The following is a 185,980-nucleotide window of genomic DNA, read 5'->3' on the forward strand; positions in this document are numbered from 1 at the left end:
GCCCAGCCACGTCTCCGAGGACGCCTCCGAGGGCGCCGTGGTCCGCGCCGTCGAGACCGGCGACGAACCCGGCGACACCGCCGGCCCCGCCGACCTGCGCGCCCTGCTCGCCCCGCGCGCCGGCGCCCGCGTCACCCTCTCCGACCCGGGAGCGCCGGTCCTGCTGCCCGCGGCCGCCGCCCGCGAACTGGCCGCCGCCGTCGGCGCCGCACTGGACAACGTCCGGGTCCACGCGGGCGAGGACGCCCGCGCCTGGATCCTGGTCGAGGACTGGCCGGACGAGGTGATCGTCACCGTACGGGACGACGGTCCCGGCATACCCGAGGGCCGCCTCGCGCAGGCCGAGGGGGAGGGCCGGATGGGCGTCGCCCTCTCCATCCGGGGGAGACTGCGGGATCTGGGCGGCACGGCCGAACTGATCTCGGTCCCCGGCCAGGGCACGGAAGTCGAGTTGAAGGTCCCGCGGCCCCCGCGGGACGCACGGGGGAAGGCAGGAGAGAAGTGAGCGAGACCCCGGCCGGACGGCCGATCAAGGTGATGGTGGTCGACGACCACCCGATGTGGCGCGACGCGGTCGCCCGCGACCTGGCGGAGGCGGACTTCGACGTGGCCGCCACGGCCGGCGACGGCGAACAGGCCGTCCGCCGCGCCCTGGCCGTCGCGCCCGACGTCCTCGTCCTCGACCTGAACCTGCCCGTCAAACCGGGCGTCCAGGTCTGCAAGGAACTCGTCGGCGCCCTGCCCGGCCTGCGGGTCCTGGTCCTGTCGGCGAGCGGCGAGCACGCCGACGTCCTGGAGGCGGTCAAGTCCGGCGCCACCGGCTACCTCCTCAAGTCGGCGAGCACCGAGGAGCTCATCGACGCCGTCCGCCGCACCGCCGCCGGCGACCCCGTCTTCACCCCGGGCCTGGCCGGGCTCGTCCTCGGCGAGTACCGGCGCCTGGCCGCCGAGCCGGCCCCGGCCCCCGGCACCGCCGAACCCGACGCCCCCCGCCTCACCGAGCGCGAGACCGAGGTCCTCCGCCTCGTCGCCAAGGGTCTCAGCTACAAGCAGATCGCCGAGCGCCTGGTCATCTCGCACCGCACCGTGCAGAACCACGTCCAGAACACGCTCGGCAAGCTCCAGCTGCACAACCGGGTCGAGCTGGTCCGGTACGCGATCGAGCGCGGCCTCGACGACGCCTGAGCCCGCCCCGCGCGCCGGGCGCGCCCCGGTGTCGGGCCGTATATTCACGGACGTACGGCCCGACACCGAACGGAACGGCACGAAGGGGACGCTCGTGGAGATCCTGGCCTTCGGCGTACAGGCGGACGAGAGGCCCCTCATCGAGGAGGCCTTCGCAGGACACCACGACGTCCGCTGCCTCGACGTCTTCCTCAACGAGGACACCGCCCCCATCGCCGCCGGCTACGAGATCGTCTCCACCAGCGTCAACGCGGTCCTGGACCACCGGGTCCTGCAGACCCTCGCCGCCGGCGGCACCCAGCTCATCGCCCAGCGCTCCACCGGCTTCAACAACATCGACCTGGACGTGGCCGAGCGCCTCGGCCTCACCGTCGCCCGGGTCTCGCACTACTCGCCGTACTCCGTGGCCGAGTTCGCCTGGACCCTCGCCATGGCCGTCAACCGGCGGATCGTCCGCGCCTCCAACCGCACCCGCGACTTCGACTTCCGGCTCGACGGGCTCATGGGCCGCGACCTGCGCGGCCGTACGGCCGGCGTCCTCGGCACCGGCAGGATCGGTGAGGCGTTCACCCGGATCGCCCACGGATTCGGCATGGAACTCCTCGGCTGGGACGTCACCGAGAACCCGGCCTGCCTCGACCTCGGCATGCGGTACGTCGACAAGGACCGGCTCCTCGCCGAGGCCGACCTCGTCAGCCTCCACGTCCCGCTGATGCCCGCCACCCACCACCTGCTCGACGCCACCGCCCTCAAAACCATGAAGGACGACGCCGTCCTGGTGAACTCCAGCCGCGGCGGACTCGTCGACACCGAGGCCCTCGTCACCGAACTCCGCGCGGGCCGCTTCACCGGGGTCGGCCTGGACGTGTACGAGGCGGAGGCCGGTCTCTTCTTCCTCGACAAGTCCCTGGAGGTCGTCGAGGACGACACCCTGGCCCGCCTCGTCACCTTCCCCAACGTGGTGGTCACCTCCCACCAGGCCTACTACACCCGCGACGCCGTCGGCCAGATCATCCAGGCCACCCTCCACAACGTCCTCGACCACCTCGCGGGGCGGCGCGGCGAGAACGTCCTCGTCCCCAGGGCGGCGGGCTGAGAACCGGCGGCGGGAGACCTCCGCCGAGGAGCCGACCCGCCGGAGCGGGCCGGCTCACGGTGCGGGGAACCGGCCGTCAGACCAGAACCCCCGCCAACAAGGCGGCCGTCAGGGCCGCGCCCTCCGTCGTGAGCACCGACTCCGGGTGGAACTGGACGCCCGCGAAGCCCGGCCCGCGCAGCGCGTGCACCTCCCCGGTCGCCGCGTCCCGGCTCACCTCGATCCGGTGCAGCGCCAGCTCCGTCGCCGCCCGGTCGTCGCAGCGGGCCGTGAAGCTGTTGTAGAAACCGACCGTCCGCTCCTGTCCGAACAGGTCGATCCGCAGCTGCGCGCCCTGGAACGGCACCCGCTTGCGGACGATCTTCAGACCCAGCTCCGCCGCGATCAGCTCATGGCCCAGGCACACCCCGAGCAGCCCGTGCCGGTGACCGCGCAGCAGCTCCGCCGTCAGCCCGCGCAGGAACCGCATCTTCGGGTCGGCCGCGTCCGAGGGGTTCCCCGGACCCGGGCCCAGCACCACGGGCCCCTCGTGGCCCAGCGCCAGCTCGCGCAGCCCCGGCTCGTCGTAGCGGAGCACCGACACGTCCAGGCCCGACGAGCGCAGCACGTGCGCCAGCATCGCCGTGAACGTGTCCTCCGCGTCGATCACCAGCGCGTGCCCGGACAGTTCCGCCGACCGGGTCTGCATCTTCAGCCAGAACGGAGCCAGGTCCGCCCGCCGCGCGTCCAGGGCCGCGCGGACCCGCGGATCGTCGGCCAGGCGGGGAGCCGTGAGCGCTGCCCCGTCCCGTGGCCGCCCCTCCCGCACCCCGAGCGCCGTCAGCACCCCCGCCGCCTTCGCGTGGGTCTCGGCCACCTCGCCCGCCGGGTCGGAGTTCCGGACCAGGGTGGCGCCCACCGGGACCCGCAGCCGCCCGTCCGCCGCGATGTCGGCGGTCCGGATGAGGATGGGGGAGTCGAGCGTCTGCGCCCCGCTCGCGTCCGTACCGAGCAGGGCGAGCGCCCCCGCGTAGTAGCCGCGGGCCACCCCGTCCGGCCCCACCGGCTCGTGCCGCTCGATCACCCGGCAGGCGTTCTGCACGGGGGAGCCGGTGACCGTGGCGGCGAACATGGTCTCCCGCAGCACCTCCCGCACGTCCAGCGAGGACCGGCCCCGCAGCTCGTACTCGGTGTGCGCGAGATGGGCCATCTCCTTCAGCCGGGGCCCGATCACCACCCCGCCCCGGTCCCCGACCGTGCACATCATCTTCAGTTCCTCGTCCACCACCATGGAGAGCTCCTCGGTCTCCTTGCGGTCGGCGAGGAACTCCAGCAGGTCCTCGGCGGTCGGCGCGGCCCCCGCCGGGTACCGGTACGTGCCGCTGATCGGGTTCATGACGACCGTGCCGCCCGCCATGCGCACATGCACCTCGGGGCTCGCCCCGACCAGCGTCCGCTCCCCGGTGTGCACGACGAAGGTCCAGTACGCGCCCCGCTCGCCCACCAGCAGCCGCCGGAACAGGGCCAGCGCGTCGGCCCGCCCGAAGCCGGGGATCTCCCCGGTGAAGGTCCGCCGGATCACGAAGTTCGCGCCCTCGCCGGCGCCGATCTCCTCGTCGATCACCCGCCGCACCGTCTGCGCGTACTCCTCGTCGGAGACGTCGAACCCGCCGTCCACGACGTCCACCGGGTGCGCGGGCAGCCGGTCGAGCACCTCCGCGAGCGGCAGCTCGTACGCCTCGTCGGCGACCAGCACCGAGAGCGGGGTGCCGTCGTCCCGTACGTCGAAGCCGCGCTCGCGGATCTGCCGGAACGGCACGAGCGCCAGCGCCGGCCGCGGTCCCACGGGCAGCTCGGCGAGCTTCCCCGCCTCGTGCACCGGGCCGATCAGCACCTCGACGGTGTCGTGGTCCCGGCCGGGCGTGCGCCGGCGCAGCAGGGCGAAGGGCGGGCAGGAGTCGTCCAGGAGACGGGAGAGGTCCATGTGTGTCGTCGTTCCTTCCGTGGGGTTCCGCCAGGAGTGCGGATGCGGAGAGGAACGGCCCCCGGGTACGAGAAAGGCCGCCCCTCGGGCGGCCTTCGCGAGTCTCGGTGTACGCGCAGTCAGTGGGCCGCCGGATGAGCGGTCCACCACCAGTCACGGGTCGAGTGCGCGAACATGCGAGCACTGTAGCCCACGGGGGCACGGCGACGGGGTCCGGTCCGCACCGTGGACGGTGCGGACCGGACCCCGTGATCCTGCCGGAGGCGTCGGTCAGAAGATCATGTTGTAGATCTGCCAGCCGTTGCCGACCTGGACGCGCGGCGGGAACGGCGCCGTCGGGTTGCCGTTGCTGGTGTACAGCCACAGCGCGCCGGAGGCGTCCCGGGCGACGACGTCCGGACGGCCGTCCTTGTTCAGGTCGCTCGGACCCAGGACGGAGTTGTATATCTGCCAGCCCGAGCCGATCTTGACGCGCGGCCCGAAGGGCTTGGTGCCGACGCCGGTGCCGTTGTACAGCCACAGCGCGCCGGAGGCCTCGCGGGCCATCACGTCCGGCTTGCCGTCACCCGTGAGGTCACCGGTGCTGACGATCGTGTTGTAGATCTGCCAGCCCGTACCGATCTTGACGCGCGGCCCGAGCGGGGCGCTCGGGTTGCCCGTTCCCGGGTACAGCCACAGGACGCCGGAGCTCTCGCGCCCGATCACGTCCGGCTTGCCGTCCCCGGTCTGGTCCCGCACGCCCACGATCTGGTTGAACACACCCCAGCCCGTGCCGGCCTTCACCCGCGCCTTGAACGGCGCGGACGGGTTGCCGCTGCCCGAGTAGTACCAGAGCGCCCCGTTGGGCTCCCGGGCGATCACGTCCCCGGTCCCGTCGGCCCGCAGCGCGGTCAGCGGCGTCACCAGGTTGTAGATCCCCCACCCGGTGCCCACCTTGTAGCGCGCCAGGAAGGGAGCCGTGGCGCTCCCGGTGCCCTGGTACTGCCAGAGGGCGCCGGAGGAGTCACGGGCGACGAGGTTGTAGCGGTTGGTGGTGGGGACGGGGGCGGCGGCGGGGACCACCTGGACGTCCGCCGACTGCACCCACGCCATGCGGTGGTTGTAGTGGATGGGGATGAACTTCGTCGTCCCCTGGACGCGGGTGCCGTCCTTGTCGTACGCGCTGGAGTAGTAGTCGCCGTACACCTCGGCGCCCGCCGCGACGTAGGCCTGGCCCGCCGGGATGGTGTACTTCGTCAGCGGGTCGGAGTTCTTGCCGTACGTACCGTCCTGCACGTTCACACCGGTACCGGTGTAGGCCGCCGGCTCGGGGTAGGCGCGTCCGTACACCTTGACCGGCGTCGTGCCGGCCGGCTTCACCACGGTCTTCGCGGTGTCGGCCAGGGAGGTGTACCGGCCGCCGGGGTTGTGGAACCACGCCTTTTGGGAGCCGTACCAGATGGCCGTCCAGTCGCCGGAGGTGCCGGCGACGACGTACTGGCTGCCGGCGACGACCTTGTTGCCCCAGTTGTCACCGCTGTTCCACACGGCCCCGGAGATGTACGGGTCCTTGATCGTGGGCGAGCTGGTGCTCGGCTCCGTGTAGAGGTACCCGAAGTTCGCCGGCTGCGCCGGGGCGGTCTTCCGCGTCACGACGCCGTCGACCTTCTCGGTGTACGTCAGCGACGGCTGGTTCTCCGAGGTGAACGGCGGAACCACGCGAACCGTCTGGCCGGCCGTCAGCGGACCGCCCGCGCCACCGGCGCCGGTCGGAGCGCCGATCTTGGCCATGAACCGGTTCCAGTCCCAGAACGGGCCCGGGTCCCAGTGGACGCCGGGAGCGTAGTAGTCGAGCACACCCGGGATCTCGTCGTGGCCGATGACGTGCTCACGCGTCAGCGGAACGTTGTACTTGGCCGCCAGGTACTTCACCATCTCCGCGGTGGTGTCGTACTGCGTCTCCTTGTACCAGTTGCTGCCGCCCTTGATGGCGTAGCCCTCGTGCTCGATGCCGATCGAGTGCATGTTGAGGGTCTTGTTGCCGGCGTGGAACGCCTCGTTCTTGGTCTCCACCATCTGGGTGACCCGGCCGTCGGCTCGGACGATGTAGTGGGCGCTGGCCCACTTGTTCGGGTCCTTGAAGACGCTCACGGCGCCGTCGTGCGTGCCCTCGACGTCGTGGATGACGATCTGGCGGATGTCGAAACCGCCGGTGCCGTACGGAACCCGGCTCGCGATGTTGTAGTTGCCCTTGTCCTGCACGTAGGCGGCCGGGTCGTAGACACAGGCCAGTCCGGTCGGGCACTCCGGCGTCACGGACGCCGTCGCCGCCGTCGTGACGGCCAGCGGGACGTTGGCCGGCTTGACCGGTTCCACCGTCGGGTCGGCCGGCAGGACGACTCGCTCGCCGTCCGTCGTGACCTCGGCCTCACCCGTCCTGATCGACTCGAAGACGCGCTTCGCGAACTGGTCGGCGCCCTTGCGGTCCTCGGACTGGCTGTAGCGGGCCACGGCCGGGTACCAGTCGCCCGGCTCCTCCGACAGCTCGGCGCCGGCCTGCTTCTGGTACTCCGCGAGCAGCGCCGCGCCGGCCCGGATCGAGGCCTCGGTGTCGTTCTGTACGGACTCGGTGGAGCTGTCGATCAGCTCGGCGGCCTTGTCCAGGGTGTGCAGCCGGGGGTCGTCGGTGTCGACCTCCTGGTGGGGTACGGGGGCGAGCAGCTTCTTCTTGTCGATCTTCTTGTCGACCGACGGGTCGCCGGTGCCGTTCACGAGGTGCTCGATGTGATCGTCGTGATCCTCGAGGTCCTCCGGGTCGACCTTCGTCAGGCCCATGACGTTGTAGTCGCCCGTGACGCTGGGCTGCCCGTCGTGCGACTCCCACCGCGTCTGGCGGTACGACACCGCCATCAGCACGCTCTGCGGTACGTCGAACTCCTCCGCCGCCGCCGCGAACTGCGCCTGCAGCGAGGCGTCGCCGCCCGCCGCCGGGCTGCCGGCCGCGCCGATCAGGCCCGGGGAGGCGACCGCGATGGTGCCGATGGTGGCCGTGGCGACGACGGCCGCCGCCGCTCCGTACAAGAGTCGTTTCTTCTTACGATCCCTGCGGTGCCTCTGGGTCACACCCACCCCTGTGGTCTCGGCTATGTTGTTGGGGAATGTTTGCGGTAAACGGGCCGAGGGTAACACCACCCGATGGCGTGAAGATCGCCGCGCGACATATCGGGCCCGCGTCTCAGTCACTGGGCACCGGACAGGACCGGACGAAGAACCCCGTACTGTGGTGCATGTGACCGTGAACGCCGATTCCCACGCCGTCGCCAAGGCGACCTGGCGAGACCTGCCCGCGGCGCAGCAGCCCGAGTACCCCGATGCCGAGGCTCTGCGCGATGTGATCGCGGACCTCGAGTCGTATCCTCCGCTCGTCTTCGCCGGCGAGTGCGACCAGCTGCGCGCCCGGATGGGAGCCGTCGCCCGTGGCGAGGCGTTCCTGCTCCAGGGCGGCGACTGCGCCGAGGCCTTCGACGCCGTGTCCGCCGACCACATCCGGGCCAAGCTCAAGACGCTGCTCCAGATGAGCGCCGTCCTCACCTACGCGGCCTCCGTGCCCGTGGTGAAGGTCGGTCGCATCGCGGGGCAGTACTCCAAGCCCCGTTCGAAGCCGACCGAGACCCGCGACGGAGTCACCCTCCCGACCTACCGGGGCGACTCCGTCAACGGCTTCGACTTCACCGAGGCCGCCCGCATCCCGGACCCCGAGCGCCTGAAGCGGATGTACCACGCCTCCGCCTCCACGCTCAACCTGGTGCGCGCCTTCACCACCGGTGGTTACGCCGACCTGCGCCAGGTGCACGCCTGGAACCAGGACTTCGTGAAGTCCTCGCCCTCCGGGCAGCGCTACGAGCAGCTGGCCCGCGAGATCGACAACGCGCTGAACTTCATGAAGGCCTGCGGCACCGACCCGGCCGAGTTCCGCGCGGTGGAGTTCTACGCCTCCCACGAGGCCCTGCTCCTCGACTACGAGGGCGCCCTGACCCGTACCGACTCGCGCACGGGCAAGCTGTACGACACGTCCGGCCACATGGTCTGGATCGGTGAGCGCACCCGCCAGCTGGACCACGCCCACATCGAGTTCGCCTCGCGGATCGCGAACCCGATCGGCATCAAGCTGGGCCCCTCCACCTCGGTGGACGAGGCGCTCACCTACATCGACCGCCTCGACCCCGAGCGCGAGCCGGGCCGGCTGACCTTCATCGTCCGCATGGGCGCCGACAAGGTCCGCGACAAGCTGCCCGAGCTGGTCGAGAAGGTCACGGCCTCCGGCGCGACCGTCGCCTGGGTGACCGACCCGATGCACGGCAACACCTTCGAGGCCGCGTCCGGGCACAAGACGCGCCGCTTCGACGACGTGCTGGACGAGGTCAAGGGCTTCTTCGAGGTCCACAAGGCCCTCGGCACCCACCCCGGCGGCATCCACGTCGAGCTGACCGGTGACGACGTCACCGAGTGCGTGGGCGGCGGCGACGAGATCTTCGTCGACGACCTGCACCAGCGCTACGAGACGGCCTGCGACCCGCGGCTCAACCGCAGCCAGTCGCTGGACCTGGCCTTCCTGGTGGCGGAGATGTACCGCGATCAGTAGGGAGCTTCCTACGACGATGGGGCGCGGATCCTTGTGATCCGCGCCCCATCGTCGTCGGTGGGGCTTTTGGCCCCCGCTGCCGCCGGGTAAGGTTAGGTAAACCTAATCGATCTCGGCGGGAGGTGAATCGCGTGTACGTCTGCTCGTGCTTCGGTGTCACGGAGAAGCAGGTCAAGGAGCACGCGGACGCGGGCGCCTGTACACCCCGCCAGATCGCCTCGGCCTGCAAGGCCGGCACGGACTGCGGTTCGTGCGTGCGCCGCATCCAGGCCATCCTCGGCCGCGGCAGCTGCCCGCGGCGCGACCTCCTCGACCAGGGCATGCCCGCCCTCGCGGCCGACGTCACCCCGGAGGTCACCGAGCTCGGGGAAGCCGCTTAGAGCCCCGGTCCGCCGCCGTGCGCGAGAGCCGGCCGCGGACCGCTCAGCTCGGCTGCTCGATCAGCGTCGACAGGTAGAGCGCCTCGCCCAGGGACTCGATCAGCTCCAGCTGCGTGTCCAGGTAGTCGATGTGGTGCTCCTCGTCGGCGAGGATCTCCTCGAAGAGGTTGGCGGACGTGATGTCCCCCTTCGCGCGCATCACCTCGATGCCCCGCTTCAGGCGGTCGATCGCCTCCACCTCGACCTGCCGGTCGGCCTGGAACATCTCCGTGACCGTCTGGCCCACCCGGACGTGGAAGAGACGCTGGTAGTTGGGCAGGCCGTCGAGCATCAGGATGCGCTCGGTCAGCTTGTCCGCGTGCTTCATCTCGTCGATGGACTCTTCGCGGGTGTACTTGGCGAGCTTCGTCCACCCCTTGTTGTCCTGGATGCGGTAATGCAGCCAGTACTGGTTGATGGCCGTCAGCTCGCCGGTCAGCTGCTCGTTGAGGAACTCGAGGACCTCGGGGTCGCCCTGCATCGCAGAGGCTCCTTCCACTTCCACGTCGCGTGTTCGTGCCGTCACTGGGCAGGTTGGCCGCATCCTCGCACTCCGAATGGGTGGCGTCCAGTAAGTGCACGCTTAGTAGGAGTTGCCCGAATCGGTACGGGGGAAGTGGTGGCTGGTCATGACCACCCCTCGCCGTCTGTCACCATGGATGACATGGGTCAGCCGGAGAGCGGAGCACACCGGGAAGCGGAGCGGTCGGATCGTTCTCCGGAGAATTCGCCGGACCCCGCCACGGGATTTCCGCCGGACCTGCCGCCCGGGCAGCGCCTCCAGCGCGGCTGGCCGGTCACCCACTACGGGCCCGTCCCCAAGTTCAAGCCGGACCGCTGGGAGTTCCGGGTCTTCGGTGCGACGGCCGACGGCGACAAGCGGTGCTGGAACCACGAGGAGTTCTCGGCGCTGCCGTTCTCCACGGTCGTGGCCGATCTGCACTGCGTCACGAAATTCAGCATGGTGGGGGCCGAATGGGGCGGCGTGCCCGCCCGGACCATCCTGGAGCTCGCGCCGCCGGCGCCCCATGTCACCCATGTGATGGTCTGGGCCGAGTACGGCTACAGCGCCAACATGCGGCTCGCCGACTTCGCCTCGGAACGTACGATCTTCGCCACCCACAAGGACGGCGAACTGCTCACCGCCGAGCACGGCTTCCCGCTGCGGCTGATCGTCCCGCACCTGTACGCCTGGAAGGGCCCCAAGTGGGTCCGCGGCGTCGAGTACATGGCCGCCGACCGCCGGGGCTTCTGGGAGGAGCGCGGCTACCACAACCTCGGGGACCCCTGGCGGGAGCAGCGCTACTCGTACCAGGAGGAACCGGGCGACGGCCCGGAACTCTAGGAGTCCGGGCCCCGGTCCGCCGGCGGGTCGTACGGCCGGTCAGTGGTGGTACCGGTGCACCACCGCGTGACCCTTGCCGCGGCCGATCATCCACTTGTTCACCGGCGTGGTGAGCAGGAAGGCCACGAGGAAGGCGACCGCGAGCGCGCCCCAGAAGAGGCCGTCCGTCAGGTGCGCGTCCATGGCGCCGGGAATCAGCAGCAGCATTCCGTTGTCGACGATCTCCATGACCGTGATCGAGATCGTGTCGGCGGCGAGCGCGACACCGATCGCGGCCTTGAGGGTGAGGCCCGCGCGCCGCACGGCGAACAGGGTCAGCGAGTAGCCGAAGAGGAACGCCAGGGCGATGGCGAGGGCCATGGTGGGGGCGTTGCCCCAGCCCAGGGCCGTACCGATGATCATGCCGAGGACCTCGCCGATGGCGCAGCCGGTGAGGCAGTGCAGCGTGGCCTTGGCCGCCATGGCCCAGGAGACCTTGCCGGGGGTGTGCTGGTGACCGCCGTGCCCTCCGTGGCCGTGGTGACGGGCCTGGGCCTCGTGGCCGGCGTGAGCCTCGTGGTCGGCGTGACCGTCGTGGTGGCCGTCGTGGGCCTCGTGGCGGGTGTGGTCGTGACGGGCGTGCGCTTCGTGCTGCATGGGGTGCCCCCAACCTCGGGTAGCGGTTCCTGCCGACACAGGAACCGTATACCCCCTAGGGGTATTCCTCAAGGGGAGAGGATCACCGAGGACCCGCTCCGCAGCTTCTTCAGGAGTTCCACGTCCGCGAGGTGGCCCTCCTTCCCGCCCGGCGTCTCGATGACCAGCGGGACCCCCTCCGTCGCCGGATGGGCCAGCAGCTCCCGGAACGCCTCCTCGCCTATGTGCCCCGCGCCGATGTTGGCGTGCCGGTCCTTGTGGGCGCCCACCACGTCCTTCGAGTCGTTGGCGTGGATCAGCTTCAGCCGGCCCTCACCGACCGTGCCCACCAGCAGGTCCAGCGTCTGCGCGGCTCCGTGCGGGCCGGTCAGGTCGTGCCCGGCCGCGAAGATGTGGCAGGTGTCGAGACAGACGCCCAGCTTCGGGTGGCGGTCGAGCGCGTCGAAGTACGGACCGAAGTCCCAGGTGCGGGAGCAGAGCGAGGAGCCCTGGCCGGCCGTGGACTCCAGGAGCAGGTCCGGGTCGTCCGGACGGGTCAGTTCGTCGAGGAGCGGCAGCATCCGCTCCCGTACCTGGGCGAGCGCCACCTCGCGCGGGCGGCCGCCGGTGGCGGAGCCGGTGTGCACGACCACGCCCCGGGCGCCGATCTCCCGCGCCCGGCGCAGCGAGTGCCGCAGCGACTCCACCGACCTCTCCACGGTGGCTTCGGTGTGGGAGCCGAAGTTGATGAGGTACGGGGCGTGGACCCAGGCCGATGTCGCCGTGGCCTCGCACTCCGCGCGGAACCGTTCGTCCTGGGCCGGGTTGCCCGGCGGGGTGGCCCAGCCGCGCGGGTTGGCGACGAAGACCTGGACGGCCTCGGCGCCGAGTTCGCGGGCGTAGCCCAGTCCGACCGTGGCGAGACCGCCGGCCACGGGCACATGGCCGCCGACGGGGTTGCGCATGAGTTCTCAGAGTCCCTTGATCGTGATCGTGACGGTGGAGCCCTCGGCGGCCTCCGAGCCGCCCTCCACCGACTGGCGGGCGACCGTGTCGCCCAGGAAGGGGAAGGACTTCTCGACCTTCACCTCGAAGCCCGCGTCCTCCAGGGCCGTCCGGGCGTCGGCGGTCGACTCCCCGGTGACGTCCGGGACCTCCACCATCCGGGGGCCCTGGGAGACGGTGAGCGTGATCGTGTCCCCCTCGGCGGCCCGGCTGCCCTCGGCGAGCGACTGGGCGGCGACCGCCCCCGCGTCCTCGGCCGAGTGCACCCGCTCCGGGTCGACCCGCACCGTCAGACCCGCCTCCTGGAGGGCGGCGGTGGCGTCCGGGACGCTCTCGCCGACGACGTCCGGCACCTCGACCGGGGTGCCCTTGCTGACCACCAGGGCCACGGCCGAGTCCGGGGCGCGCTCGGTGCCCGGCTCCGGGTCCGTACGGAGCACGGCCCCCTTCGCGACGGACTCGCTGAACGCGGTGGTGATGACCCCCGGCGCCAGGCCCTCCTTCGCCAGCAGCCGCTTCGCCTCCGCGAGCGGCTTGTTCCTGAGGTTGGGGACCTTCACGACCCGCGGGCCGCGCGAGAGCGTGAGGGTGACCGTGCCGTTGCCGCGGACGCGCTCGCCGGGCGCCGGGTCGGCGGCCATGACGGTGCCGCGCTCGTACACGTCGCTGAACGCGCGCTGCGTCGTGCCGACCTCCAGACCGGCCTCGGCGAGACGTTTCGCCGCCGCCTCCTCGGTCTGGCCGAGGACGGCCGGGACCCGCGTGAACTGGCCCGAGTTGATGTACCAGACCCCGGCGCCGAGACCGAGGACGAGCAGCAGCGCCGCCACGATCATCAGCGGGCCCCGGGGCGGCCGTCGGCGCGCGGCGGGCGCCGCCACCGGCTCCGGCGCGGGCTCCGGCACGGCCAGCCGGCTGGTGTGCCGCACCGGCTGCGGGTCCGGCGCGGCCGGTACGGCCCGGGGGATCACGCTGGTGCGGTCCTCGGCGGTGTCCCGGTCCTCCGCGCGGGCCCGTGGCGGCGCGGTGTCCAGCTGCTCCTCCGTGAGCGCCGCCCGGGCCTGGAGGACGAGGGCCAGCAGCGCGACGGCGTCGTGCGGCCGGACCTCGGGGTTGCGGGCGGTCGCCGCGGCGACCAGCTCGTCCAGCTCCAGGGCGAGACCGGGCACGTCGGCCGAGGGCGCGGGCACGTCGGTGTGCAGATGCCGGTAGAGCACCTGGGCGGGCGTGTCACCGGAGTGCGGCCTGCCGCCCGTGAGCATCTCGTACAGGACGACGCCGCAGGCGTACACGTCGGCGCGGGTGTCGGCCGTGCCGTGCTCGATCTGTTCCGGTGCCAGGTACGAGACGGTGCCGAGGACCGAACCGGTGGTGGCCGTCGCCGTCCCCACGGCCCTGACCAGACCGAAGTCGGCCACCTTCACCCGGCCGTCGTCCCCTATCAGGACGTTCTCCGGCTTCATGTCCCGGTGCACGAACCCGGCCCGGTGCGCGGCGCCGAGCGCGGCGAGCACCGGCTCCAGGATGTCGAGCGCCGCGCGGGGCCGCAGCGCGCCGCGCTCCCGGAGCACGTCCCGGAGCGTGCAGCCCTCGACGTACTCCATGGCCAGGTAGACGTAGGCGTCCTCGGCGCCCTGGTCGAAGACCCCGACGACGTTGGGGTGCGCGAGCCGGGCGACGGACTTCGCCTCGCGGATGAAACGCTCGACGAAGGCGGCGTCCGCCGCGAGCGAGGGGTGCATCACCTTGAGCGCGAGGACGCGGTCGAGGCGGGTGTCGACGGCCCGGTAGACCGTGGCCATCCCGCCGACGGCGATGCGCGCGTCGACGCGGTAGCGGCCGTCGAGCAGCCGCCCGACGAGGGGGTCCTGGAGGGTCGTGTCCACGGCGTCGAGTCTACGAGCCGCCCGGCGGCCCCCCGCCCGGGTCCCGCCCCACTGCGACGCACCTGTGACGCACCCCGCACCCCGCACCCGGCCCCGGGCTCAGAACGCCGGGCGCTCCGGGTCCAGGTGGGCGCGGCCCTCGTGGGGGGAGGAGGCCTCCGCGAAGTGGCGGCGGGGGATGCGGCCGGCGCGGCGGGCGAGGCGGCCCGCCTCGACCGCGTGCCGCATCGCCGCCGCCATCAGCACCGGCTCCTGCGCCCGCGTCACCGCCGACGCCAGCATCACCGCCTCGCAGCCCAGCTCCATCGCGAGCGCCGCGTCCGACGCCGTACCGGCCCCCGCGTCGAGGATCACCGGCACCCCCGCCCGCTCCACGATGAGCTCGAAGTTGTGCGGGTTGCGGATGCCGAGCCCCGAACCGATCGGGGAACCGAGCGGCATGATCGCCGCGCACCCCACGTCCTCCAGCTTCCGCGCGAGAACGGGGTCGTCGTTGGTGTACGGCAGCACGGTGAAGCCCTCGTCCACGAGGGTCTCCGCCGCGTCGAGGAGCTCCACCGTGTCCGGCAGCAGCGTCCGCTCGTCCGCCACCACCTCCAGCTTGATCCAGTCGGTGCCGAGCGCCTCCCGGGCGAGCCGGGCGGTCAGGACGGCCTCGCCCGCCGTGAAGCAGCCCGCCGTGTTGGGCAGGACCCGGACGCCGAGCCGCTCCAGGACGGAGAGGACCGAGCCGCGCACCGTCGGGTCCAGGCGCCGCATGGCGACGGTGGTCAGCTCCGTACCGCTCGCGACGAGGGAGCGCTCCAGGACGTCCAGGCTGGGCGCGCCGCCCGTCCCCATGATGAGACGGGAGGAGAACTCCGTACCGCCGAGGACGAACACGTCGTCGGACATCGCGCTCAGCCCCCCTGCACCGCGGTGAGGACCTCGACCCGGTCGCCGTCACCGAGCAGCGTCGCCGCCCACTCGCCGCGCGGCACGACCGTCTCGTTGACGGCCGCGGCCACCCCGGTGGGCGCCGTGGTCAGGGTGGCGACGAGGGCGTCGAGGGAGACGGGGCCGTCCAGGACCCGGGCCTCTCCGTTCACGGACACGTTCATACGGGCTGCTCCTGTCGTACGGGAGGGGCGGAGGAGAAACGGAGGGGGGAGAAGGGGCGCGCCTCGTCGGGGAGGACGCCCGTGGCGAGGACCTCCGCCATGACGTCGCCGGTGACGGGGGTGAGCAGCACCCCGTTGCGGTAGTGGCCGGTGGCCAGGTGGAGGCCGGGCAGGGCGCTCGGGCCAAGCATCGGCGCGTTGTCGGGCGAGCCGGGGCGCAGCCCGGCGAGGGTCTCGGTGAGCGGCAGCTCGGTCAGTCCGGGGACGAGTTCATGCGCGTCCCGCAGCAGCTCGTACACCCCGCCCGCCGTGACGGTGGTGTCCCAGCCGAGCTCCTCGCTGGTGGCGCCCACGACCAGCTCGCCGTCGGCGCGGGGGACGAGGTAGACGTGGCTGCCCCGGACCACGGCCCGCACGGTCCGGGAGAGGAAGGGGGCGTACGCGGGCGGCACCCGCAGCCGCAGCACCTGCCCCTTCACGGGGCGCACCGGCGGCAGCACCTCCTCCGGCACGCCGGCGAGCCGCCCGCTCAGACTGCCCGCGGCCAGCACGACCTGACCGGCGCTCAGCTCCCCGCCGCCCTCCAGGAGGACCCCGGTCGCCCGGTCCCGTACCACCACCAGCCGCTCCGCGCGGGCGCGGTGGAGGACCACCCCGGCCCGCTCGCAGGCGACGACGAGCGCGGCGGCGAGCCGGCGCGGGTCGACCTGGTGGTCGCCGTCGACCCGCAGGCCGCCGCGCACGCCCGGCGCCAGCATCGGTTCGAGGCGCCGGCACTCCCGTCCGCTCAGCCACGCGGACGCCAGTCCGCAGCGGGTCTGGAGGGCGTGCAGTTCCCGCAGGTGGGCGCGGTCGTCGGCGTCGAGCGCGACGGCGAGCGTGCCGCAGGCGCGGTAGCCGACACCGTGGCCGGCGGCCTCCTCCAGCTCGGCGACGAACGCGGGATAGCGCGCCGCGGAGGCGAGGTTCAGCCCCAGCAGGGTCTCCTCGCCGTAGTGCAGTTCGGTGACGGCGGCGAGCATCCCGGCCGCGACCCGGGCGGCCCCGCCGCCGGGCTCCGGGTCGACGACCGCGGCGCGCAGCCCGCGCCGCGCCGCCCGCCAGGCCGTGACCAGGCCGATGATGCCGCCCCCGACCACGAGGACATCGGAAGAACGCATGGGCGTCCAGCCCCTCCCTTCGCCGGCATGACCCGGATCAGGTTCGTACGGTCGGAGGCCGGCCAGCCTCCCTCTCAGCCCGGTGCGTCCGGGCTCCCGCGAGTGCTTCACGTCGGTGGCCAGACTAACCCCCGCCCCCCGGGGCCGGTACAGCCCGTCCCCGGGACCGGTACGCCCCTGAAGGCTGACGTGTCGTCAGCTGCGTATGGTGGTCCGGTGAGCGAGCACCAGCAGACCCCGAGGCACGTCGTGATCGCCGGAGCCGGGATGGCGGGCGTGCAGACCGCCGTCGCCCTGCGCGAGCAGGGCTTCACCGGCGCGGTGACCCTGATCGGAGCCGAACCCCACCAGCCCTACGACCGTCCCCCGCTCTCCAAGGCGGTCCTCCTGGGCAAGGCCGAGGGCTCCGCCTTCGACATCGACTTCGCCGACCTGGACATCGACCTCCGGCTCGGCCTGGAGGCCGTCGCCCTGCGCCCCGGCGACCGCGAGATCGACACCGGCGCCGGGCCCGTCCCGTACGACGCCCTGGTGCTCGCCACCGGCGCCCACCCGGTCCCCCTGCCGGGCGCCGAGGGCGTCCCCGGCGTCCATCTGCTCCGCACCCTGGACGACGCCCTGCGCCTCGCCCCCGTCCTCGAACGGCGGAAGACCGTCGTGGTCGTCGGCGCCGGCTGGATCGGCGCCGAGTTCGCCACCGCCGCCCGGGAGGCGGGCTGCGCCGTCACCGTCGTCGAGGCCGCCGAACGGCCGCTCGGCGACGCCCTGCCCGCCGAGGTCACCGCCTTCATGGCCGGCTGGTACGCCGAGCGCGGCGCCGACCTCCTCACCCACGCGCGCGTGGCGACCGTCCGTCCCGGCGCCGTCGTCCTGGACGACGGCCGGGAACTCGCCGCCGACGCGGTCGTCGTCGGCATCGGAGCCCGCCCCGCCACCGGCTGGCTCGCCGGCTCCGGCATCGCCCTCGACCCGGACGGCGCCGTGACCGCCGACGACCGGCTGCGCACCTCCCTGCCCGACGTGTACGCCGTCGGTGACTGCGCCTCCTTCCCCTCCGCCCGCTACGGCGCCCGGCTCCTCGTCCACCACTGGGACAACGCCCTCCAGGGCCCGCGCACGGTCGCCGCCGACATCCTGGGCGCGCTGCCGGAGCCGTACGACCCGGTGCCGTACTTCTGGTCCGAGCAGTTCGGCCGGTTCGTCCAGTACGCGGGACGCCACGCGGACGCCGACGGAACGGTGTGGCGCGGGGACCCCTCCTCGGAGGCCTGGAGCGTGCTGTGGCTGCGCGGAGGGGTGCCCGTCGCCCTGCTGGCCGTGGGCCGGCCCCGCGACCTGGCCCAGGGCCGCAAGCTCATCGAGACCGCCACGCCCGTCGACCCGGAGCGCGCCGCCGACCCGGCCGTCCCCCTGAAGGCGGCCGTCCGGTAGGGCCCGACTACCGGCTGTCGGTCCGGGATGGCACGCTTGTCCCGTGACCGAGATTGACGAAAAGATCGATGCTCTCGTCCCCGCGTGGCTCTACCTCCCCGACATCGCGGAGATGCTGGACGTCGAGGTGACGCGTGTCCGGCAGCTGGTCAAGGACGGCCAGCTCATCGCCGTACGCCGCGGGGAGAACAACGCCCTGCAGGTGCCGGCCGCCTTCATCCAGGGCGACAAGGTCGTCAAGGGCCTCGCCGGCACCCTGACGCTGCTGCGGGACGACGGCTTCAACGACGAGGAAATGCTGGAGTGGCTGTTCACTCCGGACCCGAGCCTGCCGGGCACGCCCGCGCAGGCGCTCGCCGAGAACCGCGGCACGGAGGTGAAGCGCCGCGCCCAGGCGCTCGCTGTCTGACCCGCCGGAACGGCGCGCCCCGCGCGGGGCGGCGCTGACGCGACCGATGACACCCCGCCCCGCCGAGGGGCGGGGTGTCGTGCCTTGCGCGCCGTGCCCCCGGTCCCGCGCCCGTCGCCGGGGCCCCGCCGGGTCCCGCCCCCGGGCATCCGGCCTCCGCCTGCCCGTGCCCCCTCCCGCACCGGCCCCCCACCGGCCTCCGGTCGTGCCCCCACCCGCTACCGTGGCGGCCGCGCGGCTCGACAACAGCGACAGATCCAGCAGCGGGCGCGGCGGTGGGCCATCGGTCGGCGTCGTGCCGGCACCACCCGATGGGGGGACCCAGCCATGCCCACACCCCGTGAGCGACTCGCCGACGCCCGGCTCTACCTGTGTACCGACGCGCGCAAGCGGCAGGGCGACCTGCCCGAGTTCCTCGACGCCGTGCTCTCCTCCGGCGTCGACGTCGTGCAGCTGCGCGACAAGGGCATGGAGGCCGCCGAGGAGCTGGAGCACCTCGCCGTCCTCGCCGACGCCTGCCGGCGCCACGGCACGCTCCTGGCCGTGAACGACCGGGCCGACGTGGCCCACGCGATCGGCTCCGACGTCCTCCACCTCGGCCAGGGCGACCTCCCCGTGCCCGCCGCCCGCGCGATCCTCGGCGACGAGGTGCTCATCGGCCGTTCCTGCCACGCCGAGACCGAGGTGGCCGCGGCCGCCGCCGAGCCCGGCGTGGACTACTTCTGCACCGGCCCCTGCTGGCCCACGCCCACCAAGCCCGGCCGGTACGCGCCGGGCCTCGGGCTCGTCCGGTACGCGGCGGGCCTCGCCCAGGACCGCCCCTGGTTCGCCATCGGCGGCATCGACGCCGCCAACCTGGACGAGGTCCTGGACGCCGGCGCGCGCCGGATCGTCGTCGTCCGGGCGATCACGGAGGCCGACGACCCGGCCGCCGCGACCGCCGCCCTCGCCCGGCGCGTCCGCGAGCGGACCGCCGCGGCGGCGTAGCGCCCGGGAGCGGGGGCCGGGCGAGGGACGGAACCCGGGCCCCGCCCGGCCCCCGCTTTTCGCTGTCCGAAAAGCTGTCCATCTTTCGGACGACCGGTACGCCGCTTCCCGGACCGCGTCTAACCTGCCCGTATGGCCCTTGGAACCGCTTCCGTCCGCTCGGACCGCGCCCGCACGGTCCGCGAGATCCTCGCCTCCGGCAGCACGTCGTACTCGTTCGAGTTCTACGCGCCCCGGACCGAGAAGGGCGAACAGGTCCTCTGGAACGCCATGCGCCGCGTCGAGGCGGTCGGCCCGAGCTTCGTCTCCGTCACCTACGGCGCAGGCGGCACCACCCGGGGCGGCACCGTCAAGGCCACCCAGAAGATCGCCTCCGACACCACGCTCACCCCCGTCGCCCACCTCACCGCCGTCGACCACTCCGTCGCGGAACTGCGCAACATCCTCGGCCAGTACGCCGACGCCGGCATCCGCAACATGCTGGCGCTGCGCGGCGACCCCGCCGGCGACCCGCTGGGGGAGTGGGTCGAGCACCCCGAGGGCGTCCGCTACGCCGCCGACCTGGTCCGGCTCATCAAGGAGTCCGGCGACTTCTGCGTGGGCGTCGCCGCCTTCCCGGAGATGCACCCGCGCTCCACCGACTGGGACACGGACATCCGGCACTTCGTGGACAAGTGCCGCGCCGGCGCGGACTACGCCATCACCCAGATGTTCTTCGACCCGGAGAGGTATCTGCGGCTCCGCGACCGCGTCGCCAAGGCCGGCTGCGACACCCCGATCATCCCCGAGGTCATGCCCGTCGTGAACGTGAAGACCCTGGGCCGGCTGCCCGAGTTGAGCAACGCCGCCTTCCCCGCGGACGTGAAAGAGCGGATCCTCGCGGTCAAGGACGATCCCGCCGCTGTACGCTCCATCGGTATCGAGTTCGCGACGGAGTTCTGCGCGCGGCTGCTCTCCGAGGGTGTCCCCGGACTGCACTTCATCACGCTGAACAGCTCCACCGCGACGCTCGAGATCTACGAGAATCTCGGACTGCACCAGCAGTCGTGACCGGTCGTACCCGCCCCGACCCGCGGCGGTGACCGTGGAGAGGGGCGGCGGGGCATGGGGTGGACGGTCCTCTACATCGCGTTCGGTGTGGTGGCGCTCTGGCTGCTGGGCGAGGTGCTCCTCCAGTACAAGGCGCGACTGCGCTGGCGTCTCCTCGCCTTCGCCGGCTTCCTCGGCGTGGTCGTGGGCGTGCTGCTGCCCTCGGTCCCCGTCATCGTCCTCGGCGCCCTCGCGTTCGCCGTCGGACAGACCTACGTCACGCTCTCCTTCCGGCGCGGCTTCTCCACCGGCTGGGCGATCGGCGGCAACCCCGGCGCGAGCCGCCGCCGCAGGTCCGGCGGGTCCGGGCGACGCGGGGCGACCCTGGAGGTGACCGAACTCTCGTACGACGGCGAGGGTGAGGGCGCGGACGGGACCGGCACCCCGGAGGCGGCGGGGACCGCGCGGGGCGGCGAGCCGGAGGTCACCGCGGTGTACGAGCCCCTGCCGATCCCCGACGAGACGGGGCAGTACGCCGTCTACGCGCCCGCCGGCGGCGGCGCCCACGGCGACACGGGGGCGTACGACCCGACGGCGGCCTACGGAGCGCCGGGCCAGGACGGGCTGCCGGGCCACGGCGGCTACGACGGTTTCCCCGCCGAGTACCCCGCGCAGCCCGCCTACGACTACGGCACCGGTGACGGTCAGCAGCAGTACGCCGCCTACTCCGACCCGTACATCGGCCCGGGCACGGACGCCCAGCAGTACGCCCCGTACTACGGCGACCCCTACGCGCCGTCCTCCGCCTACGACACGCCGCCCGGCGGCGTGTGGGTCCCCCAGCAGCGCGACACCGAGCCCGAGCCGCCGCAGCCGCACACCCCGGAGGCGTACGGCTACGAGCAGCAGCTCCCCGACGACCGGTCCCCGTACCGCTACTGAGCCGGCACCCGGGCGGCCGCGGCGGGCCGCCCGGTCACCGCGAGCCGCGGAAGTCCACGCCCTCCACGACGAGGCCCGCGACCAGCGCGCCGGACATGCCCGCGTGGGCGAGCCCGCCCCCCGGGTGCGACCAGCCGCCCGCCAGGTACAGGCCCGGCAGCGGGGACGGGTTCGCGGCCGGCAGCAGCCGCCCCCCGGCGCCCGCCAGCGCCGGGCCCGGCACCTCGGCGCAGCCGGTGTCCCGCCGTACGTCCTCCGGGGTGCGGACGTGCCGCCACAGGAGGCGCCCGGCGAGGCCGGGAACCGCCTGTCCGGCCGCCGCCACCATCGCGTCGGCGAAGGCCTCCCAGTCCCGCTCGCCGCCGGTCCGCACGGTCGCGGTGACCGTCACCGACTCGTGCCCGGCGTCGGGCCGCAGCGCCGGATCGTCCGGCCGCAGCACGGTCACTGCCGGCCGCCCGCCCGCGGCGTGCACCACCGTCCGGTGCGCGGCCTCCGGCTCCCGCGCCCCGCGCAGCGCCAGACAGACCGTCACCCGGCTCGTCCCCGTCTCCTGGTACCGCGGCACGTCCTCGTCCTGCCGCTCCCACGCGACCACGTGGTCGCGGTACAGCGCGGGGACGGGGGCGCCGGAGACCACGTGGTCCGCCTCCACCGCCTCACCCGTCGCGAGCCGCACACCGGCCGCCCGCCCGTCCTTCTCCAGGACGTCCGCCACCGCCGTACCGAAGACGAACTCCACCCGCCGCTTCCGGCACCGCTCGTACACGGCCTCCGCGAGCGCCCGCAGGCCACCGCCCACGTACCAGCTGCCGAAGGTCAGCTCCATGTACGGCAGGACCGCCGCGGAGGCGGGAGCGGTGGCCGGATCGAAGCCGTACGACCAGGCGTAGGCGTCGAGCAGGGCCGCGAGGCGCGGGTCGCGCAGCTCACGCGAGCCGATGCCGGCGAGCGTCGTGGCCGGCCGGCGCAGGAGGCCCGTCCGGAGGGCCGGGTACGGTTCGCGGGCCAGGGGAGCGGGGTCGGCGGGCTGCGGCTCCTCCAGGAGCGGGCGCCGGGTCCGGTCCCAGGCCTCGCGGGCCCGTACCAGGAAGTCGCCCCAGCGTTCGCCCGCGCCCGTCCCTATCGCCGCGTCGAGGGCGGCGACCGTCCCGGCCCGGGAGGCGTTCGGCAGATCGACCCGGGTGCCGTCCGCGAAGACGTGCCGGGCCGCCGGGTCGACCTGCGTCAGCGTGACGCACTCCTCCAGCGGCTCCTTGCCGGTCTTCACGAACAGGTCCCGGTAGACGGCGGGCAGGTGCAGCAGTCCCGGCCCGGTGTCGAAGGCGAATCCGTCCCGCTCGAACCGTCCGACCGCCCCGCCGTACGTGTCCGCCCGCTCGTACACCGTCACCCGGTGGCCCGCCACGGCCAGCCGGGCCGCCGCCGCCATGGCGCCGAGCCCGGCGCCGATCACCACAATCCGTGCCATGTCAGCGACCCTATCCGGCGCCGCGGCCGGGCCCGGAGGCCGGGACGGGCACCGGGGACGGCCCGGCGTTCAGCGGCCGGCGCCGTTCCCTCCGGGTGGTCGCCGGCGCGGCCCGGTGGTCGCGAGCCGGCGCTCCTCGCGGCGCTGCGCCCGCCGGCGCAGGAAGCGGCGGATCCGGCGCGCGAGGAGGACCAGCGCCGCCAGGCCGAGGACGAGCAGCACGGCCGCGACGACGGCCGCCGCCACGGGGTGGAAGACGGCGAAGGTGATGATCCCGGCCACGCCGAGGTCCTCGGCCAGGCTGAGGGTGATGTTGGAGACGGGCTCGGGCGAGGTGTTGACCGCCATCCGCGTCCCGGCCTTGACGAGGTGGCTCAGCAGCGCGGTCGACCCGCCCACCGCGCCCGCCGCGAGCTCGGGCAGCGACCCGTTCTGGCCGGCCAGCAGGGCCCCCACGACGGCGCCCGCGACCGGCCGGATCACGGTGTGCACGGAGTCCCAGGCCGAGTCGACGTACGGGATCTTGTCCGCGACCGCCTCGCACAGGAAGAGGACGCCCGCGACGACGAGGACGTCGGTGCGCTGGAGCGACTCGGGCACCTCGTCGGTCAGCCCGGTCGCGCCGAGGACGCCGAACAGCAGGACCACCGCGTAGGCGTTGATCCCGCTCGCCCAGCCGCTGGTGAACACCAGGGGGAGTACGGACACGCCCGCGATCGTAACCAGCACTGAGTATCCGTACCTAGGGGGCGAGATGAGTAGGTACACGGATGGGCGTCGTCGGCGGCGGACGGGAGAGTGGAGCCCACGGAAGGAGCGCGGCTCCGACACCGCCGGCACGGGGCGGCGGAGCGGGGCCGCGCGCCTGCCGGTACCGGGACCCCGGGGGACGTGCGCGGGGGATGCGCACGGGGGACCGGAACGGGGACGGGGGGAACGGGGGAAACGGGGAAAAGCGGAAGGCCGGTACGACGGGGCTCGGGGGGATCGAGCCTCGCCGGACCGGCCTCTTCGCGTCCTGGCGCCGGGTTCACGGCGGTCGGCGGCCACCGCGCGGGGCCGGGGCGCCGTCCGGATCTTCCCTGCGGGTCGGCCGGCGGCCGGCAGGGTTCCCCGTACGGGGCCGCCGGGTCCCGGCGGTCAGCGGCCGCCGACCCGGCCGTGCAGCAGCCGGGAGAGCGCCGCGTGCACGTCGTCCAGGGAACGCTCCCGCTGGAAGGCCTGCCAGTCGAGCGCCGCGACCAGCACCATCCCGACCAGGGCCGCCGCCGTCAGCGGCACGTCGATCTCCTCGCTCAGCTCCCCGGCCTCGACGCCCTCGCGCAGCACGCCCTCCACCACGGCGACGGCCTGCTGCCGTACCACCAGGAGGGTGGAGTTCCAGGCCCGGTTGGTGCGCCAGAGTTCGGCCACGTACAGCTGGGTGAAGGCCGGGTAGCGGTCGATGAAGACGAGCCCCGCCCGGATCATCGCGTCCAGCGCGTCGACCCGGGTGCCGCCGCGCGCGGAGGTCTCCTCGGCGGCCGTCCGCAGGGATGCCGCGAGGAGCGAGACCCCGTGCCGCAGCAGCTCCTCGAACAACTCGGTCTTGCTCTTGAAGTTGTAGTAGACCGTGCCCTTGGCGACCCCGGCGCGTTCGGCGATCTCGTCCACCGTCGTCGCGGAGAACCCCTGCTCCGCGATGAGGGTGACGGCCGCCTCGTAGAGCTTGGCGCGGGTGGCCTGGCGCCGGGTGCTGCTGCTGTCCATGGGGTCGATTCTCACAGGTCCGGCGGGGGCCGTGGCCCCCGCGCGGGCGATCGTGGCGCTCACAGCGTGAGCTCCGGGTGGAGCCGGTCCAGCGTCCAGACCTGCCGCCTGCGGGCGGAGACCGCCGTCAGGGCCAGGGCCCCGAGGGTGAACGCGGCCAGGACCGCGCAGGCCTCCCAGACGGGGGCGATGCCGCCGCCCGTGATCAGCCGGCGCAGCGCCTCCACGACGTGGGTCATCGGCAGGAACGGGTGGACGGCGTTGAAGAACCCCGGACTGGTCTGGACGGGATACGTGCCGCCCGCCGAGGTCAGCTGGAGCATGAGCAGGGCCAGGACCAGGATGCGGCCGGCCGCGCCGAAGCGGGCGTTGAGCCACTGGATGATGGCCGCGAAGCAGCAGGTCACGAGGGCGAGGAAGCCGACCGTGCCGGCCGCCCTGGCCATCTGGAGGCCGAGCCCCCAGTGCAGGACCGACATCAGGGCCGCGACCTGCAGGACGCCGATCGCCGCCACGGGGAACCAGCCGGCGAGCGCGATCCGCCAGGCGGAGCCGCCCGCGGCCAGGGCCCGCCGGTTCAGCGGCTGGATGATCATGTAGGCGACCATCGCGCCGACCCAGAGGGAGAGCGGGATGAAGTACGGGGCGAAGCCCGTGCCGTAGTTCGGCGCCTTGTGCAGGGACTGCGCGGCGAGCTTGACGGGGTCGGCCATGACCTCCGTACGCCGGTCGCGGTCGGACTTGTCGTAGTCGGGGATCTTCTCCACGCCGTCGTGGAGTCCGACGGCGAGGTCGCCAGAGCCGTCGGCCAGCTTGAACAGACCGCCGTCCAGGTCGCCCGCGCCCTTCGTGAGCTTGCCGATGCCGGAGTCCAGACGGTTCGAGCCGGCCTTGGCGTCGGTGATGCCGGTGTGCAGCTTGTCCGCGCCGTCGGCGACCTTCTGCGCGCCCGCGTTCAGCTCGTTGATCTTCCGGATGGCGTCGGCGACGTCCTGGTCCAGCCGGGGGGAGCGGGCGGCGAGCTCGTCCGCCTGCCGCACCAGCGTGGCGAGCCGCGCGTCCAGCGTCTTCAGGTCGCCGTTGCTGTCCTTCGTCAGCTCGTGCACGTCGTCCGCGATGGTCGCGACGTCATGGGCGGAGACAACGGCCTCCTTCAGCCGCTCGCACAGCGCCGTGTCCGGGGTGGGCTTCACCTCGCACTCCTGGCGGTGGAAGGCCGTCAGGGCGGTGTCGGCCTTGTGCGCGCCGCTGCGGACGAGGGGGCCGCGCCGGACCAGGTCCTCCAGGTCGTGGCGGGCGGCCGTGGCGGAGTCGGAGACGAGCCGCGCGGTGTCGCGGATCGACCTGCCGTTGTTCGCGAGGTACGGGCGCACCTTGTCGGCGGTGCCGTTCACCTTGTCGGCCAGGGCCTGCGTGCCGTCCGCGACCTTGCGGGAGCCGTGCTCCAGGTCCTTGGCGCCCTTGTCGAGCTTCTTCAGACCGCCGGCCAGGTCGCCGCTGCCCTTCTTCGCCGTCCTGAGGCCCTCGGCGAGGTCCTCCGATCCCTTCTTCGCCTTGTCGACGCCCTTCTTGAGGTCGGCGGCGCCCTTCGCCGCCTTGGCGGTGGCGTCGTGGATGTCGGAGAAGGAGATGAAGATCTTGTCGAGGAAGGTCCGCGAGGACTTCGTGGAGGCGGCCGTGCGCACCTCGGAGAAGACCGTCCGCGAGATCTGGCCGACGATGTAGTTGTTCGCGTCGTTCGTCCGGACCTGGAGCGCGCCGGTCTCGGGCGCGTCACCGGAGCTGGAGGCGATGCGCGCGCTGAAGTCGGCGGGCATGGTGAGCGAGAGGTAGTAGCGGCCCTCCTCGACGCCCTCGCGGGCCTCGGCGTCGCTCACCCGGTGCCACTCGAAGGTCTGGCTCTCCAGGAGGCCCTCGGTGATGTCGTCACCGGCGTTGACCTGCTTGCCGTCGGTGGTGGCGCCCCGGTCCTCGTTGACGAGGGCGACGGGGATCTTGTCGAGCCTGCTGTACGGGTCCCAGAAGGAGTACAGGTACAGGGCGCCGTAGAGCAGCGGCAGCAGCAGGATCGCGACGAGCGCGGCCCGCGGCAGCTTGCCCCTGCCGAAGCGCTTCAGCTCAAGCGCGGCCAGTTTCGGCGAGCGCATCGGCCGCCCCCTCCTCGTTCTCGTCGGCGTCCGGGCCGGTGGGTTCGTTCGGTTCCGCGGGGTCCTCCGTGGCCTTGGTCCTCGCCTCGGTGCCGGTCGCGCCGGCCGTCCCCGCCTTCTCGGCCTTCGGTGACGTCCCGGCCTTCTCCGCCTTCTCGGCCTTCGCGTTCTTCTCGGCCTCGTCCGGTTTGTCGGCCGGAGCCGTGCCGGCCTTCGCGGTGCTCGTGACTCCGCCGGGCCCGTCCGGCGCATCGGCCGATGCCACGGTGGTGATCCGCAGGGCGCCCGCGGGCGCCTCGCTGCACACGGCGAGAACGGTCGTCCCGGCCTCGGCCACGGATCGCAGGAGGGCCCAGGCCTCCGTGCGGTCCGCGTCCGACAGCTTCAGGTCCGCGTCGTCGACGCCGAGCAGCCGGGGCCGGCCGATGAGGGCCAGGGCCACGGACAGGCGCAGCGCCTCCAGCCGTTCCAGATCGCGTACGGACGTCCGCTCGCCCTTCGGCAGGGAATCGAGGTCCAAGCCGGCGGCGGTCAGGGCCGCGTCGATGCGGGCCCGCGCCTCGGCCGCCCGCTCCGAGGGGCGCCGCAGAAGGGCTCGTACGGAACCGTCGAAGCGGCGCTGGAGCAGCACCCGTTCGCGCAGGTGCTCGGCGACCGTGAAGGCCGGGTCGAGTTCGCTGACGCCGGGGACGTGGGCGAGCGCGGCGATCCGGCGCACCGCCGCCATCTTGCGCGGCAGGGGGAACCCGCCGACCTCGGCGCCGCCCTCCTTGGCCTTCATCCGGCCGGTCAGGGCCAGCAGAAGGGAGGTCCGGCCGCTGCCGGACGGTCCCTCGAGCGCGATCAGGGTCCCGGCGTCCGCGCGGAAGGAGACCCCGCGGAACACCCAGCCACGCGGGCCCTTCAGTCCGAATCCGTCCGCGACGACGGCGGCGCCGTGCGGCCGCCCGTCGGCTTCCGCTCCCACGGACCCACCCCCCGTTCCTTTTGAACTGACTGGTCAGTGCAAAAGCTAGCACGCGGCACGTGGTTGCTCCGCGCCACCCGATCCAGGAACAGTTTTGTATCGTGCAGTCCAATACGTGCTAACGTGCCGTCATGGCACGACCGAGGACGTTCGACGAGGACCGCGCCCTGGACGGGGCCCTGCGCCTGTTCTGGGAGAACGGGTACGAGGCCACCTCCACCCAGGAGTTGTGCGAGGCCACCGGCCTCGGCCGCAGCAGCATCTACAACACCTTCTCCAGCAAGCACGCCCTCTTCGTGCGGGCGCTGGCGCGCTATCTCGACGTGATGGCCGACCGTCAGGCCCGGATCCTGGACGATCCGGCCCGGCCGGTGGACGCCCGCCTGCGGGACCTTCTCGCCTCCGTCGTCGACATGGAGGAGGCCAACCGCCGGGGTGGCCGGGGGATCGGCTGTTTCGGCGTCAACAGCAGCGCGGAGCTGGCGGGTCGGGACCCCGAGGTCGCCGCGCTCCTCCGGCGTGACCTGGAGCGGCGGCACGCCGACCTGAGTGGCGCCCTCGCGGCGGGGCAGCGCGCCGGGGAGGTGTCCCGGGCGCGCGAGGCGGCCGCGTACGCGTCCTACCTCAACGCGGTCATCGCCGGCCTGCGCATCTCCGCCCAGAGCGGGGCCGACCGCGCCACGCTCGAGGCGGTCGCCGAGGCGGCCCTGGACACCCTCGCGCCCTGACGGCCGCTGTCCCCGGGCCCGCGGGCCCCGACTCCTGTCCAAATTTTGTACTGATCTATCCAAAACGAAGGGTGACACCATGCCACGCGCCGTGTACGTGCTGGCCCTCGGCATCTTCGCCATGGTGACCAGCGAGTTCGCCGTCGCCGGTCTCATGGCTCCCATGGCGGAGGGCCTGCAGGTGACGATCCCGCAGATCGGCTACCTCATCACCGCCTTCGCCGTCGCGATGGCCGTCGGCGGCCCCTTCCTGACCGTCGCCGTCATGAAACTGCGCCCCAAGCCCGCGCTGCTCGTCCTGTTCGCGGTCTTCCTCGCCGGCAACGCGCTGGCGGCGACCGCGACCGGCTACGGCGCCATGCTGACCGCCCGCGTCATCGCCGGCGTCGCCTCCCAGGCGTTCTTCGGCGTCGCCATCTCCGTCTGCTCCGCCCTCACCCGCCAGGAGATCCGCGGCCGGGCCATCGCCGTGGTCATGAACGGCCTCATGCTCGGCACCCTGCTCGGCCTGCCCATGGCCACCTTCGTCGGGGGCCGTCTGGGGTGGCGCGCCGCCTTCTGGGCCATCACGGCGCTCGCCCTGGTCGCCGCCCTCGTCACCGCCGCCGGCGTGCCGCGGCTCGACCGGCCCGCCGGCGTCACCGGAACCGTCCGCGAGGAGATCCGGGTCTTCAGGAAGCCGCGCCTGTGGACGGCGCTCTCCACGAGCACCTTCGTCATCGGGGCCACCTTCGCCGCCTTCAGCTACTTCACCCCGATCCTCACCGAGGTCAGCGGCTTCGACGCGAGCACCGTCCCGCTCCTGCTGATCGCCTACGGAGCCGCCACCGTCGTCGGCAACACCGTCGTCGGCCGGCTCGCCGACCGACACCCCGTCGCGGTCCAGGCCGCCGGCCTCGGGCTCAACGTCCTGTTCCTGGCCGCCTTCGCCCTCCTCGCCGACGTGGGTGCCGCGGCCGTGGCCCTCATGGTGGGCATCGGCCTGGTCGGAGTGACCATGAACCCGGCGATGGCGCTCCGTGTCCAGCGCGCCGGCAACTCCGGCCCCCTGGTCAACACCGTCCACTCCTCCTTCATCACCCTCGGCGTGATCCTCGGGTCCTTCCTCGGCGGGGTCCTTCTCGCGCACTTCGGCCTGCGCGCACCGCTCTGGCTCGGCGCCGCCCTGGCGGCGCTGGGCCTGCTCACCCTTCTTCCCGAAGGCGGTCGCCGAGGGCGCGGGGAGGCCGTGCGGCGCACCGCTCCCGATGCCGCTGCGGACGCCCCGGTCCCGGTGGGCGTCACGGGGCCCGGCGAGGCCTGATACGCCGCCCCGGGCGGGCGGGCGGCGGAGGCGGCGCGGGCGCCTCCGCCTGCCTCTGGCTGTCGTTCGCCCGAAAAGCGCAGGTCAGGGTGGTTGTCAGTGGTGGGCTGCACGATGGACACATACGGCCACAGCGCCGTCACACGACGACAGGAGGCTCGTCATGGCCAGCCCTTCCGCTGCCGCGTCCCGGCGCCGCCCGAGCGGCCACCCTGCCCCCGTACAGCTCGGACCCGCGTCCGACGTCCACCCCGTGTCCCGCCGCGACTCCGCCCCGCCCGCCGCCCTCGACCTGCTCGCCAAGGCCCGCGCGGGGCTCGCCGAGGCCGCCGCCCTCGACCGGCCCCACGAGCGGTACGCCACCGCGCACCTCGCCGCCCTGCGGGCAGCCGCCGCGGTGCTCGCCGCCCGGGCCAGGCCCCAGCCCCCGGCCGCCCGCAAGCGGCAGCGCATACGGAGCGCCTGGGAACTGCTCCCCGAACTCGCGCCCGAGCTCACCGAGTGGAGCGCCCTCTTCGCCTCCGGCGCCGAGCGGCGCGCCCGCGCGGAGGCCGGCATCGCCACCGCCGTCGGCCGGCGCGACGCCGACGACCTGCTCAGGGACGCCGCCCACTTCCTCCGCCTGGTCGAGCGGCTCCTCGCGCTCCGGCCGGTGCTGCCCCGCCAGGGCGGCCCCGGCGAGGCGGCCGGATGATCCACCGAGGACGGCCGAGGCCATAGGGTGGGGGACGTCCGTACCCGTCACCGAGGAGTCAAAAGCCGTGCCGGACCCTTCCCCTGTCTTCGGCCGAGAGGCGTCGTCGCGCCCCTCGCGCGCCTCTCTGCGGACCGCCGTCGTCTGGGACGTCCTCCAGGACGCCCTGGACCGTCGTGCCAAGGCCACCGGGAAGGACAGCCTCGATGTCCTCGACACCGGCGGCGGCTCCGGCAACTTCGCGGTGCCGGTGGCCCGCCTCGGCCACCGGGTCACCGTCGTGGACCCCAGCCCCAACGCGCTCTTCGCGCTGGAGCGCCGGGCCGCCGAGGCCGGGGTCGCCGACCGGGTCACCGGCGTCCAGGGCGACATCCGCGGCCTCTTCGACGTGGTCGGGCGCGAGGGCTACGACGCGGTGCTCTGCCACGGCGTCCTCGAGTACGTGGACGACCCCGCCGAGGGCGTACGGAACGCGGCCGCCGCGCTCCGGCCCGGCGGCAGCCTCAGCCTGCTCGCCGCCGGACTCGGCGGTGCCGTCCTCGCCCGCGCCCTCGCCGGCCACTTCACCGAGGCCCGGACCGCGCTCGCCGACCCGGCCGGCCGCTGGGGCGCCGGCGACCCCGTGCCCCGGCGCTTCACCGCCGAACAGCTCACCGAGCTGGCCGCCGGGGCCGGGCTGAGCGTCGGCGCCGTCCACGGTGTCCGGGTCTTCGCCGACCTGGTCCCCGGCGTCCTCGTCGACACCGAGCCCGGCGCGACGGAGGCCCTGCTCAAGCTGGAGGCCGCCGCGGCCGAGCTGCCCTCCTTCCACGCCATCGCCACCCAGCTCCACCTCCTCGGCGAGAAGCGGGCCTGACCCGGGACCCCCGTCCCCGCCGCCGGACGGGCACCCGTTCGGCGGTGTGGGCGCCGCCCCCGCGAGGAGTACGCCACAGGCCGCCCGATCAGGGGTCCGGCCCCGTATGATCGAGGCACACCATCCGGCATGACGGACAAGGGGCTGGGGAATCAACGCTTCAGCAACCGATCCGCATGGCGGCCCGGATTGGCTTTTCGGCATTGTGGGCGGGTTTCACGGGGGCGATTCCCTGCCTATCCTGAAAGGGCCGCAACCGGTCGCCCCCGCGACCGACGACTAGGAGGACTCCGTGCCGCTCTCGGAGCACGAGCAGCGAATGCTCGAGCAGATGGAGCGAGCGCTGTACGCCGAAGATCCCAAGTTCGCGACAGCGCTCGAGGGAAGCGGACTGCGTACGTACACCCGGCGACGGGTCTACCAGGCAGTCGCCGGCTTCCTGGTGGGTATCGCGCTCCTCATGGCCGGAATGGTCGCACAGCAGATCTGGATCAGCGTGGTGGGATTCCTCGTCATGCTGGGCTGCGCGGTCCTGGCGGTCACCGGATGGCGCAAGGCGCCCAAGCCGGGTGAGCAGCAGGCCGGTGGAGGAGTGGCGGCCGGAGGCCGTCAGACCCGGCAGCGACGCTCCATGATGAACCGTATCGAGGAGCGGTGGCAGCGCCGCCGTGACGAACAGCAGGGCGGCGGCCACTGACGCCCCCCTGAGCGGCAGCCCCGCACCCCAGCACCTCGAGCCCCGTGGCTCCCGCGCCGTCCGGCGCGAGGCCCACGGGGCTCGACGTGTTTTCCGGCCGAGCGCGCCCCGCGCGCCCGTGGGCCTCGCCGCGCGGGATGCCGGGCACGGGCCGTGCCGCGCGTCGTGACCTGCGGGGCACGGGCGGCGTCCCCGCCCGTGCCCCGCAGGTCACGCCCGCTCCGCTCTCAGCCCGCTCCGCGGGACCCGCGGCGCAGCAGCGCGAGGGGGGCCGCCACGGCCGTGTCCCAACGGGTCGACCAGGCCGTCGAGACCGCCGCCCAACGTTCGGCCAGGGCCCACCGCAGACGGGCCGCCGAGCGTGGGGCCAGGAGCGCGCGGGCACGGGCTCGCCGGCCGGCCGCGGCGTGGAAGGCGGCGCGGACGCGGGCCGCGTCGTCCGAGAGACCCGGCGCCGGGCGGGGCGACGGGGCGTAGAGGGTCTCCTCCACGGCCCCCGCCACGCGGTGCACCGCCTCGGCGGCCTCGCCCGCCAGCTCGCCCCGGGAGACGATCCGCGCCGCCGTGCTCCGCGGGGTGCGCGACTCGTCCGGCTCGATCCCGTAGTCCCAGGCGGTGTCGTTGACCTCCGCCCAGACCGCCAGCGTCCGCGCGGCCACCGCCGAGGGATCCCGCGCCCCCGACCCCCCGAGCCGGCGCGCCCGCAGGCGCGCGCGCCACAGCGCCGGCAGCAGGGGCAGCGCCAGAACCAGCAGGACCGCGGCGCCGATCAGGACCCCGCCCCACCAGTCCGTACCGCCACCGCCCGGGGAAGCGGCCCCGGCCGCCACGTCCGGGCCGCACTCGCCCAGGCGGCGCAGCTGCGCCGGGCAGCTCTCCGAGGCGCTCGGCGCGACCGACGGCCGCGCCGAGGCGCTCTGCCGCGGCTGCGGCACGTCGGTCGCCGTGCCCGACGGCCTCTCGGCCCGGGTGTAGTCGGGGGCCGAGCCCCGCGAGGGCGTCGGCTCGAACCGGGTCCAGCCCACGCCTTCGAAGTACAGCTCGGGCCAGGCGTGCGCGTCCCGGATGCCGACCGAGACGGAGCCGTCGCTCTGCGGGGTGCCGGGCATGAAGCCGACGGCCACCCGCGCGGGGATGCCCAGGGTGCGGGCCATCGCCGCCATGGAGAAGGAGAAGTGGACGCAGAAGCCCTGCTTGTCCCGGAGGAAGCGGGAGATCGCCTGCACCCCGGTCCCGGAGTCGACGTTCACCTCGTACCGGAAGCCGCCGTCCCGCGCGAACCACTCCTGGAGCCTCACCGCCTGCTCGTAGTCGCTCCGCGCGCCCCGGGTGATCCGCAGCGCCGTCGCCCGCACGTCGGCCGGCAGCGACTCCGGCACCTTGGTGTACTCCCGGCGCAGCTTCTCCGGCGCGGTACCGGCCCCGGCCAGCAGGTCCGCCGTCGGCCGCACGTCGAGGCTGGTCACCTGGTAGCGGACGCCGCCGGTGGTCTGCTTGTTGTCGCCGACGATCGTCCGGCCGGCCGGCTCGTACCGCCACCGCCCGTCGATGTCGACCTTCGCCACCGGGTACGGCATCGGCAGCCACTTGTCCCGGTACGCCTCCGAGGCGACGAAGTTGGTCGTCACCTCGGTCGACGGCACACCCTGGGCGAGCCCCTCGGGGAAGGGCAGCAGCCGCGGCACGTCCTCGATCGGGCGGACCGACGACTTCCACGAGGCCCCGTCGAACTGGTCGAGCGAGACCAGCCGCAGATACAGGTCGCCGATGTCACGGCTGTTGGTCCGGTAGCGCAGGACCTCCCGGTCCTGCGGCTGGCGCAGATTGTCCTGGAGGGCGACCAGCGGGTTGACCGCCGAGATGGTGCCGCCCTGCCCGGCACCGGAACCGGCCCCCTCCCCGGCGCCGCCGAGGAGGCCGCCGCCGAGGCCGGGCAGCACCAGCGGCACCGCGAGGGCGAACCCCATCGCCACGGCCCCGATCCGCCGCCCGGTCCGCACCGGCGCGAACGCCGGGCCGCCGCCGGAGGCCGGCACCGTCCGCCGGCCGGGCCGCTGCGGACCGCCGAAGACCCGCCCCCACTGGGAGAGCCGGTCGCGGCTCTCCGCGAGGAGCAGCAGCAGATAACCCGAGGCGGCCAGCAGGAACCACAGGTGCCCGGCCCCGCCGCCGGAGAGCCCCGCGGCCACCGAGTACAGCGCCAGCAGCGGCAGACCCGCCGGGGCGGCCCGCCGGAAGGTGACGGCGAGGGCGTCCACCAGGAGCCCGATCGCCACCACACCGCCCACCAGCATCAGCCGGATGCCCTCGGTGTCCGGTGCCGGGGCGGCGTACCGCCCGACGTCCTCGGCGCCCGACCGGAACAGCTCCACGGCGTGCGCGAAGACCTCCGGCCCGGGGATCACCCCCAGCAGGGCCTGCTCGCGGGCGAAGGCCACCGTCAGCGCCAGCAGCGCGACGACCGCCTGCGCGGTGACCGTCAGCGGCCGGGCCAGCGGCACCCGGCGCGCCAGCACGCCCGCCCCGCTGACCAGGCCGAGCACCAGGGCGGCCGTGAGGATCCAGGTCACCGGCCGCACCAGCGGAAGGAGCGCCCCGGCCGCCGTGAGGGTGGCTCCCCAGGCGGCCGGCGTGAGGCGCGTACGCCCGCTCATGACCAACCTCCGTAGCTCTGCGCCGTCTCGGGACGGCCCCCGGCCGCTTTCTGCCACACGTCGGCGATCCGCGCCCCCGGCGGCACGGCGACCGCCGTCCAGCCCGCTTCGCGCAGCTGCCGCAGCCGCTCCCCGGCCGCCTCGCCGGTCCCGGGCGGCGTACCGCCCCCGCCGGAGCCGTACGCCTGCCAGCTGCCGGAGTCCAGGACGAACGCGACGGCCGCGCCCGCGCGCGCCCGCATCCGTCCCACCAGGGCCGCCTGCCGCTCGTCGAGGTCGCCGAGGAAGGCGACCAGGAGCCCCTCGCCGGAGCACAGCGCCTCCGAGGCGCGGGACAGCCCGGCGCCCTCGGAGTGGCCCACGACCGCGAGGGTGTCCATCATGAGGCCGGCCGCGTCCGCCGCGTCCTGACCGGAACCGCCGAAGCCGTCCCCGCCGTCACCGGGCACGGAGCTGCCGGTGTCCGTGACCAGCCGGACCGCGTACCCGCGCTCCAGCATGTGCGTCAGGACGGAGGCCGCCCCGGACACCGCCCACTCGAAGGCCGCGTCGGGCCCCGCGTCCCGGTAGGCGACCTGGCGGGTGTCCAGGAGCACCGTGCACCGGGCGCGCTGCGGCTGCTCCTCGCCGCGCACCATCAACTCTCCGTAGCGGGCGGTGGAGCGCCAGTGCACCCGGCGCAGGTCGTCACCGTGCCGGTACGCGCGCGGGATGACGTCGTCGTCCCCGGCGAGCGCCAGCGACCGCTGCCGCCCCTCGCCCTGCCCCACCGCCTCCCCGGACAGCGCCACCGGAGGCAGTGGTTCCGTCCGGGGCACGACGGTGAGGGTGTCGTACGCGCTGAAGGAGCGGGTCAGCTCGCACATCCCGAACGGGTCGCCGAGCCGCAGCTGGAGCGGGCCGAGCGGGAACCGGCCGCGCAGGTCGGAGCGGACCCGGTACGACACCTCGCGCCGCCCGCCCGCCTCGACCCGGTCCAGGACGAAGCGGGGGCGGGACCCCAGCGTGTACGGCACGTGGTCCTGGAGCATGAGCAGGCCGGTGGGCAGCTTCGAGGCGTTCTCCATCCGCAGCTGCACCCGGGCCTCGGTACCGGCCGCGACCCGCTGGGGCGTCAGGCGCCGCGAGGTCGCGACCCGGTAGCGGGTGCGGTGCAGCACCAGGACGCAGAGGACCGGCAGCACGGCGAGGAGCAGCCCCACCCGCAGCAGGTCGGCCTGGCCGAGGACGTACGCGCAGGCGGCGGCGGCCACCCCGGCGGCGAGGAAGGACCGGCCCCGGGTGGTCAGACCGCCGAAGGAGGCCCGCAGTCCGCCCCGGTCGTCCTCGTCCCGCTGCCCGTCGCGCACGGCAGCGGTCGTCATCACAGCCGCCGGCCGCCGGGCTGCGGCTGCCCGAAGCCGGGCGCGGCCGGCGGGGCCGTGGCCGGGACGGGGGTGCGCTGGAGGATGTCGAGGACGACCTGCTCGGAGGTACGGCGGTTCAGCTGCGCCTGTGCCGTCGGCAGGAGCCGGTGCGCCAGGACCGGCACGGCGAGCGCCTGCAGGTCGTCGGGCAGCACGTACTCGCGTCCGGACAGGGCCGCCGAGGCCTTGGCGGCCCGCAGCAGGTGGAGCGTGGCCCGCGGGGAGGCGCCCAGCCGCAGGTCGGGGTGGGTGCGGGTGGCGGAGACGATGTCGACGGCGTACCGCCGCACGGCGTCGGCCACGTGCACCGCGCGCACCGCCTCGATCAGCTTCAGCACGTCGTGCGCGTGCGCGACCGGCTGGAGGGCGTCCAGCGGGGAGACCGAGCCGTGCACGTCGAGCATCTGCAGCTCGGCCTCCGGGCTCGGGTAGCCGATGGACACCCGGGCCATGAACCGGTCCCGCTGCGCCTCGGGCAGCGGATAGGTGCCCTCCATCTCCACCGGGTTCTGGGTGGCGACGACCATGAACGGGCTCGGCAGCTCGTACGTCTGCCCGTCCACGGTCACCTGCCGCTCCTCCATGGACTCCAGGAGCGCGGACTGCGTCTTCGGCGAGGCGCGGTTGATCTCGTCGCCGATGACGACCTGGGCGAAGATCGCGCCCGGCTTGAACTCGAAGTCCCGCCGCTGCTGGTCGAAGATCGACACGCCCGTCACGTCCGAGGGCAGCAGGTCCGGCGTGAACTGGATGCGGCGCACCGAACAGTCGATGGACCGGGCCAGCGTCTTGGCGAGCATGGTCTTGCCGACGCCGGGGACGTCCTCGATGAGGAGGTGCCCCTCGGCGAGCAGTACGGTCAGCGAGAGCCGTACGACCTCGGGCTTGCCCTCGATCACACTCTCCACCGATCTGCGGACACGCTCCGCGGTGGTGGTCAGATCAGTGAGGCTCGCTCGATCGTCATAGGTCGTCACCCGGCCCTCCTCGGCCTTGCAGGAACACCGACACCTGCCCCCGCCGGAGCCCGTCCGGGCGGTCTGCGGGGGGTGTCACCCGAGCATTCTTGTTGGCGTGGCCGGGTTGTGTCACTCGCCTGTGGACAAGCGCGGAGGAGATGCCGGGGTTTGCGCCGGTTTCGCGGGCGTCACGCCTGGTCGCCGGGCCCCGCCGGCCCGGCTTTCAGGCCGGGTCGACCTCGCGCAGCAGACCGGTCGTCACGTCGAAGACGAAGCCGCGGACGTCGTCGGTGTACGGCAGGAAGGGGGAGGTCCGCACCCGCCGCATCGACTGCCGGACGTCCTGCTCGACGTCGCGGAAGGCCTCGACCGCCCAGGCCGGCCGCTGCCCGACCTCCATCTCCAGCTCGTGCCGGAACTCCTCCGTGAGGGTCTCCAGACCGCAGCCGGTGTGGTGGATCAGCACCACGCTGCGGGTGCCCAGGGCGCGCTGGCTGATGGTGAGGGAGCGGATCACGTCGTCCGTGACCACCCCGCCGGCGTTGCGGATGGTGTGGCAGTCGCCGAGTTCCAGGCCGAGCGCCGCGTGCAGGTCGAGCCGGGCGTCCATGCAGGCGACCACGGCGACGCCGAGGACGGGCCGGGCGTCCATGCCGGGGTCGGCGAACGCCGCGGCGTACCGCTCGTTGGCCGCGACGAGGCGGTCCGTGACGGTGGAGCCGCCGGCCAGGACGGCGGAGGAGGAGTGCGCGGAGGGGGTCATGCTCCCGACGGTAGGGGGCACGGCCCCGGGCGGGCGCCTGTGAGGGCGGACAAAGAACCCCGACCGCCCTTGGTGTGAGCCACCCCACAGACCGGGGGAGGCCGCCTCCGGAAGGGTGGCATCCGCCCGCCCCCGCGGCTCTCCGCGACGCGCCAGCCGGTTGATTGACCGGCGGGGCCCGTGGACTAAAGTGACGCGGAGTTCACGGAGACATCGAGCGATTTCCGCGGTTTCTCCCCCGTGTGTGCGGCGGTACCTACGGCTCGGCATCCTCCCGCTCGGCGGTACGTGCCTCCGCGCCGGATCTGAGAGGGCGCATTGAGCAACGACCGACACGTCCCGGTGATGCTCCAGCGGTGCCTGGACATGTTGGCCCCCGCCCTCCAGCGCCCCGGCGCGGTCGTCGTCGACTGCACCCTGGGTCTCGGCGGACACAGCGAGGCCCTGCTCCGTTCCTTCCCCGAGGCGCGGCTGGTCGCCCTCGACCGGGACAAGGAGGCGCTGCGGCTCTCCGGCGAGCGGCTCGCCCCGTACGGGGAGCGTGCCACCCTCGTCCACGCCGTGTACGACGAGCTGCCCGAGGTCCTCGACCGGCTCGGCATCCCGAAGGTGGACGGCGTCCTCTTCGACCTGGGCGTCTCCTCCATGCAGCTGGACGAGGCCGACCGCGGGTTCGCCTACGCCCAGGACGCCCCGCTCGACATGCGCATGGACCAGACGACCGGCATCAGCGCCGCCGAGGTCCTCAACACCTACCCGGCCGGGGAACTCGTCCGCATCCTGCGCGCGTACGGCGAGGAGAAGCAGGCCAAGCGGATCGTCTCGGCCATCGTCCGCGAACGCGAGAAGGAGCCGTTCACCAACAGCGCCCGGCTCGTCGAGCTGATCCGCGACTCCCTTCCGCAGGCCGCCAAGCGCACCGGCGGCAATCCGGCCAAGCGGACCTTCCAGGCCCTGCGCATCGAGGTCAACGGCGAGCTGTCGGTCCTGGAGCGGGCCGTTCCGGCCGCCGTGAAGGCCCTCGCCGTGGGCGGCCGGATCGCCGTCCTCTCGTACCACTCCCTGGAGGACCGGCTGGTCAAGCAGGTCTTCGCGGCCGGAGCGGCGACCACCGCGCCGCCCGGCCTGCCGGTCGTCCCGGAGAAGTACCAGCCCCGGCTCAAGCTCCTCACCCGGGGCGCCGAACTCCCCACCGAGGAAGAGGTGGCCGAGAACCGCCGCGCCGCGCCCGCCCGCCTCCGGGGGGCCGAGCGCATCCGGGAGGACGTGCTGTGAGCCCGGCGAAGGGGCCGCTCAAAGGGCGGGCCGCGCGGCTCGGGCGGCTCATGCCGTCGGGGCCCAGCTCGGCCGCCCGCACCCCCTTCGTCCTGCTGGTCGTGGTGCTGCTCGGCGGCGGGCTCATCAGCCTGCTCCTGCTGAACTCGGCCCTCAACCAGGGCTCCTTCAAACTGCGCGAGCTCAAGGACCGCACCACCGAGCTCACCGACGAGGAGCAGGCGCTCCAGCGGGACGTGGACGCCCACGCCGCCCCCGACGCCCTGGAGAGGGCCGCCCGCCGGCTCGGCATGGTGCCGGGCGGCAGCCCCGCCTTCCTCGGGCCCGACGGGAAGGTGCTGGGCGTGCCCTCCGCGGCCCCCTCCCCGGAGCCGAGCCCCACGCCCGTCCCGGACCCGCCCACGGAACCTCCGCCGGCGCCGCCCGCCACGGCCGGCGCCGCGCAGGCCCCGCCCGCGACCGACCAGCTCCAGCAGCAGTCCGCCCTGGACCCGGCCGTCACCGGTACCGACCCCGCGCCGACCGACCAGCTCCAGCAGCAGTCCGCCCTGGACCCGGCCGTCGCCGGTACCGACCCCGCGCGGACGGGCGCCGCCTCCGGGGCGGACCCCGCCCGGGCCGGAGCCGCCGGCATCGCGACCGCGCCCCCGACCACCCTCCCCACGACCTCCGGCAGGTGACCGAGCAGTGCCGTCCCAGGAGCCCCCGCGCCGCCGCGTTCCCGGCCCCGCCCGGCCCGCCCGTCCCCGGCCCGCCTCCGCCGGCGCCCGCAGCGCCCGCCCCGCGCCGCGCCCGGGCACCCGGCGCCCCGCGCCCCGGCCGCCCGCCCGCAGACCCCGCACCATCAAGCTCGGCAGCCCCCGGCCCCGGCTGCGCCTGATCTCCGTCGGCCTGACCCTCGTCATGCTCGTCTTCGTGGTGCGCCTGCTCCAGGTCCAGGCCGTGCACGCCGACGCGTACGCCGCCAAGGCCGCCGCGTACCGCTACCAGGAGTACACGCTCTCCGCCGAACGCGGTGAGATCACCGACCGCAACGGCATCGCGCTGGCCTCCAGCGTCGACGCGTACGACATCACCGCCGACCCGAAACTCTTCACGCCCGAGGAGAGCAAGGTCCCCGACGCCCCCGAGCAGGCCGCCGCCCTCCTCGCCCCGCTCCTCGGCAAGGAACCCGCCGAGATCGCCAAGAAGCTGCGCACCCCCAAGTCCCGTTACACCCTGCTGGCCCGCAAGCAGACCCCGCAGGTCTGGAACCAGATCAGGGACCTCAAGAGGGTGTACGGCCAGAAGGCCCAGGAACCCGGCGGCACCAAGGTGAACCTGCTCGGCGGCATCCTCAGCGAGCCCAGCAGCAAGCGCGTCTACCCCAACGGTGAACTCGCCGCCGGGATACTGGGGTACGTCAACGCCGAGGGCCGCGGCGCCGGCGGCGTGGAGTCCATGCTCGACGGCGAACTCGCCGGCAAGGACGGCAAGATCCGCTTCACCCAGTCCAACGGCCGCCAGGTACCCACCGCCGGCTCCCAGGGCACGCCCGCCGTCCCCGGCTCCGACGTCGAACTCACCATCGACCGCGACATCCAGTGGGCCGCCCAGCGGGCCATCACCGAGCAGGTCCGCAAGTCCAAGGCCGACCGCGGCTACGTCATCGTGCAGGACACCCGGACCGGCGAGGTCCTCGCCATGGCCAACGCCCCCGGCTTCGACCCCAACGACCTCTCCGCCGCCAACTCCGCCGCCATGGGCAACGCGGCCCTCCAGGACGCCTACGAACCGGGCTCCACCAGCAAGGTGATGTCCATGGCCGCGGTCCTGGAGGAGGGCAAGGCGGCCCCCGACACGCACGTCGTCGTCCCCAACCGGCTCCACCGCGGCGACCGGCTGTTCAAGGACGACGTCGACCACATCACCTGGTACCTGACCCTCAACGGCGTCCTCGCCAAGTCCAGCAACATCGGCACCATCCTCGCCACCGGCCAGCTCGGCGCCACCCAGGCCGAGTCCAACCGGATCCTCGACTCCTACCTGCGCAAGTTCGGCATCGGCAGCCCCACCGGCCTGGACTACCCGGGGGAGACCCCCGGCATCCTCGCCAAGCCCGAGAAGTGGTCCACCTCGCAGCAGTACACGATCCCCTTCGGCCAGGGCCTCTCCGTCAACGCCATGCAGGCAGCCTCCGTCTACTCGACCATCGCCAACGGAGGCGTACGCGTCGAACCGAGCCTCGTCCGCGGCACGAAGGGCCCCGACGGCCGCTTCACCCCGGCCCCCGAGGCCGGGAAGACCCGCGTCGTCAGCGAGAAGACCGCCCGGACCCTCGCCGAGATGCTGGAGTCCGTCGTCGACGACCGCGAGGGCACCGGCACCCGCGCCGCCATCCCCGGCTACCGCGTCGCCGGCAAGACCGGCACCGCCAACCGGGTCGACCCCGAACTCGGCCGGTACAAGGGCTACACCGCCTCCTTCGCCGGCTTCGCCCCCGCCGACGCCCCCCGCGTCACCGTCTACTGCGCCATCCAGAACCCCACCAAGGGCAGCTACTTCGGCGGCCAGATCTGCGGACCGATCTACAAGAAGGTCATGGAGTTCGCCCTCAAGACCCTCCACGTGGCCCCCACCGGCCGCGAGGCCCCCCGACTGCCCGTCACCTTCGACCCCACCCCGTGACACTCCGGGAGCACCAGTGACAACGATCACCCCCCGTTCCGGGAACCGGAAATCGAACTCCGGCGACGCCCCGGGCTCATTTAGCCCCGCAGAGGGTGCGCCCGGTACGCTCACCGCCGTGCCACACGCTGATCAGTACCGAACCACCCCACCCCGGCCGCGGCAGGCCCGCCCGACACCCCTGGGCGACCTGGCCGCACGGCTGGGCGTCGAGACGCCCGGCGCGGTCGCGGTGTCGGGGATCACCCACGACTCGCGGGCGGTGCGCCCCGGCGACGTGTACGCGGCGCTGCCCGGCGCCCGCGCCCACGGCGCCGACTTCGTCGCCCAGGCCGCGGACCTCGGCGCCGCCGCGATCCTCACCGACCCGGCCGGCGCCGAACGCGCCGCCGCGACCGGCCTGCCGGTCCTGGTCGTGGAGAACCCGCGCGGCCACATGGGCGAACTCGCCGCCGAGATCTACGGACGCCCCGGCGAGGACCTCCTCCAGATCGGCATCACGGGCACCTCCGGCAAGACGACCACCGCCTACCTCGTCGAAGGCGGCCTGCGCGGCTCCGGCCGGCGCACCGGCCTGGTCGGCACCGTCGAGATGCGGATCGGCGACGAGCGCATCAAGTCGGAGCGGACCACCCCCGAGGCCACCGACCTCCAGGCCCTCTTCGCCGTCATGCGCGAACGGGGCGTCGAGGCCGTCGCCATGGAGGTCTCCAGCCACGCCCTCGTGCTCGGCCGGGTCGACGGCTGCGTCTTCGACGTCGCCGTCTTCAACAACCTCAGCCCGGAACACATGGAGTTCCACTCCGACATGGAGGACTACTACCGGGCCAAGGCGAGCCTCTTCACCCCCGAGCGCAGCCGGATCGGCGTCGTGAACGCCGACGACGAGTACGGCCGCCGTCTCGCGAAGGAGGCGACCGTCCCGGTCGTCACCTTCTCCGCGGAGGGCCGCGCCGACGCCGACTGGCGCGCCGAGGACCTCGTCCTCGGCTCCCACACCTCGACGTTCACCGCCGTCGGCCCCGGAGGCGAGCGGATCGCCGCCACCGCCCCGCTGCCCGGCCCGTTCAACGTCGCCAACACCCTCGCGGCCGTCGCGACCCTCGCCACCGCCGGCCTTGACCCGAAGGCCGCGGCCGACGGCGTCGCGGCCGTCCCCGGCGTCCCCGGCCGGCTGGAGCGCGTCGAGGCCGGCCAGCCGTACCTCGCCGTCGTCGACTACGCCCACAAGACCGACGCCGTCGAATCGGTCCTCCGCTCCCTGCGCGAGGTCACCGAGGGCCGGCTGCACGTGGTCATCGGCTGCGGCGGCGACCGGGACACCACCAAACGCGGCCCGATGGGCGCCGCCGCGGCCCGGCTCGCCGACACGGCCGTGCTGACCTCCGACAACCCCCGCTCCGAGGACCCCCTCGCGATCCTCACCACGATGCTCGCGGGCGCCGCCGAGGTGCCCGCCGGGGAGCGCGGCGAGGTCCTCGTCCTCGCGGACCGCGCCGCCGCCATCGCGGCCGCCGTGGCCCGCGCGAAGCCCGGCGACACCGTCCTCGTCGCCGGCAAGGGCCACGAACAGGGCCAGGAGACGGCCGGCGTCGTCCGGCCCTTCGACGACCGCGAGGTCCTGCGCGCCGCGATCCTCGACCAGAACGCCCAAGCCGCTCCGCCGGCCGGCGGAGCCACCGCCAGCCACCAGAACAGTCAGGGATGAAGCAGTGATCGCCCTCTCCCTCGCCGAGATCGCCGAAATCGTCGGCGGGCAGGCGCACGACATACCGGATCCGGCCGCCCGGATCACCGGGCCCGTCGTCATCGACTCCCGTGAGGTGCGGGACGGCAGTCTCTTCGCCGCCTTCGCCGGGGAGCGTGTCGACGGCCACGACTACGCACAGCGCGCCGTCGAGGCGGGCGCGGCGGCGGTGCTCGCCGCCCGCCCCGTCGGCGTGCCCGCGATCGTCGTGGACGACGTCCAGGCCGCGCTCGGAGCCCTCGCCCGCGCGGTCGTGAAGCGCCTCGGCACCGATGTCGTCGCCCTCACCGGCTCGGCCGGCAAGACCTCCACCAAGGACCTGATCGCCCAGGTCCTCGAGCGGCACGCGCCGACCGTGTGGACGCCCGGCTCCCTGAACAACGAGATCGGCCTGCCGCTCACCGCGCTCACGGCCACCGACGAGACCCGGCACCTCGTCCTGGAGATGGGCGCCCGCGGCATCGGCCACATCCGCTACCTCACGGAGCTCACCCCGCCCCGTATCGGCCTCGTCCTCAACGTGGGCAGCGCCCACATCGGGGAGTTCGGCGGCCGGGAGCAGATCGCCCAGGCCAAGGGTGAACTCGTCGAGTCCCTCCCGTCCGCCGAGGACGGCGGCGTGGCGGTCCTCAACGCCGACGACCCGCTCGTCCGCGCCATGGCGAGCCGCACCAAGGCGCGCGTGACCCTCTTCGGCGAAGCGGACGAAGCGGCCGTACGGGCCGAGAACGTCCGCCTCACCGCGACCGGACAGCCCGCTTTCCGCCTTCACACACCCACCGGGTGCAGCGACGTGACCTTGCGCCTGTACGGTGAGCACCACGTGTCGAACGCGCTCGCAGCGGCCGCCGTCGCGCACGAGCTGGGCATGCCTGCCGAGGAGATCGCCACCGCGCTCTCCGAGGCCGGTTCCCTGTCGCGCTGGCGCATGGAGGTCACCGAGCGTCCGGACGGCGTGACGATCGTCAACGACGCCTACAACGCGAACCCCGAGTCCATGCGAGCCGCCCTGCGCGCGCTCGCGGCCATGGGCCGGGCCGCACAGGCCCAGGGGGGTCGTACGTGGGCGGTGCTCGGCAAGATGGCCGAGCTCGGCGACGCCTCGCTGGCCGAGCACGACGCGGTCGGACGGCTCGCCGTCCGGCTCAACGTCAGCAAGCTCGTCGCGGTCGGGGACAGGGAAGCGTCCTGGCTGCAACTGGGCGCATATAACGAGGGTTCGTGGGGTGAGGAGTCGGTGCACGTGTCCGACGCGCAGGCGGCTGTCGACCTGTTGCGCAGTGAGCTGCGCCCGGGGGACGTCGTCCTTGTGAAGGCATCCAGGTCGGTCGGTCTCGAGCAGGTCGCGCTGGCGCTGCTCGACACCGAGGGTGAGGTCGCCGGCCGATGAGGCAGATCCTCTTCGCGGGGGCCATCGGTCTCTTCCTGACCCTGATCGGCACCCCGCTGCTCATCAAGCTGCTCGCCCGCAAGGGATACGGCCAGTTCATCCGGGACGACGGCCCGCGCGGCCACCTGGGGAAGAAGGGCACGCCCACCATGGGCGGCATCTCCTTCATCCTCGCCACGCTCATCGCGTACGCCCTGGCGAAGGTCATCACCGGCGAGGACCCGACGTACTCGGGCGTCCTCGTGCTGTTCCTGATGGCCGGCATGGGTCTCGTCGGCTTCCTCGACGACTACATCAAGATCGTCAAGCAGCGGTCGCTCGGCCTGCGGGCCAAGGCGAAGATGGCCGGCCAGCTGATCGTGGGCATCGCCTTCGCGGTGCTCTCGCTCCAGTTCGCCGACCTGCGCGGGCTCACCCCGGCCTCCACGAAGCTCTCGTTCATCACGGACTTCGGCTGGTCGATCGGCCCGGTGCTGTTCGTGGTCTGGGCCCTCTTCATGATCCTGGCCATGTCCAACGGCGTGAACCTGACGGACGGTCTGGACGGCCTGGCGACCGGCGCCTCGGTGATGGTCTTCGGCGCCTACACGTTCATCGGGCTCTGGCAGTTCCAGGAGTCCTGCGCCAACGCCATGGACCTCACCAACCCCAACGCCTGTTTCGAGGTCCGCGACCCGCTCGACCTCGCGGTCGTGGCCTCCGCCCTCATGGGCGCCTGCTTCGGCTTCCTGTGGTGGAACACCTCGCCCGCCAAGATCTTCATGGGTGACACCGGCTCCCTGGCCCTCGGCGGCGCGCTCGCCGGCCTCGCCATCTGCTCCCGCACGGAGCTCCTGCTCGCCCTGCTCGGCGGCCTCTTCGTCCTGATCACCATGTCCGTGGTCATCCAGGTCGGATCGTTCCGCATGACCGGCAAGCGGGTCTTCCGGATGGCCCCCCTCCAGCACCACTTCGAACTCAAGGGGTGGTCCGAGGTCCTGGTCGTCGTCCGGTTCTGGATCATCCAGGGCATGTGCGTCATCGTCGGCCTCGGTCTCTTCTACGCGGGATGGGCATCCGAAAAGTGAGCGAACAGCTGGACTGGCAGGGCAAGCACGTCACCGTCGCGGGACTCGGCGTCTCCGGCATCCCGGCCGCCCGTGTCCTGCACGGCCGCGGCGCCGTCGTGACGGTGGTCAACGACGGCGACGACGAGCGCTCCCGGGCGCAGGCCGCCGAACTGGAGGCGGAGGGCATCACCGTCCGCCTCGGGGACGGGGCGACCCTGCCGTCCGGCACCGAGCTCCTCGTCACCACCCCCGGCTGGCGGCCCGACAAGCCGATCTTCGCGGCCGCCGCCGAGGCCGGTGTGGAGGTCTGGGGCGACGTCGAGCTGGCCTGGCGCCTGCGCGGGCCGGGGGCGGCCCCCTGGCTCGCGGTCACCGGCACCAACGGCAAGACCACGACCACCCGGATGCTCGCCTCCATCCTGGAGGCGGCGGGCCTGCGCACCGCCGCCGTCGGCAACATCGGCGTCTCCCTCCTCGACGCGGTGCTCGGCGAGGAGGAGTACGACGTGCTCGCCGTCGAGCTCTCCAGCTACCAGCTCCACTGGGCGCCGTCCGTGCGCGCCCACTCGGCCGTCGTGCTCAACCTGGCGCCCGACCACCTCGACTGGCACGGCTCCATGGAGGCGTACGCCGCCGACAAGGGCCGGATCTACGAGGGCAACCAGGTCGCCTGCGTCTACAACACGGCCGACAAGGCCACCGAGGACCTGGTCCGCGAGGCCGACGTCGAGGAGGGCTGCCGCGCGATCGGCTTCACCCTCGGCACCCCGGGCCTCTCCGAACTGGGCGTGGTCGAGGGCATCCTCGTCGACCGGGCCTTCGTGGAGAACCGGCAGAAGCAGGCCCAGGAGCTGGCCGAGGTCTCCGACGTCCGCCCCCCGGCCCCGCACAACATCGCCAACGCGCTGGCCGCGGCGGCCCTCGCCCGCGCCTTCGGCGTGGAGGCCCGGGCCGTACGGGAGGGCCTGCGGGCCTTCCGGCCCGACCCGCACCGCATCGAGCTGGTCGAGGAGGTCGGGGGCGTCACGTACGTGGACGACTCCAAGGCCACCAACACCCACGCCGCGGAAGCCTCGTTGGCGGCCTACGACCCGATCGTCTGGATCGCCGGCGGCCTGGCCAAGGGCGCCACCTTCGACGAGCTCGTCCAGAAGTCGGCGAAGCGCTTGCGCGGGGCCGTGCTGATGGGCGCCGACCGGGCCCTCATCCGCGAAGCCCTGGCGCGACACGCCCCGGAGGTCCCGGTGGTGGACCTCGACCGGACCGACACTGGTGCGATGTCCGAGGCGGTCCGGGAGGCGGCCCGGCTGGCCCGCCCCGGGGACACGGTCCTCCTCGCCCCGGCCTGTGCCTCGATGGACATGTTCACCAACTACAACAAGCGGGGCGAGGCCTTCGCGGACGCGGTCCGGGCCCTCGCCGCCACCGGGCCCGCCTGACCCGACCAGCGGGGTCCGGCCGGGCCGGGCACGACCGGAGGGGACAGCGAGCATGCCGAGCAAGATCGCCGGGACGCGCCGGCCTTCCGCCGTACGCGGCGGAGGCCGGGCCCCCGCACCCCCGCGGCGGGTCCGCGGCGGGGGTGCGCGGCGGCTGTACGAGCGGGCGCGACGGGCCTGGGACCGGCCCCTCACCGCGTACTACGTGATCATCGGCGCCGGGCTCCTCATCACCGCGCTCGGCCTCGTCATGGTCTACTCCGCCTCGATGATCAAGGCGCTCACCTTCGACCTGGCGCCCTCCTACTTCTTCCGGAAGCAGCTGTTCGCCGCGCTGCTCGGCACCGGGCTGCTCCTGCTCGCCTCCCGGATGCCGGTGAAGCTGCACCGGGCGCTGGCCTACCCGATCCTGGCCGGCGCCGTCTTCCTGATGGTGCTGGTGCAGATCCCGGGGATAGGGCACTCCGTCGGCGGCAACCAGAACTGGATCTCCCTGGGCGGGCCGTTCATGCTCCAGCCCAGCGAGTTCGGCAAGCTGGGACTGATCCTGTGGGGGGCGGACCTGCTCGCCCGGAAACAGGACACGAAGCTGCTCACCCAGTGGAAACACATGCTGGTGCCGCTCGTCCCGGGCGCCTTCCTGCTGCTCGGGCTCATCATGCTCGGCGGCGACATGGGCACCGCGATCATCCTCACCGCGATCCTCTTCGGCCTGCTGTGGACGGCCGGCGCGCCCACCCGCCTCTTCGTCGGGGTGCTCACGGTGGCCGGCGCGATCGGCGTGCTCCTCATCAAGACGAGCGCGAACCGGATGAAGCGCTTCGACTGCATCGGCGCCACCGACCCCGGCGGGGAGGGAGCCCCCTGCCTCCAGGCCGCGCACGGCATCTATGCTCTGGCCTCGGGTGGATGGTTCGGTTCCGGCCTCGGTGCGAGTGTGGAAAAATGGGGTCAACTGCCCGAAGCGCACACGGACTTCATCTTCGCCGTCACCGGTGAGGAACTGGGTCTGGCGGGGACGCTGTCGGTGCTGGCCCTCTTCGCGGCCCTAGGCTATGCGGGTATCCGCGTGGCCGGACGCACGGAGGACCCCTTCGTGAGGTTTGCCGCGGGAGGCGTGACCACCTGGATCACGGCCCAGGCCGTGATCAACGTCGGTGCGGTGCTCGGTCTGCTGCCGATCGCCGGAGTCCCGCTCCCGCTGTTCTCGTACGGGGGGTCGGCCCTGCTGCCGACCATGTTCGCCGTCGGGCTCCTGATCGCCTTCGCGCGACAGGAACCCGCCGCGAAAGCGGCCCTGGCCATGCGCCGCCCCGGCTGGGGCAGACGGGCCGGGGTGAGATGGAAGTCGATGCGACGGCGCGTCAAGAAGCGCCCGTCCGGAGAGCGGTGAATTTCGGTGCATGTCGTACTCGCCGGTGGGGGGACCGCCGGCCACATCGAGCCCGCGCTCGCCCTCGCGGACGCCCTGCGCAGGCAGGACCCCACCGTGGGCATCACGGCGCTGGGCACGGAGAAGGGTCTGGAGACCCGGCTCGTCCCCGAGCGGGGCTACGAGTTGGCGCTCATCCCCGCCGTACCGCTGCCCCGCAAACCCACCCCCGAGCTGATCACCGTCCCGGGACGGCTCCGCGGCACCATCAAGGCCGCCGAGCAGATCCTGGAGCGCACCAAGGCGGACTGCGTGGTCGGCTTCGGCGGCTATGTGGCGCTGCCCGGTTATCTCGCCGCCAAGCGGCTCGGTGTGCCGATCGTGGTCCACGAGGCCAACGCCCGGCCCGGCCTCGCCAACAAGATCGGCTCGCGGTACGCGGCCGGGGTCGCCGTCGCCACGCCCGACAGCAAGCTGCGCAACGCCCGCTACATCGGCATCCCGCTGCGCCACACCATCGCGACCCTCGACCGGGCCCGGGTGCGGCCCGAGGCGCGCGCCGCCTTCGGCCTCGACCCCAACCTGCCCACCCTGCTGGTCTCCGGCGGCTCGCAGGGCGCCCGGCGGCTCAACGAGGTCATCCAGCAGATCGCCCCGGTGCTCCAGCGCTCCGGCATCCAGATCCTGCACGCGGTCGGCCCGAAGAACGAACTGCCGCGTGTCGACAACATGCCCGGAATGCCGCCGTACGTGCCGGTACCGTACGTGGACCGGATGGACCTCGCGTACGCCGCGGCCGACATGATGCTCTGCCGCGCGGGCGCGATGACCGTCGCCGAGCTCTCCGCCGTCGGGCTGCCCGCCGCCTACGTCCCGCTGCCCATCGGCAACGGCGAACAGCGGCTCAACGCCCAGCCGGTGGTCAAGGCGGGCGGCGGACTCCTCGTGGACGACGCGGAGCTGACGCCGCAGTGGGTGCAGGGCAACGTCCTGCCCGTGCTGGCCGACCCGCACCGGCTGTACGAGATGTCCCGCGCCGCGGCCGAGTTCGGCCGCCGGGACGCCGACGACCTGCTCGTCGGCATGGTGTACGAGGCGATCGCCGCCCGCCGGCAGGCGTAGCGGCGCACTGAGGGCAGGAGAGCGCCAGGTGGCAGCCGGACCGACGACCGCCGAGAAGAACGGCACGGGCAAGCCCAGGAGGGCGTCGGAGCGGCCGCCGGGGCCGGGGGAGCGGAGCCGCGGTGCCCGCCTCCCCGGCCTCCGGGTGCTGCTGATCGCGATCGGCGGCCTGGCGCTCACCGCCGGGGTGCTCTGGGCGCTGTACGGCTCCAGCTGGTTCCGTGTGGAAGCTGTGAAGACTTCCGGCACCCGGGTCCTGACCCCGCGCCAGGTGGAGGCCGTCGCCGCCGTCCCGGTCGGCGCCCCGCTCCTGTCCGTCGACACCGATGCCATCGAGGCGCGGCTCAGGAAGGAATTGCCGCGCATCGACGCGGTCGAGGTCGTGCGCTCCTGGCCGCACGGAATCGGTCTGAACGTGACGGAACGGCAGCCGGTTCTCCTGATGGAAAAGGGCGGAAAGTTCACCGAAGTCGACAAGAACGGCGTTCGGTACGCCACCGTACCCGCCGCGCCCCGCGGCGTGCCCCGGCTCGACCTGGCCCCGGCCTCCTCGCCCGCCCTGCGCCGTTTCGGACCCGACCGGCTCCTCCGGGAGGCCGTCCGGGTGCGGGGCGAACTCCCCGAGCACATCGCCCGCGACACCCGTGTCGTCCGCGTGACCTCGTACGACTCCGTCACTCTGGAGCTGTCCGGCGACCGCACCGTGCTCTGGGGAAGCTCCGAACACGGCGTCGCCAAGGCCCGGGTGCTGACCGCTCTGATGAAGGCGGCGCCCAAAGCGGGGCACTTCGATGTAAGTGCCCCCACGGCCCCTGCGGCGTCGGGAAGTTGACGGCCATCACCGCTGGCCAGCACCCTGGTTGGCCACCGCTACGGGTGATCACATAGGGTGAAAAGAAAAACGGGAGGTTCGGCGTGTTCGTTGAACGCGCGCCACTTGTCGACTTAGTGTCCTGTCCGGAAGAGTCCAGGGAACAGAGACACTGGTAACCCTAAACTTGAACGTTAGGGTTTGGGTCGGCGTTTCGGACCGTCCCAATCGGCATCCGTCGTCGCGGCGCCCACCAACGCGAAGCGGCGACACGTAACTCGAGGCGAGAGGCCTTCGACGTGGCAGCACCGCAGAACTACCTCGCAGTCATCAAGGTCATCGGTGTCGGCGGCGGTGGTGTCAATGCCATCAACCGAATGATCGAGGTCGGTCTCAAGGGCGTCGAGTTCATCGCCATCAACACGGACGCGCAAGCACTGTTGATGAGCGACGCCGACGTCAAGCTCGACGTCGGCCGCGAACTCACCCGCGGCCTCGGGGCCGGGGCCAACCCGGCCGTCGGTCGCAAGGCGGCAGAGGACCACCGCGAGGAGATCGAGGAGGTCCTCAAGGGGGCCGACATGGTCTTCGTCACCGCCGGCGAAGGCGGCGGCACCGGCACCGGCGGCGCACCCGTCGTCGCCAACATCGCACGCTCGCTCGGCGCCCTGACGATCGGCGTGGTCACCCGCCCGTTCACCTTCGAGGGCCGCCGCCGCGCCAACCAGGCGGAGGACGGCATCGCCGAGCTCCGCGAAGAGGTCGACACCCTCATCGTCATCCCGAACGACCGGCTGCTCTCGATCTCGGACCGCCAGGTCTCCGTGCTCGACGCCTTCAAGTCGGCCGACCAGGTGCTGCTGAGCGGTGTCCAGGGCATCACCGACCTCATCACGACCCCCGGTCTCATCAACCTCGACTTCGCCGACGTCAAGTCGGTCATGTCCGAGGCCGGTTCCGCGCTCATGGGCATCGGCTCGGCCCGCGGCGACGACCGCGCGGTGGCCGCCGCCGAGATGGCGATCTCCTCGCCGCTCCTCGAGGCCTCCATCGACGGCGCCCGCGGCGTGCTGCTCTCCATCTCCGGCGGCAGCGACCTCGGTCTCTTCGAGATCAACGAGGCCGCCCAGCTGGTCAGCGAGGCGGCCCACCCCGAGGCCAACATCATCTTCGGCGCCGTCATCGACGACGCCCTCGGCGACGAGGTGCGGGTCACCGTCATCGCGGCCGGCTTCGACGGCGGCCAGCCGCCCGCCCGCCGGGACAACATCATCGGCTCGGTCTCGGCCAAGCGTGAGGAGCCGGCCCCGGCGCCCCGCGCCACCGAGACCCCCCGCCCGCTCGGCGGCCTCGGCACCGTCGCCCCGCGCGAGGAGCCGGCCACCCCGCCGGCCGAGCCCGCCCCCGTGGTCAACGAGGCCCCGCTGCCGCCGGTCCCGCCGGTGGTCCCGCCGGCCCGCCCCTACGCGGACAGCCAGGCCGAGGAACTGGATGTCCCGGACTTCCTGAAGTGATAGGACACCGCTTCGCGACGAACGGCGCGCACTTCGCCTTCACCGACCGGTGGGGCGGGGTGAGCGCCGTTCCGTACGAGGAGCTCAACCTCGGCGGCGCCGTGGGGGACGACCCCGCGGCCGTACGGGCCAACCGGGCCCGGGCTGCCGGCGAGCTCGGCCTCCGGCCGGTGGACGTGGTCTACATGAACCAGGTCCACGGCGCGGAGGTCGCCGTGGCCGACGGGCCGTGGCCGGGGGACGGCGTTCCGTCCGTCGACGCGACGGTGACCACCCGGCCGGGGCTCGCCCTCGCCGTGCTCACCGCCGACTGCGTCCCCGTCCTCCTCGCCGACCCCGTCGCCGGGGTCGTCTCCGCCGCCCACGCCGGGCGGCCCGGCATGATCGCCGGGGTCGTCCCGGCCGCCGTGCGGGCGATGACGGAGCTCGGCGCGGCCCCGGGACGGATCGTCGCCCGCACCGGGCCCTCCGTCTGCGGGCGCTGCTACGAGGTGCCCGAGGCGATGCGCGCCGAGGTCGCGGACGCCGAACCCGCGGCGTACGCCGAGACCTCGTGGGGCACTCCGGCCGTCGACGTGGCCGCCGGGGTACGGGCCCAGCTCACCCGGCTCGGGGTCCGTGACGTCGAGGACGCCGGGGTCTGCACCCTGGAGTCCCGCGACCACTACTCGTACCGCCGCGACCGCACCACGGGGCGACTCGCGGGATTTGTCTGGTTGAACCGAGAAGAGACATGACGGACCGCACGTCGGAACTGGCCGAGAACCTGGCGCGGGTGGAGGAGAGGATCGCCGCCGCCTGCGCCGCCGCGGGGCGCGCCCGGGAGGAGGTGACCCTCATCGTGGTCACCAAGACCTACCCGGCGAGCGACGTGAGAATCCTCCACGGACTCGGGGTGCGGCACGTCGCCGAGAACCGGGACCAGGACGCCGCCCCCAAGGCGGCCGCCTGTGCCGATCTCGACCTGACCTGGCACTTCGTGGGTCAATTGCAGACCAACAAGGTCCGTTCCGTGGTGGGTTATGCCGATGTGGTGCAATCCGTCGACCGCGTGAAGCTCGTCTCCTCCCTCTCCGCCGCCGCGGAGAAGGCCGGCCGCGAGCTCGGCTGCCTCGTCCAGGTCGCCCTCGACGCCGGGTCCGGCGAGCGCGGTGACCGCGGGGGCGTCGCCCCGGACGGGATCGAGGAGTTGGCGGCGGCCGTGGACGCGGCTCCCGGCCTGCGGCTCGACGGCCTGATGACCGTCGCCCCCCTGGCCGGGGAGTACGCCGGACGGCAACGCGCCGCCTTCGACCGGCTGATGGATTTGTCGACTGCCCTGCGCGCGACCCGCCCGGCTGCGAACATGGTGTCAGCAGGGATGAGTGCGGACCTCGAGGAGGCCGTCGCCGCCGGTGCGACACACGTCCGCGTCGGTACGGCGGTACTCGGCGTCCGCCCGAAGCTCGGGTAACGTCGCGAAGCGAGTCGGACCACAGCAGAAAATATGGTCATTCCGCAGAACGGCGGGATGGCCACGTGGATCGCGGGCACTTGGTGACGAGGACCGATCCACCACAGAGCGGAGGAATCGGAGAATGGCCGGCGCGATGCGCAAGATGGCGGTCTACCTCGGCCTCGTGGAGGACGATGGGTACGACGGCCGGGGCTTCGACCCCGATGACGACTTCGAGCCCGAGCTGGAGCCGGAGCCCGAGCGGGAGCGGCGTCACACCCCCCCGCGCCAGGTCGAGCGGGAGGAGCCGGTGCGCGTGCCGACGCCGCCCGCCCCGCGTGAACCGGTCGCCCATTCCGTCCCGGTACTCGCCGAAAGCGGACGTCCGGCCCGAATTGCCCCCGTGGCATCCATCACACCCGAACGCCCGAGCCTGGAGAAGAACGCACCGGTGATCATGCCCAAGGTCGTGTCCGAGCGGGAGCCCTACCGCATCACCACGCTGCACCCGCGGACCTACAACGAGGCCCGTACCATCGGGGAACACTTCCGCGAGGGCACCCCTGTGATCATGAACCTCACCGAGATGGACGACACCGACGCGAAGCGACTTGTCGACTTTGCCGCCGGTCTCGTCTTCGGGCTCCATGGCAGCATTGAGCGCGTGACGCAGAAGGTGTTCCTGTTGTCGCCTGCTAACGTCGATGTCACGGCGGAGGACAAGGCCCGGATCGCAGAGGGCGGATTCTTCAACCAGAGCTGAGGAACGAAACCGGACGGACCGGCCGCGAGCGGCCGGAACAAGTGAGAGCACGAGAGCCAGGGGAGAGGGAAACGCGGGATGGGCGTCGCACTACAAGTGGTCTACATCGTGCTGATGTGCTTCCTCGTCTTCCTGATCGTCCGGCTCGTCATGGATTACGTCTTCCAGTTCGCCCGTTCATGGCAACCCGGAAAGGCGATGGTGGTCGTTCTGGAGGCCACCTACACTGTCACCGATCCACCGCTCAAGCTTCTGCGGCGGTTCATCCCGCCGCTGCGTCTCGGGGGCGTGGCACTCGACCTGTCCTTCTTCGTTCTGATGATCATCGTCTACATCCTGATCTCCATCGTGAGCAGCTTCGCGAGGTGAGTGTGGACGATACGGTCCTGCCGACTGCCGACGACTACGTAGAGGTGAAGAAGAGATGCCGCTGACTCCCGAGGACGTGCGGAACAAGCAGTTCACGACCGTCCGCCTTCGAGAAGGCTATGACGAGGACGAGGTCGACGCGTTCCTCGACGAGGTCGAAGCCGAGCTGACCCGCCTGCTCCGCGAGAACGAGGACCTGCGCGCCAAGCTGGCCGCCGCGACGCGCGCCGCCGCGCAGAACCAGCAGCAGCAGAACATGCGCAAGCCTCCGGAGCAGCAGGACCGCCCCGTCGGTCCCGGGGCCCCGGTACCCGCCGCCATATCGGGACCGCCGGTCCAGCAGCAGCCGCCACAGATGGGCCCGCCGCAGCTGCCTTCCGGTGCTCCCCAGCTTCCCGCGGGTCCCATGCAGGGCGGGCCCATGGGCCCCGGCCCGATGCAGGGCGGCCCGATGGGTCCCGGCCCGATGCAGGGCGGCCCCATGGGCCACCCGCAGCAGCAGCAGATGCCGCAGCCGGCCCAGGGCCCGGGTGGCGACAGCGCCGCGCGTGTCCTCTCGCTGGCCCAGCAGACCGCCGACCAGGCGATCGCCGAGGCCCGCTCCGAGGCCAACAAGATCGTCGGCGAGGCGCGCTCGCGCGCCGAGGGCCTGGAGCGGGACGCCCGCGCCAAGGCGGACGCTCTTGAGCGGGACGCGCAGGAGAAGCACCGCGTCGCGATGGGCTCCCTGGAGTCCGCCCGCGCCACGCTGGAGCGCAAGGTCGAGGACCTGCGCGGCTTCGAGCGCGAGTACCGTACGCGCCTGAAGTCGTACCTCGAGTCCCAGCTGCGTCAGCTGGAGACCCAGGCCGACGACTCGCTGGCTCCGCCGCGGACCCCGGCGACGGCTTCCCTGCCGCCGTCCCCGTCCATGGCCTCCGCCGGCGCGAGCGCGCCGTCCTACGGTGGCAACGGCGGGATGGGCGGTGCGCCCTCCATGGGCGGCGCCCCGTCCTACGGCGGTCAGCAGCAGATGTCGCCCGCGATGACCCAGCCGATGGCTCCGGTCCGGCCGCAGGCTCCGCAGCCGATGCAGCAGGCGCCGGCGCCGATGCGCGGGTTCCTCATCGACGAGGACGACAACTGACGCGGCGGCCCCGCGCGCGCTGAGGCGCGCACCGGTCGGCAGCCCCAAGGGCCGGCTCCCCACCCGGGAGCCGGCCCTTCGGCGTACGCGGGGCTCCTCGCCGGGCCGCGGCCCCGCGAGGGGAGTACGGGGAAGGGCCCGGCTTCGGGGAAGCCGGGCCCTTCGGGAGGGTCGTGGGTCAGGACTTGCGGAGGTGGAAGGTGAGGGCGAGGGGCTCGTCCGTGAAGGCCGGGCCGAAGGAGTCGTCGGGCTCACCCTGCCCGTACTCCGTCGCCAGCACCTCCTCCGCGATCAGCCCGGCGTGCGCGGACAGCGCCTCCACCGTCTCCTCCGAAGCCGACGTCCACCGCAGCGCGATCCGGTCCGCCACGTCCAGGCCGCTGTTCTTGCGCGCCTCCTGGATCAGCCGGATCGCGTCCCGCGCTAGGCCGGCCTTCCGCAGCTCCGGGGTGATCTCCAGGTCCAGGGCGACCGTCGCGCCCGCGTCGGACGCGACCGACCAGCCCTCGCGCGGTGTCTCGGTGATGATGACCTCCTCGGGGGAGAGGGTCACCTGCTCGCCGTTCACCTCCAGCGAGGCCTCACCGGAGCGCAGCGCCAGCGACAGTGCCGCCGCGTCGGCCGCGGCCACCGCCTTCGCCACGTCCTGGACGCCCTTGCCGAAGCGCTTGCCGAGGGCCCGGAAGTTCGCCTTGGCGGTGGTGTCGACGAGGCTGCCGCCGACCTCGGAGAGGGACGCCAGGGAGGAGACGTTCAGCTCCTCCGTGATCTGGGCCCGCAGCTCGGGCGAGAGCGCGGCGAAGCCCGAGGCGGCGACCAGCGCCCGCGACAGCGGCTGACGGGTCTTCACGCCGGACTCGGCGCGCGTGGCGCGGCCCAGCTCGACCAGCCGGCGGACCAGGGCCATCTGCTCGGACAGGGCCGGGTCGGTCAGCGCCGCGTCGGCCTCCGGCCAGCTCGCCAGGTGGACCGACTCGGGGGCGTCCGGGGTGACGGGCACGACGAGGTCCTGCCAGACCCGCTCGGTGATGAACGGGGTCAGCGGGGCCATCAGGCGGGTGACGGTCTCCAGGACCTCGTGCAGGGTGCGCAGCGCCGACGCGTCGCCCTGCCAGAACCGGCGCCGCGAGCGGCGCACGTACCAGTTGGACAGGTCGTCGACGAAGGCCGACAGGAGCTTGCCGGTCCGCTGCGTGTCGTACGACTCCATGGCCTCGGTGGCCTCGGCGACGAGCGTGTTCAGCTCGCCGAGCAGCCAGCGGTCGAGGACCGGGCGCTCGGCCGGGGCCGGGTCGGCGGCCGACGGGGCCCAGCCGGACGTACGGGCGTAGAGGGCCTGGAAGGCGACCGTGTTCCAGTACGTCAGGAGGGTCTTGCGGACGACCTCCTGGATCGTGCCGTGGCCGACCCGGCGGGCCGCCCACGGGGAACCGCCGGCCGCCATGAACCAGCGGACCGCGTCGGCGCCGTGCTGGTCCATGAGCGGGATCGGCTGGAGGATGTTGCCCAGGTGCTTGGACATCTTCCGGCCGTCCTCGGCGAGGATGTGGCCGAGGCAGACGACGTTCTCGTACGAGGACTTGTCGAAGACCAGGGTGCCGACGGCCATCAGGGTGTAGAACCAGCCGCGGGTCTGGTCGATGGCCTCGGAGATGAACTGCGCCGGGTACCGGCTCTCGAACAGTTCCTTGTTGCGGTACGGGTAGCCGTACTGGGCGAACGGCATCGAGCCCGAGTCGTACCAGGCGTCGATGACCTCCGGCACCCGGACGGCCTCCAGCGCGCAGCCGTCGGCAGGGCAGCCGAAGGTCACGTCGTCGATGAACGGCCGGTGCGGGTCGAGCCCGGACTGGTCGGCGCCGGTCAGCTCGGTCAGCTCGGCGCGCGAACCCACGCAGGTGAGGTGGCCCTCCTCGCAGCGCCAGATCGGCAGCGGGGTGCCCCAGTAGCGGTTCCGGGAGAGCGCCCAGTCGATGTTGTTGTTCAGCCAGTCGCCGAAGCGGCCGTGCTTGACCGACTCGGGGAACCAGTTGGTCCGCTCGTTCTCCTGGAGCAGGCGGTCCTTCACCGCGGTCGTCCGGATGTACCAGGACGGCTGCGCGTAGTAGAGCAGGGCCGTGTGGCAGCGCCAGCAGTGCGGGTAGCTGTGCTCGTACGGCACGTGGCGGAAGAGGAGGCCGCGGGCGTCCAGGTCGGCGGTGAGCGCCTCGTCGGCCTTCTTGAAGAAGACACCGCCGACCAGCGGCAGGTCCTCCTCGAAGGTGCCGTCCTGGCGGACCGGGTTCACCATCGGCAGACCGTACGCCTTGCAGACCTTGAGGTCGTCCTCACCGAAGGCGGGGGACTGGTGGACGAGACCGGTGCCGTCCTCGGTGGTCACGTAGTCGGCGTTGACGACGAAGTGGGCCTCGGCCGGGAACTCCACCAGCTCGAAGGGCCGCTGGTAGGTCCAGCGCTCCATGTCCTTACCGGTGAAGGACTCGCCGGTGGTCACCCAGCCCTCGCCGAGCGCCTTCTCCAGGAGCGGCTCGGCGACGACGAGCCGCTCGTCGCCGTCGGTGGCGACCACGTAGGTGACCTCGGGGTGGGCGGCGACCGCCGTGTTGGACACCAGGGTCCACGGGGTCGTCGTCCAGACGAGGAGGGCCGCCTTGCCGGCCAGCGGGCCGGAGGTCAGCGGGAAACGCACGAAGACGGAGGGGTCGACGACCGTCTCGTAGCCCTGGGCCAGCTCGTGGTCCGACAGGCCGGTGCCGCAGCGGGGGCACCAGGGGGCGACGCGGTGGTCCTGCACCAGCAGGCCCTTGTCGAAGATCTGCTTCAGCGACCACCAGACCGACTCGATGTACGAGGGGTCCATCGTCCGGTAGGCGTCGTCCAGGTCGACCCAGTAGCCCATGCGGGTCGTCAGCTCGGCGAAGGCGTCGGTGTGGCGGGTCACGGACTCGCGGCACTTGGCGTTGAACTCGGCGATGCCGTAAGCCTCGATGTCCTTCTTGCCGGAGAAGCCGAGCTCCTTCTCGACGGCGAGCTCGACCGGCAGGCCGTGGCAGTCCCAGCCGGCCTTGCGGGCCACGTGGTAGCCGCGCATGGTCCGGAAGCGGGGGAAGACGTCCTTGAAGACGCGGGCCTCGATGTGGTGGGCGCCGGGCATGCCGTTGGCGGTGGGCGGGCCCTCGTAGAACACCCACTCGGGGCGGCCTGCGGACTGCTCCAGGGTCTTCTCGAAGACCTTGTTCTCCTGCCAGAAGTCGAGCACGGCGTGCTCGAGCGCGGGCAGGTCGACCTGGGCGGGCACCTGACGGTACTGCGGCGGTGTCATGCGGCGGACTCTCCTCCGGACGGACGGTTCTCTTCCGTCGGAGGGACGAGAGCACTGCTCCCGCGGTACCACCCTCCTTGGCCCCGGGCGCGGACACCCTGAGCCCCCTCATTGGGGTCGCGACGCCGGGTCTAGTCACCGCGGTGACCCGCGGCTTTCTTCCGGCAGCTCCGGGGTGATGCTTCACATCGGGCTCGCCCCCGGGCTCTCACCGTCCCCGGGTCGCTCATGGCTGCGTACGACGCTACTCGTCCCCATCCAAGCCTCTCGCTACGCCCCAGTGTACGGGGCGCGACGGGGGCCACCGCACGTCCTTTTCGCCGCTCCCCGGTGACCCGAATGGCCACACGGGGCGCCCCGGACTTCGGATACGGCCATGTGGGGGAGGGGGGCGGGCGGATTACCGGGCGGTGAGCGGGGCACAACGGAGGCAGGCCCGTCCCGTGGGGTACGGGGGCGGGCGGGAACGGCGGCGTGCCCCGTTGCCGCGGACCGTGGGCCGATTTATCGTCCCAGCACGATTCGCGAGCAAGATCACAAAATGTGAAGGGGCCGCGACATGGTGGCGAAGAAGACCGCCGCGAAGAAGTCCCCGACGGCCTCACAGGCCCCGGCGGAAGCCCGGGGCGCCGCCGGTTCCGCCGGCGCGGGCGTGGACGGCAAGGACGTGGCCGGGAAGAAGTCGGCGGTCGGGAAGAGGACGGCCACGGCGGCCCCCGCGCGCAGGAGGACGGCCGGGACGTCCGCGGTGGACGGGACCACGGCCGAGCCGGCGAGGAAACGGACGGTGACCGGGAGGACCGCGGCGGAGAAGGCCACGGAGGGGACGGCGGTGCGCAAGGCCGCCGCGAAGCGGACGGATCCGAAGAAGGCCGCCGAGACGGCGCCGCCTGCCGCCGGGAGGACTCCGGCGAAGAAGGCCCCGGCGAAGAAGGCGCCTTCCGGGGACTCGGGAGGTACGACCGCCCCGAGGGCCCCCGCGCGGAAGAAGGCCGCGAAGAGGGCCCCGGCGGCCCGCGAGCCGGCCGCTCCCGCCGTACCCCCCGACGCTCCGGAAGGACCGGGCGGCCCGGACACCCCGGACCCGGCCGGCGCCGGGACCGCCGCACCCCCGGAGACGCCGGAGGCCCCCGGGGCCCCGGCCGCCCCGGTGAAGAGGACCACGGCCAGGAAGGCCGAGGCGAGGAAGGCGCCCGCCAGGACGGCGGGCGCCGCGAAGCAGCAGACAGGAGCCAGGACGGTGGCAGCGAAGAAGACCGCGGGTGGCGTCACGACCGTCGAGGACGAGGCGGCGGTGCCCCCGGCCCGCGCCGGGGAGCTCGCGGTACGCCCCGGCGAGGATCCCTGGACGCCGGAGGAGGTCGCGGAGGCCCGCGGTGTGCTCCAGGCGGAGGTGACGCGCCTGCGCACCGAGCTCGCGCACTCGCAGCAGGAGCTCACCGGCCTCATGCGGGACTCCGGCGACGGCGCCGGCGACGACCAGGCCGACACCGGCACCAAGAACATCACCCGGGAGCACGAGCTGGCCCTCGCGGCCAACGCCCGCGAGATGCTGGAGCAGACCGAGCACGCCCTGGAGCGATTGGACGCCGGCACCTACGGCCTCTGCGAGATCTGCGGGAAGCCCATCGGCAAGGCGCGCATGCAGGCCTTCCCCCGGGCCACCCTGTGCGTCGAGGACAAGCAGCGCCAGGAGCGCCGGGGCTAGGGGTGTCCGGGAAGTAGGGGCGTTCGGTGGTCGGGAGCTCCCCGGGCCCGCAGGGGCCGGGGGAGGACCGCCCCGGTACCGGGCGTACGCGGGTGAGCCCGACAGTGCCGGGGGCGCCTGCCGAGCCCCAGGGGCCACAGGAGCGCGCGCCTGCGGGCACCTCCCGGGCGGACCCTGCGGGAGTCGCGGGCCCGCCGGGGCGTTCCGGACAGCTCCGGCGCCGGCGGGCCCGGCCCCCGCGTGCGGCGCGGTCCGGGCTGCCGGTGGCGCGGGCCCGTGCCGTACCCTCGGTGCACGGTCAGGCATCGAGGTTCGAGGGACTCACTCAGTGGCAGAGGCGGAGAGCGTCATCGGTACGCCGGATTCAGCAGGGGCCGACGAGTCGGCCGTTCCCGAGGAGCGGCCGAAGGGCAAGCGCCGGATCCTCGCCTTGTTCCTGGTGGCCGTCGTGGCCTACCTCCTCGACCTCGGCAGCAAGATCGTCGTCGTGGAGAAGCTGGAGGGCCGCGAGCCGATCAAGGTGATCGGTGACCTGCTGCGCTTCGAGGCGATCCGGAACCCGGGCGCCGCCTTCGGCATGGGCGAGGCCTTCACGATCATCTTCACCTGCATCGCCGCCGTGGTGATCGTGGTGATCATCCGGCTGGCCCGCAAGCTCTACAGCCTGCCCTGGGCCATCGCCCTCGGCCTGCTCCTCGGCGGTGCGCTCGGCAACCTCACCGACCGGATCTTCCGCTCCCCGGGCGTCTTCGAGGGCGCGGTCGTGGACTTCATCGCCCCGGCGCACTTCGCCGTCTTCAACCTCGCGGACTCCGCGATCGTGTGCGGCGGCATCCTGATCGTCCTGCTGTCCTTCCGCGGCCTGGACCCCGACGGCACCGTCCACAAGGACTGAGCACTCCCGGCACAAGGCATACTCGACGGGTGAGTACGAGTCCCGAGATCCGCACCCTGCCCGTTCCCGATGGCCTGGAGGGCGAGCGCGTCGACGCCGCCATCGCCCGCATGTTCGGGTTCTCCCGTACGAAGGCGGCCGAGCTGGCCGCCGCAGGCAAGGTCCAGGTCGACGGCGCCGTCGTCGGCAAGTCCGAGCGGGTCAGCGGCGGCGCGTGGCTCGAGGTCGAGATGCCGGGCGCGCCCGCGCCCGTGCAGATCGTCGCGGAGCCCGTCGAGGGCATGGAGATCGTCCACGACGACGACGACATCGTGGTGATCACCAAGCCGATCGGCGTGGCCGCGCACCCCAGCCCCGGCTGGACCGGCACCACCGTCATCGGCGGTCTCGCCGCCGCCGGCTACCGCATCTCCACCTCCGGCGCCGCCGAGCGCCAGGGCATCGTGCACCGCCTCGACGTCGGTACGTCGGGCCTCATGGTGGTCGCCAAGTCGGAGTACGCGTACACCTCGCTCAAGCGCCAGTTCAAGGAGCGCACGGTCGACAAGCGTTACCACGCGCTGGTCCAGGGGCACCCGGACCCGATGAGCGGCACCATCGACGCCCCGATCGGACGCCACCCGAACCACGACTACAAGTGGGCGGTCACCGCCGACGGCAAGCCCTCCGTCACCCACTACGACCTCATCGAGGCGTACCGGGCGGCCTCGCTGCTCGACATCAAGCTGGAGACGGGCCGCACCCACCAGATCCGGGTGCACATGTCGGCCCACCGCCACCCGTGCGTCGGCGACCTCACCTACGGCGCCGATCCGACGATGGCCAAGCGGCTCGGCCTCACCCGGCAGTGGCTGCACGCCGTCCGCCTCGGCTTCGAGCACCCGGGCGACGGGAAGTGGGTCGAGTTCGAGAGCACCTACCCGGCCGACCTCAGGACCGCCCTGGACCGCATCGAGGCGGAGAGCCGGTGACCGGCGGCCTCACCGTCCGGCAGGCCGTCGGGGAGGAGGACCGCGCGGCCTGCTTCGCGGTCCGCCGCGAGGTCTTCGTCGAGGAGCAGGGCGTCCCGCCGGAGCTGGAGTACGACACGTACGACGAGACCGCGGTGCACGTCCTCGCGGTCCGCGCGGACGGCGTACCGCTGGGCACCGGGCGTCTGCTGCACGGCGCGGACGCGCTGGCGAAGACCGGCGCGGACGCCTCGGTCGGCTCCCTGGGCCGGCTCGCGGTCACCCGGGCCGCCCGTGGCCTCGGCGTCGGCGCGGCACTGGTCGCGGCCATCGAGGAGGCGGCGCGCGAGCGCGGTCTCGCCGCCGTGGACCTGCACGCGCAGACCCGGGCGCTCGGTTTCTACGAGCGGCTCGGGTACGCGGCGTACGGCCCCGAGTTCCCGGACGCCGGGATGCCGCACCGCGCCATGCGCAAGGCCCTGCGGGCCTGATCCGCGCGAGCGTCGGCCCCCGCCGCTCCCGCGCCCGGGGGCTTGGCGGAGAAAACGGACGTTCGTGACAAGGTGGGTCCGTGGATCAACTGGCCCTTCTCTTCCTGCTGCTGCTCGGAGCCGTCCTCACCGTGCCCCTCGGTGAGCGGCTCGGACTGCCCGCACCGGTCCTGATGACCCTCGTCGGGATCGTGCTGGCCCTGCTGCCCTTCGTCCCGAACGTCGAGATCCCGCCGCAGTACATCCTCCCGCTGGTCCTGCCACCGCTGCTCTACGCCTCCGTCCAGCGCACCTCCTGGCGTCAGTTCGCCGCCAACAGGCGGCCGATCTTCCTCCTCGCGGTGGCCCTCGTCTTCGTCACCACGGCCGTCGTGGGCGCCGTCGCCGACGCGCTGGTCCCCGGTCTCCCGCTCGCCGCCGCCCTCGCGCTCGGGGCGCTCGTCGCCCCGCCCGACCCGGTCGCGGCCACCGCCGTCGCCGGGTCGCTCGGCCTGCCGCGCCGGCTGGTGTCGATCCTGGAGGGCGAGGGCCTCTTCAACGACGTCACCGCGATCGTGCTCTACCACGTGGCGATCACCGCCGTGGTCACCGGCCACTTCTCCTGGCCGGAGGCGGTCGGTGAGCTGGTGCTCTCCGGTGTGGTCGCGGTCGCCGTGGGCCTCGGCCTCGGCTGGCTCTCCAACAAGCTGATCGGCGTCCTCGGCGACCCCACGCTCCAGACCGGTCTGACGCTCCTCGTCCCCTTCGTGGGCTACGTCCTCGCCGAGGAGCTGCACGGCTCCGGGGTCCTCGCGGTCCTCGTCACCGCCCTCTTCCTCGCGGAGCACGCGGTCGACGCGGACGACGTCATGGGGCGGCTCGCGGGCCAGACCTTCTGGCAGGTCGTCGACACCCTCGTCACCGGCATCGCCTTCGGGCTCATCGGCCTCGAACTCATCCACGTCTTCGGGGTGGCCGAGGGGCGCGGACCCCGGATGCTCGGCTGGGGCGCCGCCGTCGTGGCCGTGGTGGTCGGGGTGCGGCTGCTCTGGCTGCTGCCCGCCACCTGGCTGGCGAAGCGGCTGCACACCCGCCGGGACGTGGACGAGGAGATCCCGGTGAGCTGGCGGGAGACCGTCGTCATGTGGTGGGCCGGGATGCGCGGGGTGGCCTCCGTCGCCCTCGCCCTCGCCATTCCCCTCCGCACGGAGGACGGGGCGCCCTTCCCCGGCCGGGACGAGATCGTCTTCATCGCCTTCTGCGTGATCATCGCCACCCTGGTCTTCCAGGGGCTCACCCTGCCCTGGCTGGTCCGCCGGCTCGGGGTGCGGGCCGACGCGGACGCCGACCGGGCGATGGAACGCGCCCTGGCCGTCCGCGCGGCCGGGGCCGCCAAGCGGCGGCTCAAGGAGATCGAGGAGGTCGAGAACCTGCCGGACGAGGTGCGGGAGCGGCTCCACCGCGGGGCCTTCGACATCGGGGCGCGCATCAGCCCCGACATGGTGGACGAGGAGCGGCGGGCCGCGTACGCCGAGCGCGCGGCGCGGCTGAAGGCGGTCCACCGGATCCAGCGGGAGCTGATGTCGGCGGCCCGGCACGAGGTGCTCGCCGCCCGCAGCGAACCGGGGGTCGACCCCGAGGTGGTGGACCGGGTGCTGCGGCAGCTGGACGTGCGCAGCATGCACTGAGGCGGCGGGCAGGCCGCCCGGGCGGGCACTCTCCGGCGTACGGATCCGGCCACCGCTCCAACCGGGTCCGCGCCGTCCTGCCGTCGTACGGATCCGGCCACCGTGCTCCCCCGTGGCGCAGTCCCCGCTCCCGGGCCGTCCGGCGGGGGATCCGGGACGCGGGTGGCAGGATGGCGCGTATGGACATCATGCTTTTCCACTCGGTCCACGGGCTGCGCCCGGCCGTCGAGGCCGCGGCCGACCGGCTGCGGGCCGCCGGGCACCGGGTGTGGGTGCCGGACCTCTTCGACGGCTGGACGAGCGAGTCGGTGGAGGAGGGCATGGCGAAGCGGGACGAGATCGGCAAGGACGAGCTCCTGAAGCGCGCGATCCTGGCCGCCGCCCCCTACTCCGAGCGCGGCCTCGTCTACGCGGGCTTCTCCTTCGGCGCCTCGGTGGCGCAGACCCTGGCCCTCGGTGACGAGAAGGCGCGCGGGCTGCTGCTCCTCCACGGCACCTCGGACCTCGCGCCGAACGTGGCCGTGGACGAGCTGCCCGTCCAGCTGCACGTGGCCGAGCCGGACCCGTTCGAGACGGACGACTGGCTCTCCGCCTGGTACCTCCAGATGCGCCGGGCCGGGGCGGACGTCGAGATCTACCGCTACCGGGGCGCCGGCCACCTCTACACCGACCCGGAGCTGCCCGACTGGGACGCCGACGCGGCCGGGCGGACCTGGGCGGTCGCGCTCTCCTTCCTCGAAGGGCTGGACGGCTGACACGGGCGAAGGCCCCCGGGATTCCCGGGGGCCTTCGCCGTGGCGACGGGGTGTCAGGCGCGGTACGCGACCCAGTGGTCGTTCATGCGGGTCACCTGGCCCGCGGTGAACTGGTACATGCAGGCGTCGTACGTGTAGTCCATGAAGTTGTGGATCGGGTCCACACCGGCCTTGGAGGCGCAGGTGTCACGGCCGGTCGGGCACTCGTAGGCAGCGCTCTTCTCGGCCGGGGTGTCGGCGACGTAGTCGCCGTTGCCCGTGCAGCCGCCCTGGAAGGTGTGGTAGAGGCCCATCCAGTGGCCGACCTCGTGGGTGGCGGTGTCGCCCTGGTTGTAGTTGGCGGCCGAGCCGCCGGGCAGGGACTTGTCCAGGAGGACGACGCCGTCCATCGAGGGGTTGGACTGGTAGGAGGACGGGAAGGTCGCCCAGCCGAGCAGGCCGCCGCTGAGGTTGGCGGTGTAGATGTTCAGCGCGTTGGCACCGCCCTGGCGGAGGGTCTGCTTCATCTGCTTCTCGGCGGTGGAGCCGGAGGAGAGGTTGTACCAGGTGGCGTTGTCCGTGTAGGTGGTGCCGGCCAGCGAGAACTGGAAGTTGGTGTTCACGTTCCCGGTGCCCTGGCCGCCGAAGGCGGAGTTGAGCACGTTCATCTGGTTGCTGATGTCGGTGGCGCTCAGTTTGCCCGTGGTGCCGCTGTGGACGACGTGGAAGTAGACGGGGATGGTGACCGCGGTGGCACCGGCCGTCGCGGTGGCCCGGCCGTTGGCACGGGCGGCTTCCAGCCGCTTGGCCAGATCCGCGTCCATGGCCTTGGCCTTGGCGGCGCTGACCTCGTTGGGCTCGATGGCCTGGGTGGAGGCCCCGCGCGACTTGCGGGCGCCGGAGAAGGCCTCGTGGCCGTGGTCCTCGTGGGTGTCCACACACTCCTCGGCCGAGGTGCCGGCGGCCAGATCCGTCGACTTGGCGGTGGCCGTCGACGGGGCCGAGAAGGGGGCCAGGGCCAGGGTTCCGGCCAGGACGGCGGTGCCGAGCATACGACGTGACATACGCGGCTTTATACGGACAAGAGCACGCACGGTGACTCCTCGCGGGGGGTGGTGGAGAGGTACTTCCTCGCCACGGCGGGGAGATTACGGGTTCATGTCAGGCCGCCAGCAGGATCGTTCAAGCCCAATCATTCATCGCGCAATTAGGGGCATCGGGAAGAAAAAATTGCGCCCGTTCCGGAGTTTGAGACGTGGACGTAACACCCGGAGGCATGAAGGCGGGTGGTGTGTCCGGATTCGATCTGCCGAAACACGCCACCCGCCGTGACGATGTGATCTTCTGTTAACACGATCGATCATGGCCGAAAATCGACCCTGAAGGACCGTCAGTCGGTCAGGTCTTCACCTCAACGCACCGGCTGGTACACCCGCTCGACCCGCTGCGTTCCGCTGAGCGTCCGATAGGAGCGCTCCCACGAGGTGGTCGCGGCCGGATCCCGCTTGTCGGAGACCGTGTAGTAGTCCATCTGCGCGCGCTCGGCGGTCACGTCCAGCACTCCGTAGCCGTGATGGTCCATGTCCACCCACTTCACGTGCCGGTTGGCGGCCCGGACGGCACCCGCGGCCACCACCGAAGCCGTCCCGGGCGCCACGTGCAGCAGGTCGTCCAGGTTGTCCGAGGTGACCGAGGTGACCACGAACTCGGTGGCCGCCGACGCCGAGAAGGGGTAGGTCGCCGCCTTCACCGGCACGTCGTTCGCCCAGGCCATGTGAATGTCACCGGTCAGGAAGACGGTGTTCCGGATCGCCCGCGAGGTGAGGTGGGACAGCAGCTCCCTGCGGTCGTCGGTGTAGCCGTCCCACTGGTCGACGTTGACCGCGAGCCCCTCCTTCGGCAGGCCCATCAGCTCGGCGATCGGCTCCAGGAGGTGCGCCGGGAGCGCGCCGAAGGCGACCGGCGAGATCATCACCGAGGTGCCGACCAGCTGCCAGGCCGCGTCCGAGCCGGCGAGTCCGGCCTTCAGCCAGTCCAGCTGGGCCCGCCCGGTGAGCGTCCGCTCCGGGTCGTCGACCGAGCCGGAGCCCGTACTCGCCTGCGCGGACCGGAAGGACCGCAGGTCGAGCAGGTGCAGATCGGCCAGCCTGCCGAAGCGCAGCCGCCGGAAGACCGTGCCCTCCGTGGAGGTGCGGACCGGCATCCACTCGAAGTACGCCTGCTTGGCGGCGGCCACCCGGGACGCCCAGTCGCCCTCCGCGCCCGGCGTGTGGTTCTCGGCCCCGCCGGTCCAGGCGTCGTTGGCGAATTCGTGGTCGTCCCAGATGGCCACGAAGGGATGCGCCGCGTGCAGCGCCTGGAGGTCCGGGTCCGTCTTGTACGTGGCGTGGCGGAGGCGGTAGTCGGCCAGCGAGACGATCTCGTGTCGCGGCTCGTGCGCCCGGACCCCGTACGCCGCCTTCGGGTAGACGCCGCTGCCGTACTCGTACAGGTAGTCGCCCAGGTGGAGGATCGCGTCCAGGTCGGGGCGGGCGGCGAGGTGGCGGTACGCGGCGAAGTGGCCGGCCTCCCAGTTGGCACAGGAGACCACGCCGAAGCGCACGCCCGGCGCCGCGGCGTCGAGGGCGGGGGCGGTGCGGGTGCGGCCGGCCGGGGAGAGGGTGTCGCCCACCCGGAAACGGAACCAGTAGGCGGTGGCCGGGCGCAGGCCCCGTACGTCCGTCTTGACCGTGTGGTCGGAGGCGGCGGTCGCGGTGGTGGCGCCGGCGGCGACGACCCGGGTGAAGGAGCGGTCCTCGGCCAGCTCCCATTCGACCCGGACGTCGGGCCCGAGACCGGAGCCGGGCACGGCCTCCGGGGCGGGGGTGACGCGCGTCCAGAGCAGGACGCCGTCGGGCAGCGGGTCACCGGAGGCGACCCCGTGGAGGAAGGCGGTCGCCCCGGTGGCCGCGAGGGCCGGAGTGGCCGCGCCCGCGAGGACGGGGGCGGCGACGGCGCCGACCGCGGCGGCCTTGACGACCGTGCGGCGGCTGGGGGCGGGAGATATGAAACGACTGGTCACGGGCGCTCAGATTACTGACCGGTTTGACGGGTGGTCAGGCGAATTCCGGAAAGTTCGCCGAGCCTTCGCCGCGCGGACGCGGGGGCCCCGGCGAGGTCCTCGCCCGACCCGCTAACCTGAGTCCGAATCAGAACGACTTTCTAGAACCTGACTCGGAAGTGTCCGGCGACAGGAGGGGGAGAACCATGTCGCAACCCTGGTACGAGGACCGGCCACCGCCCCGGCCGGCGCCCGACAACCCGTACGCACCCCCTGGGTTCGGTCCGCCGTCCCCGGAGCCGTACCGGAGACGCCGGCGCGGCCCGCTCCTCGCCGGCCTCCTCGCCCTCGCCCTGCTCACCGGCGTCGGCGGATACGTCCTCGGCGCGGGCGGCGGGCAGGACCCGTCGGCCACCGCGCCCACGGCCACCCCGTCGGGCCGGCCCCCCGCCGCGGCGGCGACCGGGCCGGCGACGGCGCGGCCCACTCCCCGGCGGACCCCCGTCCCTGGCAACGACGAGATCGCGCGGCGGCGTCTGGCCGGAGAGGCGAGCGCCTGGATCGTCGACGACCGGACCGACCTGCCCCGCCGGCAGATCCGGACCGAGGACCTGTGGATCGTCGGGAACACCGCCGTCCAGGCCGTCTACAAGAAGGTCGTCGCCCACCGCCTGAGCGACGGGGCGGAACTGTGGAGCGTCGCCCTGCCGACCCCCGTCTGCGAGACCCCCGTCAACCCCACCCCCGACGGCAAGGTCGTCATCGTCCTGCAGAACGTCGAGGCCTGGACCGGCACCCGGTGCAACCGGCTCCAGATGATCGACCTGAACAAGGGGACGGCGGGCTGGCGGAAGAGGCTCGTCGAGACCGGGGGGACGGACGACACGATCATGGTGGACACCGCCGTCACCGGCGGCACCCTGGCCGTCGTCCAGGGCATGACGGCGGCCGCGTACCGGGTGGACGACGGGCGCAAGCTCTACGACATCCCCATGGAACAGCCGGGGAAGTGCCGTCCGGGCCGGGTCGCGGGCGGCATCCGGCTGCTGGTGCTCGACGACTGCGCGATCACCGCCGGAACGAAGGCGTATGGCGGTCTGCGCGAGCTCGACCCGGAGACCGGCAAGGTCCGGTGGCGGTACCGGACCGCGCCCGAGCGGGTGATCGGCCAGGTCCTCTCCGAGGATCCGGTGGTGATCACCACACCGGCCAAGGAGGACGGCGCGCGCGACTGGCGGATCGTCCCCCTCGGCCCCGGTGGCAAGGCCCTGCGGACCATCGACCCCCGTCCCCAGGGCTTCACCCACTGCGGGGACTCCGTCGACACCAGCGGTGACGCCCAGGCCTGCGCGCAGGCCGTCGTCGGCCCGGGCCTCGTGGTCCTCGGCGGGACCGACCGCGTGGGCGCCTACGACCTCGCGACCGGGAAGCTGGTATGGGGGGTGAAGTCGGACACGACCTCGTACGGCTACTTCCCGCTCCGGGCCGTGCCGGGCAGGATCGGGTTCGTCCACGAGCTCGGCACCAGCGGCAGGCCGGGGCGGATCTTCCGGATCGGGCCGGGCGGCGTGGACACGATCAAGGACGTCCTGAAGCTGCCGGCGGCCACCGCGCCGTACGAGTTCGGCATGGGCGTCGTGGGGGAGCGGGCCTACGCGGGCGACCGGCTCGTCCTCACCCCCGCGAACCTGGACGGCGACGACGCCCGGCGCGAGCCCCGGATGCTCTCCTTCGCCCCGGCGCCCTGACCGGCTCCGGCCCGCCGGGCGCCCGTGCCCGTGACCCCGGCGGCCGGCCCGCCGGGCGCCGTGCCCCGGCCCGCCGCCCGGCGGGCCGGAGCACGCGCAGGGCGCGCGGAGGTCCGGAAGGGACGCGTCAGCCCTTCAGGGCCGCGTCGACAGCCGTCCTGAACTGCTCCGGCGTCATCGGCGGGTTGTCCGAACCGGCCACCGTGACCGGCTTGCCGTCCATCTTCAGGGTGGGGGTGCCCTTCACCCCGCTGGCGTCGAAGGCCTTCGACATCTTCATCGCCCAGGCGTCGAAGGTGCCGTCCTCCACGTCCTTCTCGAACGCCGCGTTGTTCTTGAGCGCCGGGACGGAGTCCGCGACCTCCAGGAGGTAGGAGTCCTTGGCGAACTTGTCCTGGTTCTCCTCCGGGTGGAACTGGGCCGAGTAGAGCGCGGCCTTGTACGACAGGAAGGCCTCGGGGCTCACGTTCAGCGCCGCGCCGAGGGCGGACAGGGCGTTCTTCGAGCCCTCGCCCCGGGTCACGTCGTCGATGAAGGTGGCGCCCACGTACTTGATCTTGTACTTGCCGGCCTCGACGTCCTTCTCGACCGTCGGGCCCACCGCCTGCTCGAAGGTCGCGCAGACGGGGCAGCGCGAGTCCTCGTACAGCTCCAGGGTCTTCTTCGCCGAGGCCTTGCCGATGACGACGGTCGTGCCGTCGGTGCCCGTGGTGTTCTTCGGGGCGGTCACGGTCGTGGCCTTCGCCGCCGCCTCCCACCGGGAGGGCTTGTTCGCCTGCACCACGGCGTAGCCGATGCCGCCGGCGACGGCCAGGACGGCCACGGCCGAGACGCCGACGATCACCTGCCGGCGGGTCCGCTCCTTCTTGGCCTGGCGCTCGCGCTCGACGCGCAGCCGCTCGCGGGCGGCCGCCTTGTTGGCGTGGCTGTTGCGTGCACTCATGATCGTGATCTCCGTGGGACGGTGAGGAAAAGGGGACGGGGAAGCCGCGGGGCTCGCTCAGACGAGGGCGAGGCCCGGCAGCGGCGGCCCCCGCCGCCCCACCGAGTGCACGAGAAGCCGGGTGCGGGAGAACCGGGCCGGACCCGCGGGCCGCCCGGCGCTCAGCGGAGCCCGCCCGCCCGTACGGAAGAAGGCCGCCACCAGCAGCAGCGGCCGGAACGCGCGGGCCGCCACCGCGCCGAGCAGCCGGACCAGCGCCCGCTCCCCACCGCGCAGCCACCAGGCGGCGGTGAGGCCCACGCCCACGTGCGCGGCGAGCAGCAGCCAGGGCAGCGCGGGGCTCGGCGAGGTCAGCAGACCCGCGGCCGCCGCGCTCCCGGGCGCCGCCACGCCGGGCAGCGGCGCCCCGACGGCCCCGCCGCAGAAGACCTCCACGCCCACCGAGCGCAGCGAACCGGCGACCGGGCCGCCGGCGGGCCCGTAACAGACGGTCTGCCCGCTGGTGAAGAGGGTGTCCGCGGCCAGCTCCAGCGGGACCAGCAGCCCGGCGATCGGGCCGAAGCCGCGCTCCCGGCCGGCCAGCGCGTACGCCACGGCGAAGACGCCGCCCGCGACCGGGACCACCGTCCCCAGCGGCAGCGGCACGCCCGAGAGCAGCACGTGCGACGCCACGGACAGCGTCACGGCCAGTGCCGTGAAGAACGCCGCCCGCAGCGCCCTCAGCTGCGTCCCTGCCATGTCCATCGTCGTGGAGTGTGCCATGCCGCTCCGTAAGGCGTCCCTCAACGGAAGCTGTGAACGGCCGTCCGCCGTCCTACAGCCCCGGTATCCGGCCGTTGCGGAAGAGGTCGACGAAGATCTGGTGGTCGGCCCTCGCCCTCGCCCCGTAGCCGTGGGCGAAGTCCACCAGGAGTTCCGGGAAGCCCTCCTCATCGGCGGCGATGGCCGCGTCGATCGCGCGCTCGGTGGAGAACGGCACGAGCGAGTGCCCGCTGGAGTCGTCCGCCGCCGCGTGCATCGCCGCCGTCGCCCGGCCGAGGTCCGCCACCGTGGCCGCGATGTCCTGCGGGTCGTCGATGTCGGACCAGTCCAGGTCCACCGCGTAGGGGGAGACCTCCGCGACCAGCTGCCCGGTGCGCCGGCGCCCGTCCTCGATCTCGGTCCAGCCCAGCCAGGGGTCGGCGTGCGCCTGCAGCGCCCGCTGCGAGATCACGGTCCGGTGCCCCTCGTGCAGGAAGTAGTCCCGTACCGCCGCGTCCTTCACGTGCCGCGAGACCGCCGGGGTCTGGGCCTGCTTCAGATAGATCACGACGTCGTTCTCCAGGGCGTCGCTGTGCCCCTCCAGAAGGATGTTGTACGAGGGCAGGCCGGCCGAACCGATGCCGATCCCGCGCCGCCCGACGACGTCCTTCACCCGGTAGGAGTCGGGCCGGACCAGCGAGGCCTCGGGCAGGGTCTCCAGATAGCCGTCGAAGGCCGCCAGGACCTTGTAGCGGGTCGCCGCGTCCAGCTCGATCGAGCCGCCGCCGGGCGCGAACCTGCGCTCGTACTCGCGGATCTCCGTCATGGACTCCAGCAGCCCGAACCGGGTCATGGCCCGGGCCTCGCGCAGCGCGCCGAGCAGCGCGCCCTCGGCCGTGTCCAGGGTGAACGGCGGCAGCTCGTCGTGCCGGGCCCCGGTGGCGAGGGCGTGGATCCGCTCCCGGTAGGCGGCGGCGAAGATCCGCACCAGGTGGGTGATCTGCCCGTCGGAGAGGGCCTTGGCGTAGCCGAGGAGCGCCAGGGAGGCGGCCAGCCGCTTCAGGTCCCAGGTGAAGGGACCCACGTAGGCCTCGTCGAAGTCGTTGACGTTGAAGACCAGCCGGCCGTTGGCGTCCATGTAGGTGCCGAAGTTCTCGGCGTGGAGATCACCGTGGATCCAGACCCGGCCGGTCCGCTCGTCCAGGTACGGGCCACCGCGCGCCTCGTCCTCCAGGTCGGCGTAGAAGAGGCAGGCCGTGCCCCGGTAGAAGGCGAAGGCGGAGCCGGCCATCTTCCGGAACTTGACGCGGAAGGCCGCCGGGTCGGCGGCGAGCAGGTCGCCGAAGGCGGTGTCGAAGACGGCGAGGATGTGCTCACCGCGCTCCTGCGCGGTGGGCTGCGGGACCGACATCGAGGGTGCCTCCTGGAAAAAGCCGTTCATGACATAAGGGACACGCGCCCCAGGCGTTCCAACGCGCGACCGTACCGCCGAGTGCCCGTCCCGCGGAGGTCGGAGCGACGTAGACTTCCACGGTCCCCCCAGCCACCCCCGTGACCGCTACGGAGACCTCCCGCCGTGACCAAGCCGCCCTTCACGCACCTGCACGTCCACACCCAGTACTCGCTGCTGGACGGTGCCGCGCGGCTGAAGGACATGTTCAACGCGTGCAACGAGATGGGCATGACGCACATCGCCATGTCCGACCACGGCAACTTGCACGGGGCCTACGACTTCTTCCACAGCGCGAAGAAGGCCGGGGTGACGCCGATCATCGGCATCGAGGCCTATGTCGCGCCGGAGTCCCGCCGTACCAAGCGGAAGATCCAGTGGGGCCAGCCGCACCAGAAGAAGGACGACGTCTCCGGTTCGGGCGGTTACACCCACAAGACGATCTGGGCGGCGAACGCCACCGGCCTGCACAACCTCTTCCGGCTCTCCTCCGACGCGTACAAGGAGGGCTGGCTGCAGAAGTGGCCGCGTATGGACAAGGAGACCATCGCGCAGTGGTCGGAGGGCCTGATCGCCTCCACCGGCTGCCCCTCCGGCGAGCTGCAGACCCGGCTGCGCCTCGGCCAGTTCGACGAGGCCCTGAAGTCCGCCTCCGAGTACCAGGACATCTTCGGCAAGGACCGCTACTTCCTGGAGCTGATGGACCACGGCATCGAGATCGAGCGCCGGGTCCGCGACGGACTCCTGGAGATCGGCAAGAAGCTCGGCATCCCGCCGCTGGTCACCAACGACTCTCACTACACCTACGCGCACGAGGCCACCGCCCACGACGCCCTGCTGTGCATCCAGACCGGCAAGAACCTCTCCGACCCGGACCGCTTCAAGTTCGACGGCACCGGCTACTACCTGAAGTCCGCGGAGGAGATGTACGCCATCGACTCCTCCGACGCCTGGCAGGAGGGCTGCCGCAACACCCGCCTGGTCGCGGAGCAGGTCACCACCGAGGGCATGTTCGAGGCCAAGAACCTCATGCCCAAGTTCGACATCCCGGAGGGCTACACCGAGGTCAGCTGGTTCCGCGAGGAGACCATGCGGGGCATGCACCGCCGCTTCCCCGACGGCATCCCCGAGGACCGCATGCGGCAGGTCGAGTACGAGATGGACACGATCATCTCGATGGGCTTCCCCGGCTACTTCCTCGTCGTCGCCGACTTCATCATGTGGGCGAAGAAGCAGGGCATCGCGGTGGGCCCCGGCCGTGGCTCGGCGGCCGGTTCCATCGTCGCGTACGCCCTCGGCATCACCGACCTCGACCCGATCCCGCACGGTCTGATCTTCGAGCGCTTCCTCAACCCCGAGCGCATCTCGATGCCCGATGTCGACATCGACTTCGACGAGCGCCGGCGCGTCGAGGTGATCCGGTACGTGACCGAGAAGTACGGCGCCGACAAGGTCGCCATGATCGGCACCTACGGCAAGATCAAGGCCAAGAACGCGATCAAGGACTCCGCCCGCGTCCTCGGCTACCCGTACGCCATGGGCGACCGCATCACCAAGGCCATGCCCGCCGACGTCCTGGGCAAGGGCATCGACCTCGACGGCATCACCAACCCCTCGCACCCCCGCTACAGCGAGGCGGGCGAGGTCCGGGCGATGTACGAGAACGAGCCGGACGTGAAGAAGGTCATCGACACCGCCAAGGGCGTCGAGGGCCTGGTCCGGCAGATGGGCGTGCACGCCGCCGGCGTCATCATGTCCAGCGAGACCATCACCGAGCACGTCCCCGTCTGGGTGCGGCACACCGACGGCGTCACCATCACCCAGTGGGACTACCCGAGCTGCGAGTCGCTCGGCCTGCTGAAGATGGACTTCCTCGGCCTGCGCAACCTCACGATCATGGACGACGCCGTCAAGATGGTGAAGTCCAACAAGGGGATCGACATCGATCTCCTCGCCCTGCCGCTCGACGACCCCACGACCTTCGAGCTGCTCCAGCGCGGCGACACCCTCGGCGTCTTCCAGTTCGACGGCGGGCCCATGCGGTCCCTGCTGCGGCTGATGAAGCCCGACAACTTCGAAGACATCTCCGCCGTGTCCGCGCTGTACCGCCCGGGTCCGATGGGCATGAACTCGCACACGAACTACGCGCTGCGCAAGAACGGCCAGCAGGAGATCACCCCGATCCACCCGGAGCTGGAGGAGCCGCTCAAGGAGGTCCTGGACGTCACCTACGGCCTGATCGTCTACCAGGAGCAGGTGCAGAAGGCCGCCCAGATCATCGCCGGCTACTCGCTCGGCGAGGCCGACATCCTCCGCCGCGTCATGGGCAAGAAGAAGCCCGAGGAGCTGGCGAAGAACTTCGTCATCTTCGAGGCCGGTGCCAAGAAGAAGGGCTTCAGCGACGAGGCCATCAAGGCCCTCTGGGACGTCCTGGTCCCCTTCGCCGGCTACGCCTTCAACAAGGCCCACTCCGCCGCGTACGGCCTCGTCTCCTATTGGACCGCCTACCTCAAGGCCAACCACCCGGCCGAGTACATGGCGGCCCTGCTCACCTCGGTCAAGGACGACAAGGACAAGTCCGCCGTCTACCTGAACGAGTGCCGGCGCATGGGCATCAAGGTGCTCCCGCCGAACGTCAACGAGTCCGAGGCGAACTTCGCCGCCCAGGGCGACGACGTGATCCTCTTCGGCCTCACCGCCGTCCGCAACGTCGGTGCCAACGTCGTCGAGTCGATCATCAAGACCCGCAAGGCGAAGGGGAAGTACAGCTCCTTCCCCGACTTCCTCGACAAGGTCGAGGCCGTCGTCTGCAACAAGCGCACCGTCGAGTCGCTGATCAAGGCCGGCGCCTTCGACACCATGGGCCACACCCGCAAGGGCCTGGTCGCCCAGCACGAACCGATGATCGACACCGTGGTCGCGGTCAAGCGCAAGGAGGCCGAGGGCCAGTTCGACCTCTTCGGCGGCATGGGCGAGGAGAACAGCGACGAGCCCGGCTTCGGACTCGACGTCGAGTTCTCCGAGGTGGAGTGGGAGAAGTCCTACCTGCTCGCCCAGGAGCGCGAGATGCTCGGCCTGTACGTCTCCGACCACCCCCTCTTCGGTCTGGAGCACGTCCTCTCCGACAAGACCGACGCGGGCATCTCCCAGCTCACCGGCGGCGAGCACGCCGACGGCGCGGTCGTCACCATCGGCGGCATCATCTCCGGCCTCCAGCGGAAGATGACCAAGCAGGGCAACGCCTGGGCCATCGCCACCGTGGAGGACCTCGCCGGCTCCATCGAGTGCATGTTCTTCCCCGCCACCTACCAGCTGGTCTCCACCCAGCTCGTCGAGGACGCCGTCGTCTTCGTCAAGGGCCGCCTCGACAAGCGGGAGGACGTGCCCCGGCTGGTCGCCATGGAGCTGATGGTCCCCGACCTGTCGAACGCCGGGACCAACGCGCCCGTCGTCCTCACCATCCCGGCGCTGAAGGTCACCCCGCCGATGGTCAGCCGGCTCGGCGAGATCCTCCGGCACCACAAGGGCAACACCGAGGTACGGATCAAGCTCCAGGGCCCCCGCACCACCACGGTCCTGCGGCTCGACCGCCACCGGGTCCAGCCCGACCCCGCCCTCTTCGGCGACCTGAAGGTGCTGCTCGGCCCGTCCTGCCTGGCGGGCTGACCCCCGCACGCGCAAGGGGCGCGCCCGTCGTCACGGGCGCGCCCCTTTGCCTTGCCGCGGCAGGCGTCAGTTGTGGCCGAAGCGCTTCTGACGGCCCTTCCGCGCCATGTCACCGGGGGTGACCTGCGCGGCACGGTGCTCGGCCTGGGACTCCATCGACGACCGCTGCGCCTGCTCGGCACTGCGCTCGGCCGGCGACTGCTGCTTCTGACTGCGGTTCTGGTTGCGGTTCTTGGCCATGGGGATGATGCCTCCTCGAAGGGATCTAGGGGCCAGGGCCGCTGTCAGACTCACACACCGGGCGAAACGCCGCATTTTGGATCATTGCGGAGCGTCACGGGCCGCCGGAGGCCACTCCGCCACGCCGATGATCCAGTTCCGGCCGTCAAGCCACCGCCGGTCGGGCAGACTCGAAGGAACCCGAAGCACCTCCGATCCCGAGTCCGACCCCGAGGTTTCCCGAAAGAGGGTGGAACACGTGGACCGCTGCGTCGTCCTGGTGGACGCCGGCTACCTGCTGGGCGCCGCCGCCAGCCTCCTCGCCGGGGAACCGGCGCGCTCCCGGATCAGCGTCGACCACGCCGCGCTCATCCAGCAGCTGCGCCGCCGCGCCGAGGACGAGACCGCGCTGCCCCTGCTGCGGATCTACTGGTTCGACGGCGCGCCCGACCGGGTGCCGCAGCCCGAGCACCGCAGGCTGCGCGTGATGCCGCGGGTCACCGTGCGGCTCGGCGCCCTGACCCGCAGCGAGGGGCGCTGGGCGCAGAAGGGCGTCGACGCGGCCATGCACACCGAGCTCACCGAGCTCGCCCGCAACCGCGCCTGCTCCGACATCGTGCTCGTCACCGGCGACGGCGACCTGCTGCCCGGCCTCATGTCCGCCAAGGAGCACGGCGTCGCCGTCCACCTGTGGGCCGTCCAGGCCGCCGACGGCGACTACAACCAGTCGGAGGACCTCGTCGCCGAGGCCGACGAGCGGCGGGTCCTCGACCGCGCCTTCATCACCCGCGCCGTCCGTGCCCGCGACCTGACCGGCCTCTGCGCCCCCGCCCCCGCCCCGCGCCCCGAGATCGCCGCCATCCTCTCCGCGCCGCTGCCCGAGTCCGCCCTCGCCGCCTCCGCCGAACGGGCGGCCGAGGCGGCCGAAGCCGCCGCCTCCGCCGTACGGAACGGGGAGCGGTCCGCCGCCGAGGTGCCCGGGACCTCCCGCGACGGCCGCGGAGCCGACGCGCACGGCGAGCTCAACGGCCACGTCGGCCACAACGGCCACGCCCCCACCGCGGGGCAGGGCAAGGGCATCCCGACCCCCAAGGACCTCGCCGGACTGCGCGCCCCGGCGGCCCCGGCCCCCCCCTCCGCCGCCCAGACGGCGAGCGCCCTGCGCTGGTCCTCCGACCGGGGGCTCATCGAACGCCCCGGCTCCTCCTGGGTCGGGGAGCCGCCGGAGACGGCCTCCCTGCCCACTCTCGCCCAGCTCACCAGCGCCGAGCAGCGCTGGGCCGACCGCGAGGAGGACATCACCACCGTCGGCGGCGACCCCTTCGAGGTCGGACAGGTGTTCGCCCGCCGGTGGATGGAACGGCTCACCGACCCGGGCCACGTGCAGAAGCTCTCCGCCCTCTACCCCCGCATCCCGCACCGCATCGACGGCGAACTCCTCCGCTACGCCGCCCGCTTCGGCCTGCTCGCCCACAAGGACGACCAGATCGACGAGCACGACCGCTACGCCATCCGGGCCGGATTCTGGCGTGAGATCGACGTCCGGGCCGCCGCCGAACACGCCCCCGCGCCCGGAGCCGGCCCGGCGACCCCGTAGGCTCTCCCTCCGTGAGTACGGTGTGCGTGGTGCGGGATCTGGTCAAGACGTACCCCGCCACGCGCGGCAGGCGCGGTACGCCCGCGACCCCGGAGGTGCGGGCCACCGACGGGATCAGCCTGGACGTGCGCGGCGGTGAGATCTTCGGGCTGCTCGGCCCCAACGGCGCCGGCAAGTCCACCCTTGTCCGCCAGCTCACCGGCCTCATGCGCCCCGACTCCGGCACCGTCGAGCTCCTCGGCCACGACCTCGTCCGCCACCCCGGACGCGCCGCCCGCCTCCTCGCCTACCTCGGCCAGGAGTCCACCGCCCTCGACGAGCTGACCGTCTCCCTCGCCGCCGAGACCACCGGACGGCTCCGCGGCCTGTCCGCCCACGACGCCCGCGCCGAACGCGACGCCGTCCTGGACGAGCTCGGCCTCGCCGAGATCGCCGGCCGGCCCCTGAAGAAGCTCTCCGGCGGCCAGCGCCGGCTCGCCTGCTTCGCCGCGGTCCTCGTCGGCCGCCGCCCCGTCCTCGTCCTGGACGAGCCCACCACCGGCATGGACCCGGTCGCCCGCCGGGCCGTCTGGGCCGCCGTCGACCGGCGGCGCGCCGAACACGGCACCACCGTGCTCCTCGTCACCCACAACGTCATCGAGGCCGAGACCGTCCTCGACCGGGTCGCCGTCCTCGAACGCGGCCGGGTCATCGCCTGCGACACCCCGGCCGGCCTCAAGGAGCGCGTCGCCGGCGAGGTCCGCGTCGACCTGCTGTGGCGCGAAGCCGCCCCCCTCCACCTCCCCGAGGTCGCCGCCCTGCGCGGCCTCGCCCAGGAGTCCGGGCGCCGCTGGGTCCTCCGGCTCGCCCCCGACGCCGCCCGGGCGGCCGTCGCCGCCGTCACCGGCGGGGCCGCCTTCGCCGCGCTCGACGACTTCACCCTCGCCACCCCCAGCCTGGAGGACGTGTACCTCGCCCTCGGCGGCCGGACCGAGGGACTGGTGAAGGCGTGAACCCCCGCGTTTCGACCGTGACCGTCAGGAGCCGTACGCAGTGAGCACCGTGCCCGCCGAGGTCCTGCCGACCGCCGCGCGCCCCGCCGGAACCGGGGAGGCCGAGGACGCCGCCGCGCCCCTCGCCCCGGCCGCCCGGCTGCTGCCCTCCCTGGCCGCCGTCTACCGCGCCCAGCTCTCGCGGGCCCGGGTCGCCCGCATCCCCCTCCTCTTCGTGGCGACCTTCCAGTCCGTCGGGATCATGGTCCTGATGCGCGGGGTCGTCGACGGCGGCAGCGAGGCCCGGGCCGTCGTCGCCGGCTCCTCCGTCCTCGTCGTCGCCTTCGTCGCCCTCAACCTGCTCGCCCAGTACTTCGGCCAGCTGCGGGCCACGGGCGGCCTCGACCACTACGCCACCCTGCCCGTGCCGCCCGCCGCCGTCGTCCTCGGCGCCGCCGGGGCGTACGCCTCCTTCACCATGCCCGGCACGGTCGTCACCGCCGTCACCGGCTCCGTCCTCTTCGGACTGCCCCTCGGCCACCTGTGGATCCTCGGCGCCGTCGTCCCCCTCGCCGGGGCGGCGCTCGCCGGGCTCGGGGCGGCGCTCGGCCTCCTCGCCCCCCGCCAGGAGCTGGCCACCCTCCTCGGCCAGCTCGGCATGTCCGCCGCGCTGCTCCTCGGCGTCCTGCCGGCGGAGCGGCTGCCCGGGCCGATCGGCTGGGCGCGGGACCTGCTGCCGTCCACGTACGGCGTCGAGGCCCTGGCCCGTACCTTCGCGCCGCACCCCGACTGGGTGGCCGTCGCCCGCGACCTCGCCGTGTGCGGAGTCGTCGGCGTGCTGTCCCTCGCGGTCGCCACGTGGGCCTACCGCCGGGCCGCGGTCCGCTGAGGCGGGGCACAGCCGCACCTGGCACGATGGCGGGGTGACCGCACCTCTGACTCCGTCTCAGCCTCCGCCGCACGATCCCGACTGGCCCCCGCCGCCCCCGCCGCTGCTCGGTCCGGCCGGCGACCCGATCACGGCGGCCGAAGTGGTGCAGGGCGTGGTGGTGACGATCGCCTCGGCGGTCGCCGGAGCGCTCCTGGGCCTGCTGTGGCTCTGGCAGGCGCCGCACGTGAAGCTGATCTCCGACGGCAAGGGCGTCTACCTGCGCGACTCCGAGGGCGAGGCGGCGATCGGCGCGGACGGCACCTTCGTCCTGCTCGCCCTCGCCTTCGGCGCGGCCGCCGCGGTCCTGGTCTTCCTGCTGCGCCGCAAGGGCGGGGTGCCGCTCGTCCTCGGCCTGGCCGCCGGCGGTGTCCTGGGCTCGCTGCTCGCCTGGTGGCTGGGCTCCTCCCTCGGACCCACGGCGAACGTGGTCGCGCACGCCAAGCAGGTCGGCCCGAACGTCACCTTCGACGCGCCGCTCGAACTCCACATGGCCGCCGCCGCGATGCTGGCCTGGCCGCTCGCGGCGACCGTCGTCCACCTCGCGCTCACGGCCCTCTTCGGCCCCCGTGACCCGGAGCCGGAGGGGCCCTGGGGACCCTGAGCGGTCCCGTACGACAGCGAGAGACCCGGCGGCACCGGCCGCCGGGCCCTCGACCGCGCCCGTTCCGTTCCCGGCGGATCAGTCCCGGCCGATCGGCGCCAGGACCGCCGAGGTGAGCGCCGCCAGGTCGGTGGGAGAGAGCTCCACCTCCAGGCCGCGCCGGCCCGCCGAGACGCAGATCGTCGCGTGCGCGGAGGCCGAGGAGTCGAGAACCGTACGGAGCCGCTTGCGCTGCCCCAGCGGCGAGATCCCGCCCCGCACGTAGCCGGTGGTGCGCTCGGCCGCCGCCGGGTCGGCCATCGCCGCCCGCTTGCCGCCGACCGCCGAGGCCAGCGCCTTCAGATCCAGCTGTCCCGCGACCGGGACCACCGCCACGGTCAGCTCGCCGTCCACGTCCGCCACCAGCGTCTTGAAGACCCGGTCGGGGGAGACGCCCAGGGCCTGCGCCGCCTCCTCGCCGTACGAGGGGGACGCCGGGTCGTGCTCGTACGCGTGCAGGGTGAACGGGGTGCCGGCCGAGGCCAGGGCCACCGTCGCGGGCGTGCCCCCGGCGTTCTTCTTCTGCTTCTTCGCCACGCGCTCCCCTTAAGGACTCAGTTCGGGTACGTCGGCGCGATCGTCAGATCCACCGCCGGCAGGGAGGGCAGGTGCCGCAGCACCGCCGTCTCCGAGCGCAGCAGCGCCAGCTCCTCGCGCAGCCGGGTCGCCGTGTCCGGGAGCTGCAGGAGCCGCTGCTTCGACGGGGTGTCGAGCACCGCGGCCGCCGCCACCAGATACGACACCACCGAGGGCTCGTCGGGCAGCTCGCTGGTCGTCAGCGAGCGCTCCCGCGCCCCGGCCAGCCGCTTCTGGTAGTCGCGGAAGGCCCGCAGCACCCCCTCGGCGAGGCTGTCGGCACCCTCGCCGGGCACCTCGGGGATCTCCTCCACCTCGGCCACCAGGAACGGACCGCTCGCGTCGACGGAGAGCAGCCGCACCCGGGTCGTGCCGGTGGCCATCACCTCGAAGCTGCCGTCGGCACGCTCACGGATCGAGGCCGCGTCGGCGACACAGCCCACCTCGTGGAAGGAAAGGATCGGATCGGGGCCGAAGCCCGCGGCGGGGCCCTTCTCCGGCAGCGCCGTCGGGTCCGGCATGCCGGGCGCGGTGGGCGCGACCTCGTGCCCGTCCCGGATGGCGACGACGGCGAAGCGGCGCGGCTCGGACTCGTCGCCCGTGAGCAGCTCCCGCATCATGGCGCGATAACGCTCCTCGAAAACGTTCAGCGGCAGCACGAGGCCGGGGAACAGCACCGCGTTGAGCGGGAAGAGTGGCAGGCGAGCGGTGGTCACAGCGGTCAAGCCTAACGGCCGCCGGCGTCGCCCCGTCCGGGTATTTCCCGGCCGCCCTCCCACAGCGGGGTCCGGCGCGCCAGCTCGCCGCGCACCCGGTCCCGCGCGGACAGGAATCCGCGGAGCGGATCCTGCCGTCCGGCACCCCACGGGAACGAGGTGGCGTACGGGCCGATCCGGCCGAATTCGGCCAGCGCCTCCGCCCACCGCCCCCGCGCCATGAGCACGTACGCGAGGAGGTTGCGTACCTCGGCGGGCCACGGGTCGGCCTCGGGGAAGACCGCCGACAGGCCGAGCCCGCGGTCGACGGCCCGGTCCACGCGCTCGCCGTCCACCGGCCGGCCCGATCCGGGCACCATCCGCAGCCGGTCGTAGGCCGCGCGGACCGGGAGCGCGCGCACCAGGGAGCCCGGAGCGGCGTCGTCGGCGGCCTGCTCGGCGAAGTCGAAGGAGGCCCGGTGCGAGCCGTACCACTGGGAGGACAGGTACTTCAGCGCGGCGACATGGCAGCCGTAGTGATGCGGGGAACGGTGCAGGGCCCGCTCCCACAGCGACTCGAAGACCGCGTGCCCGGCGTGCGCGCCCCGCGCGTGGTCCAGGGCGAGGCGCCACGGCACCGGGTCGTGCGGCGCCTCGTCCGTGATGCGCCGGATCAGCGGGTCCAGTTCGCGCAGCCGCTCCGCGCGGGCGGGGGACTCCCAGGCCCGGCGCACCGCGAGCTGCGCCGTGACGAGCAGCGCGTCCGGGTCCCCGGGTGCCGCGGCCAGCCAGTCGGTGAGCCAGCCGTCCCTGCTGTACGCGAAGGTGGCGAGCCGCGTCACGTACCGGTCGCGGTCCTCCCACTCGCCGCTGTCCCGCGTGGTGGCCAGCAGCTTCGCGGCGGGCCCGGGGTCGGCGAGCGCGGCGGCGACGAGCGCCGGGGCGAGGCGCCCGTCCGGGGCGTCGAGGAGCACGTCGTCGTCCGGCACGAGGCCGGCGGTGAGCCGGGGGGCGTGCCGGGCCGCGCGGACGCTCCCGATCAGGGCGCGGAACAAGGACATGGTGCGACGTATTTTCCCATCCGCCGCCGCCCTTCCGCGCCCTCCTGCCCAGGGCCTTCACCCGCGCCTCACCGGCTCCCCGCACCCCGGCGCGAGCCGCCCGGCGCGGCCGGTCGGCCGCGCTCCGGAGCCGGCCGGTGCGGGCGGCCGGTCAGCCGCGCCGCAGCAGCCGGGTCGCGCCCGCCGCCACCGTCGTCGCCAGGACCCATCCGACGAGGATCAGCACCGTGGCCACCCACTGCCAGATCCCCTCCAGCCGCCAGTAGCCCTCCTGGCCGAGATTGATCACCGGCAGCAGCAGGTCGAGGGCGTACAGCGTGGCGTTCCACTCCGGCGACTCCTCCTTCTTGAGCGGGTCGGGGCGGTAGCGCGCGAAGGCCACCGTGCCCGCCGCCCACAGGATCGCCATCCACAGCGCCGCCCGCCCCGGCCGGTACCCGTAGGCCACCGTCAGGTCCTGGAGGTAGCCCCACAGCTTCCCCGCCAGCGGCAGCGTCTCGCGTCTGCGCCGCTGCTTGGCGAGCAGCACCTCGCGGGCGTCCGCGTCCTCTCCGCTGGCGCGCAGGACCGTCGCGAGCCGCTCGTACGGCTCGGGGGCGTACTCCGGCGTGGCCGCCGCCACCCATTCCAGGCGCCGGGCCAGCGGGAAGTGCCCGTACGGCACCAGGTTCTCGTAGACGAAGCCGCCCATGGCCAGGCCGCCCGGCCCCGGCCAGCTGGTCGACAGGTCGATCAGCGTGACCACCTTGGCCCCGTTGAGCACGACCCGGCCCTCCTCCGGCCGCTCCCCGTTGAACCGCAGCTCGGGGGTGACGATGCGGCGCAGCGACACCTCCTCGCGGCGCGCCCCGTTCAGGACGAACCGGGCGTGGTGCAGGTCCACCGCGTCCCCGAACCGGCCGTCGTCGAGCCGCACCCCGCCGTGGCACTCCACCGGTTTGCGCCGCGCGTCCTGGGAGGGCGCCGTCCCGTACGGCGGGGTCCCCGTCACGTTCCCCGAGCCCTCGTACACCCACGCCGCGTTCAGATACAGCGAGCGCTCCACCGTCAGCTGCGGCGCGTTCAGCGCCCGGCGCTGCTGCGCGCCGCGCAGCACACTGCCCCGCAGACTCAGCGAGACCCCGATCTGCGCCCCGCGCAGGCTCAGCTCCCCGTACGTCTCGATCAGCTCGGCCTGGAGGTCCTGTGCCACCACCATCCCGTCCGCCGCGATGGCCCGGCCCTGCCGGTCCGGCCACACCTGGATCTGGTTGATCAGCAGGTCCGTGCCGATCTGCGCGTCCGTCAGCCGGATGCCCCGCCGCACCCGGCAGCGCGGCAGATGCAGGTCCCCCTCGGTGTGCAGCCGGGCCGCCTCCAGGCGCGGAATGGCGCACTCGACCAGCCGCAGCGTCCCGAACCGGGACTCCGGCACCACGACCTCGCCGTCGAACCGGCAGCCGTTCAGCTCCACGTACGGCCCTATGGTGCCGCCGGCCAGATTCAGCACCCCCGTGATCCGCGCCCCGCGCAGCTTCAGCGCGGCCACCCGCCCCGGCCGCGCCTGCGGCCCGTCCAGCAGCAGCCGCTGCACCACCTCGGCGCTGACACACCGCTGCTCGCCCCACAGATGCGGCCCGAACGGGTCGTCCCGCTCCGCGATCCCCTCCGTCAGGTCGCACGTCCTGCCGATCCGGAACGCCCGCCACATGGCCTGCTCCGGACCCGTGAGACCTTCCGGCACCCCGTCCTCGTGCGGCTCGGTCAATGCCGCCCCCTCGCTTTCCACGATCCGCGTCCACGATTCCGCTGCCGGATTCGTGGATTCGTACAGCCGTTCTTCCCGGTGAGTGACGGGCTGAACGCTAACGGTCAGGAGTGGCGACCAGACGCCAGTGGGACGCGTATCAGCCAGTGATACGGGGCGCCGCGACGTGTATCAGCCAGTGATACGGCCGACCGGGTCCTTCGGCCCGTCTGCGAGAATTGACCCGTGATCTCTCGAATCGATCTGCGCGGCGAGGCCCTCCCCGAGGGAGCCGCCCTGCGTGACCTGCTGCCCCGTGCCGAGTTCGACGTGGAAGCCGCCCTGGAGAAGGTGCGGCCGATCTGCGAGGACGTGCATCATCGGGGCGACGCGGCGCTGATCGACTACGCGGAGAAATTCGACGGCGTCCGGCTCGACCAGGTCCGGGTGCCCGCCGCCGCCCTGCGGCGCGCCCTCGACGAACTCGACCCCGCCGTCCGCGCCGGCCTGGAGGAGTCCATCCGGCGCGCCCGGCTGGTCCACGCCGCCCAGCGCCGCACCACCCACACCACCCAGGTCGTGCCCGGCGGCACCGTCACCGAGAAGTGGATCCCGGTCGAGCGCGTCGGCCTCTACGCCCCCGGCGGCCGTTCCGTCTACCCCTCCTCCGTGATCATGAACGCGGTCCCGGCCCAGGAGGCGGGCGTCGCCTCCGTCGCGCTGGCGTCTCCGCCGCAGAAGGAGTTCGGCGGCCTGCCGCACCCCACCATCCTCGCCGCCTGCGCCCTCCTCGGCGTGGACGAGGTGTACGCCGTGGGCGGCGCCCAGGCCGTCGCCATGTTCGCGTACGGCACCGAGTCCTGCGCGCCCGCGAACATGGTGACCGGCCCCGGCAACATCTGGGTCGCCGCCGCCAAGCGCTACTTCACCGGCCGCATCGGCATCGACACCGAGGCCGGCCCCACCGAGATCGCGGTCCTCGCGGACTCCACCGCCGACCCGGTCCACGTCGCCTCCGACCTGATCAGCCAGGCCGAGCACGACCCGCTCGCCGCCGCCGTCCTCGTCACCGACTCCCCGGAGCTCGCCGAGGCCGTCGAGAAGGAGCTGGAGACCCAGGTCGCCGCCGCCAAGCACGTCGACGACCGGATCGCCCCCGCCCTCTCCGGCGAGCAGTCCGCGATCGTCCTGGTCGACGGCGTGGCGGAGGGCCTGCGCGTCGTCGACGCCTACGGCGCCGAACACCTGGAGATCCAGACCGCCGACGCCGCCGCCGTCGCCGACCGGGTCCGCAACGCCGGCGCGATCTTCGTCGGCCCCTGGGCCCCGGTCTCCCTCGGCGACTACTGCGCCGGTTCCAACCACGTCCTGCCCACCGGCGGCTGCGCCTGCCACTCCTCGGGCCTCTCCGTGCAGTCCTTCCTGCGCGGCGTGCACATCGTGGACTACACGCGCGACGCGCTCGCCGAGGTCGCCCACCACGTGGTGACCCTCGCCGAGGCGGAGGACCTCCCGGCCCACGGCGCCGCGATCAAGGCGAGGTTCGGCTGGAAGGTGCCCGAGAGCAAGTGAACGCCTACGACACCACCGGGATCGACGACCTGCCGATCCGCGACGAGCTGAAGGGCAAGTCCCCCTACGGCGCGCCGCAGCTCGACGTGCCCGTCCAGCTCAACACCAACGAGAACCCCTACCCGCTGCCCGAGCCGCTCGTGGCCCGGATCGCGGAGCGGGTCGCCGAGGCCGCCCGCGGTCTCAACCGCTACCCCGACCGGGACGCGGTCGAGCTGCGCACCGAGCTCGCCCGCTACCTGAGCCGCACCGGCAAGCACCCGGTCACCCTCAGGAACGTCTGGGCCGCCAACGGCTCCAACGAGGTCCTGCAGCAGCTGCTGCAGACCTTCGGAGGCCCGGGCCGTACCGCGATCGGCTTCGAGCCCTCGTACTCGATGCACGCCCTGATCGCCCGGGGCACCGGCACCGGCTGGATCTCCGGGCCGCGCGACGAGGACTTCACCGTGGACGTGGCGGCCGCCGAGAAGGCGATCGCCGAGCACCGGCCCGACGTCGTCTTCATCACCTCCCCCAACAATCCCACCGGCACCGCCGTCGAGGCCGACACGGTCCTCGCCCTCTACGAGGCCGCCCAGGCCGCGAAGCCCTCCCTGGTCGTCGTGGACGAGGCGTACGTGGAGTTCAGCCACCGCGACTCGCTGCTGCCCCTCATCGAGGGCCGGCCGCACCTGGTGGTCTCCCGCACCATGTCCAAGGCCTTCGGTGCCGCCGGACTCCGCCTCGGCTACCTCGCCGCCCACCCGGCCGTGGTCGACGCGGTGCAGCTGGTCCGCCTTCCGTACCACCTCTCCGCCGTCACCCAGGCCACCGCGCTCGCCGCCCTGGAGCACACCGACACCCTCCTCGGGTACGTCGAGCAGCTCAAGGCCGAGCGGGACCGGCTCGTCACCGAGCTGCGGGCGATCGGCTACGAGGTCACCGACTCCGACGCCAACTTCGTCCAGTTCGGGCGCTTCGACGGGGCCGAGGGCTCCCACGTGGCCTGGCGGAGCATCCTCGACCGGGGCGTCCTGGTCCGGGACAACGGCGTACCCGGCTGGCTGCGGGTCACCGCCGGCACCCCCGAAGAGAACGACGCGTTCCTCGACGCGGTCCGTGAACTGATGAAGGAGCAGAAGCGATGAGCCGCGTAGGCCGCGTTGAGCGCACCACCAAGGAGACCTCCGTCGTCGTCGAGATCGACCTCGACGGCACCGGAAAGGTCGACGTGTCGACCGGGGTCGGCTTCTACGACCACATGCTCGACCAGCTCGGCCGGCACGGTCTGTTCGACCTGACCGTGAAGACCGACGGCGACCTGCACATCGACTCGCACCACACCATCGAGGACACCGCCCTCGCCCTCGGCGCCGCCTTCAAGCAGGCCCTCGGCGACAAGGTCGGCATCTACCGCTTCGGCAACTGCACCGTGCCGCTGGACGAGTCCCTCGCCCAGGTCACGGTCGACCTCTCCGGCCGCCCCTACCTCGTGCACACCGAGCCCGAGAACATGGCGCCGATGATCGGCTCGTACGACACGACGATGACGCGCCACATCCTGGAGTCCTTCGTGGCCCAGGCCCAGATCGCGCTGCACGTCCACGTCCCGTACGGGCGCAACGCCCACCACATCGTGGAGTGCCAGTTCAAGGCGCTCGCCCGCGCCCTGCGGTACGCCTCCGAGCGCGACCCGCGCGCCGCCGGCATCCTCCCCTCCACGAAGGGCGCCCTGTAGTCGTGAACGGCCTCTCCACCATCCTGATCGTCGTCGGGCTCTTCCTCCTCGGCGGCATCTACTCCTTCGTCAAGCAGCAGATGCCCAAGGGCCTGATCGTGCTGCTCTCCCTCGGCGCGGCGATGTGTCTCGCCGCCGGTGTCATGCGTCTGGACGTGTGGGCATGAGTACGGCATCCCCGAAGAAGGTCGTCGTCTTCGACTACGGCTTCGGCAACGTCCGCTCCGCCGAGCGCGCGCTCGCCCGGGTCGGCGCCGACGTCGAGATCACCCGCGACTACGAGAAGGCGATGAACGCCGACGGGCTCCTCGTCCCCGGCGTCGGTGCCTTCTCCGCCTGCATGCAAGGGCTCAAGGAGGCCCGCGGCGACTGGATCATCGGCCGCCGGCTCTCCGGCGGCCGCCCGGTCATGGGCATCTGCGTCGGCATGCAGATCCTCTTCGCCCGCGGCATCGAGCACGGCGTCGAGACCGAGGGCCTCGACGAGTGGCCCGGCAGCGTCGAGCCCCTGAACGCCCCGGTCGTGCCCCACATGGGCTGGAACACGGTCGACGCCGCCGACGGCAGCGAGCTGTTCGCCGGCCTGGACGCCGACGCCCGGTTCTACTTCGTGCACTCCTACGGGGTGCGCGACTGGACCCTGGAGATCGGCAACCCCACCCTCGCCGCCCCGAAGGTCACCTGGGCCACCCACGGCGAGCCGTTCGTCGCCGCGGTCGAGAACGGCGCCCTGAGGGCGACCCAGTTCCACCCGGAGAAGTCCGGTGACGCCGGCGCCCAGCTCCTCACCAACTGGATCGGAACCCTGTGACTGTGTTGTCTGGAAGCGTGCTCGAACTCCTCCCCGCCGTCGACGTCCGCGACGGACAGGCCGTCCGTCTCGTGCACGGCGAGTCCGGCACCGAGACCTCCTACGGCTCCCCGCTGGAGGCCGCCCTCGCCTGGCAGAACTCCGGCGCCGAGTGGCTGCACCTGGTCGACCTCGACGCCGCCTTCGGCACCGGCGACAACCGTGAGCTGATCGCCCAGGTCGCCGGCGCGATGGACATCAAGGTCGAGCTGTCCGGCGGCATCCGTGACGACGCCTCCCTCGCCGCCGCCCTCGCCACCGGCTGCACCCGCGTCAACCTGGGCACCGCCGCCCTGGAGACCCCCGAGTGGGTCGCCAAGGTCATCGCCGAGCACGGCGACAAGATCGCCGTCGGCCTCGACGTGCGCGGCACCACCCTGCGCGGCCGCGGCTGGACCCGCGACGGCGGCGACCTGTACGAGACGCTGGCCCGCCTCGACTCCGAGGGCTGCGCCCGGTACGTCGTCACCGACATCGCCAAGGACGGCACCCTGCAGGGCCCCAACCTGGAGCTCCTGAAGAACGTCTGCGCGGCCACCGACAAGCCGGTCGTCGCCTCGGGCGGCGTCTCCTCCCTGGACGACCTGCGGGCCCTGGCCGCTCTCGTCCCGCTGGGCGTCGAGGGCGCGATCGTCGGCAAGGCCCTCTACGCCAAGGCCTTCACCCTCGAAGAGGCCCTGGAGGCGGTGGCCTCGGCATGACCGACGCGCTCCGCAAGGTCGTCACCGGCGCCCCGTGGGAGGAGCAGTTCGGCTACTCCCGCGCGGTCGAGCTCCCGAACGGCCTGGTCCTGGTCTCCGGCTGCACCTCCGTGGTCGACGGGCAGATCGCCGAGGGAGGCGGCCCGTACGACCAGGCCGTCAACTCCTTCCAGGTGGCCCTCGGTGCCCTGAAGCAGCTCGGCCTCGGCGTCGACGACGTGGTGCGGACCCGGATGTACCTCACCCACGCGCGTGACGTGGAGGAGGTCGGCCGGGCCCACAAGGACCTGTTCGACGCCGTCCGCCCCGCCGCGACGATGCTCATCGTCTCCGGCTTCGTCGACTCCCGCCTCGTCGTGGAGGTCGAGGTCGAGGCGTACAGGAGGAACGCGGCATGAGCCTCGCCGTACGAGTGATCCCCTGCCTGGACGTGGACAACGGCCGCGTCGTCAAGGGCGTCAACTTCCAGAACCTGCGGGACGCGGGCGACCCCGTCGAGATGGCCAAGCTGTACGACGCCGAGGGCGCCGACGAGCTCACCTTCCTCGACATCACCGCCTCCTCCGGCAACCGGGAGACCACCTACGACGTGGTGCGCCGCACCGCCGAGCAGGTCTTCATCCCGCTCACCGTCGGCGGTGGGGTCCGCTCCGCCGGGGACGTCGACAAGCTGCTGCGGGCCGGGGCCGACAAGGTGGGCGTCAACACCGCCGCCATCGCCCGCCCCGAGCTGATCCAGGAGATCGCGGAGCGCTTCGGCCGGCAGGTCCTCGTCCTGTCGGTGGACGCGCGCCGCACGGAGTCGGGCTCCTTCGAGGTCACCACGCACGGCGGGCGCCGGGGCACCGGCATCGACGCCGTCGAGTGGGCCCACCGGGCCGCCGAGCTGGGCGCGGGCGAGATCCTGCTCAACTCGATGGACGCCGACGGGACGAAGGACGGCTACGACACGGAGATGATCGCGGCGGTCCGCAAGCACGTCACCGTCCCGGTCATCGCCAGCGGGGGAGCGGGCAAGCTGTCCGACTTCCCGCCGGCCGTCGCGGCGGGCGCGGACGCGGTCCTCGCGGCCTCCGTGTTCCACTTCGGCGACCTGCGGATCGGTCAGGTCAAGGAGACGCTGCGGGAAGCCGGGCACGAGGTGCGCTGATCCCTCGTTCCGTTTCCGGCAAGGGCCCCTTCGGGGGCCCTTTTCTTCCCCCGGACGCGAAAGAGAAATTGCGCAATTTCTGTTGCGCAGTTTTCCTTTCGCGTCCAGGATCACGGCATGTCCCGCTCGGAGAACCGCCGCATCACCGACCTCGGCACGCTCAAGGCCGTCGCCCACCCCCTGCGGATGCGTCTGTACCGGGCGTTGTTCGTCGCCCGTACCGCCACCGCCTCCCAGCTCGCGGAGCAGGTGGACGAAGCCGTCTCACTCGTCAGCTACCACCTGCGCAAACTCGCCGAGCACGGCCTCATCGAGGAGGCCCCCCGCCAGTCCACCGACGGTCGTGAACGCTGGTGGCGCACCAGCTCCCAGGGCATCACCGTCCGCGACGAGGACTTCCGCGACGCCCCCGAGAAGGCCGCCGTGGGCATCGCCTTCAGCCGCCTCGTCGCCGACCAGCGCGCCGATCTGCACCTCCGCTTCATCGAGGAGCGGCTCGCCTGGCCGGAGGAATGGCGCTCCGCCGCCATCAGCGCCGAATGGATGCCCCGCCTCACCGCCGCCGAACTCGCCGCCCTCGACGGGGAACTCGAAGCCGTGCTGCGGAAGTACGACGACAAGGCGCGCGCCGCCGAGGCCGCGGGCGACACCGAGGGACGCGAACAGGTCGCCGTGCACCTCCACGCCTTCCCCTTCCGCCCGTGACCGCCCTCACCGAGGCATCCGCCCGACCCGCCCACCGCGACCCCCAGGTCCTGCGCTGGCTCGGCGCCTTCACCGCCTCCACCCTCGGCGACAGCGTCTACTACCTCGCCCTCTCCTGGGCCGCCGTCAGCAGCGGCACCCCCGCCCAGGCGGGGCTCGTCATGGCCGTCTCCGCCGTGCCCCGCGCCCTGCTCATGCTCGTCGGGGGAGTGGTCGCCGACCGCCTCGGCCCGCGCCGGGTCGTCCTCGCCTCCGACGCCGTCCGCTGCCTCGTCACCTTCGGCCTCGCCGCGACCCTGTTCCTCGCCGCGCCCGGCCTCTGGCTCCTCGCCGCCGTCGCCCTCGTCTTCGGCGCCGTCGACGCCCTCTTCCTGCCGGCCGTCGGAGCCCTGCCGCCCCGGATCGCCGAGCGTGACCAACTCGCCCGCGTCCAAGGACTGCGCGGCCTCGCGTACCGCCTCGGCGCCGTGCTCGGTGCCCCGCTCGGCGGGCTCGCCGTCGCCCTCGGCGGCTCCGCCACCGCCTTCGGCGTCGCCGGCCTCCTCTTCGCCCTCTCCCTGCCCCTCCTCAGCGCGCTCAGGCTACGGCCGCTGCCGCGGGAGGACGCGGTCCGCGACGGTACCGCCCTGCGCGACCTCGCCGAAGGACTGCGCTACCTGCGCGGACACCGCGTCCTCGGCCCGCTGATGATCGTCGTGCTCCTCAGCGACCTCGGCTTCGTCGGCCCCCTCAACGTCGGCCTCGCCGTCCTGTCCGCACAGCGCGGCTGGGGTGCCTCCGGCATCGGCTGGATCCTCGCCGGATTCGGTACGGGCGCGGGCGCCGCCTCCCTGCTCCTGGCCGTACGAGGACGCGTCCCGCGCGCCGGGGCCGTCAGCGGCTGGACCATGACGGTCGGTGCCGTCTCCATCGGTGCCCTCGCCTTCACGGCGTACCTGCCCGTCGCGGCCGCCGTAGCCCTGTCCGTCGGCCTGTTCGCCGGCCTCTCGGGGGCACTGGTCAACGCCCTCGTCCAGACCGAGTGCGACCCCGCCCACCTCGGCCGGGTGACCGCCGTGACCAGCCTCGCCAGTCTGGGCATAGCCCCGCTGACCTTCCCCGTCACGGGCGCGGCGATCGGCCTGTGGGGCGCCGCCCCGGTCTTCGTGGTGAGCGCCTCGATCTGCGCCCTGGCCGGCGTGTACACCCTCGCCGTCCCGGCCCTGCGCCGCGCCGAACTGCCCGGGGGCTGACCGCGGACCGGCCCGTACGCCGAACCGCCCGGCCCCCGGCTCAGATCCCCAGCTGCTTCGTCTCCCGCAGCCGCTCGATCGCCTCCGGCTCCCCGTCCAGGTCCACCTTCGCGGCGCCCTGCCGCCCGAACAGGTACATCATCAGCTCGCCCGGCTCCCCGGAGACGGTCACCACCGGGGTGCCGCGATGGGCGACGACCGTCTGGCCGTTCGGGCGGCGCAGCACCAGGCCCACCGGCGCCTTGCGGCCCAGCAGCCGGGCGGTGCGCTCCAGACGCGACCAGAGCGCGTCCGCGAAGACCGGGTCCGGCTCCCGCGCGGGCCAGTCGTCCTGCGCCCGCCGGACGTCCTCCGCGTGGACGTAGAACTCGACCACGTTCGCCCCCTCGTCCACCTGCTTGATGGTGAACGGGGAGAAGCGGGGCGGCCCCGACCTGAGGAGCCGGACCAGTTCCTCGTACGGCTTCGCGGCGAACTCCTCCCGCACCCGCTCCGCCCGGTCCCGCAGCACCGGCACCAGCGAGCCCGCCGCCGCGTCCGGCCGGCGCTCCCGCATCACGACATGGGCCGCCAGGTCCCGGGTCCGCCAGCCCTCGCAGAGCGTCGGGGCGTCCGGGCCCGCCGCCTCCAACAGGTCGGCGAGCAGAAGTCGTTCCCGTGTGGCATGCGTCGACATGCCCGCCAGCGTACGGCCCGGCCGCCGCGTCCGCCCAGTGGACACCGGCCCGGACCCCGCTTCCGGCCACGGCACAATGGCGCCATGAGCAGCAATCTCGACCCGGCCGTGGCCGCCCGGCTCAAGCGCAGCCCCGACGGACTCCTCCCCGCCATCGCCCAGCAGTACGACACCGGCGAGGTGCTGATGCTCGGCTGGATGGACGACGAGGCCCTCCACCGCACCCTCACCACAGGCCGCTGCACCTACTGGTCGCGCAGCCGCCAGGAGTACTGGGTCAAGGGCGACACCTCCGGCCACGTCCAGCGCGTCAAGGCCGTCGCGCTGGACTGCGACGCCGACACGATCCTCGTCAAGGTCGACCAGGTCGGCGCCGCCTGCCACACCGGCACGCGCACCTGCTTCGACACCGACGTGCTCCTCGCGGCCGAGTAGGGTCTGGCGCCATGGATCTCGACACCTTCCGCAAGCTGGCGGCCGACCGCCGCGTCATCCCCGTCAGCCGCAGGCTCCTCGCGGACGGCGACACCCCCGTCGGGCTCTACCGCAAGCTCGCCGCCGAACGCCCCGGCACCTTCCTCCTCGAATCCGCGGAGAACGGCCGCAGCTGGTCCCGCTACTCCTTCATCGGGGTCCGCAGCGACGCCACCCTCACGGTGAAGGACGGCGAGGCCCACTGGCTCGGCATCCCGCCCGTCGGCGTCCCCGTCGACGGCGACCCCCTCCAGGCCCTGCGCGCCACCGTCGAGACCCTCCACACCCCGCGCGACCTCGCGAGCGGCATGCCCCCGTTCACCGGCGGCATGGTCGGCTACCTCGGCTACGACATCGTGCGCCGCCTGGAGCGCATCGGCGAGCACGCCCGCGACGACCTGGAGCTCCCCGAGCTCACCATGCTCCTCACCAGCGACCTCGCCGTCCTCGACCACTGGGACGGCACGGTCCTGCTGATCGCCAACGCGATCAACCACAACGACCTGGAGACCGGCGTCGACGAGGCCTACGCCCACGCCGTCGCCCGCCTGGACGCGATGGAGGCCGACCTGGCCCGCCCCGTCGCGAGCACCCCCGCCACCCTGCCCGCCTCCGAGCTGCCGGAGGTCTCGGCCCTCTGGGGCGGGCCGGCCTACCAGGAGGCCGTCGAGGACATCAAGGAGCGCATCCGGGCCGGCGAGGCCTTCCAGGTGGTCCCCTCCCAGCGCTTCGAGACCCCCTGCACCGCCTCCGCCCTGGACGTCTACCGGGTCCTGCGGGCCACCAACCCGTCCCCGTACATGTACCTCTTCCGCTTCGAGAACGGCTTCGACGTCGTGGGCTCCAGCCCCGAGGCCCTGGTGAAGGTCGAGGACGGGCAGGCGATGCTCCACCCCATCGCCGGCACCCGCCACCGCGGCGCCACCCCGCAGGAGGACCACGACCTCGCCGAGGAGCTGCTCGCCGACCCCAAGGAGCGCGCCGAGCACCTCATGCTGGTCGACCTCGGCCGCAACGACCTCGGCCGGGTCTGCGAGCCCGGCTCCGTCGAGGTCGTCGACTTCATGTCGATCGAGCGCTACTCCCACGTCATGCACATCGTGTCGACGGTGACCGGCCGCGTCGCCGAGGGCAGGACCGCCTTCGACGTGCTCACCGCCTGCTTCCCGGCCGGCACGCTCTCCGGGGCGCCCAAGCCGCGCGCGATGCAGATCATCGAGGAACTGGAACCGTCCCGGCGCGGTCTGTACGGCGGGTGCGTCGGCTACCTGGACTTCGCCGGCGACTCCGACACCGCCATCGCCATCCGTACCGCCCTGCTGCGCGGCGGCACGGCATACGTGCAGGCGGGAGCCGGTGTGGTCGCCGACTCCGACCCGCTCGCCGAGGACAACGAGTGCCGCAACAAGGCCGCCGCCGTCCTCCGTGCCGTCCACACCGCCAACCGGATGACCACCACCGGCTGAACCGGCCGGGAGGGACGTAAGGGATAGTGGGGTACGTGAGTGCTGTACCCGTACCCCAGCCCCGAGCCGCCCGCGCGGCCGTCACCCCCGGCGGCAGCAGGCGCAGCCTGGCCGCCGCCCTCCTCCTCGGCGCCCTCGGAGCCACCGTCGTACTGCTCTCCTCGGGCCAGATCTGGGCGGAGGGCACGGCGTCCGTCGGCGGCGGCACCGTCCCCGTGGAAGCCCAGGGCGGCACCGTCACCGGCGTCCCCACCGCCCTCGCCATCGTCGGCCTCGCCGCGCTGGTCGCCGTCTTCGCCGTCCGCCGCGCCGGCCGCACCCTGGTCGCCGCGCTCCTCGCGCTGAGCGGCGCCGGCGCCGCCCTCGCGGCGTTCCTCGGCGCCTCCGACCGCGCCGCCCTCGACGCCGAGGCCGCCCGCATCAGCGGCGACACCGCCGCCGCCGTGGCCGGCCTCACCCACACCGCCTGGCCGTACGTCACCGCCGGCGGAGCCGTCCTCATCCTGCTCGCCGGGATCGTCGCGCTGCGCTTCGGCACCAGCTGGCCGGCGATGGGCGGCCGGTACGAGCGGGCCGCCGGACCCCGCGCCGCCCGCACGGCGCGCCCGGCCGACCCGGAACGGCCCGAGGAGCTGTGGAAGGCCCTGGACCGCGGCGAGGACCCCACCCACGGGGCGTGAGCCGGGCGCCCGGAGCCCCGGCCGCCGCACGCGGGGGAGGCGCCGGGCGCGACGCGTGATCGTCCGGCACCCCCGATTCACCTTCGCGCGCCCGCGTGCGGGACAATGAGAGCCGAGTGTCCGCGCACGCGAGACCCTCACCACCGAGCAACAGCAACGAGGAGCAACTCATGGCGGGCAGCGCCCACGGACACACCCCGGCCGCCTGGACCGGTGTCATCATCTCCTTCATCGGCTTCTGCATCGCCGGGGTCTTCATGGTGGCGGCCAACGTGCCCGGTTTCTGGGCCGGCGTGGGCGTCATCGTGCTCGGCGGCATCGTCGGCGGTGCCATGAAGGCGGCCGGTCTGGGCATGCCGAAGGAGTCGGAGGACGTCGCCGCGGCCCGCGCCGCCGCGACGGAGTCCGCCCGGGCCCGCGTCTGACCCGACACGACGCGTTCGACGGATCGAGGGCGCAGTCCGGCCGTGCCGGGCTGCGCCCTCGCGCGTCAGGGGCGAGAATCACCGCGTGGACCCGCAGCCGACGGCCGGAGCCGTGACCGACGAGACCCCCGCCCCACCGGACCGCCCGGCGGCCCGCGGGCCCGGGGAGGAGCACGGCGCCGAAGGCCCCCGGCCCGTACCGGAGGCCCCGGAGCCCGAGCCCTTCCCCGGCCGGGCCGCCGGCCCCGTACCCGAGGGTCCCGCCCCCGGGAACCCCGCCCCGGCCCCCGGGGGCGGCCCCGTGCCGCCGCCCGGCCACCCCCACCCGTACGCGTACGCCCCCGCGCCCCCGCGCGGGAACCGGCCGCTCGCCCTGCGTCTGCTCGCCCCCGCCGGGACGCTCGCCGGTGTCGCCGCCGCCTTCGCCTACGTCGGGGCCGTCGACCCCAACGAACCCGGGCACTACCCCGTCTGCCCGCTCCTGCGCTTCACCGGCCTGTACTGCCCCGGCTGCGGCGGTCTCCGCAGCGCCCACGCCTTCGTCCACGGCGACCTGCCCACCGCGCTCGGCGCCAACGCGCTCGCCGTCGCCGGCTACGGCCTCTTCGCCGTCCTGATCGCGGTCTGGCTGGTCCGCGCCGTCCGCGGGACCCCGGTGCGCGTCGATCTCTCCCCGGCCTGGTGGTGGGGGATCGGCGCGGTCCTCGCCCTCTTCACCCTGGTCCGGAACCTGCCCTTCGGCTCCGCGCTGGTCCCGTGACGGCCGCCGGGCCGCCCCGCGGGTCCCAGCAGGTGGGACGCGGCTCCCGTCGATGCGAGCACCGAGCCCTCCTGCGGATAGGATCGAAGTGGCTGAACCTGGTTCATCATCACCAACAACGTCCCGGAAGGGGGCCTCTCGCGTGAGTGTGCTCGACGAGATCATCGAGGGCGTCCGCGCCGACCTCGCGGAGCGGCAGGCGCGGGTCTCCCTCGACGAGCTCAAGGAGCGCGCCGCCAAGGCGCCGCAGGCCAAGGACGGCGTCGCCGCGCTGCGCGGCGACGGTGTCACGGTGATCTGCGAGGTCAAGCGCTCCAGCCCGTCCAAGGGCGCCCTCGCCGCGATCGCCGACCCGGCCGGTCTCGCCGCCGACTACGAGGCGGGCGGCGCCGCCGTCATCTCCGTGCTCACCGAGCAGCGCCGCTTCGGCGGCTCGCTCGCCGACCTGGAGGCCGTCCGCGCCCGCGTCGACATCCCGGTGCTGCGCAAGGACTTCATCGTCACGGCCTACCAGCTGTGGGAGGCCCGGGCGTACGGAGCCGACCTCGCGCTCCTCATCGTCGCGGCCCTGGAGCAGGAGGCCCTCGTCTCCCTCATCGAGCGCGCCGAGTCCATCGGGCTCACCCCGCTCGTCGAGGTCCACGACGAGGAGGAGGTCGAGCGTGCCGTCGAGGCGGGCGCCCGGATCATCGGCGTCAACGCGCGCAACCTCAAGACCCTGAAGGTCGACCGCTCCACCTTCGAGCGCGTCGCCCCGGAGATCCCGGCCGGCATCGTCAAGGTCGCCGAGTCCGGCGTCCGCGGCCCGCACGACCTGATCGCCTACGCCAACGCCGGCGCCGACGCGGTCCTCGTCGGCGAGTCCCTCGTCACCGGTCGCGACCCCAAGGCCGCCGTCGCCGACCTGGTCGCCGCCGGCGCCCACCCGGCCCTGCGCCACGGCCGGAGCTGACCCCGCCATGACCGTCCGCCGCGCCACGCCGACCACCCAGGGCCCCGCCGCCCCGGGTGGCTTCGGCGCGGGCGCGGCCGCCGGTGTCACCCGGGCCATGCGCACCCGGCTCCGGACCGCCGCCGCGCCCGCGCACGCCCCTCTGGCCAGGGGCTGCCGCCCCCGCGGCTGCCGCGCGCCCGCCCGCCGTGTCCACGGCCGCCGGGTGCGGTACGTCATCGGGTCCGAGCCCGGCCAGGTCAACGGCATGCGATGGCGCCCGCGCCCCGCGCGCTCCTCCACGTAACCCGAGCCCCGCGCCCCCGCGGGTCGCTCCCCTCCCCGTGCCCCGGCCGCACCACCCGGGCGCCGCGCACGGGGCGCCGTCCGCCGTACCCACCCGTTCCGCCCCCAGTGCCGGGGAGGAACAGGTGCCCGCGACGGCCCCTGACGTGAGTGCGACGCGCGCATGCCGTGAACTCAACCGCACACGTACCCGGGGCATCCGCCCCGCGAGGAGCAACCGCATGTCCAGCGAGTTCTTCATTCCCGACCCCGACGGTCAGGTCCCGTCCCCCGAGGGCTACTTCGGCGCCTACGGGGGCAAGTTCATCCCCGAGGCCCTCGTCGCCGCCGTCGACGAGGTGGCCGTCGAGTACGAGAAGGCCAAGGCCGACCCCGAGTTCGCCCGCGAGCTCGGCGACCTCATGGTCCACTACACCGGCCGCCCCAGCGCCCTCACCGAGGTCCCCCGCTTCGCCGAACACGCCGGCGGCGCCCGGATCTTCCTCAAGCGCGAGGACCTCAACCACACCGGCTCGCACAAGATCAACAACGTGCTCGGCCAGGCCCTGCTCACCCGCCGCATGGGCAAGACCCGGGTCATCGCCGAGACCGGCGCCGGACAGCACGGCGTCGCCACCGCCACCGCCTGCGCCCTCTTCGGCCTCGAGTGCACCATCTACATGGGCGAGATCGACACCCAGCGGCAGGCGCTCAACGTCGCCCGGATGCGCATGCTCGGCGCCGAGGTCGTGGCCGTGAAGTCCGGCAGCCGCACCCTCAAGGACGCCATCAACGAGGCGTTCCGGGACTGGGTCGCCAACGTCGACCGCACCCACTACCTCTTCGGCACCGTCGCCGGACCGCACCCCTTCCCGGCCATGGTCCGCGACTTCCACCGGGTCATCGGCGTCGAGGCCCGCCGCCAGATCCTGGAGCGCGCCGGACGCCTGCCCGACGCGGCCGTCGCCTGCGTCGGCGGCGGCTCCAACGCCATCGGCCTCTTCCACGCCTTCGTCCCGGACGCCGCCGTCCGGCTGATCGGCTGCGAACCGGCCGGCCACGGCGTCGAGACCGGCGAGCACGCCGCCACCCTCACCGCGGGCGAGCCCGGCATCCTGCACGGCTCCCGGTCGTACGTCCTCCAGGACGACGAGGGCCAGATCACCGAGCCGTACTCGATCTCCGCCGGCCTCGACTACCCCGGCATCGGTCCCGAGCACGCGTACCTGAAGGACAGCGGCCGCGGTGAGTACCGGGCCGTCACCGACGCCGCCGCCATGGAGGCGTTGCGCCTGCTCTCCCGCACGGAGGGCATCATCCCGGCCATCGAGTCGGCGCACGCCCTCGCCGGGGCCCTGGAGGTCGGCCGCGAGCTCGGCCCGGACGGCCTGCTCGTCGTCAACCTCTCCGGACGCGGCGACAAGGACATGGACACCGCGGCCCGCTACTTCGGGCTGTACGACACCGACGCCGAGGTGGCGGCCGACGCCGCCGGCACCGCCGAGATCGAGGGGGACGCGAAGTGACCGGCAACATCCAGCTGCTCGGCGACACCCTCGCCGCGGCGAAGGCCGAGAACCGGGCCGCGCTCATCGCCTACCTCCCGGCGGGCTTCCCCACGGTCGACGGCGGCATCGCCGCGATCAAGGCCGTCTTCGACGGCGGCGCCGACGTGGTCGAGGTCGGCCTGCCGCACAGCGACCCGGTTCTCGACGGCCCGGTCATCCAGACCGCCGACGACATCGCCCTGCGCGGCGGCGTCAGGATCGCCGACGTCATGCGGACGGTGAAGGAGGCCCACGAGGCCACCGGCAAGCCGGTCCTCGTCATGACCTACTGGAACCCGATCGACCGCTACGGCGTCGAGCGCTTCACCGAGGAGCTCGCCGAGGCCGGCGGCGCCGGCTGCATCCTGCCCGACCTGCCGGTCCAGGAGTCCGCGCTCTGGCGCGAACACGCCGACAAGCACGGTCTCGCCACCGTCTTCGTCGTCGCCCCCAGCAGCCGGGACGAGCGGCTCGGCACCATCACCGAGGCCGGCTCCGGCTTCGTCTACGCGGCCTCCCTCATGGGCGTCACCGGCACGCGCGCCTCGGTCGGCGAGCAGGCCGCCGACCTGGTCCGCCGCACCCGCGCCGCCGACCGCTCCGGCCGGCTGCCCGTCTGCGTCGGCCTCGGCGTCTCCAACGCCGAACAGGCCAAGGAGGTCGCCGGCTTCGCCGACGGCGTCATCGTCGGGTCCGCCTTCGTCCAGCGGATCCTCGACGCCGCCGGCGACGAGGCCGCCGGTCTCACCGCCGTAAGGGAACTGGCGGGCGAACTCGCGCGGGGCGTCCGCCGGGATTCGTAACCCGTTCGGGTGGAACTCGGACCGGGGAGGCGCGGTTGTGCCTCCCCGGTTCGTTGCGTGGGGCGTGAGCGAGAAGAACCCTGACGGTAGGAACGGGAGCGCGCGCGAGCGCCTCAAGGAGCAGCGCGAGCGAGAGAAGGCGCGTGAGAAGCAGCGGCGCGTCCTGATCGTGTCCGCGGCGGTGGTCGGCGTCCTGGGCCTCGCCGCGGTCGTCGGAGTGATCGCCGCCGGCGGGGACAAGGACGGCGGCTCCGACAAGGCGGGCCCCGTCGTCGCCCCCAGCGGCGCCCTCGACGGCGAGAAACCGGCCATCGTCACGGGCCGGCCGGACGCCCCCTCCACCCTCGCGATCTGGGAGGACTTCCGCTGCCCGGCCTGCGCCGCCTTCGAGAACGCCTTCCGGGACACCATCCACGAGCTGGAGGCCTCCGGAGCGCTCAAGACCGAGTACCACCTCGCCACCCTCATCGACGGCAACATGGGCGGCAGCGGCTCCCTGCGCGCGGCGAACGCGGCGGCCTGCGCCCAGGACGCCGGGAAGTTCACCCCGTACCACGACACGCTCTACATCAACCAGCCGCCGGAGCCCGACGACGCCTTCGCCAAGAACGCCAAGCTGATCGAGCTGGCGGCCAAGGTGCCCGGGCTCGACACCCCCGACTTCCGCTCCTGCGTCGAGAACGGCACGCACGACGGCTGGGTGGCCGCGTCCCACGAGGCCTTCAAGAAGGGCAGCTTCCGGGGCACCCCGTCCGTCCTCCTCAACGGAGAGGCGATCTTCCCGACCAAGGGGAGCGAGCAGATCTCCAAGGAGAACCTGAAGAAGTGGGTCGCCGAGGCCAACAAGGGCAAGAAGCCGGGCACGGCCTCCCCGTCGGCGGGCTGACCTTCCCGGCCGGTTAGTTACGCAGACGTTGCCGGGTGGGCTGCCGTCCCGCCCGCCCGGCAGGGTAGCGTCGGAGCTGCCATGGACCTTGCCTACATTCCCAGCCCGTCGACCGGCGTGATCAACCTCGGACCGATCCCGCTGCGCGGCTACGCCTTCTGCATCATCATCGGTGTCTTCGTCGCCGTCTGGTACGGCAACAAGCGCTGGATCGCCCGGGGCGGCACCGCCGGCACCGTGGCCGACATCGCCGTCTGGGCGGTGCCCTTCGGCCTCGTCGGCGGACGCCTCTACCACGTGATCACCGACTACCAGCTGTACTTCAGCGAGGGTGAGAACTGGGTCGACGCCCTCAAGATCTGGGAAGGCGGCCTCGGTATCTGGGGCGCCATCGCGCTCGGCGCGGTGGGCGCCTGGATCGGCTGCCGCCGGCGGGGCATCCCGCTCCCCGCGTACGCCGACGCCATCGCGCCCGGCATCGCCCTCGCCCAGGCCATCGGCCGCTGGGGCAACTGGTTCAACCAGGAGCTGTACGGCCGGCGGACCGACCTGCCGTGGGCGTTGAAGATCACCGAGAGCGCCAACCGCGAGGCCGGCTACTACCATCCCACCTTCCTGTACGAGTCGCTGTGGTGCGTCGGCGTGGCGCTGCTGGTCGTCTGGGCCGACCGCCGCTTCCGGCTCGGCCACGGACGGGCCTTCGCCCTGTACGTCGCCGCCTACTGCGCCGGCCGGGGCTGGATCGAGTACATGCGGGTGGACGAGGCGCACCACGTGCTCGGCCTGCGCCTGAACGTGTGGACCGCGATCGTCGTGTTCCTGCTGGCCGTGGTGTACATGGTCGTCTCGGCCCGGGTCCGCCCCGGACGCGAGGAGGTCGTGGAGCCCCGGGCCGCCGCCGCCAAGGCCGCCGAGGAGACGGCCGGCGCGGAGGACGGGGAGCGGGAGCAGGACCAGGAGGACGACGCGCCGGACGCGCCTGCCGGGGACACCGGGAAGGACGCTCCCGAGGGCGCGGGCAAGGGTGCCGAGGGCGCCGGATCGGCGGCCAAGAGCTGATCCGCCGTCGCCGAGGGCCGCCGGGACCGACAGGTCCCGGCGGCCTTTTGCCGTCCCGGCCCCAGGGCTCAGGCCGTGCGGGCGGCCAGTGCGAGGACCCGGCGGGCGACCGCCACCACGGCCGCGTCCACGAAACGGCCGTCCGCCAAGGCCTGGGCCCCGTGCTCGGCGGCCGCGGCCTCGACGACCTCCCGCGCCGCGTCGACCTCGTCCGGGGTGGGCAGGTAGACCCGCTCGATCACCGGCAGCTGACGCGGGTGGATCGCCGCCCGGCCGAGGAAGCCCAGGGCGCGGCCCCGGGCGCAGCCGGCGGCGAGGCCCGCCAGGTCACCGACGTCCGGGTGGACCGACTGCGCCGGCGGCGGCAGGCCCGCCGCGCGGGCGGCGACCACGAGACGGCCGCGCGACCAGTCGAGTCCGCGGTCCTCCCGCACGCCCAGGTCCGCGCGGAGGTCCGCCTCACCGAGGGCCACGCCGTGGACGGCGGGATGCGCCGAGGCGATGGCGTGGGCGTGCTCCACGGCCAGGGCGCTCTCCAGGAGCGCGTGGAGCGGGACTCCGGGGGCGAGCTCCGCGACCCGGTGGATGTCAGTGGCGTGTGTCACCTTGGGAAGACGCAGACCGCCGAGGCCGGGAAGGGAGGCCAGCGTGGAGATGTCGTGCGGGGAGTGGACGCGGACGTGGACCGGTACGGGAGGGACGTCGGCGAGCAGATCCGCCGTGGCGTCCAGGGCGTACGCCTTGCGGTGCGGGGCCACCGCGTCCTCCAGGTCCACGATCACCACGTCCGCGCCGGAGACCAGGGCCTTGGCCACCACGGCGGGCCGGTCACCGGGGGCGTACAGCCAGGTCAGCGGTGTGCGGGCGCAATCCGTCACCGTCCCGCCCGGGTCCGCGGCGCGGCCCGTGCCGGGGGTGCGGACCGTGCCGCTCATACCGCTCCCTGGTCGCGCAGGGCGCCGATCTCGGCAGGGGGGAGGCCGAGTTCGGCGAGGACGTCGGCGGTGTCCGCGCCGTGGGGGCGGCCCGGCCAGCGGATCGCGCCGGGGGTCTCGGACAGCCGGAAGAGGACGTTCTGCATGCGGATCGTGCCCAGTTCGGGATCCTCGACCTCGGTGAAGGTGCCGAGCGCCCGGTACTGCGGGTCCTCCACGACGTCCCGCACGTCGTGGACGGGCGCGATGGCGGCCTCAGCCTTCTCGAAGGCCGCCAGGGCCTCGTCCCGGGTGCGGCGGGCGATCCAGGCGCCGACCGCCTCGTCCAGCTCGTCCGCGTGCGCGGCCCGGCCGGTGCCGTCGGCGAACCAGGGCTCGTCGACCAGTTCGGGCCGGCCGACCAGACGCAGCACCCGCTCGGCGATGGACCGGGCGGAGGTCGAGACGGCGACCCAGGAGCCGTCGGCGGTCCGGTAGGTGTTGCGCGGGGCGTTGTTGCGGGAGCGGTTGCCGGTCCGGGGCTGGACGTACCCGAGCTGGTCGTACCAGAGGGAGTGGGGCCCGATGACGGAGAGCATCGGTTCGATGATCGCCATGTCGACGACCTGGCCGCGCCCGGTGGCCGTCCTGGCCGTGAGCGCGGTCATCACCGCGTACGCGGTGGCGAGGGCGGCGATCGAGTCGGCCAGGCCGAAGGGGGGCAGGGTGGGCGGGCCGTCGGGCTCGCCGGTGAGGGCGGCGAAGCCGCTCATCGCCTCGGCGAGGGTGCCGAAGCCGGGGCGGTGGGCGTACGGGCCGAACTGGCCGAAGCCGGTGACCCGGGCGAGGACCAGCCGGGGATTGGCGGCGGAGAGCTCCTCCCAGCCCAGGCCCCAGCGTTCCAGCGTGCCGGGCCGGAAGTTCTCCACGATCACGTCGGCGTCGGCGGCGAGCCGCAGCAGCGTGTCCCGGCCGCCGGGGCTCGACAGATCGAGGGTGATCGTCCGCTTGTTGCGGCCGAGGACCTTCCACCACAGGCCCACCCCGTCCTTGGCGGGACCGTGGCCCCGGGAGGGATCGGGCGTGCGCGGGTGCTCGACCTTGACGACGTCGGCGCCGAAGTCGCCCAGCATCGTGGCCGCGAGCGGCCCGGCGAAGAGGGTCGCGAGGTCGAGGACGCGCAGCCCGTGCAGGGGAGCGCGCGGGGTGGGCGGAGGAGCGGGGGCGGGGGTGGGCGTGGCGGCGGTCATACGGGGTCGGCCTCCAGGGAGTCGGGGGAGAGGAACGCCGCCTCGATCTCCGCCCGGTACGGCATCGACGTCGACGCTCCCTCGCGCCGGACGGAGAGCGCGGCGGCGGCCTGGCTCCACGCCAGCGCCTCGGGGACGGGACGGCCCTCGCCGAGGGCGACCGCGAGGGCGCCGACGAAGGTGTCACCGGCGGCGGTGGTGTCCACGGCCCGGACCCGTGGGGCGGGCACGGTGACGGGCTCGGCGCCGCGCGCCGCGTAGAGACAGCCCGAGGCGCCGAGGGTGACGACCACCTCGGGCACGTCCCGCAGCAGGGCCCGGGCGGCGGCGACGGGGTCGGAGAGACCGGTGAGCGCGGTGGCCTCGTGCTCGTTGGGCACCAACAGGTCGGTCGTCGCGAGGAGTTCGGGGGGCAGGGCCTGGGCGGGGGAGGGGGTGAGGACGGTGCGGACGCCGAGCCGGCGGGCGGTGCTCGCGCCCTCCGCGACGACGGAGAGGGGGAGTTCGAGCTGGAGCAGCAGGGCGTCGGCGGTGCCGATCAGCGCCTCGTCGCCGTGGGTGAGGGAGGTGACGGTGGCGTTGGCCCCGGGGACGACGACGATCGCGTTGCCGCCCTCGTCGTCCACGACGATGTGGGCGGTTCCCGAGGGACCGTCGGTGGTGCGCACCAGGTCGGTGTCGACCGCGCAGTGCTCCAGATTGGCCCGGAGACGGGCCCCGAAGTCGTCCGCGCCGACCGCCCCGATCATCGCGACCTCGGCGCCCGCCCGGGCGGCGGCGACGGCCTGGTTGGCGCCCTTGCCGCCGGGGATCGTACGGAACGCGCGGCCGGTGACGGTCTCGCCGCGGGCCGGGGCCCTCGGGACGTACGCGACGAGGTCCATGTTGGTGCTGCCGAGTACGACGATGCTGGTCATGGGCGTGTTGCCTCCAGGTGGGTCAGTTCGGCCAGGGCGTCGAAGCCGATGCCGTCGAAGCCCGCGACCGAGGTCGAGAGCCGGTTCTTGAGGGGGGAGGTCCAGCGGGCGGGAAGCCGGTCGGGGTGTCCGGCCAGCAGACCGGCGACGGAGCCGGCGGTCGCGCCGTTGGAGTCGGTGTCCCAGCCGCCGGAGACCGCCGCGCAGATCGAGCGCGAGAAGTCGCCGTCGGCGTGGGTGAGCGCGGCGGCGAGCAGGGCGGCGTTCGGGACGGCATGCACCCAGTGGTACCCGCCGAGAGCGGCGTGCAACTGGTCGACGACCGTGTCGAAGCAGGCGGTGGCACGGGCCGTCGCGATGCCGAGGCGGACCGCGCGGGCCAGGCGGGAGCGCGGCGGAACCACGCCGAGACCGGCGGCGAGGGCCTGGTGCACGTCGCCCGTGCCGGAGGCGGCGGCGGCCACCGTGCCGGCGACGAACATCGCGCCGTACACACCGTTGGCGGTGTGGGTGAGCACCGCGTCCCGGTACGCCTGCGCGGCGGCGGCCTCCGGGTCGCCGGGGTGGGTCCAGCCGTGCACATCGGCCCGGATCTGGGCCCCGATCCACTCGCGGAAGGGGTTGCGGTGGACGGCGGTCAGCGGGGGTTCGACGCCGTCGAGGAGATTGCGGTAGGCGATCCGCTCGGCCGTGAAGGCGCGGCCGGCGGGCAATTCGTCCAGCCAGAGACGGGCGACATCGGCGGTGGTGAACCCCCGGCCGTACCGCTGGAGGAGCAGCAGGTTGAGCAGGGGGTAGTTGAGGTCGTCGTCCTCGGGCATCCCGTCGATGTTCTCGGCGAGGGAGGTGCCGGCCGAGCGGCGGTTCCAGGGGTGCGCGGCGAGGAGTGCGGCGGGGACGCCGCGGGCCGTGAACCAGCCGTCGAGCGGCCAGTTGCCGCCGGCGCGGGCCAGGGCGCGGAGGGCGGGCAGCGGCAGCTTCTCGACGGGCTTGCCGAGCAGGCACCCGGCGGCCCGGCCGAGCCAGGCCGCGTGCAGCCGGGCCCGGAGGCCGGGGGCGGTCGCGGTGGCCGCCCGGCCGGCGGGGCGGTCCGGCAGGATCGCGTCGAGGCGGTCGGGTTCGTCGGCGGCGAGCGGTGAGGGCAGCGCGGCCAGGGCGTCGAGCAGTTCCCCGGCCGGCGCGCGCAGGTGCGGCCGGGGGACGGGCGAGGCGCCGGCGGTGGCGGGCGCGGGCTCACCACCGGCCGCGGCCCAGCGCGCGGCGAACACCCGGACGTCCCGCCCCTCCTCGGCCGCCTGCCGCAGCTCGTGCCCCACGAGGTCCTCCGGCTGCACCCACGTCAGGCGCAGGAGAGCCGGCGGCTCGGCCGCCGCCGTCGCCGGGCCCGCGCCCGGGAACGTATCGGCGGAGGCGGTGACCTCGGGTGCGCGGCGAGGGACACCGGCACCGGAGCCGGCGGCCGGAGCTCCGGGGGCCGCGCCGGGGGTGGCCGGTCCGGGTGGGGCGGCGGGTGCTCCGGGGGGCGGGGTGGTCACCGCGGGGCGCCCGTCAGCTCCGCGTACGCCGCCTCGTGCGCGCGGCGGCGGGCCAGGTCGCGGGCGAAGACCTCATGGGCCACGGCCGCCAGGGCCGCCGCCGGGGCGTGCAGGTCGAGGCGGCTCGCCTCCGCCACCTCCTTCGCCCAGTCGGCGGGCACGGCCGGCTCACCGTGCAGGGCGCCCACGATCGCCCCCGCCATCGTGGCGATCGAGTCGCAGTCACGGCCGTAGTTGACCGCGCCGAGCACCGTACGGCGGTAGTCGCCCTCCCCGACCAGGAGCATGCCGAGGGCGATCGGCAGCTCCTCGATCGCGTGCAGCCGGGAGGGGCGGCGGGCACCGAGCGAGGGAGAGCGGTAGTCGGGGCCCACCGAGTCGAAGGGAGCGACCGCCGCCCGCAGCGCGGCGAGTGCCGACTCGAAGTCCCGGTGGCGGTCCGCGGCCTCGGCGACCGCCTCGATCGCCGCCCGGGTGCCGTCCTTCGCGAGCGACAGCGCCGTCTCCACGACGGTGCGGGGCGTGGCCCCCGGCGCGCAGGCCGCCGCGACCGCCGCCGCGAAGACGCCCGCCGCCTCCCGGCCGTACGAGGACTGGTGCGCACCGGCCACGTCCAGGGCCTCGGCGTACGCGGCGGCCGGGTGGGCGGCGTTGACCAGGCCGACCGGCGCCATGTACATCGCGGCACCGCAGTTGACGATGTTTCCGGTGCCCGCCTCGCGCGGGTCGGCATGGCCGTAGTGGAGGCGGGTGACGATCCACTTCTCGGCGAGGAAGATCCGCTGGAGCGGGAGCGCCTCGGCCTCCAGCTCCGGGATCCAGACGGGCGTACCCATGAGTTCCGGGACGAGATGGTCCGCGACCGCGTACGCGTCGAGATGGTCGCGGACCTTGGCGTAGACGCGGATCAGGGCGTGGGTCATCAAGGTGTCGTCGGTGACGTGCCCGTCGCCCTTGTGGTACGGGGCGACGGGCCGGGCGGTGCGCCACTCGTCGCCGTGCCACGGACCGACGATGCCCGTGACGCGCCCGCCGTGGCGTTCCAGGATCTGGGCGGGGGTGTACCCCTCGACGGGACCACCGAGCGCGTCGCCGACGGCGGCGCCGAGGAGACTGCCGGTGATCCGGTCATCCAGTGTGGGTGTCATGCCGGGATTGTCCCCCTGGGAGGGCCGGTTCCGTGGCTCCCAGCAGTCCGGCGAGTTCCACCAGGTCCGCCCCCGCCAGGCGGGGCAGCGCACAGCCCGCCAGCGTCCGGCAGGCCTCCCGCCACGTCCCCGGCACCGAACGGCCGCCGCCCAGCGCGCCGGTGAGCGCGCCCACGAGCGCCGGGGCCGAGTCCGCGACCCGGGACAGGCAGGCGGCGGCCGGGACGGCGGCCGCCAGCTCGCCCCGTGCGGCGGTCACCAGGGCCAGCGCGACGGGGACGGTCTCGGCGGCGGCGATGCCGTAGCTGTAGACGTGGTCCACGATCTGGTGCTCCAGGAGCGGGACCAGCGCGAAGGCCGAGTCGACGGTCGCCGCGAGGGCCAGGGCGTGCCGGGCGTTGCGGCCGATCTCCGTGGCGTGGGGCAGCTCCGCGAGGGCCGCCGCGACGGCCTCGTCCGCCGCCGCCCCGCCGAGCGCCGCCGCCACGGCCGCCGCCGTCGCCCGGGCGCCGTGCACGCCGTCGCCGTCCTGGGTGTACCGGGCGTCGAACTCGGCCAGCGCGGCGGCGGCGCGCGGATCGCCCGGGTGGACGGCGGCGAGGACGGCGGCGCGGACACAGGCGGCGTCGTCGAAGTGGTGCGGGTTGTCGTGGCCGGTCGCGGGCGGGCGCAGACCGGTGGCGAGGTTGCCGAGACCCGCCCGGACCGAGATCCGGGCGCGCAGCGGGAGGACGGCGGACTCGACCTCCGGCGCGCGGGCCGCGGCGGCGGAGACCTGGGCCGCGAGGGCGTTCCACGCCCGGTCGACGGCGGCGCGGAGCCGGCGCTCCGGGGGGAGCGCGGCGAACGCCGGGCCGGCGGCGGCGAGGACCGACTCGGCGGTGAAGACCGCCCATTCGGCGTCGTCGGAGGGGCCGAGACGGAGGGGTTCGGGCGGCTGGTTGAGGGCGAGGGGGACGGGCAGGGTGGTCGTCGCGTTCTGCTCCGCGAAGGTGTCGAGCTCGCGGGTCAGGCGGCGGGTCCACTCCGGCATCCGGGCGGCGCGGTGGCGGGCGGCGGGCCAGCCGGCGGCGTCGCCCGCCGCGATGCCGAGGAGCAGGCCCTCGATCCTCCCGTGCCGGGAGAGCGGCGGGGCCGGCCGGTGGCCGGGGGTGGCGGAGTGCCGGGTGATCTGCGCGGTACGTACGGGGGTGGCCGGATTCCGGGTGGCCTGGCGGGCGGTGCCGTCCGGGGTCCCGTTCCGCGCGGTCCGTTCCGGGGGCGCCGCCGGGTGCTCGTGGGCGCCGGGGAGGGAGCCGGTGCCCGGCACCGGGGGCTGTGCCCACCCGTCCCGCCCCGCGGGACGCGTGCCCACAGCGGCGGGGGTGCCGGGGGCCGGGCGACGCGTGTCCGCAGCGGTGGTCGCCGGTGCGGGGCCCGCCGGGCCTGGGCGTGCGCCCAGAGCGGTGGGGGTCGGGGTGCCGGGGTGCGCGACGGGCGCGTCCGGGGCGGTGGCCGGTGCCGGGGTGTCCGCGGCGCGCGTGTCCGGGGCGGTGGCGGCCCGGGGCGGGGCCGGGTACGGGGCTTCGTCCCCGGTGGTCGGGGTGGCGGGGTGCGCGTCGCGGGTGTCCGGGGCGGTGGCGGCCGGGGTCGGGGTGTTCGGGCGTGGGGCTTCGTCCGGGGTGGGCGCCGGGGGTGCGGGGGGCGTCGGGTGCGTGGTCATCTGGGGGGCTCCTCCGGGGTCAGCAGGTCCGCGGTGTCCAGGACGTGACGGCCGCGCATCGAGGGGAGGCAGCTGCCCGTCACCGGGCCGATGGCCGAGGCCCACTCCTCGGGAATGGCGCGCAGCCCGCCCGACGCGCCGGCCAGGGCGCCCGCCAGGGCCGCCGTCGTGTCGGCGTCGCGGCCCATGTTGACGGCCGTCAGGACCGCCGTACGGAAGTCGCCGCGAGCCGCCGCGAAGGCACCGAAGGCGAGACCCACCGCCTCCGGGGCGAGGTCCGTCCACGGGTAGCCGCCGATGACCACCGCCGAGCGGACCTGGCGCTCGCGGACGGCCGGGTCCGGCTGGACGCGCTGCGCGGCGACGACCGCGCGCCGCAGTGAGCGGGCGGTCCAGGAGTCCATGGGGATCACCGAGAGGGCCGCCGCGATCACCGGGGTCACGCCCGCGCCCGTCATCGCCGCCGCGACACCCGCCGCGACGGCCTGGCCCCCGTAGATGCCCTCGCCCTCGTGGCTCACGCTCCCGTCGATGGCGACGAGCCGGGCCGCCTCCTCGGGGCGGCCCGCCGCGAAGACGCCGAAGGGCGCGGCCCGCATGGCGAGCCCGTCGCTCCAGGCGTGCCGGTGCTGGGCCGAGATCGGCGCGGCGAGTCCCCGGCGGAGATTCTCCAGGGTGCCGCGCTCGGAGAACCCGGCCCCGCGGAAGGGGCCCTCGTCGAGGTCGGCGATCCAGTGGTGCCAGGCCTCCTCCACGTGCCGCACCGTGAGGGCGGAGCCGTGCCGGGCGAGGAGCAGCGCCGAGAAGATGGCGTACTCGGTGTCGTCGGTCCCGGCCGGCCGGTCCGTCACGAACCCCTCGACACGGCCCCAGCGGCGCCGGATCTCGGAGGGCCGCAGGTTCTCGGCGGGCGCGCCGAGCGCGTCGCCGACGGCGAGCCCGAGGAGCGCCCCCCGCGCCCTCTCGCGCGTGTCGCATGCCGTGGTCACCATCTCGCGCCCCTTCCTCGGTGGTGGGACGCCGGTGGTGTCCCGATCCCTGGATCTCTGCCACCCCGGGCCGCGAACTCGCCGCAGAAACGTCTCTGTCACCCGCCTGACGCCTCGCCAGAACACGGCTCACCGGGTGAGGCGCCCCTTACTAAGTACGGCCTGCCTTGCTGGCACGCCCCTTACATCGCGCGTATTTTCGAGGGTGTTGGGGGCGGCGGGTGCGACCCGGCCCGCCGGAACCGAGGGGAGAACCATGTCCATCATCGAAGCCCAGGCACCACTGCACGAGGCCCACCGCGACAACCACACCCACCGCGACGTGAACGGCGGTTGGCTGCGTCCGGCGGTCTTCGGGGCCATGGACGGACTCGTGTCCAACCTCGCCCTGATGACCGGTGTGGCCGGCGGCGCGGTCTCGTCGCAGACCATCGTGATCACCGGCCTCGCCGGCCTGGCGGCGGGCGCGTTCTCCATGGCGGCGGGCGAGTACACCTCCGTCGCCTCCCAGCGCGAACTCGTGCAGGCCGAACTCGACGTGGAACGCCGCCAGTTGCGCAAGCACCCGGTGGACGAGATGGAGGAGCTCGCCGCGCTCTACGTCTCGCGCGGCGTCGAGCCCGCCCTCGCCCGCGAGGTCGCCATGCAGCTGTCGAAGGACCCCGAGCAGGCGCTGGAGATCCACGCCCGCGAGGAGCTCGGCATCGACCCCGACGACCTGCCGTCGCCGGCGGTGGCCGCCGTGTCGTCCTTCGGCTCCTTCGCGCTCGGTGCGCTGCTGCCCGTGCTGCCCTACCTCCTCGGGGCGACCGCGCTCTGGCCGGCGGTGCTCCTCGCCCTCCTCGGCCTCTTCGCCTGCGGGGCGCTCGTGGCCCGGGTCACCGCCCGCAGCTGGTGGTTCAGCGGACTGCGCCAGCTCGTGCTCGGCGGGGCCGCGGCCGCCGTCACGTACGGCCTGGGCATGCTCTTCGGAGCCGCGCTCTAGCTTCGCGGGGGCCGTGCCGCCGCCCCTCGCTCGGCATCGCGCTGTGCGCCCCTCGCCCGGGGCGCGCAGCGCGGTGCCGTGTCCCGGCCCTGCGCATTCCCGAGGCCCGGGCACTCCTGTGACGCCTGGGGCAGGCGGCCACCCGGGGGGCAGGAGGTGTGGACCACTGAGGCGTGGGGATACGAATCGACATGTCGAGAGGCAATCCACGCGAAACGGACCGCGCTCCCCAGGGCGGGCTCAAGAAGACACTGACCACGCCCCTGCTCTTCTTCTTCATCCTCGGGGACGTCCTCGGCGCCGGCGTCTACGTCCTGGTGGGCCAGGTCGCCGCCGACGCGGGCGGCGCCGTATGGGTGCCTCTCGTCGTGGCGCTGCTGCTGGCGCTGCTCACCGCCGCCTCCTACGCCGAACTGGCGACGAAGTACCCCCGCTCGGGAGGGGCCTCCCACTACGCCACTCGGGCGTTCGGTCCGTTCGTCGGATTCGTCGCCGGATTCTGCATGCTCACCGCCGGGATCGTCTCGGTCGCCGCGCTCGCCCGGGGCTTCGGCGGCGAGTACCTGTCGGCGTTCGTGACGCTGCCGGTCGGGGTCGTCGCCGTCCTGTTCCTGATCGTCCTCGCGCTGGTCAACGCGCGGGGCATCAAGGAATCCACCCGGGCCAACGTCGTCGCCACCGTCATCGAGGTCGGCGGCCTGCTCGTCGTCGTCGCGCTGGGCGGCTGGCTGCTGCTGCGGGGTGACGCGGATCCCGGGCGGCTCCTCCGGCTCGGTACGCCCGAGAAGGGTGCCGCGGCGGCCGTCCTGAGCGGTTCCGTGCTGGCGTACTACTCCTTCGTCGGGTTCGAGACGTCCGTGAACGTCGCGGAGGAGACGCGCGACCCCCGCCGCTCCTATCCGCGCGCCCTGTTCGGCGCGCTCGTCGCGGCGGGCGTCGTGTACGCGCTGGTGGGCGTGGCGGCGTCGGTGGCCGTGCCGACGGAGAAGCTGGTGGCGTCGAGCGGGCCGCTGCTCGAGGTGGTCAAGGCGGCGGGCGGGGTCCCGCTGTGGCTGTTCAGCGCCATCGCGCTCGTCGCGGTCGCCAACGGCGCGCTGCTCACCGGCATCATGTCGTCCCGTCTGGCCTACGGCATGGCGCGGGACGGGCTGCTGCCGGCCTCGCTGGCCAGGGTGCTGCCGCGCCGCGGCACGCCCTGGGTGGCGATCGCGGTCACCACCGGCGCGGCGATGCTGCTCGCTCTGACCGGGGGCGTCGCCGACCTGGCGTCCACGCTGGTGCTGCTGCTCCTCGTCGTGTTCCTCATCGTCAACACCGCCGTCCTCGTGCTGCGCCGGGACCCGGGCGACGGGGACCACTTCCGGGCCCCGACCGTCCTCCCGGTCCTCGGCATCGCCTCCTGCGTCCTGCTCGCGACCCAGATCGAGGCCCAGGTGTGGACGAGGGGGCTCGTCGTCCTGGCGGTCGGCCTCGTCCTCGCCGCGGTGGCCGTGGGCCGTGGCCGTGGGCGCGGGCGCGGTGACGACGGCGGTCCGGCCGGAAAGACCGGCCTTCCGGCCGGCGGCGGAGCCCGGCGCGTCACCCGCTCGGGCTGACCCGCCGGGCGCCCGCCCTTGCGGAGTCGACGGGCCGGTCACCCGCTCCGGTTCACCCGCCGGGCCTGCCGGACCCGCCCTGAGCCGACGGATTCCGTACCCCTCACCGATCACCGCAGGGCCCCGCAAGGGGCCTTTCCGGCATTTCAGGGTCTGTTTCCACCCCGAAAGGCGCATTCCGGCTGTGACGTAGATCCCTGGTCCGATTCCCGGTCGCGATGAGACACTATGCGGGACGCCACATAAGTAGCCGATTACCCGGCGGTTTCGAACCCGTGTCCCACGGGAATGAGGCATGAGCGTCTTTGGGCAATGAAGCCCACCCCCTCACGACGGCCCGCCGGGCCCACCGGTTCACTTCCCGGACCCGCGTTCCGTCCCCCGCGGGGGCGTCCGACCCCCGCACCCCACAGGTAGAACGCACCACCGCTCCGTGTCGGAGGTGTCCGCATGCTGGAATGAGCTATCCGCTTCGCGAGAAGCCAGCCATCATGTAACCTGCACGAAATTTCGCGGAGGGCCAACGTCGTCCCTCGGCAGCTCCACTTGCCACGACGACGACGGGAGAGCCGATGCGTTCCGACGCCTGGTCGCCCATGGACGGTCGCCCCGCCCCCCAGGGCATGTACGACCCCCGTAACGAACACGACGCCTGCGGTGTCGGGTTCGTGGCCACCCTCACCGGTGTAGCCAGCCACGAGCTGGTCGAGCAGGCGCTGACCGTACTGCGCAACCTCGAGCACCGCGGCGCCACCGGCTCGGAGCCCGACTCCGGTGACGGCGCCGGCATCCTCCTCCAGGTCCCCGACGCCTTCCTCCGCGAGGTCGCCGGATTCGAGCTCCCCGAGGCCGGCGCGTACGCCGTCGGCATCGCCTTCCTCCCCGAGGACGGCACGGACGAGACCGTCGCGCGGATCGGGACGATCGCCGCCGAGGAGGGCCTCACCGTCCTCGGCTGGCGCGAGGTCCCCGTCGCCCCCGAGCTGCTCGGCGCCTCCGCCCGCTCCACCATGCCGGTCTTCCGCCAGCTGTTCGTCGCGGACGGCGCCGGCGAGGCCACCGGCATCGCCCTGGACCGCAAGGCGTTCGTCCTGCGCAAGCGCGCCGAGCGCGAGGTCGCGACCTACTTCCCGTCGCTCTCCGCCCGCACCCTCGTCTACAAGGGCATGCTGACCACCGGCCAGCTGGAACCCTTCTTCCCGGACCTCTCCGACCGCCGCTGCGCCTCCGCCGTCGCCCTGGTCCACTCCCGCTTCTCCACCAACACCTTCCCGAGCTGGCCGCTCGCCCACCCGTACCGCTTCGTCGCCCACAACGGTGAGATCAACACCGTCAAGGGCAACCGGAACTGGATGACCGCCCGCGAGGCCCAGCTCGTCTCGGACGTCTTCGGCGAGGGCGCCCTGGAGCGGATCTTCCCGATCTGCACCCCGGACGCCTCCGACTCCGCCTCCTTCGACGAGGTCCTGGAGCTGCTCCACCTCGGCGGCCGCTCCCTGCCGCACGCGGTCCTGATGATGGTCCCCGAGGCGTGGGAGAACCACGACTCCATGGACCCGGCCCGCCGCGCCTTCTACCAGTACCACTCCACGATGATGGAGCCCTGGGACGGCCCCGCCTGCGTCACCTTCACCGACGGCGTCCAGGTCGGCGCGGTCCTCGACCGCAACGGTCTGCGCCCCGGCCGCTACTGGGTCACCGACGAGGGCCTCGTCGTCCTCTCCTCCGAGGTCGGCGTCCTCGACATCGACCCCGCCCGCGTCGTCCGCAAGGGCCGCCTCCAGCCCGGCAAGATGTTCCTCGTCGACACCGCCGAGCACCGCATCATCGAGGACGACGAGATCAAGGCCGCCCTCGCCGCCGAGAAGCCCTACGCGCAGTGGCTGGAGACCGGTGAGATCGAACTCTCCGACCTCCCCGAGCGCGAGCACATCGTGCACACCCACGCCTCGGTCACCCGCCGCCAGCAGACCTTCGGCTACACGGAGGAGGAGCTGCGCGTCATCCTCGCCCCGATGGCCCGCACCGGCGCCGAGCCGATCGGCTCCATGGGCACCGACTCGCCCATCGCGGCCCTCTCCGAGCGGCCCCGTCTCCTCTTCGACTACTTCACGCAGCTGTTCGCGCAGGTCACCAACCCGCCGCTGGACGCCATCCGCGAAGAACTCGTCACCAGCCTGCGCTCCTCGCTCGGGCCCCAGGGCAACCTGCTCGACCCGACCGCAGCCTCCTGCCGCAGCGTCACCCTGCCCTTCCCGGTGATCGACAACGACGAGCTGGCCAAGCTCATCCACATCAACGCCGACGGCGACATGCCCGGCATGAAGGCCGTGACCCTCTCCGGCCTCTACCGGGTCTCCGGCGGCGGCGAGGCCCTCGCCGCCCGCATCGAGGCGATCTGCGCCGAGGCCGACACCGCCATCGAGGGCGGCGCCCGCCTCATCGTGCTCTCCGACCGGCACTCCGACGCCGAGCACGCCCCGATCCCCTCACTGCTCCTGACCGCGGCCGTCCACCACCACCTCATCCGCACCAAGCAGCGCACCAAGGTGGGCCTGCTGGTCGAGGCCGGCGACGTCCGCGAGGTCCACCACGTGGCCCTGCTCATCGGCTACGGCGCCGCGGCCGTGAACCCGTACCTCGCCATGGAGACCGTCGAGGACCTGGTCCGCGCCGGCACCTTCATCGAGGGCCTGGAGCCCGAGCAGGCCATCCGCAACCTGATCTACGCCCTCGGCAAGGGCGTCCTGAAGGTCATGTCGAAGATGGGCATCTCCACCGTCGCCTCCTACCGGGGCGCGCAGGTCTTCGAGGCCGTCGGCCTCGACGAGGAGTTCGTCGCCACCTACTTCAACGGCACCGCCACCAAGATCGGCGGCGCCGGCCTCGGCGTCATCGCCCAGGAGGTCGCGGCCCGCCACGCCAAGGCGTACCCGGTCTCCGGCGTCGCCTCCGCGCACCGCGCGCTGGACATCGGCGGCGAGTACCAGTGGCGCCGCGAGGGCGAGCCGCACCTCTTCGACCCCGAGACGGTCTTCCGGCTCCAGCACGCCACGCGCAACAAGCGGTACGACATCTTCAAGAAGTACACGGAGCGGGTCAACGAGCAGTCCGAGCGGCTCATGACGCTCCGCGGCCTCTTCGGCTTCTCCTCCGACCGCCCCTCGATCCCGATCGACGAGGTCGAGCCGGTCTCCGAGATCGTCAAGCGCTTCTCCACCGGCGCCATGTCGTACGGCTCCATCTCCCAGGAGGCGCACGAGACCCTCGCCATCGCCATGAACCGGCTGGGCGGCAAGTCCAACACCGGTGAGGGCGGCGAGGACCCGGACCGCCTGTACGACCCGGCGCGCCGCTCCGCGATCAAGCAGGTCGCCTCCGGCCGCTTCGGCGTCACCTCCGAGTACCTGGTGAACGCCGACGACATCCAGATCAAGATGGCGCAGGGCGCCAAGCCCGGCGAGGGCGGCCAGCTGCCCGGCCACAAGGTCTACCCGTGGGTCGCCAGGACGCGTCACTCGACGCCCGGCGTGGGGCTCATCTCGCCGCCGCCGCACCACGACATCTACTCCATCGAGGATCTGGCCCAGCTGATCCACGACCTCAAGAACGCCAACCCGGCCGCGCGCATCCACGTGAAGCTGGTGTCCGAGGTCGGCGTCGGCACGGTCGCCGCCGGTGTCTCCAAGGCCCACGCGGACGTCGTGCTCATCTCCGGCCACGACGGCGGTACGGGCGCCTCGCCGCTCACCTCGCTCAAGCACGCGGGCGGCCCCTGGGAGCTCGGCCTCGCCGAGACCCAGCAGACGCTGCTGCTCAACGGTCTGCGCGACCGGATCGTCGTCCAGACCGACGGCCAGCTCAAGACCGGCCGCGACGTCGTCATCGCCGCGCTGCTCGGCGCCGAGGAGTTCGGTTTCGCGACCGCGCCGCTCGTCGTCTCCGGCTGCGTCATGATGCGCGTCTGCCACCTCGACACCTGCCCGGTCGGCATCGCCACCCAGAACCCGGTCCTGCGCGACCGCTTCTCCGGCAAGGCCGAGTACGTCGTCAACTTCTTCGAGTTCATCGCCGAGGAGGTCCGCGAGCTCCTCGCCGAGCTGGGCTTCCGCACCCTGGAGGAGGCCGTCGGCCACGCCGAGCTGCTCGACACCAGCCGCGCCGTCCACCACTGGAAGGCGCAGGGCCTCGACCTCGAGCCGCTGTTCCACGTGCCCGATCTGCCCGCCGGCGCCGTCCGCCACGCCCTGATCGAGCAGGACCACGGCCTGGAGAAGGCCCTCGACAACGAGCTGATCCAGCTCGCCGCCGAGGCCCTGAACGCCCCCTCCGCCGAGGAGGCCCAGCCGGTCCGCGCCCAGGTCGCCATCCGCAACATCAACCGCACGGTCGGCACCATGCTCGGCCACCACGTCACCAAGCGGTTCGGCGGCGCGGGCCTGCCCGACGACACCATCGACATCACCTTCACCGGCTCCGCCGGCCAGTCCTTCGGCGCCTTCCTGCCGCGCGGAGTCACCCTCCGCCTGGAGGGCGACGCCAACGACTACGTCGGCAAGGGCCTCTCCGGCGGCCGCGTGATCGTCCGCCCCGACCGGCGCGCCGACCACCTGGCCGAGTTCTCCACCATCGCGGGCAACACCATCGCGTACGGAGCCACCGGTGGCGAACTCTTCCTCCGCGGCCGCACCGGCGAACGCTTCTGCGTCCGCAACTCCGGCGCCCTGGTCGTCTCCGAGGGCGTGGGCGACCACGGCTGCGAGTACATGACCGGCGGCACGGCGGTCGTCCTCGGCGAGACGGGCCGCAACTTCGCGGCCGGCATGTCCGGTGGCGTCGCGTACGTCGTCGACCTCGACCGGGACAACGTCAACTCCGGCAACGTGGGCGCAATCGAGGCTCCGTCGGACGCCGACAAGGCCTGGCTGCACGACGTCGTGCGCCGCCACCACGAGGAGACCGGCTCCACGGTCGCCGAGAAGCTGCTCGCCGACTGGGACGCCGCGGCGGCCCGGTTCAGCAAGATCATCCCCACCACGTACAAGGCAGTGCTCGCCGCCAAGGACGCCGCTGAGCTCGCCGGTCTCTCCGAGTCCGAGACCACCGAGAAGATGATGGAGGCGGCGACCCATGGCTGACCCCAAGGGCTTCCTGACCACCGGGCGCGAGGTCGCCAAGACCCGGCCGGTGGGCGAGCGAGTCAAGGACTGGAACGAGGTCTACGTCCCCGGCTCCCTGCTGCCGATCATCAGCAAGCAGGCCGGCCGCTGCATGGACTGCGGCATCCCGTTCTGCCACAACGGCTGTCCGCTGGGGAACCTCATCCCCGAGTGGAACGACTACGCCTACCGCGAGGACTGGTCGGCGGCGTCCGAGCGCCTGCACGCCACCAACAACTTCCCGGAGTTCACCGGCCGCCTGTGCCCGGCTCCGTGCGAGGCGGCGTGCGTGCTCGGCATCAACCAGCCGGCCGTCACCATCAAGAACGTCGAGGTCTCCATCATCGACAAGGCGTGGGACGGCGGCGACGTCCGCCCGCAGATCCCCGAGCGCCTGTCGGGCAAGACCGTCGCCGTGATCGGCTCCGGCCCCGCGGGTCTCGCCGCCGCCCAGCAGCTCACCCGGGCCGGCCACACCGTGGTCGTGTACGAGCGGGCCGACCGCATCGGCGGCCTGCTGCGGTACGGCATCCCCGAGTTCAAGATGGAGAAGCGCCACATCAACCGCCGCATCGAGCAGATGCGCGCGGAGGGCACCAAGTTCCGCACCGGCATCGAGATCGGCCGCGACCTCACGGCGACGGACCTGCGCAAGCGGTTCGACGCGGTCGTCGTCGCCGCCGGTGCCACCACCGCCCGCGACCTGCCCGTGCCGGGCCGCGAGCTCAAGGGCATCCACCAGGCGATGGAGTACCTGCCGCTCGCCAACAAGGTGGTCGAGGGCGACTTCGTGGCCTCGCCGATCTCCGCCGAGGGCAAGCACGTCGTGGTCATCGGCGGCGGCGACACCGGCGCGGACTGCGTCGGCACCGCCCACCGCCAGGGCGCGGCCTCCGTCACACAGCTGGAGATCATGCCCCGGCCGGGCGAGGAGCGGGCCGCCCACCAGCCGTGGCCGACCTTCCCCATGCTCTACAAGGTCACCTCCGCGCACGAGGAGGGCGGCGAGCGGGTCTACTCCGTCTCCACCACCCACTTCGAGGGGGACGAGGACGGCAACGTCCAGTTCCTGCACCTGGTCGAGGTCGAGTTCGTGGACGGCAAGCTCACCCAGAAGCCGGGCACCGAGCGGAAGATCCCCGCCCAGCTCGTCACCCTCGCCATGGGCTTCACCGGCACCGACGTGGAGAACGGCCTGGTCGCCCAGTTCGGCCTGGCGCTGGACGAGCGCGGCAACATCGCCCGCGACGCCGACTTCGCCACCAACGTCGACGGCGTCTACGTCGCCGGCGACGCCGGCCGCGGCCAGTCGCTCATCGTCTGGGCCATCGCCGAGGGCCGCTCCGCCGCCCGCGGCGTGGACCGCTACCTGACCGGCGCCAGCTCCCTGCCGGCCCCGATCCGCCCGACGGACCGCGCCCTGACGGCCTGACCCGCCGGATCCCCCCGAACGTCCCGTACAACGACGTGCGGAACTGACCGCGGCGCTCGCCCACCGTCCCCGACCAAGGACCGGGCGGGCGCCGCGGTGCGTCCACACCCCCGCGCCGGAGGGTTCCGGACGGAGCGGCCTACGGCCCCTCAGGAGCCGTCCAGGCGCGCGTACTGCTCCGGGGTGAGACGGACGCCGAGCGCGCCCAGGTTCTCCCGCAGATGGTGCTCCGAGGTGGTTCCCGGGATCGGCAGGACGTGGGGGGCCCGGTGGAGGAGCCAGGCCAGGGCCGTCTGGGACGGGGTCGCGCCGACCTCCCGCGCGACCGCCGCCACCGGCCCGTCCGGGGCCGCGTGGCCGCCCATCGCGATCGGGAAGAAGGGGACGAAGGCGATCCCGCGCCCGGCCGTGTGGTCGAGCACCGCCTCGTGGCCGCGGTCCGCCAGGTTGTAGAGGTTCTGCACGGCGGCGACCGGGGCGACCGTCTCCGCCTCCTCCAGCTGAGCCACCGTCACCTCGGAGAGGCCGATGTGCCGCACCTTGCCCTCCTCCTGGAGGAGGCGCAGGGCGCCGACCTGCTCGGCGAGCGGGTAGTGCTCGTCGATCCGGTGCAGGTAGAGGAGGTCGATCCGCTCGGTTTGCAGCCGGCGCAGGCTCAGCTCCGCCTGCTGGCGCAGATAGGCGGGGTGGCCGAGCGGCACCCACTCGGTGGGGGAGGGGCGTACCACGCCGACCTTGGTGGCCACGGCGATCCCGTCGCCGTACGGATGGAGCGCCTCGGCCAGCAGCTCCTCGCCCGCGCCGAGGGCGTAGGCGTCGGCCGTGTCGAAGAGGGTGACCCCGGCCTCCGCCGCCGTCCGCAGCAGCCGCACCGCGGCCGCCCGGTCGGCCGGGGCCCTCCAGATCCGCGCCTCGGGACCCGTCGGATCGTCCGGCCCGTCGGCCAGCCGCATCGCGCCGTACCCCACGCGCCGGACCGGAAGGTCGCCGCCGAGCTGGAATATCGTCATGTCATCGGTTCGGGTCGTGTCAGTCGTGTCATCGGTCTGCGTCATGTCGGGAACGGTAGGAGCTGACACCGGTGTGAGCTTCAAGCCCGGCGGGCGGGGAAGTGAGGGGGATCACATGGGGACGATGAGAATCGGCGAGCTGGCGCGGGAGACCGGCGTCACCGTGCGGCTGCTGCGCTACTACGAGGAGCAGGGCCTGCTCGCCTCCGCGCGCACCCCCGGCGGTCAGCGGGTGTACGGCTCCGACGCGCCTGCCGTCGTCCGCCGCATCCGGGCGCTGCTCGCCGCGGGACTGCCCACCCGGGTCATCGCCGAGGTCCTCGCCTGCGTCTGCGGCAGCGAGGCCGAGATCGAGCCGTGCCTGAGCCCCCTGCTCGTCGCCCGGCTGGACGAGATCGACGCCCGGATCGAGAACCTCCAGGGCGCCCGTTCCTCCCTCGCCGCGCTCGTGGCGGCCACCGAGGGCCGCCAACTCGCCGCGGCGGAAGGCGGCATGGGCTGACCGGGGACGGCGGGAATCCGGTGGCCCCGGGCGAGGGGCGCGGGGGATCATGACGCCATGAGCTCTCTCGTGCGCCATGTGACCATCGACTGCACCGACGCCTACGCGCTCGCCACCTTCTGGGCGGCGGCGCTCGACGCCAAGGTCTCCGACGACGACAAGCCCGGTGACGAGGAGGCGCTGGTCGACTCCCCCGGCGCCGGCCTCCTCTTCATCCAGGTCCCCGAGCCCAAGGCCGTGAAGAACCGGGTCCACCTCGACCTCCAGCCGCAGGACCGCACGCGCGACGAGGAGGTCGAGCGCCTTCTCGCCCTCGGCGCGACGCTCCTGGACGACCGGCGCAACCCGGACGGCACCGGCTGGGCCACGCTGGCCGACCCGGAGGGCAACGAGTTCTGCGTGGAGCGCAGCGCGGCCGAACGAGCCGGCTAGGGCGAGAGCGGGGACGAGGCGCCGGGTCGGCGCGCGGAGTAATCCCGACAGAAGATGTCGGGTATCCGGTGTTCCCTGGAACCATGGGAGACAACGGACACACCCGGAACACCGGAGGCGGCGCGGACACGGGACGGGCGGACCGCGCCGGGCACCTCTGGTCGGCCTTCGAGGCCGCCGAGCCCGCCCTCGCCACGACCGTACGGGAGCGTTTCGGCCAGTACACCCACCACGTCCTCGCCACCCTCCGGCGCGACGGCTCGCCCCGGCTGAGCGGCATCGAGGCCGACTTCCGCGCGGGCGAACTGTGGCTCGGCATGATGCCCCGCTCCCGCAAGGCCCTGGACCTGCTCCGGGACGCGCGCTTCTCGCTCCTCGCCAACCCGGGCTCCGGGACCGGCATGGGCGGGGGCGACGTGCGGGTCTCCGGGCGGGCCGTCGAGATCACCGACCAGGACACCTTCCGGTGGTACGCCCGCGAGGCGGGCGCCCCGCCGCCCTTCCACCTCTTCCGGGCGGAGCTCACCGAGGTCGTACGGACCCGGGTGGACGGGGAGGACCTCGTCGTCACCTCCTGGACACCGGCGCGCGGCGTCCGGACCGTCCGGCGCGGCAACGGCGACGAGCCGCCCCGCCCGGCGCCCTGACCGGGGCCGCGGGGCAGGACCCGCGCGGGCCGGGCGGCCCGGCCCGGCCCCCCGGGGCCCGGCCGGTACCCGGGGCGCCGCCGCGCACGCGGTCCGGCTCGGTACCCTGGAGCGGGGAGTACCCCGAGGGGCGTTCCGCGCCCACCTCGGCATCCGCCTGACCTGCCGGTCCTGCGCCACACCGGACCGCACCTCCCCGTGCACCCGATCGGGGCCGCCGTACGTCCCGAGAACCCCTACGGGACCGTCACGGGTCCCGTTCTGTGACTCCGCTCACCCGGAGGCGTCCGCCGGCCAACCCGGCGGGCGGCCGGAGGCGGGAAGGTTCCGGGGCGCACTATTGTTCCGAAGAGAAACGGCCGGGGCCCGCACCCTCGCAGGGTGCGGGCCCCGGCCGTGCCGCGCAGCCAGGAAGGCACGAATGACCCGCTCCGAACGCCCCTACAAGCGCGGCCCCCGCACCGCCCGGGCGACGTCCGCCTCGCAGCCCAAGGGCTCCCGCGGAGGCCGCCCCGCCACGCCCCCGCCGCCCCGGGAGTTCACCCCGCCGGAAACGGTGACACCCGCCCTGCCGCCCGTGGCCTCCTTCGAGGACCTCGACATGCCGGCCGCGCTGGTGAAGACGCTCGCCGAGCAGGGCGTCACCGAGCCCTTCCCCATCCAGGCCGCGACCCTGCCGAACTCGCTCGCCGGGCGCGACGTCCTCGGGCGGGGCCGTACCGGCTCCGGCAAGACCCTCGCCTTCGGCCTCGCCGTCCTCGCCCGCACCGCGGGCCGCCGCGCCGAGCCGACCGCGCCGCTCGCCCTGGTCCTCGTCCCCACCCGGGAACTCGCCCAGCAGGTCACCGACGCCCTCACCCCGTACGCCGCCGCCCTGCGCCTGCGGATCACCACGGTCGTCGGCGGCATGTCGATCACCCGGCAGGCCTCCGCGCTGCGGCGCGGCGCCGAGGTGCTCATCGCCACCCCCGGCCGCCTCGACGACCTCATCGGCCGTGGCGACTGCCGCCTCGACCAGGTCGCAGTCACCGTCCTCGACGAGGCCGACCAGATGGCCGACATGGGCTTCCTGCCGCAGGTCACCAAGCTGCTCAAGCAGGTCGAGGAGGGCGGCCAGCGGCTGCTGTTCTCGGCGACCCTGGACCAGAACATCGACCGGCTCGTACGGATGTTCCTCCACGACCCGGTCGTCCACTCGGTCGACCCGTCGGCGGGCGCCGTGACCACCATGGAGCACCACGTCCTCTACGTCCTGGACGAGACGGACAAGAAGGCCGTCACGATGCGGATCGCCGCCCGTGACGGCCGCACGATCCTCTTCCTCGACACCAAGCGGTCCGTGGACCGGCTGGTCAAGCGGCTCCTCGCCCAGGGCGTACGGGCCTCCGGCCTGCACGGCGGGCGTTCCCAGCCGCAGCGCAACCGGACCCTCGACCAGTTCAAGAGCGGGCAGGTCACCGCGCTCGTCGCGACGAACGTGGCGGCCCGGGGCATCCACGTGGACGACCTCGACCTGGTCGTCAACGTCGACCCGCCGGTCGACCACAAGGACTACCTCCACCGCGGCGGCCGCACCGCCCGCGCCGGCGAGTCCGGCAGCGTCGTCACCCTGGTCCTGCCCGAGCAGAAGCGGGACATGGGCAAGCTGATGTCGAACGCCGGGATCCGTCCCCGCACGGCGCAGATCAAGTCCAGCGACGAGGAGCTGGTGCGGCTCACCGGCGCCAAGGAGCCCTCGGGCGTCCCCGTCGTCATCGAGACCCCGCAGCCCGTCCAGCAGCCGGGCACCGGCACGGGCCGCCGCCGTCGCAGGCCGTCGTCCGCCTCCGCGTCGAGCGGTACGGGCAGGGGTGCGGCCACGGGCTCGGGCACGGGCGCGTCGAAGGGCCGGGCGACCGGTACCGCCTCGGCCCGCACGGCCGGCTCCGGCTCCCGCACGGCCTCCGGCGCCGGCGGCTCCGGCTCCCGTACGGCCTCCGGCACGGGGTCCCGTACCGGCGCGTCGCGGGGTGCCGGCGGCGGGCGTTCCCGTGGCGGCGCCACCCGCTCCCGCTCCACCCGGCAGCCGAGGTCCTCGGACGGCTGACGGGCGCCCGGTCCGGAGAGCCCGGGCCGCGGAGGACCTCCGCGGCCCCCGCCCGCTCGCCCCGGTCGTCCGGCGGAAACGCGCCGGGGGAGGACACCCTGTGGTGAGTTCGCGCAGACGTGCGAACGGCCGGTGAGCGGCGGTGAACGTCCGGCGAATTGAGGGCGGCCGGGGTTCCGGCCCGCGCTCCCCGCGCGTCAGCATCGCAGGCATGCGTATTCCCCCTCGGATCGGCCTGGCCGGCGGCGTCGCGGCCGCCCTCCTCTCCTCCCTTCTGCTGGGCGCCCCCGCAGGCGCCGCGTCCGCCCCGGTTCCCGCGCCCGTCGCCGCGCCCCTCACGGCGGCGGCCTACGGCACCGTCTGCTCCTCCGACCTGCCCGCGCAGGCCCACGACACCCTCCGGCTCATCGAGGCGGGCGGCCCCTTCCCGTACCGGCAGGACGGCTCCGTCTTCCAGAACCGGGAGCGGCTCCTCCCGGCCCAGGGCTCCGGCTACTACCACGAGTACACGGTGAAGACCCCGGGCACGTCCACGCGCGGCGCCCGCCGGATCGTCACCGGCAGCGCGGAGCGGGAGGACTACTACACCGCCGATCACTACGCCTCGTTCGACCTGATCGACCACGCCTGCTGACGGCCTTCGACCCGGGCGCCACCGGGTCAGCGGCGGCGCGGGGCCGTCCACTCCAGGCGGGCCCGGACCCGCGGGTCGCGGACGAACTCCAGGGCGGCGAGCGCCGTCTCGCGCGGCGCCCCGTCCGGGTCGCCGTCCGCCAGGATCGACGCCAGCGCCTCGATGGCCCGCGGGTCCTGACGGATCGCCAGGCCGCGGGCCGCCTCCGCCGCCGTCTCCGGATCCTCGTCGCGGAGCCGCTCCGCCAGGCCCTCACGGACGAGCGGGGAGTCCTCGGGGAGTTCGGCCAGGGCCAGCGTCGCCCAGTCCCGCACGCGGGCGTCCGCGTCCCGGCTCAGCGCCAGCAGCACCCGCACGGCCTCGCCGTGCCCGGCCGGCACGATCCCGGCCAGCGCCGAGGCGACCGTCCGGCGCACCACCGCGTCCGGGTGCCCGGCCGCCGCGAGCAGCTCGGGCACCGCCGCCGGGTCACCGCACTCGCCCAGCGCCGTCACCACCGACAGCAGCGGTTCCCGGCCACCACCGGCGACACCCTCCGAGGCCAGCCGCCGCAGCACCGGTACGGCGCCCGGCCCGAAGCCCGGCAGGGCGCCCAGGACCCGTGCCCCGAGCGCCCGCCGCAGCGGGTCCCGGTAGGCGCACCAGGCCGACGCCGACACGAAGGTCTCCTCGTCGGCCCGCCCGGCCAGTTCGGCCACCACCGTCGTCCAGTCGTCCAGCTCCGGGTCACCGCAGCGCAGCGCCCGCGCCGCCAGCTCCTCGTGCGGGGTGCGCCGACCGAGCGCCGCCTCCAGAAGGGTGGCGACCGCCGCGTGGCCGGTCTGCCGCTCGTCGCCGCGCCCCGGCCGGCCGTCCTCGCGCAGCAGCTCCACCACCACGGTCACCCCGCCGTCCTCCCGGACCCGCCGGACCACCGCCTCGTACGTCTCACCGCCCTCGTTCCCGGCGACCAGCCCACGCCGCAGCTCGGCCGCGATGTCGGCGCCGATCCACCGCCGCGCCTCCCGCAGCGCCGGTTCCAGGGCCCGCGCCCCGTGGTCGAGGAGCGCCCGCACGCAGCCGGTGGAGCCGCGCCGGGCGGCGGCGACGAGCGGGACGAGCCCGTCGGGGCCCGGCCGGTCGGGATCGGCACCGTGCTCCAGGAGCGCCCGGAGGGTGCCGGCGTGACCGAGCCGTACCGCCCAGGCGGGCGCGGTCCACCCGTACGCCTCCTCCTGGTCGGGCCGGGCGCCGCCCGCCAGCAGCGCCCTGACCACCTCGGTGTGCCCGCCGCAGGCCGCCCCGCACAGCGGCAGGTCGCCGCCGTCGGCGCCGCTCGCCCGGCCGGGGTCGGCCCCGGCGGCGAGGAGCAGCCGTACGATCCCCGGTTCGTCGGCGACCGCCGCGCGGTACAGCGCGGTCTCCCCCTCGTCCAGGGCCTCGGGGTCGGCCCCGTTCCGCAGGGCCCGTACCACCCCGTCCTCGTCACCGTCCAGGACAAGCTCGAACAACGTGCTCATACCGCGACCCTGACCCGAGGTCCGGGCCGGGGGCAAATCATGACCGGTTCACGCGGGCAAGGGGACCGCGGCGCCGGCGCCGGGGCGACGGGCACCCGGCCGGTCACCCCACGCATTCCAGGACCGTGCCGCAGAGGCGGCACCGGGCGCGGAGAAAGCGCCCGGCCGGGAGGCGGAGGCGCCGCCGGCAGACGGGGCAGGGGAAGGTGACGTGCGTGGCGGGGGCGCCGCCGTCGAAGGCGTACGGGGCGCCGGGGGCCGCCCGGCCGAGGCGCCGCTCCCCGGCGTAGCGGCGCCGGGCGGTCCAGGAGGCGCCGGCCAGCGGCGGCAGCCGTCGCTCACGGGCCGCCTCGGCCCGGCCCCGTACCCACGCCTCGTACGCCACCGCGCTGGTGAACCACGGTGACGGGTCCTCACCGAAGCGGGCGGACCGCAGGGCGAGGACGTACCCGAACTCCTCAGGGGTGAGGTAGCCGAGCTTCTGGCTCCCCGCGCCGTCCTGCCGGTAGGCGTCGAGAAGCAGCCATCCGGCGCCCAGGTAGGTGGCCGCCACGTCGGTGAGGATCTCGTTCGCCTCCGTGCCGGGAAAGCGCAGGCCGAGCCGGTGGAGCAGGACGTGGGTGAGCTCGTGGGCGAGGGCCGCGCCGATGTCGGCCCGGCGGGTCCGGAAGCGGTCGTTGAGCTCCACGGCGTACTCGGGCCCCGCGGTCGGCGCGACGCTCGCCGCGTGCTCCATCCGGCGGAACCGCACGACGGGCCGCGCCTCGGGCAGCCGCAGGTGGCCGGCGAGGGCGGCGGCCACCCGCCGCACCCCGGTGGTGAGCTCCTCGCCGGGGCCGAGGGCCACCGCGGCGGCGGGCACGCTCGCGGCGTAGCACCGCAGTTGGGCGGGGGAGAGGCGCCGGTGCAGGGCGGTGAGCGCGGCGTGCACGGACGCGCGGTGCGGGAAGCCGTGGACGACTCCGTACGGGTCCCCCTGAGCGGGTGTACGGCCGACACGGTCGGCTCCCTGACGGTTCGGCATGCCGGATCCCCCCTGCCGTTCACTGTACGGTCCTACGGTCCCCCAACGGCTCTGGCCGAAAAGGCTTCCTTGTGACGGCAGTGGGGCGGTGCCCATAATTCCCGGCATGCTTTGACGGGCGCATGTCATGACTGCATGCCGTGGCGTCAGGGCCAACCCCCCATGAAAGAAGGCAGACACGTGAAGAAGAACCGACTGGTCCGCGCGCTCCAGAAACTGGCCGCGGCCGGCGCCGTCGTCCTGGCGGCCGTCAGCCTCCAGCCCACCACGGCCTCCGCCGCCCCGGCGCCCGTCGTCGGCGGCACCCGCGCCGCCCAGGGCGAGTTCCCCTGGATGGTCCGGCTCTCCATGGGCTGCGGCGGCTCCCTGCTCACCCCGCAGATCGTCCTCACCGCCGCCCACTGCGTCAGCGGCTCCGGCAACACCACCAGCATCACCGCCACCGCCGGCGTCGTGGACCTCCAGTCCGGCAGCGCCATCAAGGTCCGCTCCACCAAGGTCCTCCAGGCCCCCGGCTACAACGGCCAGGGCAAGGACTGGGCCCTGATCAAGCTGGCCAGCCCGATCACCACCCTGCCCACCCTGAAGATCGCCGAGACCACCGCGTACAACAGCGGCACCTTCACCGTGGCCGGCTGGGGCGCCACCTACGAGGGCGGCGGCCAGCAGCGCTACCTGCGCAAGGCGACCGTGCCCTTCGTCTCGGACGCCGAGTGCCAGCGCGCGTACGGCAGCTCCCTCGTCCCCGGTGAGGAGATCTGCGCCGGCTACAACGAGGGCGGGGTCGACACCTGCCAGGGCGACTCCGGCGGCCCGATGTTCCGCAAGGACAACACCGGCGCCTGGATCCAGGTCGGCATCGTGAGCTGGGGCGAGGGCTGTGCGCGGCCCGGCTACCCCGGCGTCTACACGGAGGTCTCCACCTTCGCCGCCGCGATCAAGTCGGCCGCGGCCACGCTCTGACCCACGGGGCGAGCAAGCGCTCGACGGCCGGTTCCCCCGCGGAACCGGCCGTACGACCGCCGAGGAGGGCCCCGGGGCGCCGACCGCCCCGGGGCCCTCCGGCACACGGAGGGTCAGGGCCGGTCCGGCAGCAGCTCGACGCCGGTCACCCCGCCGCCCTCCAGCTCCAGGACCCACACCTCGTTCGCGCCCTCCCGCAGTACCGGCCCCGGCAGGAACAGCGCGTCCTGCGGGCCGACCGTCCAGTACCGGCCGAGGCAGAAACCGTTCACCCATACGAAGCCCCGGGTGCCGCCGCCGAGCCGCAGCCACGCGTCCCCCGCACCCGCCACCGTCACCGCGCCCCGGTACAGGCCCCGCCCGCCGCCGTCCTCGGGCACCGGGCCGAACGGCACCGCGCCGACCGCCGCCGCCTCGAACGCGTCCAGCCGCAACCCCCGTGCCCCGATCCCGTGCAGGTACTGCCGCTCGTGCCGCACCCCGCCGGTGAGGCCCTTCTCCTCGCCCTGCCGGGGCCCGTAGTTGACCCGCCCGAGGGACTCCACCCACAGGTCCACCACCGCCGGGCCCGCCACCGGCTCCGGAAGCTCCGACTCCTCCGCCGCGAGCACCCCCGCCGCGGCCCCGTCGACCTCCACCACCGCCCGGTCCCGGAGCCCCGTGACCGACAGCGGATACGGCTGCCGCGGCCCCGGCACCTCCACCCGGTAGCGGACCAGGCCCCGGTCCACACCCAGCTCCTCGAAGGACGGCGGCACCGGCGCCACCACCTCCGGCCCGCCGAGTGCCTCCAGGACCGCGCGCAGCGGCGCCCAGCCGCCCAGACCGGCCCGCACCGGCGCCGCGAGCCGGGCCGGCGGCTCGGGAACCCCGGGCAGCGGACCCTCCGCGTACGGCGCGAGCACCTCGCGGAACCGCCAGAACTTCTCCGTGGGCCGCCCCGCCTCGTCCACCGGCGCGTCGTAGTCGTAGGAGGTCACCGTCGGCAGCAGCGGCCCGTCGTGCAGGTCACCCGCGCGATTCGCGCCCGCCCACCCCCCGAAGTTCGAACCGCCGTGCGCCATGTACACGTTGACCGAGGCCCCGCACTCCAGGATCTCCCGCAGCGCCTCCGCCGCCTCCCCCGCGTCCCGCACCGCGTGCTCCGTCCCCCAGTGGTCGAACCAGCCGCACCAGAACTCCATGCACATCAACGGCCCCGCCGGCCGGTGCCGCCGCAGCGCCGCGAAACCCTCCCGCGCCCCCGCACCGAAGTTGGCCGTCACCAGCACCCCCGGCACCGATCCACCGGTCAGCATGTGGTCCTCGGGCCCGTCCGAGGTGAACAGCGGCACGCTCACCCCGCACTCCCGCAACAGCTCCGCCAGCCACACCGGATAACCCCGGTCACTGCCGTAACTGCCGTACTCGTTCTCCACCTGCACCAGCACCACCGGCCCGCCCCGGTCCACCTGACGCTCCACCACCTGCGGAAGCAGCCGCCGGAACCAGGACTCCACCGGCGCCAGGAACTCCGGGTCCCGCGTCCGCACCCGCCGCCCCAGCGGACCGGTCACCCAGTGCGGCAGTCCGCCGTTCTCCCACTCGGCGCAGATGTACGGCCCCGGGCGCACGATCGCCCGCATCCCCGCCCGCGCCACCGCGTCCAGGAACCGGCCGAGCGCCTCCACGTCCGCGTACCGCCCCGGCTCCGGCTCGTGCAGATTCCACGGCACGTACGTCTCCACACAGCCGAGGCCCATCGCGCGCAGCATCCCCAGCCGGTGCTCCCAGTGGCCCTCGTGCACCCGGAAGTAGTGCAGCGCCCCCGACAGCAGCCGCACCGGCCGCCCGTCGAGCAGAAAGTCCTCGTCACCCACAGCGAACGCGCTCATGACCTCACCCTCGCCCTCTGGCGGCGGGCCGGTCCATGGACAAAGATCGTCGCAGTTTGGACATCAGGATCCGCACGCCGGGGAGGGCCGGTCCATGTACCACACCTGGATGCGCTACTTCACGCCCGGCCCGGTCCACCACCGCCTCGGCCTTGTCTGCCTCGGCGTCGGACTCCAGCACGGCACCCTGCCGACCGTCGGGCCCCGCACCCTCGACCACCACGTGGCCGTCGTCGTCTCCGCGGGCGGCGGCTGGTACCGGGGCGCCGACGGACGGCGCACCACCGTCACCGCCCCCGCCCTGATCTGGCTCACCCCCGGCACCCCGCACCACTACGCCGCCGACACCGGCACCGGCTGGGACGAGGCCTTCGTCGACTTCGCGGGACCCGCCACCGCCACGTACACCGAACTCGGCTACATCGAGCCCGACCGGCCCGTCGTCCCCCTCTCCGACGCCGCTCCCGCCCGCGCCGCCATCGGCCGCATCGCCCGCGCCGCCCGCCCCGGCAACCCGTTCCTGGAGGTCGAGACCGGCGCCGCCGTCCACGAACTCCTCGTCGCCCTGCGCCGCGCCCGCGCCGACACCAACACCGACGGCGACCCCGTCCTCGCCGCCCTCGCCCGCGACGCCTGCCGGCCGCTGACCGTCGCCGAACACGCCGCCCGGCACGGCATGACCGCGGCCGAGCTGCGCACCGCCGTCCGCCGCGCCGCCGGGTGCAGCCCCAAGGACTACCTGCTCACCGTCCGCCTCGGCCGCGCCAAGGAACTGCTCGCCACCACCGAACTGCCCGTGGCGGCCATCGCCCGCCGCGTCGGCTACGACGACCCCGCCTACTTCTCCCGCCTCTTCACCCGCCGGGTCGGCACCGCGCCCATCCGCTTCCGCGCACAGCAGGGACGGGCCGTGCACGGCGGCTGGAGCACCCGCGTTCCGGATCCCGAACACCCGCCGACGATTCCGCCGAGGTCCGGATAGGCTCGCTGACCATGAGCGACACCACCGACATCGACGGGGCCGTACGGGCCGAGCTGACCCGCCTGCGCGAGAGCATCGACAACATCGACGCGGCGGTCGTCCACATGCTCGCCGAACGCTTCAAGTGCACCCAGCAGGTCGGCGTCCTCAAGGCGAAGCACCAGCTGCCGCCCGCCGACCCGGCCCGCGAGGCCCGCCAGATCGCCCGCCTGCGACAGCTCGCGGAGAACGCCAGACTGGACCCGGCGTTCGCGGAGAAGCTCCTCAACTTCATCATCGCCGAGGTCATCCGCCACCACGAGACGATCGCCGACGGAGCGGGCGGGCCGATCGCGGGCGGTGACGCCGCGAACGGGACCGCCGGGTCCGCGCCCGCCGCCCCGTCCACCCCCGCCGACGCCGGCGGCACCCCGCGATGACCCGGGTCACGGTCCTCACCCTCGGCGGGACCATCTCCGCGCGGGGCGACGGCGCCGCCCGCCTGACCGGCGCCGAGGTCCTCGCCGGGCTCGGGGCCCCCGCGCACCCGGCCCCCGCCCGGCTCACCCCCGAGGACATCGAGCTGCGCGACTTCCGGCGCGTCCCCAGCTCCTCCCTCACCCACGAGGACCTGGCCGCCCTCGCCGCCGAGGTCCGCGCGGCCGTCGCCGCCGGCAGCGGGGTCGTCGTCGTCCAGGGCACGGACACCCTGGAGGAGACCGCGTTCCTCCTCGACCTGCTCTGCACCACCGAGCGGCCGGTCGTCGTCACCGGTGCCCTGCGCCGCGCCGACCTGCCCGGCGCCGACGGCCCCGCCAACCTGGCCGCTGCCCTCGCCGTCGCCGCCGACCCAGCCTGCCGGAACCTCGGCGTCCTCGTCGTCCTCGCCGACGAGATCCACGCCGCCCGCCACGCCCGCAAGACCCACACCACCTCCGTCACCACCCTCGCCTCGCCCGGCGCCGGCCCCCTCGGCGCCGTCGTCGAGGGCGAACCCCGCGTCCTGCTCCGCCCGGCCGTGCCCGCCACGCCCCGCCCGCTGACCCTCGACCCCGCCGTCCGGGTCGCCCTCGTCACCCTCTCCCAGGGCGACCGGGGCGAACTCCTCGACGCCGTGGACGAGCGCTTCCAGGGACTCGTCGTCGCCGCCTTCGGCGCCGGTCACGCCCCCGCCTGGCTGGTCGAACCGCTCGCCGCGCTCGCCCGCCGCATCCCGGTCGTCCTCGCCTCCCGCACCGGCTCCGGCACCACCCTGGCCCGCACCTACCGGGGCCCCGGCTCCGAGCACGACCTGATCGGCCACGGGCTGATCCCGGCCGGGCCGCTCGACCCTCCCAAGGCCCGGATCCTGCTCCACGCCCTCCTCTCCGGCGGCGCGGCGGGACCCGCCGGGTACGACCGGCCCCGTATCGCCGCCGCCTTCGCCCACCTCGACGGCTCCGGCCTCGCCTGACCGCCGGCCCCCGCCCCGTACCCCCGCGGCAGGGCGGACCGCCCCCGCCCATCCCGGACCACCCCCTGCCCCGAGCCGGAGCGATCGGGCAGCATAGGGCCCATGTCCGTACTGACGCGCGACGAAGCGCAGACCCGTGCCCAGCTCCTCGACGTCCACCACTACACCGTGGACCTCGACCTCACCACCGGCGACGAGACCTTCGAGTCCACCAGCCTCGTCAGGTTCACCGCCCGCACCGCCGGGGACACCTTCGTCGAGCTCAAGCCCGTCACCCTGCACGCCGCCACCCTCGACGGGAAGCCGCTGGACCCCGCCTCCCTCGACGGCAACAGGCTGCCGCTCACCCTCACCGAGGGCGAGCACGAGCTGCGCGTCCGCACCACCATGCGCTACTCCCGCACGGGCGAGGGCATGCACCGCTTCACGGACCCCACCGACGGCGAGTCGTACGTCTACACCCAGCTGTTCATGGAGGACGTGCAGCGCGTCTTCGCCGCCTTCGACCAGCCCGACCTGAAGGCCGTCTTCGAACTCACCGTCACCGCCCCCGAAGGGTGGACCGTCCTCGCCAACAGCCTCACCGAACGGCAGGAAGACGGCCGCTGGAAGGCCGCCCCCACCCCGCTGCTCTCCACCTACTTCGTCTGCGTCGCCGCCGGCCCCTGGCACAGCGTCCGCACCGAGCACGCCGGACTGCCCTTCGGCATCCACTGCCGCCGCAGCCTCGCCGCCCACCTCGACGCCGACGCCGAGGAGATCCTCGCCGTCACCAGGGCCTGCTACGACCGGTACCACGAAAAGTTCGACGAGCCGTACCCCTTCGACTCGTACGACCAGGCCTTCGTCCCCGAGTTCAACGCCGGCGCCATGGAGAACCCCGGTCTCGTCACCTTCCGCGACGAGTTCGTCTTCCGCTCCGCCGTCACCGACACCGAGCGGATGACCCGCGCCATGGTCATCGCCCACGAGATGGCCCACATGTGGTTCGGCGACCTCGTCACCCTGCGCTGGTGGGACGACATCTGGCTGAACGAGTCCTTCGCCGAGTACATGGGCTACCAGACCGTCAACGAGGCCTGCTCGGACCTCTTCGCCGACACCTGGATCGACTTCGGCGTCACCCGCAAGGCCTGGGGGTACGAGGCCGACCAGCGCCCCTCCACCCACCCCGTCGCCCCCGACCCCGACGCCGTCCCGGACACCGCCTCCGCGCTCCTCAACTTCGACGGCATCTCCTACGCCAAGGGCGCCTCCGCCCTGCGCCAGCTCGTCGCCTGGCTCGGCGAGAGCGACTTCCTCGCCGGCATCAACATCCACTTCAAGCGCCACAAGTTCGGCAACGCCACCCTCGCCGACTTCATCGACAACCTGGCCGCCGCCACCGACCGCGACGTCCACGGCTGGGCCGAGCAGTGGCTCCGCACCACCGGCGTCGACGTCCTCACCCCCCGCCTCACCGGCGAGGGCGCCCGCTGGCAGCTCACCGCCGAGCGCGACGGCAGCCGCCCGCACCGACTGGACGCCGGTGTCTACGACCGCGACCCGTCGGGCGCGCTCGTCCTGCGCGAACGCCGCGCCCTCGACGTCCCCCAGGGCGGGCCGGCCGAACTGAACGGCCCCCGCCCCGCCCTCGTCGTCCTCAACGACGGCGACCTCACCTACGCCAAGCTCCGCTTCGACAAGGTCTCCGAGGAGTCCGTCCTGCGCGGCCTCTCCCGGATCCCCGACCCGCTCACCCGGGCCGTGGTCTGGAACGCCCTGCGCGACATGGTCCGCGACGGTGTCCTCACCCCCGGCGAGTACCTGGAGACCGCCCGCGCCCACCTCACCGAGGAGAGCGAACTCGCCCTCGTCCAGGGCGTCCTGGGCTTCGCCCGCACCCAGATCGCCGACCGGTACGTCTCCGCGGAGGAGCGTCCCGCCGCTCTGGCCACCCTCCGCGAGATCGCCCGCGCCCTGCTGCGCCGCACCGAGGACGGCGACTCGCCGGGCCTGCGCCTCACCGCCGTCCGCACCCTGATCGACAGCGCCACGACCCCCGACCAGATCGCCTCCTGGCTGGACGAGGGCACGGTCCACGGCGGCCCCGAGCTCGACCCCGAGCTGCGCTGGCGCATCCTGGCACGGCTCGCCGTCCTCGGCGCCACCGACGAGGCCGCCGTCGCCGCCGAGCTGGAGCGCGACCCCAGCGCCACCGGCCAGGAGGGCGCGGCCCGCTGCCGGGCCGCGTTCCCCGACGCCGGGGCCAAGGCGGCCGCCTGGTCCGCCATGTTCGACACGGACGACCTGTCCAACTACCTGTTCACCGCCACCGCGCAGGGCTTCTGGCAGCCCGAACAGGCCGAACTGGTACGGGAGTACGTGACCCGCTTCTACCCCGACGCCGTCGCGCTCGCCGACCGCCGGGGCGCCGCCATGGCCGAGGCCGCGGGCCGCTACGCCTTCCCGGCGCACGCGGTCGACGCGGCGGCGCTGGCCCTCGGCGAGTCCCACCTCGCCGGCGACACCATGACCCCGGCCCTCCGCCGCAAGCTCGTGGACCAGCTGGACGACCTCCGCCGCGCCCTGCGCGTCCGCGAGGCCTGACCCACCCGGCACGGTACGGGGGCCCGACCGGGCCCTCGTACCGGCCCGGCCCCCGTACCCGGCGGTCCCCGGCGCCCGTTCCCGGCGCCCGTCACCCCGGCGACGTACCCGCGGAACCCCCCGTACCCCGGTCCCGTCCCGCGCCCGATACCCCCCGCCCCGGCCCGCCGCCACCCCGTGTCCCCCTTTCGGGTCACGCGCGGGTGCTCGCCGGACATGTCCGGCCCCGCCCCGGCACGCTGTCGTCCATGCGTGCCGCACCCCCACCCCTCGCCTCCGCCCCCACGCCCCTGAGCCGTCTCCTGGGCATCGCCCTCGACGCCCTGCGTGAAGGAGCGGAGGCACGCGGCGGGCCGCTCCCCGCGGGCGGCCCCCGGGCCGTGGCCGAGCGGGTGCGCGCCGCCGTGGGGGAGGCCCTCCCCGACACCGGCACCGGCGCCGACGAGGCGCTCCGCACCCTGGTCCGGGTCCTGGCCGAGGGCGCCGCCGACCCCGCCCACCCCCTCTGCGCCGCGCACCTCCACACCCCGCCCCTCGCGCTCGCCGCCGCCGCCGACCTCGCCGCCTCCGCGCTCAACCCGTCCCTCGACTCCTGGGACCAGGCGCCCGCCGCCTCCGTCCTGGAGGCCCAGGTCACCGCCGCCCTCGCCGCCGAGGTCTTCCCGGCCGCCGACCGGCCCGACGCGCTCGTCACCACCGGCGGCACCGAGTCCAACCAGCTCGCCCTGCTCCTCGCCCGCGAACGCCACGGCGCCGTACGCCTCGTCGCCGGCGCCAACGCGCACCACTCGCTGCGCCGCGCCGCCTGGCTCCTCGGCCTGCCGGAGCCGGTCACCGTCCCCACCCCGCGCGGTGTCCTCGAACCGGCCGCCCTCACCGAAGCCCTCACCGGCCTCCGCGGCCCCGTGCTCGTCGCCGCCACCGCCGGGACCACCGACGAGGGCATGATCGACCCGCTCCCCGCCCTCGCCGACGTGTGCGCCGCCCACGGCGCCGACCTCCACGTCGACGCCGCCTACGGCGGCCCCGTCCTCTTCAGCCGCACCCACCGCCACCTCCTCGACGGGCTCGACCGGGCCCGGACCGTCACCGCCGACCTCCACAAACTCGGCTGGCAGCCCGCCGCCGCCGGCCTCCTCGCCGTCCGCGACCCCGCCGACCTCGCCGCCCTCGGCCACACCGCCGACTACCTCAACGCCGGCGACGACACCGACGCCGGCCTCCCCGACCTGCTCGGCCGCTCGCTGCGCACCACCCGCCGCCCCGACGTCCTCAAGGCCGCCGTCACCCTCCGCGCGCTCGGCCGCGACGGGCTCGGCGGCCTGGTCGACCGCTGCCTGGAGCAGGCGCGGCACCTCGCCGACCTGGTGGAGAAGGCCCCCGGACTCGACCTGCGGGCCCGCCCCGTCCTCACCACCGTCCTCCTCCGGCCCACCGGAGCCGACGACACCGCCGTCGCCGGCCTCCGCCGCACCCTCCTCACCGAAGGCCGCGCGGTCCTCGGACGGGCCACGGCCGACGGCCGCCTCTGGCTGAAGGCCACCCTCCTCAATCCCCACACCACCCCCGACGACCTGGCACGGCTCGTCGCCCTCGTGGAAGGCAGCACACCGCGATGACCGGCAGCACCCCCGCCCCGCACGACCCCGACCGCCCCCACGACCTCGTGGGCGTCGGCATCGGCCCCTTCAACCTCTCCCTCGCCGCCCTCGCCCACGGCGTCCCCGGTGGCCTGGCCACCGCCTTCTACGAACAGCGCCCCGCCTTCCAGTGGCACCCCGGCCTCCTCATCGAGGGCGCCACGCTCCAGGTCCCCTTCCTCGCCGACCTGGTCACCCTCGCCGACCCGGCGAGCCCCTGGAGCTTCCTCAGCTACCTCCGCCACCGCGAGCGCCTCTTCCCCTTCTACTTCGCGGAGAAGTTCCACATCCAGCGCGCCGAGTACGACGCCTACTGCCGCTGGGTCAGCGAGCGGCTCCCCGGCCTGCACTTCGGCCACCAGGTCGACTCCGTCCGCTGGAACGCCGAACGGCGCCTGTTCGAGGTCGACTTCACCCAGGTCGACCCGGCCGGCGGGGCCGAGGCCCTGGGCCGCGCGTACACCCGGAACGTCGTCCTGGGCGTCGGGACCGAGCCGTACGTCCCCGAGCCGCTGCGGCCCCTCACCGACGCTCCCGGCGTGCCGGTCCTCCACTCCGCCGACTACCTGGCCCACCGCGAGACGCTGCTGCGCGCCGGGCACGTCACGGTCATCGGCTCCGGCCAGTCCGGCGCCGAGATCTTCCTCGACCTGCTCCGCTCCCGGCCCGCCGGCGCCGAGCGGATCCACTGGCTCGCCCGCACCGAGGCCTTCGCCCCCATGGAGTACTCCAAGCTGGGCCTGGAGCACTTCACCCCCGACTACACCCGCTACTTCCACGCCCTGCCCGAACCGGTACGCGGCGAACTCGTGCCCCGCCAGTGGCAGCTCCACAAGGGCATCGACGCCGAGACCATCGCCGCCATCCACGACGAGCTGTACCGCAGGACCCTCCACGGCGGCTGGCCCGACGCCGTCCTCACCCCCGGCGTCCGGGTCCGCACCGCCGGACGCGTCGCCACCACCCGGGTCGAGCTGCACCTGGAGCACGTCCAGCAGGGCGCCCGCTCCCGCCTCACCACCGACGCCGTCGTGCTCGCCACCGGCTACCGCGAGCGCCCGGTGGACCGGATGCTCGCCGGGCTCGACCCGTACCTGCGGCACGACGCGGCGGGCCGGGCACGGATCGACGCCTCGTACCGGCTGGTGCTCGACCCCTCGGTCACCGGCGCCGTCTTCGTCCAGAACGCGGAGCGGCACACCCACGGTGTCGGCGCCCCCGACCTCGGCCTCGCCGCCTGGCGCAGCGCCGTCATCCTCAACACGCTCACCGGCAAGGAGCCGTACCCGCTGCCCCGCCGCACCGCGTTCACCAGCTTCGGCCTGGAAGCGCGAGAGGCGCCCGGCGTTCCGGCCCAGGACCGGAAGCTGACGCCTCTCGTACAGAACTGACGGGGGAGCGGGGATCAGAAGACGGGCACACCGTCCCGGGTCAGCCGCCAGTCGACCGACGCGAACTGCCCCGGATCGACCGTCCCCTTCGTCCGCACCCACTGGATGAGGGTGTTGCGGATCTCCTCCGAGTTCGCCCACAGCTGCGGCGCCTGGGCGACGTGCGGGAACGCGCCGCCGCCGCTGGCCCGGTAGTTGTTGACGGCGAGGACGAAGCGGGCCGCCGGGTCGAGCGGCCTGCCCTCGAAGGACAGGTTCACGATCCGCTGCCCCACCGGCCTGGCGATGTCGATCTCGTAGGTGAGACCGGAGACGGCGTCGTAGTTGTAGTCCGGCGTCCCGGCCGCGTTGGTCAGCTTCGCGGTGTCCACGGGCGCGCCCGCCGGGGTCTGGACGTAGTACCTCGCCGAGTACTCCAGGTACTCCTTGAGCTGGGCGCCCGTCATCAGACGGGCCTCCAGGGTGTTCTCGAAGGGGTACAGGCCCGCCGCGTCCTTGATGGTGATCCGGCCGGCCGGGATGCGGGCGCTCCGCGAGAAGCAGGAGGCCTGCGACAGCACCGGCAGGTCCGCGTGGGGGCCGCCCGCGAGGGCCGCCTTCACCGTCTCCGCCTGCACCGCGTTGATCAGGTCGATCACCGGCTCGTCCTTCCACGGCGCCTCGGCCGTGGACATGGCGGCGGTGGAGGTGCCGATGACCTGGTTGACGTAGGCGACGACCTTGGCGTGCTCGTCGGCGAGGAGCCCGGTGATCTCCGGGTCCTCCTCCACGGTGTTGGAGTTCAGTACGCGGGCGCCGACCTCGGCGACGGTCCAGCGGCCCTTCTCCCACACCAGGTCGAAGTCGAAGAGGGTCAGCCGCTGGCCCCACTTCAGCGGCTCGGAGAGGACCACGTCCTTCCCGGTCTCCTTGTTCGCCACCCGGTACTCGGGTATCTCGGTGTGGGCGTGGCCGACGAGGATCGCGTCGATGCCGGGCACCTGCTCGGCGACGAGCCCGGCGGCGTTCTCGACGTACGGCAGCTGGTCACCGTACGAGGAGGTGCCGCTGGAGCCGGAGTGCGCGGAGACGATCACGACGTCGGCGCCCATCGAGCGCAGCTTCGGCACCCACTTCGCCGCCTGCTCCTCCAGGCCCGGGAAGACCATCCGGCCCTGCACGTTGGCCTTGTCCCAGAGGGCGATGCCCGGGTTGGTCAGCCCGAGCACCGCGACGCGGACGTCCCTGCCGTGCGGCGTGCGCAGCCGGTGCATGCTGTACGGCGGGAAGGCCGGGCGCAGCGTCTTCGCGTCGAGCGCGTTGGCGCCGAGCAGCGGGAAGTCGCACTGCTCCTCGAACTTCCGCAACACCGGGATGCCGTAGTTGAACTCGTGGTTGCCGAGGGCGACGGCGTCGTACCCGATGGCGTTCATCGCCTGCGCCATGGGGTGGACGGGGCCGCCGGCGCGGGTGATGGGGTCGACCTTGGCGTAGTAGTAGGACAGCTGGGTGCCCTGGATGGTGTCACCGGCGTCGATGAGGAGGGTGTTGCGGTGTCCCTTCTCCGCGCGGACCTGCTTGACCAGGGTCGAGATCTTGGCGAGGCCGACGTCGTTGTGCGCCTTGTCGTCGAACTCCTTGTCCGTGAAGTAGTCCCAGTTGAAGACGTTGCCGTGCAGGTCGGTGGTGCCCATGACGGTGAAGGAGTACCGCTTGGCCGGCCTGGGGCGGGGGCCGTGGGCCTCGGCGGGGGCGGTGACCCCGGCCGTGAGGGCGGCCGTGGCCCCCACGGCGACGGAGCTCTCCAGGAAGGTCCGGCGGTTCAACGGCATGTGCTCTCCTTGACTGGTACGGCGCGGGCGTCGGCTCGATGACGCACAACGCGCGTAGATTCTGACCCAGTCGTCCTGGCGTGCGACAGGCCTTTCGGGTTACGGAGTGGGAAAGTGTGCGGCGGGCGACCGTCGCCGAGGCGGAGGAGGCACAACGTGACGGAACGGCACGCGACCCCGGAGGCGCCGCAGGTGACGGTGCGCGGTGAGGGACGCCTGGAGGTCGACCCGGAGGTGGCCCGGATCTGGGTGACCGTGACGGCCCGTGGGCCCGACCGGCAGGCGGCGCTCACGGACCTCACCCGGCGCAACGCCCAGGTGCTCGACCTGGTCAAGGGTCAGGGCCCGGCCGTGGAGAAGGTGGAGACGGGCAGCCTCTCGATCGCCCCCGAGACCGCCCGCAAGGGACGAGGCGAGCGCGTCCACGCCTACCGGGGCCGGGTGCGGATCACCGCCGAACTGTCCGACTTCACCGTCCTCGGGGAACTGGTGACCCGGCTCGCGGACCTGGAGCAGACGGCCGTCGAAGGACCCTGGTGGGGGCTGCGCCCGGCCTCCCCGGTGTACGCGGAGGCGCGCCGGCTCGCGGTGACCGAGGCGGTCCAGCGGGCACGGGCCTACGCGGAGGCGCTCGGCACCTCGCTCGCCTCACTCCTCGAACTCTCGGACGCCGGGCTCGCGGAACCCTCCTTCGCGGGCCGCGCCGCCTTCGGGCCGGAGATGGTCGGGTACGCGGCGGGGGCGCCCGACGGGCCCCCGCCACTGGACCTCGAACCGCAGCGGCAGACGGTGACGGCCGGGGTGGTCGCCCGCTTCACCATGGCGCCGCCCGCACTGTGAGACGAGCGGTCCCGGAGCCCGGAAAACGCTCATCGGAGCACCTCGCCGCACAGATTCAAGTCTTGTCAACAACCTTTCATGGAAAGGTTGTTGAGTCGTCATGCCGCCCCCATTCCCTACCGGTCGGTAAGCCCTAGGCTCGACTCATGCGCCGAGCGAAAATCGTTTGTACCCTTGGGCCCGCCACCGACACATACGACCAGATCAAGGCGTTGATCGAGGCCGGCATGGACGTGGCCCGACTCAACCTCAGCCACGGCACCTACGCCGAGCACGAGGAGCGTTACCAGCGCGTCCGCAAGGCCGCCGACGAGTCCGGCCGCAGCGTCGGCGTCCTCGCCGACCTTCAAGGCCCGAAGATCCGGCTCGGCCGCTTCCGCGAGGGGCCCGTACTCCTTGAACGCGGCGACGAGTTCACCATCACCGTCGAAGCGATGGAGGGCGACCGCCACCTCTGCGGCACGACCTACGCCGGACTCGCCGAGGACGTCACCGCCGGCGAGCGCATCCTCGTCGACGACGGCCGGGTGACCCTGGAGGTCACCTCCGTCGACGGCCCCCGCGTCCGCACCCGTGTCGTCGAGGGCGGCATGGTCTCCGACCACAAGGGCCTCAACCTGCCCGGTGTCGCCGTCTCCGTCCCCGCCCTGTCCGAGAAGGACGTGGAGGACCTGCGCTGGGCCCTGCGCACCGGCGCGGACGTCATCGCCCTCTCCTTCGTCCGCAGCGCCCGGGACATCGAGGACGTCCACCGGATCATGGACGAGGAGGGCCGCAGGCTCCCCGTCATCGCCAAGGTCGAGAAGCCGCAGGCGGTCGAGAACATCGAGGAGATCGTCGCCGCCTTCGACGGCATCATGGTGGCCCGCGGCGACCTCGGCGTCGAGATGCCCCTGGAGCAGGTGCCCATCGTCCAGAAGCGGGCGATCAAGCTGGCCAAGCGCAACGCCAAGCCGGTCATCGTCGCCACGCAGATGCTGGACTCGATGATCGACAACTCCCGGCCCACCCGCGCCGAGGCCTCCGACGTGGCCAACGCGGTCATCGACGGCACCGACGCCGTGATGCTCTCCGGCGAGACCAGCGTCGGCCGCTTCCCGGTCGAGACCGTCCGCACCATGAGCCGGATCGTGGAGGCCGCCGAGGAGGACGTCCTCGCCAAGGGCCTCCCCGCGCTGACCGAGCGCAACAAGCCCCGGACCCAGGGCGGGGCCGTCGCCCGCGCGGCGGCGGAGATGGGCGACTTCCTCGGAGCCAAGTTCCTCGTCGCCTTCACCCAGTCCGGCGACACGGTCAAACGCCTCTCCCGCTACCGCTCCCCGATCCCCCTGCTCGCCTTCACCCCGGACCCGGCCACCCGCTCCCAGCTCACCCTGACCTGGGGCGTGGAGACCTTCCTCGGTCCGCACGTCGACTCCACGGACGCGATGGTGGCGCAGGTGGACGAGGAACTGCTGCGGATCGGCCGCTGCCGGAAGGGCGACATCGTGGTGATCACGGCGGGCTCCCCGCCCGGTGTCCCGGGCTCGACCAACCTGGTCCGGGTGCATCACATCGGCGAACCGCTGAAGTGACGGGACGGCCCGCTGCCGACCGGCCCGTCCGGGTCGGTCCGCGGAGGATCTCAGTCCTAGGAATCGAAGGTAATGTGCCCCGGGTGGGATTCGAACCCACGCTGGATGGTGTTTGAGACCACTGCCTCTACCGCTGGGCTACCGGGGCTCCCTTTGAAACAAAGGCAGATGATCACCCGCCGTGCCCCTACCTTACAGGAGGTGGGTAGGCTCATGGGGAGCTGTATCCGCCTCCGGAACGAGGCCATCGAACGAGGAGCCCGCGTGACCGCCCCCGAGTCGCCCCAGCCCGCCGACGACGCCGAGGCGTCCCACGTCCCGCCGCTGACGACCCGCGTCGTCATCGCCGAGGACGAGGCGCTCATCCGCCTCGACCTCAAAGAGATGCTCGAGGAAGAGGGCTACACGGTCGTCGGCGAGGCCGGTGACGGAGCCACCGCCGTCGAGCTCGCCCGCGAGCACCGGCCCGACCTCGTCATCCTCGACGTGAAGATGCCCGTCCTCGACGGCATCTCCGCCGCCGAGAAGATCGCCGGCGAGTCCATCGCCCCGGTCCTCATGCTCACCGCCTTCTCGCAGCGCGAGCTCGTCGAGCGGGCCCGGGACGCCGGAGCCATGGCGTACCTGGTGAAGCCCTTCAGCAAGAGCGACGTGGTGCCCGCCATCGAGATGGCCGTCTCCCGCTTCGCCGAGCTGCGCGCCCTGGAGAAGGAGGTCGCGGACCTCTCGCAGCGCCTGGAGACCCGCAAGCTGGTCGACCGGGCCAAGTCGATCCTCCAGACCCAGTACGGCCTCACCGAGCCGGCCGCCTTCCGCTGGATCCAGAAGACCTCCATGGACCGCCGCATGTCGATGCAGCAGGTCGCCGAGGCCGTCATCGAGGACGCCGAGGAGAAGAAGGCCGCCAAGGGCCAGTAGCGCACCGGACGTACGGAGAAGGCCCGCCCCGCGACGCTGCGGGGCGGGCCTTCTCGTCTCCTGCGGGCGGTTACTCCTCGCCGAGGTACGTCTTGCGGACGTCGTCGTCGACCAGCAGGTCGCGGCCGGTGCCGGACAGCTTGATCGTGCCGACCTCCAGGACGTAGCCCTGGTCCGCCAGGGACAGGGCCGCCTGCGCGTTCTGCTCGATGAGCAGGATCGTCATGCCCTCGGACTTCAGGGTCGCGATCGTCTCCATGATCTTCTGCATCATGATCGGCGACAGACCCATGGAGGGCTCGTCCAGCATGAGCAGCTTGGGCCGGGACATCAGGGCACGGCCCATCGCCAGCATCTGCTGCTCACCGCCGGACAGGGTGCCCGCGGCCTGCTTGCGGCGCTCTCCCAGGATCGGGAAGAGGTCGTAGGACTTCTGGATGTCCTGCGCGATGCCGTCCTTGTCGCTGCGCAGGAACGCGCCCAGCTGCAGGTTCTCCTCGATGGTGAGCCGGGGGAAGATGTGCCGGCCCTCGGGGGAGTGCGCCAGGCCCAGGGCGACCACCTTGTGGGCCGGGATGCCGTTGAGCACCTGGCCGTCGAAGACGATCTTGCCCGCGGTGGGCTTGAGCAGACCCGAGAGGGTGCGCAGCGTCGTGGTCTTGCCGGCGCCGTTGGTGCCGATCAGGGCGACGACCTGGCCCGCCTCGACGGAGAAGGAGATGCCCTTGACGGCCTCGATCTTGCCGTAGGCGACCCTGAGGTCCTCGACCTCCAGAAGCGCGGTCACTTGGAGTCTCCTTCGGTGGTGCTGTCCGCGCCGGAGGCCTTGCCGGTCCCGGCGGCGGGGGTGTCGTCGGAGGGCGCGGTGTCCTCCGGCGCCGTGTCCTCGTCGGTCTCGGTGACCTCCGGGGCGGCGGCGTTCCCGGCCTCCTCGGCTTCCTGGGCCTCTTCGGTTTCCCGGGCCTCCGCGGCCGCGTGGGCCTCGGCCGCCTCGACCTCCGCCGCCTCCTCGGCGCCCGGGGCGCCCTCGTACGGCGTACCGAGGTACGCGGCGACGACGCGCTCGTCGCCCTGGACCACCTCGGAGGTGCCCTCGACGAGCTTCTCGCCCTGGACGAGGACCGCCACCCGGTCGCACAGCTTGAAGATGAACTTCATGTCGTGCTCGATGACGAGGACCGCGATGCCGCGGTCGCGGATCGCGAAGACCAGCTCCTCGGTGGTGCGGGTCTCGCTCTGGTTCATGCCGGCCGTCGGCTCGTCGAGCAGCAGCAGACCGGGGTCGCTGGCGAGCGCGCGGGCGATCTCCAGCTTGCGCTGCTCGCCGTACGGGAGGTTGCGCGCCAGGTGCTCGGCCTTGCTCGCCAGACCCACGAACTCCAGGAGTTCCATGGCCCGTTCGCGCGAGGCGGCCTCCGCCTTCCTGAAGCCGGGACCGCGCAGCAGCGCGGACCACAGGCCCTCCTTGGTCCGGGTGTGCCGGCCGACGAGGACGTTCTCCAGGACCGTCATGTTGGAGAAGAGGCGGATGTTCTGGAAGGTACGGGCGATGCCGGCCTGGGTGACCAGGTGCGGCTTCGGCGGCAGGACGGTGCCCTTGTAGCTGACCTGGCCCTCGGTGGGGACGTACAGACCGGTCAGGCAGTTGAAGAAGGTGGTCTTGCCGGCACCGTTCGGGCCGATCAGACCGACGATCTCGCCCTCGCGGACCGTGAGGTCCACATCGCGCACGGCGGTCAGGCCGCCGAAGCGCATGGTGACCCCGCTCGCCTCCAGGACGGGGGCGGCCGTGGCGGTGCCGGTGGCGGTTTCCTTGGTGGTGGTCGTCATGGCGTTCACGCCCCCGCCTTCGAGGTTCCGGCGATCGGATCGGCGGCGGGCCGCGGCTCCGGTACGCCGGGCTGCTCGTCGTTCTCGTGGAATTCCAGCTGCGCCCGCTTGTTGGCGATCAGGCCCTCGGGGCGGAAGCGCATCAGCAGGATCAGCGCGATGCCGAAGCCGAGGAGCTGGTAGTCCTGGAGGAACTGCAGCTTGGCCGGGATCAGGAAGAGGAGCGCGGAGCCGAGGATGGGCCCGGTGATGGTGCCCATGCCGCCGAGGATGACGGCGGCGAGGAGGAACGCCGAGTTCGGCGGCACGGGACCGGCGAAGACGTAGTTCTCGGGGACCACCGTGGTGTTGACGTGGGCCTGGACGGTGCCCGCCAGGCCGGCCAGGGCCGCGCCGAGGGCGAAGGCGATCAGCTTGACCCGGAAGCCGTTGATGCCCATGGCGGTGGCGGCGGTCTCGTCCTCGCGGATGGCGACCCAGGCACGGCCGATGCGGCTGTTGGCGGCGCGGGCGAAGACGATGACGACCAGGACCATGACCAGGATCATCAGCAGGTAGTAGTTGGCGTAGGCGCCGAGTTCCACCCCGAGGACCGTGTGCGACTCACCGAAGTTGTAGCCGAAGAACTCCAGCTGCGGGATGTTCGGGATGCCGTTGGGGCCGTTGGTGATCTGGGGGCCCGAGGTGCCGTCGAGGTTGCCCATGGCGATGCGGAAGATCTCGCCGAAGCCGAGGGTCACGATGGCGAGGTAGTCGCCGCGCAGCCGCAGGGTCGGAGCACCGATGACCACACCGAAGACCAGCGAGGCCGCCATGCCGGTGAGCGCCGCCGCCCAGAAGGGGAACTGGACGCCGAAGGCGGAGGAGGTCGCGCCGGAGACGAGGGCCGCGGTGTACGCGCCGACGCCGAGGAAGGCGACGTAACCGAGGTCGAGCAGGCCCGCGAGGCCGACGACGATGTTCAGGCCGAGGGCGACCGTCGCGAAGATGAGGATGTTGACCGCGATCAGCGTGTACGTGTCGCCGCTCTGCTGGATGAACGGGAAGGCGATGGCGGCGACGAGGCTGGCGGTGACCGCGACCTGGCGGTTGCGGGCGGTGATCGCCGAGAGCCGCGCGAAGAGACCGGACTTCATCAGCGCCGTGGCGGCGAAACCGACGATGATCAGGTACGCGATGAACAGCTGCGGCTCGGAGTCCTCGGTGTCGATGCCGAAGGTGACGACGAAGAGGCCGAGCGCGAAGACCGCGACGATGACCAGGATCTCGGCCCAGGAGGGCAGCGGCTTGGCGGGGGCGGGCTTGCGGGTGTCGTCCGGCAGCTTGTACGCGACGGCCGCGGGGACGGCCGAGGCCAGGACGGCCACACCGGCGCCGGGCTCCAGGTCCACCAGGGCGCCGAGCTCCACGATGATCGCGAGCGCGGTGAAGAGGGTGGTGGCGAAGGTGCCGAGGGCCAGGATCCACAGGGCCTTGCGGGCGCCGGCCGGGGTCAGCCAGCCGAGGCCCTTGACGCCCAGCGCGGAGAGCGCGTGGAGGGCGGTGAGCACGGCACCGACGAGCGTCAGCATCTGGAGCGGTGCCGGGTAGCCGTACAGCGTGAGGTTGCCGGGGAAGGCGGTGGTCCACGTCCAGGCGAGGAAGGTGCTGGCGACGGTGGCGAGGCTGCCGCCGGTGATCGTCCAGAGCAGCGCGGGGGACAGGGCCGCGGCGGGGGTCTTGGTCGGGTTCTCGGTCATGGTGCTCACGCCCTGTCCGCGACGCGCTCGCCCAGCAGGCCCTGCGGCCGCACGAGGAGCACGAGGATGAGGAGGACGAAGGCCCACACGTTGGCCCAGGCGCCGCCGCCGAGCTGCTGCATGCCGGGGATGTCCTCGATGTAGGCGATCGAGAGGGACTCGGCGATGCCGAGGACGACGCCGCCGATCATCGCTCCGTAGATGTTGCCGATGCCGCCGAGGACGGCCGCGGTGAAGGCCTTGAGGCCGAGGATGAAGCCCATCTCGAAGTTGATCTGGCCCTTGTCGACGCCGTACGCGACGGCGGCGACGGCGGCGAACGCGGCACCGATGGCGAAGGCCATGACGATGATGCGGTCGGTGTTGATGCCCATCAGCTTCGCGGTGTCCGGGTCCTGCGCGGTGGCCTGCATGGCGCGGCCGCTGCGGCTCTTGGAGACGAAGAGGCCGAGGGCGAGCATGCACAGCGGGGCGAGGACGAGCACGAAGGCGTCGGCGCGCTGGATCGCGAGGTTCCCGAAGATCTGGAAGGACTCACCCGTGAACTCGGGGAAGCTCACGGCCTTCTTGGCGTCCGGGTAGAACTGCCAGACCAGCTGCTGGAGCGCGATGGACAGGCCGATCGCGGTGATGAGCGGCGCGAGCCGGGGCGCACCGCGCAGCGGCCGGTAGGCGAACCGCTCGGCGGCGGTGGCGACGGCCACGGAGGCTATCGCGCCACCGACGATCATGAGCGGTATCGCCACCAGCAGGGACGTTCCGCTCGGGAGAGCGGTGTAGGTGGTGAGGGCTCCGAAGCCCCCGATCATGAAGATCTCGCCGTGGGCGAAGTTGATGAGCTGGACGATGCCGTAGACCATGGTGTACCCGATGGCGATGAGACCATAGAGAGCACCGAGGGCCAGGCCGTTGGCCAGCTGTTGCGGCAGTTCGTGCACCGCAGGCCTCCGATGAGCTTGTCGGATAAGACTCCGCGCGAGGGCGCTGTTTGCGCCCTCGCGCGGCGTGGATCAGGCGGAACGGGGTTCCCGGCCGGCCGCCGGGGCGATGACTACTGGTTGAAGGTGTCGCTCTTGACGTCGATCCACTTGCCGCCCTGGACCTTGTAGACCGTGAGCTGCTTGTTGGTGGTGTCGCCGTACTCGTCGAAGGAGACCTTGCCGGTCACACCGTCGAAGGAGACCTTGCCCAGGGCGTCGGTGACCTTGGCGCGGGCGTCGGACGGCAGCTTGCCGCCGTTGGACTGGACGACGGACTTGACGGCCTGGACGATCGCCCAGCCGGCGTCGTAGGAGTAGCCGCCGTAGGCCGCGTACGGGTCCTTGTAGCCGCCCGCGTTGTAGTCCGCGATGAACTTCTTGGCGGTGTCGAGCTTCTCGACCGGGTAGCCGATCGAGGTGGCCAGGTCACCGTCGTTGGCCTCGGCGGAGGCGCTGATGAAGGCCGGGTCGTAGATGCCGTCGCCGCCCATGACGGGGATCTTGGCGCCGGTCTTCTTGATCTGGTCCGAGAGCAGGCCGCCCTCGGGGTACTGGCCGCCGAAGTAGACGGAGTCGGCGCCGGAGGACTTGACCTTGTCGGCGGTGGAGGAGAAGTCGGTCTCCTTGACCGTCACGTGGTCCGTGCCGACGACCTGGCCGCCGAGGCGCTTGAACTCGGCGGAGAAGATCGCCGCGAGACCGGCACCGTAGGTCTGCTTGTCGTCGACGACGAAGACCTTCTTCTTGCCGGCGTCCTTGAAGAGGTACTGGGCGGCGAACTTGCCCTGGACCACGTCGGTGGCGGCGGTACGGAAGTAGGTCTTGAAGGGGCGCTTGAACTCGCCCTTGCCCCAGTTGTCGCCCTGGCTGAGCGCCGGGTTGGTGTTGGCCGGGGAGACCTGGGCCAGGTTGGCGGCGGCGAAGACGCCCTGCATCTGCTGGGAGACGCCGGAGTTCAGCGGGCCGACGACGCCGAGGACGTCCTTGTTGCCGACCAGCTTCGTGGCGTTGGCCTGGCCGGAGGCGGGGACGGCCTGGTCGTCCAGGGCCTCGATCTTGAACGTGACGCCGGGGACCTCGTTGTTCTTGTTGGCGGTCTTGACCGCCAGGTCCACCGAGTTCTTGATGCCCTGGCCCAGCGCGGAGAGCGAGCCGGTCAGCGGTGCGTCGACGCCGATGACGACGGTCGTGCCACCGCCGCCGTTGCCGTCACCGCTGCCGGAGCCGCCCTTGTCGTCGCGCGAACCGCAGGCGGTGAGGGTGAGCGCTCCGGTGGTGAGAACGCTGGTGAGGATGAGCAGTGAACGGTGTCGCACGAAGAATCCTTTCCCTGGCGCGGCCCCCTCGAGCTGAGGCGGTGCCGTGAAGCGTGAAGCTGGAGGTGCCGTTTTCGATGCCGGGCCGTACGGGGTCGAGCCGGGCCGTGCAGTGGAAGCGCCCGGCGGCGCGGTGACTGGCCGTGACTCTAGGCGCAGCTGGGGAACGGCGGGGAGCGCCGAGGTCATGATGTGACTGTCTTGTTATGCCGACGGGCGGATGCCGTGTGCAAGTGGTGGGCAAATGCGGGCACAGCGGTCGGTAGCGCAGTGTTCACATACTGAGAACCCGCAGTTCCGCTAAGGGGCTTGAGCGGATCTTGCTCCTGACGGCAGCCCGAGAAGGGTCTCCGGATATCGGACACGGGGCCCGGCGCCAGCGGACGGACGGGTGGACGGGAACACCCCGGCCGCGCATTGCGGAAATGTTACGGAGGGTGATCATCGCGGGGCCGGTGATCCGGCCGGGATCATTCCCCCCGCGTGCTCGCCGTGCCGGGCGGTCGCCAGTTCTCCGAGCTTCCCGTCGCCCCGCCGGCCGCCTCGCAGCGACGGCGCGCCTCGCGTTCGGCGAGGCCCTGTGCCGCCGCGCGCCCGGACCGCCGCTCCTCGGCCCGTGCCGCCACGAGCACCTCGTCGTGGATCGCGTACTGCTCGTTCGACAGGCCCTTCTGTTCCCAGTCGAGCCCCGCCCACGGGCTGCCCGCCAGCGCTTCCCGCACCCAGTACGCGATCAGCCGCGCGCACACGTCCGCCGGGGAGCTCGCCCGCGGCGCCGGCTCCCGCGGCGCGCCGCAGCCGGCGGCCGGCGGGAGCAGGCAGCCGGCCAGGACCGCGGCGATCGCGGCCCTGGCCGGCCGAAGGGCCGCCTGTATCACGGGAGTTGGACGAACGGCTTCAGGAAGGAACGGGCACCGGCGGAGTCCAGCCGGTACGTGACGTTCGTGGCGTAACAGGGCGTGTCACCGGTGATCGTGGTGGCGACCAGGGTCAGCCGCCCGCCCAGCGTCGCGAAGTTGGGGCCACCCGAATCGCCGTAACAGGCACCGCCGTTGCCCTGCGGGGCCGTCATGCCGAGCCGCAGCCATGCCTCGTTGAGCGCGTTGAAGGTGACCGGCGCCTTCATCCGGACGCCGCCGCCCGGGTGGGTGTGCCCGCCCGGTCCGCGCTCGGACTCCCGCGTGCCGTACCCGGCCACGAGGAAGGAGGTGGAGTTCAACCCCTGCGCGCCGAGCGCGTCGAGCGCGCCGGCCTTCGGCAGGCTCGCCGGGGTGAAGGACCAGCGGGCCTTCATGGCCCGGGCGGGGACCTCGATCACGGAGATGTCGTGGGTGTCCGAGGCCGGACCCGGGTAGCCCGGGTGGTTGTGGGCGGTGCCCTCGACGGCCACGCTGCGTGCGACCGCAGCCGGGTCGCCGGGATGCTGGGCGGCCGCCCGGTCCAGACCCGCCTGGACGTCCTGGTCCAGGGAGACGTGGAAGCGGACGTTGTCCGGCCAGTCGGTCGTGCAGTGCGCGGCGGTCAAGAAGGTGTCCGCGTCGATCATGGTGCCCGAGCAGACCCAGTCGACCCGGTCCGGCGTCGCCGGATTCCCGTCGTCGTCCCAGGTCGCGACGAGCGCGCCGACCTCGGTGCGTTCGGGAGCGGGAGCCGCGTTGTACGAGTTGATCGCGGCGGACGGGATCGCGGTGGCGATCACGGCCGCGCAGGCGGCGGCGGTGACGGCGGTCATCGCGGAGGTGGTGCGAACGGCGGTCACGAAGAACCCCTCGGTGGATGAGTGGAACCGGTGTTCTCCTGTGGGGGGAGGTTCGCCAGTGAAGCGCCTGCCGCCGCGCCGGGCAAGAGGGCGGGAACGGGGCGGAGTTGAACGCCGGAACGCCGGAGGGGGCGGTGCTCCACGGCACCGCCCCCTCCGGGCGTACGTACGGCCGGGTCCGCGGGCGCGGCCGGTACGGCCGGCGGGCCGGTGGGACCCGGGGCGTACCAGGCCGGCACGGGCGGCGGGCCGGTGGGGCTCCGGACGGCGCCCCACCGGGTCACGCGCCGGACCGCGCGGCGCGGGATCAGGCCCGGCCGGCCTCCGGGAGGTCCCCCGCGTCCTTCGGGGTGACCTCCCGCAGCATGCAGGTGAGCCGGGCCGAGCAGACCCGCTTGTCCTGCTCGTCGGTGATCACGATCTCGTACGTGGCGGTGGACCGGCCCCGGTGCACCGGCGTCGCGACCCCCGTCACGAGCCCGCTGCGCACCCCGCGGTGGTGGGTGCAGTTGAGGTCCACACCCACGGCGATCTTCGACACGCCGCCGTGCAGCATGGAGCCGATCGACCCCAGGGTCTCGGCCAGCACCGCGGACGCGCCGCCGTGCAGCAGCCCGTACGGCTGGGTGTTGCCCTCCACGGGCATGGTGCCGACGACCCGCTCGGCCGAGGCCTCCAGGATCTGCACACCCATCCGGTTCCCCAGGTGTCCGGCCGAGAACAGGGCCGGCAGGTCCACGCCGAGCGCGGCGTACTCCTCGATGACCTCCTGCGGGAACTTCACGTGCTGCTGCTCACCCATGCCCGGCTCCGTTCGTCCTCGTACGGCTCGATCCGCCTGAGCGAACGCTTAGGCGGGGGCCGATTCTTCCAGACGCACGATCACCGACTTGCTCGTGGGGGTGTTGCTCACATCCGCCGTGGCCTCCAGCGGCACCAGCACGTTCGTCTCCGGGTAGTACGCCGCCGCGCAGCCCCGCGCGGTCGGGTAGTGCACCACCCGGAAGCCGGGGGCCCGCCGCTCCACGCCGTCCGTCCACTCGCTCACCAGGTCCGCGAACGCCCCGTCCGCCAGGCCCAGCGCCGCCGCGTCGTCCGGGTGCACCAGGACGACCCGGCGGCCCCCCTTGATCCCCCGGTAGCGGTCGTCCAGACCGTAGATCGTGGTGTTGTACTGGTCGTGCGAGCGCAGCGTCTGGAGCAGCAGCCGGCCCTCCGGCACCCTCGGGTACTCCACGGGCGCGGCCGTGAAGTTGGCCTTGCCGGTCGCCGTCGGGAACCGGCGCTCGTCACGCGGCGCGTGCGGCAGCGCGAAACCGCCCGGGTGCGCCGCGAGCCGGGCGTTGAAGTCCTCGAAACCGGGCACCACGCGCGCGATCCGGTCCCGGATCGCCCCGTAGTCGGCCTCGAACTCCTCCCACGGGGTGGCCGATTCCGCCCCCAGCACGGCCCTCGCCATCCGGGCCACGATCGCCGGCTCGGAGAGCAGATGCGGACTCGCCGGAGGCAGATTGCCCCGCGAGGCGTGCACCAGGCCCATCGAGTCCTCGACCGTCACGACCTGCCGTCCCGACCGCTGCACGTCCTTATCGGTACGGCCGAGCGTCGGCAGGATCAGCGCCCGCCGGCCCGTCACCGCGTGCGAGCGGTTCAGCTTGGTCGAGACGTGGACGGTCAGCCGCGCGTTGCGCATCGCCGCCTCGGTGACCTCGGTGTCCGGGGACGCCCCCACGAAGTTGCCGCCCATGGCGAAGAACACCTTCGCCCGGCCGTCCCGCAGCGCCTGGATGGAACGGACCACGTCGAAGCCGTGGTGGCGCGGGGAGACGATCCCGAACTCCTTGTCCAGGGCGTCCAGGAACGCGGGCGCGGGCCGCTCGAAAATGCCCATCGTGCGGTCGCCCTGCACGTTCGAATGGCCGCGGACCGGGCAGACACCGGCACCCGGCCGCCCCACGGCCCCGCGCAGCAGCAGCAGGTTGACCACCTCCCGGATGGTCGGCACCGCGTGCTTGTGCTGGGTGAGCCCCATCGCCCAGCAGACGATGGTCCGCTTCGAGGCGAGGATCATCTCCAGGGTCTTCTCGATCTCCGCACGGGTCAGTCCCGTCGCGGTGAGCGTCTCCTCCCAGTCCGCCTCCCGGGCGGTCGCCGCGAACTCCTCGAACCCGTGCGTGCACTCCCGCACGAACGCCTCGTCCACCGCGCCGGGCGTCTCCAGGACCAGCCGGTTCAGCAGCCGGAACAGGGCCTGGTCGCCGCCGATCCGGATCTGGAGGAAGAGGTCCGTGAGCGCCGCGCCCTTCAGCATGCCCTGCGGGGTCTGCGGGTTCTTGAACCGCTCCAGACCCGCCTCCGGCAGCGGGTTGACCGAGATGATCCGCGCCCCCGCCGCCTTCGCCTTCTCCAGCGCCGACAGCATGCGGGGGTGGTTCGTGCCCGGGTTCTGCCCGGCGACGACGATCAGGTCCGCCCGGTGCAGGTCCTCCAGCGAGACGCTGCCCTTGCCGACGCCGAGCGTCTCCGTCAGGGCCGACCCGGACGACTCGTGGCACATGTTGGAGCAGTCCGGCAGGTTGTTCGTGCCGAATTCGCGCGCGAACAGCTGGAGCAGGAACGCCGCCTCGTTGCTCGTGCGCCCCGAGGTGTAGAACAGCGCCTCGTCCGGGGAACCGAGCGCCCGCAGCTCCTCGGCGATGATCGCGAACGCGCGCTCCCAGGTCACCGGCTCGTACCGGTCGCCTCCCTCGGGCAGATACACCGGCTCGGTGATCCGGCCCTGCTGCCCCAGCCAGTAACCGCTGCGGGAGGCCAGCTCCGCCACCGGATGCGCGGCGAAGAACGCGGGGGTCACCCGGCGCAGCGTCGCCTCCTCGGCGACGGCCTTCGCCCCGTTCTCGCAGAACTCGGCCACATGGCGCTTCTCGCCCTCCGGCCAGGCGCAGCCGGGACAGTCGAAGCCGTCCTTCTGATTGACCTTGAGCAGGGTCCGGGCCGTACGCAGCGGCCCCATCTGCTCCTGGGCGATCCGCAGCGTGTGCCCGACGGCGGGCAGGCCGGCGGCGGCGTGCTGCGGCGGGCCGACGCGCGGCGCGTCCTGGACCGGGTCACCGGCGGGCGGCTTGCTGACCATCGCGCTCTCCCTTGAGCGGTCGTCCTGTGGCGTACGTCTCCGATCCTGTCACGTGCCACCGACAGCCGGTGCCCGGCCCGCGGCCCACCGGGCGCTGGACGGGAATGTCAGTGGTCCGTGGGAGGATCGTCCCGTGGCCGAGACAGCATCGAAGAAGACCGAGAAGACCGAAGAGAAGCGCCCCCGGCTCATGCTCATGGACGGGCACTCGCTGGCGTACCGGGCGTTCTTCGCACTGCCCGCGGAGAACTTCACGACCGCGACGGGACAGCCGACGAACGCGATCTACGGATTCGCGTCGATGCTGGCGAACACCCTGCGCGACGAGGAGCCCACGCACTTCGCCGTCGCGTTCGACGTGTCGCGCAAGACCTGGCGCGCCGAGGAGTTCCCCGAGTACAAGGCGAACCGCTCGAAGACCCCCGACGAGTTCAAGGGGCAGGTCGAGCTGATCGGCGAGCTGCTCGACGCCATGCGCGCCCCCCGCTTCGCCGTCGACGGGTACGAGGCCGACGACGTCATCGCGACCCTCGCCACCCAGGCCGAGGCCGAGGGCTTCGAGGTCCTCATCGTCACCGGCGACCGCGACTCCTTCCAGCTGGTCAGCGACCACACCACCGTGCTCTACCCCACCAAGGGCGTCTCCGAGCTGACCCGCTTCACCCCGGAGAAGGTCCAGGAGAAGTACGGACTCTCCCCCTCCCAGTACCCGGACTTCGCCGCCCTGCGCGGCGACCCGTCCGACAACCTCCCCGGCATCCCCGGCGTCGGCGAGAAGACCGCCGCCAAGTGGATCAACCAGTTCGGCTCCTTCGCCGAGCTGGTCGAGCGCGCCGACGAGGTCAAGGGCAAGGCCGGCCAGAACTTCCGCGACCACCTGGAGTCGGTCAAGCTCAACCGCCGCCTCACCGAGATGGTCCGGGACGTCGAGCTGCCGAGGACCGTGGCGGACCTCGCCCGCGAGCCGTACGACCGCACGGCCGTCGCCCTCGTCCTCGACACCCTCGAGATCCGCAACCCCTCGCTGCGCGAGCGGCTCCTCGCCGTCGACCCCGGCACCGCGGAGGAGACCGCCCCGGCGCCGGCCGCCGGCCTCGACCTCGACTTCACCGTCCTCGGCGCGGGCGAGCTGGCCCCGTGGCTCGCCGCCCACGGCGACCAGCCCCTCGGCGTCGCCACCGTCGACAGCTGGGCCCTGGGCACGGGCAACGTGTCCGAGATCGCCCTCGCCGCCGCCGGCGGCGCGGCCGCCTGGTTCGACCCGAGCACCCTCGACGAGGCCGACGAGCGGGCCTGGGCCGAGTGGATCTCCGACCCCGACCGCCCCAAGGCGCTGCACAACGCCAAGAGCGCCATGCGGGTCTTCCCCGAACACGGCTGGACCGTCGCCGGCGTCACCATGGACACCGCCCTCGCCGCCTACCTGGTCAAGCCCGGCCGCCGCTCCTTCGCCCTGGACGCCCTCTCCGTCGAGTACCTCGGCCGTGAGCTGGCCCCGGCCGCCACCGCGGACGGACAGCTCGCCTTCGGCGCCGACGACACCGCCGAGGCCGAGGCGCTCATGAGCCAGGCCCGTGCCGTGCTCGACCTGGCCGCCGCCTTCGACGAGAAGCTCGCCGAGGTCGGCGCCCGCGACCTCCTCCACGAGGTCGAGCTGCCCACCTCCGCCCTGCTCGCGCGCCTGGAGCGGCACGGCATCGCCGCCGACCGCGAGCACCTGGAGGCCATGGAGCAGCAGTTCGCCGGAGCCGTCCAGCAGGCCGTGAAGGAGGCCCACGCCTCCGTCGGCCACGAGTTCAACCTCGGCTCGCCCAAGCAGCTCCAGGAGGTCTTCTTCGGCGAGCTCAACCTCCCGAAGACCAAGAAGACCAAGACCGGCTACACGACGGACGCCGACGCGCTCGCCTGGCTCGCCGCCCAGACCGAGCACGAACTGCCCGTGATCATGCTCCGCCACCGCGAGCAGGCCCGGCTGCGCTCCACCGTCGAGGGCCTGATCAAGACGATCGCCGCCGACGGCCGGATCCATACCACCTTCAGCCAGACCGTCGCCGCCACCGGCCGTCTCTCCTCCACCGACCCCAACCTGCAGAACGTGCCGGTGCGCACCGACGAGGGCCGCGCCATCCGCCACGGCTTCGTCGTCGGCGAGGGCTTCGAAGCCCTCATGACCGCCGACTACAGCCAGATCGAGCTGCGGGTCATGGCCCACCTCTCCGAGGACGAGGGCCTGATCGAGGCCTTCACCTCCGGCGAGGACCTGCACACCACCGTCGCCTCCCAGGTCTTCAACGTGGAGCGGACCGCCGTCGACGCCGAGATGCGCCGGAAGATCAAGGCCATGTCGTACGGCCTGGCCTACGGCCTCTCCGCCTTCGGCCTCTCCCAGCAGCTCGGCATCGACCCGGGCGAGGCCCGCGGCCTCATGGACACCTACTTCGAGCGCTTCGGCGGGGTGCGCGACTACCTCCGCCGGGTCGTCGACGAGGCCCGCGCCACCGGCTACACCGAGACCATGCTCGGCCGCCGCCGCTACCTGCCCGACCTCAACAGCGACAACCGGCAGCGCCGCGAGTCCGCCGAGCGGATGGCGCTCAACGCCCCCATCCAGGGCACGGCCGCCGACATCGTGAAGGTCGCCATGCTGCGGGTCGACCGGGCGCTGACCGAGGCGCGCCTCTCCTCCCGGATGCTCCTCCAGGTCCACGACGAAATCGTCCTGGAGATCGCGCCCGGCGAGCGCGAGCAGGTCGAGGCCCTGGTCCGCGAGCAGATGTCCGCCGCGGCGGACCTGCGCGCCCCGCTGGACGTCTCCGTCGGCGTCGGCCCCGACTGGGACTCCGCCGCGCACTGACACCCGGCTGCCGCGGGTGCGTACGGGCGTCCCCGTACGCACCCGCGGCGGCCTTTCCGTGTGCGGGGGAGGCGGACCGGACCGCTCAGGGCGCGGGGCCGGGCGGTTCCGTGCACGCGCACGGGCGTTCCGCCGGGTGCGGCACGTCAGCGTGCTCCCGGACCGGAATGTTCCGCGCCGCCCACCGGGACCTCCTCCCGTGGGGCCGCCCCGCCGGCGGACGACGCCGTACGCTCCGAGCCCGGCCGCGCGGGCCGCAGCAGCCGCACCACCGTTCCGTACAGGCCGTACAGCACCAGTCCTACGGCGAGCCCCGCGCCCGCACCGAAACAGGCGGTCGGGACGACGTCCAGCGGTGTCTCGATGCGGTCCCAGCCCCAGTACGCCGCCCAGCGCAGAACCCGGTGGGCGACCCCGGCCAGGACACAGCCGCCCAGCAGACCGAGCGCGAGGAGCCGTCCACGCCGGCCCGGGACCGGCACCCCCGCCGGAAGCGGAAGCTCCGGCGCCTCCCGCACGGCCCGCACCGCGAACCAGCCCAGCACCCCGAGGGCCAGCGCCGAACTCCCGTACTGGGCGTAGGTGTAGACGGGGAACCCGGCCACGACCTCGCCGAGGAAGGGGATCGCCCGCGTCCCCCAGCGGTCGACGTGGGTGAAGGTGTCCCACACCACGTGCGTCGTCGCGCCCAGCGCGGCGGAGAGGGCGAACCAGGCCGCGAACACCGCCGGACGGCGCTCCCGCCGGACGGCGCCGCGCACCGCCCCGTACACCCGCCCGCGCCACCGCTCGGGGAGGAGTGCCACGAGCGGTTCGCGCACCGCCAGCCAGAGCGTGACGAGGACCGCCGCGATCAGCACGTCGACCGTGACGATCCCGGCGGGGGAGTGGGTCACCTCACCGAAGACCATCGCCTCGGGCACCGCCGTGGCCGCGAAGTAGGTCATGTCGGGCGCGAAGGAGCCGGTCACGAGGGCGGAGGCGACCAGCGGACCGCGCGCGACCCCGTTCCGCCGTAGCGCGGGCAGCACGGCGGCGGCGTGGCTCAGCGTGAACGGCAACGGGGACTCCTTGGCGGTGCGGTGCGAGGGCAGAGACGGCCGGGGTTCGCGGCTGTTCCGGCCGGACGCTTCGGCCAGGAGCGCGGACGCCCGGTCCCCAAGAGGGCGGTGACGGCCCTTCCGGTTCCGCCGGCCCGGTGCCGGGCGGCCGAGAGGTGACGAAAGCGTGAAACCCGGGAGGGGTGTGGTACCCGCCGGTACGGAGTTGGCATAAAGTCGCCGGAGGTTTGCGCGCGGGGAGCGCGAAAGCGTCGACGGGGAGGGGACCACAGGGATGGCAGCGCAATTCGGCCGCCGGCTGAGGAGGAGCGCCACGAGCGGTGCGGTGGTCGCCGCGGCGGTCGCGGCACTCGCCGCGTCGCAGGCACCGGAACTGGCGCCGCCCGCCACGGACAACGCGGGCGGTGACCACGCGATCGGCGCCGGGGAGACCACCGCGCCGCCCGGTGAGGACTCGGCCACCGGCGACTCCGTCTACTTCACCGACCTGCCGCCGCTGAACACGCCCAACAAGCCGGGCGTCACCCCCAAGCTGCCGCCGGTCGTCACCGGCCCGGCCGAGGCCGGCATACCCGCCTCCGTCCTCTCCGCCTACAAGCGGGCCGAGCAGTCCATACGGGCGACCGATCCCGGCTGCAACCTGCCATGGCAACTGCTCGCCGGCATCGGCAAGGTCGAATCGGGCCAGGCCCGCGGCGGCCGCGTCGACCCCAACGGCACCACCTTCGCGCCGATCCTCGGGCCCGCCCTCAACGGTGTCGGATTCGCCGACATCAGCGACACCGACCGGGGCGCCTACGACGGCGACCGCGTCCACGACCGTGCCGTCGGTCCCATGCAGTTCATCCCGACCACCTGGGCCATCTGGGGCCAGGACGCCAACGGCGACGGGAAGAAGGACCCGAACAACATCTACGACGCCGCTCAGGCGGCCGGCCTCTACCTCTGCGCGAACGATCGGAACCTGGCGCTCAAGGCCGACCTCGACCGGGCCGTCCTCAGCTACAACCGCTCCACCGAGTACCTGAACACGGTCCTCTCCTGGTTCGAGTACTACAAGCGCGGCACGCACACCGTCCCGGACGGCACCGGCGTCCTGCCGATCGACCGCAGCGACGGCCGCGACCAGCGCCACCGCCCCTCGCCCAGCACGCCGTTCCTTCCCGCGCCGCTCCACCCGGCACCCGGCACCGGCAGCCCCCGGCCCGGCACCGGCACCCCGGTCACGCCGCCGAGGACCACACCGCCGACGACCGGGCCGACCACCCCGGCGAGGCCCACCACGCCCACCCGACCGACGCCGACGACCCCGGCCGAGCCGCCGACCAGCGACCCGGCCCGCCCGGCCGAGGTCGCGCGGGTCAAGGCCGTGGCGGGCGCGACCCTGACGGCCCGCACCGAGAGCGTCTTCGCCACCGCCCCCAAGGCCGTGGCGATCGACGCCGCCGGCCGCCCGGTCGCCGGAGTGAGCATCCGGTTCTCGATCACGGGGACCACCGACAGCCGCTTCGCGGGAGGCGGCACCACCGCCACCGTCACCACCGGCGCGTCCGGCGTGGCCGTCGCCCCCGCCCTCCGCGCGGGCGGGACGACCGGCACGTTCACCGTCCGCGCCACCGTCGTCGGCCGTGCCCTGCCCGCCGCCGAGTTCACCGCGACGGTCACCGTGCGGAAGGCGGACGCCCTCGTCCGCCTCGCGGGCGACCCCCTCACGGCCACGGCCGGCACCTCCTTCACCCAGCGGCTCCAGGTCAAGGCCACCGAGAAGGGCGCCCTCGCGCCCGGGGTCACCGTCACCGCCGTGATCACGGCCTCCGCGACCGGCACGGCGCAGAGCGCCGACGGCCCGTACTTCGCCAAGGACGCCGCCGGCAACCCGGTGCGCACCCGCGTCCTCAAGACGGACGCCAACGGGCTGCTCTCCCTCTCCGGGATCCTCGCGGGGGACAAGGCGGGCGAGTACGTCCTGCTGCTGACCGCTCCCGGCGGCGGCACGCAGCGGATCACCCTCACCGTGACCGCGCCCGCTCCGACGCCGACCCCCACGCCCACCCCGACCCCGACGCCCACGCCGACTCCGGCCCCGGAGGAGTCGGCGGCCTCCCCGGCACCCTCGGGAAGCACCGGCACCACCTCGCCGGCCACCTCCTCGCCGACCCCCACGCCCTGACCCGCCCGGGTCGGCCGCCCGCTCCGGCCGCGCCGCCCCTCGTCCCCCGGGACGGGGGGCGGTCCCGCGTGCGGCGACCTCTCCGTCTCACCCCTCCCGCCTCAGCCGCGCGTTCGTGTGCCGGGTCGGTTCCGCGGTCGAGGGGTCCTCGGGCCAGGGATGCTTCGGGTACCGTCCGCGCAGCTCCGAGCGCACCGAGCGGTAGCCCTCGTGCCAGAACGAGGCCAGGTCGGCGGTCACGGCGGCGGGGCGCCCGGCGGGGGAGAGGAGGTGCACGAGCACCGGGACCCCCGCCACTCGCGGGGTCCGCGCCAGGCCGAACATCTCCTGGAGCTTCACCGCGAGCACCGGCCGCCCGCCGGAGTAGTCCACGCGTATCCGCGAACCGCTCGGCACCTCGATGCGTTCCGGAGCCAGCTCGTCCAGCCGGCCGGCCTCGCCCGTCGCCCACGGCAGCAGCGTGCGCAGCGCCGCCCCCGCGTCGAGCCGTGCGAGATCGGCACGGCGCCGCGCCCGGGACAGCTCCGGCTCCAGCCACTCCCCGGCCCGCTCGATCAGCGCCTCGTCCGACACGTCCGGCCACGGCTCACCCACCGCGCCGCGCAGGAACGCCAGCCGCTCGCGCAGCTCCACCGCCTCCCGCGACCAGCGCAGCAACCCGAGCCCCTCACGGCGCAGCCCGTCGAGCAGCGCCTCCCGCACGAGCCCGGCGCCGGCGGTCCGCCCGAGCGGCCGGACCGTCAGCTCGACGGCGCCCAGCCGCTCCACCCCGCGCGCCACCACGTCCCCGTCCTCCCAGCGGACCTCCTCACCCTCGCTCCACAGATGTGCCGCGGCCCGGCGGGCCGTCCCCTCGTCCAGCACGGCCGCCAGCCGCACCCGTGCCGTCGCGTCCCGCACCGTCCGGTCCGCGACCGCCACCGCCAGCCAGGGCGCCGCGCCCAGCCGGGAGCCCTCCGGGAGCCGGGCCCCGCTCCCCGACACCATCAGGAAGCCGTCCTGCTCACGGCGCCGGGCCACCCGCTCCGGAAAGGCCAGCGCGGTCACCAGGCCCGCCACCGCGTCCTCGCCCGCCCCCGCGGACTCCACGGCTGCCGCGCCGCCGCCCGCCTCGCCCGCCGACCGCTCCAGGCGCCGGACCTCCGCCCGCCACCGCGCCCCGTACCCGTCGCCGGCCCTCCGGGCCTCCCGCCAGGCCGCCGCCAGGTCGTCCCCGTACTCCCGGGGCGGCTCCTCGCTCAGCAGCGCCACCACCTCCGCCGCACGCCGGAGGCCCACCTCGGGAGCCGCGTCCATGAGGGCGCGGGCCAGCCGGGGAGGCAGTCCGAGCCGGGCCATCCGGACACCGCGCCCGGTCGCCCGGCCCTCGGCGTCCACCGCGCCGATCGCCGTCAGCACCGCCCGCGCCGCCGCCATCGCCCCGGGCGGGGGCGCGTCGAGCAGCGCGAGGCCGGCCGCCGAGGGATCGCCCCAGCACGCCACCTGCAGCGCGAAGCCCGTCAGATCGGCGACCGCGATCTCCGGGGAGGGGTGGCGGACCTGCCGGGCGTCGTCGATCGCCGACCAGCACCGGTACACCGAGCCGGGCGCCTCACGCCCCGCGCGGCCCGTCCGCTGGGTCGCCACCGCGACCGACACGGGCACCGTCGCCAGCGAGCCCAGCCCCCGCGCGTGGTCCGTCCTCGGCTCGCGCACCAGGCCGGAGTCCACGACGATCCGTACCCCCGGCACGGTCAGGCTGGACTCGGCCACCGAGGTCGACAGGATCACCCGCCGCCTGCCGCCCGGCTCCGGCCCGCGCAGCACCGCGTCCTGCACCGCCGCCGGTGCCCGCCCGTGCAGCTGGAGCACGTCGGCGTCCACGTCGGCGAGCAGCCCCGCCGTCCGCGCGATCTCCCCCGTGCCGGGCAGGAAGCACAGCAGGTCCCCCTCGCCCCGCCCCAGTGCGAGCCGGACCGTCGCGGCCACGTGCCGCAGAAAGGCGGGGTCCACCCACGTCCCGTGCGGGGGCCGGATGCCGGCGGGCGGGGGGACGAAGGAGATGACGGAGGCGTGCCTCTGGCCCCGGGCCCGCACCACGGGCGCCGGTCCGCCGCTCCCGTCCTGCACCGTGAGGAGATGCGCCCACGCCTCCGCGTCGCTCGTCGCCGAGGCCGCGATCAGCCCGAGCTCCGGGCGCAGCGTCGCCCGCACGTCGACCAGGAACGCCATCGCCGTGTCCGCGTCCAGATGGCGCTCGTGGCACTCGTCGAGGAGCACCACGTCCACCCCCGCCAGCTCCGGGTCCCGCTGGAGCCGCTGGAGGAGCACGCCCGTGGTCACCACCTCCACCCGGGTCGCCGGCCCGGCCCGCCGCTCCCCGCGCACCGAGAACCCGACGGCCTCCCCGACCTCCTGGCCCAGCAGCCACGCCATGCGCCGCGCCGCCGCCCGCACCGCCATCCGGCGCGGCTCGGCCACCAGCACCCGCCGCCGCGGCCCGTCCCCTATGAGTCCCGCGAGCGCGAGGGGCACCAGGGTCGTCTTGCCGGTGCCCGGAGGCGCGTGCAGCACCGCCGTGCCGCGCTCCTCGAGCGCGGTCAGCAGCTCGGGCACGGCATGACGGACGGGGAGCAGGTCGAGTGCGTCGTTTCGGATCACGCACTCAGTCTCGTACGGGAACGCGGAAGGGCGGAGCCCGCTGTCCACAGGCCCCGCCCTCGATCCGATCATCCGACTTTCTCGGTCACTCCTCGTCGAGCCGCTCGCAGACGAAGATCGCCGTGCCCGGGATCAGATTCCCGCGCAGCGGCGACCAGCCGCCCCACTCGTGACCGTTCCAGGACGGCCACTCCGGCTCCACCAGGTCCACCAGCCGGAACCCGCCGGCCACCACGTCGCGCACCCGGTCCCCGAGGGTCCGGTGGTGCTCCACGTACACCGCCCGGCCCTCCTCGTCCTGCTCCACGTACGGCGTCCGGTCGAAGTACGAGGCCGACACCGACAGGCCCTCCGGCCCCGGCTCGTCGGGGAACGCCCAGCGGATCGGATGCGTCACCGAGAACACCCAGCGCCCGCCCGGCCGCAGCACCCGCCGCACCTCGCGGAAGACCCGGACCGGATCGGCGACGAACGGCACCGCGCCGTACGCCGAGCACGCCAGGTCGAAGGAACCGTCCCGGAAGGGCAGCGCCCCGGCGTCCGCCTCCACCAGCGGCACGTCCCCGCCGATCCGCAGGGCGTGCTGGAGCTGCCGGTGCGAGAGGTCCAGCGCCACCGGCCGGGCGCCCCGCGCCGCCAGCCAGCGCGAGCACTGCGCGGCGCCCGCGCCGATCTCCAGGACGTCGCGCCCCTTCAGCGAGGCGGCAGGACCGAGCAGCTGCGCCTCCGCCTCGTCGAGCCCCTCGGGGCCCCAGACGAAGCGGTCGTCACCGAGGAAGGCGCCGTGCTCGCTCTGGTACTCGTCGGCGTTCCGGTCCCACCAGCCCCGGCTCGCGCGGCTGCTCTCCGCCTCCCCGGCGTCACGCCGGGTCGCCTCGGCCGCGTCCTCGGCCGTGCCGTGCGGGTCTTCCTGCTCGTACTCTTGGTTCATCTCGCCCGTCGATGTAGTTTGCGCTCAGTACCGCCGTACGGCGGACCCGCCGACGCCGTGCGGGCGGACGAAAGTGGCCCCGGGATGCGGCGTTCTGCCCCGGCTGCGCGCTTCGCACATTGACCCTGTCCGGCCGCCCCCGTATGCTAAAGGTTGCGCTGCGGGCCTGCGCGCCTCAGACGGAGCAGGCCGCGCTCGCATCTGTTGTATGTCCCCTCGGTTTTCGAGGCGCTTCCGGTTCCCGGAGACGCGCTTCTTTGGCTGTCCGGCTTCTGCAGCTGCGATACGGGCTCTCGGCGTAGCAGTACCTACGACTTCAATGTCCGTACCGGAGCCCTTTCCCACATGACGAGCAGCACCGAGACCACCGCCACCACCCCGCAGGTTGCGGTCAACGACATCGGTAACGAGGAAGCCTTCCTCGCCGCGATCGACGAGACGATCAAGTACTTCAACGACGGCGACATCGTCGACGGCGTCATCGTGAAGGTCGACCGGGACGAGGTCCTGCTCGACATCGGTTACAAGACCGAAGGTGTCATCCCGAGCCGCGAGCTCTCGATCAAGCACGACGTCGACCCGAACGAGGTCGTCAAGGTCGGCGACGAGATCGAGGCCCTGGTTCTCCAGAAGGAGGACAAGGAAGGCCGCCTGATCCTCTCGAAGAAGCGCGCCCAGTACGAGCGTGCCTGGGGCACCATCGAGAAGATCAAGGAAGAGGACGGCATCGTCACCGGTACCGTCATCGAGGTCGTCAAGGGTGGTCTCATCCTCGACATCGGCCTCCGCGGCTTCCTCCCGGCCTCCCTGGTCGAGATGCGCCGTGTCCGCGACCTCCAGCCCTACGTGGGCAAGGAGCTCGAGGCGAAGATCATCGAGCTGGACAAGAACCGCAACAACGTGGTCCTGTCCCGCCGCGCCTGGCTGGAGCAGACCCAGTCCGAGGTCCGCCAGACCTTCCTGACGACCCTCCAGAAGGGTCAGGTCCGTTCCGGCGTCGTGTCCTCGATCGTCAACTTCGGTGCCTTCGTGGACCTGGGTGGCGTCGACGGTCTGGTCCACGTCTCCGAGCTGTCCTGGAAGCACATCGACCACCCGTCCGAGGTTGTCGAGGTCGGCCAGGAGGTCACCGTCGAGGTTCTCGACGTGGACATGGACCGCGAGCGTGTCTCCCTGTCGCTGAAGGCGACGCAGGAGGACCCGTGGCAGCAGTTCGCCCGCACGCACCAGATCGGCCAGGTCGTTCCCGGCAAGGTCACCAAGCTGGTTCCCTTCGGTGCGTTCGTCCGCGTGGACGAGGGCATCGAGGGTCTGGTCCACATCTCCGAGCTGGCCGAGCGCCACGTGGAGATCCCGGAGCAGGTCGTCCAGGTCAACGACGAGATCTTCGTCAAGGTCATCGACATCGACCTCGAGCGCCGTCGCATCAGCCTCTCGCTGAAGCAGGCCAACGAGTCCTTCGGTGCCGACCCGGCCTCGGTCGAGTTCGACCCGACCCTGTACGGCATGGCCGCGTCCTACGACGACCAGGGCAACTACATCTACCCCGAGGGCTTCGACCCCGAGACCAACGACTGGCTCGAGGGCTACGAGGCTCAGCGCGAAGCCTGGGAGACCCAGTACGCCGAGGCGCAGGCTCGCTTCGAGCAGCACCAGGCTCAGGTCATCAAGTCCCGCGAGGCCGACGAGGCCGCCGCTGCCGAGGGTGGCGCCGCCGCTCCGGCCGGTGCCCCGGCGGGCGTGTCGGGTGGCTCCTACTCCTCGGAGTCGGACGACAACTCCGGCGCCCTGGCGTCGGACGAGGCTCTCGCCGCCCTGCGCGAGAAGCTGGCCGGCGGCCAGAGCTGAACAGGCTCACCGCTGAGCAGCGCTAGCAGCTAGCGCACCGAGGCCCGTTCCCCTCCGGGGGAGCGGGCCTCGGTCGTTCTCATGGCGGGGTCTCGTGCTCAGGGGTACGCGACCCCGGACCGGTTCTCAGGGCGTGACGGCGATGTTCGTCAGCCCGTACCCGCCGGTCACCGTGTTGGAGGCGTACACCGTCGTCCGGCAGCCGCCGCTCTGATGGGTCACGTGGATCGCCAGCCGCTTCGGGCCGGTGGCGCCCGTCAGGTCCGCGTGGTTGTCGCGGAAGACGGTCCCGCATCCCCAGCCGCTCTGCTGGCTGTGCGTCTCGAAGCCGTTGTTGGTCGTGTTCACCCCGCGGTTGCCCTCGACCAGCACGTTGTTGCCCTTCACGTCGACCCACGAGTCGTCGTAATGGACACCGGTCAGCCCGCGCCCGTCGAAGGTGTTGCCGATGATCCGGGCCCCGGTCGTCCCCTCCTTGATGTCGACGCTCTCGCCGCCGACGTCCGGCCCGATCAACGTTGTCGATGATCAGGGCGTTGTCGCTGCGGTCGGTGAGCGTGTTGGCACTGCCGACGTACACCCCCTCGCCCATGCCGCGCCCGTCGTTCCCGGTGTCGTAAATGCGCGAGTTCTTCAGGACCGCGTTCCGGCTGGAGTTGCGGAAGTGCACCCCCTCCATGTCCAGGCCGTGCACGGTGACCCCGTCGATCACCACCCCGTCCGCCGCGTCGGTCATGATTCCCTTCTGGCCACCGGTGACCGTGATCCCGGCGACCGTCCAGTACGAGGCGCCGTCGAGATGCAGCCCGTAGCCGCCGCCGGCGGTGAGCACCGCCCGGGAGGAGCCGGTGAGGACGATCCGTGCCGAGGCGGTGCCGGGCGTCGTGGCCTTGAAATTCCCCGTGTACGTGCCGTCCGCGAGGCGGATCGTGGTGCCGGGGCGCGCGTTGGTGAGCGCCGTTCTGAGCTGGGCGGCGGTCGAGACGTCGACGGTCGCCGCGGCGGCGGGGGAGGGGAGGAGCGGGACGGCGAGGAGGGCCGGGAGCAGGGAGAGGAGCAGCGTTCTCGTGCGCATGGGCTGCCTTCCGGAAGGGGGCTGGTTCGAGTATGTGCACAGAGGTCGAGATGCTGAACGGTGCTGTCCCGAGACGGTAGGGAGGGGCCTTCCGGCTGTCAAGGTCTGGACCAGTCGCGGAGGTGGGAGCCCGCCGAAGGGCGGCGCCGCCGGTACCGGAGGCCATCGGTCCGGTGGAAGATCGCTCCGACGGGAATCACCGCGCCGCGCCCCGCGTTCCCCAGAAGGACACGAGGAGGAGCGGTAATCGTGCTTGATCCCCAGGATTTGTACGTATGGGACCCGAAGGGCCTGGCCGTGGTGGACGTGGCCCTGGCTCAGGAATCGGCCGGGCTGGTCATGCTCTACCACTTCGACGGCTACATCGACGCCGGCGAGACCGGTGAGCAGATCATCGGCCGCATGCTCGACACCCTTCCGCACCAGCTGGTGGCGCGCTTCGACCACGACCGGCTCGTGGACTACCGTGCCCGCCGGCCCCTGCTGACCTTCCGGCGCGACCGATGGACCGCGTACGAGACGCCGTCCATCGAGGTCCGCCTCGTCCAGGACGCCACCGGCGCCCCCTTCCTCGTCCTCTCCGGCCCCGAGCCGGACGTCGAGTGGGAGCGGTTCGCCGCCGCCGTCCGCCAGATCGTGGAGCGCCTCGGCGTCCGCCTCTCCGTCAACTTCCACGGCATCCCCATGGGCGTGCCGCACACCCGCCCCGTCGGCCTGACGCCGCACGGCAGCCGCACCGACCTCATGCCGGGGTACCGCAGCCCCTTCGACGAGGCACAGGTGCCCGGCAGCGCCGAGGCCCTGCTCGAGTACCGGCTCATGGAGGCCGGCCACGACACGCTGGGCGTCGCCGCCCACGTCCCGCACTACGTGGCCCGTTCGCCGTACCCGGACGCCGCCCTGACCGTCCTGGAGGCGGTCACGGCCGCCACCGGCCTGGTGCTGCCCGGCGTCGCCCACGCCCTCCGCTCGGAGGCCCGCCGCACCCAGACCGAGATCGACCGCCAGATCCGTGAGGGCGACGAGGAACTCGTCTCGCTCGTCCAGGGACTCGAGCACCAGTACGACGCCGTCGCCGGCGCCGAGACCCGCGGCAGCCTGGTCGCGGAGCCCGTCGACCTGCCGTCCGCCGACGAACTGGGCCGCGAGTTCGAGCGCTTCCTCGCCGAGCGGGAGGGCGACGTGTAGTGCCCCGGCACCACCCCCTAAGCTGCCGCTCATGCTGAAGGTGGGCCTGACCGGCGGGATCGGCGCCGGCAAGAGTGAGGTGTCCCGGCTGCTCGTCTCGTACGGGGCCGTGCTGATCGACGCGGACCGGATCGCCCGCGAGGTCGTCGAGCCCGGCACGCCGGGCCTCGCGGCCGTCGTGGACGCCTTCGGGGAGGGGATCCTGACCGAGGACGGGACGCTCGACCGGCCCGGGCTCGGATCCCTCGTGTTCGCCGACGCCGAGCGCCTCGCGACCCTGAACGCGATCGTCCACCCGCTGGTCCGGGACCGGTCGGCCGAGCTGGAGGCCGCGGCCGCAGCCGGGGACGTCGTCGTGCACGACGTACCCCTCCTGACCGAGAACGGGCTCGCGCCCCTCTTCGACCTGGTCGTCGTGGTCGACGCCTCCCCCGAGACCCAGCTCGACCGGCTCGTACGGCTCCGGGGCATGGCCGAACAGGACGCCAGGGCCCGGATGGCCGCCCAGGCCACGCGGGAGCAGCGGCGCGCGATCGCGGACCTCGTGATCGACAACGACGGCCCCCTCGACGCCCTCGAACCCCAGGTGCGCGACGTCTGGGACGAGCTGAGGCGCCGGGCCGCCGAGGCCGTCCGGTAGGACGGGCCGGGCTCCGCCGCGGGCCCGGAATGCGGCCGGGACGTCCGGTGTTCAAGCATCCGATCGAGGGAAGGATGCCATCGTGGCCGACAGGAACCCGGAAACGCACGTCATCGACTTCCGCGCCGCCGAGCAGCTGCTCGCCGCGCGGGACCCGCGCGGAGCCGTGAAGCTGCTCGACTCGGTGATCGCCGCCCACCCCGAGAACACCGCCGCGCGCCTCCTGCGGGCCCGGGCCTTCTTCGCCGCCGCCCAGCTGCGGCCCGCCCAGTTGGAGTTCGAGCTGGTCCTGGAGCGGGAGCCGGACAACGCCTTCGCCCACTTCGCCCTCGCCCGCACCCTGGAGCGCTCCGGGCAGCCCGCTCAGGCCACCCGGCACTTCCGCCTCGCCGCCGCGCTCGACCCGAAGCCCGAATACCTGCAGGCCGCCGGGTTCGGCCCGCAGGAGTGACGGGCGGGAGCGGCCCGCTTCAGCGGCGCCGCCCGTCCGGCCCGCCGTGGTCCGGCTCGTAGGGCGGGACGTCCCGGCCCGGCTGCCAGTGCGGGCCCTGCCGCAGATGGCGCAGCACCAGGACGAGGTCCACCGTGACGACCACGCACAGGACCCCGCACGCGGCGGCCCAGCCAGGGCGCCCCACCAGCGCGAACACGACCGTTCCGAGGACGGCCCACACCAGACCCCAGGCGCTCAGCCAGAACCGCAGGCGCAGGGCGCTGCGCGCGGTCACCGGCTCACTTCCGGTACGCATGACGGCCGGCTCTCCCGTCGGTTCCCCCGCGGACACCTCCAGGATCCCTCCGCGCGGACGGGGAGGAAACCGGCCGGGCCCCCGGCGGGAGCGGCCCCCGGCGCGCGGGGTCAGTGGACCACGCTGTAGCTGTGCCAGGGCCGCGAGCCCGGAGTGATCGAGTTGCCGCTGTTGCTGGGGAGGTACGTGGACTCCCGCCCCCGGCAGTCCCGTGCCTGGTAGAGGATGATGTCGACCAGCGTCTCGTTGTCGACGTCCGTCGCCCCCGCCGGCGCCAGCCGGTGGCAGCCCTTCACCGAGGGGCTCGTCACCATGACCTTCGCCCCGTTCCCGGTCTCGTACGTGAGGGTGCCCACGGCGCTGCGGCCGAGGCCGGAGCAGCCCGCGACCGCGAAGGTGAGCAGGACGGCCCCGGTGGTGGTCGTGAGACGCCGGCGAACGGACATGGCGGTTCCTCTTCTGTCGGGCGACGGTCCCGGCGGCCGGCGCGCGCGGCGGGCGCACGCGACCCCTGGTGCCGCCACCCTGCCGCCCGCCCGCGCTCCCGGCATCCGCTGCTGGGCCGCCCGGGCGAAGCGGCGGACGAGCCCGTTGTCGGACCCCACCCGTAAGGTCGTGACCGAGGCGTACGACCGACGCCGCCACCGGGCCGTACGCACCCGGCACCGAGGAGCGGGAAGGAGGGACCCGGCATGACCCACACGTGGACGACCGCCGCCGCCGTGTTCCTGCCCGCCGCCCTCCCGCGCGAGGGCCGCGTCGCGTACTGGGCCCCGGACGGCGCCGCCCTGCCCGACCTCTCCGGCGTCCCCGGGGCGGAGGCCGCCGAGCTGACCGTGGTCCGGCGGCACGGCGCGGGAGCCCGCGCCGTGACCGTCCCCTCCGTGACCCTGCCCGTCGACACCGCCCTGCCCCTCCTCACCGCTGCCCGCCACCACCCGGCCGCCCACCCCGCCACCGCCTGCTGGGGCGCCGCCGCGCTGCACGCCCTGCACGTCGCGGCCCGGGGCCGTACGCTGCCCGGTCTCACCGCCGACGACCTGGACGCCTGGCGGGCCGGCCCCCTGGACGCCGACGACATCGCCCACCTGCGGGCCGTGGCCGCCGCCATGCCGTACGAGGCGCACCCCGTGCCCGTCCCCGGCCGGGGTCCGCTGCGGCTGCCCGAGCCGGAGGCGCTCGTCCGCGCCTTCCTCGACGCCGTCGCCGACACCCTGCCCCGCACCCCCGCCGCCGCCCACGCGGTCGGCGCCCCCTTCGCCGCACGGGAACCCCAGCACCTTCCCCGCGCGCGTGCCTGGGCGGCCGAGGCGGCGGCCGGCATGGACGCGGGCGTACGCGTCTCGCTCCGCCTCGACCTGTCCGGGTACGAACTCTTCGACATCGCCGACGGGACACCGGCCGAGGACGGCGCCGACGGCGGGGAGCGCCAGGCCGCCGCGGCCCTCCTCCAGGTGCACAGCCTCGCCGACCCGACCCTCGTCATCGACGCCGCCGGTCTCTGGGCGGGGGAGGGCGAGCACTTCGGACCGCGCGCCCGCATCGACGCCCTCCTCGCGCTGCGCCGGGCCGCCCGGGTCTGGCCGCCGCTCGCCCGGCTCCTGGAGCGGGACGTGCCCGACGTCCTCGCCCTCACCGAGGACGAGCTGTACGAGCTCCTCGGCCCGGCCGCCGCCCGGCTCGCCGACGCCGGGGTCGCCGTCCACTGGCCGCGGGAACTCGCCCGCTCCCTCAGCGCCTCCGCCGTCGTCCGCCCCGCCCGCCAGGCCCCCGGCTCCGCGACCGACGGCACCTCCTTCTTCGACAGCGAGGAACTGCTCCGCTTCAACTGGCAGCTCGCCCTCGACGGCGATCCGCTGACCGAGCGCGAGATGGACCTCCTCGCCGAGGCCCACCGGCCCGTCGTCCGGCTCCGTGACCAGTGGGTGGTCGTCGACCCCGCCCTCGTCCGCAAGGCCCGCAAGCGGGAGCTGGGCCTCCTGGAGCCGGTGGACGCCCTCGCCGTGGCCCTCACCGGCACGGCGGAGGTGGACGGCGAGACCGTCCCCGCCGTCCCCGTCGGCGCGCTCGCCACCCTCCGCGACCGGCTCGTCGCCGGCCCCGAGGCCGTGCAGGCCCCGCCCGGCCTGACGGCCACCCTGCGGGACTACCAGCTCCGCGGACTCGCCTGGCTCGACCTCATGACCTCGCTCGGTCTCGGCGGCTGCCTCGCCGACGACATGGGCCTCGGCAAGACGGTCACCCTCATCGCGCTCCATCTGCGCCGCGCCCACCCCGCGCCCACCCTGGTCGTCTGTCCGGCCTCCCTCCTCGGCAACTGGCAGCGGGAGGTCCGCAAGTTCGCGCCCGGCGTGCCCGTCCGCCGCTTCCACGGCGCGGAGCGCAGCCTCGACGGAGCCGACGGCGGATTCGTCCTCACCACCTACGGCACCATGCGCACCAGCGCCGCCGAACTGGCCGCGCAGCGCTGGGGGATGGTCGTCGCCGACGAGGCCCAGCACGTCAAGAACCCGTTCTCCGCCACCGCCCGGGCCCTGCGCACCATCCCCGCCCCCGCCCGGGTCGCCCTCACCGGCACCCCCGTGGAGAACAACCTCTCCGAACTCTGGGCGATCCTCGACTGGACCACCCCCGGCCTCCTCGGCCCGCTCAAGGCCTTCCGCTCCCGTCACGCCCGCGCCGTGGAGAACAGCGAGGAGATCGACAACGACGAGGCGGTGCGGCGGCTCGCCCGGCTCGTGCGGCCCTTCCTGCTGCGCCGCCGCAAGTCCGACCCCGGCATCGTCCCCGAACTGCCGCCGAAGACGGAGTCGGACCACCCCGTGCCCCTCACCCGTGAACAGGCCAGTCTCTACGAGGCCGTCGTCCGCGAGACGATGACGCTCATCGGGGAGGCCGAGGGCATGGCCCGCCGCGGGCTGATCATGAAACTGCTGACCTCCCTCAAGCAGATCTGCAACCACCCGGCCCAGTACCTCAAGGAGGAGGCGCCGCGCGGCGCCGGCACCGCCCGGCTGGCCGGCCGCTCCGGCAAGCTGGCACTCCTCGACGAGCTCCTCGACACGATCCTCGCCGAGAACGGGTCCGTGCTCGTCTTCACCCAGTACGTGACGATGGCCCGACTCCTCGCCGACCACCTGGCCGCCCGGGGGGTCCCCGCCCAACTGCTGCACGGCGGCACACCGGTGGCCGAGCGCGAGCGGATGGTCGACCGCTTCCAGTCCGGCGAGGTACCCGTCTTCCTGCTCTCCCTCAAGGCGGCCGGCACCGGCCTCAACCTCACGCGGGCCGGTCACGTCGTGCACTACGACCGCTGGTGGAACCCGGCCGTCGAGGAGCAGGCCACCGACCGGGCCTACCGGATCGGCCAGACCCAGCCCGTCCAGGTCCACCGGCTGGTCGCCGAGGGCACGGTGGAGGACCGCATCGCCGAGATGCTCCGCGCCAAGCGGGCCCTGGCCGACGCCGTCCTCGGCTCCGGGGAGGCCGCTCTCACCGAACTCACCGACCGGGAACTCGCGGACCTGGTGTCCCTGAGGAGGCCCTCGTGAACCGCACCGGAGGCCGAGGCCCCGGACGGGCCGGTGCCGCGCGCGAGGCGGCCGCCCGCCACGACGACCGGCGCCGCTCGTTCCCGCAGCTCGCGCCCCGGACCGGGGACGACGGCCGGTTCGCCGCCACCTGGTGGGGCAACGCCTGGGTGGAGGCCCTGGAGAACACCGCCCTGGACACGGCCCGCCTGGCCCGGGGCAAGGCCTACGCCGGGCGCGGCCACGTCGACGCGATCACCGTCACCCCCGGCCGGGTCGTCGCCTACGTCCACGGCAGCCGGCCCCGCCCGTACCGGACCGAGATCCGGATGCGCACCCTCGGCGACGACGGCTGGGAACGCTTCCTCGACGAGGTCACCGCCCGCCCCGAACACATCGCCGCGCTCCTCGACAAGGACGTGCCGCACGCCCTGGAGGCCGTCACCGGACTCCTGCCCGCCCCCGGCGACCTGGTCCCGGACTGCTCCTGCCCGGACGACGGCTACCCCTGCAAGCACGCCGCCGCCCTCTGCTACCAGGCCGCCCGGCTGCTCGACGAGGACCCGTTCGTCCTCTTCCTCATGCGGGGACGCGGGGAGCGGGAACTCCTCGCCGAGTTCACCCGGCGCAACGCGGCCCTGTCCGCCGCGGAGGCCTCCTCCGCGGCGCCGCCCCTGCCCACCGTGCCCGCGCGCGAGGCCCTCGACGCCGCGGCCGGAACCGGACTCCCGCCGCTGCCCCCGCCGCTGCCGGTCCCCGACCGGCCCGGCCGCCCCGCCGTCTTCCCGCCGGACCCCGCGGCTCCCGACCCGCTCGCCCTCGACCTCCTCGCCACCGAGGCCGCGGCCCGCGCCCACACCTTCCTCCTCACCGGCACCGACCCGGTCGCCGCGCTGACGCCCTGGCAGGACGCCGTACGGCTGGCCGCCGCGCACCCTGGTTCCGGGCTCACCGCCTCGACCCGCGCGCTCTACCGCGACCTCGCCCACGCCCTCGGCCGCACCTCCACGGACCTCGCGCGCGCCGTCGCCGCCTGGCGGCAGGGCGGCGCCGAGGGCCTCGCCGTCCTGGAGGAGCCCTGGGACCCGCCGGCCGGACCCTTCGACCGGGCCAGACCCGCCCTGCTCGCCGCCGACTTCCCCGCCTTCCGCCCCTGGCGCAACCGGCTGAGCACCGACGCCCTCCAGCTCCGTCTCGGCCGTGACGGTCTCTGGTACGGGTACGAGTCGGACCCCGGCCGCGACGACTGGTGGCCGCGCGGCGCCCCCGACGCCGACCCGGTCGGAGCCCTCACGGACCTTCTCGGCGGGTGACGGACAGGTGAACCCAACCCCACTCGTTGGAGTGAATCACGCCAACGAGAGGATCCGGCGCACGTGTTCGGTGCGTTTATTCCGGTACGGGCACTCGCCCGTGTACACCTCCGGAAGGCAGGAAGCCATGAGGCAGATTCGCCGAAGTGGTCTGGCCACACTGATGGTCACGGGTGGGGCGCTCGCTCTCTCGGCGGGCGTCTCCCACGCCGACTCCGGCGCACAGGGCGCCGCGGTCGGCTCGCCGGGAGTGGCGTCCGGCAACACGGTGCAGGCGCCGGTGCACGTACCGGTCAACGTCTGCGGCAACACGGTGAACGTCGTCGGACTGCTCAACCCGGCCTTCGGCAACAGCTGTGCGAACCACTCCGCCGAGCCCGCGGGCTACGGCGAGGACAGCGGCGGCCGCGCGCACAAGGACCTGCCCGGCACCCCGCGCGGCGGGGAGCAGGGCGGCTCCCACGGTGGCGGTTCCCACGGCGGCGGATCCTCCAACGGCGGTGGGGCCACCGCCGAGGGCACGGCCCAGGGTTCGCCCGGTGTGCTCTCCGGGAACGTCGTCCAGGCCCCCGTCCACGTCCCGGTCAACGTCAGCGGCAACTCCGTCAACGTGATCGGCATCGGCAACCCGGCCTTCGGCAACACCTCGGTCAACGGCCCGGTGACGCCGCCGAAGCCGGAGCTGCCCGAGCAGCCGGTCGAGAACCCGACGCCGCGTCCCCAGACCCCCGCCCCCGTGCGGAACGTGCCGGTGCCGCAGGACGACGAGGCCCCGCGCCCCGCGCCCGCGCCCGCGCCGCAGGGCGAGGCGAGCGGCCCCGCGCTGGCCGCCACCGGCGCCGACGCCCTCGGCTACGTGCTCCCGGCGAGCGCCGCGCTGCTCCTCGGCGGCGCCCTGCTGTACCGCCGCGCCCGCCGCGCCGGCGACACCGAGACGGCCGGCCGGGCCTGACCGTCCGGGACGCCCGCCCCGGCCGCGGGTCCGTCGGCTCACCAGCCGTCAGCCCCGGTCGCGGCCGTGGCCGTCCTCCCCGCCGTACCGCCAGGCCCGGAGCACCGCCTCGATGGCGGGTGCCACCCTCGTCCGGGCCTGGTGACGGGGCACGCCCCGCATGAGTAGCGTGTCGTAGGGGGTGTCGACGTGCCGTACGGACGCCCGCACCGCGGCCGTGACGGCGCCCGGGTCCAGGGCCCGGCCCGCCGCCGTGCGTCCCACCCGGCCGCTGCCCTTCACCGAGGCGTGCACCGCGACCTCCCGCGCCCGCTCCGCCGGGATCGACGGGAACAGCCGCAGGATCTCCGCCTCCAGGGCCGCCGTGATCCCGGCGTCGCGGACCGCGCGCCGCTCCGCGTCCCGGGCCCGCCGCCTGGCCCGCGCCTCCGCGTCCGCCAGGCAGGCCGCCTCGGCCCGGGCGAGCGCCTCCTCCTCGACGAGCAGCCCCTGCCGCTCGTACCGCGTACGGCGCCGGTTGTGCCGGACGACCACCGCCCACAGGGCGCTGTTCTCCCGGGCGCGCCGGGTGAGGGCCGTGTCACCGCGCGGCAGGAAGACCAGGTGCCCCAGGTCCGCGCAGTCCAGGCACACCGGTGCGTTGAACTCCAGGATCATCCGCGGCAGAGGTCCTTGCCGGCACTCGGAGCAGCGGCGTCCGCGCAGCGGCTCGACGACGACGGGAGCGACCAGGTCCACGGCCGGTCTCCCTCAGCGCACGCCGGGGGCGGCGGCCGTGACGAACCGGGCCAGTGCCTGCTGCGCCCGGTCCGAGCGGCGGGCGCGCTCCTGCGCGTCAGCCGCCTCGTGCATGCAGTGGGTCTCCTTGAAGGCGGCCTCCGCGAGACGCCGGACATCGGGGTCTTCGCAGACCAGCTGCACCCGGAACAGGGCCTGCCGGGCCGCGGTCCGCTGCCGGTAGGAGGCGAAGCGGGACTCCTCGGCCTCCTCGGAGCCCGGCTCCTCCGCCGCCCGGAACCAACGGTCGTTCTGGCTGTGCCGGTAGTCGACCAGCGCGCCCGCGAACGCGCTGAAGGTGGCGATCCGCTCCTGCCGGAGCTGCTCGCTCCGGGCGAGCGCGGCCGTGCGCTCGGTGGCCCGCCCCTGGAACCAGTGCGTCGCGATCACACCCAGAAGTGTTCCCGCCACGGCTGTCAGTGCCGCGTCCATGACCGGTCGTCCCTCCCGCGCCGACACGGATCCGTAGATCCCCCCACCCTCCGATCATGACAGCCGGAGGGCCGGGCGTCACTGCCGGTAGCCGTTGAGGAAGCGCCCGATGCGGCTGATCGCGGCGTCGAGGACGTCGGCGTGCGGCAGGGTCAGAATGCGGAAGTGGTCCGGGCTCGGCCAGTTGAATCCCGTCCCCTGCACGACCTGGATCTTCTCGCGCAGCAGCAGGTCGAGCACGAACTTCTCGTCGTCGTGGATCCGGTGCACGGCCGGGTCGAGGCGCGGGAAGGCGTACAGGGCGCCCTTCGGCTTCACGCAGGAGACGCCGGGGATCTCGTTGAGCTTCTCCCAGGCCCGGTCGCGCTGTTCGCGCAGCCGGCCGCCCGGGGCGGTCAGCTCGTCGATCGACTGCCGGCCGCCGAGCGCGGCCTGGATGGCGTACTGGGCGGGGGCGTTGGCGCAGAGCCGCATGGAGGCCAGCATGGTGAGGCCCTCCAGGTAGTTCCTCGCGTGCTGCTTCGGGCCGCTGACGACGAGCCAGCCGGAGCGGAAGCCGGCCACCCGGTAGGTCTTGGACAGACCGCCGAAGGTCAGGACGACGAGGTCGGGAGCGAGGGAGGCGGCCGGGTGGTGGACGGCGTCGTCGTAGACGATCCGGTCGTAGATCTCGTCGGCGAACACCATCAGCCCGTGGCGGCGGGCCAGGTCGAGGATGCCCTCCACGACCTCCTTCGGATAGACCGCGCCCGTGGGGTTGTTGGGGTTGATGACGACCACGGCCCGGGTCCGGTCGGTGATCTTCGACGCCATGTCCTCGAGGTCCGGGTACCAGTCGGAGGACTCGTCGCACAGGTAGTGCACGGCCTTGCCGCCGGAGAGCGTGGTGACCGCCGTCCAGAGCGGGAAGTCCGGGGCCGGGATCAGGACCTCGTCGCCGTCCTCCACCAGGGCCTGGACGGCCATGGAGACGAGTTCGGAGACGCCGTTGCCGAGGAAGACGTCGTCCACGTCGACCCCGGGCACGCCCATCTCCTGGTAGCGCTGGGCGACGGCCCGGCGGGCGGAGAGGATGCCGCGCGAGTCCGTGTAGCCGTGGGCCCGGGGGAGCATCCGGATCATGTCCTGGACGATCTCCTCCGGGGCCTCGAAGCCGAAGAGGGCCGGATTGCCGGTGTTGAGGCGCAGGACGCTGTGGCCCGCCTCCTCCAGCGCGTTGGCGTGCTCGATGACCGGGCCGCGGATCTCGTAGCAGACCTCGTTCAGCTTGCTCGACTGCCGGAACTCCATGTCCGCACTCCCCAGGTCCCCGGAAACTGTTGGTGCTTGGTTTTACCAAGTTCGAGCTTGGAAAGTCCAACAACATGTCTAGACTGCGGGACATGCCACGTCAGCCACGCCGCCGCAGCTACGACCAGCACTGTGCCGCCGCCCACGCCCTCGACCTGGTCGGCGACCGCTGGACCCTGCTCGTCGTCCGTGAACTCCTCGCCGGACCGCGCCGCTACACCGACCTGCACGCCGATCTCCCCGGCGTCAGCACCGACATGCTCGCCGGCCGCCTCAAGGACATGGAGGCCACCGGACTCGTCACCCGCCGCCGTCTGCCGCCCCCCGCCTCGGCCTCGGTGTACGAACTCACCCCGCGCGGACGGGACCTTCTCCCCGTCCTGCGCGCCCTGGCCGACTGGGGCGCGCAGGACCTCGCCGAACCGCGCCCGACCGACGCCGTCCGGGCCCACTGGTTCGCCGTCCCGCTCCTCGGACCGCTCGCGGAACTGGGCCCCGGACTCGTGCAGGTGACCCTGGACGAAGGCGAGTTCCACGTACGGATCGGGGCCGACGGCAGCCTCGCGTACGGGGACGGGGCGGCCGGCGACCCCGACGTACGACTCCGTACGGACGCGGCGACCTGCCGGGCGCTCGCGGCGGGGCGGCTCACGCCGGCCGAGGCCCTGGACAGCGGCCGGGCCGAACTGCGCCGGAGCGGGTCCGCCGCCGAACCGGCCACGTCGGACGTGCGCTGAGCGGGACCCCCAGGAAGTGGACGGCGGGGGCCGCGGTCAGGTCCGGACGGCGGCCAGGGCGGCGGCGAGACGGTCCCGGGCCGCCGTCTGCGCCGCGATCCGCGCGTCCAGGACGGCCAGCCGTTGACGGGCGATCCGCAGGCCCCCCTCGGACGGCGGGGCCGAGGCGAGGTCCCCGTCGAGGCACTCGCGGAAGGCGGCGACGTCCTCCAGGGTGAGCCCGGCGTCCAGCAGATGGCGGATGTTGGCCACCCGGCCCACCGCCGACTCCTCGTACACCCGGTAGCCGTTGGCCGCCCGGGCGGAGACGAGGAGACCCGCCTGCTCGTAGTGGCGCAGGGCCCGCGCCGAGACACCCGTCCTGCGGGCCAGTTCACCGATGCGCACGCGCACCACCTCCCGCGTTGTTCTACCACCGGGCGGACACGCGGGCGGTGGGGCCATGACTCAGGTCACCAGGGCGCCGCCGTCGACGGGCAGGACGGTCCCGGTCAGATAGGCGGCCTCGGGCGCGGCGAGCGCGGTGATCGCCCACGCGACCTCCTCCGGCCGGCCGAGCCGCCGCAGCGGCGTATGGGCGAGCTGCCACTCCCGTACCGCCCGGAGGCGTTCCGGTGACAGCCCCATGTGCTCCCCGATCGGTGTCTCGATCGCACCGGGGGCGACCGCCACCACCCGGACGCCGTCGGGCGCGAGGTCCAGCGCCCAGCAACGGGTGAGGGTCTCCAGGGCGCTCTTGGTCGCCGGGTAGACGGAGCTGCCCGGCCAGCCGCGCTGCCCGATCGCCGTCGTCACGTTGACGACCACGCCGCGCGACTCCCGGAGCGCCGGGACGGCCGCCTGGGTGAGCAGGACCGGGGCGAGGAGGTTCGTCTCCAGGAGCGGCGCCAGGGTGGTCCGGTCGAGGGTGCCGAGCGGGCCGCCGGCCGCGATCCCGGCGTTGTTCACGAGGACGTCGAGGCGGCCGTGACCGGTGAGCGCGGTGCGGACGATCTCCTCCGGCGAGCCTTCCGCCGTCACGTCGAGAGGCAGCGGGTGGATGCGGGGATGGCCGTCGGCCGTCTCGCGCAACGGTTCCGGCCTGCGCCCCACGGCGACGACGGCCGCTCCCTGCCCGGCGAAGGCGCGCGCGGTGGCCCGGCCGATGCCGGTACCCGCGCCGGTGACGACGACGACCCTGGTGGGTGAGGTGGTGTTCATGGACCCGGTGGTCGAACCCTGACGCCAGTGGCAAGGTCAAACGCGGTCGCGCGCGGGGCGGTGGCGGACGGCGGGAGAGGAGCGGGCAGGATGAGCGGAATGCGATACGAGCCGATCACCTGGGGCCGGCTGGCGGGCCGGCTCGGCGCCCACCTCGACCGGGCGACCCCCCGCGACGGAAGCGACTGGCTGAAGGTCGGGCTCGACGGACCGCCGGCCGCGCCCGGAGGCGAACTGGCCGCGAACCTCGCCGAACAGCTGAGGGCACGCGGCCGGGCCGTCCACGTCGTCGCGACCGACGGCTTCCTGCGGCCCGCCTCCCTCCGGTACGAGCACGGCAAGCAGGACCCCGACGCGTACTACGGCGAATGGGTCGACACCGGGGCCCTCTGGCGGGAGGTCTTCACGCCCCTGGAGCCGGGCGGCACCGGACGGGTGCTGCCCGACCTCTGGGACCCGGCGCGGGACCGCGCCACCCGCAGCCCGTACGTGACGCTGCCGCCCGGCGGGGTGCTGATCGTGCACGGGCCGTTCCTCCTCGGGCACTGGTTCCCCTTCGACCTCACCGTCCACCTGCGCCTCTCGCCCGCCGCACTCGCCCGGCGCACCGAGGAGGCCTGGACCCTGCCGGCCTTCGCCCGGTACGCCGCCGAGGTCGACCCGGCCGGCACCGCCGACGTCGTCGTGCGCGCCGACGACCCGCGCCACCCGGCGTGGACGGGGATCGACCGGTAGGGGTGCCGTGCTTCCGTGGCCGGAGTGGTGCCGGAGCCGTGCCGTGCTGCCGGGGGCGCGGCACGGGAGCCGTACCGCGCCGTGCCATCGCTCACGCCGTGCCGTCGACCCTGCCCTCGCCCTCCGCCACGTCCTCCGGCCGGCCGCCCACCCGGGTGACCGCCTCCGCGCCCGCGCGGCAGCCCGCTTCCGCCGCTTCGGCGGGGGTCGCGCCCGCGAGGCGGGCGGCCAGGAAGGCGCCGGTGAACGCGTCGCCGGCGCCGGTCGAGTCGACCAGTCGGTCCGGGCCGACCGGGGGCGCCGGGACGCGGGCCGTGACCGCGCCGCCCTCGGCGATCAGCGCTCCGCCCGCGCCGAGGGTGACGACCACCAGGGGAAAGCGCCGGCTGAGCGTGGCCGCCGCCGTGGCGGGCGAGGAGCGGCCGGCGAGCAGGCGGGCCTCGCCGGCATTGGGCAGCAGGGTCTCCGCGCCCGCGGCCCTGGCCAGGAACCGGTCCGGGCCGAGCCCGGCGAGGAAGCCCGCCGACGCCGGGTCCACGCTCACCGGCACCCCCGCCGACCGGGCGTCCCGCAGCGCCCGCCGGGCCACCTCCCGGCTCGGGGCGGCGAAGAACAGGTAGCCGGAGAGGTGGAGCCGGGCGACCCCTTCCAGGAGCCCCGCCGACCAGTCGCCGGGGGAGAGGCGCAGGGCGGCTCCGCTGTCGGTCAGGAACGTGCGCTCCGCCGAGGTGTCCACCAGGGCGATCACGGTCGCCGTCGCCGCCTCCGGGTCGCGTACGAGGACCGGCCGCACGCCCGCGCGCCGCAGGGCCCGCTCGTGCCAGTCGGCCGCGTCCGTACCGACCCGGCCGAGCAGCCGCACCTCGGCCGCCGAACGGGCTGCCCAGCAGGCGGCGTTGGCGCCGGCCCCGCCCGGCAGGGTGCGGATCTCCGCCGCCGTGTCCGTGGCGGGTGCCAGCGGGGTCCGGTGCCGGGCGACGACGTCCGTGACCACGTCCCCGACGACCAGGAGCGCACCGCCCGAGGCGCTCACCGCCCGCCCGCGGCGTACGCCTCCGCGATGCGCGCCGCGAGCCGGACGTTGCCCCGCACCGCCGCCAGGTTGGCCTCCAGGGACGCGCCGTCCGTGTGGGTCGTCAGGTACTCCAGGAGGAAGGGCGTCACCGCCTGGCCCGTGACGCCCTTCTCCCTCAGCTCGGCGAGCCCCCGCGCGAGCACCCGGTCGTGCAGTGCCGGGTCCAGCTGTTCCGCCTCCGGCACCGGGTTGGCCACCACGAGCGCCGACCAGGGGGCGCCGAGGCCGTCCCGCGCCCGCATGACCTCCGCCACCTCCCCGGGGCTGCGCAGCGTCCAGTCGACCGGTTCGCCGGAGGAGGCCAGGTAGAAGCCGGGGAAGGTGTCCGTGCCGTACCCGACGACCGTCACGCCCAGGGTCTCCAGCCGCTGGAGCGTCGCCGGCACGTCGAGGATCGACTTCACGCCCGCGCACACCACGGTGATCCCGACCCGGGCGAGCAGCCGCAGGTCGGCGGACTCGTCCTGGGTCTCGCGCCACTCGCGGTGGACCCCGCCGAGTCCTCCGGTGGCGAAGACGCGTATGCCGGCCGCGTCCGCCAGGAGGGCCGTCGCCGAGACCGTCGTCGCGCCGGTCGCACCCGTCGCGAGGGCGGGGCCCAGGTCCCGGTGCCCCAGCTTCCGCACCGCCGGATCCTCCGCGATCCGGGTCAGCTCGGCCCGGTCCAGGCCGACCCGGGCCGTGCCGTCGACGACGGCCACCGTCGCGGGGACGGCGCCCCCGGCCCGTACCGCCTCCTCCAGTTCCACGGCCACGGCCAGGTTGCGCGGGCGCGGCAGACCGTGGGCGATGATCGTCGATTCCAGCGCGACGACGGGACGGCCCTCGTGGAGCGCCTCCCGTACCTCTTCGGACACCTGTGTGGGCATGCTCCATCCCTGGCGCGGGCGCGCGTCCGGCAAACCTCGGTGGCGCACACCGGACACCCTCCCGGCCCGTCCGCCCCGGCCGCTACAGTCACCGCCCATGACGACCACTCATGACCTGCCGTCCTTCGCCGTGCACATTCCGGACGCCGTACTCGAACCCGAGCCGCTCGATCCCGCGCAGATCGTCTCCGGGGCCCCGGAGGTCTCGGGGAAGGTGCTGTGGGAGTCGGCCGACGGCACGCAGGTGCGCGGCATCTGGCAGATCACGCCCGGGGTCGTCACGGACACGGAGGCCGACGAGTTGTTCGTGGTGGTCAGCGGGCGGGCGACGGTCGAGGTCGAGGGCGGGCGGACCCTGGAGATCGGCCCGGGCGACGCCTGCGTGCTGCGCGAGGGCGACCGGACCACCTGGACGGTGCACGAGACGCTCCGCAAGGCGTACCACATCAGTCTCTGACCCGCCGTGCGCGACGGGCCGGTGACAGCCCTTCACCTTCCCGTCGCCCCTTCCGTCCCACCCGTCCCGCGTGCAACTCCGGTCGGGCGGAGGCCTGTCCAAGGTCTGGAAGGAAACCTTCCTGTCCGATAGCATCCCCGGCGGCGGCTCGGCGCGGCGGCCCCTCCCCGGGACGTGACGCGCTCAGCGAGAGCTCTGACCCGGCCGCCGTGCACGGCTCGCCGTGGGGTGCCCCGCGCGCCTCACGGGCCGGACGCCGCGCCCCACGGGCCCGCCCGGGGGCCGGCGTCCGCGCCCCCGCGCGCCCGGCCGTGCTCCGCACCGGTGTCCAGCTCTCGCCACCCTCAGGCCAGGGAGTCCGGGTATGCGCCCGTCCGTCTCAGCCCCCCTCCGTCCCCGCCCCACCCTCCTCACGACCGTCCGTCCGCCGTTCCTCCTCGCCGCCCTCCTGGCACTCGTCGGCGGTCTCCTCCTCGCCCAGCCCGGCCGGGCGGGAGCCGCCGCCGACCCGCTGATCTCCCAGGGACGGCCCGCCACCTCCTCCTCGATCGAGGACGCCACCTTCGGCCCCGAGAAGGCCGTCGACGGCGTCGCCACCACCCGCTGGGCCAGCGCCGAGGGCTCCGACCCGCAGTGGATCACCGTCGACCTCGGCCCCTCCGCCACCGTCTCCCGGGTCCGCCTCGTGTGGGAGGTCGCGTACGCCCGGACCTACCGCGTCGAGATCTCCGCCGACAACGTCGCCTGGACCACCCTCGCCACCGAGAGCGCGGGCAACGGCGGCACCGACGACTGGACCGGCCTCACCGGGCAGGGGCGCTACCTGCGCGTGTACGGCACCTCGCGCGGCACCCCGTACGGCTACTCCCTGTACGAACTGGAGGTGTACGGCACCGGCGGCGGCACGCCCCCGCCCACCGGCGCCTTCACCGTCGTCGCCGCCGGGGACATCGCGGACCGGTGCACCGCGTCCAGCAGTTCCTGCGCCCACCCCAAGACGGCCGCGCTGGCGCAGCGCCTCGCGCCCGCCTTCCACGTGACGATGGGCGACAACCAGTACGACGACGCGATGCTCTCCGACTTCCGCGCCTACTACGACAAGACCTGGGGCGCCTTCAAGGCCAAGACCCGGCCCGTCCCCGGCAACCACGAGACCTACGACCCGGCCGGACCCCTCGCCGGCTACAAGTCCTACTTCGGCGCGATCGCCTACCCGCAGGGCAAGCCGTACTACAGCTACGACCACGGCAACTGGCACTTCGTCGCCCTCGACTCCAACTCCTTCGACGACCCCGCCCAGATCCAGTGGCTCAAGGACGACCTCGCCCGCACCACCAAGGGCTGCGTCGCCGCCTACTTCCACCACCCGCTCTACTCCTCCGGCGGCCACGGCAACGACCCCGTCTCCCGGCCGGTCTGGAGGATCCTCTACGACGCCAAGGCCGACCTGGTCCTCAACGGGCACGACCACCACTACGAGCGCTTCGCCCCGCAGGACCCCGACGGCCGGGCCACCGCCGACGGCATCGTCGAGATCGTCGGCGGCATGGGCGGCGCCTCCCCGTACCCGATCGAGACCGTCCAGCCCCACAGCCAGAAGCGGATCAGCGGCCCCTACGGCGTGCTGAAGCTGGACCTCACCGACACCACCTACACCTGGCAGTTCGTCGGAGTGGACAACCAGGTCAAGGACTCCGCCCCGACCTACCGCTGCCACTGATGTACCTCGCGACCACCGGTCGCCCGGACGTGGGGGGGGGGCCCCCCCGCGGGGCGGGGGCCCCCCCCCCCCCCCCCCACCCCCCCCCGCCCCCCCCCCCCCCCCACCCCCCCCCCCGGGGGGGGGGCCCCCCCCCCCCCCCCCCGCCCG

162 protein-coding genes, 1 tRNA gene, 1 pseudogene and 1 riboswitch (1 of these 165 running past the window's edge) are annotated in these 185,980 nt (G+C 73.5%); of the genes and pseudogenes, 97 read left to right on the forward strand and 67 right to left on the reverse strand.

Features of this window, described 5'->3' with window-relative positions; all coding sequences use genetic code 11:
• The 3 genes from macS to ACFY60_RS13065 all read left to right on the forward strand — a co-directional run.
• Nucleotides 1–505 carry the 3' end of a MacS family sensor histidine kinase gene (gene macS, locus ACFY60_RS13055; RefSeq protein WP_388611250.1) on the forward strand. It extends 728 nt beyond the left edge of the window, so only the last 505 of its 1,233 coding nucleotides appear in the window; its start codon lies off the left edge, out of view; it ends in the stop codon at nucleotides 503–505.
• A 32-nt stretch (nucleotides 506–537) separates the two neighbouring features.
• The gene (locus tag ACFY60_RS13060) at nucleotides 538–1,185 is read left to right on the forward strand and encodes a response regulator transcription factor (RefSeq protein WP_309050765.1); all 648 of its coding nucleotides are present in this window, start codon (nucleotides 538–540) and stop codon (nucleotides 1,183–1,185) included.
• Between the two features lie 94 nt (nucleotides 1,186–1,279).
• Nucleotides 1,280–2,281 (forward strand): 2-hydroxyacid dehydrogenase, encoded by a 1,002-nt coding sequence (locus tag ACFY60_RS13065; RefSeq protein ID WP_388611719.1) that lies wholly within the window; start codon nucleotides 1,280–1,282, stop codon nucleotides 2,279–2,281.
• Between the two features lie 76 nt (nucleotides 2,282–2,357).
• Here ACFY60_RS13065 and ACFY60_RS13070 read toward each other — a convergent pair whose 3' ends face one another.
• The 3 genes from ACFY60_RS13070 to ACFY60_RS13080 all read right to left on the reverse strand — a co-directional run bounded on the left by ACFY60_RS13070 (nucleotide 2,358) and on the right by ACFY60_RS13080 (nucleotide 7,304).
• Nucleotides 2,358–4,244: an anthranilate synthase family protein gene (locus tag ACFY60_RS13070; protein WP_388611252.1), complete on the reverse strand. Its 1,887-nt coding sequence runs from the start codon at nucleotides 4,242–4,244 to the stop codon at nucleotides 2,358–2,360.
• A gap of 119 nt (nucleotides 4,245–4,363) precedes the next feature.
• Nucleotides 4,364–4,420, reverse strand: coding sequence for a trp operon leader peptide (locus ACFY60_RS13075; RefSeq protein WP_352058830.1), 57 nt, complete (start codon nucleotides 4,418–4,420; stop codon nucleotides 4,364–4,366).
• A gap of 94 nt (nucleotides 4,421–4,514) precedes the next feature.
• Entirely contained in the window at nucleotides 4,515–7,304 is a 2,790-nt protein-coding gene (locus tag ACFY60_RS13080; protein ID WP_388611253.1) for an N-acetylmuramoyl-L-alanine amidase, read from the reverse strand.
• A gap of 208 nt (nucleotides 7,305–7,512) precedes the next feature.
• Here ACFY60_RS13080 and ACFY60_RS13085 point away from each other — a divergent pair, with 208 nt between their 5' ends.
• Together ACFY60_RS13085 and ACFY60_RS13090 are read left to right on the forward strand one after the other, a co-directional pair.
• Nucleotides 7,513–8,865: a class II 3-deoxy-7-phosphoheptulonate synthase gene (locus ACFY60_RS13085; RefSeq protein WP_388611255.1), complete on the forward strand. Its 1,353-nt coding sequence runs from the start codon at nucleotides 7,513–7,515 to the stop codon at nucleotides 8,863–8,865.
• Nucleotides 8,866–8,987: 122 nt separating this feature from the next.
• Nucleotides 8,988–9,245 (forward strand): (2Fe-2S)-binding protein, encoded by a 258-nt coding sequence (locus ACFY60_RS13090; RefSeq protein ID WP_352058802.1) that lies wholly within the window; start codon nucleotides 8,988–8,990, stop codon nucleotides 9,243–9,245.
• Nucleotides 9,246–9,288: 43 nt separating this feature from the next.
• On the opposite strand, the gene bfr is transcribed toward ACFY60_RS13090, so the two are convergent.
• Nucleotides 9,289–9,765: a bacterioferritin gene (bfr, locus tag ACFY60_RS13095; RefSeq protein ID WP_030493020.1), complete on the reverse strand. Its 477-nt coding sequence runs from the start codon at nucleotides 9,763–9,765 to the stop codon at nucleotides 9,289–9,291.
• A gap of 183 nt (nucleotides 9,766–9,948) precedes the next feature.
• Here bfr and ACFY60_RS13100 point away from each other — a divergent pair, with 183 nt between their 5' ends.
• On the forward strand, nucleotides 9,949–10,629 hold the full coding sequence (locus ACFY60_RS13100; protein ID WP_388611256.1) for a sulfite oxidase-like oxidoreductase: 681 nt from the start codon (nucleotides 9,949–9,951) through the stop codon (nucleotides 10,627–10,629).
• A 39-nt stretch (nucleotides 10,630–10,668) separates the two neighbouring features.
• Here the strand turns inward: ACFY60_RS13100 and ACFY60_RS13105 are convergent, their stop codons facing one another.
• The 6 genes from ACFY60_RS13105 to thiO form a co-directional block, all read right to left on the reverse strand.
• The gene (locus ACFY60_RS13105; RefSeq protein WP_388611258.1) at nucleotides 10,669–11,265 is read right to left on the reverse strand and encodes a DUF4396 domain-containing protein; all 597 of its coding nucleotides are present in this window, start codon (nucleotides 11,263–11,265) and stop codon (nucleotides 10,669–10,671) included.
• Nucleotides 11,266–11,333: 68 nt separating this feature from the next.
• Nucleotides 11,334–12,209 (reverse strand): deoxyribonuclease IV, encoded by an 876-nt coding sequence (locus ACFY60_RS13110; RefSeq protein WP_388611260.1) that lies wholly within the window; start codon nucleotides 12,207–12,209, stop codon nucleotides 11,334–11,336.
• A 6-nt stretch (nucleotides 12,210–12,215) separates the two neighbouring features.
• Nucleotides 12,216–14,135, reverse strand: coding sequence for a Stk1 family PASTA domain-containing Ser/Thr kinase (gene pknB, locus ACFY60_RS13115; protein ID WP_388611262.1), 1,920 nt, complete (start codon nucleotides 14,133–14,135; stop codon nucleotides 12,216–12,218).
• A 99-nt stretch (nucleotides 14,136–14,234) separates the two neighbouring features.
• Nucleotides 14,235–15,029, reverse strand: coding sequence for a thiazole synthase (locus ACFY60_RS13120; RefSeq protein ID WP_388611264.1), 795 nt, complete (start codon nucleotides 15,027–15,029; stop codon nucleotides 14,235–14,237).
• 5 nt (nucleotides 15,030–15,034) lie between these two features.
• On the reverse strand, nucleotides 15,035–15,235 hold the full coding sequence (thiS, locus tag ACFY60_RS13125; protein WP_309051727.1) for a sulfur carrier protein ThiS: 201 nt from the start codon (nucleotides 15,233–15,235) through the stop codon (nucleotides 15,035–15,037).
• Nucleotides 15,232–16,395, reverse strand: coding sequence for a glycine oxidase ThiO (gene thiO / locus ACFY60_RS13130; RefSeq protein WP_388611266.1), 1,164 nt, complete (start codon nucleotides 16,393–16,395; stop codon nucleotides 15,232–15,234). Before thiO ends, thiS begins: the two co-directional genes overlap by 4 nt.
• Nucleotides 16,393–16,505: riboswitch (TPP riboswitch) on the reverse strand. It overlaps the preceding gene by 3 nt.
• A 106-nt stretch (nucleotides 16,506–16,611) precedes the next feature.
• Here thiO and ACFY60_RS13135 point away from each other — a divergent pair.
• The 5 genes from ACFY60_RS13135 (at nucleotide 16,612) to ACFY60_RS13155 (ending at nucleotide 21,193) form a co-directional block, all read left to right on the forward strand.
• Nucleotides 16,612–17,826: an NAD(P)/FAD-dependent oxidoreductase gene (locus ACFY60_RS13135; RefSeq protein WP_388611268.1), complete on the forward strand. Its 1,215-nt coding sequence runs from the start codon at nucleotides 16,612–16,614 to the stop codon at nucleotides 17,824–17,826.
• A 43-nt stretch (nucleotides 17,827–17,869) separates the two neighbouring features.
• The gene (locus ACFY60_RS13140; RefSeq protein ID WP_388611270.1) at nucleotides 17,870–18,235 is read left to right on the forward strand and encodes an Rv2175c family DNA-binding protein; all 366 of its coding nucleotides are present in this window, start codon (nucleotides 17,870–17,872) and stop codon (nucleotides 18,233–18,235) included.
• A gap of 327 nt (nucleotides 18,236–18,562) precedes the next feature.
• On the forward strand, nucleotides 18,563–19,222 hold the full coding sequence (thiE, locus tag ACFY60_RS13145; RefSeq protein WP_388611272.1) for a thiamine phosphate synthase: 660 nt from the start codon (nucleotides 18,563–18,565) through the stop codon (nucleotides 19,220–19,222).
• A 132-nt stretch (nucleotides 19,223–19,354) separates the two neighbouring features.
• Nucleotides 19,355–20,272: a methylenetetrahydrofolate reductase [NAD(P)H] gene (metF, locus tag ACFY60_RS13150; protein ID WP_388611274.1), complete on the forward strand. Its 918-nt coding sequence runs from the start codon at nucleotides 19,355–19,357 to the stop codon at nucleotides 20,270–20,272.
• Between the two features lie 54 nt (nucleotides 20,273–20,326).
• Nucleotides 20,327–21,193 carry a hypothetical protein gene (locus ACFY60_RS13155; RefSeq protein WP_388611276.1) on the forward strand — a complete coding sequence of 289 codons (867 nt, stop codon included), beginning with the start codon at nucleotides 20,327–20,329 and terminating at the stop codon, nucleotides 21,191–21,193.
• Between the two features lie 34 nt (nucleotides 21,194–21,227).
• On the opposite strand, the gene ACFY60_RS13160 is transcribed toward ACFY60_RS13155, so the two are convergent.
• The 5 genes from ACFY60_RS13160 to ACFY60_RS13180 all read right to left on the reverse strand — a co-directional run bounded on the left by ACFY60_RS13160 (nucleotide 21,228) and on the right by ACFY60_RS13180 (nucleotide 27,527).
• A complete protein-coding gene (locus ACFY60_RS13160) occupies nucleotides 21,228–22,664 on the reverse strand; it encodes a phytoene desaturase family protein (protein WP_388611278.1) in 1,437 nt (478 codons plus the stop codon).
• Nucleotides 22,665–22,733: 69 nt separating this feature from the next.
• Nucleotides 22,734–23,372, reverse strand: coding sequence for a DUF4126 domain-containing protein (locus tag ACFY60_RS13165; RefSeq protein WP_388611280.1), 639 nt, complete (start codon nucleotides 23,370–23,372; stop codon nucleotides 22,734–22,736).
• A 432-nt stretch (nucleotides 23,373–23,804) separates the two neighbouring features.
• Complete coding sequence (locus ACFY60_RS13170) at nucleotides 23,805–24,413, reverse strand: helix-turn-helix domain-containing protein (protein WP_309049426.1); 609 nt, start codon at nucleotides 24,411–24,413, stop codon at nucleotides 23,805–23,807.
• Nucleotides 24,414–24,472: 59 nt separating this feature from the next.
• On the reverse strand, nucleotides 24,473–26,560 hold the full coding sequence (locus tag ACFY60_RS13175) for a YhgE/Pip family protein (protein WP_388611282.1): 2,088 nt from the start codon (nucleotides 26,558–26,560) through the stop codon (nucleotides 24,473–24,475).
• Nucleotides 26,532–27,527 (reverse strand): ATP-binding cassette domain-containing protein, encoded by a 996-nt coding sequence (locus tag ACFY60_RS13180; RefSeq protein ID WP_388611284.1) that lies wholly within the window; start codon nucleotides 27,525–27,527, stop codon nucleotides 26,532–26,534. Before ACFY60_RS13180 ends, ACFY60_RS13175 begins: the two co-directional genes overlap by 29 nt.
• 131 nt (nucleotides 27,528–27,658) lie before the next feature.
• Here ACFY60_RS13180 and ACFY60_RS13185 point away from each other — a divergent pair, with 131 nt between their 5' ends.
• The 5 genes from ACFY60_RS13185 (at nucleotide 27,659) to ACFY60_RS13205 (ending at nucleotide 31,805) form a co-directional block, all read left to right on the forward strand.
• A complete protein-coding gene (locus ACFY60_RS13185; protein WP_388611286.1) occupies nucleotides 27,659–28,255 on the forward strand; it encodes a TetR/AcrR family transcriptional regulator in 597 nt (198 codons plus the stop codon).
• Between the two features lie 79 nt (nucleotides 28,256–28,334).
• A complete protein-coding gene (locus ACFY60_RS13190) occupies nucleotides 28,335–29,558 on the forward strand; it encodes an MFS transporter (RefSeq protein WP_388611287.1) in 1,224 nt (407 codons plus the stop codon).
• Nucleotides 29,559–29,721: 163 nt separating this feature from the next.
• Nucleotides 29,722–30,252, forward strand: a complete 531-nt coding sequence (locus ACFY60_RS13195) for an SAV_6107 family HEPN domain-containing protein (protein WP_388611289.1) — start codon at nucleotides 29,722–29,724, stop codon at nucleotides 30,250–30,252.
• A gap of 67 nt (nucleotides 30,253–30,319) precedes the next feature.
• Nucleotides 30,320–31,108, forward strand: coding sequence for a class I SAM-dependent methyltransferase (locus ACFY60_RS13200; RefSeq protein ID WP_388611291.1), 789 nt, complete (start codon nucleotides 30,320–30,322; stop codon nucleotides 31,106–31,108).
• 292 nt (nucleotides 31,109–31,400) lie between these two features.
• Complete coding sequence (locus tag ACFY60_RS13205) at nucleotides 31,401–31,805, forward strand: DUF3040 domain-containing protein (RefSeq protein ID WP_309049419.1); 405 nt, start codon at nucleotides 31,401–31,403, stop codon at nucleotides 31,803–31,805.
• 227 nt (nucleotides 31,806–32,032) lie between these two features.
• On the opposite strand, the gene ACFY60_RS13210 is transcribed toward ACFY60_RS13205, so the two are convergent.
• From ACFY60_RS13210 to ACFY60_RS13225, 4 genes are all read right to left on the reverse strand, one after another.
• The gene (locus tag ACFY60_RS13210; protein WP_388611294.1) at nucleotides 32,033–34,459 is read right to left on the reverse strand and encodes a transglutaminaseTgpA domain-containing protein; all 2,427 of its coding nucleotides are present in this window, start codon (nucleotides 34,457–34,459) and stop codon (nucleotides 32,033–32,035) included.
• Complete coding sequence (locus ACFY60_RS13215) at nucleotides 34,456–35,823, reverse strand: DUF58 domain-containing protein (RefSeq protein ID WP_388611296.1); 1,368 nt, start codon at nucleotides 35,821–35,823, stop codon at nucleotides 34,456–34,458. Before ACFY60_RS13215 ends, ACFY60_RS13210 begins: the two co-directional genes overlap by 4 nt.
• On the reverse strand, nucleotides 35,823–36,842 hold the full coding sequence (locus ACFY60_RS13220; protein ID WP_388611298.1) for an AAA family ATPase: 1,020 nt from the start codon (nucleotides 36,840–36,842) through the stop codon (nucleotides 35,823–35,825). Before ACFY60_RS13220 ends, ACFY60_RS13215 begins: the two co-directional genes overlap by 1 nt.
• Before the next feature lie 205 nt (nucleotides 36,843–37,047).
• Nucleotides 37,048–37,587, reverse strand: a complete 540-nt coding sequence (locus ACFY60_RS13225; protein ID WP_388611300.1) for a beta-class carbonic anhydrase — start codon at nucleotides 37,585–37,587, stop codon at nucleotides 37,048–37,050.
• A 318-nt stretch (nucleotides 37,588–37,905) separates the two neighbouring features.
• Between ACFY60_RS13225 and rsmH the strand changes: the two genes are divergently transcribed.
• From rsmH to ACFY60_RS13305, 16 genes are all read left to right on the forward strand, one after another.
• On the forward strand, nucleotides 37,906–38,862 hold the full coding sequence (gene rsmH / locus ACFY60_RS13230; RefSeq protein ID WP_352058779.1) for a 16S rRNA (cytosine(1402)-N(4))-methyltransferase RsmH: 957 nt from the start codon (nucleotides 37,906–37,908) through the stop codon (nucleotides 38,860–38,862).
• Complete coding sequence (locus tag ACFY60_RS13235; protein ID WP_388611302.1) at nucleotides 38,859–39,542, forward strand: hypothetical protein; 684 nt, start codon at nucleotides 38,859–38,861, stop codon at nucleotides 39,540–39,542. Before rsmH ends, ACFY60_RS13235 begins: the two co-directional genes overlap by 4 nt.
• 7 nt (nucleotides 39,543–39,549) lie before the next feature.
• Nucleotides 39,550–41,529, forward strand: a complete 1,980-nt coding sequence (locus tag ACFY60_RS13240; RefSeq protein WP_388611304.1) for a peptidoglycan D,D-transpeptidase FtsI family protein — start codon at nucleotides 39,550–39,552, stop codon at nucleotides 41,527–41,529.
• 16 nt (nucleotides 41,530–41,545) lie between these two features.
• Nucleotides 41,546–43,237 carry a UDP-N-acetylmuramoyl-L-alanyl-D-glutamate--2,6-diaminopimelate ligase gene (locus ACFY60_RS13245; RefSeq protein ID WP_388611306.1) on the forward strand — a complete coding sequence of 564 codons (1,692 nt, stop codon included), beginning with the start codon at nucleotides 41,546–41,548 and terminating at the stop codon, nucleotides 43,235–43,237.
• Nucleotides 43,238–43,241: 4 nt separating this feature from the next.
• A complete protein-coding gene (murF, locus tag ACFY60_RS13250; protein ID WP_309049410.1) occupies nucleotides 43,242–44,666 on the forward strand; it encodes a UDP-N-acetylmuramoyl-tripeptide--D-alanyl-D-alanine ligase in 1,425 nt (474 codons plus the stop codon).
• A complete protein-coding gene (gene mraY, locus ACFY60_RS13255; RefSeq protein WP_309049409.1) occupies nucleotides 44,663–45,733 on the forward strand; it encodes a phospho-N-acetylmuramoyl-pentapeptide-transferase in 1,071 nt (356 codons plus the stop codon). Before murF ends, mraY begins: the two co-directional genes overlap by 4 nt.
• Complete coding sequence (murD, locus tag ACFY60_RS13260; protein WP_388611308.1) at nucleotides 45,715–47,154, forward strand: UDP-N-acetylmuramoyl-L-alanine--D-glutamate ligase; 1,440 nt, start codon at nucleotides 45,715–45,717, stop codon at nucleotides 47,152–47,154. The genes mraY and murD overlap by 19 nt, the downstream gene beginning before the upstream one ends.
• 52 nt (nucleotides 47,155–47,206) lie before the next feature.
• Nucleotides 47,207–48,547, forward strand: a complete 1,341-nt coding sequence (ftsW, locus tag ACFY60_RS13265) for a putative lipid II flippase FtsW (protein WP_388611310.1) — start codon at nucleotides 47,207–47,209, stop codon at nucleotides 48,545–48,547.
• Nucleotides 48,548–48,553: 6 nt separating this feature from the next.
• Nucleotides 48,554–49,648 (forward strand): undecaprenyldiphospho-muramoylpentapeptide beta-N-acetylglucosaminyltransferase, encoded by a 1,095-nt coding sequence (gene murG, locus ACFY60_RS13270; RefSeq protein WP_388611312.1) that lies wholly within the window; start codon nucleotides 48,554–48,556, stop codon nucleotides 49,646–49,648.
• A gap of 28 nt (nucleotides 49,649–49,676) precedes the next feature.
• A complete protein-coding gene (locus ACFY60_RS13275) occupies nucleotides 49,677–50,480 on the forward strand; it encodes a cell division protein FtsQ/DivIB (protein WP_388611314.1) in 804 nt (267 codons plus the stop codon).
• A gap of 278 nt (nucleotides 50,481–50,758) precedes the next feature.
• Nucleotides 50,759–51,973 carry a cell division protein FtsZ gene (gene ftsZ / locus ACFY60_RS13280; protein WP_309054124.1) on the forward strand — a complete coding sequence of 405 codons (1,215 nt, stop codon included), beginning with the start codon at nucleotides 50,759–50,761 and terminating at the stop codon, nucleotides 51,971–51,973.
• Nucleotides 51,970–52,710: a peptidoglycan editing factor PgeF gene (pgeF, locus tag ACFY60_RS13285; RefSeq protein ID WP_388611316.1), complete on the forward strand. Its 741-nt coding sequence runs from the start codon at nucleotides 51,970–51,972 to the stop codon at nucleotides 52,708–52,710. Before ftsZ ends, pgeF begins: the two co-directional genes overlap by 4 nt.
• On the forward strand, nucleotides 52,707–53,426 hold the full coding sequence (locus tag ACFY60_RS13290) for a YggS family pyridoxal phosphate-dependent enzyme (protein WP_388611318.1): 720 nt from the start codon (nucleotides 52,707–52,709) through the stop codon (nucleotides 53,424–53,426). Before pgeF ends, ACFY60_RS13290 begins: the two co-directional genes overlap by 4 nt.
• A 124-nt stretch (nucleotides 53,427–53,550) precedes the next feature.
• Entirely contained in the window at nucleotides 53,551–54,171 is a 621-nt protein-coding gene (locus ACFY60_RS13295) for a cell division protein SepF (RefSeq protein WP_309054121.1), read from the forward strand.
• A gap of 78 nt (nucleotides 54,172–54,249) precedes the next feature.
• Nucleotides 54,250–54,540 carry a YggT family protein gene (locus tag ACFY60_RS13300; protein ID WP_309054120.1) on the forward strand — a complete coding sequence of 97 codons (291 nt, stop codon included), beginning with the start codon at nucleotides 54,250–54,252 and terminating at the stop codon, nucleotides 54,538–54,540.
• A 55-nt stretch (nucleotides 54,541–54,595) separates the two neighbouring features.
• Nucleotides 54,596–55,666, forward strand: a complete 1,071-nt coding sequence (locus ACFY60_RS13305) for a DivIVA domain-containing protein (protein ID WP_345281090.1) — start codon at nucleotides 54,596–54,598, stop codon at nucleotides 55,664–55,666.
• 178 nt (nucleotides 55,667–55,844) lie between these two features.
• Here ACFY60_RS13305 and ileS read toward each other — a convergent pair whose 3' ends face one another.
• Both ileS and ACFY60_RS13315 read right to left on the reverse strand, forming a co-directional pair.
• Nucleotides 55,845–58,988: an isoleucine--tRNA ligase gene (ileS, locus tag ACFY60_RS13310; protein ID WP_388611320.1), complete on the reverse strand. Its 3,144-nt coding sequence runs from the start codon at nucleotides 58,986–58,988 to the stop codon at nucleotides 55,845–55,847.
• A gap of 534 nt (nucleotides 58,989–59,522) precedes the next feature.
• Nucleotides 59,523–60,260, reverse strand: a complete 738-nt coding sequence (locus ACFY60_RS13315) for a hypothetical protein (RefSeq protein WP_388611321.1) — start codon at nucleotides 60,258–60,260, stop codon at nucleotides 59,523–59,525.
• On the opposite strand from ACFY60_RS13315, the gene ACFY60_RS13320 reads away from it, so the two are divergent.
• The 6 genes from ACFY60_RS13320 (at nucleotide 60,229) to ACFY60_RS13345 (ending at nucleotide 65,454) form a co-directional block, all read left to right on the forward strand.
• Nucleotides 60,229–60,696, forward strand: coding sequence for a TraR/DksA C4-type zinc finger protein (locus ACFY60_RS13320; protein ID WP_352058764.1), 468 nt, complete (start codon nucleotides 60,229–60,231; stop codon nucleotides 60,694–60,696). The two genes, ACFY60_RS13315 and ACFY60_RS13320, sit on opposite strands and share 32 nt — an antisense overlap.
• 328 nt (nucleotides 60,697–61,024) lie before the next feature.
• Nucleotides 61,025–61,591, forward strand: a complete 567-nt coding sequence (lspA, locus tag ACFY60_RS13325; protein WP_309052229.1) for a signal peptidase II — start codon at nucleotides 61,025–61,027, stop codon at nucleotides 61,589–61,591.
• Between the two features lie 29 nt (nucleotides 61,592–61,620).
• Nucleotides 61,621–62,562 (forward strand): RluA family pseudouridine synthase, encoded by a 942-nt coding sequence (locus ACFY60_RS13330; RefSeq protein WP_309052228.1) that lies wholly within the window; start codon nucleotides 61,621–61,623, stop codon nucleotides 62,560–62,562.
• On the forward strand, nucleotides 62,559–63,032 hold the full coding sequence (locus ACFY60_RS13335) for a GNAT family N-acetyltransferase (RefSeq protein WP_388611324.1): 474 nt from the start codon (nucleotides 62,559–62,561) through the stop codon (nucleotides 63,030–63,032). Before ACFY60_RS13330 ends, ACFY60_RS13335 begins: the two co-directional genes overlap by 4 nt.
• An 80-nt stretch (nucleotides 63,033–63,112) precedes the next feature.
• Entirely contained in the window at nucleotides 63,113–64,699 is a 1,587-nt protein-coding gene (locus ACFY60_RS13340; protein ID WP_388611326.1) for a Na+/H+ antiporter, read from the forward strand.
• A 179-nt stretch (nucleotides 64,700–64,878) separates the two neighbouring features.
• On the forward strand, nucleotides 64,879–65,454 hold the full coding sequence (locus tag ACFY60_RS13345) for a dienelactone hydrolase family protein (RefSeq protein WP_388611328.1): 576 nt from the start codon (nucleotides 64,879–64,881) through the stop codon (nucleotides 65,452–65,454).
• Nucleotides 65,455–65,507: 53 nt separating this feature from the next.
• Here ACFY60_RS13345 and ACFY60_RS13350 read toward each other — a convergent pair whose 3' ends face one another.
• Both ACFY60_RS13350 and ACFY60_RS13355 read right to left on the reverse strand, forming a co-directional pair.
• Nucleotides 65,508–66,497, reverse strand: coding sequence for a zinc metalloprotease (locus tag ACFY60_RS13350; RefSeq protein ID WP_309056383.1), 990 nt, complete (start codon nucleotides 66,495–66,497; stop codon nucleotides 65,508–65,510).
• A gap of 347 nt (nucleotides 66,498–66,844) precedes the next feature.
• Complete coding sequence (locus ACFY60_RS13355; protein ID WP_388611329.1) at nucleotides 66,845–68,494, reverse strand: alkaline phosphatase D family protein; 1,650 nt, start codon at nucleotides 68,492–68,494, stop codon at nucleotides 66,845–66,847.
• A gap of 185 nt (nucleotides 68,495–68,679) precedes the next feature.
• Here ACFY60_RS13355 and ACFY60_RS13360 point away from each other — a divergent pair, with 185 nt between their 5' ends.
• The gene (locus ACFY60_RS13360; RefSeq protein WP_388611331.1) at nucleotides 68,680–70,221 is read left to right on the forward strand and encodes a PQQ-binding-like beta-propeller repeat protein; all 1,542 of its coding nucleotides are present in this window, start codon (nucleotides 68,680–68,682) and stop codon (nucleotides 70,219–70,221) included.
• A 127-nt stretch (nucleotides 70,222–70,348) separates the two neighbouring features.
• Here the strand turns inward: ACFY60_RS13360 and ACFY60_RS13365 are convergent, their stop codons facing one another.
• The 3 genes from ACFY60_RS13365 to ACFY60_RS13375 all read right to left on the reverse strand — a co-directional run bounded on the left by ACFY60_RS13365 (nucleotide 70,349) and on the right by ACFY60_RS13375 (nucleotide 73,316).
• Nucleotides 70,349–71,164 (reverse strand): DsbA family protein, encoded by an 816-nt coding sequence (locus ACFY60_RS13365; protein WP_388611333.1) that lies wholly within the window; start codon nucleotides 71,162–71,164, stop codon nucleotides 70,349–70,351.
• A gap of 57 nt (nucleotides 71,165–71,221) precedes the next feature.
• Nucleotides 71,222–71,908: a hypothetical protein gene (locus ACFY60_RS13370; protein ID WP_388611721.1), complete on the reverse strand. Its 687-nt coding sequence runs from the start codon at nucleotides 71,906–71,908 to the stop codon at nucleotides 71,222–71,224.
• 70 nt (nucleotides 71,909–71,978) lie between these two features.
• Nucleotides 71,979–73,316 (reverse strand): DUF2252 domain-containing protein, encoded by a 1,338-nt coding sequence (locus tag ACFY60_RS13375; RefSeq protein ID WP_388611723.1) that lies wholly within the window; start codon nucleotides 73,314–73,316, stop codon nucleotides 71,979–71,981.
• A 165-nt stretch (nucleotides 73,317–73,481) separates the two neighbouring features.
• Between ACFY60_RS13375 and dnaE the strand changes: the two genes are divergently transcribed.
• A complete protein-coding gene (dnaE, locus tag ACFY60_RS13380; protein ID WP_388611334.1) occupies nucleotides 73,482–77,021 on the forward strand; it encodes a DNA polymerase III subunit alpha in 3,540 nt (1,179 codons plus the stop codon).
• Nucleotides 77,022–77,087: 66 nt separating this feature from the next.
• Here dnaE and ACFY60_RS13385 read toward each other — a convergent pair whose 3' ends face one another.
• The gene (locus ACFY60_RS13385) at nucleotides 77,088–77,261 is read right to left on the reverse strand and encodes a hypothetical protein (RefSeq protein ID WP_309050676.1); all 174 of its coding nucleotides are present in this window, start codon (nucleotides 77,259–77,261) and stop codon (nucleotides 77,088–77,090) included.
• A gap of 229 nt (nucleotides 77,262–77,490) precedes the next feature.
• Between ACFY60_RS13385 and ACFY60_RS13390 the strand changes: the two genes are divergently transcribed.
• The 4 genes from ACFY60_RS13390 to ACFY60_RS13405 are packed head-to-tail and all read left to right on the forward strand — an operon-like array spanning nucleotide 77,491 to nucleotide 81,340.
• Nucleotides 77,491–78,837, forward strand: coding sequence for an NYN domain-containing protein (locus ACFY60_RS13390; RefSeq protein WP_388611336.1), 1,347 nt, complete (start codon nucleotides 77,491–77,493; stop codon nucleotides 78,835–78,837).
• A 20-nt stretch (nucleotides 78,838–78,857) separates the two neighbouring features.
• Entirely contained in the window at nucleotides 78,858–79,829 is a 972-nt protein-coding gene (locus tag ACFY60_RS13395; RefSeq protein ID WP_388611725.1) for an ABC transporter ATP-binding protein, read from the forward strand.
• A 49-nt stretch (nucleotides 79,830–79,878) separates the two neighbouring features.
• The gene (locus ACFY60_RS13400; RefSeq protein WP_388611727.1) at nucleotides 79,879–80,697 is read left to right on the forward strand and encodes an ABC transporter permease; all 819 of its coding nucleotides are present in this window, start codon (nucleotides 79,879–79,881) and stop codon (nucleotides 80,695–80,697) included.
• A gap of 34 nt (nucleotides 80,698–80,731) precedes the next feature.
• The gene (locus ACFY60_RS13405) at nucleotides 80,732–81,340 is read left to right on the forward strand and encodes a DUF2567 domain-containing protein (RefSeq protein WP_388611338.1); all 609 of its coding nucleotides are present in this window, start codon (nucleotides 80,732–80,734) and stop codon (nucleotides 81,338–81,340) included.
• 78 nt (nucleotides 81,341–81,418) lie between these two features.
• Here the strand turns inward: ACFY60_RS13405 and ybaK are convergent, their stop codons facing one another.
• From ybaK to ACFY60_RS13425, 4 genes are all read right to left on the reverse strand, one after another.
• The gene (gene ybaK, locus ACFY60_RS13410; protein WP_388611340.1) at nucleotides 81,419–81,916 is read right to left on the reverse strand and encodes a Cys-tRNA(Pro) deacylase; all 498 of its coding nucleotides are present in this window, start codon (nucleotides 81,914–81,916) and stop codon (nucleotides 81,419–81,421) included.
• A gap of 17 nt (nucleotides 81,917–81,933) precedes the next feature.
• Nucleotides 81,934–82,671: an LON peptidase substrate-binding domain-containing protein gene (locus tag ACFY60_RS13415; RefSeq protein WP_388611342.1), complete on the reverse strand. Its 738-nt coding sequence runs from the start codon at nucleotides 82,669–82,671 to the stop codon at nucleotides 81,934–81,936.
• An 11-nt stretch (nucleotides 82,672–82,682) separates the two neighbouring features.
• A complete protein-coding gene (locus tag ACFY60_RS13420; protein WP_388611344.1) occupies nucleotides 82,683–83,711 on the reverse strand; it encodes a hypothetical protein in 1,029 nt (342 codons plus the stop codon).
• 151 nt (nucleotides 83,712–83,862) lie between these two features.
• A complete protein-coding gene (locus ACFY60_RS13425) occupies nucleotides 83,863–85,458 on the reverse strand; it encodes an oxidoreductase (protein ID WP_388611346.1) in 1,596 nt (531 codons plus the stop codon).
• Nucleotides 85,459–85,683: 225 nt separating this feature from the next.
• On the opposite strand from ACFY60_RS13425, the gene hisD reads away from it, so the two are divergent.
• The 10 genes from hisD (at nucleotide 85,684) to ACFY60_RS13475 (ending at nucleotide 93,364) form a co-directional block, all read left to right on the forward strand.
• Entirely contained in the window at nucleotides 85,684–87,009 is a 1,326-nt protein-coding gene (gene hisD, locus ACFY60_RS13430) for a histidinol dehydrogenase (protein WP_388611348.1), read from the forward strand.
• On the forward strand, nucleotides 87,006–88,136 hold the full coding sequence (locus ACFY60_RS13435; RefSeq protein ID WP_388611350.1) for a histidinol-phosphate transaminase: 1,131 nt from the start codon (nucleotides 87,006–87,008) through the stop codon (nucleotides 88,134–88,136). Before hisD ends, ACFY60_RS13435 begins: the two co-directional genes overlap by 4 nt.
• Complete coding sequence (gene hisB, locus ACFY60_RS13440) at nucleotides 88,133–88,726, forward strand: imidazoleglycerol-phosphate dehydratase HisB (RefSeq protein ID WP_030492957.1); 594 nt, start codon at nucleotides 88,133–88,135, stop codon at nucleotides 88,724–88,726. Before ACFY60_RS13435 ends, hisB begins: the two co-directional genes overlap by 4 nt.
• A gap of 2 nt (nucleotides 88,727–88,728) precedes the next feature.
• Nucleotides 88,729–88,893, forward strand: coding sequence for a hypothetical protein (locus ACFY60_RS13445; RefSeq protein ID WP_309050686.1), 165 nt, complete (start codon nucleotides 88,729–88,731; stop codon nucleotides 88,891–88,893).
• On the forward strand, nucleotides 88,890–89,537 hold the full coding sequence (hisH, locus tag ACFY60_RS13450; RefSeq protein ID WP_388611352.1) for an imidazole glycerol phosphate synthase subunit HisH: 648 nt from the start codon (nucleotides 88,890–88,892) through the stop codon (nucleotides 89,535–89,537). The genes ACFY60_RS13445 and hisH overlap by 4 nt, the downstream gene beginning before the upstream one ends.
• Before the next feature lie 5 nt (nucleotides 89,538–89,542).
• The gene (gene priA / locus ACFY60_RS13455) at nucleotides 89,543–90,277 is read left to right on the forward strand and encodes a bifunctional 1-(5-phosphoribosyl)-5-((5-phosphoribosylamino)methylideneamino)imidazole-4-carboxamide isomerase/phosphoribosylanthranilate isomerase PriA (protein WP_388611729.1); all 735 of its coding nucleotides are present in this window, start codon (nucleotides 89,543–89,545) and stop codon (nucleotides 90,275–90,277) included.
• Nucleotides 90,274–90,675: a RidA family protein gene (locus tag ACFY60_RS13460; protein WP_388611354.1), complete on the forward strand. Its 402-nt coding sequence runs from the start codon at nucleotides 90,274–90,276 to the stop codon at nucleotides 90,673–90,675. Before priA ends, ACFY60_RS13460 begins: the two co-directional genes overlap by 4 nt.
• Nucleotides 90,672–91,427 (forward strand): imidazole glycerol phosphate synthase subunit HisF, encoded by a 756-nt coding sequence (hisF, locus tag ACFY60_RS13465; protein WP_388611356.1) that lies wholly within the window; start codon nucleotides 90,672–90,674, stop codon nucleotides 91,425–91,427. The genes ACFY60_RS13460 and hisF overlap by 4 nt, the downstream gene beginning before the upstream one ends.
• A gap of 117 nt (nucleotides 91,428–91,544) precedes the next feature.
• Nucleotides 91,545–92,132: an ArsR/SmtB family transcription factor gene (locus ACFY60_RS13470; protein WP_388611357.1), complete on the forward strand. Its 588-nt coding sequence runs from the start codon at nucleotides 91,545–91,547 to the stop codon at nucleotides 92,130–92,132.
• Nucleotides 92,129–93,364 carry an MFS transporter gene (locus tag ACFY60_RS13475; RefSeq protein ID WP_388611359.1) on the forward strand — a complete coding sequence of 412 codons (1,236 nt, stop codon included), beginning with the start codon at nucleotides 92,129–92,131 and terminating at the stop codon, nucleotides 93,362–93,364. Before ACFY60_RS13470 ends, ACFY60_RS13475 begins: the two co-directional genes overlap by 4 nt.
• Before the next feature lie 40 nt (nucleotides 93,365–93,404).
• Here ACFY60_RS13475 and ACFY60_RS13480 read toward each other — a convergent pair whose 3' ends face one another.
• Nucleotides 93,405–94,040, reverse strand: coding sequence for a TIGR03085 family metal-binding protein (locus ACFY60_RS13480; RefSeq protein WP_388611361.1), 636 nt, complete (start codon nucleotides 94,038–94,040; stop codon nucleotides 93,405–93,407).
• 84 nt (nucleotides 94,041–94,124) lie between these two features.
• Here ACFY60_RS13480 and hisI point away from each other — a divergent pair, with 84 nt between their 5' ends.
• The 11 genes from hisI to lgt all read left to right on the forward strand — a co-directional run bounded on the left by hisI (nucleotide 94,125) and on the right by lgt (nucleotide 103,356).
• Nucleotides 94,125–94,475 carry a phosphoribosyl-AMP cyclohydrolase gene (gene hisI / locus ACFY60_RS13485; RefSeq protein WP_388611363.1) on the forward strand — a complete coding sequence of 117 codons (351 nt, stop codon included), beginning with the start codon at nucleotides 94,125–94,127 and terminating at the stop codon, nucleotides 94,473–94,475.
• An 11-nt stretch (nucleotides 94,476–94,486) separates the two neighbouring features.
• A complete protein-coding gene (locus tag ACFY60_RS13490; RefSeq protein WP_388611365.1) occupies nucleotides 94,487–95,980 on the forward strand; it encodes an anthranilate synthase component I in 1,494 nt (497 codons plus the stop codon).
• 26 nt (nucleotides 95,981–96,006) lie between these two features.
• Nucleotides 96,007–96,660 (forward strand): TIGR02234 family membrane protein, encoded by a 654-nt coding sequence (locus tag ACFY60_RS13495; RefSeq protein WP_388611366.1) that lies wholly within the window; start codon nucleotides 96,007–96,009, stop codon nucleotides 96,658–96,660.
• A 170-nt stretch (nucleotides 96,661–96,830) separates the two neighbouring features.
• Nucleotides 96,831–97,085: an HGxxPAAW family protein gene (locus tag ACFY60_RS13500; protein WP_309055325.1), complete on the forward strand. Its 255-nt coding sequence runs from the start codon at nucleotides 96,831–96,833 to the stop codon at nucleotides 97,083–97,085.
• 301 nt (nucleotides 97,086–97,386) lie between these two features.
• Nucleotides 97,387–97,845: a DUF2752 domain-containing protein gene (locus ACFY60_RS13505; protein WP_388611731.1), complete on the forward strand. Its 459-nt coding sequence runs from the start codon at nucleotides 97,387–97,389 to the stop codon at nucleotides 97,843–97,845.
• Nucleotides 97,846–97,987: 142 nt separating this feature from the next.
• Nucleotides 97,988–98,797, forward strand: a complete 810-nt coding sequence (gene trpC / locus ACFY60_RS13510; protein ID WP_309055324.1) for an indole-3-glycerol phosphate synthase TrpC — start codon at nucleotides 97,988–97,990, stop codon at nucleotides 98,795–98,797.
• Nucleotides 98,798–98,894: 97 nt separating this feature from the next.
• A complete protein-coding gene (trpM, locus tag ACFY60_RS13515) occupies nucleotides 98,895–99,083 on the forward strand; it encodes a tryptophan biosynthesis modulator TrpM (RefSeq protein ID WP_388611733.1) in 189 nt (62 codons plus the stop codon).
• A gap of 220 nt (nucleotides 99,084–99,303) precedes the next feature.
• The gene (trpB, locus tag ACFY60_RS13520; protein ID WP_388611369.1) at nucleotides 99,304–100,587 is read left to right on the forward strand and encodes a tryptophan synthase subunit beta; all 1,284 of its coding nucleotides are present in this window, start codon (nucleotides 99,304–99,306) and stop codon (nucleotides 100,585–100,587) included.
• Nucleotides 100,584–101,411 carry a tryptophan synthase subunit alpha gene (gene trpA, locus ACFY60_RS13525; protein ID WP_388611371.1) on the forward strand — a complete coding sequence of 276 codons (828 nt, stop codon included), beginning with the start codon at nucleotides 100,584–100,586 and terminating at the stop codon, nucleotides 101,409–101,411. The genes trpB and trpA overlap by 4 nt, the downstream gene beginning before the upstream one ends.
• Nucleotides 101,412–101,475: 64 nt before the next feature.
• Nucleotides 101,476–102,297 carry a DsbA family protein gene (locus ACFY60_RS13530; protein ID WP_388611373.1) on the forward strand — a complete coding sequence of 274 codons (822 nt, stop codon included), beginning with the start codon at nucleotides 101,476–101,478 and terminating at the stop codon, nucleotides 102,295–102,297.
• 81 nt (nucleotides 102,298–102,378) lie between these two features.
• On the forward strand, nucleotides 102,379–103,356 hold the full coding sequence (lgt, locus tag ACFY60_RS13535) for a prolipoprotein diacylglyceryl transferase (protein WP_388611375.1): 978 nt from the start codon (nucleotides 102,379–102,381) through the stop codon (nucleotides 103,354–103,356).
• A gap of 68 nt (nucleotides 103,357–103,424) precedes the next feature.
• Here lgt and ACFY60_RS13540 read toward each other — a convergent pair whose 3' ends face one another.
• From ACFY60_RS13540 to ACFY60_RS13570, 7 genes are all read right to left on the reverse strand, one after another.
• Nucleotides 103,425–104,291, reverse strand: a complete 867-nt coding sequence (locus ACFY60_RS13540; RefSeq protein ID WP_388611377.1) for an HpcH/HpaI aldolase/citrate lyase family protein — start codon at nucleotides 104,289–104,291, stop codon at nucleotides 103,425–103,427.
• The gene (locus ACFY60_RS13545) at nucleotides 104,288–105,520 is read right to left on the reverse strand and encodes a CaiB/BaiF CoA transferase family protein (RefSeq protein ID WP_388611379.1); all 1,233 of its coding nucleotides are present in this window, start codon (nucleotides 105,518–105,520) and stop codon (nucleotides 104,288–104,290) included. Before ACFY60_RS13545 ends, ACFY60_RS13540 begins: the two co-directional genes overlap by 4 nt.
• Nucleotides 105,517–106,437, reverse strand: coding sequence for a ribokinase (rbsK, locus tag ACFY60_RS13550; protein ID WP_388611381.1), 921 nt, complete (start codon nucleotides 106,435–106,437; stop codon nucleotides 105,517–105,519). The genes ACFY60_RS13545 and rbsK overlap by 4 nt, the downstream gene beginning before the upstream one ends.
• A complete protein-coding gene (locus tag ACFY60_RS13555) occupies nucleotides 106,434–107,786 on the reverse strand; it encodes an ADP-ribosylglycohydrolase family protein (protein WP_388611734.1) in 1,353 nt (450 codons plus the stop codon). Before ACFY60_RS13555 ends, rbsK begins: the two co-directional genes overlap by 4 nt.
• A gap of 182 nt (nucleotides 107,787–107,968) precedes the next feature.
• Nucleotides 107,969–109,120: an ADP-ribosylglycohydrolase family protein gene (locus ACFY60_RS13560; protein ID WP_388611383.1), complete on the reverse strand. Its 1,152-nt coding sequence runs from the start codon at nucleotides 109,118–109,120 to the stop codon at nucleotides 107,969–107,971.
• Entirely contained in the window at nucleotides 109,101–110,291 is a 1,191-nt protein-coding gene (locus ACFY60_RS13565) for an ADP-ribosylglycohydrolase family protein (protein WP_388611736.1), read from the reverse strand. The genes ACFY60_RS13560 and ACFY60_RS13565 overlap by 20 nt, the downstream gene beginning before the upstream one ends.
• A gap of 527 nt (nucleotides 110,292–110,818) precedes the next feature.
• Complete coding sequence (locus ACFY60_RS13570) at nucleotides 110,819–111,814, reverse strand: ADP-ribosylglycohydrolase family protein (protein ID WP_388611384.1); 996 nt, start codon at nucleotides 111,812–111,814, stop codon at nucleotides 110,819–110,821.
• A gap of 253 nt (nucleotides 111,815–112,067) precedes the next feature.
• Here ACFY60_RS13570 and ACFY60_RS13575 point away from each other — a divergent pair, with 253 nt between their 5' ends.
• From ACFY60_RS13575 to ACFY60_RS13590, 4 genes are all read left to right on the forward strand, one after another.
• Entirely contained in the window at nucleotides 112,068–112,796 is a 729-nt protein-coding gene (locus ACFY60_RS13575; RefSeq protein WP_309051431.1) for a VIT1/CCC1 transporter family protein, read from the forward strand.
• Nucleotides 112,797–112,987: 191 nt separating this feature from the next.
• Nucleotides 112,988–114,391, forward strand: coding sequence for an APC family permease (locus tag ACFY60_RS13580; protein ID WP_388611386.1), 1,404 nt, complete (start codon nucleotides 112,988–112,990; stop codon nucleotides 114,389–114,391).
• A 572-nt stretch (nucleotides 114,392–114,963) separates the two neighbouring features.
• Nucleotides 114,964–119,529: a glutamate synthase large subunit gene (gene gltB / locus ACFY60_RS13585; protein WP_388611388.1), complete on the forward strand. Its 4,566-nt coding sequence runs from the start codon at nucleotides 114,964–114,966 to the stop codon at nucleotides 119,527–119,529.
• Nucleotides 119,522–120,982: a glutamate synthase subunit beta gene (locus tag ACFY60_RS13590; protein WP_388611389.1), complete on the forward strand. Its 1,461-nt coding sequence runs from the start codon at nucleotides 119,522–119,524 to the stop codon at nucleotides 120,980–120,982. Before gltB ends, ACFY60_RS13590 begins: the two co-directional genes overlap by 8 nt.
• Nucleotides 120,983–121,131: 149 nt before the next feature.
• Here the strand turns inward: ACFY60_RS13590 and ACFY60_RS13595 are convergent, their stop codons facing one another.
• Nucleotides 121,132–121,992, reverse strand: coding sequence for an aldo/keto reductase (locus ACFY60_RS13595; protein ID WP_389458252.1), 861 nt, complete (start codon nucleotides 121,990–121,992; stop codon nucleotides 121,132–121,134).
• 115 nt (nucleotides 121,993–122,107) lie between these two features.
• Between ACFY60_RS13595 and ACFY60_RS13600 the strand changes: the two genes are divergently transcribed.
• The 5 genes from ACFY60_RS13600 to ACFY60_RS13620 all read left to right on the forward strand — a co-directional run bounded on the left by ACFY60_RS13600 (nucleotide 122,108) and on the right by ACFY60_RS13620 (nucleotide 126,293).
• Nucleotides 122,108–122,494 carry a MerR family transcriptional regulator gene (locus ACFY60_RS13600; RefSeq protein ID WP_388611393.1) on the forward strand — a complete coding sequence of 129 codons (387 nt, stop codon included), beginning with the start codon at nucleotides 122,108–122,110 and terminating at the stop codon, nucleotides 122,492–122,494.
• A gap of 57 nt (nucleotides 122,495–122,551) precedes the next feature.
• Entirely contained in the window at nucleotides 122,552–122,926 is a 375-nt protein-coding gene (locus ACFY60_RS13605) for a VOC family protein (RefSeq protein ID WP_388611395.1), read from the forward strand.
• Nucleotides 122,927–123,009: 83 nt separating this feature from the next.
• Nucleotides 123,010–123,573 carry a pyridoxamine 5'-phosphate oxidase family protein gene (locus ACFY60_RS13610; protein WP_388611397.1) on the forward strand — a complete coding sequence of 188 codons (564 nt, stop codon included), beginning with the start codon at nucleotides 123,010–123,012 and terminating at the stop codon, nucleotides 123,571–123,573.
• A gap of 421 nt (nucleotides 123,574–123,994) precedes the next feature.
• Nucleotides 123,995–125,659 carry a DEAD/DEAH box helicase gene (locus ACFY60_RS13615; protein ID WP_388611399.1) on the forward strand — a complete coding sequence of 555 codons (1,665 nt, stop codon included), beginning with the start codon at nucleotides 123,995–123,997 and terminating at the stop codon, nucleotides 125,657–125,659.
• 211 nt (nucleotides 125,660–125,870) lie between these two features.
• Nucleotides 125,871–126,293: a ribonuclease domain-containing protein gene (locus tag ACFY60_RS13620; protein ID WP_388611401.1), complete on the forward strand. Its 423-nt coding sequence runs from the start codon at nucleotides 125,871–125,873 to the stop codon at nucleotides 126,291–126,293.
• A gap of 26 nt (nucleotides 126,294–126,319) precedes the next feature.
• Here ACFY60_RS13620 and ACFY60_RS13625 read toward each other — a convergent pair whose 3' ends face one another.
• Both ACFY60_RS13625 and ACFY60_RS13630 read right to left on the reverse strand, forming a co-directional pair.
• Complete coding sequence (locus ACFY60_RS13625; protein WP_388611403.1) at nucleotides 126,320–127,792, reverse strand: ankyrin repeat domain-containing protein; 1,473 nt, start codon at nucleotides 127,790–127,792, stop codon at nucleotides 126,320–126,322.
• Nucleotides 127,793–127,895: 103 nt separating this feature from the next.
• The gene (locus ACFY60_RS13630) at nucleotides 127,896–128,816 is read right to left on the reverse strand and encodes a hypothetical protein (protein ID WP_388611405.1); all 921 of its coding nucleotides are present in this window, start codon (nucleotides 128,814–128,816) and stop codon (nucleotides 127,896–127,898) included.
• Nucleotides 128,817–128,978: 162 nt separating this feature from the next.
• Between ACFY60_RS13630 and ACFY60_RS13635 the strand changes: the two genes are divergently transcribed.
• Complete coding sequence (locus ACFY60_RS13635) at nucleotides 128,979–129,779, forward strand: S1 family peptidase (protein ID WP_388611407.1); 801 nt, start codon at nucleotides 128,979–128,981, stop codon at nucleotides 129,777–129,779.
• 113 nt (nucleotides 129,780–129,892) lie between these two features.
• Here the strand turns inward: ACFY60_RS13635 and ACFY60_RS13640 are convergent, their stop codons facing one another.
• On the reverse strand, nucleotides 129,893–131,653 hold the full coding sequence (locus tag ACFY60_RS13640; protein ID WP_388611409.1) for a beta-galactosidase family protein: 1,761 nt from the start codon (nucleotides 131,651–131,653) through the stop codon (nucleotides 129,893–129,895).
• A gap of 94 nt (nucleotides 131,654–131,747) precedes the next feature.
• On the opposite strand from ACFY60_RS13640, the gene ACFY60_RS13645 reads away from it, so the two are divergent.
• The 6 genes from ACFY60_RS13645 (at nucleotide 131,748) to ACFY60_RS13670 (ending at nucleotide 139,687) form a co-directional block, all read left to right on the forward strand.
• Complete coding sequence (locus ACFY60_RS13645; protein ID WP_388611411.1) at nucleotides 131,748–132,635, forward strand: AraC family transcriptional regulator; 888 nt, start codon at nucleotides 131,748–131,750, stop codon at nucleotides 132,633–132,635.
• An 11-nt stretch (nucleotides 132,636–132,646) separates the two neighbouring features.
• Nucleotides 132,647–133,054 carry a chorismate mutase gene (locus tag ACFY60_RS13650; protein WP_388611413.1) on the forward strand — a complete coding sequence of 136 codons (408 nt, stop codon included), beginning with the start codon at nucleotides 132,647–132,649 and terminating at the stop codon, nucleotides 133,052–133,054.
• Entirely contained in the window at nucleotides 133,051–134,067 is a 1,017-nt protein-coding gene (locus tag ACFY60_RS13655; RefSeq protein ID WP_388611415.1) for an asparaginase, read from the forward strand. Before ACFY60_RS13650 ends, ACFY60_RS13655 begins: the two co-directional genes overlap by 4 nt.
• A 102-nt stretch (nucleotides 134,068–134,169) precedes the next feature.
• The gene (gene pepN, locus ACFY60_RS13660; protein ID WP_388611417.1) at nucleotides 134,170–136,656 is read left to right on the forward strand and encodes an aminopeptidase N; all 2,487 of its coding nucleotides are present in this window, start codon (nucleotides 134,170–134,172) and stop codon (nucleotides 136,654–136,656) included.
• Between the two features lie 248 nt (nucleotides 136,657–136,904).
• Nucleotides 136,905–138,275, forward strand: coding sequence for a pyridoxal phosphate-dependent decarboxylase family protein (locus ACFY60_RS13665; RefSeq protein ID WP_388611418.1), 1,371 nt, complete (start codon nucleotides 136,905–136,907; stop codon nucleotides 138,273–138,275).
• A complete protein-coding gene (locus ACFY60_RS13670; protein ID WP_388611420.1) occupies nucleotides 138,272–139,687 on the forward strand; it encodes a lysine N(6)-hydroxylase/L-ornithine N(5)-oxygenase family protein in 1,416 nt (471 codons plus the stop codon). The genes ACFY60_RS13665 and ACFY60_RS13670 overlap by 4 nt, the downstream gene beginning before the upstream one ends.
• A 14-nt stretch (nucleotides 139,688–139,701) precedes the next feature.
• Here the strand turns inward: ACFY60_RS13670 and ACFY60_RS13675 are convergent, their stop codons facing one another.
• Nucleotides 139,702–141,498 (reverse strand): bifunctional metallophosphatase/5'-nucleotidase, encoded by a 1,797-nt coding sequence (locus ACFY60_RS13675; protein WP_388611422.1) that lies wholly within the window; start codon nucleotides 141,496–141,498, stop codon nucleotides 139,702–139,704.
• A 156-nt stretch (nucleotides 141,499–141,654) separates the two neighbouring features.
• Here ACFY60_RS13675 and ACFY60_RS13680 point away from each other — a divergent pair, with 156 nt between their 5' ends.
• On the forward strand, nucleotides 141,655–142,338 hold the full coding sequence (locus ACFY60_RS13680; protein ID WP_388611424.1) for an SIMPL domain-containing protein: 684 nt from the start codon (nucleotides 141,655–141,657) through the stop codon (nucleotides 142,336–142,338).
• Between the two features lie 146 nt (nucleotides 142,339–142,484).
• A complete protein-coding gene (gene pyk, locus ACFY60_RS13685) occupies nucleotides 142,485–143,912 on the forward strand; it encodes a pyruvate kinase (RefSeq protein ID WP_388611426.1) in 1,428 nt (475 codons plus the stop codon).
• A gap of 75 nt (nucleotides 143,913–143,987) precedes the next feature.
• Here pyk and ACFY60_RS13690 read toward each other — a convergent pair.
• Nucleotides 143,988–144,060 (reverse strand) — tRNA-Leu (locus tag ACFY60_RS13690).
• Between the two features lie 116 nt (nucleotides 144,061–144,176).
• Between ACFY60_RS13690 and ACFY60_RS13695 the strand changes: the two genes are divergently transcribed.
• Nucleotides 144,177–144,830, forward strand: a complete 654-nt coding sequence (locus ACFY60_RS13695; protein WP_309052391.1) for a response regulator — start codon at nucleotides 144,177–144,179, stop codon at nucleotides 144,828–144,830.
• 70 nt (nucleotides 144,831–144,900) lie between these two features.
• Here the strand turns inward: ACFY60_RS13695 and ACFY60_RS13700 are convergent, their stop codons facing one another.
• From ACFY60_RS13700 to ACFY60_RS13740, 9 genes are all read right to left on the reverse strand, one after another.
• Nucleotides 144,901–145,617, reverse strand: coding sequence for an ABC transporter ATP-binding protein (locus ACFY60_RS13700; protein WP_388611428.1), 717 nt, complete (start codon nucleotides 145,615–145,617; stop codon nucleotides 144,901–144,903).
• Nucleotides 145,614–146,660 (reverse strand): ABC transporter ATP-binding protein, encoded by a 1,047-nt coding sequence (locus ACFY60_RS13705; protein ID WP_388611738.1) that lies wholly within the window; start codon nucleotides 146,658–146,660, stop codon nucleotides 145,614–145,616. Before ACFY60_RS13705 ends, ACFY60_RS13700 begins: the two co-directional genes overlap by 4 nt.
• Before the next feature lie 5 nt (nucleotides 146,661–146,665).
• The gene (locus ACFY60_RS13710) at nucleotides 146,666–148,399 is read right to left on the reverse strand and encodes a branched-chain amino acid ABC transporter permease (RefSeq protein WP_388611740.1); all 1,734 of its coding nucleotides are present in this window, start codon (nucleotides 148,397–148,399) and stop codon (nucleotides 146,666–146,668) included.
• 5 nt (nucleotides 148,400–148,404) lie between these two features.
• Nucleotides 148,405–149,337 (reverse strand): branched-chain amino acid ABC transporter permease, encoded by a 933-nt coding sequence (locus ACFY60_RS13715; RefSeq protein ID WP_309054656.1) that lies wholly within the window; start codon nucleotides 149,335–149,337, stop codon nucleotides 148,405–148,407.
• 113 nt (nucleotides 149,338–149,450) lie between these two features.
• Nucleotides 149,451–150,695, reverse strand: a complete 1,245-nt coding sequence (locus tag ACFY60_RS13720; protein ID WP_388611430.1) for a branched-chain amino acid ABC transporter substrate-binding protein — start codon at nucleotides 150,693–150,695, stop codon at nucleotides 149,451–149,453.
• A gap of 470 nt (nucleotides 150,696–151,165) precedes the next feature.
• A complete protein-coding gene (locus ACFY60_RS13725) occupies nucleotides 151,166–151,573 on the reverse strand; it encodes a hypothetical protein (RefSeq protein WP_388611432.1) in 408 nt (135 codons plus the stop codon).
• Nucleotides 151,570–152,454: a trypsin-like serine protease gene (locus ACFY60_RS13730; RefSeq protein ID WP_388611434.1), complete on the reverse strand. Its 885-nt coding sequence runs from the start codon at nucleotides 152,452–152,454 to the stop codon at nucleotides 151,570–151,572. Before ACFY60_RS13730 ends, ACFY60_RS13725 begins: the two co-directional genes overlap by 4 nt.
• 307 nt (nucleotides 152,455–152,761) lie before the next feature.
• Complete coding sequence (locus ACFY60_RS13735; protein ID WP_309051200.1) at nucleotides 152,762–153,256, reverse strand: hotdog fold thioesterase; 495 nt, start codon at nucleotides 153,254–153,256, stop codon at nucleotides 152,762–152,764.
• 48 nt (nucleotides 153,257–153,304) lie between these two features.
• A complete protein-coding gene (locus tag ACFY60_RS13740; protein WP_388611436.1) occupies nucleotides 153,305–155,587 on the reverse strand; it encodes an FdhF/YdeP family oxidoreductase in 2,283 nt (760 codons plus the stop codon).
• Between the two features lie 133 nt (nucleotides 155,588–155,720).
• Between ACFY60_RS13740 and polA the strand changes: the two genes are divergently transcribed.
• Nucleotides 155,721–158,441 carry a DNA polymerase I gene (gene polA / locus ACFY60_RS13745; protein ID WP_388611438.1) on the forward strand — a complete coding sequence of 907 codons (2,721 nt, stop codon included), beginning with the start codon at nucleotides 155,721–155,723 and terminating at the stop codon, nucleotides 158,439–158,441.
• 146 nt (nucleotides 158,442–158,587) lie between these two features.
• On the opposite strand, the gene ACFY60_RS13750 is transcribed toward polA, so the two are convergent.
• Nucleotides 158,588–159,502, reverse strand: a complete 915-nt coding sequence (locus tag ACFY60_RS13750; RefSeq protein WP_388611439.1) for a DUF4184 family protein — start codon at nucleotides 159,500–159,502, stop codon at nucleotides 158,588–158,590.
• Between the two features lie 274 nt (nucleotides 159,503–159,776).
• On the opposite strand from ACFY60_RS13750, the gene ACFY60_RS13755 reads away from it, so the two are divergent.
• Nucleotides 159,777–161,672: a lytic transglycosylase domain-containing protein gene (locus ACFY60_RS13755; protein WP_388611441.1), complete on the forward strand. Its 1,896-nt coding sequence runs from the start codon at nucleotides 159,777–159,779 to the stop codon at nucleotides 161,670–161,672.
• A gap of 87 nt (nucleotides 161,673–161,759) precedes the next feature.
• On the opposite strand, the gene hrpB is transcribed toward ACFY60_RS13755, so the two are convergent.
• Nucleotides 161,760–164,312 (reverse strand): ATP-dependent helicase HrpB, encoded by a 2,553-nt coding sequence (hrpB, locus tag ACFY60_RS13760; RefSeq protein ID WP_388611443.1) that lies wholly within the window; start codon nucleotides 164,310–164,312, stop codon nucleotides 161,760–161,762.
• A gap of 85 nt (nucleotides 164,313–164,397) precedes the next feature.
• Nucleotides 164,398–165,243, reverse strand: coding sequence for a class I SAM-dependent methyltransferase (locus ACFY60_RS13765; RefSeq protein WP_388611445.1), 846 nt, complete (start codon nucleotides 165,241–165,243; stop codon nucleotides 164,398–164,400).
• A 345-nt stretch (nucleotides 165,244–165,588) separates the two neighbouring features.
• Here ACFY60_RS13765 and rpsA point away from each other — a divergent pair, with 345 nt between their 5' ends.
• Nucleotides 165,589–167,091 (forward strand): 30S ribosomal protein S1, encoded by a 1,503-nt coding sequence (gene rpsA / locus ACFY60_RS13770; protein ID WP_030205288.1) that lies wholly within the window; start codon nucleotides 165,589–165,591, stop codon nucleotides 167,089–167,091.
• A gap of 126 nt (nucleotides 167,092–167,217) precedes the next feature.
• Here rpsA and ACFY60_RS13775 read toward each other — a convergent pair.
• Nucleotides 167,218–168,166, reverse strand: a pseudogene (locus ACFY60_RS13775) (right-handed parallel beta-helix repeat-containing protein).
• Nucleotides 168,167–168,415: 249 nt separating this feature from the next.
• Between ACFY60_RS13775 and ACFY60_RS13780 the strand changes: the two are divergent.
• From ACFY60_RS13780 to ACFY60_RS13790, 3 genes are all read left to right on the forward strand, one after another.
• Entirely contained in the window at nucleotides 168,416–169,354 is a 939-nt protein-coding gene (locus tag ACFY60_RS13780; protein WP_388611447.1) for a PAC2 family protein, read from the forward strand.
• Nucleotides 169,355–169,385: 31 nt separating this feature from the next.
• Entirely contained in the window at nucleotides 169,386–169,994 is a 609-nt protein-coding gene (coaE, locus tag ACFY60_RS13785) for a dephospho-CoA kinase (RefSeq protein ID WP_388611449.1), read from the forward strand.
• An 82-nt stretch (nucleotides 169,995–170,076) separates the two neighbouring features.
• The gene (locus ACFY60_RS13790) at nucleotides 170,077–170,445 is read left to right on the forward strand and encodes a tetratricopeptide repeat protein (protein WP_388611451.1); all 369 of its coding nucleotides are present in this window, start codon (nucleotides 170,077–170,079) and stop codon (nucleotides 170,443–170,445) included.
• Between the two features lie 19 nt (nucleotides 170,446–170,464).
• On the opposite strand, the gene ACFY60_RS13795 is transcribed toward ACFY60_RS13790, so the two are convergent.
• Nucleotides 170,465–170,743 (reverse strand): DUF6343 family protein, encoded by a 279-nt coding sequence (locus tag ACFY60_RS13795; protein WP_388611453.1) that lies wholly within the window; start codon nucleotides 170,741–170,743, stop codon nucleotides 170,465–170,467.
• A 110-nt stretch (nucleotides 170,744–170,853) separates the two neighbouring features.
• Nucleotides 170,854–171,189: a hypothetical protein gene (locus ACFY60_RS13800; protein WP_388611455.1), complete on the reverse strand. Its 336-nt coding sequence runs from the start codon at nucleotides 171,187–171,189 to the stop codon at nucleotides 170,854–170,856.
• 246 nt (nucleotides 171,190–171,435) lie between these two features.
• Here ACFY60_RS13800 and ACFY60_RS13805 point away from each other — a divergent pair, with 246 nt between their 5' ends.
• From ACFY60_RS13805 to ACFY60_RS13815, 3 genes are all read left to right on the forward strand, one after another.
• A complete protein-coding gene (locus tag ACFY60_RS13805; protein WP_388611457.1) occupies nucleotides 171,436–174,294 on the forward strand; it encodes an SNF2-related protein in 2,859 nt (952 codons plus the stop codon).
• Nucleotides 174,291–175,586, forward strand: a complete 1,296-nt coding sequence (locus ACFY60_RS13810) for an SWIM zinc finger family protein (protein ID WP_388611459.1) — start codon at nucleotides 174,291–174,293, stop codon at nucleotides 175,584–175,586. Before ACFY60_RS13805 ends, ACFY60_RS13810 begins: the two co-directional genes overlap by 4 nt.
• A gap of 127 nt (nucleotides 175,587–175,713) precedes the next feature.
• On the forward strand, nucleotides 175,714–176,538 hold the full coding sequence (locus tag ACFY60_RS13815) for a chaplin (RefSeq protein WP_388611461.1): 825 nt from the start codon (nucleotides 175,714–175,716) through the stop codon (nucleotides 176,536–176,538).
• A 48-nt stretch (nucleotides 176,539–176,586) separates the two neighbouring features.
• Here the strand turns inward: ACFY60_RS13815 and ACFY60_RS13820 are convergent, their stop codons facing one another.
• From ACFY60_RS13820 to ACFY60_RS13830, 3 genes are all read right to left on the reverse strand, one after another.
• Entirely contained in the window at nucleotides 176,587–177,276 is a 690-nt protein-coding gene (locus ACFY60_RS13820) for a DUF2293 domain-containing protein (RefSeq protein WP_388611462.1), read from the reverse strand.
• A 12-nt stretch (nucleotides 177,277–177,288) separates the two neighbouring features.
• Nucleotides 177,289–177,705, reverse strand: a complete 417-nt coding sequence (locus ACFY60_RS13825; RefSeq protein WP_388611464.1) for a hypothetical protein — start codon at nucleotides 177,703–177,705, stop codon at nucleotides 177,289–177,291.
• Between the two features lie 120 nt (nucleotides 177,706–177,825).
• Nucleotides 177,826–179,037, reverse strand: a complete 1,212-nt coding sequence (locus ACFY60_RS13830; RefSeq protein ID WP_388611465.1) for a pyridoxal phosphate-dependent aminotransferase — start codon at nucleotides 179,035–179,037, stop codon at nucleotides 177,826–177,828.
• Nucleotides 179,038–179,129: 92 nt separating this feature from the next.
• Between ACFY60_RS13830 and ACFY60_RS13835 the strand changes: the two genes are divergently transcribed.
• Entirely contained in the window at nucleotides 179,130–179,774 is a 645-nt protein-coding gene (locus ACFY60_RS13835) for a winged helix-turn-helix transcriptional regulator (RefSeq protein WP_388611467.1), read from the forward strand.
• A gap of 36 nt (nucleotides 179,775–179,810) precedes the next feature.
• Here ACFY60_RS13835 and ACFY60_RS13840 read toward each other — a convergent pair whose 3' ends face one another.
• Together ACFY60_RS13840 and ACFY60_RS13845 are read right to left on the reverse strand one after the other, a co-directional pair.
• Nucleotides 179,811–180,161, reverse strand: a complete 351-nt coding sequence (locus ACFY60_RS13840) for a MerR family transcriptional regulator (protein ID WP_388611469.1) — start codon at nucleotides 180,159–180,161, stop codon at nucleotides 179,811–179,813.
• Between the two features lie 60 nt (nucleotides 180,162–180,221).
• Nucleotides 180,222–180,974: an SDR family NAD(P)-dependent oxidoreductase gene (locus ACFY60_RS13845; RefSeq protein ID WP_388611470.1), complete on the reverse strand. Its 753-nt coding sequence runs from the start codon at nucleotides 180,972–180,974 to the stop codon at nucleotides 180,222–180,224.
• Nucleotides 180,975–181,073: 99 nt separating this feature from the next.
• Between ACFY60_RS13845 and ACFY60_RS13850 the strand changes: the two genes are divergently transcribed.
• On the forward strand, nucleotides 181,074–181,709 hold the full coding sequence (locus tag ACFY60_RS13850) for a uridine kinase (RefSeq protein WP_388611742.1): 636 nt from the start codon (nucleotides 181,074–181,076) through the stop codon (nucleotides 181,707–181,709).
• Nucleotides 181,710–181,800: 91 nt separating this feature from the next.
• Here the strand turns inward: ACFY60_RS13850 and ACFY60_RS13855 are convergent, their stop codons facing one another.
• A complete protein-coding gene (locus tag ACFY60_RS13855) occupies nucleotides 181,801–182,742 on the reverse strand; it encodes a carbohydrate kinase family protein (protein WP_388611472.1) in 942 nt (313 codons plus the stop codon).
• Complete coding sequence (locus ACFY60_RS13860) at nucleotides 182,739–183,653, reverse strand: pseudouridine-5'-phosphate glycosidase (protein ID WP_388611474.1); 915 nt, start codon at nucleotides 183,651–183,653, stop codon at nucleotides 182,739–182,741. The genes ACFY60_RS13855 and ACFY60_RS13860 overlap by 4 nt, the downstream gene beginning before the upstream one ends.
• A 97-nt stretch (nucleotides 183,654–183,750) precedes the next feature.
• Here ACFY60_RS13860 and ACFY60_RS13865 point away from each other — a divergent pair, with 97 nt between their 5' ends.
• Together ACFY60_RS13865 and ACFY60_RS13870 are read left to right on the forward strand one after the other, a co-directional pair.
• Nucleotides 183,751–184,110: a cupin domain-containing protein gene (locus ACFY60_RS13865; RefSeq protein WP_388611476.1), complete on the forward strand. Its 360-nt coding sequence runs from the start codon at nucleotides 183,751–183,753 to the stop codon at nucleotides 184,108–184,110.
• A gap of 364 nt (nucleotides 184,111–184,474) precedes the next feature.
• Nucleotides 184,475–185,830, forward strand: coding sequence for a discoidin domain-containing protein (locus tag ACFY60_RS13870; protein ID WP_388611478.1), 1,356 nt, complete (start codon nucleotides 184,475–184,477; stop codon nucleotides 185,828–185,830).
• Nucleotides 185,831–185,980 lie beyond the last annotated feature (150 nt).

This window comes from Streptomyces sp. NPDC012827 (assembly GCF_042900905.1).
Lineage (GTDB): Bacteria > Actinomycetota > Actinomycetes > Streptomycetales > Streptomycetaceae > Streptomyces > Streptomyces gulbargensis.

What these genes read in the sequence shown, in the direction of transcription:
- ACFY60_RS13600 (WP_388611393.1), top strand. Translation starts at nt 122,108, where the DNA reads ATGGGGACGATGAGAATCGGCGAGCTGGCGCGGGAGACCGGCGTCACC.
- ACFY60_RS13360 (WP_388611331.1), top strand. Translation starts at nt 68,680, where the DNA reads ATGTCGCAACCCTGGTACGAGGACCGGCCACCGCCCCGGCCGGCGCCC.
- ACFY60_RS13805 (WP_388611457.1), top strand. Translation starts at nt 171,436, where the DNA reads ATGACCCACACGTGGACGACCGCCGCCGCCGTGTTCCTGCCCGCCGCC.
- rpsA (WP_030205288.1), top strand. Translation starts at nt 165,589, where the DNA reads ATGACGAGCAGCACCGAGACCACCGCCACCACCCCGCAGGTTGCGGTC.
- ACFY60_RS13735 (WP_309051200.1), bottom strand. Translation starts at nt 153,256, where the DNA reads ATGGGTGAGCAGCAGCACGTGAAGTTCCCGCAGGAGGTCATCGAGGAG.
- thiO (WP_388611266.1), bottom strand. Translation starts at nt 16,395, where the DNA reads ATGCGTTCTTCCGATGTCCTCGTGGTCGGGGGCGGCATCATCGGCCTG.
- ACFY60_RS13850 (WP_388611742.1), top strand. Translation starts at nt 181,074, where the DNA reads ATGCGATACGAGCCGATCACCTGGGGCCGGCTGGCGGGCCGGCTCGGC.
- mraY (WP_309049409.1), top strand. Translation starts at nt 44,663, where the DNA reads ATGAGGCAGATCCTCTTCGCGGGGGCCATCGGTCTCTTCCTGACCCTG.
- ACFY60_RS13305 (WP_345281090.1), top strand. Translation starts at nt 54,596, where the DNA reads ATGCCGCTGACTCCCGAGGACGTGCGGAACAAGCAGTTCACGACCGTC.
- ftsW (WP_388611310.1), top strand. Translation starts at nt 47,207, where the DNA reads ATGCCGAGCAAGATCGCCGGGACGCGCCGGCCTTCCGCCGTACGCGGC.
- ACFY60_RS13795 (WP_388611453.1), bottom strand. Translation starts at nt 170,743, where the DNA reads ATGCGTACCGGAAGTGAGCCGGTGACCGCGCGCAGCGCCCTGCGCCTG.
- ACFY60_RS13175 (WP_388611282.1), bottom strand. Translation starts at nt 26,560, where the DNA reads ATGCGCTCGCCGAAACTGGCCGCGCTTGAGCTGAAGCGCTTCGGCAGG.
- ACFY60_RS13670 (WP_388611420.1), top strand. Translation starts at nt 138,272, where the DNA reads ATGACCGGCAGCACCCCCGCCCCGCACGACCCCGACCGCCCCCACGAC.
- ileS (WP_388611320.1), bottom strand. Translation starts at nt 58,988, where the DNA reads ATGACACCGCCGCAGTACCGTCAGGTGCCCGCCCAGGTCGACCTGCCC.
- ACFY60_RS13300 (WP_309054120.1), top strand. Translation starts at nt 54,250, where the DNA reads ATGGGCGTCGCACTACAAGTGGTCTACATCGTGCTGATGTGCTTCCTC.
- ACFY60_RS13575 (WP_309051431.1), top strand. Translation starts at nt 112,068, where the DNA reads ATGTCCATCATCGAAGCCCAGGCACCACTGCACGAGGCCCACCGCGAC.
- ACFY60_RS13740 (WP_388611436.1), bottom strand. Translation starts at nt 155,587, where the DNA reads ATGGTCAGCAAGCCGCCCGCCGGTGACCCGGTCCAGGACGCGCCGCGC.
- ACFY60_RS13215 (WP_388611296.1), bottom strand. Translation starts at nt 35,823, where the DNA reads ATGACGACCGCTGCCGTGCGCGACGGGCAGCGGGACGAGGACGACCGG.
- thiS (WP_309051727.1), bottom strand. Translation starts at nt 15,235, where the DNA reads ATGAACGTGTCCGTGAACGGAGAGGCCCGGGTCCTGGACGGCCCCGTC.
- ACFY60_RS13070 (WP_388611252.1), bottom strand. Translation starts at nt 4,244, where the DNA reads ATGGACCTCTCCCGTCTCCTGGACGACTCCTGCCCGCCCTTCGCCCTG.
- ACFY60_RS13190 (WP_388611287.1), top strand. Translation starts at nt 28,335, where the DNA reads ATGCCACGCGCCGTGTACGTGCTGGCCCTCGGCATCTTCGCCATGGTG.
- ACFY60_RS13835 (WP_388611467.1), top strand. Translation starts at nt 179,130, where the DNA reads ATGCCACGTCAGCCACGCCGCCGCAGCTACGACCAGCACTGTGCCGCC.
- ACFY60_RS13060 (WP_309050765.1), top strand. Translation starts at nt 538, where the DNA reads ATGGTGGTCGACGACCACCCGATGTGGCGCGACGCGGTCGCCCGCGAC.
- ACFY60_RS13645 (WP_388611411.1), top strand. Translation starts at nt 131,748, where the DNA reads ATGTACCACACCTGGATGCGCTACTTCACGCCCGGCCCGGTCCACCAC.
- ACFY60_RS13375 (WP_388611723.1), bottom strand. Translation starts at nt 73,316, where the DNA reads ATGTCGGTCCCGCAGCCCACCGCGCAGGAGCGCGGTGAGCACATCCTC.
- metF (WP_388611274.1), top strand. Translation starts at nt 19,355, where the DNA reads ATGGCCCTTGGAACCGCTTCCGTCCGCTCGGACCGCGCCCGCACGGTC.
- coaE (WP_388611449.1), top strand. Translation starts at nt 169,386, where the DNA reads ATGCTGAAGGTGGGCCTGACCGGCGGGATCGGCGCCGGCAAGAGTGAG.
- ACFY60_RS13845 (WP_388611470.1), bottom strand. Translation starts at nt 180,974, where the DNA reads ATGAACACCACCTCACCCACCAGGGTCGTCGTCGTCACCGGCGCGGGT.
- ACFY60_RS13120 (WP_388611264.1), bottom strand. Translation starts at nt 15,029, where the DNA reads ATGTCCGACGACGTGTTCGTCCTCGGCGGTACGGAGTTCTCCTCCCGT.
- ACFY60_RS13385 (WP_309050676.1), bottom strand. Translation starts at nt 77,261, where the DNA reads ATGGCCAAGAACCGCAACCAGAACCGCAGTCAGAAGCAGCAGTCGCCG.
- ACFY60_RS13170 (WP_309049426.1), bottom strand. Translation starts at nt 24,413, where the DNA reads ATGGACAGCAGCAGCACCCGGCGCCAGGCCACCCGCGCCAAGCTCTAC.
- ACFY60_RS13155 (WP_388611276.1), top strand. Translation starts at nt 20,327, where the DNA reads ATGGGGTGGACGGTCCTCTACATCGCGTTCGGTGTGGTGGCGCTCTGG.
- ACFY60_RS13590 (WP_388611389.1), top strand. Translation starts at nt 119,522, where the DNA reads ATGGCTGACCCCAAGGGCTTCCTGACCACCGGGCGCGAGGTCGCCAAG.
- ACFY60_RS13545 (WP_388611379.1), bottom strand. Translation starts at nt 105,520, where the DNA reads ATGACCGCCGCCACGCCCACCCCCGCCCCCGCTCCTCCGCCCACCCCG.
- pyk (WP_388611426.1), top strand. Translation starts at nt 142,485, where the DNA reads ATGCGCCGAGCGAAAATCGTTTGTACCCTTGGGCCCGCCACCGACACA.
- ACFY60_RS13195 (WP_388611289.1), top strand. Translation starts at nt 29,722, where the DNA reads ATGGCCAGCCCTTCCGCTGCCGCGTCCCGGCGCCGCCCGAGCGGCCAC.
- ACFY60_RS13635 (WP_388611407.1), top strand. Translation starts at nt 128,979, where the DNA reads ATGAAAGAAGGCAGACACGTGAAGAAGAACCGACTGGTCCGCGCGCTC.
- ACFY60_RS13110 (WP_388611260.1), bottom strand. Translation starts at nt 12,209, where the DNA reads ATGCGCAACCCCGTCGGCGGCCATGTGCCCGTGGCCGGCGGTCTCGCC.
- ACFY60_RS13500 (WP_309055325.1), top strand. Translation starts at nt 96,831, where the DNA reads ATGGCGGGCAGCGCCCACGGACACACCCCGGCCGCCTGGACCGGTGTC.
- ACFY60_RS13610 (WP_388611397.1), top strand. Translation starts at nt 123,010, where the DNA reads ATGGGAGACAACGGACACACCCGGAACACCGGAGGCGGCGCGGACACG.
- bfr (WP_030493020.1), bottom strand. Translation starts at nt 9,765, where the DNA reads ATGCAGGGCGACCCCGAGGTCCTCGAGTTCCTCAACGAGCAGCTGACC.
- ACFY60_RS13225 (WP_388611300.1), bottom strand. Translation starts at nt 37,587, where the DNA reads ATGACCCCCTCCGCGCACTCCTCCTCCGCCGTCCTGGCCGGCGGCTCC.
- ACFY60_RS13865 (WP_388611476.1), top strand. Translation starts at nt 183,751, where the DNA reads ATGACGACCACTCATGACCTGCCGTCCTTCGCCGTGCACATTCCGGAC.
- lgt (WP_388611375.1), top strand. Translation starts at nt 102,379, where the DNA reads ATGGACCTTGCCTACATTCCCAGCCCGTCGACCGGCGTGATCAACCTC.
- ACFY60_RS13345 (WP_388611328.1), top strand. Translation starts at nt 64,879, where the DNA reads ATGGACATCATGCTTTTCCACTCGGTCCACGGGCTGCGCCCGGCCGTC.
- murD (WP_388611308.1), top strand. Translation starts at nt 45,715, where the DNA reads ATGGGCATCCGAAAAGTGAGCGAACAGCTGGACTGGCAGGGCAAGCAC.
- ACFY60_RS13860 (WP_388611474.1), bottom strand. Translation starts at nt 183,653, where the DNA reads ATGCCCACACAGGTGTCCGAAGAGGTACGGGAGGCGCTCCACGAGGGC.
- ACFY60_RS13870 (WP_388611478.1), top strand. Translation starts at nt 184,475, where the DNA reads ATGCGCCCGTCCGTCTCAGCCCCCCTCCGTCCCCGCCCCACCCTCCTC.
- trpB (WP_388611369.1), top strand. Translation starts at nt 99,304, where the DNA reads ATGTCCAGCGAGTTCTTCATTCCCGACCCCGACGGTCAGGTCCCGTCC.
- ACFY60_RS13210 (WP_388611294.1), bottom strand. Translation starts at nt 34,459, where the DNA reads ATGAGCGGGCGTACGCGCCTCACGCCGGCCGCCTGGGGAGCCACCCTC.
- ACFY60_RS13615 (WP_388611399.1), top strand. Translation starts at nt 123,995, where the DNA reads ATGACCCGCTCCGAACGCCCCTACAAGCGCGGCCCCCGCACCGCCCGG.
- ACFY60_RS13100 (WP_388611256.1), top strand. Translation starts at nt 9,949, where the DNA reads ATGGGTCAGCCGGAGAGCGGAGCACACCGGGAAGCGGAGCGGTCGGAT.
- ACFY60_RS13570 (WP_388611384.1), bottom strand. Translation starts at nt 111,814, where the DNA reads ATGGTGACCACGGCATGCGACACGCGCGAGAGGGCGCGGGGGGCGCTC.
- ACFY60_RS13605 (WP_388611395.1), top strand. Translation starts at nt 122,552, where the DNA reads ATGAGCTCTCTCGTGCGCCATGTGACCATCGACTGCACCGACGCCTAC.
- thiE (WP_388611272.1), top strand. Translation starts at nt 18,563, where the DNA reads ATGCCCACACCCCGTGAGCGACTCGCCGACGCCCGGCTCTACCTGTGT.
- hisH (WP_388611352.1), top strand. Translation starts at nt 88,890, where the DNA reads ATGAGTACGGCATCCCCGAAGAAGGTCGTCGTCTTCGACTACGGCTTC.
- ACFY60_RS13675 (WP_388611422.1), bottom strand. Translation starts at nt 141,498, where the DNA reads ATGCCGTTGAACCGCCGGACCTTCCTGGAGAGCTCCGTCGCCGTGGGG.
- rbsK (WP_388611381.1), bottom strand. Translation starts at nt 106,437, where the DNA reads ATGACCAGCATCGTCGTACTCGGCAGCACCAACATGGACCTCGTCGCG.
- ACFY60_RS13490 (WP_388611365.1), top strand. Translation starts at nt 94,487, where the DNA reads ATGGATCTCGACACCTTCCGCAAGCTGGCGGCCGACCGCCGCGTCATC.
- ACFY60_RS13705 (WP_388611738.1), bottom strand. Translation starts at nt 146,660, where the DNA reads ATGACGACCACCACCAAGGAAACCGCCACCGGCACCGCCACGGCCGCC.
- ACFY60_RS13655 (WP_388611415.1), top strand. Translation starts at nt 133,051, where the DNA reads ATGACCCGGGTCACGGTCCTCACCCTCGGCGGGACCATCTCCGCGCGG.
- ACFY60_RS13815 (WP_388611461.1), top strand. Translation starts at nt 175,714, where the DNA reads ATGAGGCAGATTCGCCGAAGTGGTCTGGCCACACTGATGGTCACGGGT.
- ACFY60_RS13830 (WP_388611465.1), bottom strand. Translation starts at nt 179,037, where the DNA reads ATGGAGTTCCGGCAGTCGAGCAAGCTGAACGAGGTCTGCTACGAGATC.
- hisF (WP_388611356.1), top strand. Translation starts at nt 90,672, where the DNA reads ATGAGCCTCGCCGTACGAGTGATCCCCTGCCTGGACGTGGACAACGGC.
- hisB (WP_030492957.1), top strand. Translation starts at nt 88,133, where the DNA reads ATGAGCCGCGTAGGCCGCGTTGAGCGCACCACCAAGGAGACCTCCGTC.
- ACFY60_RS13185 (WP_388611286.1), top strand. Translation starts at nt 27,659, where the DNA reads ATGGCACGACCGAGGACGTTCGACGAGGACCGCGCCCTGGACGGGGCC.
- ACFY60_RS13160 (WP_388611278.1), bottom strand. Translation starts at nt 22,664, where the DNA reads ATGGCACGGATTGTGGTGATCGGCGCCGGGCTCGGCGCCATGGCGGCG.
- ACFY60_RS13295 (WP_309054121.1), top strand. Translation starts at nt 53,551, where the DNA reads ATGGCCGGCGCGATGCGCAAGATGGCGGTCTACCTCGGCCTCGTGGAG.
- ACFY60_RS13290 (WP_388611318.1), top strand. Translation starts at nt 52,707, where the DNA reads ATGACGGACCGCACGTCGGAACTGGCCGAGAACCTGGCGCGGGTGGAG.
- ACFY60_RS13665 (WP_388611418.1), top strand. Translation starts at nt 136,905, where the DNA reads ATGCGTGCCGCACCCCCACCCCTCGCCTCCGCCCCCACGCCCCTGAGC.
- hisI (WP_388611363.1), top strand. Translation starts at nt 94,125, where the DNA reads ATGAGCAGCAATCTCGACCCGGCCGTGGCCGCCCGGCTCAAGCGCAGC.
- ACFY60_RS13595 (WP_389458252.1), bottom strand. Translation starts at nt 121,992, where the DNA reads ATGACGATATTCCAGCTCGGCGGCGACCTTCCGGTCCGGCGCGTGGGG.
- trpM (WP_388611733.1), top strand. Translation starts at nt 98,895, where the DNA reads ATGCGCACCCGGCTCCGGACCGCCGCCGCGCCCGCGCACGCCCCTCTG.
- ACFY60_RS13640 (WP_388611409.1), bottom strand. Translation starts at nt 131,653, where the DNA reads ATGAGCGCGTTCGCTGTGGGTGACGAGGACTTTCTGCTCGACGGGCGG.
- gltB (WP_388611388.1), top strand. Translation starts at nt 114,964, where the DNA reads ATGCGTTCCGACGCCTGGTCGCCCATGGACGGTCGCCCCGCCCCCCAG.
- ACFY60_RS13420 (WP_388611344.1), bottom strand. Translation starts at nt 83,711, where the DNA reads ATGTCCTTGTTCCGCGCCCTGATCGGGAGCGTCCGCGCGGCCCGGCAC.
- ACFY60_RS13365 (WP_388611333.1), bottom strand. Translation starts at nt 71,164, where the DNA reads ATGAGTGCACGCAACAGCCACGCCAACAAGGCGGCCGCCCGCGAGCGG.
- ACFY60_RS13800 (WP_388611455.1), bottom strand. Translation starts at nt 171,189, where the DNA reads ATGTCCGTTCGCCGGCGTCTCACGACCACCACCGGGGCCGTCCTGCTC.
- pepN (WP_388611417.1), top strand. Translation starts at nt 134,170, where the DNA reads ATGTCCGTACTGACGCGCGACGAAGCGCAGACCCGTGCCCAGCTCCTC.
- ACFY60_RS13625 (WP_388611403.1), bottom strand. Translation starts at nt 127,792, where the DNA reads ATGAGCACGTTGTTCGAGCTTGTCCTGGACGGTGACGAGGACGGGGTG.
- ACFY60_RS13540 (WP_388611377.1), bottom strand. Translation starts at nt 104,291, where the DNA reads ATGAGCGGCACGGTCCGCACCCCCGGCACGGGCCGCGCCGCGGACCCG.
- ACFY60_RS13765 (WP_388611445.1), bottom strand. Translation starts at nt 165,243, where the DNA reads ATGAACCAAGAGTACGAGCAGGAAGACCCGCACGGCACGGCCGAGGAC.
- ACFY60_RS13755 (WP_388611441.1), top strand. Translation starts at nt 159,777, where the DNA reads ATGGCAGCGCAATTCGGCCGCCGGCTGAGGAGGAGCGCCACGAGCGGT.
- ACFY60_RS13580 (WP_388611386.1), top strand. Translation starts at nt 112,988, where the DNA reads ATGTCGAGAGGCAATCCACGCGAAACGGACCGCGCTCCCCAGGGCGGG.
- ACFY60_RS13630 (WP_388611405.1), bottom strand. Translation starts at nt 128,816, where the DNA reads ATGCCGAACCGTCAGGGAGCCGACCGTGTCGGCCGTACACCCGCTCAG.
- ACFY60_RS13470 (WP_388611357.1), top strand. Translation starts at nt 91,545, where the DNA reads ATGTCCCGCTCGGAGAACCGCCGCATCACCGACCTCGGCACGCTCAAG.
- ACFY60_RS13350 (WP_309056383.1), bottom strand. Translation starts at nt 66,497, where the DNA reads ATGTCACGTCGTATGCTCGGCACCGCCGTCCTGGCCGGAACCCTGGCC.
- ACFY60_RS13370 (WP_388611721.1), bottom strand. Translation starts at nt 71,908, where the DNA reads ATGGACATGGCAGGGACGCAGCTGAGGGCGCTGCGGGCGGCGTTCTTC.
- ACFY60_RS13650 (WP_388611413.1), top strand. Translation starts at nt 132,647, where the DNA reads ATGAGCGACACCACCGACATCGACGGGGCCGTACGGGCCGAGCTGACC.
- ACFY60_RS13560 (WP_388611383.1), bottom strand. Translation starts at nt 109,120, where the DNA reads ATGACACCCACACTGGATGACCGGATCACCGGCAGTCTCCTCGGCGCC.
- ACFY60_RS13620 (WP_388611401.1), top strand. Translation starts at nt 125,871, where the DNA reads ATGCGTATTCCCCCTCGGATCGGCCTGGCCGGCGGCGTCGCGGCCGCC.
- ACFY60_RS13480 (WP_388611361.1), bottom strand. Translation starts at nt 94,040, where the DNA reads ATGTCGACGCATGCCACACGGGAACGACTTCTGCTCGCCGACCTGTTG.
- ACFY60_RS13710 (WP_388611740.1), bottom strand. Translation starts at nt 148,399, where the DNA reads ATGACCGAGAACCCGACCAAGACCCCCGCCGCGGCCCTGTCCCCCGCG.
- ACFY60_RS13105 (WP_388611258.1), bottom strand. Translation starts at nt 11,265, where the DNA reads ATGCAGCACGAAGCGCACGCCCGTCACGACCACACCCGCCACGAGGCC.
- ACFY60_RS13460 (WP_388611354.1), top strand. Translation starts at nt 90,274, where the DNA reads ATGACCGACGCGCTCCGCAAGGTCGTCACCGGCGCCCCGTGGGAGGAG.